The organism is Streptomyces sp. Q6 (assembly GCF_036967205.1).
In the GTDB taxonomy this organism is placed as follows: Bacteria; Actinomycetota; Actinomycetes; order Streptomycetales; family Streptomycetaceae; genus Streptomyces; species Streptomyces citrinus.
The window spans coordinates 2,440,134-2,664,527 of the sequence record NZ_CP146022.1 but is presented as its reverse complement, the minus strand read 5'-3'; the positions used below and the strand labels follow the sequence as shown (position 1 = coordinate 2,664,527).

General features: G+C 72.3%; 203 protein-coding genes, 1 tRNA gene, 1 other RNA gene, 12 pseudogenes and 1 riboswitch (2 of these 218 running past the window's edge). Of the genes and pseudogenes, 96 read left to right on the top strand and 121 right to left on the bottom strand.

What is annotated here, in order from left to right; all coding sequences use genetic code 11:
• The 5 genes from V2W30_RS12460 to V2W30_RS12440 form a co-directional block, all read right to left on the bottom strand.
• A protein-coding gene (locus V2W30_RS12460; RefSeq protein WP_338696138.1) for a response regulator transcription factor crosses the window boundary here: on the bottom strand, positions 1-238 show its start. The gene continues 440 nt to the left of window position 1, outside the view; 238 of the gene's 678 nt are visible here — the first part of the coding sequence; it begins with the start codon at positions 236-238; its stop codon lies beyond the left edge, outside the window.
• 14 nt (positions 239-252) lie between these two features.
• A complete protein-coding gene (locus V2W30_RS12455; protein WP_425244524.1) occupies positions 253-1,638 on the bottom strand; it encodes a sensor histidine kinase in 1,386 nt (461 codons plus the stop codon).
• Between the two features lie 103 nt (positions 1,639-1,741).
• Positions 1,742-2,617: a DUF4429 domain-containing protein gene (locus V2W30_RS12450; RefSeq protein ID WP_338696137.1), complete on the bottom strand. Its 876-nt coding sequence runs from the start codon at positions 2,615-2,617 to the stop codon at positions 1,742-1,744.
• Positions 2,618-2,693: 76 nt separating this feature from the next.
• Entirely contained in the window at positions 2,694-3,905 is a 1,212-nt protein-coding gene (locus V2W30_RS12445) for an alpha/beta hydrolase (RefSeq protein ID WP_338696136.1), read from the bottom strand.
• Between the two features lie 174 nt (positions 3,906-4,079).
• Positions 4,080-4,730 (bottom strand): TetR/AcrR family transcriptional regulator, encoded by a 651-nt coding sequence (locus tag V2W30_RS12440; RefSeq protein ID WP_338696135.1) that lies wholly within the window; start codon positions 4,728-4,730, stop codon positions 4,080-4,082.
• A gap of 110 nt (positions 4,731-4,840) precedes the next feature.
• Between V2W30_RS12440 and V2W30_RS12435 the strand changes: the two genes are divergently transcribed.
• The 3 genes from V2W30_RS12435 (at position 4,841) to V2W30_RS12425 (ending at position 7,525) form a co-directional block, all read left to right on the top strand.
• Positions 4,841-6,451, top strand: a complete 1,611-nt coding sequence (locus V2W30_RS12435; protein WP_338696134.1) for an MFS transporter — start codon at positions 4,841-4,843, stop codon at positions 6,449-6,451.
• Positions 6,452-6,705: 254 nt separating this feature from the next.
• A complete protein-coding gene (locus V2W30_RS12430) occupies positions 6,706-7,080 on the top strand; it encodes a peptidase inhibitor family I36 protein (protein WP_338696133.1) in 375 nt (124 codons plus the stop codon).
• Positions 7,081-7,216: 136 nt separating this feature from the next.
• On the top strand, positions 7,217-7,525 hold the full coding sequence (locus V2W30_RS12425; RefSeq protein ID WP_338703578.1) for a small hydrophobic protein: 309 nt from the start codon (positions 7,217-7,219) through the stop codon (positions 7,523-7,525).
• Positions 7,526-7,552: 27 nt separating this feature from the next.
• Here the strand turns inward: V2W30_RS12425 and V2W30_RS12420 are convergent, their stop codons facing one another.
• Positions 7,553-8,425, bottom strand: coding sequence for a potassium channel family protein (locus tag V2W30_RS12420; RefSeq protein WP_338696132.1), 873 nt, complete (start codon positions 8,423-8,425; stop codon positions 7,553-7,555).
• An 84-nt stretch (positions 8,426-8,509) separates the two neighbouring features.
• On the bottom strand, positions 8,510-11,242 hold the full coding sequence (gene aceE / locus V2W30_RS12415; protein WP_338696131.1) for a pyruvate dehydrogenase (acetyl-transferring), homodimeric type: 2,733 nt from the start codon (positions 11,240-11,242) through the stop codon (positions 8,510-8,512).
• A gap of 432 nt (positions 11,243-11,674) precedes the next feature.
• On the opposite strand from aceE, the gene V2W30_RS12410 reads away from it, so the two are divergent.
• The 6 genes from V2W30_RS12410 (at position 11,675) to V2W30_RS12385 (ending at position 16,315) form a co-directional block, all read left to right on the top strand.
• Entirely contained in the window at positions 11,675-12,106 is a 432-nt protein-coding gene (locus tag V2W30_RS12410) for a DUF3052 domain-containing protein (protein ID WP_338696130.1), read from the top strand.
• 238 nt (positions 12,107-12,344) lie between these two features.
• A complete protein-coding gene (locus V2W30_RS12405) occupies positions 12,345-12,803 on the top strand; it encodes a peroxiredoxin (RefSeq protein WP_338696129.1) in 459 nt (152 codons plus the stop codon).
• Between the two features lie 164 nt (positions 12,804-12,967).
• Positions 12,968-13,543 carry a TerD family protein gene (locus V2W30_RS12400; RefSeq protein ID WP_338696128.1) on the top strand — a complete coding sequence of 192 codons (576 nt, stop codon included), beginning with the start codon at positions 12,968-12,970 and terminating at the stop codon, positions 13,541-13,543.
• A gap of 104 nt (positions 13,544-13,647) precedes the next feature.
• Entirely contained in the window at positions 13,648-14,223 is a 576-nt protein-coding gene (locus tag V2W30_RS12395; RefSeq protein WP_338696127.1) for a TerD family protein, read from the top strand.
• A gap of 81 nt (positions 14,224-14,304) precedes the next feature.
• Entirely contained in the window at positions 14,305-15,450 is a 1,146-nt protein-coding gene (locus tag V2W30_RS12390) for a DUF475 domain-containing protein (protein WP_338696126.1), read from the top strand.
• A gap of 118 nt (positions 15,451-15,568) precedes the next feature.
• The gene (locus tag V2W30_RS12385) at positions 15,569-16,315 is read left to right on the top strand and encodes a Tellurium resistance (RefSeq protein WP_338696125.1); all 747 of its coding nucleotides are present in this window, start codon (positions 15,569-15,571) and stop codon (positions 16,313-16,315) included.
• 10 nt (positions 16,316-16,325) lie between these two features.
• On the opposite strand, the gene V2W30_RS12380 is transcribed toward V2W30_RS12385, so the two are convergent.
• Positions 16,326-17,096: a TerD family protein gene (locus V2W30_RS12380; RefSeq protein WP_338696124.1), complete on the bottom strand. Its 771-nt coding sequence runs from the start codon at positions 17,094-17,096 to the stop codon at positions 16,326-16,328.
• A 198-nt stretch (positions 17,097-17,294) separates the two neighbouring features.
• Between V2W30_RS12380 and V2W30_RS12375 the strand changes: the two genes are divergently transcribed.
• The 3 genes from V2W30_RS12375 (at position 17,295) to V2W30_RS12365 (ending at position 21,864) form a co-directional block, all read left to right on the top strand.
• On the top strand, positions 17,295-18,464 hold the full coding sequence (locus V2W30_RS12375; RefSeq protein WP_338696122.1) for an HpcH/HpaI aldolase/citrate lyase family protein: 1,170 nt from the start codon (positions 17,295-17,297) through the stop codon (positions 18,462-18,464).
• A gap of 20 nt (positions 18,465-18,484) precedes the next feature.
• Positions 18,485-21,004: a phosphoribosyltransferase gene (locus V2W30_RS12370; RefSeq protein ID WP_338703577.1), complete on the top strand. Its 2,520-nt coding sequence runs from the start codon at positions 18,485-18,487 to the stop codon at positions 21,002-21,004.
• A 62-nt stretch (positions 21,005-21,066) separates the two neighbouring features.
• Complete coding sequence (locus V2W30_RS12365; protein WP_338696120.1) at positions 21,067-21,864, top strand: HAD family hydrolase; 798 nt, start codon at positions 21,067-21,069, stop codon at positions 21,862-21,864.
• Positions 21,865-22,095: 231 nt separating this feature from the next.
• Here the strand turns inward: V2W30_RS12365 and V2W30_RS12360 are convergent, their stop codons facing one another.
• The 5 genes from V2W30_RS12360 to V2W30_RS12340 all read right to left on the bottom strand — a co-directional run bounded on the left by V2W30_RS12360 (position 22,096) and on the right by V2W30_RS12340 (position 26,053).
• Entirely contained in the window at positions 22,096-22,317 is a 222-nt protein-coding gene (locus V2W30_RS12360) for a zinc ribbon domain-containing protein (RefSeq protein WP_338696118.1), read from the bottom strand.
• Positions 22,318-22,343: 26 nt separating this feature from the next.
• Positions 22,344-23,051 carry a FadR/GntR family transcriptional regulator gene (locus tag V2W30_RS12355; protein WP_338696117.1) on the bottom strand — a complete coding sequence of 236 codons (708 nt, stop codon included), beginning with the start codon at positions 23,049-23,051 and terminating at the stop codon, positions 22,344-22,346.
• A gap of 48 nt (positions 23,052-23,099) precedes the next feature.
• The gene (locus V2W30_RS12350; protein WP_338696115.1) at positions 23,100-23,648 is read right to left on the bottom strand and encodes a DUF4383 domain-containing protein; all 549 of its coding nucleotides are present in this window, start codon (positions 23,646-23,648) and stop codon (positions 23,100-23,102) included.
• Between the two features lie 125 nt (positions 23,649-23,773).
• Complete coding sequence (locus tag V2W30_RS12345) at positions 23,774-25,219, bottom strand: hypothetical protein (protein ID WP_338703576.1); 1,446 nt, start codon at positions 25,217-25,219, stop codon at positions 23,774-23,776.
• Positions 25,220-25,273: 54 nt separating this feature from the next.
• Entirely contained in the window at positions 25,274-26,053 is a 780-nt protein-coding gene (locus V2W30_RS12340) for a DUF4097 family beta strand repeat-containing protein (RefSeq protein ID WP_338696113.1), read from the bottom strand.
• A gap of 204 nt (positions 26,054-26,257) precedes the next feature.
• Here V2W30_RS12340 and V2W30_RS12335 point away from each other — a divergent pair.
• A tRNA-Val gene (locus V2W30_RS12335) sits at positions 26,258-26,329 on the top strand.
• A gap of 40 nt (positions 26,330-26,369) precedes the next feature.
• Here V2W30_RS12335 and V2W30_RS12330 read toward each other — a convergent pair.
• Entirely contained in the window at positions 26,370-26,765 is a 396-nt protein-coding gene (locus tag V2W30_RS12330) for a hypothetical protein (RefSeq protein WP_338696111.1), read from the bottom strand.
• A 111-nt stretch (positions 26,766-26,876) separates the two neighbouring features.
• On the opposite strand from V2W30_RS12330, the gene V2W30_RS12325 reads away from it, so the two are divergent.
• Positions 26,877-27,116 (top strand): DUF2277 domain-containing protein, encoded by a 240-nt coding sequence (locus tag V2W30_RS12325; protein ID WP_338696109.1) that lies wholly within the window; start codon positions 26,877-26,879, stop codon positions 27,114-27,116.
• On the opposite strand, the gene V2W30_RS12320 is transcribed toward V2W30_RS12325, so the two are convergent.
• Positions 27,113-27,742, bottom strand: coding sequence for a DedA family protein (locus V2W30_RS12320; RefSeq protein WP_338696107.1), 630 nt, complete (start codon positions 27,740-27,742; stop codon positions 27,113-27,115). The two genes, V2W30_RS12325 and V2W30_RS12320, sit on opposite strands and share 4 nt — an antisense overlap.
• A 233-nt stretch (positions 27,743-27,975) precedes the next feature.
• On the opposite strand from V2W30_RS12320, the gene V2W30_RS12315 reads away from it, so the two are divergent.
• Complete coding sequence (locus tag V2W30_RS12315; RefSeq protein WP_338696105.1) at positions 27,976-28,512, top strand: superoxide dismutase family protein; 537 nt, start codon at positions 27,976-27,978, stop codon at positions 28,510-28,512.
• A gap of 96 nt (positions 28,513-28,608) precedes the next feature.
• On the opposite strand, the gene V2W30_RS12310 is transcribed toward V2W30_RS12315, so the two are convergent.
• The 4 genes from V2W30_RS12310 to V2W30_RS12295 all read right to left on the bottom strand — a co-directional run bounded on the left by V2W30_RS12310 (position 28,609) and on the right by V2W30_RS12295 (position 33,609).
• On the bottom strand, positions 28,609-29,061 hold the full coding sequence (locus V2W30_RS12310) for a DoxX family protein (RefSeq protein ID WP_338696104.1): 453 nt from the start codon (positions 29,059-29,061) through the stop codon (positions 28,609-28,611).
• Positions 29,062-29,181: 120 nt separating this feature from the next.
• Positions 29,182-31,071 carry an FAD/NAD(P)-binding protein gene (locus tag V2W30_RS12305; RefSeq protein ID WP_338696103.1) on the bottom strand — a complete coding sequence of 630 codons (1,890 nt, stop codon included), beginning with the start codon at positions 31,069-31,071 and terminating at the stop codon, positions 29,182-29,184.
• Between the two features lie 127 nt (positions 31,072-31,198).
• On the bottom strand, positions 31,199-32,851 hold the full coding sequence (locus tag V2W30_RS12300; RefSeq protein ID WP_338696102.1) for an alkaline phosphatase D family protein: 1,653 nt from the start codon (positions 32,849-32,851) through the stop codon (positions 31,199-31,201).
• 116 nt (positions 32,852-32,967) lie between these two features.
• A complete protein-coding gene (locus tag V2W30_RS12295) occupies positions 32,968-33,609 on the bottom strand; it encodes an HNH endonuclease family protein (RefSeq protein WP_338696101.1) in 642 nt (213 codons plus the stop codon).
• Positions 33,610-34,612: 1,003 nt separating this feature from the next.
• On the opposite strand from V2W30_RS12295, the gene V2W30_RS12290 reads away from it, so the two are divergent.
• Positions 34,613-35,281, top strand: a complete 669-nt coding sequence (locus V2W30_RS12290) for an HAD-IA family hydrolase (protein ID WP_338696100.1) — start codon at positions 34,613-34,615, stop codon at positions 35,279-35,281.
• 40 nt (positions 35,282-35,321) lie between these two features.
• Here V2W30_RS12290 and V2W30_RS12285 read toward each other — a convergent pair whose 3' ends face one another.
• On the bottom strand, positions 35,322-35,507 hold the full coding sequence (locus tag V2W30_RS12285) for a peptidoglycan-binding domain-containing protein (RefSeq protein ID WP_338696099.1): 186 nt from the start codon (positions 35,505-35,507) through the stop codon (positions 35,322-35,324).
• Between the two features lie 64 nt (positions 35,508-35,571).
• Here V2W30_RS12285 and V2W30_RS12280 point away from each other — a divergent pair, with 64 nt between their 5' ends.
• Both V2W30_RS12280 and V2W30_RS12275 read left to right on the top strand, forming a co-directional pair.
• On the top strand, positions 35,572-36,039 hold the full coding sequence (locus V2W30_RS12280) for a hypothetical protein (RefSeq protein ID WP_338696097.1): 468 nt from the start codon (positions 35,572-35,574) through the stop codon (positions 36,037-36,039).
• A gap of 351 nt (positions 36,040-36,390) precedes the next feature.
• Entirely contained in the window at positions 36,391-38,469 is a 2,079-nt protein-coding gene (locus tag V2W30_RS12275) for an MFS transporter (protein ID WP_338696095.1), read from the top strand.
• A 14-nt stretch (positions 38,470-38,483) separates the two neighbouring features.
• Here the strand turns inward: V2W30_RS12275 and V2W30_RS12270 are convergent, their stop codons facing one another.
• Positions 38,484-38,990, bottom strand: a complete 507-nt coding sequence (locus tag V2W30_RS12270) for a GNAT family N-acetyltransferase (RefSeq protein WP_338696093.1) — start codon at positions 38,988-38,990, stop codon at positions 38,484-38,486.
• Positions 38,991-39,118: 128 nt separating this feature from the next.
• Between V2W30_RS12270 and V2W30_RS12265 the strand changes: the two are divergent.
• Together V2W30_RS12265 and V2W30_RS12260 are read left to right on the top strand one after the other, a co-directional pair.
• Positions 39,119-39,864, top strand: a pseudogene (locus tag V2W30_RS12265) (hypothetical protein).
• Positions 39,865-39,870: 6 nt separating this feature from the next.
• Positions 39,871-40,377, top strand: a complete 507-nt coding sequence (locus V2W30_RS12260; protein WP_338696092.1) for a hypothetical protein — start codon at positions 39,871-39,873, stop codon at positions 40,375-40,377.
• 13 nt (positions 40,378-40,390) lie between these two features.
• Here V2W30_RS12260 and V2W30_RS12255 read toward each other — a convergent pair whose 3' ends face one another.
• A complete protein-coding gene (locus V2W30_RS12255) occupies positions 40,391-40,984 on the bottom strand; it encodes a cysteine hydrolase family protein (protein ID WP_338696090.1) in 594 nt (197 codons plus the stop codon).
• Between the two features lie 143 nt (positions 40,985-41,127).
• Between V2W30_RS12255 and V2W30_RS12250 the strand changes: the two genes are divergently transcribed.
• Positions 41,128-42,186, top strand: a complete 1,059-nt coding sequence (locus V2W30_RS12250; protein WP_338696088.1) for a GlxA family transcriptional regulator — start codon at positions 41,128-41,130, stop codon at positions 42,184-42,186.
• A gap of 6 nt (positions 42,187-42,192) precedes the next feature.
• Here V2W30_RS12250 and V2W30_RS12245 read toward each other — a convergent pair whose 3' ends face one another.
• Both V2W30_RS12245 and V2W30_RS12240 read right to left on the bottom strand, forming a co-directional pair.
• Complete coding sequence (locus tag V2W30_RS12245; protein WP_338696086.1) at positions 42,193-42,510, bottom strand: antibiotic biosynthesis monooxygenase; 318 nt, start codon at positions 42,508-42,510, stop codon at positions 42,193-42,195.
• Positions 42,511-42,536: 26 nt separating this feature from the next.
• Positions 42,537-42,941, bottom strand: coding sequence for a DUF1992 domain-containing protein (locus V2W30_RS12240; protein ID WP_338696084.1), 405 nt, complete (start codon positions 42,939-42,941; stop codon positions 42,537-42,539).
• A 45-nt stretch (positions 42,942-42,986) separates the two neighbouring features.
• On the opposite strand from V2W30_RS12240, the gene V2W30_RS12235 reads away from it, so the two are divergent.
• Positions 42,987-43,388, top strand: coding sequence for a hypothetical protein (locus tag V2W30_RS12235; protein WP_338696083.1), 402 nt, complete (start codon positions 42,987-42,989; stop codon positions 43,386-43,388).
• 21 nt (positions 43,389-43,409) lie between these two features.
• On the opposite strand, the gene V2W30_RS12230 is transcribed toward V2W30_RS12235, so the two are convergent.
• Together V2W30_RS12230 and V2W30_RS12225 are read right to left on the bottom strand one after the other, a co-directional pair.
• Positions 43,410-44,099 (bottom strand): O-methyltransferase, encoded by a 690-nt coding sequence (locus V2W30_RS12230; protein WP_338696082.1) that lies wholly within the window; start codon positions 44,097-44,099, stop codon positions 43,410-43,412.
• Between the two features lie 4 nt (positions 44,100-44,103).
• Positions 44,104-45,243 carry a DUF2330 domain-containing protein gene (locus V2W30_RS12225; protein WP_338696080.1) on the bottom strand — a complete coding sequence of 380 codons (1,140 nt, stop codon included), beginning with the start codon at positions 45,241-45,243 and terminating at the stop codon, positions 44,104-44,106.
• 90 nt (positions 45,244-45,333) lie between these two features.
• On the opposite strand from V2W30_RS12225, the gene V2W30_RS12220 reads away from it, so the two are divergent.
• Entirely contained in the window at positions 45,334-45,891 is a 558-nt protein-coding gene (locus V2W30_RS12220; protein WP_338696079.1) for a DinB family protein, read from the top strand.
• A 120-nt stretch (positions 45,892-46,011) separates the two neighbouring features.
• On the opposite strand, the gene V2W30_RS12215 is transcribed toward V2W30_RS12220, so the two are convergent.
• Positions 46,012-47,391 carry an MFS transporter gene (locus V2W30_RS12215; RefSeq protein WP_338703575.1) on the bottom strand — a complete coding sequence of 460 codons (1,380 nt, stop codon included), beginning with the start codon at positions 47,389-47,391 and terminating at the stop codon, positions 46,012-46,014.
• Positions 47,392-47,819: 428 nt separating this feature from the next.
• Between V2W30_RS12215 and V2W30_RS12210 the strand changes: the two genes are divergently transcribed.
• Positions 47,820-49,856 carry a bifunctional glycosyltransferase 87/phosphatase PAP2 family protein gene (locus V2W30_RS12210; RefSeq protein WP_338696077.1) on the top strand — a complete coding sequence of 679 codons (2,037 nt, stop codon included), beginning with the start codon at positions 47,820-47,822 and terminating at the stop codon, positions 49,854-49,856.
• Here V2W30_RS12210 and V2W30_RS12205 read toward each other — a convergent pair.
• Together V2W30_RS12205 and V2W30_RS12200 are read right to left on the bottom strand one after the other, a co-directional pair.
• Positions 49,741-51,374, bottom strand: a pseudogene (locus V2W30_RS12205) (hypothetical protein). The gene V2W30_RS12210 and the pseudogene V2W30_RS12205 overlap by 116 nt on opposite strands.
• Before the next feature lie 93 nt (positions 51,375-51,467).
• The gene (locus V2W30_RS12200; protein WP_338696075.1) at positions 51,468-52,715 is read right to left on the bottom strand and encodes a cytochrome P450; all 1,248 of its coding nucleotides are present in this window, start codon (positions 52,713-52,715) and stop codon (positions 51,468-51,470) included.
• Positions 52,716-52,958: 243 nt separating this feature from the next.
• On the opposite strand from V2W30_RS12200, the gene V2W30_RS12195 reads away from it, so the two are divergent.
• Positions 52,959-54,128 (top strand): steroid 3-ketoacyl-CoA thiolase, encoded by a 1,170-nt coding sequence (locus V2W30_RS12195; RefSeq protein WP_338696073.1) that lies wholly within the window; start codon positions 52,959-52,961, stop codon positions 54,126-54,128.
• A 119-nt stretch (positions 54,129-54,247) separates the two neighbouring features.
• Here V2W30_RS12195 and V2W30_RS12190 read toward each other — a convergent pair whose 3' ends face one another.
• The 9 genes and pseudogenes from V2W30_RS12190 to V2W30_RS12150 form a co-directional block, all read right to left on the bottom strand.
• Complete coding sequence (locus tag V2W30_RS12190; protein ID WP_338696071.1) at positions 54,248-54,652, bottom strand: transglycosylase SLT domain-containing protein; 405 nt, start codon at positions 54,650-54,652, stop codon at positions 54,248-54,250.
• Between the two features lie 284 nt (positions 54,653-54,936).
• Positions 54,937-55,722, bottom strand: a complete 786-nt coding sequence (locus V2W30_RS12185; RefSeq protein WP_338703574.1) for an ECF transporter S component — start codon at positions 55,720-55,722, stop codon at positions 54,937-54,939.
• 104 nt (positions 55,723-55,826) lie between these two features.
• A pseudogene (locus V2W30_RS12180) lies at positions 55,827-57,456 on the bottom strand (ABC transporter ATP-binding protein).
• Positions 57,453-58,583, bottom strand: coding sequence for an energy-coupling factor transporter transmembrane component T (locus V2W30_RS12175; RefSeq protein WP_338696069.1), 1,131 nt, complete (start codon positions 58,581-58,583; stop codon positions 57,453-57,455). Before V2W30_RS12175 ends, V2W30_RS12180 begins: the two are co-directional and overlap by 4 nt.
• 4 nt (positions 58,584-58,587) lie before the next feature.
• Positions 58,588-59,271 (bottom strand): SCO2322 family protein, encoded by a 684-nt coding sequence (locus tag V2W30_RS12170; RefSeq protein ID WP_338696067.1) that lies wholly within the window; start codon positions 59,269-59,271, stop codon positions 58,588-58,590.
• On the bottom strand, positions 59,268-60,506 hold the full coding sequence (locus tag V2W30_RS12165) for a prenyltransferase/squalene oxidase repeat-containing protein (RefSeq protein ID WP_338696065.1): 1,239 nt from the start codon (positions 60,504-60,506) through the stop codon (positions 59,268-59,270). Before V2W30_RS12165 ends, V2W30_RS12170 begins: the two co-directional genes overlap by 4 nt.
• A 105-nt stretch (positions 60,507-60,611) precedes the next feature.
• Positions 60,612-60,685: riboswitch (adenosylcobalamin-variant (AdoCbl-variant) riboswitch) on the bottom strand.
• Positions 60,686-60,823: 138 nt separating this feature from the next.
• Complete coding sequence (locus V2W30_RS12160; protein ID WP_338696063.1) at positions 60,824-61,996, bottom strand: flotillin family protein; 1,173 nt, start codon at positions 61,994-61,996, stop codon at positions 60,824-60,826.
• A 13-nt stretch (positions 61,997-62,009) separates the two neighbouring features.
• Complete coding sequence (locus tag V2W30_RS12155) at positions 62,010-62,255, bottom strand: hypothetical protein (protein WP_338696061.1); 246 nt, start codon at positions 62,253-62,255, stop codon at positions 62,010-62,012.
• A gap of 110 nt (positions 62,256-62,365) precedes the next feature.
• Positions 62,366-63,415 (bottom strand): MBL fold metallo-hydrolase, encoded by a 1,050-nt coding sequence (locus V2W30_RS12150; RefSeq protein ID WP_338696059.1) that lies wholly within the window; start codon positions 63,413-63,415, stop codon positions 62,366-62,368.
• Positions 63,416-63,664: 249 nt separating this feature from the next.
• Between V2W30_RS12150 and V2W30_RS12145 the strand changes: the two genes are divergently transcribed.
• Positions 63,665-65,122, top strand: coding sequence for an aldehyde dehydrogenase (locus tag V2W30_RS12145; RefSeq protein WP_338696057.1), 1,458 nt, complete (start codon positions 63,665-63,667; stop codon positions 65,120-65,122).
• A gap of 5 nt (positions 65,123-65,127) precedes the next feature.
• Positions 65,128-65,361 carry a ferredoxin gene (locus V2W30_RS12140; protein WP_338696055.1) on the top strand — a complete coding sequence of 78 codons (234 nt, stop codon included), beginning with the start codon at positions 65,128-65,130 and terminating at the stop codon, positions 65,359-65,361.
• Positions 65,362-65,389: 28 nt separating this feature from the next.
• Here V2W30_RS12140 and V2W30_RS12135 read toward each other — a convergent pair whose 3' ends face one another.
• A complete protein-coding gene (locus V2W30_RS12135; RefSeq protein ID WP_338696053.1) occupies positions 65,390-66,028 on the bottom strand; it encodes a TetR family transcriptional regulator in 639 nt (212 codons plus the stop codon).
• 177 nt (positions 66,029-66,205) lie between these two features.
• Between V2W30_RS12135 and V2W30_RS12130 the strand changes: the two genes are divergently transcribed.
• From V2W30_RS12130 to V2W30_RS12120, 3 genes are read left to right on the top strand one after another with little or no spacing between them, the layout of a single operon-like run.
• The gene (locus V2W30_RS12130) at positions 66,206-67,546 is read left to right on the top strand and encodes a glycosyltransferase family 4 protein (RefSeq protein WP_338696051.1); all 1,341 of its coding nucleotides are present in this window, start codon (positions 66,206-66,208) and stop codon (positions 67,544-67,546) included.
• Positions 67,540-68,283 carry a class I SAM-dependent methyltransferase gene (locus V2W30_RS12125; protein ID WP_338696049.1) on the top strand — a complete coding sequence of 248 codons (744 nt, stop codon included), beginning with the start codon at positions 67,540-67,542 and terminating at the stop codon, positions 68,281-68,283. The genes V2W30_RS12130 and V2W30_RS12125 overlap by 7 nt, the downstream gene beginning before the upstream one ends.
• Entirely contained in the window at positions 68,280-69,353 is a 1,074-nt protein-coding gene (locus tag V2W30_RS12120; protein WP_338696047.1) for a prenyltransferase/squalene oxidase repeat-containing protein, read from the top strand. Before V2W30_RS12125 ends, V2W30_RS12120 begins: the two co-directional genes overlap by 4 nt.
• A 57-nt stretch (positions 69,354-69,410) precedes the next feature.
• Here the strand turns inward: V2W30_RS12120 and V2W30_RS12115 are convergent, their stop codons facing one another.
• Positions 69,411-69,707, bottom strand: coding sequence for a hypothetical protein (locus V2W30_RS12115; protein ID WP_338696046.1), 297 nt, complete (start codon positions 69,705-69,707; stop codon positions 69,411-69,413).
• A 216-nt stretch (positions 69,708-69,923) separates the two neighbouring features.
• Here V2W30_RS12115 and V2W30_RS12110 point away from each other — a divergent pair, with 216 nt between their 5' ends.
• Positions 69,924-70,427, top strand: coding sequence for a hypothetical protein (locus V2W30_RS12110; RefSeq protein ID WP_425244677.1), 504 nt, complete (start codon positions 69,924-69,926; stop codon positions 70,425-70,427).
• Between the two features lie 12 nt (positions 70,428-70,439).
• Here the strand turns inward: V2W30_RS12110 and V2W30_RS12105 are convergent, their stop codons facing one another.
• From V2W30_RS12105 to V2W30_RS12075, 7 genes are all read right to left on the bottom strand, one after another.
• Positions 70,440-71,450 (bottom strand): LLM class F420-dependent oxidoreductase, encoded by a 1,011-nt coding sequence (locus tag V2W30_RS12105; RefSeq protein WP_338696043.1) that lies wholly within the window; start codon positions 71,448-71,450, stop codon positions 70,440-70,442.
• 104 nt (positions 71,451-71,554) lie between these two features.
• Complete coding sequence (locus V2W30_RS12100; RefSeq protein WP_338696042.1) at positions 71,555-72,445, bottom strand: hypothetical protein; 891 nt, start codon at positions 72,443-72,445, stop codon at positions 71,555-71,557.
• Positions 72,446-72,573: 128 nt separating this feature from the next.
• Positions 72,574-73,602 (bottom strand): N-acetylmuramoyl-L-alanine amidase, encoded by a 1,029-nt coding sequence (locus V2W30_RS12095; RefSeq protein ID WP_425244523.1) that lies wholly within the window; start codon positions 73,600-73,602, stop codon positions 72,574-72,576.
• Between the two features lie 22 nt (positions 73,603-73,624).
• Complete coding sequence (locus tag V2W30_RS12090; protein WP_425244522.1) at positions 73,625-74,284, bottom strand: class I SAM-dependent methyltransferase; 660 nt, start codon at positions 74,282-74,284, stop codon at positions 73,625-73,627.
• A 35-nt stretch (positions 74,285-74,319) separates the two neighbouring features.
• Positions 74,320-75,630: a M20/M25/M40 family metallo-hydrolase gene (locus tag V2W30_RS12085; RefSeq protein ID WP_338696041.1), complete on the bottom strand. Its 1,311-nt coding sequence runs from the start codon at positions 75,628-75,630 to the stop codon at positions 74,320-74,322.
• A complete protein-coding gene (locus V2W30_RS12080) occupies positions 75,627-76,994 on the bottom strand; it encodes a cytosine permease (RefSeq protein WP_338696039.1) in 1,368 nt (455 codons plus the stop codon). Before V2W30_RS12080 ends, V2W30_RS12085 begins: the two co-directional genes overlap by 4 nt.
• A 4-nt stretch (positions 76,995-76,998) precedes the next feature.
• Positions 76,999-77,952 carry a DUF1177 domain-containing protein gene (locus V2W30_RS12075; protein WP_338696037.1) on the bottom strand — a complete coding sequence of 318 codons (954 nt, stop codon included), beginning with the start codon at positions 77,950-77,952 and terminating at the stop codon, positions 76,999-77,001.
• Positions 77,953-78,082: 130 nt separating this feature from the next.
• Between V2W30_RS12075 and V2W30_RS12070 the strand changes: the two genes are divergently transcribed.
• Positions 78,083-78,904, top strand: a complete 822-nt coding sequence (locus V2W30_RS12070) for an IclR family transcriptional regulator (RefSeq protein ID WP_338696036.1) — start codon at positions 78,083-78,085, stop codon at positions 78,902-78,904.
• 88 nt (positions 78,905-78,992) lie between these two features.
• Positions 78,993-79,715 (top strand): dipeptidase PepE, encoded by a 723-nt coding sequence (gene pepE / locus V2W30_RS12065; RefSeq protein WP_338696034.1) that lies wholly within the window; start codon positions 78,993-78,995, stop codon positions 79,713-79,715.
• Positions 79,716-79,728: 13 nt separating this feature from the next.
• Here pepE and V2W30_RS12060 read toward each other — a convergent pair whose 3' ends face one another.
• Positions 79,729-79,935, bottom strand: a complete 207-nt coding sequence (locus V2W30_RS12060; RefSeq protein WP_338696032.1) for a hypothetical protein — start codon at positions 79,933-79,935, stop codon at positions 79,729-79,731.
• A gap of 179 nt (positions 79,936-80,114) precedes the next feature.
• Here V2W30_RS12060 and V2W30_RS12055 point away from each other — a divergent pair, with 179 nt between their 5' ends.
• Complete coding sequence (locus tag V2W30_RS12055; protein ID WP_338696030.1) at positions 80,115-83,960, top strand: NACHT domain-containing protein; 3,846 nt, start codon at positions 80,115-80,117, stop codon at positions 83,958-83,960.
• 267 nt (positions 83,961-84,227) lie between these two features.
• On the opposite strand, the gene V2W30_RS12050 is transcribed toward V2W30_RS12055, so the two are convergent.
• The gene (locus V2W30_RS12050) at positions 84,228-85,958 is read right to left on the bottom strand and encodes an MFS transporter (RefSeq protein ID WP_338696028.1); all 1,731 of its coding nucleotides are present in this window, start codon (positions 85,956-85,958) and stop codon (positions 84,228-84,230) included.
• Between the two features lie 221 nt (positions 85,959-86,179).
• On the opposite strand from V2W30_RS12050, the gene V2W30_RS12045 reads away from it, so the two are divergent.
• The gene (locus V2W30_RS12045; RefSeq protein WP_338696027.1) at positions 86,180-88,357 is read left to right on the top strand and encodes an acyl-CoA dehydrogenase; all 2,178 of its coding nucleotides are present in this window, start codon (positions 86,180-86,182) and stop codon (positions 88,355-88,357) included.
• 99 nt (positions 88,358-88,456) lie between these two features.
• Here the strand turns inward: V2W30_RS12045 and V2W30_RS12040 are convergent, their stop codons facing one another.
• Positions 88,457-89,032, bottom strand: coding sequence for a hypothetical protein (locus V2W30_RS12040; RefSeq protein WP_338696026.1), 576 nt, complete (start codon positions 89,030-89,032; stop codon positions 88,457-88,459).
• A gap of 38 nt (positions 89,033-89,070) precedes the next feature.
• On the bottom strand, positions 89,071-90,558 hold the full coding sequence (locus V2W30_RS12035; protein WP_338696025.1) for a TerD family protein: 1,488 nt from the start codon (positions 90,556-90,558) through the stop codon (positions 89,071-89,073).
• Between the two features lie 122 nt (positions 90,559-90,680).
• On the opposite strand from V2W30_RS12035, the gene V2W30_RS12030 reads away from it, so the two are divergent.
• From V2W30_RS12030 to V2W30_RS12015, 4 genes are all read left to right on the top strand, one after another.
• Positions 90,681-91,586, top strand: coding sequence for a LysR substrate-binding domain-containing protein (locus V2W30_RS12030; RefSeq protein ID WP_338696023.1), 906 nt, complete (start codon positions 90,681-90,683; stop codon positions 91,584-91,586).
• A gap of 63 nt (positions 91,587-91,649) precedes the next feature.
• Positions 91,650-92,810, top strand: a complete 1,161-nt coding sequence (locus V2W30_RS12025; protein WP_338696021.1) for a CoA transferase — start codon at positions 91,650-91,652, stop codon at positions 92,808-92,810.
• A 7-nt stretch (positions 92,811-92,817) separates the two neighbouring features.
• Positions 92,818-94,026: an acyl-CoA dehydrogenase family protein gene (locus tag V2W30_RS12020; RefSeq protein ID WP_338696020.1), complete on the top strand. Its 1,209-nt coding sequence runs from the start codon at positions 92,818-92,820 to the stop codon at positions 94,024-94,026.
• A gap of 69 nt (positions 94,027-94,095) precedes the next feature.
• Entirely contained in the window at positions 94,096-95,289 is a 1,194-nt protein-coding gene (locus tag V2W30_RS12015; RefSeq protein WP_338696019.1) for a lipid-transfer protein, read from the top strand.
• 243 nt (positions 95,290-95,532) lie between these two features.
• On the opposite strand, the gene V2W30_RS12010 is transcribed toward V2W30_RS12015, so the two are convergent.
• Positions 95,533-96,087: a GNAT family protein gene (locus V2W30_RS12010; protein WP_338696018.1), complete on the bottom strand. Its 555-nt coding sequence runs from the start codon at positions 96,085-96,087 to the stop codon at positions 95,533-95,535.
• A gap of 154 nt (positions 96,088-96,241) precedes the next feature.
• On the opposite strand from V2W30_RS12010, the pseudogene V2W30_RS12005 reads away from it, so the two are divergent.
• Positions 96,242-97,679, top strand: a pseudogene (locus tag V2W30_RS12005) (MFS transporter).
• Between the two features lie 46 nt (positions 97,680-97,725).
• Here the strand turns inward: V2W30_RS12005 and V2W30_RS12000 are convergent.
• The 4 genes from V2W30_RS12000 to V2W30_RS11985 are packed head-to-tail and all read right to left on the bottom strand — an operon-like array spanning position 97,726 to position 101,338.
• Complete coding sequence (locus V2W30_RS12000) at positions 97,726-98,358, bottom strand: response regulator transcription factor (RefSeq protein ID WP_338703571.1); 633 nt, start codon at positions 98,356-98,358, stop codon at positions 97,726-97,728.
• Between the two features lie 46 nt (positions 98,359-98,404).
• The gene (locus V2W30_RS11995) at positions 98,405-99,658 is read right to left on the bottom strand and encodes a sensor histidine kinase (protein ID WP_338696017.1); all 1,254 of its coding nucleotides are present in this window, start codon (positions 99,656-99,658) and stop codon (positions 98,405-98,407) included.
• A 31-nt stretch (positions 99,659-99,689) separates the two neighbouring features.
• Positions 99,690-100,406 carry an ABC transporter permease gene (locus tag V2W30_RS11990; protein ID WP_338703570.1) on the bottom strand — a complete coding sequence of 239 codons (717 nt, stop codon included), beginning with the start codon at positions 100,404-100,406 and terminating at the stop codon, positions 99,690-99,692.
• Positions 100,406-101,338 carry an ABC transporter ATP-binding protein gene (locus tag V2W30_RS11985; RefSeq protein WP_338696016.1) on the bottom strand — a complete coding sequence of 311 codons (933 nt, stop codon included), beginning with the start codon at positions 101,336-101,338 and terminating at the stop codon, positions 100,406-100,408. The genes V2W30_RS11990 and V2W30_RS11985 overlap by 1 nt, the downstream gene beginning before the upstream one ends.
• Before the next feature lie 274 nt (positions 101,339-101,612).
• Between V2W30_RS11985 and V2W30_RS11980 the strand changes: the two genes are divergently transcribed.
• From V2W30_RS11980 to V2W30_RS11970, 3 genes are all read left to right on the top strand, one after another.
• On the top strand, positions 101,613-102,467 hold the full coding sequence (locus V2W30_RS11980; RefSeq protein WP_338696014.1) for a MaoC/PaaZ C-terminal domain-containing protein: 855 nt from the start codon (positions 101,613-101,615) through the stop codon (positions 102,465-102,467).
• Between the two features lie 97 nt (positions 102,468-102,564).
• The gene (locus tag V2W30_RS11975; protein WP_338696012.1) at positions 102,565-103,641 is read left to right on the top strand and encodes a Zn-dependent alcohol dehydrogenase; all 1,077 of its coding nucleotides are present in this window, start codon (positions 102,565-102,567) and stop codon (positions 103,639-103,641) included.
• 21 nt (positions 103,642-103,662) lie between these two features.
• Positions 103,663-104,604, top strand: a complete 942-nt coding sequence (locus tag V2W30_RS11970; RefSeq protein ID WP_338696010.1) for a 3-oxoacyl-ACP reductase — start codon at positions 103,663-103,665, stop codon at positions 104,602-104,604.
• 297 nt (positions 104,605-104,901) lie between these two features.
• Here the strand turns inward: V2W30_RS11970 and V2W30_RS11965 are convergent, their stop codons facing one another.
• Positions 104,902-106,059 (bottom strand): hypothetical protein, encoded by a 1,158-nt coding sequence (locus tag V2W30_RS11965; protein WP_338696008.1) that lies wholly within the window; start codon positions 106,057-106,059, stop codon positions 104,902-104,904.
• A 257-nt stretch (positions 106,060-106,316) separates the two neighbouring features.
• Between V2W30_RS11965 and V2W30_RS11960 the strand changes: the two genes are divergently transcribed.
• Genes V2W30_RS11960 through V2W30_RS11945 form a run of 4 tightly spaced genes read left to right on the top strand, consistent with a single transcriptional unit; the run spans position 106,317 to position 109,725 of the window.
• Positions 106,317-107,369 (top strand): iron-siderophore ABC transporter substrate-binding protein, encoded by a 1,053-nt coding sequence (locus V2W30_RS11960; protein ID WP_338696006.1) that lies wholly within the window; start codon positions 106,317-106,319, stop codon positions 107,367-107,369.
• A 43-nt stretch (positions 107,370-107,412) separates the two neighbouring features.
• Entirely contained in the window at positions 107,413-108,291 is an 879-nt protein-coding gene (locus V2W30_RS11955) for a Nif3-like dinuclear metal center hexameric protein (protein ID WP_338696005.1), read from the top strand.
• A 27-nt stretch (positions 108,292-108,318) separates the two neighbouring features.
• Entirely contained in the window at positions 108,319-109,062 is a 744-nt protein-coding gene (locus V2W30_RS11950) for a zinc ribbon domain-containing protein (protein ID WP_338703569.1), read from the top strand.
• On the top strand, positions 109,063-109,725 hold the full coding sequence (locus V2W30_RS11945) for a histidine phosphatase family protein (RefSeq protein WP_425244521.1): 663 nt from the start codon (positions 109,063-109,065) through the stop codon (positions 109,723-109,725).
• Here the strand turns inward: V2W30_RS11945 and eda are convergent.
• A complete protein-coding gene (gene eda / locus V2W30_RS11940; RefSeq protein WP_338703568.1) occupies positions 109,700-110,344 on the bottom strand; it encodes a bifunctional 4-hydroxy-2-oxoglutarate aldolase/2-dehydro-3-deoxy-phosphogluconate aldolase in 645 nt (214 codons plus the stop codon). The two genes, V2W30_RS11945 and eda, sit on opposite strands and share 26 nt — an antisense overlap.
• 79 nt (positions 110,345-110,423) lie before the next feature.
• Complete coding sequence (gene yaaA / locus V2W30_RS11935; RefSeq protein WP_338696003.1) at positions 110,424-111,224, bottom strand: peroxide stress protein YaaA; 801 nt, start codon at positions 111,222-111,224, stop codon at positions 110,424-110,426.
• Positions 111,225-111,317: 93 nt separating this feature from the next.
• On the opposite strand from yaaA, the gene V2W30_RS11930 reads away from it, so the two are divergent.
• The gene (locus tag V2W30_RS11930; RefSeq protein ID WP_338696001.1) at positions 111,318-112,760 is read left to right on the top strand and encodes an RNB domain-containing ribonuclease; all 1,443 of its coding nucleotides are present in this window, start codon (positions 111,318-111,320) and stop codon (positions 112,758-112,760) included.
• Here the strand turns inward: V2W30_RS11930 and V2W30_RS11925 are convergent.
• Both V2W30_RS11925 and V2W30_RS11920 read right to left on the bottom strand, forming a co-directional pair.
• Complete coding sequence (locus tag V2W30_RS11925; protein ID WP_338695999.1) at positions 112,711-113,331, bottom strand: hypothetical protein; 621 nt, start codon at positions 113,329-113,331, stop codon at positions 112,711-112,713. The genes V2W30_RS11930 and V2W30_RS11925 overlap by 50 nt on opposite strands.
• Positions 113,328-114,102: pseudogene (locus V2W30_RS11920) on the bottom strand (MerR family transcriptional regulator). The gene V2W30_RS11925 and the pseudogene V2W30_RS11920 overlap by 4 nt, the downstream one beginning before the upstream one ends.
• A 141-nt stretch (positions 114,103-114,243) precedes the next feature.
• Here V2W30_RS11920 and V2W30_RS11915 point away from each other — a divergent pair.
• Positions 114,244-114,603: pseudogene (locus V2W30_RS11915) on the top strand (Uma2 family endonuclease); the annotation flags it as partial.
• 29 nt (positions 114,604-114,632) lie between these two features.
• An RNA gene (gene rnpB / locus V2W30_RS11910) (RNase P RNA component class A) lies at positions 114,633-115,028 on the top strand.
• 21 nt (positions 115,029-115,049) lie between these two features.
• On the opposite strand, the gene V2W30_RS11905 is transcribed toward rnpB, so the two are convergent.
• Entirely contained in the window at positions 115,050-115,766 is a 717-nt protein-coding gene (locus V2W30_RS11905; RefSeq protein ID WP_338695996.1) for a response regulator transcription factor, read from the bottom strand.
• Between the two features lie 493 nt (positions 115,767-116,259).
• Between V2W30_RS11905 and V2W30_RS11900 the strand changes: the two genes are divergently transcribed.
• From V2W30_RS11900 to V2W30_RS11835, 14 genes are all read left to right on the top strand, one after another.
• Positions 116,260-117,210 (top strand): sensor histidine kinase, encoded by a 951-nt coding sequence (locus tag V2W30_RS11900; protein WP_338695994.1) that lies wholly within the window; start codon positions 116,260-116,262, stop codon positions 117,208-117,210.
• A 255-nt stretch (positions 117,211-117,465) separates the two neighbouring features.
• Positions 117,466-118,404 carry an ABC transporter ATP-binding protein gene (locus V2W30_RS11895; RefSeq protein WP_338695992.1) on the top strand — a complete coding sequence of 313 codons (939 nt, stop codon included), beginning with the start codon at positions 117,466-117,468 and terminating at the stop codon, positions 118,402-118,404.
• Positions 118,397-119,149 carry an ABC transporter permease gene (locus V2W30_RS11890; protein ID WP_338695990.1) on the top strand — a complete coding sequence of 251 codons (753 nt, stop codon included), beginning with the start codon at positions 118,397-118,399 and terminating at the stop codon, positions 119,147-119,149. The genes V2W30_RS11895 and V2W30_RS11890 overlap by 8 nt, the downstream gene beginning before the upstream one ends.
• Before the next feature lie 124 nt (positions 119,150-119,273).
• Positions 119,274-119,405, top strand: a complete 132-nt coding sequence (locus V2W30_RS11885; protein WP_207828757.1) for an aborycin family tricyclic lasso peptide — start codon at positions 119,274-119,276, stop codon at positions 119,403-119,405.
• A gap of 61 nt (positions 119,406-119,466) precedes the next feature.
• Positions 119,467-121,302, top strand: coding sequence for a lasso peptide isopeptide bond-forming cyclase (locus V2W30_RS11880; RefSeq protein ID WP_338695985.1), 1,836 nt, complete (start codon positions 119,467-119,469; stop codon positions 121,300-121,302).
• Entirely contained in the window at positions 121,299-121,562 is a 264-nt protein-coding gene (locus V2W30_RS11875) for a lasso peptide biosynthesis PqqD family chaperone (RefSeq protein WP_338695983.1), read from the top strand. The genes V2W30_RS11880 and V2W30_RS11875 overlap by 4 nt, the downstream gene beginning before the upstream one ends.
• 37 nt (positions 121,563-121,599) lie before the next feature.
• Positions 121,600-121,986: a lasso peptide biosynthesis B2 protein gene (locus V2W30_RS11870; protein WP_338695982.1), complete on the top strand. Its 387-nt coding sequence runs from the start codon at positions 121,600-121,602 to the stop codon at positions 121,984-121,986.
• On the top strand, positions 121,983-122,954 hold the full coding sequence (locus V2W30_RS11865; RefSeq protein WP_338695980.1) for an ATP-binding cassette domain-containing protein: 972 nt from the start codon (positions 121,983-121,985) through the stop codon (positions 122,952-122,954). Before V2W30_RS11870 ends, V2W30_RS11865 begins: the two co-directional genes overlap by 4 nt.
• Positions 122,951-123,817, top strand: coding sequence for an ABC transporter permease (locus V2W30_RS11860; RefSeq protein ID WP_338695979.1), 867 nt, complete (start codon positions 122,951-122,953; stop codon positions 123,815-123,817). The genes V2W30_RS11865 and V2W30_RS11860 overlap by 4 nt, the downstream gene beginning before the upstream one ends.
• Complete coding sequence (locus V2W30_RS11855) at positions 123,814-124,329, top strand: MauE/DoxX family redox-associated membrane protein (protein WP_338695977.1); 516 nt, start codon at positions 123,814-123,816, stop codon at positions 124,327-124,329. The genes V2W30_RS11860 and V2W30_RS11855 overlap by 4 nt, the downstream gene beginning before the upstream one ends.
• 4 nt (positions 124,330-124,333) lie before the next feature.
• Complete coding sequence (locus V2W30_RS11850; RefSeq protein ID WP_338695975.1) at positions 124,334-125,119, top strand: DsbA family protein; 786 nt, start codon at positions 124,334-124,336, stop codon at positions 125,117-125,119.
• Positions 125,116-125,601 (top strand): CapA family protein, encoded by a 486-nt coding sequence (locus V2W30_RS11845; RefSeq protein ID WP_338695973.1) that lies wholly within the window; start codon positions 125,116-125,118, stop codon positions 125,599-125,601. The genes V2W30_RS11850 and V2W30_RS11845 overlap by 4 nt, the downstream gene beginning before the upstream one ends.
• Complete coding sequence (locus tag V2W30_RS11840) at positions 125,598-126,440, top strand: CapA family protein (protein ID WP_338695972.1); 843 nt, start codon at positions 125,598-125,600, stop codon at positions 126,438-126,440. Before V2W30_RS11845 ends, V2W30_RS11840 begins: the two co-directional genes overlap by 4 nt.
• A 10-nt stretch (positions 126,441-126,450) precedes the next feature.
• Positions 126,451-127,125 carry a response regulator transcription factor gene (locus tag V2W30_RS11835; protein WP_338695971.1) on the top strand — a complete coding sequence of 225 codons (675 nt, stop codon included), beginning with the start codon at positions 126,451-126,453 and terminating at the stop codon, positions 127,123-127,125.
• Positions 127,126-127,131: 6 nt separating this feature from the next.
• Here V2W30_RS11835 and V2W30_RS11830 read toward each other — a convergent pair whose 3' ends face one another.
• From V2W30_RS11830 to V2W30_RS11820, 3 genes are all read right to left on the bottom strand, one after another.
• Positions 127,132-127,896 (bottom strand): heme ABC transporter ATP-binding protein, encoded by a 765-nt coding sequence (locus tag V2W30_RS11830; protein WP_338695969.1) that lies wholly within the window; start codon positions 127,894-127,896, stop codon positions 127,132-127,134.
• A gap of 73 nt (positions 127,897-127,969) precedes the next feature.
• A complete protein-coding gene (locus V2W30_RS11825) occupies positions 127,970-129,058 on the bottom strand; it encodes an iron ABC transporter permease (protein WP_338695968.1) in 1,089 nt (362 codons plus the stop codon).
• Between the two features lies 1 nt (position 129,059).
• The gene (locus V2W30_RS11820; RefSeq protein WP_338695967.1) at positions 129,060-130,103 is read right to left on the bottom strand and encodes a heme/hemin ABC transporter substrate-binding protein; all 1,044 of its coding nucleotides are present in this window, start codon (positions 130,101-130,103) and stop codon (positions 129,060-129,062) included.
• A 128-nt stretch (positions 130,104-130,231) separates the two neighbouring features.
• Between V2W30_RS11820 and V2W30_RS41565 the strand changes: the two are divergent.
• Together V2W30_RS41565 and V2W30_RS41560 are read left to right on the top strand one after the other, a co-directional pair.
• Positions 130,232-131,631 (top strand): annotated as a pseudogene (locus V2W30_RS41565) (HtaA domain-containing protein).
• Positions 131,632-131,653: 22 nt separating this feature from the next.
• Entirely contained in the window at positions 131,654-133,171 is a 1,518-nt protein-coding gene (locus tag V2W30_RS41560) for an HtaA domain-containing protein (RefSeq protein WP_425244520.1), read from the top strand.
• A gap of 31 nt (positions 133,172-133,202) precedes the next feature.
• Here V2W30_RS41560 and V2W30_RS11810 read toward each other — a convergent pair whose 3' ends face one another.
• From V2W30_RS11810 to V2W30_RS11790, 5 genes are all read right to left on the bottom strand, one after another.
• Positions 133,203-134,108, bottom strand: coding sequence for a glycosyltransferase (locus V2W30_RS11810; protein ID WP_338695965.1), 906 nt, complete (start codon positions 134,106-134,108; stop codon positions 133,203-133,205).
• Between the two features lie 32 nt (positions 134,109-134,140).
• A complete protein-coding gene (locus V2W30_RS11805) occupies positions 134,141-134,728 on the bottom strand; it encodes a GrpB family protein (RefSeq protein WP_338695964.1) in 588 nt (195 codons plus the stop codon).
• Positions 134,728-135,288 carry an MOSC domain-containing protein gene (locus tag V2W30_RS11800; protein ID WP_338695963.1) on the bottom strand — a complete coding sequence of 187 codons (561 nt, stop codon included), beginning with the start codon at positions 135,286-135,288 and terminating at the stop codon, positions 134,728-134,730. The genes V2W30_RS11805 and V2W30_RS11800 overlap by 1 nt, the downstream gene beginning before the upstream one ends.
• 74 nt (positions 135,289-135,362) lie before the next feature.
• Positions 135,363-135,689, bottom strand: a complete 327-nt coding sequence (locus tag V2W30_RS11795; RefSeq protein WP_338695962.1) for a MazG-like family protein — start codon at positions 135,687-135,689, stop codon at positions 135,363-135,365.
• Positions 135,690-135,700: 11 nt separating this feature from the next.
• Complete coding sequence (locus V2W30_RS11790) at positions 135,701-136,255, bottom strand: DoxX family protein (protein WP_338695961.1); 555 nt, start codon at positions 136,253-136,255, stop codon at positions 135,701-135,703.
• Between the two features lie 90 nt (positions 136,256-136,345).
• On the opposite strand from V2W30_RS11790, the gene V2W30_RS11785 reads away from it, so the two are divergent.
• Positions 136,346-136,669 (top strand): nuclear transport factor 2 family protein, encoded by a 324-nt coding sequence (locus V2W30_RS11785; protein WP_338695960.1) that lies wholly within the window; start codon positions 136,346-136,348, stop codon positions 136,667-136,669.
• Positions 136,670-136,717: 48 nt separating this feature from the next.
• Here V2W30_RS11785 and V2W30_RS11780 read toward each other — a convergent pair whose 3' ends face one another.
• Positions 136,718-137,581 carry a PhzF family phenazine biosynthesis protein gene (locus tag V2W30_RS11780; protein WP_425244519.1) on the bottom strand — a complete coding sequence of 288 codons (864 nt, stop codon included), beginning with the start codon at positions 137,579-137,581 and terminating at the stop codon, positions 136,718-136,720.
• Between the two features lie 79 nt (positions 137,582-137,660).
• The gene (locus V2W30_RS11775; RefSeq protein WP_338695957.1) at positions 137,661-138,416 is read right to left on the bottom strand and encodes an SDR family oxidoreductase; all 756 of its coding nucleotides are present in this window, start codon (positions 138,414-138,416) and stop codon (positions 137,661-137,663) included.
• 133 nt (positions 138,417-138,549) lie between these two features.
• Between V2W30_RS11775 and V2W30_RS11770 the strand changes: the two genes are divergently transcribed.
• Positions 138,550-140,181 (top strand): alkaline phosphatase D family protein, encoded by a 1,632-nt coding sequence (locus tag V2W30_RS11770; protein ID WP_338695956.1) that lies wholly within the window; start codon positions 138,550-138,552, stop codon positions 140,179-140,181.
• A gap of 113 nt (positions 140,182-140,294) precedes the next feature.
• Here V2W30_RS11770 and V2W30_RS11765 read toward each other — a convergent pair whose 3' ends face one another.
• A complete protein-coding gene (locus V2W30_RS11765; RefSeq protein WP_338695955.1) occupies positions 140,295-141,293 on the bottom strand; it encodes a Gfo/Idh/MocA family oxidoreductase in 999 nt (332 codons plus the stop codon).
• Positions 141,294-141,396: 103 nt separating this feature from the next.
• On the opposite strand from V2W30_RS11765, the gene V2W30_RS11760 reads away from it, so the two are divergent.
• The 3 genes and pseudogenes from V2W30_RS11760 to V2W30_RS11750 all read left to right on the top strand — a co-directional run bounded on the left by V2W30_RS11760 (position 141,397) and on the right by V2W30_RS11750 (position 144,921).
• Positions 141,397-142,767, top strand: a complete 1,371-nt coding sequence (locus tag V2W30_RS11760; protein WP_338695954.1) for a multidrug effflux MFS transporter — start codon at positions 141,397-141,399, stop codon at positions 142,765-142,767.
• Positions 142,722-143,914, top strand: a pseudogene (locus V2W30_RS11755) (serine hydrolase domain-containing protein). The gene V2W30_RS11760 and the pseudogene V2W30_RS11755 overlap by 46 nt, the downstream one beginning before the upstream one ends.
• Positions 143,911-144,921, top strand: coding sequence for a small ribosomal subunit Rsm22 family protein (locus tag V2W30_RS11750; protein WP_338695952.1), 1,011 nt, complete (start codon positions 143,911-143,913; stop codon positions 144,919-144,921). The pseudogene V2W30_RS11755 and the gene V2W30_RS11750 overlap by 4 nt, the downstream one beginning before the upstream one ends.
• A 57-nt stretch (positions 144,922-144,978) precedes the next feature.
• Here the strand turns inward: V2W30_RS11750 and ddaH are convergent, their stop codons facing one another.
• Entirely contained in the window at positions 144,979-145,791 is an 813-nt protein-coding gene (ddaH, locus tag V2W30_RS11745; protein WP_338695950.1) for a dimethylargininase, read from the bottom strand.
• A gap of 161 nt (positions 145,792-145,952) precedes the next feature.
• On the opposite strand from ddaH, the gene V2W30_RS11740 reads away from it, so the two are divergent.
• A complete protein-coding gene (locus V2W30_RS11740; RefSeq protein WP_338695949.1) occupies positions 145,953-146,606 on the top strand; it encodes a TetR/AcrR family transcriptional regulator in 654 nt (217 codons plus the stop codon).
• On the opposite strand, the gene V2W30_RS11735 is transcribed toward V2W30_RS11740, so the two are convergent.
• The gene (locus tag V2W30_RS11735; RefSeq protein WP_338695947.1) at positions 146,578-147,450 is read right to left on the bottom strand and encodes a glycerophosphodiester phosphodiesterase; all 873 of its coding nucleotides are present in this window, start codon (positions 147,448-147,450) and stop codon (positions 146,578-146,580) included. The two genes, V2W30_RS11740 and V2W30_RS11735, sit on opposite strands and share 29 nt — an antisense overlap.
• A gap of 172 nt (positions 147,451-147,622) precedes the next feature.
• Between V2W30_RS11735 and V2W30_RS11730 the strand changes: the two genes are divergently transcribed.
• The gene (locus tag V2W30_RS11730) at positions 147,623-148,369 is read left to right on the top strand and encodes a bifunctional DNA primase/polymerase (RefSeq protein ID WP_338695946.1); all 747 of its coding nucleotides are present in this window, start codon (positions 147,623-147,625) and stop codon (positions 148,367-148,369) included.
• A 12-nt stretch (positions 148,370-148,381) separates the two neighbouring features.
• Here the strand turns inward: V2W30_RS11730 and V2W30_RS11725 are convergent, their stop codons facing one another.
• Genes V2W30_RS11725 through efeO form a run of 4 tightly spaced genes read right to left on the bottom strand, consistent with a single transcriptional unit; the run spans position 148,382 to position 152,701 of the window.
• A complete protein-coding gene (locus V2W30_RS11725; protein WP_338695945.1) occupies positions 148,382-149,368 on the bottom strand; it encodes a hypothetical protein in 987 nt (328 codons plus the stop codon).
• Between the two features lie 49 nt (positions 149,369-149,417).
• Positions 149,418-150,263, bottom strand: coding sequence for an iron uptake transporter permease EfeU (gene efeU / locus V2W30_RS11720; protein WP_338695944.1), 846 nt, complete (start codon positions 150,261-150,263; stop codon positions 149,418-149,420).
• Between the two features lie 6 nt (positions 150,264-150,269).
• Positions 150,270-151,529, bottom strand: a complete 1,260-nt coding sequence (gene efeB / locus V2W30_RS11715; RefSeq protein ID WP_338695942.1) for an iron uptake transporter deferrochelatase/peroxidase subunit — start codon at positions 151,527-151,529, stop codon at positions 150,270-150,272.
• Between the two features lie 26 nt (positions 151,530-151,555).
• Complete coding sequence (gene efeO / locus V2W30_RS11710) at positions 151,556-152,701, bottom strand: iron uptake system protein EfeO (RefSeq protein WP_338695941.1); 1,146 nt, start codon at positions 152,699-152,701, stop codon at positions 151,556-151,558.
• A gap of 231 nt (positions 152,702-152,932) precedes the next feature.
• Between efeO and V2W30_RS11705 the strand changes: the two genes are divergently transcribed.
• A complete protein-coding gene (locus V2W30_RS11705; protein WP_338703567.1) occupies positions 152,933-153,634 on the top strand; it encodes a PhzF family phenazine biosynthesis protein in 702 nt (233 codons plus the stop codon).
• 30 nt (positions 153,635-153,664) lie between these two features.
• Here the strand turns inward: V2W30_RS11705 and V2W30_RS11700 are convergent, their stop codons facing one another.
• On the bottom strand, positions 153,665-154,315 hold the full coding sequence (locus V2W30_RS11700) for a biliverdin-producing heme oxygenase (RefSeq protein WP_338695940.1): 651 nt from the start codon (positions 154,313-154,315) through the stop codon (positions 153,665-153,667).
• 155 nt (positions 154,316-154,470) lie between these two features.
• Positions 154,471-155,343, bottom strand: a complete 873-nt coding sequence (gene map / locus V2W30_RS11695) for a type I methionyl aminopeptidase (RefSeq protein WP_338695939.1) — start codon at positions 155,341-155,343, stop codon at positions 154,471-154,473.
• Between the two features lie 70 nt (positions 155,344-155,413).
• Between map and V2W30_RS11690 the strand changes: the two genes are divergently transcribed.
• Positions 155,414-155,644, top strand: coding sequence for a hypothetical protein (locus V2W30_RS11690; RefSeq protein WP_338695938.1), 231 nt, complete (start codon positions 155,414-155,416; stop codon positions 155,642-155,644).
• A gap of 56 nt (positions 155,645-155,700) precedes the next feature.
• On the opposite strand, the gene V2W30_RS11685 is transcribed toward V2W30_RS11690, so the two are convergent.
• The 4 genes from V2W30_RS11685 to V2W30_RS11670 are packed head-to-tail and all read right to left on the bottom strand — an operon-like array spanning position 155,701 to position 161,304.
• A complete protein-coding gene (locus V2W30_RS11685; RefSeq protein ID WP_338695937.1) occupies positions 155,701-156,312 on the bottom strand; it encodes a hypothetical protein in 612 nt (203 codons plus the stop codon).
• 15 nt (positions 156,313-156,327) lie between these two features.
• Positions 156,328-157,395 (bottom strand): hypothetical protein, encoded by a 1,068-nt coding sequence (locus V2W30_RS11680; RefSeq protein WP_338695935.1) that lies wholly within the window; start codon positions 157,393-157,395, stop codon positions 156,328-156,330.
• The gene (locus V2W30_RS11675) at positions 157,392-158,756 is read right to left on the bottom strand and encodes a hypothetical protein (RefSeq protein WP_338695933.1); all 1,365 of its coding nucleotides are present in this window, start codon (positions 158,754-158,756) and stop codon (positions 157,392-157,394) included. Before V2W30_RS11675 ends, V2W30_RS11680 begins: the two co-directional genes overlap by 4 nt.
• A 19-nt stretch (positions 158,757-158,775) precedes the next feature.
• Complete coding sequence (locus V2W30_RS11670) at positions 158,776-161,304, bottom strand: tetratricopeptide repeat protein (protein ID WP_338695931.1); 2,529 nt, start codon at positions 161,302-161,304, stop codon at positions 158,776-158,778.
• A gap of 193 nt (positions 161,305-161,497) precedes the next feature.
• Between V2W30_RS11670 and V2W30_RS11665 the strand changes: the two genes are divergently transcribed.
• From V2W30_RS11665 to V2W30_RS11655, 3 genes are all read left to right on the top strand, one after another.
• Positions 161,498-161,821, top strand: coding sequence for a sialidase family protein (locus tag V2W30_RS11665; protein ID WP_338695930.1), 324 nt, complete (start codon positions 161,498-161,500; stop codon positions 161,819-161,821).
• A 13-nt stretch (positions 161,822-161,834) separates the two neighbouring features.
• The gene (npdG, locus tag V2W30_RS11660) at positions 161,835-162,557 is read left to right on the top strand and encodes an NADPH-dependent F420 reductase (protein WP_338695928.1); all 723 of its coding nucleotides are present in this window, start codon (positions 161,835-161,837) and stop codon (positions 162,555-162,557) included.
• 120 nt (positions 162,558-162,677) lie between these two features.
• Entirely contained in the window at positions 162,678-162,893 is a 216-nt protein-coding gene (locus tag V2W30_RS11655) for a hypothetical protein (protein ID WP_338695926.1), read from the top strand.
• Here V2W30_RS11655 and V2W30_RS11650 read toward each other — a convergent pair.
• Entirely contained in the window at positions 162,883-163,683 is an 801-nt protein-coding gene (locus V2W30_RS11650) for a site-2 protease family protein (RefSeq protein WP_338695924.1), read from the bottom strand. The genes V2W30_RS11655 and V2W30_RS11650 overlap by 11 nt on opposite strands.
• Between V2W30_RS11650 and V2W30_RS41555 the strand changes: the two are divergent.
• Together V2W30_RS41555 and V2W30_RS11635 are read left to right on the top strand one after the other, a co-directional pair.
• A pseudogene (locus tag V2W30_RS41555) lies at positions 163,668-164,329 on the top strand (DUF6578 domain-containing protein). The gene V2W30_RS11650 and the pseudogene V2W30_RS41555 sit on opposite strands and share 16 nt — an antisense overlap.
• 4 nt (positions 164,330-164,333) lie before the next feature.
• Positions 164,334-167,618, top strand: a complete 3,285-nt coding sequence (locus V2W30_RS11635) for a BTAD domain-containing putative transcriptional regulator (RefSeq protein ID WP_338695920.1) — start codon at positions 164,334-164,336, stop codon at positions 167,616-167,618.
• A 29-nt stretch (positions 167,619-167,647) separates the two neighbouring features.
• Here the strand turns inward: V2W30_RS11635 and V2W30_RS11630 are convergent, their stop codons facing one another.
• The 3 genes from V2W30_RS11630 to panB all read right to left on the bottom strand — a co-directional run bounded on the left by V2W30_RS11630 (position 167,648) and on the right by panB (position 170,581).
• Complete coding sequence (locus V2W30_RS11630; protein WP_338695918.1) at positions 167,648-168,481, bottom strand: ABC transporter permease; 834 nt, start codon at positions 168,479-168,481, stop codon at positions 167,648-167,650.
• On the bottom strand, positions 168,478-169,500 hold the full coding sequence (locus V2W30_RS11625; protein ID WP_338695917.1) for an ATP-binding cassette domain-containing protein: 1,023 nt from the start codon (positions 169,498-169,500) through the stop codon (positions 168,478-168,480). Before V2W30_RS11625 ends, V2W30_RS11630 begins: the two co-directional genes overlap by 4 nt.
• 187 nt (positions 169,501-169,687) lie before the next feature.
• On the bottom strand, positions 169,688-170,581 hold the full coding sequence (panB, locus tag V2W30_RS11620; RefSeq protein ID WP_338695916.1) for a 3-methyl-2-oxobutanoate hydroxymethyltransferase: 894 nt from the start codon (positions 170,579-170,581) through the stop codon (positions 169,688-169,690).
• Positions 170,582-170,782: 201 nt separating this feature from the next.
• Here panB and V2W30_RS11615 point away from each other — a divergent pair, with 201 nt between their 5' ends.
• The 4 genes from V2W30_RS11615 (at position 170,783) to V2W30_RS11600 (ending at position 175,734) form a co-directional block, all read left to right on the top strand.
• Entirely contained in the window at positions 170,783-172,378 is a 1,596-nt protein-coding gene (locus V2W30_RS11615) for an MFS transporter (RefSeq protein WP_338695914.1), read from the top strand.
• A 188-nt stretch (positions 172,379-172,566) separates the two neighbouring features.
• The gene (locus V2W30_RS11610) at positions 172,567-173,151 is read left to right on the top strand and encodes a TetR/AcrR family transcriptional regulator C-terminal ligand-binding domain-containing protein (protein ID WP_338703566.1); all 585 of its coding nucleotides are present in this window, start codon (positions 172,567-172,569) and stop codon (positions 173,149-173,151) included.
• Between the two features lie 210 nt (positions 173,152-173,361).
• Positions 173,362-174,381, top strand: a complete 1,020-nt coding sequence (locus V2W30_RS11605) for an endonuclease/exonuclease/phosphatase family protein (RefSeq protein ID WP_338695913.1) — start codon at positions 173,362-173,364, stop codon at positions 174,379-174,381.
• Between the two features lie 138 nt (positions 174,382-174,519).
• Positions 174,520-175,734 carry an MFS transporter gene (locus V2W30_RS11600; protein WP_338695912.1) on the top strand — a complete coding sequence of 405 codons (1,215 nt, stop codon included), beginning with the start codon at positions 174,520-174,522 and terminating at the stop codon, positions 175,732-175,734.
• Positions 175,735-175,779: 45 nt separating this feature from the next.
• Here the strand turns inward: V2W30_RS11600 and V2W30_RS11595 are convergent, their stop codons facing one another.
• Both V2W30_RS11595 and V2W30_RS11590 read right to left on the bottom strand, forming a co-directional pair.
• Complete coding sequence (locus V2W30_RS11595; RefSeq protein ID WP_338703565.1) at positions 175,780-177,408, bottom strand: multicopper oxidase family protein; 1,629 nt, start codon at positions 177,406-177,408, stop codon at positions 175,780-175,782.
• Positions 177,409-177,467: 59 nt separating this feature from the next.
• Complete coding sequence (locus V2W30_RS11590; protein ID WP_338695910.1) at positions 177,468-178,037, bottom strand: hypothetical protein; 570 nt, start codon at positions 178,035-178,037, stop codon at positions 177,468-177,470.
• Positions 178,038-178,107: 70 nt separating this feature from the next.
• Between V2W30_RS11590 and V2W30_RS11585 the strand changes: the two genes are divergently transcribed.
• The gene (locus V2W30_RS11585) at positions 178,108-179,565 is read left to right on the top strand and encodes an APC family permease (protein ID WP_338695908.1); all 1,458 of its coding nucleotides are present in this window, start codon (positions 178,108-178,110) and stop codon (positions 179,563-179,565) included.
• Here V2W30_RS11585 and V2W30_RS11580 read toward each other — a convergent pair.
• The 4 genes from V2W30_RS11580 to V2W30_RS11565 form a co-directional block, all read right to left on the bottom strand.
• Positions 179,555-180,601 (bottom strand): LacI family DNA-binding transcriptional regulator, encoded by a 1,047-nt coding sequence (locus V2W30_RS11580; protein ID WP_338695906.1) that lies wholly within the window; start codon positions 180,599-180,601, stop codon positions 179,555-179,557. The two genes, V2W30_RS11585 and V2W30_RS11580, sit on opposite strands and share 11 nt — an antisense overlap.
• A 75-nt stretch (positions 180,602-180,676) precedes the next feature.
• Positions 180,677-182,326 (bottom strand): extracellular solute-binding protein, encoded by a 1,650-nt coding sequence (locus V2W30_RS11575; RefSeq protein ID WP_338695905.1) that lies wholly within the window; start codon positions 182,324-182,326, stop codon positions 180,677-180,679.
• Between the two features lie 57 nt (positions 182,327-182,383).
• A complete protein-coding gene (locus tag V2W30_RS11570) occupies positions 182,384-183,286 on the bottom strand; it encodes a carbohydrate ABC transporter permease (RefSeq protein WP_338695904.1) in 903 nt (300 codons plus the stop codon).
• Entirely contained in the window at positions 183,283-184,137 is an 855-nt protein-coding gene (locus tag V2W30_RS11565) for an ABC transporter permease (RefSeq protein WP_338695903.1), read from the bottom strand. Before V2W30_RS11565 ends, V2W30_RS11570 begins: the two co-directional genes overlap by 4 nt.
• 411 nt (positions 184,138-184,548) lie before the next feature.
• Between V2W30_RS11565 and V2W30_RS11560 the strand changes: the two genes are divergently transcribed.
• Positions 184,549-185,625 (top strand): hydroxyacid dehydrogenase, encoded by a 1,077-nt coding sequence (locus V2W30_RS11560; protein ID WP_338703563.1) that lies wholly within the window; start codon positions 184,549-184,551, stop codon positions 185,623-185,625.
• Here the strand turns inward: V2W30_RS11560 and V2W30_RS11555 are convergent.
• The 3 genes from V2W30_RS11555 to V2W30_RS11545 form a co-directional block, all read right to left on the bottom strand.
• Positions 185,598-187,511 (bottom strand): S53 family peptidase, encoded by a 1,914-nt coding sequence (locus tag V2W30_RS11555; protein ID WP_338695902.1) that lies wholly within the window; start codon positions 187,509-187,511, stop codon positions 185,598-185,600. The genes V2W30_RS11560 and V2W30_RS11555 overlap by 28 nt on opposite strands.
• 270 nt (positions 187,512-187,781) lie before the next feature.
• Positions 187,782-188,384, bottom strand: coding sequence for a DUF305 domain-containing protein (locus V2W30_RS11550; protein ID WP_338695901.1), 603 nt, complete (start codon positions 188,382-188,384; stop codon positions 187,782-187,784).
• A 23-nt stretch (positions 188,385-188,407) separates the two neighbouring features.
• Complete coding sequence (locus tag V2W30_RS11545; RefSeq protein WP_338695899.1) at positions 188,408-189,082, bottom strand: DUF3105 domain-containing protein; 675 nt, start codon at positions 189,080-189,082, stop codon at positions 188,408-188,410.
• Positions 189,083-189,362: 280 nt separating this feature from the next.
• Between V2W30_RS11545 and V2W30_RS11540 the strand changes: the two genes are divergently transcribed.
• Both V2W30_RS11540 and V2W30_RS11535 read left to right on the top strand, forming a co-directional pair.
• A complete protein-coding gene (locus V2W30_RS11540) occupies positions 189,363-190,724 on the top strand; it encodes a glutamine synthetase family protein (RefSeq protein WP_255968977.1) in 1,362 nt (453 codons plus the stop codon).
• Between the two features lie 123 nt (positions 190,725-190,847).
• Positions 190,848-191,618 (top strand): transposase family protein, encoded by a 771-nt coding sequence (locus V2W30_RS11535; protein WP_338693547.1) that lies wholly within the window; start codon positions 190,848-190,850, stop codon positions 191,616-191,618.
• A 115-nt stretch (positions 191,619-191,733) separates the two neighbouring features.
• Here the strand turns inward: V2W30_RS11535 and V2W30_RS11530 are convergent, their stop codons facing one another.
• The 4 genes and pseudogenes from V2W30_RS11530 to V2W30_RS11515 form a co-directional block, all read right to left on the bottom strand.
• Complete coding sequence (locus V2W30_RS11530) at positions 191,734-192,669, bottom strand: transposase family protein (RefSeq protein ID WP_338693548.1); 936 nt, start codon at positions 192,667-192,669, stop codon at positions 191,734-191,736.
• Between the two features lie 57 nt (positions 192,670-192,726).
• The gene (locus V2W30_RS11525) at positions 192,727-193,143 is read right to left on the bottom strand and encodes a VOC family protein (RefSeq protein WP_338695895.1); all 417 of its coding nucleotides are present in this window, start codon (positions 193,141-193,143) and stop codon (positions 192,727-192,729) included.
• Between the two features lie 3 nt (positions 193,144-193,146).
• Positions 193,147-193,593, bottom strand: a pseudogene (locus V2W30_RS11520) (TolB family protein); the annotation flags it as partial.
• A 1-nt stretch (position 193,594) separates the two neighbouring features.
• The gene (locus V2W30_RS11515) at positions 193,595-194,029 is read right to left on the bottom strand and encodes a VOC family protein (protein WP_338695894.1); all 435 of its coding nucleotides are present in this window, start codon (positions 194,027-194,029) and stop codon (positions 193,595-193,597) included.
• A gap of 157 nt (positions 194,030-194,186) precedes the next feature.
• Here V2W30_RS11515 and V2W30_RS11510 point away from each other — a divergent pair, with 157 nt between their 5' ends.
• Complete coding sequence (locus V2W30_RS11510; protein ID WP_338695892.1) at positions 194,187-197,192, top strand: bifunctional [glutamine synthetase] adenylyltransferase/[glutamine synthetase]-adenylyl-L-tyrosine phosphorylase; 3,006 nt, start codon at positions 194,187-194,189, stop codon at positions 197,190-197,192.
• 27 nt (positions 197,193-197,219) lie between these two features.
• On the opposite strand, the gene V2W30_RS11505 is transcribed toward V2W30_RS11510, so the two are convergent.
• The gene (locus tag V2W30_RS11505; protein ID WP_338695891.1) at positions 197,220-197,828 is read right to left on the bottom strand and encodes a TetR/AcrR family transcriptional regulator C-terminal domain-containing protein; all 609 of its coding nucleotides are present in this window, start codon (positions 197,826-197,828) and stop codon (positions 197,220-197,222) included.
• A gap of 216 nt (positions 197,829-198,044) precedes the next feature.
• On the opposite strand from V2W30_RS11505, the gene V2W30_RS11500 reads away from it, so the two are divergent.
• Together V2W30_RS11500 and V2W30_RS11495 are read left to right on the top strand one after the other, a co-directional pair.
• Positions 198,045-199,484 (top strand): APC family permease, encoded by a 1,440-nt coding sequence (locus V2W30_RS11500; RefSeq protein ID WP_338695890.1) that lies wholly within the window; start codon positions 198,045-198,047, stop codon positions 199,482-199,484.
• A 91-nt stretch (positions 199,485-199,575) separates the two neighbouring features.
• Positions 199,576-201,152: pseudogene (locus V2W30_RS11495) on the top strand (amidohydrolase).
• Here V2W30_RS11495 and V2W30_RS11490 read toward each other — a convergent pair.
• Both V2W30_RS11490 and V2W30_RS11485 read right to left on the bottom strand, forming a co-directional pair.
• Complete coding sequence (locus V2W30_RS11490; protein WP_338695888.1) at positions 201,133-201,990, bottom strand: phosphatase PAP2 family protein; 858 nt, start codon at positions 201,988-201,990, stop codon at positions 201,133-201,135. The pseudogene V2W30_RS11495 and the gene V2W30_RS11490 overlap by 20 nt on opposite strands.
• Before the next feature lie 75 nt (positions 201,991-202,065).
• Entirely contained in the window at positions 202,066-203,100 is a 1,035-nt protein-coding gene (locus tag V2W30_RS11485; protein WP_338695887.1) for a LacI family DNA-binding transcriptional regulator, read from the bottom strand.
• Between the two features lie 182 nt (positions 203,101-203,282).
• Here V2W30_RS11485 and V2W30_RS11480 point away from each other — a divergent pair, with 182 nt between their 5' ends.
• Positions 203,283-204,941: a fused response regulator/phosphatase gene (locus tag V2W30_RS11480; RefSeq protein ID WP_338695886.1), complete on the top strand. Its 1,659-nt coding sequence runs from the start codon at positions 203,283-203,285 to the stop codon at positions 204,939-204,941.
• 125 nt (positions 204,942-205,066) lie between these two features.
• Positions 205,067-205,420 (top strand): isomerase, encoded by a 354-nt coding sequence (locus V2W30_RS11475; protein WP_338695885.1) that lies wholly within the window; start codon positions 205,067-205,069, stop codon positions 205,418-205,420.
• Here V2W30_RS11475 and V2W30_RS11470 read toward each other — a convergent pair.
• The 7 genes and pseudogenes from V2W30_RS11470 to V2W30_RS11440 form a co-directional block, all read right to left on the bottom strand.
• Positions 205,396-206,160, bottom strand: coding sequence for a TetR/AcrR family transcriptional regulator (locus V2W30_RS11470; RefSeq protein WP_338695884.1), 765 nt, complete (start codon positions 206,158-206,160; stop codon positions 205,396-205,398). The genes V2W30_RS11475 and V2W30_RS11470 overlap by 25 nt on opposite strands.
• A 48-nt stretch (positions 206,161-206,208) precedes the next feature.
• A complete protein-coding gene (locus tag V2W30_RS11465; RefSeq protein WP_338695883.1) occupies positions 206,209-207,285 on the bottom strand; it encodes a PDR/VanB family oxidoreductase in 1,077 nt (358 codons plus the stop codon).
• Complete coding sequence (locus V2W30_RS11460; RefSeq protein ID WP_338695882.1) at positions 207,282-208,172, bottom strand: metal-dependent hydrolase; 891 nt, start codon at positions 208,170-208,172, stop codon at positions 207,282-207,284. The genes V2W30_RS11465 and V2W30_RS11460 overlap by 4 nt, the downstream gene beginning before the upstream one ends.
• 136 nt (positions 208,173-208,308) lie before the next feature.
• A pseudogene (locus V2W30_RS11455) lies at positions 208,309-210,233 on the bottom strand (hypothetical protein).
• A gap of 42 nt (positions 210,234-210,275) precedes the next feature.
• Positions 210,276-210,791, bottom strand: coding sequence for a tetratricopeptide repeat protein (locus V2W30_RS11450; RefSeq protein WP_338695881.1), 516 nt, complete (start codon positions 210,789-210,791; stop codon positions 210,276-210,278).
• Positions 210,788-211,615: a tyrosine-protein phosphatase gene (locus V2W30_RS11445; RefSeq protein ID WP_338695880.1), complete on the bottom strand. Its 828-nt coding sequence runs from the start codon at positions 211,613-211,615 to the stop codon at positions 210,788-210,790. Before V2W30_RS11445 ends, V2W30_RS11450 begins: the two co-directional genes overlap by 4 nt.
• Positions 211,616-211,695: 80 nt before the next feature.
• Positions 211,696-214,803 (bottom strand): alpha-N-acetylglucosaminidase, encoded by a 3,108-nt coding sequence (locus V2W30_RS11440; RefSeq protein WP_338695879.1) that lies wholly within the window; start codon positions 214,801-214,803, stop codon positions 211,696-211,698.
• Positions 214,804-214,967: 164 nt separating this feature from the next.
• Here V2W30_RS11440 and V2W30_RS11435 point away from each other — a divergent pair, with 164 nt between their 5' ends.
• Positions 214,968-215,423, top strand: coding sequence for a hypothetical protein (locus V2W30_RS11435; RefSeq protein ID WP_338695878.1), 456 nt, complete (start codon positions 214,968-214,970; stop codon positions 215,421-215,423).
• 32 nt (positions 215,424-215,455) lie between these two features.
• Here V2W30_RS11435 and V2W30_RS11430 read toward each other — a convergent pair whose 3' ends face one another.
• The 8 genes from V2W30_RS11430 to V2W30_RS11395 form a co-directional block, all read right to left on the bottom strand.
• Positions 215,456-216,976, bottom strand: a complete 1,521-nt coding sequence (locus V2W30_RS11430) for a DUF1996 domain-containing protein (RefSeq protein ID WP_338695877.1) — start codon at positions 216,974-216,976, stop codon at positions 215,456-215,458.
• Between the two features lie 100 nt (positions 216,977-217,076).
• Positions 217,077-217,730, bottom strand: coding sequence for a response regulator transcription factor (locus tag V2W30_RS11425; RefSeq protein ID WP_338695876.1), 654 nt, complete (start codon positions 217,728-217,730; stop codon positions 217,077-217,079).
• Positions 217,715-218,986 (bottom strand): sensor histidine kinase, encoded by a 1,272-nt coding sequence (locus V2W30_RS11420; protein ID WP_338695874.1) that lies wholly within the window; start codon positions 218,984-218,986, stop codon positions 217,715-217,717. The genes V2W30_RS11425 and V2W30_RS11420 overlap by 16 nt, the downstream gene beginning before the upstream one ends.
• A gap of 117 nt (positions 218,987-219,103) precedes the next feature.
• A complete protein-coding gene (locus tag V2W30_RS11415; protein ID WP_338695873.1) occupies positions 219,104-219,664 on the bottom strand; it encodes a winged helix-turn-helix domain-containing protein in 561 nt (186 codons plus the stop codon).
• A gap of 95 nt (positions 219,665-219,759) precedes the next feature.
• Positions 219,760-219,885 (bottom strand): hypothetical protein, encoded by a 126-nt coding sequence (locus V2W30_RS11410; RefSeq protein ID WP_338695872.1) that lies wholly within the window; start codon positions 219,883-219,885, stop codon positions 219,760-219,762.
• A gap of 106 nt (positions 219,886-219,991) precedes the next feature.
• Positions 219,992-221,023 (bottom strand): glutamine synthetase, encoded by a 1,032-nt coding sequence (glnII, locus tag V2W30_RS11405; RefSeq protein ID WP_338695871.1) that lies wholly within the window; start codon positions 221,021-221,023, stop codon positions 219,992-219,994.
• 170 nt (positions 221,024-221,193) lie between these two features.
• The gene (locus V2W30_RS11400; protein ID WP_338695870.1) at positions 221,194-221,883 is read right to left on the bottom strand and encodes a hypothetical protein; all 690 of its coding nucleotides are present in this window, start codon (positions 221,881-221,883) and stop codon (positions 221,194-221,196) included.
• A gap of 103 nt (positions 221,884-221,986) precedes the next feature.
• Positions 221,987-222,382 (bottom strand): arsenate reductase family protein, encoded by a 396-nt coding sequence (locus V2W30_RS11395; protein WP_338695868.1) that lies wholly within the window; start codon positions 222,380-222,382, stop codon positions 221,987-221,989.
• A gap of 145 nt (positions 222,383-222,527) precedes the next feature.
• On the opposite strand from V2W30_RS11395, the gene V2W30_RS11390 reads away from it, so the two are divergent.
• Complete coding sequence (locus tag V2W30_RS11390) at positions 222,528-222,809, top strand: hypothetical protein (RefSeq protein ID WP_338695867.1); 282 nt, start codon at positions 222,528-222,530, stop codon at positions 222,807-222,809.
• A gap of 114 nt (positions 222,810-222,923) precedes the next feature.
• Here V2W30_RS11390 and V2W30_RS11385 read toward each other — a convergent pair whose 3' ends face one another.
• Positions 222,924-224,108: a winged helix DNA-binding domain-containing protein gene (locus V2W30_RS11385; RefSeq protein WP_425244676.1), complete on the bottom strand. Its 1,185-nt coding sequence runs from the start codon at positions 224,106-224,108 to the stop codon at positions 222,924-222,926.
• 131 nt (positions 224,109-224,239) lie between these two features.
• Here V2W30_RS11385 and V2W30_RS11380 point away from each other — a divergent pair, with 131 nt between their 5' ends.
• A protein-coding gene (locus V2W30_RS11380; protein WP_338695865.1) for a hypothetical protein crosses the window boundary here: on the top strand, positions 224,240-224,394 show its beginning. Its footprint extends 349 nt past the window's final position; the window shows 155 of its 504 coding nt (coding positions 1-155); the start codon lies at positions 224,240-224,242; its stop codon lies off the right edge, out of view.

Sequence of the window (224,394 nt, the reverse complement as noted above, 5' to 3'; positions counted from 1 at the left end):
GGTGCGATACGCCCGGCGGCGGGTTCAGCAACTCCTGGGTCGCGGCGAGCCCGTCCATCTCCGGCATCCGCACGTCCATGAGGACGACGTCCGGATGAGTGGACCGGCTCACCTCGACGCCCTGCTTGCCGTCCGGGGCCTCGCCCACGACGTCGATGTCGCTCTGCGCGGACAACAGCGCTGCGAAGCCGGCCCGGACCATGCTCTGGTCGTCGACGATGATCACGCGGATGGTCATGCGTGTCGCATTCCTTACGCCGTGGGGGAGTCGGGCACGGTCAGCGGGAGCCGGGCTGCGACGCGGAAGCCTCCGCCGGGAAGCGGTCCCACGTCCAGCGTGCCGCCGACCAACCGTACGCGTTCGCTCATGCCCACCAGCCCGTGTCCCGTGCCCGCCGTCTCGAGCGGGGACACCGGCTCCCTGGCCGGTCCGTTGACCACGATCACCAGAAGGGCGTCGTCGTCGAGGCCGATGGAGATCTCCGCCCGTGCGCCCGGTGCGTGGCGTACGACGTTCGCCAGCGCCTCCTGCACGATGCGGTAGGCGGAGAGATCCACCGCCGGGGGCACATCGACCAGTTCACCGATCAGGGTCAGCTCCGGGTGCGACAGATCGGCCGGCACTCCGCCCCGTATCGTCGCGTCCACCAGCTGCTGAAGGTGCGCGAGACCGGGTTGGGGTGCGAGATCGCCCTGCGCCTCCTCGCTGCGCAGCACGGCCAGGAGGCGCCGCATCTCGGTCAGCGACTCGCGCGCGCCCGCGGCGATGGACTCGAACTCCTCCCGCACCTCGCCCGGCAGCCCCTGTAGGCGGTACGGCGCGGAATCCGCCTGCACGGTGATCACCGACATGTGATGCGCCACGACGTCGTGCAACTCGCGGGCGATCCTGGCGCGTTCCTCCAGCAGAGTGCGGCGGGTCCGCTCGGCCTCACTGATCGTCTCCTGCTCGGCGAGCTTGCGCTGGGTCTCCCCGCGCTCGCGCAGCAGGGCGCCGAGAAGCAGCACTCCGCCGCTCAGCACGATCAGCAGAACTCCCGTGTCCTGACTGGTGGAGTCGCGGAAGAGACCCATGGCGATGCTGGCGAGGACGGTGGCCAGCCAGATGCCGACGAGTCTGCGCCGGCTCTCGCGCAGGGCCAGGGCGATACAGAGCACCAGGTACCCGACGACAACCATCGGCGTCCACGGCGACGCCCGGTGCGCATCCCCGTCGAACAAGGGGATCGTGCCCAGCACCATGGCGGTGATCATGATGCACCAGGCGGTCAGCGGGCGGCTGATCGCGAGCAGCAGGGGCGCGGCCTGGGCCACGGCGATGGCACCGGCGAGACCGCCACCGACCCCGTAGTCGTTCGTCAGGACCTGGGTCGTGACCGGGATCAGGACCGCCGTGAATCCCAGGGCGATCACATAGGGCAGGAGCCGCATCCAACGCCGGGGAGCACGGGCCAGCAACGGCTCCGACCGGTCGCCGTCGATGGCGGCGGTGAGCATCGACGCCGCCGATGCGAGCCGGTCGCCCGCTCCCCGCACGGTTCGGCGCGAACGCTCGCGCCCACGCTGAGGGCCCGCGCGACCGGAACTGTGGTCCGGCGGGCGCGGCGTCGGGTCGGGAGAGTTCGGCGCAGTGCTCATGGCCGGTTCAGCCTAGGCAGAAGCACCGGTCCATGCCGTCATACCGGGGTGCTCACCCGGATCTCATACCCAGGTATCACAAGCCCCCCGCCCGGCTCCGGAGTCACAGCTCCGCGAGCAGTTCGGCCTTCTTCGTCGAGAACTCCGCGTCCGTGACCAGACCGGCCTGGTGGAGCTCGCCGAGGTGGCGGATGCGCTCGGCGATGTCCGCCGGGTCCCGACGGGCGGACGGCGCCGGATCGACGTGACCCGGCCCGACCGCTGCCGGCACCCCCGCGGTCCGCGTGGCCGCGAGGACCGACGCGGCGAACGGCAACGACTCGTGCACCGGGCCGTAGCCGAGCCCGAAGACGACCGCCGCCGGGTCCTGGTCCGCCGGGCCCCGCTGCTGCTCGGAGGCGTCACGGCACAGCAGCCGCAGATGCCCTTCGAACAGCTCGGGCGAGCGCCACTCGACGCCGCTCAGATCGCCGACGGAGAAGGTCTGGTCCCCGGCCTTCCACTTCGCCGACGACGCCCCCGTCCAGAACCAGCGGAAGGACACCGAGGTGCCGTCGAAGGATGCCTTGCCGTCGTACGCCTTGAAGTGGAGGGGTGCCTTCGGCGCGGCTACGAGATAACGGTCCGACCGGGTGTCCTCGTCGCCGACGAGCTGCGCGCGCAGCTCGTCCGCGTAGTACTCGGCGAGCGTCTCCCGCTCCGCGGGCAGGACGAGCCGGTACGGATCGCAGCCCTCCTTGAGCTGCCCCGCGGCGGCGTCCATGAGCGGATCGGCCCCCGGTCGGGGAACGGCATGCAGGACGACAGTCCCGCGCTTGCCAGGAGTCAGAGTCACCGCCGCGATCGCTTCCAGAGGGACACGGCGCTCGCCGAGCGCCTGAAGCAGCTTCGGCGTGCGGATCCCCCGTTCGAAGCGGATGAGCACGGAGTCGGACTCGAACTCCCAGGCGGCATGAAATCCGGCCAGTACGTCACCCATGCGGCTCATCGTATGCGGCACGCGCGCCTCCGTCGCCTGTTGCGTCGCACCACTGTTCCGCCGCTTTCTACGCGCGTCAGGCGGAGGCACTGCCGGAAAAACCCTCTCGGCAGCTGTCCTGGGCGTCGGCGCAACTCACCGATCGGTACGAGCCAGTTCCGATCTCCGCGAAGTTGTCGAGGCTTTCCGTCCCCGGCTCGAAGTAACCGGTGTGGCCCTTGGCGTCTCCTGCGGAGACCACACGTGCACCGAACCCGGAGGAGACCGGGTCCGCCCCGTGACCGAGACCCCCTACCTCCATGTAGGGCACGTCCTGGATCCAGTCGTCCTTGTCCCGGGTGGCCCACACGCGCGCGTGGGTACCCAGGCCGGAAGCGCTCTCGGCCCGCATGCCCGGACTGCCGGCCACGGCGATGTCGCTGACCCGGGACGGCAGATGGTGGGCGGCGACTCCGCACACCACGGAGCCGTAGCTGTGGCAGTACAGGGCGACGGACGAGCTACCGGGCAGGCCGCGCAGCATGGCGTTGAGCCGTACCGCACCGTCGTCCGCTCGCATCGCGGTCGCGGCGTCCACGCCGAGGCCGGCCGGGGCCGTGTAGTCGGCCCACGCGATGACCGCTGTGCGGACGTGCGGGCTGGTCTGGCGCTCGGCCGCGTACAGCGAGCGGGCCATGCCCACGGGTGCCGAGTACTTGCGGAATGTGCGCTGGAAGGTCAGCACGTTCGTGTCGACGCCCGGCACCACGACGGAGACGCGCTGCGCCTTGTCGAGGTCGCCGAAGACCTCGGCGACCCTGCCGTTGCCCATGGGGTCGAAGGCGAGGATGTGGCGGTCGGGGCCCGACAGAAGTGCGAAGCGCTGCATCCGCTGCTGAGCGTCATGGTGGCCGACCGCGGACAGACGGTTGTCATGGGTGCGTACGGCCTCGACCTTGCGGGCCTGGTCGAGCGCGATGCGGTTGGCCCGGTAGCGCAGTTCCACAGGTGCGCCGTTCATGTTGCCGACCACGAGCGGATAGCGGGCGGCGAGCCGATTGCGTTCGTGCTGCGTCAGCGAGGAGAAGAAGTGCGCGAGGCGGGTGGGGGAGCCGTCGGGCGCGGGCAGTGCATGTCCGTGTATGCGGCCGTGCTCCCAGGCGGTGAGCGCGGTCCGGAGCGGCGAGGTGACGCCCCGGTGCTGGCGCACGGCGGTCCAGCCGGTGGTCGCCAGCATGACGAACACGACGGCCAGCGCGAGCAGAGCGCGCCAGACGTTGAGTTGAGGGGAGGAGTCGAAGGAAGTCACTGCGGGACACCCTAGGAGAAGCGCGTGGGACTCCGTGCCACGGGTGAGGCAGATCACGTTTTCCGCGGGGTATTTGGGTAAAAGCGGACTCAATCGCGGTCAGAGGTTCACCCTGCGTACAGAGGTGACGCGCCCTGTGTGCGCGGGCGTGCGACGGGGGTCACGTGGTCGCCGTCACGCGCGTGACTTCCTGTCGTCGCGCCATCGCTCACCCAGGGACGGCTTCAGGTGATCGAGGTACGACTCGGTGAGGACGCGAAGGGCGTCGACGCTCGCGTCCTGGCCCGCACCCCACAGGCGCCCCGTCATGCGCATCACTCCGCTGAACGCGGCGACGGCCACGCGCGGCCGCGGGTCGCTCTCCACGTCGAGCCCCTCGCGTTCGGCGATCACCCGCGCGATCTCCTCCTCCAGCTCGATCGAGCGGCGCAGGTGCGCGGCCAGGAGGGAGGGCGTGGACTCGATCATCTGGTAGGTGCGCATGTGGAGTTCGACCGGAATGACTTCCTCCACGGAGCGGCTGAGGGCGTCCCAGGTGCCGAGGACCGTGTGCCGCATCGCCTCGAACGGGCCTTCCTCCGCCGGGCGTTCCCGCAGCGCGGCGACGAAGCGGGACTCCACCATCTCCTGAACGGCGAACGCCGCCTCCTCCTTGTTCGCGAAGTACCGGAAGAAGGTGCGCTGGGAGACCTCGCAGGCCTCCGCGATCTCGTCGACCGTCGTCCGCTCGAAGCCCTGAACGGTGAAGAGCTCAAGTGCCGCGCGCAGCAAAGCGCTTCGCGTGCGCTGCTTCTTGAGTTCCCGCAGGTTGAGTTGGGCCGACATGGTCCTCTTTCTCAGTGTTTGTGCAGCTCAGCATAGTGTGAGCGACGTGACAGTTACCGACTTGTGAAATGCTTTGTCAACTGTCAGGGACTGTCACTAGCCTCGAACGTATGACTAGTCAGACCACTGTCGACAAGACGGACCGGGTTCCGGAGCCCGATCCCGTCCCGGCACCGGCCAAGGGGCTGCGCGGCCACCCCTGGTTGACGCTCTTCTCCGTCGCGATCGGCGTCATGATGGTGGCCCTCGACGGCACCATCGTCGCCATCGCCAACCCGGCCATTCAGAAGGACCTCGGTGCGAGCTTCGCCGACGTCCAGTGGATCACCAACGGCTACTTCCTCGCCCTCGCGGTCACGCTGATCACCGCGGGCAAGCTCGGCGACCGGTTCGGTCACCGGCAGACGTTCCTCATCGGCGTGGTCGGTTTCGCCGCAGCCTCGGGGGCCATCGGCCTGTCCGACAGCATCGCCTTCGTCGTCACCTTCCGCGTCTTCCAGGGCCTGTTCGGTGCGCTGCTGATGCCCGCCGCGCTCGGTCTGCTGCGGGCCACCTTCCCCGCCGAGAAGCTGAACATGGCGATCGGGATCTGGGGCATGGTGATCGGCGCCTCGACCGCGGGCGGTCCGATCCTCGGTGGTGTGCTCGTGGAGCACGTCAGCTGGCAGTCCGTCTTCTTCATCAACGTCCCTGTCGGCGTCCTCGCGCTCGTCCTCGGGCTCGTCATCCTTCTCGACCACCGTGCCAAGAACGCGCCGCGGTCCTTCGACATCCTCGGCATCGTGCTGCTGTCCGGCGCGATGTTCTGCCTCGTCTGGGCCCTCATCAAGGCCCCGACCTGGGGTTGGGGCGACGGGCTCACCTGGACGTTCCTGGCTGCCGCGGTCCTCTGCTTCGCGCTGTTCGCCCTGTGGGAGACCCGCGTCGCGGAGCCGCTCATCCCGCTGGGCCTCTTCCGCTCCGTGCCGCTGTCGGCCGGTGTGGTCCTGATGGTTCTCATGGCCATCGCGTTCATGGGCGGTCTGTTCTTCGTCACCTTCTACCTGCAGAACGTGCACGGCATGAGCCCCATCGACAGCGGCCTGCACCTGCTGCCGCTGACCGGCATGATGATCGTCGCCTCGCCGCTGGCAGGCGCCATGATCACGAAGGTGGGTCCGCGCATCCCGCTCGCCGGCGGCATGGCGTGCACCGCCATCGCGATGTACGGCATGTCCACGTTGGAGGCAGGCACCGGCAGCGGCATCATGTCCGTCTGGTTCGGCCTGCTCGGCCTCGGCCTCGCGCCTGTGATGGTGGGCGCCACGGAGGTCATCGTGGGCAACGCGCCGATGGAGCTCTCCGGCGTCGCCGGCGGTCTCCAGCAGGCCGCGATGCAGATCGGCGGCAGCCTCGGCACCGCGGTGCTCGGTGCCGTGATGGCGTCGAAGGTCGACAGCGACCTCGCGGGAAACTGGGCGGACGCCAAGCTCCCGCCGCTCACCCCGGGCCAGCTGGACCAGGCGGCGGAAGCCGTCCAGGTCGGTGTCGCCCCGGTACCGCCCGGCACTCCGGCGGGGGTCGCCCAGACGATCACGGGCGTCGCGCACGACACGTTCATCTCCGGCATGAGTCTGGCCTGCCTGGTCGCCGCCGGTGTCGCCGTCGTCGCGGTGCTGGTCGCGATGCTGACCAAGCGCGGGGACAACGCGGAGGCGGGAGCGGGCGCCGCGCACATCTGACGCGGGTAACGCGAACGGACGGACCACGCCCGCGACGCCCCAGCTCACGGCGCCGCACGCAGCGCCTTCAGTCGTGACAAGGCGCGGAAACCGTTCGTGTGGGGGAAGCCCCCGGGGAACTCTCCGGGGGCTTTCGCTTATCCGGGTGACGTCCGTCGACAGCCCTTCCCGGAACCGAATCCTCCGGGCCAGAGTGTCTGGCAAGCGATCAGTCGCGACCGCAACTGGTCGATATGACACGGGGGTTGAATCACATGCGTACGTCCATGCCCATCACCATTGCCGCAGCCGCACTCGCCGCCGTGGCGCTCACACCCGGACTGGCCCGTGCGGCGGCGCCACCGACGCTCGGCGACTGCGCGGCGGGGGAGCTGTGCCTGTGGAGCAAGACCGGATTCAAAGGAGCCCGGCACGTCTACGAGTTGAGCGGGATCGACATCGAGAGCTGTGTCGCGCTGCCGGAGGGGAGCAGCGCGGCGTCGCTCGCCAACCGCACCGGTCGACCCGTCACCACGTACCAGTCCGCGGAGTGCGCGGAGACCGGAGAGTTCCAGACGTACCCCGGCAGCGGGACCTGGGAGCCCGAATCGCCCTACCGGACACGGGCGTTCAAGGTCTGGGAGAGATGACAGGGACGACACGGGCGGGGAGGGATGCCGGCGACGTCCGGGAGAGATGCCGGAGACAGCGGAGCGCCGCGCGATAGACCGCGCGAAGTGGGGTACCCGAAGCACGCCCGAGTCCGGACTAACTCAGGGAGTGATGATGGCGGGCTTCGGACACACCACGCGCAAGCACCCCCGTTCACGTGGCCGCACCGGCTCACGGAGCGGGCCGGACCGCGCGACACTCGGAATCATCGGCCTCATCTGCGCGATCGCGGGATTCTTCGTACTCCAGATCGTGCTGGGACCGGTCGCCGTCGTCTGCGGCTGGTTGTCCATGGGCCGACGCTGGACCGGTACCCAGTCGGTGCCGGCCCTGGTAGCGGTCGTGCTCGGCGCGATCGACACGCTGCTCGCGATCATCTGGCTGGTCTCGTCGACCGGCACAATTGCGGGAGGCATGTTCTGAGCGCGAGCGACTGACCGTTCCGAGCGGTCAACTCCACACGGCCCCGGGCGAGTTCCCGGGGCCGTCCGCGACCGCACCGGCGCTCGGGTGCGGTACGCCGCCTTCTTCCTTACTGGTGAGTGACGTCGCTTCCTTACCGGTGAAGGACGTCGTCGTCGGCACATCCGCGGATCCGGGCTGCCCCGACAGCACCGCGACCTGAGCTCGCAGCGCCCGTACCTCCCGTGCGAGTGCCTCGATGGCCTCCGTCTGCCGACGCTCTTCCGCGTCGTCCTTCTCGAACCGGGAGATGAACCATGCCGCGATATTGGCGGTGACCACACCGAGCAGTGCGATGCCGGACAGCATCAAGCCGACCGCGAGCACGCGGCCCATACCGGTCGTCGGCGCGTGATCGCCGTAGCCGACCGTCGTCATCGTGGTGAACGACCACCACACGGCGTCGCCCAGCGTCTTGATGTTGCCGTTCGGTGAGTCCCGCTCCACCGAGAGGACGGCCAGCGAGCCGAACATCAACAGGCCCACCACAGCGCCGGCGACATACGTCGTCAGCCTTATCTGCTCGGCCATCCGGGCCCGCCGGCCGACCAGGAGCAGTGTCGACACCACACGCAGCAGCCGCAGGGGCTGCGCCAGCGGAAGCACCACGGCAAGGAGGTCGAGCGGGTGCGAGCGTACGAAGTGCCAGCGGTCCCGCGCCAGGACCAGACGGACGATGTAGTCGAGGGCGAACGCGCCCCACACCACCCACTCCACGATCGTGCACGCCTCGATCAGCGCGCTCGACGCGTCCGGCTCCACGATGGGGACCGCGTAGGCGACGGCGAAGGCCAGGGCGAAGGCGAGCAGCGGACGCTGCGTGCGCCGCTCCCAACGAGTCTGTGCCGGATGCTCCTTCATGCGCGCATCGTAGGAAATGCCGAAGGGCGGCAGAACCATTGGTCCTGCCGCCCTCGGAGAGAACACCTGCTGGGCAAGCCCCCGCTACGCGTCGCCCCCGGCGGCGCCCGGGTCGGCGGCTGTGACGTCGAGCAGCTGGTAGCGGTCGATGGCCTGCTTCAGGACCGAGCGGTCGATCTTGCCCTCACGCGCGAGCTCCGTGAGCACCGCGACCACGATCGACTGCGCGTCGATGTGGAAGAAGCGGCGCGCGGCGCCCCGCGTGTCCGCGAAGCCGAAGCCGTCCGCACCGAGCGACTGGTACGTGCCGGGCACCCAGCGCGAGATCTGGTCGGGCACCGACCGCATCCAGTCGGACACCGCCACGAACGGGCCCTGCGCGCCGGACAGCTTCTGCGTGACGTAGGGCGTGCGCTGCTCCTCTTCTGGGTGCAACAAGTTGTGGCGCTCCACGTCCACCGCCTCGCGGCGCAGTTCGTTCCACGAGGTCGCGGACCACACGTCGGCGCGCACGTTCCACTCCTGCGCGAGGATCTGCTGTGCCTCGATCGCCCAGGGGACGGCCACGCCCGATGCCAGGATCTGGGCGGGGATCGCGCCCGCAGTCCCGGTGCCGACGCGGTGGATGCCCTTGAGGATGCCCTCGACGTCGACGTCGGCCGGCTCCGCGGGGTGCTGGATCGGCTCGTTGTAGACGGTGAGGTAGTAGAAGACGTCCTCGCTGTCCGGGCCGTACATCCGGCGCAGACCGTCCTTGACGATGTGGGCGATCTCGTAGCCGTACGCCGGGTCGTAGGAGACCGCCGCCGGGTTGGTCGAGGCCAGCAGCTGCGAGTGGCCGTCGGCGTGCTGGAGGCCCTCACCGGTGAGCGTCGTGCGGCCCGCGGTCGCACCGAGGACGAAGCCGCGCGACAGCTGGTCGGCCATCTGCCAGAACTGGTCGCCGGTGCGCTGGAATCCGAACATCGAGTAGAAGACGTAGACCGGGATCAGCGGTTCGCCGTGGGTCGCGTAGGCCGAGCCGGCGGCGATCAGCGAGGCGGTGCAGCCCGCCTCGGAGATGCCGTCGTGCAGCATCTGGCCGGTCGGCGACTCCTTGTAGGCGAGCAGGAGGTCACGGTCGACGGACTCGTACTGCTGGCCGAGCGGGTTGTAGATCTTTGCGCTCGGGAAGAAAGAGTCCATGCCGAAGGTGCGGTACTCGTCGGGCGCGATCAGCACGAAGCGTCGGCCGATCTCCTTGTCCCGCATCAGGTCCTTGAGGAGCCGGACGAAGGCCATAGTGGTGGCGATCGACTGCTGACCCGAGCCCTTCTTCACGCTCGCGTACGCCTTGTCGTCCGGGAGCTGAAGCGGCTTCGCCCGCACGACCCGGGTCGGGACATACCCGCCCAGCGCCTTGCGGCGGTCGTGCATGTACTGGATCTCCTCCGAGTCCCGGCCCGGGTGGTAGTACGGCGGGGCGCCGGACTCCAGCTGCGCGTCGGTGATGGGAATGTGCAGCCTGTCGCGGAAGCCCTTGAGGTCGTCGACGGTCAGCTTCTTCATCTGGTGCGTGGCGTTGCGGCCCTCGAAGTTCGGGCCGAGCGTCCAGCCCTTGACCGTCTGCGCCAGGATGACCGTCGGCTGGCCCTTGTGCTCCTTGGCGGCCGTGAACGCGGCGAAGATCTTCTTGTGGTCGTGACCGCCGCGGCCCAGGTGCAGGATCTGGTCGTCGGTCATGTTCTCGACCATGGCCCGCAGCCGGTGGTCGTCGCCGAAGAAGTGGTCGCGGATGTACGAGCCGGGCTCGGTCGCGTAGGTCTGGAACTGGCCGTCGGGCGTCGTGTTGAGCTTGTTGACCAGCACGCCGTCGCGGTCCTGCGCGAGCAGCGGGTCCCAACTCCGGTCCCAGACCAGCTTGATGACGTTCCAGCCGGCGCCGCGGAACTGGGACTCGAGCTCCTGGATGATCTTGCCGTTGCCCCGCACCGGGCCGTCGAGCCGCTGCAGGTTGCAGTTGACGACGAAGGTGAGGTTGTCGAGGCCCTCGCGGGCGGCGATGGAGAGCTGGCCGAGGGACTCGGGCTCGTCCATCTCGCCGTCGCCGAGGAAGGCCCACACCTGCGACTTGGAGGTGTCGGCGATGCCGCGGGCCTCCATGTAGCGGTTCATCCGGGCCTGGAAGATCGCGCCGAGCGGGCCGAGGCCCATGGAGACGGTGGGGAACTCCCAGAAGTCCGGCATGAGGCGCGGATGCGGGTACGAGGAGAGGCCGTTGGGCGCCTTCGACTTCTCCTGCCGGAAGGCGTCCAGCTGGTCCTCGGTGAGGCGGTCCAGGAGATAGGCGCGGGCATAGATGCCCGGCGAGGCGTGCCCCTGGAAGAAGATCTGGTCGCCGCCGTCGCCCTCGTCCTTGCCGCGGAAGAAGTGGTTGAAGCCCACGTCGTACAGCGACGCCGAGGAGGCGAAGGTGGCGATGTGACCGCCGACGCCGATGCCGGGGCGCTGGGCGCGGGACACCATCACCGCGGCGTTCCAACGCGTCGCGTTGAGGACCTTGCGCTCGATCTCCTCGTTGCCGGGGAAGAAGGGCTCGTCCTTGGTGGCGATCGTGTTGATGTAGTCCGTGCTGCGCATCTCGGGCACGGCCACGCGCTTCTCACGGGCCCGCTCGATCAGTCGGAGCATCAGGTAGCGGGCCCGCTCGCGGCCGCGTTCGTCGACTGCGGCGTCAAGGGAGTCGAGCCACTCCTGGGTCTCTTCGGGATCGAAGTCCGGGACCTGGCTGGGAAGACCGCCAATGATGATCGGGTTGCGATCGGATCCGGAAGCCACGCTGTTCCTTCACTGTCGGTGATGCCACTGTTCCACTGTCGGGTACGCCGATGTCCATCGTGTACCTCGAAATCGGAATCGTCATCTCTACCGAGAGGTAAACCGAACGTCGGGGGCGCGACCCGGGTGCGGGTACGAACAGATCGCAACGGTACGCCCCATTCGTAAATCTGTTTCGTGGGGCCGTTCGGCCCTGGTCACGCTGGGTGGCCAGGCAGTGCGGGCAAACCCGGCAGAATGCTGTGGCGTACATCACCGACCTGCGGGAATCCTTGACAGGAGTTGCGGTGACACGGCCCGGAACGTCACCGTTTCGGCGGTCTCGGCGGCCGGGTACTTGCGCGATCCGTCGCGCACGTGTGGACTACGGCCAACGCTTCGCGCGTGCGCGATGCTGAAGACAACTTCGTAAACATGATCAGGAGGCAATCCGTGAGCGCGACCGCGGACCACGCGGAGACGAACCTTGCCGTAAGGCTGGGTTTCCAGACCGACATGGTGGTCCAGGAGATCGGCTACGACGAGGACGTCGATCAGGAGCTCCGTGAGGTCATTGAGACCGCCATCGGCGCCGAGCTCGTCGACGAGGACTATGACGACGTGGCTGATGCCGTGGTGCTCTGGTTCCGTGAGGACGACGGGGACCTTACTGATGCGCTGGTGGACACCACCACGTACATCGAAGAGGGCGGTTACATCCTGCTCCTGACGCCGAAGACCGGGCGTGACGGGTACGTCGAGCCCAGCGAGATCGGGGAGGCCGCCACCACCGCCGGTCTCTCGCAGACCAAGGGCGTCAGTGTGGGCAAGGACTGGACCGGGAGCAGGCTGGTGACCCCCAAGACGGCGGCGAAGAAGCGGTAGCAGCCGTCCCGGCCGACCGGGATCCGAAGTGAAGTGACAAGGCCCCTGTGGGCGCGCCTCGGCGTGCCCACAGGGGCCTGCGCGTCTGCGGCCGCCCCGCGGGCCGCGCTCGGCCGTGCTGGACCGGCTCCGGCCGGTCCCTGCGTCCTCGGGCGCACCGGCACCTGCGCAACAGCTTCCAGACCCCGCCAACTAGGCTGAAGCCACCCGAACAGCTCCATCGAAGGGAAGCTTCACCATGGCGATCGAGGTCGGCACCAAGGCTCCGGAGTTCGAGCTCAAGAATCAGCACGGGGAAACCGTGAAGCTCTCGGACTTCCGCGGCGAGAAGAACGTGGTGCTGCTCTTCTACCCGTTCGCTTTCACCGGGGTGTGCACCGGTGAGCTCTGCGCCCTGCGCGACGAGCTGCCGAAGTTCGTCAACGACGACGTGCAGCTGCTCGCCGTCTCGAACGACTCCCCGTTCTCGCTCCGCGTCTTCGCCGAGCAGGAGGGCCTGGAGTACCCGCTCCTGAGCGACTTCTGGCCGCACGGCGAGGCCTCGCGCGCGTACGGCGTCTTCGACGAGGAGAAGGGGTGCGCGGTGCGCGGCACCTTCATCATCGACAAGGAGGGCGTCGTCCGCTGGACGGTCGTCAACGCCCTGCCGGACGCCCGTGACCTGAACGAGTACATCAAGGCGATCGACACCCTGTAGGTCGACGCAGGTCGATGTAGGTCGACCCGCGAGTCGACGACCGGTATCTCGACACCCTGTAAGAAGCCTCGCCGGGGGCGGGAACCCGTCACTAGGATCCAGACGTTGATCCGATGCCAGACGCACTACGGGGCTCCCCGCCCCTCAAGACCAAGGGAGGACTCGTGGGAGTCAGCCTCAGCAAGGGCGGCAACGTATCGCTGAGCAAGGAGGCCCCGGGCCTCACGGCGGTCGTCGTGGGCCTGGGTTGGGACGTTCGTACCACCACAGGTACGGACTTCGACCTCGATGCCAGCGCCATCCTCACGAACGCCGAGGGCAAGGTCCGCAACGACCAGGACTTCGTGTTCTTCAACAACCTGAAGAGCGCGGACGGATCGGTCGAGCACACCGGCGACAACACCACCGGTGAGGGCGAGGGCGACGACGAGCAGGTCAAGGTCAACCTCGCGACGGTCCCGGCCGATGTCGACAAGATCGTGTTCCCGGTCTCGATCTACGACGCCGAGAACCGCCAGCAGTCCTTCGGTCAGGTGCGCAACGCGTTCATCCGCGTCGTGAACCAGACGGGCGGCGCGGAGATCGCCCGTTACGACCTGTCCGAGGACGCCTCCACCGAGACCGCCATGGTCTTCGGTGAGCTGTACCGGAACGGGGCGGAGTGGAAGTTCCGCGCCGTCGGCCAGGGCTACGCCTCGGGTCTGCGCGGCATCGCGCAGGACTTCGGCGTCAACGTCTGAGCCGAAGCGCACCACCACGCTCAACCGTCCGGCGCCGCACTTCTCCAGTGCGGCGCCGGACGCGCTCGACACCGCACCGCCTTACACCGGGGAGGACCAGGATCATGGGCGTCACGCTCGCCAAGGGAGGCAATGTCTCCCTCTCCAAGGCCGCACCGAACCTCACACAGATTCTCGTCGGGCTCGGCTGGGACGCGCGCTCGACCACCGGCGCCGACTTCGACCTCGACGCCAGCGCGCTGCTGTGCAGCGGCGGCCGGGTCATGGGCGACGAGTGGTTCATCTTCTACAACCAGCTGAAGAGCCCCGACGGCTCCGTCGAACACACCGGGGACAACCTCACGGGTGAGGGCGAGGGCGACGACGAGTCGATCCTGATCGACCTCTCCAAGGTGCCGGCCACCTGCGACAAGATCATCTTCCCGGTGTCGATCCACGACGCCGACAACCGAGGGCAGACGTTCGGCCAGGTCAGCAACGCGTTCATCCGCGTCGTGAACCAGGCGGACGGCCAGGAGCTCGCGCGCTACGACCTGTCCGAGGACGCCTCCACCGAAACCGCCATGATCTTCGGTGAGGTCTACCGGTACGGCGGGGAGTGGAAGTTCCGTGCGGTCGGCCAGGGGTACGCGTCCGGGCTTCGGGGCATCGCTCTAGACTTCGGAGTCAACGTTTCATAAAGCGTTGCTAAAGCCGTGCACGGAGCGGGGGAGCCCCGTACAACCAGCACGGGGAAACCCGTACACATGATGGGGTAGCCAGTGGTTCTGAAAACCTTCGGCTGGTCGTTCGCGATCACCGTGCTCGGTTTGATCGCGGCGGTGTTCTACGACGGATGGGAAGCCTTCGGGGTCGTGGCGATCCTCGCCATCCTCGAGATCTCGCTGTCCTTCGACAACGCGGTCGTCAACGCCGGAATCCTGAAGAAGATGAGTGCCTTCTGGCAGAAGATCTTCCTCACGATCGGTGTGCTGATCGCCGTCTTCGGCATGCGCCTGGTCTTCCCGGTCGTGATCGTCGCGATCAGCGCCAAGATGGGCCCGGTCGAGGCCGTCGACCTGGCGTTCAACCAGCCCGACCGCTACCAGCAGCTGGTGACGGACGCGCACCCGTCCATCGCCGCGTTCGGTGGCATGTTCCTGATGATGATCTTCCTCGACTTCATCTTCGAGGAGCGCGACATCCAGTGGCTGCGCTGGATCGAGCGGCCGCTCGCCAAGCTCGGCAAGGTCGACATGCTGTCGGTCTGCATCGCCCTGATCCTGCTCCTCGTCGCCTCCATGACCGTCGCGGTCAACGCGCACCAGCACGGCGGCGCGCACGTCGACAAGCAGGCGACGGTGCTGCTGGCCGGAGTCGCGGGTCTGATCACGTACCTCATCGTCGGCGGGCTCTCCAGCTTCTTCGAGAACCGGCTCGAGGAAGAGGAGGAGCGCGAGCACGAGGCCGAGGAGAAGGCCAAGCGCGAGGGCAAGCCGCAGTCGGCGGTCCTGATGGCCGGCAAGGCCGCGTTCTTCATGTTCCTCTACCTCGAGGTCCTGGACGCGTCGTTCTCGTTCGACGGTGTCATCGGCGCCTTCGCGATCACGAACGACATCGTCCTGATGGCGCTCGGCCTCGGCATCGGCGCCATGTACGTCCGGTCGCTCACGGTCTACCTGGTCCGCCAGGGCACGCTGGACGACTACGTGTACCTGGAGCACGGCGCGCACTACGCGATCGGCGCGCTCGCCGTGATCCTCCTGGTGACCATCCAGTACGAGATCAACGAGGTCATCACCGGCCTGGTCGGCGTCGTCCTCATCGCCTGGTCGTTCCTGTCCTCGGTGCGCCGCAACAAGCGGATCGCGGCCGAGGAGGGAAACTCCGGGAGCCCGGACAAGACTGAGGTCTCGTCCGGGGTTTGACCCCGGGGGCATTACTGGAACCCTGTGAACGGGGCGGTCGTACGAGGACGAGTCCTCCGCGGCCGCCCCGTCGGCATGTACGCAGACATGCACGTACGGCACGGCATTTGGGGGCGGAATGTCCTTCTGGGACAGGCTTTGGCGCGGGGGTTCCGCGCAGTTCGAGTTCGATTCGGGCACGGCGGCGACCAACACCATCGAGCTGACCAAGCGGCACCCGGTCGTCTCGCTCTCGAAGCAGGGCGCGGCCACCGGCAATCTGCGGGTCAACCTCTCCTGGCGGATGCGGACCTCGGACATCGGCGGGCCGGAGAAGAACAGCCTGCTGCGGCACCCGTTCAGCATGTTCAAGCCCGACGTCGTCCAGGCGCACACCCAGTCCATGGTCAACGTCGACCTGGACCTCGGCTGCCTGTACGAGCTGGTCGACGGCGAGAAGGGGGTCGTGCAGCCGCTGGGCAGTCTCTTCGGGGCGCTCAACGAGCCGCCGTACGTGAAGCTCAGCGGGGACGACCGGTTCGGCTCGGCGTCCGGTGAGACCATCTACGTCAATCTCGATCACCGCGACGCCATCAAGCGACTACTGGTGTTCGTCTACATCTACGACCAGACGCCGGCGTTCGACCGTACGCACGCGGTGGTGACGCTGTACCCGAGCAACGGGCCGCGGATCGAGATCCACCTTGACGAGCGGGCGCCGCAGGCCCGCTCGTGCGCCGTCATCTCCATCGAGAACGTCAAGGGCGATCTGGTCGTGCGGCGCGAGGTGAAGTTCGTGTACGGGTTCCAGGCCGAGCTGGACCGCCTGTACGGGTGGGGGCTCCAGTGGGGCCGCGGCTACAAGTCGAAGGTGGCAGGCCGTTAGCCCGCCGCGCTCACCGGCCGATGAACTGCGGACCCTGCGGCGGGAGCCGGAAGGCCGGATCCGGCACGGCCACCGCCGCCACCGGCTGCGGGTAGCCGTAGGCGGGCTGCGACGGCGGGGCGGGCTGGGTGGCCGGGGTCGGCGGGTAGCCGTAGCCAGGAGGCTGCTGGGGCGGCAGCGGGAAGGACGGGGCGGCGGGCTGCGGGGCGGGCGCGGGCTCGGCCGTGGCCGGTTCGGCGGACTCGTCGACCGAGATGCCGAAGTCCGTCGCGAGGCCCACCAGACCGTTCGAATAGCCCTCGCCGACCGCGCGCAGCCGCCAGCCGTCACCGCGCCGGTACAGCTCGCCGCAGATCAGCGCGGTCTCGGCGCCGGTCTCCGGCTTGATGTCGAAGTGCGCCACCGGTTCCGAGCCGTCGGAGGCGGCGTCGTAGACGAACATGCGCAGCGCCGGGACGTTCTCGAACGTGATGTCGTCGGCGGAGGCGACCAGGAGTACCCGGGAGACCTCGGGCGCGATGCCGGAGAGGTCCGCCTGCACGGTGTCGGTCAGGCCCTCGGGAACCCGCTTCTTGCCGAGCCGCCAGACCTTCCCCGAAGGGTGTCGCGGCTGGTTGTAGAAGACGAAGTCCTCGTCCGAGCGGACCCGTCCGTCCGGGCCGAGCAGGAGCGCCGAGGCGTCCACGTCCGGCACGCCCTGCCCCGGGGACCAGCGGAGCACGGCGCGCACAGCCGTGGCGTCGAGCGGGACGTTCGCCCCCTTGAGCATCGCGTGCGTCATGCGGTCATCCTGCCTTCCCGCTCAGCGCCGGGACAACGTGGGGTGCCGAGATCGTCGGCCTCGCGCGGGCCCGGAACACACCGCCCGACATGCATGGGTTACCAGAATTTCATTGCAGCCGGGAACTCTTGACACAGGTTTGTACGTACTATTACCGGCCACATCACGTCGAACGGCCAGGCACCACGGGGGAGACTTATGCGTCATTTCGGGCACATCGCCCCTGCGGTGCGGGAACGTCTGTTCCATCAGGAGCCGACGGCCTTCACCGCGGACTCCGCGCCCCGCATGCTCGCGGCGGCGCTCGGCGCCACGCTCTACAGCCCCGCAACCCGGCCGTCCCTCGCCGACGACGTCCTCAAGCAGGCCGGCCGCGGCGTCGTCTCCATGGTCCTGTGCCTGGAGGACTCGATCGACGACGCGGAGGTGTCCGGGGCCGAGGACAACCTGGTGCGACAGTTCGCCGACCTCCACGGGCGGCCCGGGGTCGAGCCGCCCCTGCTGTTCATCCGCGTCCGGACGCCCGACCAGATAGCCGATCTCGTACGCCGTCTCGGCCCCGCCGTGGAACTGCTGTCCGGATTCGTTCTGCCGAAGTTCACCGAGGAGCGGGGCGTTCCGTTCCTGGAGGCCCTGACCGCGGCCGAGGCGGCCACGGGGCGGCGGCTTTTCGCCATGCCGGTCCTGGAGTCGCCCGAGCTGCTCCACCTGGAGACGCGCACCGAGACCCTCGCCGGGATATCCCGCACCGTCGACAAGTACCGCGACCGCGTCCTCGCGCTGCGCCTCGGCGTCACCGACTTCTGCTCCGCGTACGGACTGCGCAGACCCCCGGACATGACGGCGTACGACGTCCAGATCGTGGCCTCCGTCATCGGTGAAGTGGTCAATCTCCTCGGGAGGGCCGACGGCACCGGCTTCACGGTGACCGGCCCGGTCTGGGAGTACTTCCGCCATCAGGAGCGGATGTTCAAGCCGCAACTACGGCGCAGCCCCTTCCTCGAAGAGGGCGCCGAACCGTTGCGCCAGGCACTCATCGAGCACGATCTGGACGGCCTGCTGCGCGAGATCGAGCTGGACCGGGCCAACGGCCTGCTCGGCAAGACCTGCATCCACCCCTCGCACGTACTGCCCGTCCACGCGCTGTCCGTCGTCAGCCACGAGGAGTACAGCGACGCGGCGGACATCCTGCGGCCCGAGCGGGGCGGCGGCGGGGTCCTCAGGTCCGCGTACACGAACAAGATGAACGAGGTGAAGCCGCACCGCGCCTGGGCCGAGCGGACGTTGCAGCGCGCCGAGGCGTTCGGTGTGGCCCGCGAGGACGTCGGCTTCGTCGAGCTGCTGACGGCGGGACTGCCCGCCGCATGACTGACCGCATGACCAACGGCATGCCTCACCGCATGACCGACGTGGACCCGAGGGACGGACGAACAGTGGAGTGGTCGGGTACGTGGGTCGCCGAGCGGCTCGGGGTCGAGCTGACCGGGGACCAGGAGCTGACCGGGCTGCTCGGGCTCGCGCTGCGGCGCAACCCCAAGCGCGCGCATCTGCTCGTGTCGAACGTGCTGGGCAAGCACGTGCCGCAGAGCCCCACCGTGGTGTGGCGCTCCGGCCACGAACTGGGCGTACGAGTACGGGGTCTGCTCGGTGACGAGGCGGCGCGGCGCGCCGTCGTGCTCGGGTACGCCGAGACCGCGACCGGCCTCGGCCACTCGGTCGCCGACGGCCTGGAGCTCGCCCCGTACCTGCACTCCACGCGCCGCCCCGTCCAGGGCGTCGCCAGCGCGGGCGGCTTCGAGGAGTCGCACTCGCACGCGACCTCCCACCTGCTGCTCCCGGAGGATCCCCAACTGCTGGCCGGGGACGGGCCCTTGGTCCTCGTGGACGACGAGTTCTCCACGGGGAACACGGTCCTCAACACCATCCGGGCACTGCACGCGCTGTACCCGCGCGACCGCTACGTCATCGTCGCTCTCGTCGACATGCGCTCGCCCGGCGACCAGGGGCGGCTCGAAGGGTTCGCCCGGGAGATCGGCGCCCGCGTCGATCTCGTGGTCACCGCGCGCGGCTCGGTGCGGCTGCCCGACGGGGTCCTGGAGAAGGGGAAGGCGCTGGTCGCCGCCCACGAGGGCGCCGCGACGCCCGCGCCCCGGCGCGAGCGCGGCGAGATCGTGCGGCTCGACGCGCTCGGCTGGCCGGACGGGGTGCCGGACGGCGGACGGCACGGGTTCACCCCGCGACACCGTGCCGAGCTGGTGGCGGCGCTGCCCGGTATGGCCGCGCGTATTGCCCCGCACCTCGGCGAGGGACGCGTCCTCGTCCTGGGCAACGAGGAGTTGATGTACGCGCCGCTGCGCCTGGCCACCGCCCTGGAGGACGCCGGCGCCGACGTCGCGTACTCCACCACCACCCGCTCCCCGGTCCTCGCCGTCGACGATCCCGGCTACGCGATCCGCAGCCGCCTCGTCTTCCCCGCGCACGACGCACCGGCCGACGGGCCCGGCGAGCGGTACGCGTACAACGTGGCGGGCGGCGGCTTCGACACCGCCGTCGTCGTCCTCGACTCGGCCGGTGACACACCCGAACTGGCCGCGCCCGGCGGGTTGTTGGACCGTGTCGCCGAGCACGTGCGTCGCGTCGTCGTGGTCGTCGTCCCCTCGTACGTTCCCCCGTACGCCGCTTCGTCCGTCCCGCCGCGTGCCTCCTCGCGCGCTCCCTCCCTCGTCCCTCAGGAAAGGCCGTCCATGCCGTTGCCCGAGCCGCTGCGCGGCCCCGACTTCTCCTCGTACGCACCCGAAGAGGTCGGCTGGCTGCTCCAGGACCTCTCGGACGTACGGCTCGAAGCGCCCACCGAGGAGCGCGAGGAGGCCGTCCAGAGCGGCGGCGCGCACTACGCGGAGTCGCTGCCCGTCGAGTACCAACCCACCGAGCAGTACCAGGAGTTGTTCCACGCGGCGCTCGACACATCCGCCGCGCGGATCGCGCACGCGGTGGGCGTCGTGACCGAGACGGTGCTCGCGGAGCGCTCGCCGCGCCCCGTCCTGGTGTCGCTCGCGCGGGCCGGGACGCCCGTCGGCGTGCTGATGCGACGCTGGGCGCAGGCCCGGCACGGGATCGAGCTGCCGCACTACGCCGTGTCCATCGTGCGCGGGCGCGGCATCGACGCGAACGCGCTGCGGTGGCTCGCCGCGCACCACGACCCGACGGACGTCGTGTTCGTCGACGGCTGGACCGGCAAGGGTGCCATCACGCGTGAACTCGCCGCCGCCGTAGAGGAGTTCGAGGCCGCGGGCGGACCCGCGGGCTTCGACCCGGAGATCGCCGTGCTCGCCGACCCCGGGTCGTGCGTGCGCACGTACGGGACGCGGGAGGACTTCCTCATACCCTCCGCCTGCCTCAACTCGACCGTGTCCGGGCTGATTTCACGCACCGTGCTCCGCGCCGACCTGGTCGGTCCCGGGGACTACCACGGCGCCAAGTTCTACCGGGAGCTGGCCGGTTCGGATGTGTCGGGGCGGTTCCTCGACGTGGTGGAGGAGCGGTTCGCGCAGGTCGGCGACGCGGTCGACGCCGCCGTGAAGGAACTGCTCGGCGCGGACCGTACACCCACGTGGGAGGGCTGGGCCGCCGTCGAGCGGATCAGCGAGGAGTACGGCATCCACGACGTGAACCTGGTGAAGCCGGGGGTCGGCGAGACGACCCGGGTGCTGCTGCGGCGCGTGCCGTGGAAGATCCTCGCGCGGGCCGGGGCGGGCGCCGATCTGGAGCATGTGCGGCTGCTCGCCGAGCAGCGCGGTGTGCCGGTCGAGGAGGTCGCCGAACTCCCGTACACCTGCGTGGGGTTGATCCATCCACGGTTCACGCGCGGGGCCACTGGAGCGGACGGCAGGGCGGTGGCGGCGAAGTGACCTCCACCTCTGATTCCGCGGCCCGTTCCGGCGGGTCCGGTTCTGGCTCCGCTCCTGGTTCCGTGACGGTCGTCGCCAGTGATCTCGACCGTACGCTCATCTACTCCGCCGGCGCGCTCGGTCTGACCGTGCCGGACGCCGAGGCGCCGCGGCTGCTCTGCGTCGAGGTCTACCAGGGCAAGCCGCTGTCGTACGTCACCGAGGAGGCCGCCGCGCTGCTGGTGGAGCTCGGGCGGCGCGCGGTGTTCGTCCCTACGACGACGCGGACGCGCGAGCAGTACGGGCGGGTGCGGTTGCCCGGCCCCGCGCCCACGTACGCGATCTGCGCCAACGGCGGGCACCTGCTGGTCGACGGGGTGTCCGATCCGCAGTGGCGGGCCGCTGTCGGGGAGCGGCTGGACGCCGAGTGCGCGCCGCTCGAAGAGGTGCGGGAGCGGATGGTGCGGTCCGCCGACGCGGCGTGGCTGCTGAAGGAGCGGGTCGCGGAGGACCTGTTCGCGTACCTCGTGGTCGAGCGGGCGCTGCTGCCCGACGGGTGGGTCAAGGAGCTCGGCGCCTGGGCCGACGGGGTCGGGTGGACCGTGTCGCTCCAGGGGCGGAAGGTGTACGCCGTGCCGAAGCCGTTGACCAAGGGCGCGGCGGTCGCGGAGGTCGCCCGGCGGGTCGGGGCGGGGCAGGTGCTCGGTGCCGGTGACTCGCTGCTGGACGCGGATCTGCTGGAGGTCGCGGACCGTGGATGGCGGCCGGGGCATGGGGAGTTGGCCGAGGCGGGGTGGGCCGCGCCCGGCGTCACGGTGCTTGCGGAGCGGGGGGTTGTCGCGGGGGAGGCCGTGTTGCGGGGGTTCTTGGGCGCGGTGTGAGTGCGGGTGCTTCTGGGCGCGGGTGGCGTCTGAGCACGGCCGGGTCTGCGTGAGGGCCCGGATCGGCGTGCGGGGCCCGGGTCGGCGTGCGGGGCCCGGATCGGGGCGGGGCCTGTCGGAGCGCTCGCCCCGCGCCGGGGTCCGCCTCGCCACCCTGCCGCCCTTGGCGGCAGAGTGCCCAGGGCGGCGGGCCGGGCGGGATCGGCGGTCCGCCCGGCGGGCGCGGCGGGGTCAGGCGCAGCAGCCGCCTCCGCAGCAGCCGCCGCCTCCGCCGCCGGACGACGGGGCCGGGGCCGACGGGGTGGCGACGCCCGACACCGCTACCGTCGACAGGAGTTTCACCGTGTCGGGGTGGCCGGTGGGGCACGTGGCCGGGGCCGCGGACTCGGCCATGGGGCGGGTCAGTTCGAACGTGTCGCCGCAGGTGCGGCAGCGGTACTCGTAGCGAGGCATGCGCCCAGGTTACGGGCTGTGTGGGACTACGGGTCGTCCAGTTGAGAGACGTCCAGGAGTTCCAGCATCGCCGTGTACGCGCCGTCCGCGTCCCGCTCCCGCACGCACGCCGCGACCTCGGTGTGCGTGGGCACCGGCGAGTGGTGCGGGCCCGCGTGCACCACCCGGTCCCGGGCGGTGAGGGCGGGGACGATCACCCGGGCCAGTTGGGCGAAGAACCGGTTGCCGGAGGCGGCGAGCAGCGTCGTGTGGAACACGGCATCCGCGCGCGCGGCGAGCGCCGGATCGGGGTCGCCGGCCTGCTGCGTCGCGGCCATCACCGTCACCGCCCGGTCGAGCGCGGTCAGATCGTCCGCCGACCGGTGCTGCGCGGCGAGCGCGGCGGCCGACGGCTCCACCGACCGGCGTAACTCGTGCAGATCGGCGAAGAACCCTTCGGGCCACGGCGCCCCCGAGGTCAGGAGCCAGCGCAGTACGTCGCTGTCGAGCAGGTTCCACTCCGGTTGCGGCCGCACGACACCCGGCGCCGTCACCAGACCCTTCGCGGCGAGCACCCGCAGCGCCCCGCCGATCGTCGGCTCGGCGATCTCCAACTTGGCTGCCAGCGCGGCCGGTTGGAGCTGTGCGCCGATGGCGTACGAACCGTCGGCGATGCCGTGCCCCAGGGTCTCGACCGCGGTGCGGTGCGCGTCGCGCCCGGCATGCGCGGACGGCACCGGCGGTGAGCTGGTCATGCGGAGCAGGCTCGCACGCCCGGCTGTGCAATATCAATCGGTGTTTCGTCAGTCGGAATCCGAGCGCGGGTGCCGTGCCTGCCAGTACGGGTTGTCGTGCGGCAGATTGCCGCTGACCCGGCCGTACATGCCGAACACCATGAGCAGCAGGCCGACGACGAAGCTGAACAGGACGTTCTGGATCCGGAAGGCGAGGACGTTGTAGCGGGTGTCGAGGAGCGCCAGGTTCACGAAGCCGCTGAGGATGAACAGGACGCCGAGGGCCATGTTCAGCGTCGAGGCGAAGTTGCCGCCGATGACCATGCCCGCGAGCAGCAGAAGTCCGACACAGATGGACAGGACGCTGAGGGCGCCGTTGGTGTTGAGGCCCGCGACCCGGTCGCCGCCGGTGTCGAAGAAGCCGATCTTGTCGATCAGCCCGAGGATGCCGAACACGAGCAGGACCAGGCCCATCAGGCCCGCGCCGACGCGGTACACCTTGATGAGGCTGTGGTCGACGGGCAGATGGTCGTCGAGTTTCACACGCCGCCGGGAGCGGGGTGCACCGGTCGCTCCCGGGGCGCCGGAAGATCCCGGGTGGAGCAGATGCGTGGCCATGATCGCCTCGCCTCCTTGCGCGTACGCGGGGGCGCCGGACGCGCAGACCACGTACGTACCTCTTACCTCGTACCTCAAGGATCCGCCCGGCACCGGACGAGTGCCAACCGCGTCGAACCGGGGCGTCAGGCGCCCGTGCCGCGGTCCTCGCGGATCTGGGCCACGACGCGGGCCACCGTGCCGCGCACGGCCTCCGTCTCCGTGAGGAAGTGCCAGTAGTCGGGGTGGCGGCCCTCCAGACCCGCGAGCGCCCGGTCGAGCCGGGCCACCGAGTCGTCGAGGGGTCGGGCGTGGCGCGGGTCGGGCGTGCTGCGGCCCGCCATCGCCAGGCGCTGGGCGTCACGGATCGCGAACCGGGTCCGGTCGACCTCCTGCTGGGGGTCCTTCGCCACCGCGTTCAGCCGGTGCAGGCGGTCGGAGGCGGCCGACACCGACTCGTCCGTGCTGTTCAGGAGCGCGCGGACGGTGGACAGGAGGGAGGTGGCGTCCGGCCAGCGCTGGGCCTCGCGGGCGGTGCGGGCCTCGGCGAGCTTGGTCTCCGCCTGCCGCACGTTCTCGGCGGCCAGCGCCGGCACGTTCTGGAGGTCCTGCCAGCAGGCCGCCGAGAACCGGCGCCGCAGCTCGCTCAGGACCGGGTCGACCTGGCCCGCCCTGGTCTGGAGGGCCTGCGCGCGGGTCCGCAGCGAGACGAGGCGCCGGTCGATCTCGGCGGCCCGCTCCGGGAGGCGCTCGGCCTCCGCGCGCACGGCCTCCGCGTCCCGCGCGACGCGGTCCGCGCGCTCCAGGGTCTCGGGGACGCCGTGCCGGCCCGCGCCCTGGTTCAGCTTGGTCAGCTCCGGGCCGAGGGTCGCCAGGCGGCCGGCGAGGTCGTCGGCCTTGAGACCCGCCTGCCGGGTGGCGTCCAGCGCGGTCGTCGCGGCGAGCAGGGACTGCCGGGCGCGCTCCACGGCCGGGGCGAGCCGGGCCAGCTGGGTCTCCGCCTTGCCGAGCAGCGGGCCGAGCCCCTGCGCGAACCGGTCCAGGTCCTGCTTGGTGCGGCCCAACTGGTCCTTGGCCTGCGTCAGTTCGGTCCGCGCGCGGACCGCGGCGCTCGCCTCCAGGTCGTCGCGGTCCAGGTCGTGGGCGTCGACCGCGGTGATGTACTGGCCGCTCACCTCGTCGATACGGCGGCCGAGTTGCTCGAAGTCGGTGACGGCGCGGCGGGCCGCGGGGGAGTCGTCGACCGCGGTGATCGTCTCGATGGAGATCCGCAGGTCCCGCTGCGCGGTGTCCAGCTCGTAGAACGCGGCGGCCGCGGCGTCCTTCGCGGCCTGCGCCTCGGCCCGCTGGTTCTCGGCACGGCCGCCGAACCAGCGGCGGGTCCCCCCGGCGTTGAACGTGGCGATCGCCGTCGCCGCCAGGAGCGGTACGGGGAGGAGGGCGAGGGTGAGGACGTCCCGCAGGCTCGTACCGCGCGCCGGGCGCGCCGCCGCCGTGGCGCGGCGCGTCGAGGGTTCCGGTGACGACTGGTCCGGCCGCGTCCTGGTCGTCGTCGCCGTCACTAACCTCTCCAGTGCTGCCCGTGCCGTCATCAAGCCTGCCCGGTGTCCATTCTCCCACCGGTTAATGACGAACACACGGGTCGGTTAGTTCGCGGTTCGGAGCGTGACTTTTCCGTTCTGGGCGCGGGCCGAGATCCGGTGGTCGCTGTGGGCGTCGCGCGGCACCGACACATCGACGCCGCCGTCGTCCGTGTCCGTCGTGACGCGGTACGTGGCGGAGCCGGGCACCGCGAGCGTCAGGGAGCCGTCCTCGCTGACCGCGTCGACGCGGTCGGGGACGGTGCGCAGGGCGATGTGGGCGGAGCCGTCCTGGGTGCGGACGGTGACCCGGCGGGAGTCGATGCCGGTGGCGTTCAACGAGCCGTCCTGGCCGCTCAGTCGCAGCGGGCCCTTGATGTCGTCGACCCGGACCGAGCCGTCGCTCGTGGTGATGTCGAGCCCCTTCTCGAAGCCGCTCGCGCGGACACTGCCGTCGCCGTTCCTCACGACCACGGCGGTGCCGCGCGGCACCTCGACGCGGTGCCGGGCCGAGCAGTCGGCGATGACGCCGCTGCAATGCAGCCGCAGGGTGAGCCGGTCCTCGTCGTCCTGCCAGTCCCAGGTCACCTTCGGGTCGCCACCGATCACGGTGGAGCCCTCGAACCAGCGGGTCACCTTCACCCGGTCGCCGTCGCCCGGGACCAGTTCGAGCGCCGAGTCGTCCGAGTCGACCGTGAGCGTCGTGCCGCGCAGCGCGAAGGAGCGGTGGTCGGGGTGCCCGTCGTCGGACGCGTCGGCCCCGCAGGCCGTCGCCGTCGCGGCGACGGCGGACACGGCGGCGAGGACGGCGAGCACGCGCAGGCTGCGCGACGGACGGACGGTCATGGTGAACTCCCCCTGCTGTGGCTGGTGTTGCGTCGCCGACACGATGTCCGGCACTCCATGAACGTACGGGGGTGAAGGCGGCCGCCGGGATCCGGTCGGCCACCGGATCCGGGGTGGGGATAACCCCCGGGGCACAGGTTTGCGGTGCACCGGCGTCGGCAAGGTAGGCTGTCGGCTCGTCCTGGTCGCAGCGCCAGGGATCTCGGGTGCGTAGCTCAGGGGTAGAGCGCCTGCCTTACAAGCAGGATGTCGGCGGTTCGAAACCGTCCGCGCCCACCGGTGGATGAAGGCCCTCAGGCGATCGTGGCGATCACGGTCATGTCCGGGGGCCTTCGTCGTGCCCGGGGCCGTGCTCGGTGTGGTCGTCGGGTGCGGCCGCGTCGTGGACGTGCTTGAGGCGGTCCCGGGCTCGTACGGCGTCCGGGCCCGAGAGTTCCTTCCAGTAGCGGTGGCACGTCACGAAGACGGCCAGCTCCAGCTCGCGTCTGCGGAGCTTCTCCACCTCCGCCTGTTCGTCGTCGCTCCAGCCCGGTGAGGCCGGGCGCTCCAGCTTGCGCCAGCCCTGGGTGTCGCTGATGGCGTCGAGCGGCTCGACCGACCAGGGGAGCCGCTTGAAGAGGGCCACCAGCTCGGCCCGGACCTGGTGCAGCTCCTCCTGCGCCGCGAGGAGGTCGCTCGGAAATTCGACGTCGGAATCATCGTTCGCTGCCACCCGGCGATGGTACGTCTGTTCGAATTCGAGGTGCGAGCAACTTCGGGGAGTTCACGCGAACGTGTGGTCGAACCGGAGCGGCAAGGCGGGGTCCGGCGGCAGACTGGAGGCATGTGCCGCAGCATCAAGACCCTTCGTCCGCCCTCGCTCCCCGAAGAAGCCACCGAGGAGGAGATCAGGGCGGCTGCCCTGCAATACGTACGGAAGGTGTCCGGGTTCCGGGCGCCGGCCGCGCACAACCAGGAGGTGTTCGACCGGGCCGTGGACGAGATCGCGCGGGCCACCGCCGAGCTGCTCGACGGGATCGAGGTCCGTGGCCGGCCGAAGGCGGCGCCGTCGGACGCGGCCTAGGCCTCCTGGGGCTCCGGTGCGGGGCGGCGCATCACGTACGCCGCCACCAAGCCCGCGCCGACCAGTGCGAACAGGGAGACCGCGGTGGACAGCCAGCTCGCGCCGAGCCACTGCGCCCCGAGATAGCCGAGCGCCACGCTGTACGCCGCCCAGGCCACGCCCGCCAGCGCCGACCAGGGCAGGAACTCGCGGGGCCGGGTGTGCGCCGTACCGGCCGCGAAGGAGACGACCGAGCGGCCCGCCGGTGCGAACCGGGCGATGATCACGAGCAGTCCGCCGCTGGAGCGCGCGAGCGCCCCGCCGAGACGTTCCTGCGCGGTCGTCAGGCGCCGGGAGCGGGCGATGGCGCGGTCCAGGCGCTCGCCGCCGCGCCAGGCGAGGCGGTAGGCCACCAGGTCGCCGACGATCGAGGCCGTCGCGGCGCAGGCGGTGAGGGCGAGCAGGTCGGGCACGCCGTGCGGGACCTGGCCGGTGGCCGCTCCCGTGCCGGCCGCCGCCGCGGTGGCCGCGGTGATCACGAGAACGCCGCTGGGCAGCACCGGCAGGAAGACGTCGAAGACCACGGAAAGCGCGACGATCGCGTAGATCCACGGGCTGCCGGTCAGCGACCCCAGACTCTCCAACACGCGTGCCAACTCTCGTTACGGACCGAATCCCCGGCCGTTCCCTCGGGACGAGAGCGGCTTCATGACAGCTGTACAGCGTACGCCTAGCGTGTGGCTTGAGTGGCACAAGGGGTACAAATGTTCTCCATCTCACGTTCACTCGCGTGGCCCGTCGGACGCGACATCGCGCCCCCTTCTCCCGTACGAACGAACCGGCACGCATCGGTGCCGCTGACGGACCGGAGGAACTGGCGATGGTGGCAGCAATGGTGACCGGAGCCCTCGCGGCGGCCGTGTTCGCGGCGGGCGGTGGCGGGGCCGGCGCCGCCGCGGACTGCTACTGGATGCGGGCCGAGGCGCGGTTCGCGCCGCCCACGGCCTTCGTGCCGTCGCCCGCCATCACGTACGACATGGACCTGGTGCCCGCCGCGGCGTCGATCGCGGTCGCGCAGCGCGGCGACGACAGCGGCATGACGGTGGAGCTGAGCGTCGAAGGTCTCGCCCCCGGTCACGCGTACGGCGCGCACGTCCACCAGAAGCCCTGCGGCGCCGATCCGCAGGCCGCGGGCGGGCACTACCAGCATGTGGTCGACCCGCAGCGGGCGGACGCCGGGAACGAGGTGTGGCTGGACTTCACCACCACCACGGCCGGTGACGGGCGGGCCGCCGTACGCAAGGCGTGGGGGCTGCGGGCCGGTGAGGCCGGATCGGTGGTCATCCATGACATGCCCGGCGGTGCGGGGGAGCGGGTCGCCTGCTTCAGCGTGCCGTTCACGTCGTCGCCGCGCTAGCGGTTCCGGCGCGGGGTTCTCGCGCGAGGACGCGGGCCGGAGCGAGGACGACGCCCGCCCCGGGGTGACCGGGGCGGGCCTCGCCGTGTGCGGACGTCAGGCCGCGACGGTGGCGCGCTGCTCCGCCGACTCCTCCGCGGCCCGCTCGCCGCGTCCGGCGAAGAGCCGGTCGAGGCCGAGCGCGCCGGAGCCGGTGAAGACCAGCAGCAGCATCGTCCAGCAGAACAGCGCGGAGGCCTCGCCGCCGTTCTGGAGCGGCCACAGGGCCTCGGGCTGGTGGACCTTGAAGTACGCGTAGGCCATCGAGCCCGACGAGATCAGCGCCGCGAAACGGGTGCCGAGGCCGAGCAGGACCAGGCCGCCGCCGACGAGCTGGATGACGGCCGCGTACCAGCCCGGCCAGGTGCCGGTCTCGACGGTGCCGCCGCCGGCCGCGCCGCCGAGGACGCCGAAGAGCGAGGCGGCTCCGTGGCAGGCGAAGAGCAGGCCGATGACGATGCGGAAGAGGCCGAGGGCGTAGGGCTGGGCGCTGTTGAGGCGTCCGGTCATGGGGGGACTCCTTCGGTCGGTTGGACCGGTCGGTCGGGGACGTAACCGAGTTCACGGTGGAGTCGGCGCCGCCGTCGCCGCCGTTGCCACCGATCTGGGAGCGCCTCAGATTAGGGGAGCCTAATTAGTGCTTGCAAGTTCAACATTCAGCCATGGCTGACGGTCCTCCGTCACGGTGCGCAGGGCCGCGCGGGCCACCGCGTCGGCGTCCGCGAGTGTCACCGAGTCGACCCCCGGGCGCGCCCCCGCCGCCGTCACCCAGTGCACCCCTTCGGTGGGCACGCCGAACGCGAACCGCCGTGCGTGCGGCCGACCTTGACGGTCGATCAGGTGGTACGGGCGGGGTGTCACGTCGAGGCCGCCCGTCTCGTGTCCGTCGGTCGTGTGCGGACGGGCCCGGCCCGTCTTCAGGAGCCGGGCGAGCAACTCGTCGGCGGTGCGGCGCACGTCCGGTTCCGGCAGTCGGGCCTCGACGAGTGTGGTGATCGTCACGGTCGAGTCCGGTATGTCGGGGGAGTGCGCCACGAACCGGCCGTCCCGCATGGCGACTTCGAGGCGCGGGCCGACGACGGTGAGCACGCCCGCCTCGATCAGGGCGGTCATCTCCTCGATGCGCCGACGCGGCGGGCCGATGGACAGGAACGCGTTGAGCGGGGTGTACCAGCGGTCCAGATGGTCGCGGCGGGACGCGCCGGTCAGGCCGCCGTGGTCGACGACGAGCCGCAGTTCGTTGCGCAGGTCGCGCAGTACGTCGAGGGCGGCCTTCACCGGACCGTCGACGTTGCCGAGTGCGGCGTGGGCGGCGTCCTCGCGCAGATGGCGCAGGAGCCAGGCGCGCCAGTCGGCGGGATCGGCGAAGGTGCGCTCCGCGTGCGGGCGCGAGACGTGGTCCCAGGACCAGATCTGGTCGTCGGCGATCCCGAACTCCCAGAGCACATCAGCCTCTTGGGGCGAACGGTGGGCTGTCGCGAGGAAGCGCTCACGGAAGTCGGGGGTGAGCATGCCCGCGGACTTCAGGAGCGCCTCGTAGTAGACCGTCTCGACCTCTTTGGCCACCAGCGGCCATATGTCGGCGAGGAAGTCGGGGGCGTCACCGGAGTCGGCGCTCTTGCGGAAGCGGGCGATGACGTCGGATGTGAGCACGGCCGGTGTGTGGCGTCCGTACGGGCCCTTGGCGTTGTCGCCGCGCGCCTGGTGCGGGATGCCGCGGCGCGAACCGGCGTACAGGCGCGGCTCGTCGCCCGACGGCGTGTACCGCAGGCCGCCGCCGGGCGCCGGGGTGAAGCGGCCGCCCCGGCCCTGCGTCAACAGCGCCATGTGGTCGAAGAAGTTGAGGCCGAGCCCGCGCAGCAGCACGGCTTCGCCGGGCTGTACGGGGGTGAGGTCGAGGTCGGCCGGGTTCGCCGGCGGGACGTGGCGCAGGCCGTGCTCCCGGGCGTACGCGCTCAGCGCCCGCTCCGCCGGGGTGTCGACGGCCGGGAGATGGCCCTGGGTGAGGACGACCGCGTGCAGGCCGGTGAGTTCGCTGCCGTCGGCGAGGGCGAGGGCCTGTCGCCCCTCGGCGTCGTCGTCGAGGCGGACGGCCCGGGTGGGGTGCGTGACGACCTCGACGGCGGGCGGGGCGGCGGCGACCGTCTCGCGGAACACATGGCGCAGGTAGCGGCCGTACTGGGCGCGGGTGGGGTACGCGTCCGGGCCGACCGCCGTGTCGTGCGCGGCCGCCCATTCGTACAGGCTCGGGCCCGGTCGGATCGGGCCCGAGCAGTCGACCGACTCGTCCGTGTGCAGGGTGACCTGCGAGGCGACCGTGTTCATCAGGAGTTCGGGCGCCTGGTCGGTGCGCCAGACGCCGCCCGCGCCCGGCGGCGCGGGGTCGATCACGTGGACGGTGAGCCGGGCGCCGCCCGGGAGCAGCTCCTCGGCGGAGGCGGTCAGGCGCTCCAGGACGCTGGTGCCGCGGGGCCCTGCGCCGACGACGGCAAGGCTGAACTCGGTGTGCGGGGCGGGCAAAACGGGACTCCCGGGGCATGTGGGGCTGCTGGAAGCGGACGGTCCGCCTCATCATGCCGCTTCGCCTTCGGGAGCGGAGGGTGGGACTCCGCGTGTGGGCCGGATCACGGGTCCCGGAGGGTGCCGGTCAGGTGAGCGTGCGCTGCTCCGCCCGCCCGAGATCGCCCTGCGCCGTGGCCTGGTCGAGACGGAGGTCCGCGCGGCGGCCGCGCAGGGTCAAGGTCATCAGCTGGTTGCCGAACCAAGGCCCGCCCGTCTTGCGCCAGTTGATGCGCGGCGCCCTCGCGCGGGCGTGCCGGGCGAAGCGCCGGCCGAGAGCCCGGCCCACCCGGCTCCAGCCGAACCGGAAGCCGACACGTATCGACGCGGGCACGGAGTTGTGGACGGGGGAGCAGGTGAGTTGCAGGACGTGGGCCGTCGGGACGGCCGGGGCGTCGGCGGGCCAGGACGGTTCGGCGACGTACGCGTGGTGCACGTCCCCGGACAGGACCGCGATCGTCGCGGGCGCGGCCGGTCCCGAACCGGCCTCGGCTATGAGATCCGTGAGCGCGTCGAACGACGTCGGGAACGCCGCCCAGTGCTCCAGGTCGGCCGCCCTGCGCAGCTTCTCGCCGCGCACGGCCCAGCGGGCGCCGCGCTCGCCGCGGCTCATCGCCGCGTTCCACTCCTCGGCGTCGTGGATGAGGTGCGGCAGCAGCCAGGGCAGTGACGTCCCGATGAGGAGGTGGTCGTACGCGCCGGACGCGGTGTCCTGCCCGTCGAGCGCCTCCTCGCGCAGCCAGCGCTCCGCGTCCGCGTGCAGCATCGACCGGTGCTGCTCGTCCAGAACGCGGGCCGCGCGGGTGTCCACCATCAGCAGGCGTACGCGGCCGAAGTCGCGGCGGTAGCTCCAGCGCACGGACGACGGGTCGGTGTCGGCGCGGGCCGCGAACTCGCGCAGCACGTCCGTGCCGTCGGGCGCCGCGCACACGGCCTGGTAGACGGGATCGGCGGCGAGCGCCGCGGGCGACAGATTGCCGATGTGCTGGTGCACCCAGTACGACATCAGGCCGCTCAGCAGCCGCTCGCGCCACCAGGGCGTCGCGCGCATGTCGGCGAGCCAGGCCTCGCTGGTGTTCCAGTCGTCGATCAGGTCGTGATCGTCGAAGATCATCGAACTCGGCACCGTGGACAGCAGCCAGCGGATCTCGGGGTCGAGCCAGGACTCGTAGTAGAGGTGCGTGTACTCCTGATAGTCCGCGACCTGGTTGCCGGGCTCCTCGGTGAGGTCGCGGCGGCGGGCCAGCCACTGGCGTGTCGCCGGTGAGGTCTCGTCCGCGTACACCTGGTCACCGAGGAGGACGAGGATGTCGGGCCGCTCGGCGTCCGGCCGCGCGGCGAGGCGGGCGGCGAGGGAGTCGAGGGCGTCCGGGCCGACCGGGTCGTGCTCGTCGGCGGGCGGGGCGGCCCAGCGGCAGGAGCCGAAGGTGACGCGGACCGGCGCGTCGGGGCCCGTGTGGTGCGGGGTGCGGATGGTGCTGTCGGGGAAGCGGGAGCCCGCCTCGGGCCAGACCCGGCCGCCGTCGAGCGTCACCTCGTACGCGGTCTCGGTGCCCGGGGTCAGGCCGGTGACCGTCACCAGGGCGTAGTGGTGACCGTCGATCTGGAAGGTGCGCGCGCTGCCGTGGGCGCCGTCCTTGCAGCGCACCTCGGCGACGCAGGGCCGGCTCGCCTCGACCCAGACCGTCGCGGCCTCCTCGTCCACGTACCGCAGTAGTGGTCCAAGCCGCAGCCTCGCCACGTGATCGCCTCCGCTTCTCCGTGCTCCGACGTTCCGGCCCGTACGGTACGGAACGTCGGAGGCGGGCGGAGTGGTTCCGGCGCCCCGAATTTCGGGACGGCCCTGCGTGCGGCCCGTCAGCAGCCGCTGAGGCCCGACTGGATCGCGGACTTCTCGGCCGAGTCGACGGTGAGGGCGTAGTAGTGCTTCACCTGGACCCACATCCGCAGATACGTGCAGGTGTACGCGGTGCGTGAGGGCATCCAGGAGGCCGGGTCCTGGTCGCCCTTGGACTGGTTCACGTTGTCGGTGACGGCGATGAGCTGAGGGCGCGTGAGGTCGTTGGCGAATCCCTGGCGCTTGGTCGTCGTCCAGGCGTTGGCACCGGACTTCCACGCCTCGGAGAGGGGGACGATGTGGTCGATGTCGACGTCGGAGGACGCGGTCCAGGTGGCGCCGTCGTATGGCGAGTACCAACTGCCGGACGTGGCGGCACAGTTGGAGTCGGTGGCGACGTTGGTGCCGTCGCGCTTGAGGACGATCTCGCGGGTGTTGCAGGTGCCGGACTGGGTGATCCAGTGCGGGAACAGGTCGCGGCTGTAGCCGTCGGACGAGCCCTCGGCCTTGACCGTCAGCTCGGCGAGGTACGTACGGGCGGTCGCGGCGCTGACCGGGGTGGGCGGGGCGGCCTGGGCGGCCGGGCTCGACAGCAGGGTGAGGCCGCCGGCCAGGGCGAGGGCGCCGAGGAGGACGGGTATGGGTCGACGCGCGTAGAACATGGGAACTCCCAGGGAGTGGGGGGAAGTTGACCGGGCGGGTGCGGTAGGTGGTGCGCTGCTGTGCCTGGCCAGGGTGAGGGGGTGGGGTTTCGGGGAGGTGTGCGTTGGGTGACAGGGTCGCGTCAAATTGGGGTGTGGGGCAAGAGGTAAGTGAGGTGCGGCGAGGGGGAGTTGGGTGGAACGGGGTGCCGCGGTGGGTGAACGGCGAGGTCGGAGTGGGGGTGCTCGGGTGGCGTGCGGGGCGGGGAGGGCGGGCTGTTGGGCTGTTGGCGGGGAGCCTTGTGGTCCGGGTGGCGCTCCGTCGCTCCGGGGGCGTCCGCACGGTGCCCCGACGTGGCGGGTGAGGGGTGGATTAGGGGATCTCCGGGGCGTGATCGGGGTGGCTCCCGGCGGAAGTCCGGTGGAGCCCGGAGCCCCGGGCGGCGTGCGATGGGGCGCCGACCGGTCTTCGGCGACGTGCCGGTCGGCGTTCGGTGGGGTGCCGGACCGGTGTTCGGTGGCGTGCCGGTCGGCGTTCGGTGGGGTGCCGGGCCGGTGTTCGGTGGCGTGCCGGACCGGTGTTCGGTGGGGTGCCGACCGATGTTCGGTGGCGTGCCGGACCGGTGTTCGGTGGCGTGCCGGTCGGTGTTCGGTGGGGTGCCGACCGATGTTCGGTGGCGTGCCGGTCGGTGTTCGGTGGCGTGCCGGTCGGTGTTCGGTGGTGCGCTGGAGCGGTCTTCGGTTACGTGCGGCCGGTGTTCGGTGGCGTGCTGGTCCGTGGGTCGGTGGTGTACGGCTGGGTGGTGGCGGAGGAGGGCCTGGTGCGCGTCCGCTCGGGGGCCTCGCCGGTGTTCAGCGGGACCGGCCGTGACCCCTGCCGGTCGGCGATGGGCACCCCGACTGGCGATCACTGCTCGGCGTTTTGTATCGTGTGGGAACAAAGTGGTTCCCGTCCGCACTCCCTGACCGGCGGGCGGGGCCGCCTTGTTCTCTCTCCCCTGCCTCCGTTCTCTGGAGCCTGCCGATGACGGCCACGCCCACCGTTCTCTCCGCGCGCGCCCTGCTGCTCGACATGGACGGCACGCTCGTCAACTCCGACGCCGTCGTGGAGCGGATCTGGCGGGGGTGGGCCGTCGACCACGGCCTCGACCCCGATGCCGTCATGGCCGTCGCCCACGGGCGGCAGGGTCACGCCACGATGGCCGTACTGCTCCCCGAACGCCCGCAGGCGGAGAACTTCGCCGACAACGCGCGGATGCTCGCCGCGGAGACCGCCGACATGGACGGCGTCGTGCCGGTACCGGGTGCGGCGGAGTTCCTGGACGCGCTGATCTCCGGCGGGCTGCCGCACGCGCTGGTCACGTCGGCGGACGTGCCGCTGTCGACCGGGCGGATGGCCGCGGCGGGACTGCCGTACCCCGCGGTGCGGGTCACCGCCGAGAACGTGGGCGCCAGCAAGCCCGATCCCGAGGGGTTCCTCAAGGGGGCCGCCGAACTGGGCGTCGACCCGGCCGACTGCGTCGTGTTCGAGGACTCGGGCGCGGGGATCGCGGCCGGGCTCGCCGCGGGCATGCGGGTCGTGGGGATCGGGCCCCGCGCCGCGCAGCACGGGCCCACTGTCGCCGTGCCGGACCTGACGGCCGTGCGGGTCGAGGCCGGCACCGACGGGGCGATCTCGCTGCACCTCGCCTGAAAATGTCGCACCGCGGCTCCCCGTGCGACATTTTTCTGACTCACCCCCCTGTCTCGCGCTCCAGAGCCTCCCGGGTCGCCGGGCCGTACGTGCCCGGTGCGTCCGACTGGAGTCCGCGCGACAGCTGGTAGGTGCGCAGGGCGTACTCCGTCGGGCCGTTGAAATTGCCGTTCGGGTCGCCCACGTACAGGTTCAACCGCTTGAGGCGGTACTGGAGTTCGGTCACCTCGGGGCCGTGGTCGCCCCGGCGCAGGACCGGCTGGGCCGCCGGGGCCGTGGAGCGGGTCGCCGTGGCCGACGGCGCGGTGGACCGGGTCGGGGCCGGGCTCTTCGACGTACGGCTCGCGGACGGGCTCGGGGACGCGGACCTCGACGCCGACGCGCTCGGCGACGCGCTCTCCCGCGACGGTGACGCGGACACGGACGGGGACGGCGACGCGGACGCCGACGACGGCGCCGCTGACGTCGGCTCGCCCGACGCCGAGCTCGCGAGCGTCGACTCGCTCGCGGCCGCCGCCGTCGACGGGGAGTCGCCCCCGCCCGCCGAGATCAGGACCGTGACCAGTGCGGCCACGCTCAGCACCCCCGCGACCGCGGCGAGCAGCAGCACGGGCCCGCGCCGCCGTTCCGGCTCCATGGGGTCGACGTCGTCCGGCACGACCGGCTCCTCCGGCGGCAGCGGCGTGCGCGGCGGACGCGCGTACGGGTCGGCCGCCCGCGGCGGCGCAGGCTGGGAGGGTTCCGGGAGCGTGACATAAGGGCGGATACGCAGCGGACCGAAGCCCTCCGCCTCGCAGGCGCACGACGGACCCCCGTCCGCCCTCCGGCCCGCCCCGCACTCCGGACACGTACGTGCACCGGTGGCGCCGGAGTCCCCGGGACCGTCGCCGGCTGTTCCGGGATCGGTGAAATCGTCGCTCATCGTGTGGCCCCCCATCCCCGAGCGTTGCAAGGCGCATTATGCAGACCCGCGCACCCCGCTCGCAGCGCGGGCCCCGGGAAATCGCGGGGCCCAGTAGGACTCAACAGGCCAAACCTGGTCACACCTACCAGGATGGGAAGTACCAAGCCCCCGGCCGGTCCGGGCCGGGGAGGCTTCGGAGGTGGCCATGAGCAGCCAGGAACCCCAGGGCGGTCAGGGCGGCGGCGCCGGGAGCCGCACGCATCGCGCCCTGCCCGACGACTCGGGCAAGAGCAGTGGCGTCCTCGTCTCCATCGGCGCCCTGCTGCTCGGCATGCTGCTCGCCGCCCTCGACCAGACCATCGTCTCCACGGCGCTGCCGACCATCGTCAGCGACCTCGGTGGTCTGGAACACCTGTCGTGGGTCGTCACCGCGTACATGCTCGCGGCCACCGCGGCGACCCCGCTGTGGGGCAAACTCGGCGACCAGTACGGGCGCAAGAAGCTCTTCCAACTCGCCATCGTGATCTTCCTGGTCGGCTCCGCGCTGTGCGGCATGGCGCAGAACATGCCCCAGCTCATCGGCTTCCGCGCGCTCCAGGGACTCGGCGGCGGCGGGCTGATGGTGCTGTCCATGGCCATCGTCGGCGACATCGTCTCGCCCCGTGAACGCGGCAAGTACCAGGGCCTCTTCGGCGCCGTCTTCGGCGCGACCAGTGTGCTCGGACCACTGCTCGGCGGGCTGTTCACCGAGCACCTGAGCTGGCGCTGGGTCTTCTACATCAACCTCCCCATCGGAGTCGTCGCGCTCGCCGTGATCGCCGCCGCGCTCCACATCCCGGTCCGCTCGCGCAAGCACCGCATCGACTACCTGGGCACGTTCCTCATCGCGTCCGTCGCGACCTGTCTCGTCCTCGTCGCCTCGCTCGGCGGCACCACCTGGGGCTGGGGCTCGCCGCAGATCATCGGGCTCGCGATCCTCGGTGTGCTGCTCGGCGTCGCCTTCGTGTTCGTGGAGTTCCGGGCCGCGGAACCCGTCCTGCCGATGAAGCTGTTCCGCGTACGGACGTTCACGCTGTCCGCCGTCATCAGCTTCGTCGTCGGCTTCGCGATGTTCGGCGCGATGACGTACCTGCCGACGTTCCTCCAGGTCGTCCAGGGCGTCTCGCCGACCATGTCGGGCGTGCACATGCTGCCGATGGTCATCGGGCTGCTGCTGTCGTCCACCGTCTCGGGGCAGATCGTCAGCCGCACCGGACGCTGGAAGGTGTTCCCGGTCGCGGGCACCGCCGTCACCACGCTCGGCCTGCTGCTCCTGCACAACCTCGACGAGAACAGCCCCACCGCCGAGATGAGCCTCTACTTCTTCGTCTTCGGCCTCGGGCTCGGCCTCGTCATGCAGGTCCTCGTCCTCATCGTGCAGAACGCGGTCCCGTACGAGGATCTGGGCGTCGCCACCTCCGGTGCCACCTTCTTCCGCTCGATCGGCGCCTCCTTCGGCGTCGCGATCTTCGGCACGATCTTCACCAACCGCCTGAACGGCAAACTGAGTTCGGCCCTGACCGGACAGCAGCTGCCGCCCGGGGTCACGCCCGATTCGCTCAGCGCGGACCCGCGCGGCATCGCCGAACTGCCCGCCGCGCTCCAGCCGTCGGTGCTGCACGCCTACTCCACGTCCATCACCGACGTCTTCCTCTACGCCGTGCCGGTCGCGCTGGTCGCCTTCGTCCTGTCGTGGTTCCTGCGCGAGGACAAGCTGCGCGGCTCCGTCACCGCGCCCGACGCCACCGAGACCCTCGCCTCCAACCCGGTGCACCGTTCCTCGTACGACGAGGTGGCGCGGGCCCTGTCGGCGCTCGGGACGCGCGAGGGGCGGCGCGAGATCTACGAGAAGATCACGGCGCGGGCGGGCTACGACCTGCTGCCCGCGGCCAGTTGGCTCGTGCTGCGCATCAACCGCTACGGGTGGGCGGAGCCGTCCGCGCTCGCCGAGCGCAGTGCCGTACCGCTGCCTGTGATCCTCGCGGCGGCCCGGCAGGTCGAGGAGCGGCGCCTGGCCGTTCGGGAAGGGCTCGACCTGGTGCTCACGGACGAGGGCCGCGCGGTCGCGGCCCGGCTCGGAGCGGCCCGCGAGGAGTCGCTCGCCGAACTGCTCGGCGACTGGTGGGGGCCCGACCGCCCCACCGACCTCATCAACCTCGTCGCCGAACTGAACGCCGAGATGTGCGGCTCCGACGCGGAGCGCCCGCACGACGGGACCGTCCAGCGGCCGGGCGTCACCGCCTGACGTCCCGTACAGCGCTACGCGGTGGGCGCGAGCTTCTTGCTGAACCAGTGCTCGGCGTAGAGGTCGTCGTTGTGCGGCGCCGTCTCCTCGTAGCCGAGCCGCGCGTACAGCGCGCGGGCCTCCACGAGGTCGTCGCGGGTGTCGAGCCGGATGACGTCGGCGCCCAGGGCGCGCGCCGCGTCCTCGGCCGCCGCGACGAGCAGGGCCGCACCGCCCGTGCCACGCAGCTCCTCGCGGACGTAGACCCGCGTGAGCTCGGCCGTGCGGTCGTCCACCAGGCGTACACCGGCCGTCCCCGCGGGCTCCCCTTCGTGCCGTCCGACGAGCAACCGCCCCGTGGGCGGAGCCAGTTGGGCGCCGTCGTCCGAGGCGACACCGCGCTCCAGCTCGGCCGGGTCCGTGGCGTGCCCCTCGTGCAGCAGGTACCAGCGGTCGCTCACCTCTGTGTAGTACGCGCGCCACAGGGCGGCGGCGACAGCGGAGTCGTACGGCTCGGGAGCGATGGTCCAGGGGGCGCGCATGGTGCATTCTGAGGCCGCCTGCGCCGGGCCCCGCAACTCGTTTTCGCCGCTCGTCGCGTCGCGATCTGTTTGGGCGCGCGAGCGGTGGCAACTCGGTGTGGACAAGCCACCACTGAGGGAAGGCACCCATGTCCACAGGCGTGATCATCGCTCTGATCGTGGTGGGAGTCGTGGTCGTCGTCGCGGCGGGACTCTTCGCCGCGCGCACCGCACCCCGCGGCGGACGCGGCCTCCAGCGCCGCTTCGGTCCCGAGTACGACCGGGCCGTCGCCCACCACGACGGCGACACGAAGGCAGCCGAGCACGAACTGACCGAGCGGGTACGGCGACACGGTTCGCTCCGTACCCACCCCCTGGAGCCCGCCGCCCGTGAGCGCTATCTGGCGCGCTGGGCCGCCGCCCAGGAGCGCTTCGTCGAGGACCCGGCCGAGGCCGTCGCCGAGGCCGACGCGGTCCTGGCCGACCTCGCGCACGAGCGCGGCTTCCCCGCCGGGGAGCCGACGGCCGCTTCGAGGACCAGCTCGACGCGCTCTCCGTCCACCACAGCGCCCACGTGCACGGCTACCGGCGCGTCCACCGCGCCACGCACGCCCGCACCGGCCGCGCCGACGAGAGCAGGGCCGGTACGGAGGAACTGCGCGCGGCGATGGTCGAGGCGCGGGCCCTCTTCGAGGACCTGGTCGGCCGGGATCACGCCATGCGGCGGCGCACCGACGACGTCGACGCGGCGGCCGACGGCCGGGCCCACGACACGCATGACACGCACGGTACGCACGGCGAGCACGACCGGCACGACACGCGCGACCCGCGTGACACGCACGGCTCGCACAAGAAGACGGGTGTCCTCAAGGGGCGTCTGGCGAAGGGGAGTTGAGCGAACATGACCGACATCGACAGGGCACGTGAGGGCGGTATCGGACCGGGTCCGACGAAGGGGCACACGGAGCGCCTGGAGCGCCCGTCGGACCAGGAACGCCAGGAGCGTCAGGAGCGCATGGCGGACCTGGGCCACGGACCCGACGGCGCGGCCGCCGCCCCACCCGTGCACACGCCGACGCACACGGAGACCTTCGCGGCCACGTCCGGATCCGCGTCCGGGGCCAAGCACGCCTCCGGCGCACGCTCCGAGATCGTCCCGACCGAGGCGCGCGCCGAGCTGGAAGGCCGGCTGCGGCACGCCGTCACCGGGTTCGTCGACGGCCCCCGGGCCGCCGTCGAGGAGGCCGACCACGTCCTGGAGGACCTGACGGCCCGCCTCGCCGAGACACTCGCGGGCCGCCGTCGCACCCTGCGCACGTCGTGGCAGGAGTCGACGGACGACACCGAGCAGCTGCGGATCGCGCTGCGCGACTACCGGGAGACGGCGGAGCGGCTGCTCAAGCTGTGACGGGCTGAGCGGCTCAGGCCAGCGACTTTCCGGAGGGCACGACCACTCCGTAGAGGTCGCGGACCGTCGCGAGGGCACCCTGGTGGATCTGGGAGGCGGGCAGCTCACTGCCCGCCTCCCAGTCGAGCGCGCGGGTCGCGCACGCGTCGGCGACGACGGTCGGCCGGTTGCCGCGCAGGAAGGCGCCCTGCGTCGTGGCCAGCACGCACATATGCGTCATGAAGCCGACGACCACGACGTCCTTGTGTCCCGCGGCGTCGACGCGGTCGCCCAGGTCGGTGTCGACGAAGCTGTTCGGCACCGTCTTCACGACGACGGCCTCACCGTCGACCGGGGCCACGCTCGGGTGGATCTGCCCGATCTCCTCGCGGATGTCGTAGGGGGTGCCCGCGCCGCCGTCGTTGATCACGTGGATGACGGTCGCGCCGGCCGCGCGGGCCCGGCCGAGCAGCTCCGCCGCCGCGTCGAGAGCCTCCCGCCAGCCGTTCAGCTCCATCACGCCACGGGTGTAGGTGTTCTGGTAGTCGACCAGGACCAGGGTCGCGTCGGCGAGCGACGCGGGCGTCTCGTCGAAGCCGTTGAGCGTGCGCAGGGTCGTCGTAGACATGGGGTTCCACCTCGGGTTTTCGTACGGGTTCGGGTGCGAGCAGCTGCGTCGTCCACGCTAGGACCGGTCCCCGCGTGTCGGCAATGTCGCCTAACATGCAGATCCGGACATCGCCGTCAGGGGCAGAGCCGCAGGAGCAGCGCATGAGCACCGCCGTACCCGTCGACCCCACCGCACCCGTCGAGCCCGCCACGCCCGTCGAGCGCCGTGTCGTCATCGTCCTCTTCGACGGCGTCGACCTCCTCGACGTGACCGGACCCCCCGAGGTGTTCGCGCTCGTACGCCGCGAGACCGACGACGCGTCCGCCTACCGGGTCGTCCTCGCCGCCGAGACCATGGACCCCGTCACCACCGCCGCGGGTGTCCGCGTCCTGCCCGACGCCACCTTTGACGAGCTGGCCGGCCTCGGCATCGACACCCTCCTGGTGCCCGGCTCCGTCGAGATGACGGTCGAGGGGGACGGGAAGCGCCGCGTGCAGGCCCTCGCCGACCCCGCGGTCGTCGGCCGGGTCAGGGACCTCGCGGGCCGCAGCCGCCGGGTCACGTCCGTGTGCGTCGGCGCGCATCTCCTCGCCGCCGCCGGGCTGCTCGACGGCAAGCGCGCCACCACGCACTGGTCGACCGCGCAGCAGCTCGCCGCCGACCACCCGGCGGTCGAGGTCGACGCCGACCCGATCTTCATCCGCGAGGGAGACGTGTGGACGGGGGCGGGGATCAGCGCCTGCCTCGACCTGTCCCTGGCACTGGTCGCGGAGGACTTCGGCGAGGAACTCGCGCTGCGGGTGGCCCGGCAGCTGGTGATGTACCTGAAGCGGCCGAGCGGCCAGAGCCAGTTCAGCGTGCCGCTGGAGCCGGTCTCCACGACGCGGCGCGTGGAGGACCTGCGCCACCACATCACGCGCCACATCGCCGAGCCGCTCACGGTCGCCGACCTCGCCGCGTACGCGCACGTCAGCGAGCGCCAGGTCACCCGGATCTTCAAGACCGAACTCGGTACGACGCCGAGCGTCTACGTCGAGTCGGCCCGCGTCGAGACGGCGCGCCGGTACCTCGAATCCACCGACGCGACCCTCGAACGCATCGCGTCCGTCTGCGGGTTCGGCACGACGGACACCCTGATCCGCGCGTTCCGCCGCAGGCTGGACACGACACCGACGGAGTACCGGCTCCGCTTCCGCACGAGCCCGGCCCCCGCCTCCTGAGAGGCGTCAGGCGCTCTTGGGCGCCGCCTGCTGCACGACCTCGAACGACCACACCGACGACCCGCTCGCGGCGGGCTTCGGACGGTCGCCGCCGCCCTGGTGGGCCGCCTTCATCGGGCCCTCCATCCACGCCTGGAACGACGCCTCGTCGCGCCACCGGGTGTACACGAGGTAGTCGTCGGTGCCCTCGACGGGACGCAGCAGCTCGAACCACTCGAAGCCGTCGGAGTTCTCGACGGCGCCGGCTCGCGAGGCGAACCGCTTCTCCAGGACCTCGCGCTGCTCGGCCGGGACGTTCAGGACGTTGATCTTCACGATGCTCATGCGCCCATCCTGCCCCAGCCGCCGTGTCAGTCGCCGTGCGCCTCCCGCCACCGCCGGACGATCTCCTCGACGTCGTACGGCTTCAGGCCGAGCGGCGGGCCGGGCGGGGGCTTGAACATCATGTCGCGGATCTTGTCGTTGATCTCGGTCATGATGCGGCGCACGATCCGCTCGGACGGCGCCTTGGCCGCCGCCTCCAGGGCGTCCTCGGCCTCTTTGCGCAGGGCCAGGGACGGCGGCAGCACGGAGAAGCCCTCGCGGGCCATCTTCTGCTTGATCCACCAGTTCTCGTCGTACGCGGTGTCGGCCACGGAGTCGAGGGGTTTGCCCGCTCCGGGCAGCGCGTCGAAGTCGCCGCGGCGCTCGGCGTCGCGGATCTGCTTGTCGACGAACGACTCGAAGCTCACGCCGGGAGGTTTCCGTTCGGTCATGGATTCATTGTCCACCAGGCCGCCCGGCGGTCTTATGATGCGGCCGTGCTCGAACTGACGATGGCAACGATGGCCGGATCCGACGCGGGGGCCACCGCCGGAATGCTGATGGCCGAGGCGCCGAACGAGCCGGGGGCCGTGCTGCGGGTGGGCCGCGACGCGAGCGTCTGCCGGCTGGTGACTCCGGACGACTGGCTGTTCGTCTCGCGCGTGCACCTGGAGTTCCGCTGCGGGCCCGACGGCGACTGGAGCGTGTTCTGGCTGCGCGGCTCGCAGGACGACCCGGCCTCGGAGGTGCGGGTGCGGTACGGGCAGCAGGGCGGCCCTGGGCAGCCGCTCCCGTACGGCGGCGTCGCCGAGCTGCCGCGCGATGGCTCCGGCGAGATCGTCGTCCTCGACCGGGGCGGACCGCGCAGCGTCAACGTGGGCTTCTACCACGAGAGTTGAGCCGCGCGGACCGGGCGGACCTCAGCCCCGTACGTAGGCCAGGGCGAAGCCGTCGTGGCCCTTCGCGCCCACCGTCTGGATCGCCGTGGCGTCCAACGCCGGGTGGTCCGCGAGGAGTTGGAGGGCGGCGCGGGTGCCGGTGACGTCGGGTTCGGTGCTCGTGGCGTCGACGACCCGGCCGCCGCGCACCACGTTGTCGACGACGATGACCGAGCCCGGCCGGGTCAGCTTCACCGCCCACTCCACGTAGTGCGGGTTGTTGACCTTGTCGGCGTCGATGAAGACCAGATCGAAGGGGTCGGGTCGTTCCTCCGCGAGCGCCGGCAGGGAGTCGAGGGCCGCGCCGACCCGTACCTCGACGACCTTGTCCAGGCCCGCCCGCGCGAGGTTGGCGCGGGCGACCTCGGCGTGCCGAGGGCTGTACTCCAGCGTGATCAGGGTGCCGTCGGCCGGCAGTGCGCGGGCCAGCCAGATGGTGCTGTAGCCGCCGAGCGTGCCGATCTCCAGGACGCGGCGCGCGCCCTGGACGCGGGCGATGAGGTGCAGCAGTTTTCCGTTGGTGGGGGAGACGCTGATGCTGGGCAGGCCCGCGGCGTCGCTGTCGGCGAGGGCGGCGGCGAGCGCCTCGTCGGCGGGGGCGAGCAGCCCGCTGAGGTAGGCGTCGACGGCGGCCGCGGAACCGGGCTGCCGGTGCTCGGGATGCGTGGTCATACCGTCAGCGTAGGCGCGGCGGGACCGCGACGGGGGCAGGCGGAAGGACGGTGCGGCGGCGGTGGCCACGCACGGCCAGGAGGGCCGCGACGAGCACCGCGGCCGCGACGGCGAGCACCGTCAGGAACCACACCGGGAGGCCGGGGCCGACCGTGAGCAGCTCGTTCTCGTAGCGGACCGTGCGGTACGGGGTGTCGTGCGCGGCGCGGTTCAGCTCGTGGTCGCCGTCGATCGCGGACGGGTCGGGGAAGTCCTGGGTGAGAGCGGTCAAGTACCTGCTGTCGCCCGCCAGTCGGGCGAGCGGGCCCGTGGTGTCGGTGATCTCGCCCGCGTACGTGACCCGCGGTGCGGACCCGCCGATCCGCGACCGGGTCTCCATGCGGTGACCGGAGAGCACGTACAGGCTCACGTGCTGCGGATCGCTCGCCAGTCGGGACAGGCGCATCGGGTAGACGAGGCGGTCGGCGGCGAACGTGAGGTGCAGCGGGTCGAGCCGGCCGCCGAGGGTCGCTCCGTCCTCCTTCGGTGCGAGGCGGATCGCGACGTACTCCCAGCCCTGGTCGACGTACGGCCGCAGCGCCCGGTCCAGGCGGCTCGGCAGCCGGAAGCCGTTCTTCTTCAGCCAGTTCGCTAGGTCGTCCGGGTCGGTGGCGGTGAGGCGGGCGACGTCGAAGGGGCCGAGGGTCTCGCGGCCCACGACGTTCACGCCCGCGTCGGCGGTGGCGCCCGGGGCCTTCGCGGCGGCGCCGTCGCCCGAGGAACCGTCGAAGGGCCAGTCGCCGTCGCGCGGCCAGAAGTAGTGGCGGGTGCGCCACTCGGGCGCGGTCGCGCGATCGAGGGCCGAGAACAGCTCGCGGTCGCCGAGCTCGACGCTCGCGCGGTGCGGTACGGGCATGATCCAGGCGACGTCCCGGCCGTCGCCGCTCACCGAGAGCCGCATCACGATCTGCTCGGTGCGGCCGTCCCAGCGCACCACCGACGTCTCCTGCCCGACACTGATCCGCTGCCCCTCGCGCGGCACCATCGCGCCGCAGCCGCACGCGTAGGCGGGCGCGGCGATCCAGGCGATCTGGAACGCGATCAGGGCCAGGGCGACCAGGAGGGCCCTGGCGCGGGTGGTGAGCGGTGCCGCCGGTGTGGTCATGTGCGGAGCGACGGAGGCGGGGGCGGGTGTGGTTCCTGGTGTTACGGAATTGTGTGGCGGCCGGTGGGCCCGCTGCTGGATCCTCGTGAAATGACTGAACCCGTACGGCAGTTCGCCTGGTCCAACATGTTCGTCACGCCCGAGGACGACCCGCGCTCGGAGGGCGGTTTCGTCGGGGAGCGGGCCACGCTCGTCGGCTATCTGCGCGACTACCGCCTGACGCTGGAGATGAAGTGCGCGGGCCTCGACGCGCAGGAGCTCGCCCGGCGTTCCGTGCCGCCGTCGACGATGTCGCTGCTGGGGATCGTGCGGCACATGGCCCGCGTCGAGCGCGTCTGGTTCCGCAGGATCCACGCGGGCCTCCATGTGCCGGACCTCTTCCGTACGCCGGAGCGACGGGACGCGGACTGGGACGGGGCCGTGGGCGATCCGGCCGTGGTGGAGGAGGCGTTCCGCCTGTGGCGGGAGGAGATCGCGTTCGCGGAGAAGTACGTGGAGGGGGTCGAGGACCTGGGCGCGATGAGCGCGACGGGGGACGACCCGATCTCGCTGCGCGAGCTGCTGCTGCACATGGTGGAGGAGTACGCGCGGCACTGCGGCCACGCGGATCTGCTGCGCGAGTGCGTGGACGGGCGGGTGGGGCAGTAGCTGCCGGGGCCCGTTGACCCGAAAGCCGCGGACGCGGTCGCTCGGTCGCCGAGCGTGTGCGTCCGCGGCTTTCGTCGTGCTGGCCGCGCGGTTCTCCGCGCCCCTGGCGGGGCGCTCGGCTCAGATCGCCGGCGGCGACCCGGGGAGCGGGCGGCCCGCCGACTCGCGCATGCGCCATGCCGCGATGCCACCGATCAGAGCCGCGGCCATCATGTAGTACGCCGGGATCATGAGGTTGCCCGTCGCGGCGATCAGGGCCGCCGCCACCAGCGGGGTCGTGCCGCCGAACAGGGAGACCGAGAGGTTGAAGCCGACCGACAGGGAGCCGTAGCGGACCTTCGTCGGGAACAGGGCGGGCAGCGCCGACGGCATCGACGACGTGAAGCCGACCAGGAGCAGGCCGAGCGCCGCGAGGCCGAGAGCGATCGCCCACGTCGAGCCCTCGCGGATCAGCAGCACCGCGGGGACGGAGAGCAGGACGAAGCCCGCGCACGCGCCGCCGATCACCTTGCGGTGACCGAAGCGGTCGTTGGCCGCGCCCATCGGGATCTGCACGGCCATCATCAGGAGCATCACGCCGATGAGGATCAGCGTGCCGTGCGTGGCGTCGTAACCGAGCTCCTCGCTCAGGAAGGTCGGCATGTAGGAGAGGAGCATGTAGTCGGTGACGTTGAAGACGAGGACCAGGGCGATGCACAGCAGCATCGCGTGGGCCGCGCCCTTGCCCGCGAACATGTCGCGCAGCTTCGGCTTCGGCTGCTCCTTCTGCTTCGCCTCGGCCTCCTCGGCGAGCTTCTGGAACGCCGGGGTCTCCTCCAGCTTCATCCGTACATAGAGACCCACCAGGCCGATCGGGCCCGCGATCAGGAACGGGATGCGCCAGCCCCAGCCGTACAGGTCGCCGGAGGACATCAGCGTCGTGAGGGCCGTCGCGAGGCCCGCGCCCGCCACGTAACCGATGAGCGTGCCGAGCTCCAGGAAGCTGCCGAAGAAACCGCGGCGCTTGTCGGGCGCGTACTCGGCGATGAACGTGCACGCGCCGCCGTACTCACCGCCCGTCGAGAAGCCCTGCACCATGCGGGCCACGATCAGCAGGACCGGCGCCCACACGCCGATCGCGTTGTACGACGGGATCAGGCCGATCGCGAACGTACCCGCCGCCATCATGATCATGGTGATGGCGAGGACCCGCTGCCGGCCGATGCGGTCGCCGAGCGGGCCGAAGAAGGCACCGCCGATGGGGCGCACGAGGAACGCGGCGGCGAAGGTGCCGAGCGTGGACAGGACCTGCGCCGTGCTGGACGCCGTCGGGAAGAAGACGTGGCCCAGCGTCGCGGTCAGGTAGCCGTAGACACCGAAGTCGAACCACTCCATCGCATTGCCGAGCGCCGCCGCCTTGACGGCCCTCTTCACGAGGGACGGGTCGGTGACGGTGGCGTCGGAAGGGGTTGAGCCGCGGCTCTTCGCCGGAGCGTAGAGCCTGGTGGTACTCGGTGCGATGGTCGTGGCGCCGGCCAAGGGTCCGCTCGCCTGCCTTTCATCGGGGACAAGGGCAAGGGCCCGTCCGAGGACAGGCCCACGGGACGCTCACACGGAACGGCCCGAAAAGGACCATAGGGGCGCGATCCGTCGTAACGGGTAGTGTTCGCTCCACCGCACAGCGTGCGGAAACCGCCTCCGGCCTGGAGAAACGTCCGGCTGTTCGCGCGCCGTAAAGGGATCTTTCTGTGAGTTATGTCGCGGAACCGACCCGTGCGGTGGGCAACGAAATCGGCCAGGACGCCATCTTTCCGGTCAAAACCGGGTGGACAGGCAGGTGAAGAACAGGTTGCCTGCGTCTCAACCCGGGGGTGGTGCGAACCGCTGGGAACACCCAGGGGCGAACGGGGCATCACCGGAGCCCGACAGGGGCGGGAGGCCGACGGCACGTGGCGAATGTGGAGCACAGGGGACCGGCGACGGGACGCCTGGAGGCGGTGCGCGCCGGCCTGTGGCTGGTCGCCGCCGTGCTCGCGGTACGTCAACTCGTGGTCGTCCTGAGCACTCCACGGGGTGAACGGCTCACCGATCTGGAGACCTGGATCGGGCCCGGCGGCGTACTCCACGTACGGGGATCGCTGTACGACCTGCCCGACCGCTTCACCGGCACACCTTTCGCGGGGCTCGTCCTCAAACCCCTCTCCCGCGCGGCCGAGCAGGCGCTCGGCTGGGGCTGGACGTTCGGCTCGCTCGCCCTCGTCGTGGCGCTCGGCCTGGTCGTCGCGCGGGCCCTGCCGCAGCCCGTCGCCCGCCGTACGTCCATGCTCGCCGCGCCCGTCGCGATCAGCCTGCTCATGCTGTCGCTGCCGGTGCGCAACGCGTTCACGACCGGGCAGACCAGCATCATCCCCGTCCTCCTCGTCCTGCTCGGCTGCTTCGTCGTCCGCGGCGAGAAGGCGTCCGGGGTCCTGATCGGCGTGGCCGCGGCGCTGCAACCGACGGTGATGCTGTTCGCGCCGCTCCTCTGGTTCACGGGACGCGGACGCGCCGCGGTGTCCTCGGCCGTCACGTTCGCCGCCGCGACGGCCCTCGCCTGGGTCGCGATGCCGCACGACTCGTGGACGTACTGGGTGCACCACCTGGCGGGCGCCGGGCTGAGCACCGCGCCCGCCGCCAACGCCAACCAGTCCCTGCACGGCATGCTGCTCCGCTTCGGCCTCGAGGGGCCCCTGGAGATCGGCCTCTTCCTGGCCCTGGGCGTCGCCGTCGCCGTGCTCGGCCTGCGCCGCGCGGTCGGCTACGCCCGCGACGGACAGCTGCTCCTCGCCGTCGCCCTCACCGGCTGCGTCGCCGTCGCCGTGTCCCCGACCACCTGGCAGCACCAGCTCCTGTGGGTGCTGCTCGCCGTCGTCGGCCGGGTCGGCAAGCGTGCCTCCGACCGCTACATGTGGCCCGTCCTCGTCGTGCTCGCGCTGACGCTGCCGTCGAAGATGATGCTGCCGAACATGCCGTTCCTGGAGCCGATCCGGGACAACGTCGTGCTGATCGCGGCCCTCGCCGCCGCCTGCGTCGTCCCGTTCCTGTCCCGTACGTCTCCGCTCTACGGCACGCCGATCCCGACGGACTACGCCGAGCCGGTCCCCGCCCGCTGGAAGCGTGTCCCGCTCGTCCCGGTCTGGCGGCGCGTGCTGACCCGGCCGAACCTGATCCTGGAACTGCTCCTCATCCGCGTCGGCTACTCCGCGTACCAGCAGGTGCGGCTCGCGGCGACGGGCGGCTCGATCTCGGGCGGGCGGGCCACCGCCGAGGCGCACGGCCACCAGATCCACTCGATCGAGAAGTTCCTGCACCTCGACATCGAGCACGCGGTCAACCACGCGGTCGTCCTGCACGCCTCCTGGCTGAAGGACTTCTTCAACTTCTACTACACGTCGTTCCACTTCGTGGTGCCGCTGAGCCTGCTCGGGCTGATGTACGTCCGCCGTCCCGCCGAGTACCGCTGGGCCCGCTCGGCCCTCGGCTTCGCGACACTGCTCGCCCTCGTCGGCTTCTGGGCGTACCCGCTCGCACCGCCGCGCCTGATGCCCGACCTCGGCTTCATCGACACGGTCCACGGCGTCCAGGACTTCTCGAAGCCCAACTACGGCACGCTCACCCAACTCACCAACCAGTACGCGGCGATGCCCTCGCTGCACTTCGGCTGGTCCCTGTGGTGCGGCATCGTGATCGTGGTCCTCGCGCGGCGCTGGTGGGTCAAGGCGCTGGGCCTGATCCACCCCCTGTGCACGGTCTCCGCGATCGTCGCGACCGGCAACCACTGGATCCTCGACGCGGCGGGCGGCGCGACCGTCGTCGGCCTCGGCTTCCTCATCACGTACGCGCTCCAGGGACCCCGGGCGCGCACGGCGTGGCCGGCGGCGACGCGGGCGGTTCCCAGTCCGAGCCGATCCGATACGTCCCGGCCGCAGGCGCCACCAGCTCGGTGAACTCGTCGTCCGGCCGCTCGCGCACCGCCAGGCAGCCGTCCTCCGCCTTCAGCCACGGCGAGTACGCCACCCGCAGCGTCGCCGAGCCCGCCCGCGAGAAGCGGACCGTGACCCGCGCCCCGTCCGAGCTGACCACGGACGCGGGCGCGGACACCAGCGGCACCGCGCCCCGCACCCGGTACACGCGCCAGTGCGCGTCGCGCCACACCGGCACCAGATACGCGGGCCCGCTCCGTACGAACGCCGCCTCCTGCTCGGCGAACCCGTCCGGTTTCCCCTCCGGCAGGACGACGAAGCCGACCGCCCACCGGTCGAGCCACGCCCGGTACGTCGCCGCCGAGAACGTCCCGTCGTAGAACAGCCGCCCGCGCTCGATGTCGAGCTGCCGGTTCCAGCCACGCGCCATGTTCACGTACGGGGCGAGCGCGGCGGCCTCGCGGTGGTTGCGGGCCGGGATCACCTCGACGCGGGTGCGGTCGGCGCGCAGCCGCCTCAACTCCTTGACGACACCGCTGGTCTCGGACGCCCACGCGGGCACCGCCGTCGACACCTTGAGGTCGTCCGCCGTCTTCTGCGCCACCCAGGCTGAGGACAGCACGAGGGCGACCGTGAGGGCCACGGTCCGCGCGCGGCGCAGGCCCGGGGTGCGGGCGGCCGCCCACAGCACCGCGGGCGCGGCGAGTTCGGCGAGCCGCTCGGCGTTCGTGCCGACGGGGAGGGGATCAGATACGCCAGGACGATGCCGGCCGCGTACACGGCCGCCGCCCAACGGGCCACCCGCCACTCCCGCGGTCCCGCCGCCACCAGGACCAGCGCGAAGAGCACCGGCGGCCAGATCCGGTCGAGCGGCATCAACTGCTCGCCCTTGAAGGGGAAGAGGAGCGTCGTCGCGCCCACGACCACGGCGGGCGGCACGAGCAGACACGCGGCGCGGGCCCCGTCCCGTACGGCGAGCCGGGCCGCTCCGAACACGGCCAGGAACAGCCCGGCCACCGGGGACGCCATCGTGGCGAGCGCGGCGCAGCAGGCCGCGAGCGCCGGCCCGCGCCGTCCCGTCAGCGCCACGCACGCGCCGAGCCCGAACGCGACGCCGAGCGCGAAGGTGGTGCGGCCCGACGCCACGTTGCACCACAGGGCCAGGGAGAGCAGCGCGGCGGGCCCGAGCGGGCGGGCGACACCACTGCGCACGACGAGGACCGCACCGAGCCAGGCCGCCGCGATCCCGGACGCCACGGTGACCGGGCGCACCCCCAACTCGGCCATCAGGTAAGGGGAGATGAGGGAGTAGTTGGCGGTGTGCATGCCGCCGTACCAGAACAGGTTGTACGCCGAAGCCCCGTGGTCGGCGGCGAACCGGGCCCAGGCCTGCTGGGCCGCGAGATCGCCGCCGCCGGTCGCGAGGAACAGCGCCCACACGACGTACAGCGGCAGCGTGGGCAGGACGGCGAGCAGGGGCACGCGGTGGTGCTCGGCGAGCGCGGGGCGCCGGCGCGGGAGGGGCAGGTCGACCGTGGCCACGGGTCCGGGTCCGTTCCGTCACGTCTTCGGGTGGGCGTGTTCCCTGGGTTCCAGGGTTTCCACGGACGAAGACGCGCACGGCGACGGAAATGTTCAGCGGCCGGCGGAGACCCTCAGTTCCTTGACGCCATTCAGCCAGGCCGCCCGCAGCCGGCGCGGGTCGCCCGTCAGGCGCAGGTCGGGCAGCGCGTCGGCGATCGCGTTGAAGATGAGGTCGATCTCCAGGACGGCGAGGGACTTGCCGAGGCAGAAGTGCGGTCCGCCGCCGCCGAAGCCGAGGTGCGGGTTGGGGTCCCGGGTGATGTCGAAGGAGTCGGGGTCGGTGAAGACCTCCGGGTCGTGGTTGGCGGACGAGTAGAAGAGGCCGACCCGGTCGCCCTCGCGGATCTTCTGGCCGCCGAGTTCCGTGTCCTGGGTGGCGGTGCGCTGGAAGGAGACGACCGGGGTCGCCCAGCGCACGATCTCCTCGGCGGTGGTGCTCGGGCGGGTCCGCTTGTAGAGCTCCCACTGGTCGGGGTGGGTGAGGAAGGCGTGCATGCCGTGCGTGATCGCGTTGCGCGTCGTCTCGTTGCCGGCGACGGCGAGCAGGATCACGAAGAAGCCGAACTCGTCGGAGGACAGGTTCCCCTCGTCCTCGGCCGCGACCAGCCGGCTGACGATGTCCTTCGCCGGACACTGCTTGCGCTCGGCCGCGAGGTTCATCGCGTAGCCGACGATCTCCATCGCGGCCTCGGCGCCGATCTCCTCGGTGATCGCGTACTCCGGATCGTCGTACGCGACCATCTTGTTGGACCAGTCGAAGACCCGGGAGCGGTCGGCCTGTTCGATGCCGATGAGCTCGGCGATGGCCTGGAGCGGCAGCTCGACCGCGACGTTCGTGACGAAGTCGAACGAGCCGTCGGGGCCCGCCTGCCGGAGGGCGGTGGCCACGATGTCGTGGGCCCGCGCGCGCAGCTTGTCCTCCAGGGAGCGGATGGCGCGCGGCGTGAAGCCGCGCTGCACGATCTGGCGCACGCGCGTGTGTTCCGGCGGGTCCATGTTCAGCATGATCATCTTCTGGACCTCGATCTGGTCGCGCTGGATCGAGGAGTTGAAGCGGATCACGGCGGTGTTGGTGTTCGAGGAGTACAACTCCGGGTGCGTGGACACGTACTTGACGTCCGCATGCCGGGTCACGGCCCAGTAACCCGCGTCGTCGAAGCCGGAGATGCCGGGTTCCTGCGGGATCCAGCGGACCGGCTCCGCCTGCCGGAGCTGGGCGAACTCCGGGTAAGGGATGCGGTCTTGCAGCAGGTCGGGGTCGGTGAAGTCGAACCCGTCGGGCAGCGCGGGGCACGGCATGGGCATCTCCCGTGATGTTCTGACGCTCCGTCAGTTCTGGCTCGAAAGGTAGTAACGGGTTCTAGAACTGGCAAGGGGCGCGTGTGTGTCGGTTCCGTGCGTGGTGCTTGCACGCCCCTTGCGTACCGGGGGTAAGCGCGCCGAGACTGCACGGAGAACTGGTACACGTTCTAGTTACGTGGTGACGCGTGTACATGGTTCGCAGGAGTCGTTGGTCCGGGAAGCGTGGAGAGGACGACCGTCATGGCAGCCGAGCCCGTCATCGTCGAAGCCGTACGTACCCCGATCGGCAAGCGCGGCGGCGCGCTGGCCAATCTCCATCCCGCCTACCTGCTGGGCGAGACGTACCGGGAACTGCTCGGCCGCACCGGCATCCACGCGGACTGCGTCGAGCAGATCGTCGGCGGCACCGTCACGCACGCGGGCGAACAGTCCATGAACCCGGCGCGCACGGCCTGGCTCACGATGGGCCTGCCGTACGAGACCGCCGCGACGACCGTGGACTGTCAGTGCGGGTCGTCCCAGCAGGCCTCGCACATGACCGCCAACATGATCGCGGCGGGCGTCATCGACGTGGGGATCAGCTGCGGTGTCGAGGCGATGTCACGGGTGCCGCTCGGGTCCGGGTCGAAGCACGGGCCCGGCAAGCCGTTCCCCGACGAGTGGAACGTGGACCTGCCCAACCAGTTCGAGGCCGCCGAACGCATCGCGCGCAGGCGGGAGTTGACCCGAGAGAACGTCGACTCGCTCGGTCTGATCTCGCAGGAGCGCGCGGCGATCGCCTGGGCCGAGGAGCGGTTCAAGCGCGAGACGTTCGCCGTGCAGGTGCCGACGACCGAGGAGGAGCAGGCGGCCGGGCAGGGCATGTGGCGGCTCGTCGACCGCGACGAAGGGCTGCGCGACACGACGATGGAGGGCCTCGCGGGGCTGAAGCCCGTCATGCCGACCGCCGTGCACACGGCGGGCAACTCCTCGCAGATATCCGACGGCGCCTGCGCCATCATGTGGGCGTCCAAGCGCATGGCCCGCGCCCTCAAGCTGAAGCCGCGCGCCCGGATCGTGGCCCAGGCGCTGGTCGGCGCCGATCCGCACTACCACCTGGACGGTCCGGTCGACGCGACGCGGGCCGTGCTCGGCAAGGCGGGGATGACGCTCAAGGACATCGACCTCGTCGAGATCAACGAGGCGTTCGCGTCGGTGGTGCTGAGCTGGGCGCAGGTCTTCGAGCAGGACCTGGAGAAGGTGAACGTGAACGGCGGCGCGATCGCGCTCGGGCATCCGGTGGGCGCGACGGGGGCCCGGCTCATCACCACCGCGCTCCACGAACTGGAGCGCAGGGACAAGGAGTTCGCGCTCATCACGATGTGCGCGGGCGGGGCGCTGGCCACCGGGACGATCATCCAGCGGCTGTAGCGGCTGTAGCGGCTGTAGCGGCTGTGGGGTTGTGGCGCCTGTGGGGGCTGTAGCGCCTGTGTGGGGCTGGAACGGCTCGGGCGTCGGAGGGGGCGGCCCCGGCGTCCGGGCGGGGCCGGTCAGTACCAGCCGTTGGCCTGCCAGTGCGCCCAGGCGCCACAGGCGCTGCCGTAGCGCTCGTTCATGTAGTTCACGCCCCACTCGATCTGCGTCTCCGGGTTGGTCTTCCAGTCCGAACCGGCGGACGCCATCTTGTTGGCGGGCAGCGCCTGCACGAGACCGTACGCACCGGTGGAGGCGTTCGTGGCGTTCGCGTCCCAGCCGCTCTCGCGGGACACGATGTTGTCGAAGCACGAGAACTGCGCGGAGTCCGAGAGCTTCTGCTGGGCGATCGCCTTGGCGGAGGCCGGCGCGGCCTGGGCCGGGGCCGACGCGAAGATCATGCCGGTCGTGGCGGCCGCGAGGGTGACGCCGGCGATGGCCTTCTTCGGGCCTGCGATGCGGCGGAGGAGCGTGGCGGACAAGGCGGAACCTTCCGTGGGGGACCGGGGGGCCGGGGGGCCGCGAGCTCCGTGGCGAGGGGCCGTGGCGCTCGGCGACGGCTCCAGAGAAACAGGCCGTCCCGGTATCCGGCAAAGACCCCCTTTGCTAGTGGAAGTCGTAAGTGCGGCATGTGCCCTTTTTGTGTTCCGGGTCTCATGGCCCAGGTCAAACAGGGTGCTCTCGGTCAAAGAAAGACAAAATGGAGCTACGATCCGGGATAGGAGGTGACCTCCGTCATGTGGGGCGCTTCACCCCGCGCGACCCCTCAGGACCCGTCGAATGTGACCTGGGCCTCGAAGGCGGCCCGCCGCGTGGCCCGGCGCAGCGCCTTCAGGACGGCGCCGCCGACGGTCAGGGTCAGCACCACGGTGAGCGCCGCCCGCCCCAGATCCCAGCCGAGCGAGGTGGCCAGGCAGTACGCGAGGAAGCGGGCCAGGTTCTCGTGCAGGGCGGCGTCCGGCTGGTACGCCACGGACGAGGCGAGGGCGTTCATGAACGGCCAGCCCGCCAGGTTCATGATCGTGCCGTACGCGAAGGCGGCGACGAACCCGTAGGCGGCGAGCATGACGCGCTCGGGCAGGCCGCGCAGGGAGTGCGGGCCGGGCAGCAGGCCCGCGCCCATCGTGAACCAGCCCATGGACAGCATCTGGAACGGCATCCACGGGCCGACGCCTCCGGTGAGCAGCGCGGACGCGAACATGCTCAGGGAGCCGAGGACGAAGCCGAAGCCGGGGCCGAGGACCCGGCCGCTCAGCACCATCAGGAAGAACATCGGCTCGATACCGGCCGTGCCCGCGCCGATCGGGCGCAGCGCCGCGCCCGCCGCCGCGAGGACCCCGAGCATGGCGACCGCCTTGGGCCCGAGCCCCGACTCGGAGATCGTCGCGGCGACGACGGCCACGAGCAGGACGAGGAGCGCGGCGAACAGCCAGGGCGCGTCCTGGGCGTGCGCGTTGACCTGGGAGCCGGGGCCGGTGATCAGCGGCCAGCCGATGGCGACGACACCGACGGCGCTGACCAGGAGGAGGGCCGCGATCGAGCGTGGGCCCAGACGGACGGGGGCGGCCTGGCGGTCGCGCCGGAGCGGGACCTCGCCGGGGACCCCGGCGGCCGGGCGCCGGAAGGGCTTGTCCGGGCGTCGGAAGGGCTTGAGGGTCACGCCAGGGCCTCTTCCACCTGGGCGACGGTGAGCCACCGCCGCGGGGCCAGGATCTTCGCCACCTGCGGGGCGAAGGACGGCGACGACGTGACGATGTCCGGGGTCGGGCCGTCCGCCACGATCTCGCCGTCCGCCAGGATCGCGACCCGGTGGGTCAGCTCGGCGGCGAGTTCGACGTCGTGGGTGGCCATCACGATCGCGTGGCCCCGGGCGGACAGGTCCCGCAGGATCTCGACGAGGCGCCCCTTGGCCGCGTAGTCGAGGCCGCGCGTCGGCTCGTCCAGGAGCAGCAGCGGCGGCGCCGCCGTGAGGACGATCGCGAGGGCCAGAGTGAGGCGCTGGCCCTCGGAGAGGTCGCGGGGGTGGGTGGTGTCGGGGATGCCCGGGATCAGGCCGTCGAGCAGGGTGCGGCAGGTGCCGGGGGCCGCGTCCGCGTCCTTGTCGGCCGCCGCGCACTCGGCCGCCACGGTGTCCGCGCAGAGCAGGTCCCGGGGTTCCTGGGGGACCAGGCCCACCTTGCGGATCAGGTCGCGGGGCGCTGTGCGGTGGGGGGCGGCGCCGCCGACCTCGGCGGAGCCCGTGGTGGGTTTGACCAGGCCCACCAGGGTGGAGAGCAGGGTGGACTTGCCGGCGCCGTTGCGGCCCATCAGGGCGATGATCTCGCCGGGGGCGACGGCCAGGTCGACATGGCGCAGGGCCTCGACACGGCCCCGGCGGACGCCGAGCCGGGAGGTCACCGCCACGGGGCTCCCATCCGGGGCCCGCTCCTCGACCGCCGGCGGGCCTTGATCGTCACCGGCCGGTACGTGGCTCGCGTCCAGGCGCTCCTTCAGCGGGCCCGCCGCGCGGCGCGCGTTGCGGACCGTCAGGGAGAGGGTGCCAGCCCGCCAGGCGGCCGAGCCCCACGACCGGCGGGTAGACCGGGGACACGGCCATCACCTCCGCCGGGGCGCCGACCAGCAGCGGCTCGCCCGGCCCCGGCAGCAGCGCGACCTGGTCCGCGTACTGGACGACCCGCTCCAGGCGGTGCTCGGCCATGAGGACGGTCGTGCCGAGGTCGTGGACGAGGCGCTGGAGCACGGCGAGGACCTCCTCCGCCGCGGCCGGGTCGAGCGCGGACGTCGGCTCGTCCAGGATCAGGACCCGGGGGTGCGGGGTGAGGACCGAACCGATCGCCACCCGCTGCTGCTGGCCGCCGGAGAGCGTGGCGATGGGGCGGTCGCGCAGGTCCGCGAGGCCGAGCAGGTCGAGGGTCTCCTCCACGCGCCGGCGCATCACCGGCGCCGGGATGCCCAGCGACTCCATCCCGTACGCGAGCTCGTCCTCGACGGTGTCCGTCACGAAGTGCGAGAGCGGGTCCTGGCCGACCGTGCCGACGACGTCGGCGAGTTCGCGCGGCTTGTGCGTACGGGTGTCGCGGCCCGCCACGGTGACCCGTCCGGCCAGGGTGCCGCCGGTGAAGTGCGGCACGAGCCCGCTGACCGCTCCGAGCAGCGTCGACTTGCCGACCCCGGAAGGACCGGCGAGCAGCATCAACTCGCCCTCGGGGACGTGGAGTTCGATCGAGCGGACGGTGGGCGCGGGCGCCTCGTCGTACGTGACGGAGACATCCTCGAAGCGGATCACGGGTGGGCCTCCGTCGGCTCGGTGGTCGGGGGGTTCGGCGGCGCCGGGGCCACGAAGGCCGGGAGGAGGCCGAGGAGGACGGCGGCCGCAGGCCACAGCGGCAGCGTCGGCACGGTGAGCGGGACGACCGGCGGTTGCAGCGCCGCCGGGTCCCGGGTGCCGCTCCAGATCATCACGGCCGCGGCCGCCACCCCGGACAGGGCGACCAGCCAGGCCCGTACGCCCCACACGTCGGGCCGGTAGCGGGTGCGGACCGAGCGCCGCCCGCCGAGCCACAGCCCGGCGAGCGCGGCGGCGACCCCGGCGAGCAGCACCGGAAGGCCGTAGCCCGCGCCGGACGCGGCGAGCAGCCCGTACGTTCCCGCGCACACCCCGATGAGACCGCCGAGCGTGCAGACGGCCGTCGCCCGGCGGACGAGCGGCGGGACCTCGGCGGTGCGGCCGTAGCCGCGCGCGTCCATCGCCGCCGCCAGCGCCACCGAACGCTCCAGCGCGCCCTCCAGGACCGGCAGCCCGACCTGGAGCAGCCCGCGCAGCCCGCTGTCCGGGCGGCCGCGCAGCCGGCGGGCCGCCCGCAGCCTGCGCACGTCGGCGATCAGGTTCGGGGCGAACGTCATCGCCACGACGACCGCGACCCCCGCCTCGTACAGCGCGCCCGGCAGTGACTTGAGGAGCCGGGACGGGGAGGCGAGCGCGTTCGCCGCGCCGACGCAGATGAGGAGGGTCGCCAGCTTCAGGCCGTCGTAGAGCGCGAAGACCAGCCCTTCGAGCGTGACCCGGCCGCCGATCCTGACGCCCTGCGCCCAGTCCGGCAGCGGCACCTCGGGCAGCGTCACGAGCAGATGGCTGCCGGGGATCGGCGACCCCAGGACGACGGCGAAGACGAGACGGATGCCGATCACCGCGAGCCCCAGCTTCACGAACGCCCCGTACGACCGCGCCCACGGCGCCTCGGTGCGCCGGGCCGCCACCACGTATCCGGCGACACCGATGAGCAGCGCGAGCAGCAGCGGGTTCGTGGTGCGGGACGCGGCGGTGCCCAGGCCGAGGGCCCAGACCCACCAGGCGCCCGGGTGCAGGGCGTTGGAACGGTGGGCCCGGGGGGCGCGCAACGTACGACGGGTCATGGCGTCAGTGGCGACGGCGCTTGGCCTGCCAGATCGCGCCGACGCCGAGCGCGGCGACGATCGCGACACCGGCGATGACGCCGACGGACGGCCCGCCGGAGCCGCTCGAACCGCCCGAACCGCTCGCGTCGGAGGGCTCCGTCGCGGCGGGCGACGCCGTGTCGGTGCCGCCGCCCGCGACCTGCTCGCCGCACCCCGTCCTCGGGTAGCCGGAGATGGCGCACAGCAGCGCGTTGCTGTCGTAGCGCAGCGGCTTCGCGACCAAGGCGAGCGCGTCGGCCGTCGTCGCGTCCTCGTCGACCCGCGCGCACGCGGTGCGCGGCTTCGGCGGCGTCTCGCCGCCCGGCGCGTCCGCGACCGTGCCGAAGTCGATGACGAGCGCGACCCGCTTGGCGCCGTCCTTCGCCGGGGTGCCGGCGCAGATGGTGTCGAAGCCGGTGGCGCCGCGCGGCTGCGTGGCGTCCTTCGAGTCCGCGCTCACCGCGAACCGGAACCCCTGCACGGCGCCGTCCGACGGCGTCGTCTGCGAGGGGCCCATGGTCGCGTACGTCCACGCACCGCCGTCCCGCTCCCAGAACGACCAGTACCGGTACCCGGCGGCCTGCGCCGGGGCGACGGCGGCGCCGAGCAGGACCGCGAGCGCGCCGAGGACGGCGAGCACGGGGCCGAGAGCGCGGACGCGGGTCACGGCTGCTGCTTCTTGCGGCCGCTCAGCATGAAGCCGACGCCGACGGCGGCGACGAACATGACGCCGACGATCCACCAGGTGCCGAGCCCGCCGCCGTCGTTGCTGTCGTCGTCCTTCTTCTTGTCGCTGTCGGACGAGGAGGACGCGGCGGAGGCCGGCTCCGGGCCGGTCTTGTTCAGGGCGCTCACCAGGTCGCTGCCGCCGAAGTCGCGCGGGTCGTTGCCGGTCGCGTGCGCCGCGAAGATCAGCTGGGCGTAGGCGGCCGGGCCCGACTGCTTCGCCCAGGCCCCGGCGTTCTTCTCCAGCCAGGCGTACGGGTCCTTCGTGTACTTGATGCCCTCGGCCGCGGCGACCGAGGTGATCGCGTCGGCGGTGTTCCCGTAGTCGGGCTGGTCCTCGGCGCCGGCCAGCTGCGACGTCAGGTACAGGTGGGTGGAGAGCTGGTTCTGGAGGTAGACGGCGCCGTTGTGGGCGAGGCCGTCCGCGTCCGTGCCCTTGGTGCTCGCGCAGGTGTACGCGTCCGGGGCGTCGCCCTTGTTGGGCGCGAAGCCGGTGCCGAGCGCGCCGAGGACACCGGCGGCGGTGGCGTCCGCGTTCGCCGCGAGCTTGCCCTTCTTGTCGGGCTGGTAGGCGAGGGCGCCGCCGTTCTTGCCGTCGGAGCAGGGCAGGGCGAGCGCGGCGAGGGCGTCGAGCGGGGTCTTGCCGGAAGCGGCCTTCACGTCCGCGGGCTTCTCCCCGGCGGCGGCCAGCGCGCCGATGGCGACCGAGGTGGAGTTCCCGTCGCTGGCGCCGCCCGGGTTGTAGCCCCAGCCGCCGTCCTTGTTCTGGTTCTTCTTCAGCCACGCGACGCCCTTGTCGACCTGGGCGTCGTGGCCGCCGACCGCGGCGAGGGCCTGCACGGCGGCGGCGGTGCTGTTGCTGTCGACCGGCGTCTTCGCGTCGCACGCCGCGGACGGGTCGGCGCGGAACGCGGCGAAACCGCCGTCCGCGCACTGCTGCCCGGTCAGCCAGTCCACGGCCTTCTTCGCCGGGTGCACGCCCACGGTGTCCTGCGCCACGAACGCCAGGGACTGGCGCCAGACACCGTCGTACGTGGGGTCGGTGCTGCCGTACAGGCCGCTCGGCACGACGACCTTCGGGGAGGGGGAGGCGCTGTCCGCGGCGGCGGCCGGGGCCACGGCGGCGCCGATCACGACGGTCGCGGCGACGAGCGCGGCGCTACGGCGAATGTTCATGGTGGGGCGGGTGCCTCTCCCTGCGGGGAGCCGGGCGGCACGGCACGCGGGGGCACCGGGCGGCTCCGGCTCCGTATGCCTCGACGGTCCTGAGCCGATCATGGGCGCGGGTGAGGCAGTCCGACTGTGACGGTTGCGGGTCAGCGCCGGACTTCCACCGGCTTCCCCTCATGCGCGCTTGATGACGACCCGGCCCACTGTACCGGCCGGGCCGCTCCGGGGTGCTGGGGGACCGCCCCGGCACCCCGGGGCCCGGGGCGCCGCCGCGGACCCCGCCGCCCGGTCGCCGCAGGGGCCCGCTCCGCGCCGCGCGGGATTCAGCGGACGTCGACCGGGCCGTCGTCACCCCCGGTGCGCGGCCGGCCGAGGTACTGCTCGATCGCGGCGCCGGGCACGGGTGCCGCGTCGCTCGGTCCGCCCAGGTTCTTGCGGACCGAGTCGAGGATCGTCAGGCCCTGGCCGACCAGACCGGCCGCGATCTCGCCGAGCCCGTCCGCCCCGTTCAGCACGTTCACGTTCGCCCCGGCGAGCCCCGCCGACGCCTCCTTCACGATCTGCGGGAGCTGATCGATGAGCATCCGGTCGAGCGCGACCCGGTCGTACGACGCGGCCGCCTCCGCCTGGATCTTCATCCGCTCGGCCTCGGCCAGGGCGAGGACCCGGATCCGCTCGGCGTCGGCCTGCGCCGGCTTCACGATCTCGGCGATGAGCTGCTTCTCGCGCAACTCGGCCTGCCGCAGCGCCAGTTCGGTCTGGGCGGCGAGCACCTCCTGCTGCGCGTTGGCGAGCGCCAGCGGTCCCGCCTGCTCGGCCTGCGCCTTGGCCCGGTCGACCTCGGCGCTGTACTCGGCCTGCACGATCGCCGTCTGCCGCGCGTACTCGGCCTGCTTGCGGGCCGCCGCCTGCTCCGCCTCCGCGGAGGCCTGCGTGGCCTGCGCCTGGGCGATCTGCGCCTGCCGCTGGATGGCGGCCTTGTGCGGCCGCGACATGGCCTCGATGTACCCGGTGTTGCCGTCGTCGATGGACTGGATCTGCAACGAGTCGACGTGCAGCCCGATCTTCGCCATCTCGGCCTTCGACGTGTCGAGGACCTCCGTCGCGAGCTTCTGCCGCTCGGTGACGATCTCCTCGACGGTCATCGAGCCGATGATGGACCGCAGATGACCGGCGAAGATCCGCCCGGTCAGAACCGACATCTGGTCCTGGTCGGAGAGGAACCGCTGGCCGGCGTTGATGATGGACTCCGGGTCGTTGCCCACCTTGAAGGCGATGACCGCCCGCACGGTGAGGGCGATGCCCTGCCGGGTCACGCACTTCTCGACGACCTCCGCCTCGCTCATCGCGAGCGACAGGAAGCGGGTCTTGCGGAACACGGGCAGCACGAACTTCCCGTGCCCGGTGACGACGCGGAAGGGCGCTCCCCCAAGTCCCCGCCTGCCGCCCGAGATCAGCATCGCCTCGTCGGGTGCGGGAACGCGATATCCGAACATCCTTGACGTCTCCTTAGCGGGCGCCGTCGTCGTCACCGGCGAGCAGGGGATCGGTCCAGGGCATCACGACGACCTGCCGGGTCCCGCGGGACTCGATCACGAGCACGGTCGTGCCGCGCGCCAGGGGTTCGTCGGAGTACGCGAGAAACGTCTCGGTACCGCCTCTGACCTGGACCAGAACCTCACCCGGACCCCCGGCCCCGCGGGTGCCGAGGATCAGCTTCCCCGTGCAGCCGACCACAGCCTCGTCCGGCGCCATCGGCGGCCGCCCCCTTGTTGTCCCAGCTCATGCGAGCTCTTGAGGAGCCAGACCATACGCCCGAGCCCAGGCCCGTTCCATCCAGCGGCGGCAAAGATCCTCCGTACGCGTCACGGCACCGCGACGTACGTCACCGGGTCGCTCCCCGGCACCGCCTCGGCCCGCCCCAGCTTCACCAGCCGGCGCAGATGCGCCTCGGCCTCGGAGACCGCGATGTTGCGTGACCCGTACGGGATCTCGGCCCACGGGCGGTTCCACTCCATGTGCTCGGCGAGCTGCCACGGCGTGAGCGGTGCCGCGAGGAGTCCGAGCAGGCCGGTCAGCCGCTCCTCGTGGTGGTCGAGCAACTCCCGTACGCGGGCGGGCGCGTCGGTGAAGGCGTGCTGGTGGGCGGGGAGCACCTCGGCGGGCGCGAGGCGGCCGACGCCCTCCAGGGAGGCGAGGTAGTCGCCCAGCGGGTCGGTGACCGTCGCGTCGTCCGGGTCCTCGTACAGGCCGATGTGCGGGGTGATGCCGGGCAGCACGTGGTCGCCGCTGAACAGGCGTCCGTTGCCCGGGAGACGCGCCGGGTGCTCCTCCTCCAGGTGGAGGCAGACATGGCCGGGGGTGTGGCCCGGCGTCCAGATCGCGCGCAGCCTGCGGCCGGGCAGGTCGAGGAGGTCGCCGGGGGTGATGGCGCGGTCCGGCAACGCCGGGTCGAGGCCGGGCAGGCGGCGCGGGCGGCCCCCGTCGCGGGCGGCGATCAGCGGGGCCAGATGCTCCTCGGGCGCACCGGCGGCGGCCAGCTTCGCCGCCATGTACGCGTACCAGCGGGCCGGGGGGTTCTCGCGGGTGCGCCGCACCACCGCCGCGTCCGCCTCGTGCATCGCGATCCACGCGCCGGACGCCTCGCGCACCTTGGCCGACAGGCCGTGGTGGTCCGGGTGGTGATGGGTGATCAGGACCCCGGTGAGGTCGGTCACCGAGGTGCCGCACTCCGTCAGGCCCGCCGCCAGGGTGTCCCAGGAGGCGGGGTCGTCCCAGCCGGTGTCGACGAGGACGGGGCCCGCGTCGGTGTCCAGGACGTAGACGAGGGTGTGGCCCAGCGGGTTGTCGGGGATCGGCACCCGGATGCTGCGCACACCCCCGCCGTGGTCGGTCACCTGCGTCGCCTCTGTCATGGGGCCGCCTCTCCGCCGATCCGCCAAGGTCACCTGTCGCCGCGCCGAACTCCCGTCACTGTAATGGAACTTGTAGAACTTGTTTCAGTGGTCGCCCGGGTCGACCACTCTTGGTCCGGCGCGGATCGGCTCGGGTCGGCACGGTTCGCCTGGGTCGTCGACCCTTCCGCATCCGAAGTAGAACTGGTATCAGTTCTGAAACACCGTCAGAAACCGTACGCCGAAAGCCTCACGGAAGCGGAAGTCGCCATGACCGAGCTCGTGGAACACGGACAGCTGTTCATCGGCGGGGAGTTGACCGATCCCCTCGGCAAGGACGTCATCGAGGTCGTCTCGCCGCACACCGGCGAGGTCTTCGGGCGGGTGCCGCACGCCGCGCCCGCCGACGTCGACCGGGCCGTCGCCGCCGCGCGCCGGGCCTTCGACGAGGGACCCTGGCCGCGGATGACCCTCGACGAGCGGATCGCCGTCGTCACCCGCATCAAGGACGCCATCGCCGTCCGCCACGAGGAGATCGCCCGGCTCATCTCCCAGCAGAACGGCTCCCCCTACTCCTGGTCCGTCCTCGCCCAGGCGCTCGGGGCGATGATGGTCTGGGACTCCGCGATCAACGTCGCGCGCGCCTTCACGTACGAGGAGACGCGCGACGGAGCCCTCGGCAAACTCCTGGTGCGCCGCGAGCCGGTCGGGGTCGTCGCGGCCGTGGTCCCGTGGAACGTGCCGCAGTTCGTGGCCGCCGCCAAGCTCGCGCCCGCGCTGCTCACCGGCTGCACCGTCGTCCTCAAGCCGTCGCCCGAATCCCCGCTCGACGCCTACCTGCTGGGCGAGATCGCGCGGGAGGCCGGGCTGCCGGAGGGGGTGCTCTCCATCCTGCCCGCCGACCGCGAGGTCAGCGAGTACCTGGTCGGGCACCCGGGCGTCGACAAGATCTCCTTCACCGGCTCGGTCGCGGCCGGCAAGCGCGTCATGGAGGTGGCCGCCCGCCACCTCACCCGCGTCACCCTGGAACTGGGCGGCAAGTCCGCCGCCGTGGTCCTGCCGGACGCGGACCTCGAATCGACCGTCGCCGGGGTCGTCCCCGCCGCCTGGATGAACAACGGCCAGGCCTGCGTCGCCCAGACCCGCATCCTCCTGCCGCGCTCCCGCTACGACGAGTTCGCCGAGGCCTTCACGGCCGCCGCCTCCGCCCTGGTGGTCGGCGACCCGCTCGACCCCGCCACCCAGGTCGGCCCGCTCGTCGCCAAGCGCCAGCAGCGGCGCAACCTCGACTACATCCGCATCGGCCAGGAGGAGGGCGCCAAGGTCCTCACCGGCGGCGGCGTGCCCCAGGGGTACGAGCAGGGCGCGTACGTCGAACCGACCCTCTTCGGTGACGTCCACAACGGCATGCGCATCGCCCGCGAGGAGATCTTCGGCCCGGTCATCTGCCTGCTCCCGTACGGCGACGAGACCGAGGCCGTGAAGATCGCCAACGACTCCGACTACGGCCTGAGCGGCAGCGTGTGGACCGCCGACGTCGCCCACGGCATCGACATCGCGCGGCAGGTGCGGACCGGCACCTACAACGTGAACACCTTCAGCCTCGACATGCTCGGCCCCTTCGGCGGCTACAAGAACAGCGGCGTGGGCCGGGAGTTCGGGCCCGAGGGCTACAGCGCCTACCTGGAGCACAAGATGATCCATCTGCCCGCCGGCTGGGAGGGCTGACGCGTATGGGAGACCGGTGGCATGTGGAGGTCGACCGGAGCGTGTGCATCGGCTCGGGCATGTGCGTGAACCACGCGCCCGGCTCGTTCCGCCTCGACACCGCCCGTCAGTCCCGCCCGACCGAACCGGACGTCGACGCGAACGAGCAGGTGCTCGCGGCGGCGGAGGGGTGCCCGGTGGAGGCGATCACGCTGGCGCTGGCCGACACGGGGGAGGTCGTCTTCCCGCCGGAGGACTGATCGCCGAACCCCTGGTCAGGGGACGGCTCTAGCGCGGGGAGGTGCCCCCGGAAGGGCTCGCTGTCAGGTCGATCAGCTTGCACACCGTCTCGATGTCGATCTTCACCTGGGCGATCGAGGCGCGCCCCGACAGCCAGGTGATGAGCGCCGAGTGCCAGGTGTGCTCGATGACCCGGACCGCCGAGAGCTGCTCGGGGGTCGGGTCGTCGAGCTCCATCGCGTCCAGGATGATCGCCGTCGTCTGCCGGGAGACCTGATCGACCTCGGGGCTGACGCTGCGGTCCGCGAAGGTCAGCGCGCGGACCATCGCGTCGGCCAGATGCGGCTCGCGCTGGAGCGCCCGGAAGGCGCGCATCAGCGTCTCGGCGACCCGCTCGGACGGCGCCGCGCCCGACGGGGGACGCTTACGGACGGTGGTGTGCATGTGCTGGAGCTGGTCCTGCATCGTGGCGACGAGGAGATGGACCTTGCTCGGGAAGTAGCGGTACAGCGTGCCGAGCGCGACCTGCGACGACTCGGCGACCTCGCGCATCTGCACGGCGTCGAAGCCGCCGCGCGCCGCCAGCTGGGCGCTCGCGTGCAGGATCCGGCGCCGCCGGGCCTCCTGCCGCTCCGTGAGCGCCGCGGCGCCCCCTTGTGCAGAGCTTCTCGCGTCCGGAGCTGTCATCTGTCCGCTTCCGTGTCCCGTCGTCCCGGCTCGTGGCGTGAATCACCTGATCCGCTCGTCACAGCCTGGCTACCTGCCGGTAGATTCGATGCTCATTGAACGATCAAGTCTGAAACTTGTTCTAGATTAGCGCCCCAAGTAGTGTCCACGGGCAAGTAGGGAGAAGGGTGGCCTGGAGTGACCGCGGAGTCGTTGCGCATCGCTCTCCTCACGTACAAGGGCAACCCGTTCTGCGGTGGTCAGGGGGTGTATGTCCGCCATCTCTCCCGTGAGCTCGCCCGCCTCGGCCACCGCGTCGAGGTCATCGGCTCCCAGCCCTACCCCGTCCTCGACGAGGGCGACGACCTCGCCGGTCTCTCCCTCACCGAGCTGCCCAGCCTCGACCTGTACCGCAGCCCCGACCCCTTCCGCACGCCGAAGCGCGACGAGTACCGGGACTGGGTCGACGCCCTGGAGGTCGGCACCATGTGGACCGGCGGCTTCCCCGAACCGCTGACCTTCTCGCTGCGTGCCCGCCGCCATCTGCGCGAGCGCCGCGGCGAGTTCGACGTCGTCCACGACAACCAGACGCTCGGCTACGGGCTCCTCGGCGGCCCCGCCGCGCTGGGCGCCCCGCTCGTCTCCACCATCCACCACCCCATCACCGTCGACCGGCAGCTTGAGCTCGACGCCGCGGAGAACTGGCGGCAGCGGATGTCCAAGCGCCGCTGGTACGCGTTCACCCGCATGCAGAAGCGCGTCGCGCGCCGCCTGCCGTCCGTGCTCACCGTCTCCGGCACCTCCCGCGACGAGATCGTCGAGCACCTCGGCGTACGTCCCGGCCGGATCCGCGTCGTGCACATCGGCGCCGACACCGACCTCTTCTCGCCGAATCCGGCGGTGCCCGAGGTGCCGGGCCGCATCGTCACGACCTCCAGTGCCGACGTCCCCCTCAAGGGCCTCGTCTTTCTCGTCGAAGCGCTCGCCAAGGTGCGCGCCGAACACCCCGAGGCGCACCTCGTCGTCGTCGGCAAGCGCGCCGAGGACGGCCCCGTCGCCCAGGCCATCGAGCGGTACGGGCTCGAAGGCGCCGTCCGGTTCGTCAAGGGCATCAGCGACCAGGAGCTCGTCGACCTCGTCCGCTCCGCGCAGGTCGCCTGCGTGCCCTCCCTCTACGAGGGCTTCTCGCTGCCCGCCGCCGAGGCCATGGCCACCGGCACCCCGCTGGTCGCCACCACCGGCGGCGCGATCCCCGAGGTCGCCGGGCCGGACGGCGAGACCTGCATCGCCGTACCGACGGCGGACGCGGGCGCCCTCGCCGCCGGACTGAACAGGCTCCTCGGCGACCCGGCGCTGCGGGTCAGACTCGGCGCGGCGGGCCGCGTCCGCGTCCTGGAGCGCTTCACGTGGGCACGCGCGGCCCAGGGCACCGCCGACCTTTACCGCGAGTCGATCGAGAGCGCCGGACGCCCGGCGCCCCGTCCCACGACCGACGTTGTGACCGAAGAGACCCCACAGGAAAGCAGGGCCACGTGCTGACCGTCGACTTCACCCGCTTCCCGCTCGCCGCGGGCGACCGCGTCCTCGATCTCGGGTGCGGGGCCGGACGGCACGCCTTCGAGTGCTACCGGCGCGGGGCGCAGGTCGTCGCCCTCGACCAGAACTCCGAGGAGATCGCCGAGGTCGCCAAGTGGTTCGCCGCCATGAAGGAGGCCGGTGAGGCCCCGGCCGGCGCCACGGCCACCGCGATGGAGGGGGACGCGCTGCAACTCCCCTTCCCCGACGAGTCGTTCGACGTCGTCATCATCAGCGAGGTCATGGAGCACATCCCCGACGACAAGGGCGTCCTCGCCGAGATGGTCCGGGTCCTCAAGCCCGGCGGCCGCATCGCCGTCACCGTGCCCCGCTACGGACCCGAGAAGGTCTGCTGGGCGCTGTCCGACGAGTACCACGAGGTCGAGGGCGGCCACATCCGCATCTACAAGGCCGACGAACTGCTCGGCAAGATGCGGGAGGCGGGCCTCAAGCCGTACGGCACCCACCACGCGCACGCGCTGCACGCGCCCTACTGGTGGCTCAAGTGCGCGTTCGGCGTCGACAACGACAAGGCGCTGCCCGTGAAGGCGTACCACAAGCTCCTGGTCTGGGACATCATGAAGAAGCCCGCCCTCACCCGGGTCGCCGAACAGCTCCTCAACCCCGTCGTCGGCAAGAGCTTCGTCGCGTACGCCACCAAGCCCCACCTTCCGAAGGACGCCAGCGGGGCCGCTGCGTGAGCAGTCCCGAGCGGACCGAACTTCTCGTACTCGCGGGTGTCCTGACGGCGGATCAGGCCGCGCGCACGGTCTCCGGCATCCTCGCCGTGCAGCGCCCCGACGGAGCCATCCCGTGGTTCCGTCGGCACCACCTCGACCCGTGGGACCACACCGAGGCCGCCATGGCGCTCGACGTGGCCGGCGAGCACGAGGCCGCCACCCGCGCCTACGACTGGCTCGCCCGGCACCAGAACGAGGACGGGTCCTGGTACGCCGCCTACCACGACGGCGACCCCGGCGACGTCACGGACCGCGGCCGCGAGTCCAACTTCGTCGCGTACGTGGCCGTCGGCGTCTGGCACCACTACCTCTCCACCGGCGACGACGCGTTCCTGGACCGCATGTGGCCGTGCGTCTACGCCGCGATCGAGTGGGTGCTGCGCCTGCAACAGCCCGGCGGCCAGATCGGCTGGAAGCGCGAGGACGACGGCACGCCCGTCGACGACGCCCTGCTGACCGGCAGTTCGTCCATCCACCACGCGCTGCGCTGCGCGCTCGCCATCGCCGAACAGCGCGAAGAGCCGCAGCCCGACTGGGAGTTGGCGGTCGGGGCGCTGCGGCACGCCATCCGCCGCCACCCGGAGCGCTTCCTGGACAAGAACCGCTACTCGATGGACTGGTACTACCCCGTCCTCGGCGGCGCGCTGCGCGGTGCCGAGGCGAAGGACCGTATCGAGGCCGACTGGGAGAAGTTCGTCGTCCCCGGGCTCGGTGTGCGCTGCGTCGTGCCGAACCCCTGGGTGACCGGCGGGGAGAGCGCCGAACTCGCCCTCGCCCTGTGGGCGATGGGCGAGTCCGACCGTGCGCTCACGATCCTTCAGGACATCCAGCACCTGCGGGACCCGCGGACCGGTCTCTACTGGACCGGCTACGTCTTCGAGGACCGGGCCGTGTGGCCGGAGGAACTCACGACATGGACCGCGGGGTCCGTGCTGCTCGCGGTGGCCGCGCTGGGCGGCGACGAGGCGACGTGCCAGGTGTTCGGCGGGGGACTGCTCCCGTCCGGCGTCGAGCCGGATTGCTGCGCGTAGTCGCACGCGCGGTGCCGCTCAGTTGCGGGAGAGACGGGTCGCCGAGCCTCTGGGTGGTCAGTACCGCCTGAGCCGGTTCGCGATCGCGTGGCCGACGAACAGGTACACCACTGCCGCCAGGCCGTACCCGGCAACTACCCGCGCCCAGGCCTCGTCGAACGTGAACAGGTCGTGCGACCAGCCGGCGAGCCAGCCCGCCGCGTTGTGGACGAACTGCACCAGGTCGTTGCCCCGGTTCGCGTCCAGCAGATACATAAGGATCCACAGTCCGAGGATCACGGCCAGGACGTCGGCCACGACCATCACGACCCGACCCGCTTCATTGGTGCCTCGGTAATGCCGATTCGCAGACATACGGTCCGGGTGTCCCGGATTCCGTCCGGGAAACGCAGGAATCCCAAGGGGGGCCTGGGGAGAGGCCGCTCGGGAGACACGGACGGGCTCGCCCGGGTGGCGCAGCGGCGGGGCCCGGGTGAGGCTGCCAGAAGTGCAGCCGCCCCACCCGCCCCGGAGGTCCCCGTGGTGCCCACCTTCCCCCTGCCCGTCCGCCGCCTCCTCGTGGCCGTGCTGATGTGCGGCGCGCTCCTGGGGGCGACGACCGCGTGCGGCAGCAGCGACGAGGACGCCGCGGCGACCCCGACGAGCAGCGGTTCGGCCGAGCGGCAGAAGTTCGCCAAGACCCGCTTCGTGGCGAACGCGGGCCTCGCGGCCGGCGCCACCTACCAGTGGATCGTGAAGCCCTGGCGCGCGGGCACCTTCAAGAACGGCGCCGACGGCCGCAAGTTCGCCCTGGTCAAGGCCGGTGTCGCGGGAGCCTTCACGTACAACCGGCTGAAGGCCGCCCTGAAGAACGCCCAGGGCGACCCCACCCTCGCCAAGGCGGTCGCACCGCTGGCGGCCGGCATCGAGTCCCTCAAGGACCTCCCGAGCAAGCTCCGCAAGGGCGACGGCGTCGACTCCGTCGCCGGCTCCTTCGACGACATCATCAACAACGTCAAGGACGCGGGGAAGAGCGCGGGCGCCGAGGTCACGAACAAGGTGCCTTCGGCCTCCCAACTCACCTCGGGTTCCTAGCGGTTCAGCGGATCAGGAGTTCAGCTCGGCCAGGACGCGGAGCGTGTGCGGGTCCGGTGACAGGACCAGCAGGTCCGTCACCGGGCCCTTGCGCCACAGTTCGAGCCGCTCCGCGATGCGCTGACGCGGCCCGACGAGCGAGATCTCGTCGGCGAACGCGTCCGGCACGGCGAGCACCGCCTCCTCGCGCCGCCCCTCGGCGAACAGCTCCTGGATCCGCCGGGCCTCCTCCTCGTATCCCATCCGCGCCATGAGATCGGCGTGGAAGTTGCGGCTGGCGTGCCCCATGCCGCCGATGTAGAAGCCGAGCATCGCCTTGACGGGCAGCAGCCCCTCGCCGACGTCGTCGCACACCGTCGCCCGCGCCATGGGCGCGATCATGAAATCGTCGCGCAGGTCGCTGAGGGACGCCTCGTAGACGTCCGTGCGGGTGGGCGACCAGTACAGCGGCAGCCAGCCGTCCGCGATCCGCGTCGTCTGCGCGATGTTCTTCGGCCCCTCCGCCCCGAGCAGGATCGGCAGGTCGGCGCGGAGCGGGTGTGTGATGGGCTTGAGGGCCTTGCCGAGCCCGGTGCCGTCGTCGCCGCGGTACGGGTGCGCGTGGAACCGCCCGTCGACCTCGACGGGCCCTTCGCGCCGCAGCACCTGCCGTACGACATCGACGTACTCGCGCGTGGCCGTGAGCGGCGACGTCGGGAACGGCCGCCCGTACCAGCCCTCCACGACCTGCGGCCCGGACAGCCCGAGGCCGAGCAGCACGCGGCCGCCGGAGAGGTGGTCGAGGGTGAGGGCGTGCATCGCCGTCGTGGTGGGGGAGCGGGCGGCCATCTGCGCGATGGCGGTGCCGAGCCGGATCCGGCTGGTGTGCGCGGCGAACCAGGTCAGCGGCGTGAACGCGTCGCTGCCCCAGGACTCGGAGGTCCAGACGGAGTCGTACCCCAACTCCTCCGCGTCCCGTACGAGTTGGAGGTGATCGGGATGGGGTCCGCGCCCCCAGTAGCCGAGTGCGATTCCGAGCCGCATACGCGCTCCCGTAGCTGATGCCCCGTCAGTTCCGGTGGGTGACTGTACGCGAAAGGCCCCTCGCCCGGAAGACGGGCGAGGGGCCTCGAAGGCGCTGGGGTGCGTCAGCCGCGCTGGATCCCCGTGGTGTCCTGGAGGACGCCGCGACGGCCGTCCTGCGTCTGGGCGACGAGGCCGGGGCCGCGCTGCTCGACGGCCAAGTACCAGGTGCCGGGCGCCAGTTCGGCGATCGGCGACGGGTTGCCGTCCTCGCCGTACAGCGGACGCGGCACCGGCACGGCGAACCAGAACGGGGAGAAGTCGGCGGCCGGCTGACCGCCCTGCGAGGGCTGCGGCGCGGGCGCGGCGGCCTGCTGCGGCTGCCCGCCGTACGGCTGGGCCGGACCGGGCTGACCGTGCTGGCCGGGCTGACCCGGACCCGGCTGCCCCGGGTGACCCGGCTGGCCGCCGTAGGGCTGACCCGGCTGCTGCGCGCCCGGGTACCCGTAACCACCCTGCGGCTGACCGCCGTAGGGCTGCGGCTGCTGCGGGCGCGGGGCACCGAGGAGCGCCGCCTTGAGGGCGGGGACCAGGGGGGTGGCGATGGCGGCGGCGGCCATGACCAGGGTGGCGATGAGGGCGAGGATGAGGCCGATGCCCGCGTCAGGGCCGTTGCTGCTGCCCTCGCCGACGTTGTTCACGCCGCCGGTCGGGTCGAAGATGTTGGAGAGCGCGCCCCAGGCGGCGAACACCGTGGCGGCCACGCCGAACTGGCCGAGGTCGAGGCCGGCGACCTTGCGCGGCTGCGGGAGCCCGCGTGCGACGACGATGAGGACTGCGCCGATGATGCCGGACAGGATCACGCTCATCAGGACCGGCCCGCTGGCCCATGCGTTGGGCATGTCGAGGCTCTCGGCGCCGTCGTACGAGTAGATCTCGAGGAACGAGGCGATGAACAGCAACACCGCTGCTCCGATCACCACGCCGTCGCCTCGAGTGAGGGAGCGGATATTCACTTCATGGTCCTTCGTCAGTCGTCTCGTCGTCGGAGGAGGCGCGCCTAGCGCGGGGGTGACCCCTCATCGTAGGGACGACACTATCGCCCACGTACGACAGGTGTCTGCCGAGATCCATGGCGTCACGGCTACCCGCGCAGGAAACTCACGATTCCCTCAGAGATGCCCTGCGCCGCCTTCTGCCGCCAGGAGCCGGAGGTCAGCCGGCCCGCGTCGTGGGAGTCCCGCATGTTGCCACATTCGATGAAGACCTTGGGGACGGTCGACAGGTTGAGGCCGCCCAGGTCGGAGCGGGTGTCCAGGGCCGTGCCGCCGCCCACGTAGTTCGACGGGGGCTCGGACGTGTAGCGGAGGAACTTGCCCGCGACGCGTTCCCCGAGGTCGCGTGAGGAGGCGACGATCGCGCGGGTGTCCGCGTCCCCCGCGTGCACGGATGCGGGAAGGATCACATGGAAGCCGCGGTTGCCGGCGGCGGAGCCGTCCGCGTGGACGGAGACGACGGCGTCGGCCTTCGCCGCGTTGCCGATCCGGGCGCGCTCGTCGACGCAGGGGCCCCAGGCCCGGTCGCCGTTCTGCGTCAACCGCACGGTGGCGCCCTGCTGTTCGAGGAGGGTCTTCATACGGCGCGCCACGTCCAGCGTGAACTGGGCTTCCGTGTAACCGGCGTTGGTGGCGGTGCCGGTGGTGTCGCACTCCTTGCTGCCGTTGCCGACGTTCACCGTGCGGTTGATCTCGGTCGCGTGCCGAAAGTTTCCCGGATTGTGACCCGGGTCGATCACGACGACCTTGCCCTTGAGGGGACCCGAGCCGCCCGCGGCGGGCTTCGACGACCCGGACCCGGTCGGCTTCTCGGAGGCGGACTTCGCAGGGGAGGGGGACGCCGACGACGTGGACGCCGACGGGGTCGGCTTCTTCGCGTCGTCCGTCGACCCGGGCGCCGACGTCGAGGACTGCCCGGGGGCCGGGAGCACCTTCGGCGGCTCGCCGTCGCCGGGGCTGCTCACCACCTGCCACAGCAGCCACGCCGCCAGCGCGGTCGGCACGAGCGCGGCGAACGTGACCAGCACGGGCCGCCCACCGAACCGACGGCCGCCCCGCGGGGCGTCGTCGCGGTAGTAGTCATCAAAGTCATCCGGGTCAGGACCTGCGTACGACACGTCCCCGACCCTAACCGCGAGCTCAGATCCCCGCGCCGGTTCGACGCAGGACGCGCAACGAGTCGTGTGCCGAGACCTCGGTGAACGCGCCGGACGCGAGGGCCCGCCGGTACACGCGGTACGGGGCCTGGCCGGTCCACTCGTCGTGCTTGACGGGGAACACGTCGTGGATGAGCAGGAGTCCGCCGTCGGCGACGTGCGGGGCCCAGCCCTCGTAGTCGGCGGTCGCGTGCTCGTCGGTGTGGCCGCCGTCGATGAAGACGAACCCGAGCGGCCCGCCCCACACCTGCGCCACCCGCGGGGACTTTCCGACGAGCGCGACCACGTGGTCCTCCAGGCCCGCCGCGTGCAGCGTGCGCCGGAACGTGGGGAGCGTGTCCATCGCGCCGACCACCGGGTCGACCGTCTCCGGGTCGTGGAAGTCCCAGCCGGGCTGCTGCTCCTCGCTGCCGCGGTGGTGGTCGACGGTCAGGGCCGTCACCTCGGCCGCGCGGGCGGCGTCGGCGAGCAGGATCGTGGAGCGCCCGCAGTACGTGCCGACCTCCAGGAGCGGCAGCCCGAGCGCCGCGGCCTCGACGGCGGCGGCGTACAGCGCGAGCCCCTCGCCGAGCGGCATGAAGCCCTTGGCGCTCTCGAAGGCGGCGAGGATCTCCGGCGCGGGCCTGTGGCTTGTGGTGGTCATGCCGTTCATGCTGCCGTACGCCGCCGGGCGCCCGCTCAGCAGCCCTGCCACAGCCGGGTCATGACGCGGACGCCGAAGCGCAGCCCGTCCAGGGGGACGCGTTCGTCGACGCCGTGGAAGAGCCGTCCGTAGTCCAGGTCGGCGGGCAGCTTGAGGCCCTTGAAGCCGAAGCAGCGGATGCCGAGCTTGGTGAAGGCCTTGGCGTCGGTGCCGCCGGGGTTGCAGTAGGGGACCGGGTGGCCGTCCGGGTCCTCGGCGCGCACGGCCGCGCACATGGCGTCGACGAGCGGGCCGTCGAACGTCGTCTCCATGGCGATGTCGTGGTTGACCCACTCGCGGGAGACGGAGGGCAGGAGCAGCCGGTCGATGGTGTCGACGAGTTCTTGTTCGTGACCGGGCAGGAAGCGGCCGTCGACGCGGGCCGTGGCCTTTCCGGGGATGACGTTGGTCTGGTAGCCGGCGGTGAACATGGTGGGGTTCGCGGAGTTGCGGAGCACCACCTGCATGAAGTCCGCGACGTGGCCCAGCTTGGCCAGCTCGGCGTCCAGGTCCTCGGCCGCGAGGTCGATGTCCACGCCCTGGAGGTCGGCGGCCTTCTGGAGCAGGGCGCGCACCGGCTCGATGAGGCGGACGGGGAAGGTGTGGCGGCCGATACGGGTGAGGGATTCGGCGAGGTCGGTGACCGCGTTCTCGTCGTTGGGGGACGAGCCGTGCCCGGCCCGGCCCGTCGCGGTGAGCTCCATCCAGGCCATGCCGCGCTGGGCGTTCTCGATCGGGTAGAGGCGCCGGGTGTCGTCGAGCGCGTACGAGAATCCGCCGCCCTCGCCGATCGCCTCGGTCACGCCCGCGAACAGGTCGGGGCGGTGCTCGACGAGCCAGTGCGCGCCGAACTTCCCGCCCGCTTCCTCGTCGGCGAGGAACGCGAGCACGAGGTCGCGGGACGGCCTGATGTCCGTACGGGCGAAATGCCGGGCGGTGGCCAGCATGACGGCCACCGTGTCCTTCATGTCGATGGCGCCGCGGCCCCAGAGGTAGCCGTCGCGGATCTCGCCGGAGAAGGGCGGCACCTGCCACTCGGCGGCGTCGGCGGGGACGACGTCCAGGTGGCCGTGGACGAGGAGCGCGCCGCGGGAGCGGTCGGTGCCCTCGATACGGGCGATGACGCTGGCCCGGCCCGGGGCGCTCTCCACGAGTTCGGAGGCGATACCGACCTCGGCGAGGCGGTCCACGACCCAGTCGGCGCAGGCCCGCTCGTCGCTGGTCGGGTTGGAGGTGTCGAAACGGATCAGCTCGGCGCAGAGTTCGACGACGTCGCGCTGGGCGTCCTCGGAAGCAAGGATGTTCATGCCGCTCCTACGGGGGACTGCTCGGCGGTGACGGGGAGCGTGTCCGCGTCGTCCGCGTCGTCCAGGGTGGTGGTGCCGTACGTCCTGATCCAGCCGAGCAGCCCGAGCACGGTGTAGAGGACGAACGCGGTGGCCAGGGAGTTCAGGGCCGGGATGCCGCCGTCGTAGAACTTGCCGACGCAGAAGGCGGCGGCCCAGATGACGAGGGACAGGGGGACCCAGGTCGGCGAGGTGGCGGGCAGCGTGCCCGCTTCCCGGGTCTCGTCGAGCGGCTTGCGCATCGAGCGGACCACCCAGTACTCGGCGACGACGATGCCGCCGACGGGCGGGATGGCCACGCCGAGCACCGAGAGGAACTCGGTGAAGTGGGTCATGATGCCGACCGCGGAGAGGGCGGTGCCGGCGATGCCGAGGGCGATGGTGACGGCGCCGCGGTGCAGGCGCTTCCTGAAGACGACCTGGAAGAAGTTGACGACGCCGAGCGAGGAGCCGTACAGGTTCCAGTCGTTGATCTTCGCCGTCGACATCAGGACGACGAGGACGCCGAAGACGCCGGACGTGGAGAGCACGATCTGCGAGACCTCGTTGCTCTTGACCATGTGGCCGAGCAGGACGCCGGTCAGGCCCACGAGGTACTCGGAGAGGATCATCGAGGACGCCGTCTGGAGGAAGACGTGGCTGCCCTTCTTGTTGTAGCGGGTCATCTCCGGGGCGACGATCGCGCCGGTCATGTAGCCGCCCGCGATGGCGGTGGCGGCGACGGACAGCGGGATGGCCTGGCCGGGCGGCGGGGAACTGATCAGGTCGCCGATGGAGTGCTCGCTGAGCGCGTCGATCACGGACCAGGCGACCATCGCGAAGAACAGCGGGGTGACGATCTTCGCGAAGACGGCCATGTAGCGGAAGCCGAAGATCACGAGGACGGTGATGGCGAGGCCCGCGACGACGCACCACAGCCACGACGGGCCGCCGACGAGCGACGAGACGCTGTTGCCGAAGATCGTGTTCTGGACGCCGAACCAGCCCACGAGGCTGACGGCGATCACGAAGCTGACGAGCGCGGAGCCGTTGCGGCCGAAGCCGACCCAGCGGGTCAGCAGCGGCGTCGCGAGCCCTTCGCGCATGCCGGCCATGCCGATCAGGAAGATGACGACTTCGAGGATGACGGCGCCGAGCGTGAAGGCGAGGAAGGCGTCACCGAAGGTCATGCCGACGCCGATGGTGGCGCCCAGGGTGAACTGCGAGATGGAGCCGGACTGGGCGAGCCACTGGAGCAGCATCGTCCAGAAGCCGAGTCGCTTGTCCCGCGGGACTCTGGACAGCGCGTAGTCGTCGCTGCCCACGTTCTTCTTCGTGGTGGCCATGGCGTCACGACTCCGTAGGTGCGTTGCCGAGGGTCTGGAGGTGGGCGAGTGAGCCGTAGCGGCTCACCAGGGCGTCGAACTCCCCGGCGTCGTGGAAGTCGATGCGCCCGCCGCCGTAGGCCTTCGCGGTCTCGACGGCGAACCGGGCCGCGGCCGCGATGTCGCTCTCGTGGCTGGCGCCGGTCTGGCAGCCGGGGACCGCCGCGGCCGAGGTGACCGCGAGGCCGACGACCGGGGCGGCGGTCGCCGTGGCCGGCTGGAGGATCGAATTGATGTGATGTACACCGTTACCGTACGGGGTGATGTCCTGCGTGGTCACGGGGTACGTGACCAACGGCTCACCGGTGACGACCGCGAGCAGTTCGCCGAGCGGCTCGCTGACCCGCAGCACCCAGCCCTCCTTGACGGTGGGCGACAGGGCGAGGCCCTTGTGGTTGATGATGCGGTTGCCCTTGGTGGTGTCGATGGAGAGCACGGCCTCCATGTCGGCGGTCACCTCGTGCCGGTTCATCGTCGCGATGTCGACCGGGGAGTCCATGAAGGGCACCGGGTCGTGCGGCGCGGTCGGCGCGTCCGGGCAGATGTGGGTGGCGATCACCACATCTCCGTCGAGCACGTCGCCGCGGCGGCGCATGTCGAGGAGCTTGGCGGCGGTCGCGAGCGCGGCGGCGGCGCCGTCCGCGTCGGAGACGAGGCCGGTCATCTCGGGCCGGGCGCCGACCCCGCCGAGGCGGCCGACGACGCCGAGGGTGCGGGCGTCGCCGCCGCGGCTGCGGCCCTTGGAGCCCGGGACGCGGACGAGGACGAAGTCGGTGGAGCCGCGCTCACCCGCCACGGTGGTGACCTCGGCCCCGGAGCCCTCGGGGCCCGCGACCGAGTCGAGATAGGCGACGGCGCGCTTGCCGTCGGCATCGGGGTCGTCCAGCAGATCGACGACATCGAGGACGTACTTCAACATGCGGGGTCCCTCTCACTGCTCGGCGCCCGGTCGCGAGTTCCACCGGTGCTGACAGCAGATTCGGGATCGGCTAGCGTTGTCCGCAACTGTTTCCCGTTATTTGCAATTCAGGTCTGGATGGTGAGATGGCGTGCCGGAGATCCCGCTCGACCGGAAGACCCCGGCCGGCGCGCTGCAGACCGTCGACCGGGCCCTGCTGGTGCTGCTCGCCTTCGAGCGGACGCGGCCGGACTGGGGCGTGACGGAGGTCGCCGCCGAGTTCGGCTGGGACACGTCGGTCGCCCAGCGGCTGCTCTCGACGCTGGCCGGGCGCGGCTTCCTGGTCTCGGACCCGGCGACCCGGCGCTACCGGATCGGCCCGGCGGTGCTGCGCCTCGGGCGGCTGTGGGAGCGCTCGGGCTCACTGGAGCTGCTGGCCAACCCGGTCCTGGAGGAGCTGCGCGCGGCCACCGGTGACACGGTCCTGTTCTGCCTGCCCGACAGCTTCCACATGCGCTGCGTGGCCGCCGTCGAGGGCGAGGAAGGGCCGCTGCGCTACTACCCGCTGGTCGGCGAGCTGTACCCGGCGCACGCGGGCGCCACCAGCAAGTCCTACTACGCGTTCCTGCCGGACGACCAGCGCCACCGGCTCTTCCGCGGCCGCCCCATGGCCCGCTTCACCGAGCGCACGGTGACCGATCCGGACGAGCTGGAGCGGGAGTTCCTCGCCGTCCGCGCCCAGGGCTACGCCTGGACGGTCGGTGAGTACGACGCCGGGATCGGCACCGTCGCCGTGCCCGTCTTCCTGGGCCGCGAGCCGTACGGGAGCCTCAGCCTCGGCGCCGCCAAGGAGCGCTTCCCGCACGGCCCCGCCGACCGGCTCGACGCGCTGCGCAAGGCGGCCCAGGTGCTGGAGCGGCGCCTCACGCACCCGCCGCAGCGCACCCGGCGCGGCCGAACGGACGCCAACTGAGCCGTACGGACGTCAACTGAGCCGTACGGACGTCAACTGAACCGCGCACACCGCTTGTCGCCGACATCGATTAGGAGCCACCCGCGCCATGAACCTGCTGCTGCTCTCCAACTCCACCCAGTACGGCCGGGGTTACCTGGAGCACGCCCTCGACATCGTCACCGGCTTCCTGCCCGCGAAGGCCCGCCTGGCGTTCGTGCCGTACGCGCTCGCCGACCACGACGCGTACACGGCGCGGGTGCGCGGCGCGCTCGACGGGGCCGGGATCGAGGTCCACGGAGTCCACGAGGGCGACGACCCGCTCGCTCAACTCTCGGCCGCGGACGCGGTGTTCATCGGCGGCGGCAACTCCTTCCGGCTGCTGAGTGCGCTGTACCGGACGGGGCTGCGGGACGCGCTGGCCAAGGCGGTCCGCGCGGGCCTGCCCTACATGGGGGCCAGCGCGGGCACCAACATGGCCGCGCCGACGCTGCGTACGACCAACGACATGCCGATCGTGCAGCCCCCGTCCTTCGAGGCGCTGGGCCTGGTCCCCTTCCAGATCAACCCGCACTACCTGGACCCGGACCCGTCCTCCACGCACAAGGGCGAGACCCGCGAGGAGCGCCTCACGGAGTTCCTGGAGGAGAACGACGTGCCGGTGCTCGGCCTCCGGGAGGGCTCGTGGCTGCGGGTCGCGGACGCCCGCGCCTCGGTGGAGGGCGCCCACCCCGCGCGACTGTTCCGACGCGGGGCCGAGCCCCAGGAACTGGCGGCGGGGTCGGACGTGTCCGAACTCCTGGAGATCGAGGCGCGGTTCGACGCCTCGTAGTCCGGCAGGGGAATCACCGCGGTGGCCCTACGCGGCGCAGCAGACGGTGGCCGATGTCGGCGAGCGCGGTCAGGGTCTGTCGCGCCGCGGTGCGGCGGTACGCGTGCCGGGACCATACGGCGGGCAGCACGATGCCGGTGAAGAGCAGCAGGAAGACGAGCAGGGCGAGGGTGCCGAGCGGGCCGAGCGCGGTGAGTGTGTCGGTGAGGAGCGAGTTCACGGTGACCTCCTGGCGGGAAGCGGATGCGATGAGGTGAGCCTGCGTCGCGATACCCTCAACGGCCTTCAAGCGGTGTCGAGTTGGGATTCGGCTGACGTCGTCGCAGGTCGTCGCCTACCTTGAGCGCGAGCCTTGGGACGGCTCGGTACGCCGTGACACGCGGAGCTCGGGGTGGGGCGATGACGACGCATGATGCTGACGGTCCGGACGTGGTCGCGCGCCGCGGGTTCACGCACCGCTTGCGTGACCTGCGAGACGCGGCGGGCGCGAAGAACGCCGACCTCGTGGCGGCCTCCGGACGCATGGCGGGCAAGGCGCCGGGCGGCCGGGCCCTGACGGCGAACACGGTGAGCCGGCTGCTGTCGGGGAAGGGCGTGAAGGCGCCCGACTGGGACGTGGTCGCCTCGTTCGTCGCGGCCTGCCGGGCGCACGCCGCCGCCACGAAGTCCCCTGCCTCACCCGCCCTCTTCGACCTGACCGTCTGGAAGGCCGAACACACCGCGCTGGTCAGGTTCTTGGAGGCGGGCGGCGTATCCGACGCGACGGCGCACGACATCGAGGCCGCCCTCACCGCGTACGCCGAGCGGGCCCGGGAGACCTGGGGCCACCTGGACCTGGAGGTGCTGCTGCCGCTCGACGACCAGGGCCGCCACCCCGACATCCGGCTCAGGGAGGTCTTCGTCGAGCCCGGCGTCCGGGCGGACCCGCCGCCCGTGGAGCTACCGCGCGAACTGGTCCGCAGGCTGGTCGAATCGGGGGAGCTGCCGGAGTCCGACCACCTGCCGAGCGGCACCCTGGACGCACTCAAGGAGCTGCGGGGCGCGTACGAGCAGCGCCCGACACGACCCGTGCTCCAGGTGCTGGGCGAGAAGGACACCCGTAAGCACGTGCTCCTCGGGGACCCCGGAGCCGGCAAGTCGACACTGGCGAAGTACCTGGCCCTCACACTCGCGGGCAGCGGGTCACGCGCAGACGTCCCACCGGCGCTCGCCGACCGGGTGGGCGTCATCGTCGAACTCAGGCAGTACGCCGAACCGCAGTGGCACCAGCGGACGTACGAGGACTTCCTCGCGCACCGTCAGGACCAGCTCGGCCTGTGCGTGCCACCGTCCGTGCTGCGTCATCTGCTGCACACGGGCCGAGCCGTGGTCGTCTTCGACGGTCTCGACGAGGTCTTCGACCCCAAGGTGCGCCAGGCCGCCTCGGAACAGATCGCCGCCTTCGCCGCGCGCTGGCCGCAGGCTCGCATCGTGGTGACGTCGCGTGTCATCGGGTACAAGCGCCACGTCTTCGACGGCGCGGACTTCACGCACTACATGCTTCAGGACCTCGACACGGAGCAGATCGCCACGTTCACCGAGCGCTGGTACACGCTGTCGGCGCCCACGGACACCGAGAAGGCGGCCCTGCTCGCCCAGCGCCTCCAGGACGCGGTGCGCGACTCCCGGCCGATCCGTGAACTCGCCGGAAACCCGCTGCTGTTGACCATTCTGGCGATCGTCGGCCGCCGCCAGCCCCTGCCCAAGGACCGTATCGGTGTGTACCGGCAGGCCGTGACCGTTCTCACGGCGCAGTGGGACCAGCAGGCCAAACACCTGGAAGCCGATCTTCCGCCCGCCATCAAGGACGTCCTCGACGGCCTCGACCGCCAAGAGGTGCTGATGATGCTGGCGCACGCCATGCAGGCGGGCACGCACGGTATCGCCGGGAACCACATCCACGGAGACGACCTCGAAGAACTGCTGCGCACCCAGCTGGAGCAGTACGGGCTGCCACTCGGCCCCGCCAGGACGGGCGCGCGGGCGCTGGTCTCGCAGCTGCGTGAACGCAACTTCATCCTCGCCCGGTACGGCAGCGAGGTCTACGGTTTCGTCCACCGCGCCTTCCTGGAGCACCTGGCCGCCGACATCTACCAGCGCTATACGCGGGGCCGGGCGTGGACGCCGCAGGAGCTCCTGGATCAGGTGATCGCCCCGCATGCGCACGACCCGGCCTGGCACGAGGTACTCCTGCTGCTCATCGGCCAGTTGCAGCCGTCGGACGCGGCGGCAGCGATCGACCGTCTCCTCGATCTCCACGACGGCCGGGGCGACCTCGGCACGACCGCTCTGCTGGAGGTCGCCATCCGGGCGCTCGCGGAGGTCCCGAAGATCGGCCTGCTGAACAGTCAGAGCGAGCGGGCCGTCAAGGCCCTGACGGATGTGCTCAACACTCCGTGGGTGCCCGTCGAGTTGACCCCGGTCTTCTCGGCACTGGCGTCGTTCGGTCCCTACTGGGTGGGCAGGGAGGCATTCCTCGCCTGGTTCCGCACGCGTGGCCAGTTCTCCCCGAGCACGGACACACCGCGCATCGTCTGCCTGCTCCGGCCGTCCCGGGAGGAGCTGATCCGCTTCACGCGCGACGCGTACAGCCCGTTCGACCGGGTGCTCTTCCTCGAGGCGCTGGCCGAGGGCTGGCCGAGCGACAGCGAGGTGTACGGGCTGCTCCGTGACCTGGCCCGGGAGGGAGAGGACGAGGAGGTGCGGCGGACCGCGCTGGGGGGACTGGCACGAAACTGGCGGGGCGACACGGGCGCGCTTGCGGTGTTCTCCGCGGTGGCCCGGGAACAGGTCTCGGCGAGAGTGCGGTGGGTGGCCCTGTGGGCACTGGCCGAGGCCCGGCCGGCCGGCGACGGCGTCCGATTCCTGCTGCGTGAAATCCTCCGCCGCTCGAACGTACGGTTCGCGGACGACGTGGACCACGAGGCGGTCGTCGAACGCTGGGCCGCCGCCCTCGGTCCGCACATGCCCCGCATCGGCCCGAGGGTGAGAGGCGAGACCCGTGCGGACATGCCGGGCGAAATCCTGCGGCTGCTCGCCCGGCATCGGCCCGGTGACGTCGACGTCCGGACGCTCCTCATCGCGTGGGCGTCGCTCGACGACGACTACACCGTGCCGCAGGTCGCCATGCGCGGGCTCATGGACCACTGGGGACAGGATCCGGAGATCCACGACCTGTTCGCCGGATGGGTACAGGGCGACGCGCTCTGGCCGGTACGGGAGTCCGCGACACGCTTGCTCGCCCGACTACGGCCGGATCACGGGCCGACGCGTCAGCTGCTCCGGACCCTTGCCACCGGTGACAATGACGCGACCTTGCACTACGTGGCGCGGGAGGTCCTCGAAGACCTGTGGCGCAAGGACGCCACCGACCGGAACGAGCTCTTCGAGGTGGCGCGGACCGATGCCGACCGGAACCTGCGCGGCACCGCGGTGCGTGCGCTGGCCGATAGATGGCCGGCGGACCCCGAGGTCCGCGCACTGGCCTTCGACCTGGCGCGTGCGGGGGAGCACGTGGACACGCTGGGACTGGTGGCCGAACGATGGCCGCAGGGCGAGGACGTGTACCGGCTGCTGATCGACTCGGCGGCCACCGAGGGTGACCTGGACGTGCGCGAGGCGGCGCTGCGCGCACTGGTGCGCCACTGGCCGGGCTCCACGGAGGTGCGGGCCCTGCTCATGGACATGCCCCGAGTGGAGACCGATCCGGCCACTCGGGCCCTCGCGTTGCGGCTGCTGGTCGAGCACTGGCCGGGCGACGCGGAGGTGCGGGCCGTCGCTGAGGAACGGGTACGTGAACTGCACAGCGAGGAACTGTTCTCGTACGTGGACCGGGACTTCCTCTGCTCTCTCCGGTACTGGCGGCGGCACGAGGACTCACTGCCGCTCTTCCTGGCGCTGGTACGGCAGGGCGCGCTGGACCTGCGCGGCACGGCTCTGCAGATGCTGGCCGACCGATGGTGGGGCGATCCGGGTGTTCGCGCCCTGGTGCTGGACGCCGTGCGCGGTGAGACGGATGAGACCGTCCTGGAGTCGGCGGTGCACGCTGTCGCGGAGCACTGTTCCGACGACCCGGAGGTGCTGGAGCTGATCGCCGCACTGGCCCACGGCTCTGCCGGGCTGCCACCGATGGAATCGGCCCAGCGGGTGCTGGCCCTCGCGACCGCTGGTCCCGACTGCGGACCACCCCCGCCACGAACGCCCTGAACGTCTCCGGCGCGACCTGGAAGTGACAGCGCGCCGGGCCTCGGAGTCACGGACGGCGCCGGCGGGGATGGCGACTTCAGGCAGTCCCCTCCGGTGCCGCCGACGCGCACTCCGTGCTGCCCGACCCCCTCGCAACCCCACCCGCGGTGAAGTCGCCGAGTCCGGTCGCGGGGCGGCGACAGCCGCCCGGGGGCGTCGTGCCGTACGACGCCCCCGGGCGGCTGTCCCGTTCGAGTGCCTCCGCGACCGAGCCGCCCGCGGTGGCGCCTACCGGACCGACTCGGCGACCGCCTCCAGCGCCAGGTCCACCCGTACCGGGCGGTTCTCGCCGTGGTGCGTGGCGGCCGAGGCGCGCGGGGCGTGGCCCGCGGCGGTGACCGCGAGGACGTACGCGCCGGCGTCCGGGACGTCGAGGGCGTAGTGGCCTTCGAGGTCGGTCAGCGCCGCGCCGGCCTGGCGGCCGCGGCGGTCGATGAGCGTCACCTTGGCGCGGGCGACGGGCATGCCCGCCGGGTCGAGGACCTGGCCGCGGAAGTGGGCGAGGACCTCTTCGGCGTTGGCCAGGTTGGCGTCCTCCTCGCTGCTGGCGCGCAGCTGGACGACGGCGACCTTGCGCTGGGGCAGGAACAGGGCCAGGACGACACCGATCGCGACCGCCGCGGTGGCGATCAGGAACGAGACGCGGAAGCCGTGCATGGTCGGGATCGCGACGCCGCCCACGTGGTCGGCGGTGTTGGCCAGGACCATGCCGATGACCGCCGACGACACCGAGGTGCCGATGGAGCGCATCAGGGTGTTGAGGCCGTTGGCCGCGCCGGTCTCGGACGGGTCGACCGCGCCGATGATCAGGGCCGGGAGCGAGGAGTACGCGAGGCCGATGCCCGCGCCGACGATGACCGAGATCACGATCGTCTGCCAGGGGGCGCTCATCAGGCCGAGGCCCGCGCCGTAGCCGATCGCGATGATCAGCATGCCGAGGATGAGGGTGACCTTCGGGCCGAACTTCGCCGAAAGGCGGGCGTAGACCGGGGCCGTGAACATCATCGTCAGGCCCAGCGGCGCCACGCACAGACCGGCGACGACCATCGACTGGCCGAGGCCGTAGCCGGTGGCGGAGGGGAGCTGGAGGAGCTGGGGCAGGACCAGGGAGATCGCGTAGAAGGCGACACCGACCATGATCGAGGCGAGGTTCGTGAGCAGGACCTCGCGGCGGGCCGTGGTGCGCAGGTCGACGAGCGGGGCCTTCAGGCGCAGCTCCATCGCGCCCCAGGCGAGCAGGACGACGAGCGCCGCGGCGAACAGGCCGAGCGTGGTGCCGCTGCTCCAGCCCCAGTCGCTGCCCTTGGTGATCGGCAGCAGGAGGAGGACGAGGCCGACGGAGAGGCCGACCGCGCCCGCGATGTCGAACGTTCCCTGGGCCCGCAGCGGGCTCTCCGGGACGAAGACGAGGGTGAGGACGATCGAGACGACGCCGAGGCCGGCGGCGCCGAAGAACAGCGCGTGCCAGTCGGCGTGCTGGGCGACGAGCGCGGCGAGCGGCAGGGCCAGGCCACCGCCGACGCCGATGGACGAGGACATCAGGGCCATCGCCGAGCCGAGCTTCTCGCGCGGCAGCATGTCGCGCATCAGGCCGATGCCCAGCGGGATGGCGCCCATGGCGAAGCCCTGGAGCGCGCGGCCGACGATCATCACGATCAGGTTGTCGGTGAAACCGCAGATGAGGGAGCCGACGACCATGATGGCGAGGCTGGTGAGGAGCATCCGGCGCTTGCCCGCGAGGTCACCGAGGCGGCCCATGATCGGGGTGGCGACGGCGCCGGCGAGCAGGGTCGCGGTGAGGACCCACGTGGCGTTGGAGGGTGCGGTGCTCAGCAGCTCGGGCAGGTCCTTGATCACCGGGACGAGCAGCGTCTGCATGACCGCCACGACGATGCCGGCGAAGGCGAGGACGGGGACGACGCCGCCTGTTCGGCGGGTTGGGGTCGTCGGCTGTGACATTACGGAGGGCCTCCGGAAGGCAGGTTGGGGGGTCGCGTGCACGGCGGTGTGCGGGCAGGTTGCGTGTAACCCGAACCTGTTTCCTCGGGCGACTATTCCGACGATCGTCGTACCAGTGCAAACCTTGACCTTTTCATTACGTGGTCCAGGGCCTCGCCGTTTCTGACCCAGTGTCAGATTCGGTCTTCCGCTCTACTGGAACGTGTTCTACCGTGCGCGCCATGGGCATCGCCATCACGCAGGAACAGCGGGAACTCGCGGAATCCGTGCGCGGCTGGATCGCGCGCGCCGTACCGCCCGAAGAGGTGCGCAAACTGCTCGACGCCCCGCCCGCCCCGGGCCACCGCCCCCTCTACTGGGACGGCGCCGCCGGGCAGGGGCTGCTCGGCGTGCACCTCCCCGAGGCGTACGGAGGCGGGGGCGGGACCCTGCTCGATCTCGCCGTGGTCGCCGAGGAGGCGGGGCGTGCGGCGCTGCCCGGACCGTTCCTGGGCAGCGTGCTCGCGGCCGAGCTGCTGCGCCGGGCCGGCCGGGGCGACCTGGCGCGGAGCCTCGCCGAGGGCGGCCGGATCGGCGCCGTCGCGCTCGGACCCGGCGGGATCGGCGCGGTCGCCGGGCCCGACGGGATCGTGCTCGACGGGACCGCGCCACCGGTCCTCACCGGGGCCGACGCCGACCTGCTCGTCCTCGCGGCGCGGGGCGACTCCGGCGACCTGTGGCTCGCCGTCGACGCCGGCACCCCGGGCCTCACCGTCCGGGCCCACGAGAGCGCCGACCCGACCCGGCCCACCGCCGAGGTCGTCGCGACCGGCGCCGTCGTCCCCGCCGCCCGCGTCCTCGACGTCGACTCCGCGCTCGTGCGGGACCTCGCGGCCGTGCTGCTCGCGGCCGACGCGTGCGGGAACGCCGCCTGGGCGCTCGGCACGGCCGCCGAGCACGCCAAGGTGCGCGAGCAGTTCGGGCGGCCCATCGGCCGGTTCCAGGGCGTCAAGCACCTCTGCGCCGACATGCTCGTACGGGTCGAGCAGTCCTGCGCCCTGGTGTGGGACGCGGCGCGGGCGCTGGAGGAGGGGACCGCCGCCGACGTGCGCGGCCTGGTCGCCGCGCTCGCCGCCGGGGCCGCGCTCGACGCCGCGTACAGCTGCGCCAAGGACTGCGTGCAGATCCTCGGCGGCATCGGCTTCACCTGGGAGCACGACGCCCACCTCTATCTGCGCCGGGCCGTCGTCGCCCGGCAACTGCTCGGCGCCGGGGACGCGCACCGGCTGCGGGCCGTGCGGCTCGCGGAGTCCGGGGCCCGCCGCGAACTGCGGCTCGATCTGCCGGCGGAGGCCGACGCGTACCGGGAGAGCGCCCGCGGCGTCGTCGAGGGTGCCCGCGGCCTCGACCCGGCGGCTGCCCGCCGCGCCCTCGCACCCACCGGATACGCGGCCCCGCACCTGCCGCCGCCGTACGGACTGGGCGCCGGGCCCGTCCAACAGCTCGCCGTCCAGGAGGAGTTGAGGGCGGCGGGCGTGAAGGTGAGCGACCTCGGCATCGCGACCTGGGTCGTCCCCTCCCTTCTGACGTACGGCACCGAGGCGCAGCGTGAGCGGCACCTCCCGGCGACCCTGCGCGGCGACGTCCTGTGGTGCCAGCTCTTCTCGGAACCCGGCGCGGGCTCCGACCTCGCCTCGCTGCGCACGCGCGCGGAGCGGATGCCCGACGGGCGGTGGCGGATCAACGGGCAGAAGGTGTGGACGAGCGCCGCGCAATGGGCCGACCACGGCATCCTGCTGGCCCGCACCAACCCGGACGCGCCCAAGCACAAGGGTCTGACCTACTTCCTCGTCGACATGAAGCACACCGACGGCATCGACATCCGCCCCCTGCGCGAGATCACCGGCGACTCCCTCTTCAACGAGGTCTACTTCGACGACGTCCTGCTGCCCGCCGACGCGGTGGTCGGCGAGGTCGACGACGGCTGGCGCGTCGCCCGCCACACGCTCGGCAACGAACGCGTCCACATGGCCGACCAGTTGACCTTCGACACGGGTCTGGAGGCGCTCCTGGCACGCGCGGGCGACCTCGACGGCGCGTACCGGGCGCGGATCGGCGCGCTCGCGGCGGAGGCGCACGCGCTCGCCTGCGTCGGTCTGCGCACGACGACGCGGCAGGTCGCGGGCGAGGAGCCCGGCGCGGGCGCCTCGGTCCGCAAACTGGTCCAGACGCCGCACCAGCAGAAGGTCGCGGAACTGGCCCTCGAACTCCTCGGCCCCGCCGGTGCGTTGAGGGAGGGACCGGGGGAGCGCGCCCTCCACGGCTTCCTGCTGTCGCGGTGCCTGACGATCGCCGGAGGGACGACACAGGTGCAGCTCAACGTGGTGGCGGAACGGATCCTGGGGCTGCCCAGGGACTGACGGGCCGGGGCTGGGCCGCGAACTCACACACCCAGGAGGCCGAGCCGCGTCCTCGTACGTCGAAGGGGTCGGGGCCGCGGCCTCGTACGTCCAGAGGCTCTAGGCCGCAGCCTCAAATACGCGGCGCACGGCGGCCAGGTCCACCGGCCGCTCGTAGTACTCCTCGGCCCAGTCGCGGAACGCCTCCGGGGTTCCCTCCAGGAGCAGTTCGAGCAGCCACTCGGCGCCGTCCGCGTCCTCCTCGTCCTCGGGGAAGTCGATGTCGCCGGTGTGCCAGCGCGTGTCACCGGTCTCGCGCCAGATGCAGCCGGTGACGCGCGGCAGGCCGTCGTCCGTGAACGCGGGCTCGTCCACGTACCGGCGGAACACGGCCGGGAGCGAGTCGAGGACGCCCGGCCACGGCTGCTCGTCGTCGTCGCCGTACGGGCTCATCACGGACTCATGGCTGAAGACCCGGATGTAGACGCCGTCGGGGCCGAAGACGACCGCGCAGTCGTCCCCCGAGCCGTTGTCCACCGAGAAGACCTCCTTGGTCGGGCTCCAGGCGGCGGTGTACCCGTGATAGGCGTACTCGCCCGAGGGGTTGATCAGGGCCTCCGCCCCCGCGAGGGCGCGACACCGGGCGCGCAGGGTCGGGATGTCGGGGAGCCGGCGGGCGGCGTCTGCTGCGGTCATGGAGTGATTGCAGCAGACGCCACTGACAAGCCGTCCGGTCAGCCCCTGCCGCGCCAGCCCCAGCGCGACCTGCGGTCGCCCTCCGTCTTCTCCGGCCCGGGGACGGTGAACGCGCCGAACGGCGCCGCCGCGGCCTGTCCCTCGTCGTGCGGGGCGTCCTCGGGGTGCCCGCCGCCCTTGAGCCTGGCCCGCCAGGGACCGTCCGCCATCTCCAGCTGGACGATCACCGGCCCCTCGGGCAGGGGGTGGGTCTCGCGGCGGGCGCCGATCTCGTTGATGAAGTTCTCGCCGCGCGGGAGCGTCGCGTGATCGGTGTGGCCGGTGAGCTCGTAGCGCTGGACGATGAGGTTGCTGTCGCCCTTGTAGCGGACGGCGAAGTCGGCCGGGCCGCCGGTGTGCAGCAGCACGTCGGGGCCACGCCACTCCAGCCACTCGCCGGTCAGGCGGTGGGCCGCGACGAGCGGCAGCACCGTGGCCTGCCAGGCGCCGTCGGCCTGGAGCCGCAGACGCAGCGGGCCGCTCTGCGGGACGGTGGTGAGCAGCCGCCCCTGGAAGTCGTCCTCGGTGCTGTTGACGAGGGTGTCGCCCTCTTTGTTGCGGCGGTTGAGCGGGGCCAGGCACGTCCAGCCGTCGCCCTTGACGAGCAGCTCGACGATGACCGGGCCCGGCGGGAGGCCGTTCACCTGGAGGACGTCGTTGTCGCGGCCGGTGAGCGTGCGCGGCTCGAAGGTCGGACCGAACGTCCAGTCCCGCCCGGCCTGTCGAGGCGCCGGGGCCGGGGCCGCGGCATGGGCCTGGGCGGGGACGGCGCCCGGCGCCGGGACCGCGACGGTCGGCGTCGGCGCGGGGGCCGGTGCCGGACTCGGTATAGATGCCGGTGCCGGTGCCGGTATCTGTGCCGGTGCGGCGGGCGGCGCGAACGGCACCGCCTGCGGAGCGTCGGCCGGGACCGCAGCGGCGGGCGGTACGGGAGAGGCGGGCGGTACGGGAGAGGCGGGCGGTACGGGAGAGGCGGGCGCGGCCGCCGCCGTGAGCGACCCCACCCCGTGGTCCGCCGCCAGGCTCTCCAGGCCGCCCACGTACCCCTGGCCCACCGCCCGGAACTTCCAGCCGCCCGCGCGCCGGTACAACTCGCCGAGCACCAGGGCGGTTTCGGCCCCGATCTCGGCGGCGTCCACCTCGTACCGGGCGACCGGCGTCCCGTCCTGCGCGTACGCCTCCACCGACGGGACCCCCGTCTCGCGTACCGTGCCGCCCCGCGTGAAGCCGACGACGAGCACCCGCTCGACGTCCGCCGTCAGCTCGGGCAGCGACGTCTCCAGCCAGACCGTGCCGTCCGCGCCCCCGGCGAGCCGCACCGCGCCCGTCGGATGGGTCGGCGCCCCGTCGAACACGATGTCGTGGTCCCCCCGGACCGTGCCGTCGGCCGTGAGCAGCAGCGCTCCGGCCCGCATCCAACTGCGTACCGCGATGCGCAACGGCACCGTCGGCACGAACGTGTTGGCCCCTTTGGTCAGATCCCCCACGGAACAGCCCCCTCCGCATTTTCTTCACGTAGGCATCACTCGATCGCCACAGCGATCCAGGAGCGGAGCATGCCACACGCCGATGTACCGGGCACCCGGATCGGGGCACGTATCGTCGCCCCGTGGAGCTCAAACACCTCACCGGGTTCGTCGCCGTCGCCGAGGAACTGCACTTCGGGCGGGCCGCCGAGCGACTGCACATCGCCCAGTCGCCGCTCAGCCAGCAGATCCGACTGCTCGAACGCGACCTGGGCGTACGGCTCTTCGACCGGACCACCCGCACCGTCCGCCTCACCCCCGCCGGGCAGGCCCTCGTCGAACCCGCGCGGCGGCTGCTCGCCGACGCGGCCACCCTGCGCCGCACCGTGCGCACCGCGCACCTCGGCGAGACGGGCCGCGTCACCGTCGGCTTCGGCGGGGCCAGCGCCTATGCCGCGCTGCCCGCCCTCACCCGTGCCGTGAACGCCGAACTCCCGGGTGTGGAGCTGGTGTTGGAGGGGCAGATCTTCACCGGCGAGGCGCTGGCCCGGCTCACCGACGGCACCATCGATCTCGGGGTGGCGGCCCTGCCGGTGCGCCGGGGCATCACCGCCCGCGTGGTCCGCGCCGAGCGGCTCGTCTGCGCCCTGCCCGAAGGGCACCGGCTCGCCGCCCGGGAGGGCATCACCTTCGCCGACCTCGCCCAGGAGCGTGTCGTCACCTTCCCGGTCGCGCGCGGTTCGGCGGTCCGCGAGGCCATGGTGCAGGGGTGCCACGACGCCGGGTTCGCGCCCCGGATCGCGCAGGAGGCCCCGGACTCGTACAACCTCCTGGCCCTGGTGGGCGCCGGGGTCGGGGTGGCCGTCGTGGTCGGGTCGGCGCGCTCCATCCATCTGGAGCACGTGGTGTTCAGGCCGCTGGTCGGGGAGGGCGTGCCGGTGCTGCCGATCGCCCTCGCCTGGCGCACCGGGAACGACAGCGCCGCCCTCGCGGCCGTCCTGGAGATCGCCGAGCGCGTCCTGCCGACGCCGCCCGATTATGTGGCGTAGCGGCTCACTGAACGCCGGAATCAGTCTTGGACAGCACTTAATCCCACGGGCAGAGTGATCTCCATGCCTGAGCCGCAGCCCGGTACCGCCGCACCGCTCGCCGGGATCAAGGTCGTCGACCTGTCCAAGATCCTCGCGGGCCCGTACGCCACGATGTCCCTCGCCGACCTCGGCGCCGACGTGACCAAGGTCGAGCACCCCGAGGGCGGCGACCCGACGCGCCGCTGGGGCCCGCCGTTCCAGGGCGACGACGCCACGTACTACCTGGCCGCCAACCGCAACAAGCGCTCCGTCACCCTCGATCTCAAGTCGGCGGCCGGACAGGCCGAGGTGCACCGGATGCTCGCCGACGCCGACGTGCTCGTCGAGAACTTCCGGCCCGGCAGCGGCCTCGCCCGCCTCTTCGACTACCGCGAGCTGACCGAGCGCCACCCGCGCCTCGTCGTCCTGCACATCTCCGCCTTCGGCGAGAGCGGCCCGCTGCGCGACGAGCCCGGTTACGACATGGTCGCCCAGGCCGCCGCCGGGCTGATGTCGCTGACCGGCGAGCCGGACGGACCGCCCGTCAAGGCGGGCTTCGCGATGGGCGACCTCGGCGCCGCCCTCTTCGGCCTCATCGGCGTCACCTCGGCCCTCGTCGAACGCGCGCGCACGGGCCGCGGCCAGTACGTCACGACGTCCCTGTACGAGACCCAGCTCGCCCTGCACGCCAACTGGGCCACCGCCCACTTCGCCACCGGGGAGCGCCCGACCCGCCTCGGCTCGGGCCACCCCAGCCTCGTCCCGTACCAGGCGTACGAGGCCGCCGACGGCCACTTCGTCATCGCCGTCGGCAACGACGCGCTGTTCCGCACGCTGTGCGAGACCCTCGGCCTCGCCGCGTTCGCCGACGACGAGCGCTTCGCCACGAACGCCGCCCGCGTCGCCAACAGGGCCGCCCTGAACGACCGGTTGACGCGCGTCCTCGCACGGCGCACGGTCGGCGAGTGGTGCGACACGCTCAAGAAGGCGGGCGTGCCCGCCGCGGCCATCCGCCATCTCGACGAGGTGTACACCTGCCCGCAGACCGAGGCGCTCGGCATCGTCCAGGAGGTCGAGCACCCCACCGCGGGCCGCCTGCGCCAGGTCGCCTTCCCCGTCAGCTTCAACGGTGTACGCCCCGCCGTACGCACCGCACCTCCCACCCTCGGTCAGCACAACGACCGTACGCAGCAAGGAGTTTGAGGACACCATGCCGTTCCCCGCGCTCGACCCGACCGACCCGCTGAACCTGGAGGCCCTCCTCACCGACGAGGAGCGCGCCGTACGTGACACGGTCCGCCAGTACCTCGACGACAAGGTCGAGCCGCACATCGCCGGCTGGTTCGAGTCCGGCGAGCTGCCCGCCCTGCCCGAACTCGCCCGCGACTTCGGCAAGATGGGCCTGCTCGGCATGCACCTGGAGGGCTACGGCTGCGCCGGGATGTCGGCCCGCGCGTACGGCGTCGCCTGCCGCGAGCTGGAGGCCACGGACTCCGGTCTGCGCTCGTTCGTCTCCGTCCAGGGCTCCCTCGCCATGTTCGCCATCCACCGCTTCGGTTCCGAGGAGCAGAAGCAGGAGTGGCTGCCGAGGATGGCGGCCGGCGAGGCGATCGGCTGCTTCGGCCTGACCGAGCCCGACCACGGCTCCGACCCGGCGTCCATGACGACGCGGGCCCGCCGCGACGGAGGGGGCACCTCCCGGTCGAAGACTGGGGGAGACTGGATCCTCGACGGCCGCAAGATGTGGATCACGAACGGTTCGGTCGCGGCCGTCGCCGTCGTCTGGGCGCAGACCGAGGACGGCGTACGGGGATTCGTCGTCCCCACCGACAGCCCCGGCTTCTCGGCGCCGCTCATCAAGCACAAGATGTCGCTGCGCGCGTCGGTGACCAGCGAGCTGGTCCTGGACCGCGTCCGGCTCCCCGGCTCCGCCCTGCTGCCGCGGGCGCGCGGCGTGGGCGCGCCCCTCACCTGCCTGAACGAGGCCCGCTACGGCATCGTCTGGGGCGTCACCGGTGCGGCCCGCTCGGCATGGCGGTCGGCGCGCGACTACGCCCTCCAGCGCGAGCAGTTCGGCAAGCCGATCGCCGGGTTCCAGCTCACGCAGCAGAAGCTCGTCGACATGGCGCTCGAACTCCACAAGGCGACGCTGACCGCGCTCCAGCTCTCCGCCCTGAAGGACTCGGACGCCGGCGTCCACCCGGCCCAGATCAGCTTCGGCAAGCTGAACAACGTCCGCGAGGCCATCGAGATCTGCCGCACCGCCCGCACGATCCTCGGCGCGAACGGCATCTCCCTCGAATACCCGGTCATCCGGCACGCCAACAACCTGGAGTCCGTGCTGACGTACGAGGGCACGACCGAGATGCACACGCTGGCGCTCGGCCAGGCGCTGACGGGACTGGCCGCCTTCCGGTAGGTCTTCCCTCGCGCGGCACCTCCTGCCAGTATCTGACGGGTCATCAGATACGGGCAGGAGGCCCCAGCCATGAAGTCGTACATCGTCGGCGTCGGCATGACCAGGTTCGAGAAGCCCGAGACGCGGGACTGGCAGTACTGGGACATGGTCAAGCAGGCGGGAAGCGCGGCGCTCGCCGACGCGGGGATCGCCTACGAGGACGTCCAGCAGGTCCCCGTCGGCTACTGCTTCCAGGCCTCCACGGCCGGTCAACGCGCGGTCTACGAACTGGGGTTGACCGGCGTCCCCGTCTACAACGTCAACAACAACTGCGCCACCGGGTCGACCGCGCTGATGCTGGCGCGGCAGTTCGTCGAGGGCGGCCTGAGCGACTGCGTCCTCGCGCTCGGCTTCGAGAAGATGCAGCGCGGGGCGCTGGGCGGGGGCGCCGACGGCGGCGACTTCCGGACCTCGCCGGTCGCCCGCCACTACGGCATCATGGCCGCCCGCCACGGCTTCGAGATGTCCCCGCCCACCGCCCAGATCTTCGGCGACGCGGCCCGCGAGCACATGGAGACGTATGGCACCACCGAGGCACAGCTCGCCGCGGTCGGCGCCAAGAACCACCGGCACTCGGTGAACAACCCGTACGCCCAGTTCCAGGACGCGTACACCGTCGACGAGATCCTCGCCGCGAAGACCATCCACACACCGCTCACCAAGCTCCAGTGCTCGCCGACGTCCGACGGCGCCGCGGCGGCCGTCGTCGTCTCCGAACGCTTCGTGGAGGAACGGGGACTGGGGGAGAAGGCGGTCGAGATCGTGGCGCAGGCGATGACCACGGACACGGCGGAGTCCTTCGCCTCCGGATCGTGCGTCGACGTCGTCGGACAGCCCATGTCGCGGGACGCGGCCCGCCAGGTCTACGAGGCGTCGGGCCTGGACGCGCGGGACGTGGACGTCATCGAGCTCCACGACTGCTTCTCCATCAACGAACTGCTCACGTACGAGGCGCTCGGCCTGTGCGGGGAGGGCGAGTCGGGCAAACTCGTCGAGTCCGGCGCGACGACGTACGGCGGCCGCTGGGTCGTGAACCCGTCCGGCGGACTGATCTCCAAGGGCCACCCGCTCGGCGCCACCGGTATCGCCCAGGTCGCCGAACTGACGTGGCAGTTGAGGGGCGAGGCGGGAGCCAGGCAGGTGGCCGGCGCCCGGGTCGGTCTCGCGCACAACATCGGACTCGGCGGGGCGGCGGTGGTGACGATGGTGCGCCGGAACGCCTAGCGCGTGTCCGTAAAGCCCCTCCGTCGCCCGCAGGGCGGCCCTGCGGCGAGAGCGCGTGCGCGTGCCAGGCGTCGCGGGCAGGAGGGACTTTGCGGCCACGACCCAGAGCCCGACCGGCGGCCCGGTCCGGCGGGCAGGCGCCAGGACCCGTCCGGCGGATCAGGTCGCGGCTCGGGTGGCCCGTGCCCTGGTGCGCCGGTGTGGCAAGACCCCGCGTCCGCGACGCGATCCGCCGGGCAGCCCCTAGGCCGCCTTCCACTCCTCGGCCAGCAGCCCCATCACGACCTCGTCCCGCCAGACGCCGTCGTGCAGGGCGACCTGGCGGCGCACGCCCTCGACGACGAAGCCGAGCTTCTCGTAGACATGGCGGGCCCGCACGTTGTCCGCGTACGCCTCCAGGCCGATCCGGTGCAGCCCGGCCGTCGCGAAGCCGTACCCGACGATCAGCCGCGCGGCCTCCGTGCCCAGGCCGCGCCCCCGGCCGCGCGGACCGACGAGCGTACGGAAGGTCGCGTGGCGGTGGTCCGGGTCCCAGTCGTTGAGGACGACCTCGCCGACCAGCTCGCCGGTGGCGCGATCGGTGACGGCCAGATCCAGCCGGTCGTCCTGGGCGCCGCGCGAGCCGTACCAGGACCGCAGCCGCTCCGGAGCGAAGGACGCGGGACCACCCGTGAACCGGACGACCTCGGGGTCCTCGATGATCGCGGCCATCGTCTCGGCGTCGGCCTCGGTGAACGGCCGCAGCACGGTCCTCTCGCCGGTCAGGACAGGTTTACGGGCGAAGGGCGAGAGGGTCATCCGGGGAGTCTGACCCCTTCGGCGACGGTCCGGCAACGAGTTTCCGGGCGCCCCCGGACAGGCCCTAGGCCCGGCGGCCTATGCCGCGCGGACCACGGCCCATGGGCCCAAATCCTGATGTACGGGGCGCCCGCGGGCTGAGACCATCACGTTCATGCTGCACACACCGCCCACGTCCGATGCCGCGATACGCCCCCGCTCGGCCGCCCCGCCCACCTGGCTCGTGGTGGCCGTGGCCTGCGCCGGGCAGTTCCTCGTCGTCCTCGACGTCTCCGTCGTGAACGTCGCGCTGCCCTCGATGCGCGCCGACCTCGGGATGAGCGCCACCGGACTCCAGTGGGTGGTGAACGCGTACTCGATCGCGTTCGCCGGGTTCATGCTCCTCGGCGGCCGGGCCGGCGACCTCTTCGGGCGCAAGCGGATGTTCCTCGTCGGGCTCGGCCTGTTCACCCTCGCGTCGCTCGCCGGCGGCCTCGCCCAGTCCGACTGGCAGCTGCTCACGGCGCGCGCCGTGCAGGGCCTCGGCGCGGCGGTGCTCGCCCCTCGACCCTCACGATCCTCACCTCGGCCGTCCCCGAAGGCGCCGCGCGGGCCGCGCCATCGCGACGTGGACCGCCGTGGGCGCGGGCGGCGGCGCGGCCGGCGGACTCGTCGGCGGCGTCCTCACCGAGGGCCTGAACTGGCGCTGGGTGCTCCTCATCAACGTTCCGCTCGGCGCCGTCGTCCTCGCGGCCGCCGCCCGCTGGATCCGCGAGTCCCGCGCCGACGGCGAACGCCGCCTCGACCTGCCGGGCGCGCTGCTCGTGACGGCGGGCACGGCACTGCTCGCCTACGGCATCGTGCAGACGGAGGCCGAGGGCTGGGGCGCGGCGGCGACGCTCGTGCCGCTGGCCGTCGCGCTGGCGCTGATGGCCGCCTTCCTCGTCGTCGAAGCGCGTACGCGACTGCCGCTGATGCCGCTCGGCCTGTTCAAGGTGCGGTCGGTGGCCGCCGCGAACGCCGCGATGTTCGTGTGCGGCATGGGCTCGTTCGCCATGTGGTTCTTCATGACCCTCTACGCGCAGAACGTGCTCGGCTACACCCCGGTCGAGGCCGGCCTCGCGCTCGTCCCCAGCTCGCTGGCGGTCGTGGCCGGATCGAAGTTCGCGCCGCGCCTGATGCCGCGCTTCGGCGCGCGGAACGTGGCGGTGACCGGTGTCCTGGTGACCGCCGCCGGGTTCGCGTGGCAGTCGACGATGGCCTCGGACGGCTCGTACGTGCCGACGATCATGCTGCCCGGGATCGTGATGATGGCCGGCGCCGGACTCGCGATGACGCCGCTCGCCTCTCTGGCGACGTCGGGCGCGGCGCCGCGCGACGCGGGTCTGGTCTCGGGCCTGGTCAACACGTCACGCACGCTGGGCGGCGCGCTGGGCCTGTCGATCCTCTCCACGGTCGCGGCGAGCCGCTCGGCGGGCTCGGCGACCCCACAAGCCCTGACCGACGGCTACGCGGCCGCCTTCCGGGTGGGGGCGGGCATCCTGCTGGTCGCGGTGGTGGTGCTCGTGGTGTGGATGCCCCGGGCGCGCGCGTCGAGCGAGTCGGGCACCTAGTGCGCTCGAGCAGCGGGCCCCGGCACCGTCGCCGGTCCCGCGGCGACTACAGCCACCCCCGCTGACGCGCCTCCCGGAGGGCCTCCGCCCGGTTGCGGGTGGAGGTCTTCCCGATCGCCGCCGAGAGATAGTTGCGCACCGTCGACTCGGACAGATGCAACCGCGCGGCCATGTCGGAGACGGTCGCCCCGTCGGCGGACGCCCGCAGCACGTCCGCCTCCCGCGCCGTCAGCGGACTGGGCCCCGCCGACAGAGCGGCGGCGGCGAGCGCCGGGTCGACGACCGTCTCGCCGCGCAGCACCTTGCGGATCGACTCGGCCAGGTCCTCGACGGGCCCGTCCTTCACCAGGAACCCGGCGGCCCCCGCCTCCATCGCCCGGCGCAGATACCCGGGCCGCCCGAACGTCGTGAGGATCAGGACCCGGCAGTCGGGCACCTCGTCCCGCAACAGCGCGGCCGCGTCCAGCCCGCTCAGACCCGGCAGTTCGATGTCCAGGAGCGCCACGTCGGGGCGGCACTCCAGCGCCCGGTCGACGATCACGTCTCCGGAGGCGACCTGGGCGACGACCTCCAGGTCCGGCTCCAGGCCGAGCAGCAGCGCGAGCGCGCCCCGCATCATGCCCTGATCCTCGGCGAGCAGTACCCGCACACTCTTGGCCGGACGGTGGTCCTGCGGCATCTCTGTCACAGGGGAGAGGGTAAGGGGAGGGGGCCCGCCCAGGGCCTCAGGCGCTCTCCGTCAGTGCGGCGTCGGGCGTCGACTCCCGCTCCTCGACGGGGAGTTCGGCCCGCACCGTGAATCCGCCGCGCGCGCCGGGCTCCGCCTTCAGGGAACCGCCCGCCGTGGCGAGCCGCTCGGCGAGTCCCTTCAGCCCCGTGCCGCCGATCCCGGGCGCGCCCGGCGCCGCGCCCGCGCCGACCCCGTCGTCCGAGACCCGCAACCGCACCCGCTCCGCCGTCCCCGCGACGGTGATCGTGCACGAGGTGGCCCGGCTGTGCCGCACCACATTGGTCACCGCCTCCCGCACCACCCAGCCGAGCAGCGCCTCCGTTTGCGCCGACAGCGGCGGTCCCGACAGCTGTACGACCGGCTCGACGGCGGCGGCCGTCAGGGCCGAGCGCGCCCGGTCGAGTTCCGTGGCGAGGCTGCCCTCGCGGTAGCCGGTGACCGCCTCGCGGATCTCGGTGAGGGCCTGCCGGCCGACCGCCTCGATGTCGGACACCTGCTCCAGGGCCGCGTCCATGCTGCGCGGGGCGAGCCGCCGCGCCGCCTCCGACTTCACCACGATCACCGACAGCGTGTGCCCGAGCAGATCGTGCAGGTCGCGGGAGAACCGCAGCCGCTCCTGCTCGACGGCCCGGCGGGCCAACTCCTCGCGGGCGTCCCGCAGTTCCCGTACGGTCTCGGACAGCGAGAGGATCGCGGCCGTCACCATCGTGGACAGGAACGTGCCGTACGAGACGCTCACCGCGTCCCAGCCCTCGCGCAGCCCGGCCACGGTCCCCGCGAGCACGGTCAGGCCGAGCCCGACCCTGCCGAGGTGCCGGCCGCGGGCCACCGCGCCGACGGCGAGCCCGAGCAGCGGGAACAGCGCCAGCCAGGCCCCGCCGTACGTGCCGGCGAGCGCGCACGTCAGCAGCGTCATCGCGGCGACCGCCGCCCGCGTCGACGGCGCCTGCCGCGTCTGCCGGTGGAACGCCCTGAACACCACATACACGTACAGGGTGTTGAAGACGAGCAGGCCCGCGCCGCCCGCCCACGGGTGCGGGGTCTTGCCCTGGACCAGGTTCGAGGCGGCGCCCAGGCCCATCAGGAGCCACGGCAGCAGCGCGAAGCCGGTGGGCGGCGGGCCCAGTTCCTCGGCCGGCCTGCCGTGCTCGCGGCGGGCCGCCTTCGCCCGCGCGTGGTCGGCCTTCCACTCGGCCCGCGCGTCCCGCCACGCACGCGCCCCGCGACTCACCCTGTTCCGCATCGACATGTCCGAACCCCCGTTGTCCAAGGACCAGTTCTCAGCTGGTGCGCGCGGCCCTGCGGTACGAGACCACAGCGTACGAACCGAACACCAGCAGCCAGCCGGTGAGGACCGCCAGCGCCACCGCCGACGGCGCGTGCCCGTCGGCGACCGCCGTACCGAGCTGCGCGAACCGGTTGGTCGGCGTGAACGCGGAGACGTGCCGCAGCCACTCCGGGAACAACTGCACCGGGAACCACAGGCCGCCGAGGACCGCGAGCCCCAGGTAGCAGAGCATGTTCATCCCGCCGAGGGCCTGCGAGGTCAGCCGGTAGCCGTTGCCGAGGCCCAGCAGCGTGAAGGGCAGCGAGCCCAGCCACAGCAGCACCGCGATCACCGGCCACTTCCAGGCGTCCATCCGTACGCCGTTGACCAGCGCGCCCGCCAGCATCACCGCGAGGATCGCGGGCAGCACCGTCACCGCCCCGGTCAGCGCCCGCCCGATGACACCCTCGCGCGGAGTCATCGGCGTGATCCGCAACTGCCGCAGCCAGCCGACCGCCCGGTCCTCGGCGACCCCGCCCGCCGTGTTCAGAGCCGCGCCGAGCGCCCCGTACGCGGCCATCCCGACCATCGAGGCGGTCTGCCAACTCCCTTCGTCCGCGCCGATGTTGGTGAACAGGAGATACATCATGACCGGCATCGCGACCGTGCCGAGCACGAACCGTCCGTCGCGCAGTGTGCGCTTCACTTCGAGCCACAGGTAGTCCCACATCACACACGCTCCAGGTGGTCGAGGTCCTCGGGGGTCGCGGTCAGCGCCATGAAGGCGTCGTCGAGGGAGGCCGCCCTGACCTCCAGATTCCGTACGGCGTCCAGCGCGGCCAGCGCCATCACCGTCGCGTCCGGGTCCGCGCTGCGCAGCCGCGCCCGGTCGCCGCGCACCTCCACGGACAGCACGCCGGGCAGCAGGGCGAGATCCTGGGTGCCGCGCCCCGCGAGGTCGAAGGAGACGGAGCTGCCGCCGCCCGCCCGGCGCAGCTCGTCGCCGCTGCCGTCGGCGACGACCCGGCCGTGGTCGATCACCACGATCCGGTCGGCGTTGGCGTCGGCCTCCTCCAGGTAGTGCGTGGAGAACAGCACGGTGTGGCCGCGCCGCGCGTACGCCCGCATCGACGCCCAGAACGCGTGCCGCGCCTCCACGTCGAGCGCGGCCGTCGGCTCGTCGAGCACGATCAGCGCCGGGTTGCCGGCCAGCGCCACCGCGAACCGCACCCGCTGCGTCTGGCCGCCGGAGAGCTTGTCGACCCTGCGGCCCGCGAGCTCCTCGATCCCCGCGAGCCGCAGCGCCTCCGTCACGTCCATGGGCGCCGGGTACCGCCCGGCCACGAAGCCGACCAGCTCGGCGACGGTGACCCAGGGCACCGCCCGGCCCTCCTGGAGCATGGCGCCGACCCGCCCCTGCCGCACCGCGTCGCCGGGCGCCGTGCCGAACAGCTCGACGCCGCCCTCCTGCGGCTCGTCCAGGCCGAGCAGCAGCGCGATCGCGGTCGACTTGCCCGCGCCGTTGCGGCCGAGCAGGGCGACCGTCTCGCCGGGCGCGATCTCCAGGTCGAGCCCGTCGACCGCGCGTACGTCCCCGAACGTCCTGACGGCCCCCGTGAAGCGCACGGCCGGTGATGCGGTGTCCGATGTCCTCGTCGTCATGGGGACGACGCTACGGAGCGGGGCGGGGTGCCCGGCAGATGCGCATGTCCGCACCTCGGCAGTACAAATGTCACAGTCCCCGTACCGGACACGGTTTCTGACGTAGCGTCAGCAAAGCGGGTCGTGACTCTTCCCAACCCATCCGCTCTTGGCTATACATGGGGTCGCCGGGCGAATTGGAACAGGTTCTACCCGGCCCGCGACGACCTCGGTGCGACCGACGGTGCGGACGGCCGCACCGAGGTCTTGACCAGCCTTAGGAGCGTTTCCCGCTATGCCCATCGACGCAGCGAAGGCCGTGGCCGCCGAACCCAGGTCCGCCGAGATCACCTGGGGACACAAGGACATCCAGCTCTACCACCTGGGCCTCGGCGCGGGGCTCCCCGCCACCGACCCCGACGAGCTGCGCTACACCCTGGAGTCGAAGCTCCACGTCCTGCCCAGCTTCGCGACCGTCGCGGGCGCCGGTCTGGGCGTCGTCGGCGGCCTCTCCGCGCCCGGCGTCGAGGTCGATCTGGCGCACGTCCTGCACGGCGGCCAGACGATCGAACTGCACCGCCCGATCCCGGTCGAGGGCAGGGCGACCACCACCTCCCGCGTCGCGGCCGTCTACGACAAGACGAAGGCCGCCGTCCTCGTGCTGCGCACCGAAGTCGCCGACGACGACGGCCCGTTGTGGACCGCCGACGCGCAGATCTTCGTACGCGGTGAAGGCGGATTCGGCGGCGAACGCGGACCGTCCGAGCGTCTTGAGGTCCCCTCGCGCGAGCCCGACAGCACGGTCGACCGCCCCCTTCGCGAGGACCAGGCCCTGCTCTACCGCCTCTCCGGCGACTGGAACCCGCTGCACGCCGACCCCGAGTTCGCCAAGCTCGCCGGGTTCGACCGCCCGATCCTGCACGGCCTGTGCTCGTACGGGGTGACGCTCAAGGCAGTCGTCGACACGGTCCTCGACGGTGACGTGTCCCGCGTCACCCGCTACAGCACGCGCTTCGCGGGCATCGTGTTCCCCGGCGAGACGCTGCGGGTGCGGATGTGGCGGGAGCCGGGGCGGGTGCAGGTGACGGTGGCGGCCGTGGAGCGCGACGAGGCGCCGGTCCTCGCGGACACCGTCATCACCCACACGTGACCTGCCCGGACATGTTCCCGGACATGTTCCCGGACACCTTCAGGGGCCCCTCCACGGAACCGCCTCCGCATCCGTCCACGCAAAGGAGCCGCACGCCATGCGAGCAGCCGTACTGCACGAGATAGGCCAGGACAAACTCGAGGTCCTCGACGACGTCGAGGCGATCGGCTTCGGCCCGGGGAAGGTCCGGATCCGGGTCCGCGCGACCGGCCTGTGCCACTCCGACGTCTCCGCGATGAACGGGGTCCTGCCGCAGCCGGCGCCCTTCATCCCCGGCCACGAGGGCGCGGGCGAGATCATCGAAGTCGGCGACAATGTCAGCGGTCTGACGGTCGGTCAGCGCGTGCTCGTCTGCTGGCTCCCGGCGTGCGGCGCCTGTCCCGCCTGCAAGCGCGGCCAGACCCAACTGTGTCTCGCCGGGTTCATGAACGCGGGCACCCCCAACTTCAAGCGCCCCGGCGGCGACGTGTTCGGCTTCGCGGGGACGGGGACCTTCACCGAGGAGGTCGTCGTCGACGCGGGCTGCGCCGTACCGATCCCGGACGACGTGCCCTTCGACATCGCCGCGCTCATCGGCTGCGGCGTCACGACCGGCCTCGGCGCGGCCATCAACACCGCCGACGTGGCAGCCGGTTCGTCGGTCGCCGTCATCGGCTGCGGCGGCGTCGGCATCTCCGCGATCCAGGGCGCCCGCCTCAAGGGCGCGGCACAGATCGTGGCCGTCGACCCGGTGGCGTCGCGGCGCGAGGCGGCCCTGACGTTCGGCGCGACGGAAGCGGTCGCTCCGGACGGACTCGCCGACGCCAAGCAGCGGATCACGGCGGGCGAGGGCTTCGACTACGTCTTCGAGGTCGTCGGCAAGTCGGTGACGGCGCGCACCGCGTACGAGAACACGCGGCGGGGCGGCACCCTGGTCGTCGTCGGCGCGGGCGCCATGGACGACAACCTCCAGCTCAACATGTTCGAGCTGTTCTTCGACGAGAAGCGGATCCTGCCGTCCATGTACGGCGGCGGTGACGTCCTCACCTCGTACGAGCGGACCATCGCCCTGTGGCGGGCGGGCCGCATCGACCTGGAGTCCCTCATCACGCACCGGGTGCCGCTGGCGGAGATCAACGAGGCGCTCGACCAGATGCGCACGGGATCCGCCCTGCGGACGTGCATCGAGATCTGACGAACTGAGGAGCCGACACCTATGGCAACGCCGCTCAAGGGGCGCACCGCGATCGTCACCGGGGCCGGGCGCGGGCTCGGCAGGGCCGAAGCGCTCGAACTGGCCCGGCTCGGCGCCGCCGTGGTCGTCAACGACTACGGTCAGCCCGGCCGGGACGGCTCCGGCGCGGCCGACACCGGCCCCGCCGAACAGGTCGCCCAGGAGATCCGGGCGGCGGGCGGTACGGCCACCGCCCACACCGGCGACGTCGCCGACCACCAACAGGCCGCGGAACTCGTCCGGTTGGCGATCGACACGTACGGCGCCCTGGACATCCTGGTCAACAACGCCGGCATCCTCCGCGACCGCATGATCTTCTCGATGACGGAGGACGAGTGGGACACGGTCATCCGCGTCCACCTCAAGGGCCACTACAACACCACCCACTTCGCGGCCCGCCACTGGCGCGAACGGTCCAAGGAGGCCGGCGGCCCGGTCTACGGCCGGATCGTCAACACCTCCAGCGAGGCCTTCCTCGCGGGCTCGGCCGGGCAGCCCAACTACGCGGCGGCCAAGGGCGGAATCGTGGGGCTCACCACCTCCACCGCCCTGGCCCTCGCCAAGTACGGCGTCACCGCCAACGTCATCTGCCCGCGCGCCCGCACCCGGATGACCGAGGACGTCTTCGCCGGATTCGGCACCCCGGACGAGGGCCGCCTCGACCCGCTCGCCCCCGAACACGTCGCCCCGCTCGTCGGCTACCTCGCCTCGCCCGCCGCGGCGAACGTCAACGGACAGCTCCTCGTCGTGCACGGCGGCATGGTCGCCGTCGTCGAACGCCCCAAGGTCCAGGCGAAGTTCGACTCCGCCAAGGACGTCTTCACGTACGACGAACTCGACGCGCTGCTCACCCCGCACTACAAGGACCGCCCGCCGAACGAGACCTTCGCGGCGGCGGAGGTGCTCGGCCTCAAGCACGACTGACGCTCAAGCGAGGAGAGGGGAGAGGGGGAAAGACCCGACCGGGTCTTTCCCCTCTCCTCTCCCCTGCGAACGCTGCGGACCTACGCCTCCTTGGCGCGCGGCCCCCGGTGCCTGCCCCGCGGTTCGGGCTGCTCGCCCTGGGCGGGCGCCGAGGCGACCGCCCCCGGTGCCGGCCCGAAGCCGAGGCCTCGCGGCGCTCCCGGCTGTCCGTCGTCCCGTTCGTTCCGTTGGATTCCGCCATCGGAAAATTCACCCCGTACACCCTTGACACGATCCTTCACTTACCGCCGGGCGAGTCTATCCGCCCTGCTCGGACGCGCTGCGGCGCCCACCGAGCGGCGCCTGGCCCAGCGGCACCGGACGGGGCGCCGCCGGCGGCTCCGGGGCCACCGGAGCGGCCGGACGCGCCGCCGGTGCCTCGGGCGCGGGTACCCGCGCGAGCCCGCAGCGAACCTCCTCGGTGGCGTACGGCAAGGAGAGCACCCCGTCCCGCGACCAGAAGCCCGCCCCCGCCAACCACCCGGCGGGCGCGGCGAGTTGGTGCATACGGCCCTCGGCGGGGCGCCACACCCCCAGCCACGGCACCCCGCCCTCGGGGCCGTCCACGCGCAGCGCCACCGCGCAGCTCTCCGGCATCAGCGTCTGTCCGGGCTGGATCGCGAACGGCGTCGTCGCGCAGTCCGCGATCCGCAGCGACTCCGGGAAGCGGATCGGCAGCGTACTGCCCAACACCCCCCAGCCGAGCCGGGGTTCACCCGGCGACGCCGCGTCCGAGCGGACCAGGATCAGGCCCGTGTCGAGATCGGCGAGGAGCAGCCGGTCCTCGCTCTCCTCCGTGATCTGCAACAGCGCGGACACCTCACCGCCGCGGTCCAGATCCACGGCGACCGACTTCACCGGGCCGCCCTCCACCGGCTCCCGGTCGAGCGCGAGCAGCCGCCCGGCACGGTCCAGCCACACCCCGCCCGAGCAGCGCCCCGGCACCTCGGCCACATGCTCGGGGCCGAACGCGCCGCCCGCCACCAGCCACACGTCCGTCGACTTCTCGCCGACGGCCAGCGCGTACGCGCTCCGCCCGTCCGGCGCGGGCGGCAGCAGGGTCAGCTCCGCCCGGCCGCCGCACTCCACGGCCCCGAGCGGCACCTCGCCGGTCCCGGGCCCCGTCGGGTAGAGCAGCGAGAACAGGTGGCGCCCGGCCGCCTCGCGCCGGATCAGGACCCGGCCGTCGGTCAGCGGCAGTACGTCGGTGCCGGGCTCCTCGGGCTGGTTCCCGGGCAGGGGCACCGCGTACGGCTCGGGACCGTCCAGGGTCCAGCGCTCGGGGAACCACGCCCCCGGGTCCGCCCCGTCGTGCGCGAGACGCGCCGCGTACGAGGCGTCCGCCGTGATCACACAGCGGGTGGGCGGCACCTCGGGCCGCGCCCCGGTCGCGCTCTCGATGGCCAAGGCCGTCATGGGGATCTTTCACCTCCGCTTGTCCGAAGCCGAAACTAGTTTTCGCACGAACCTCCGTGGCACTCCTGGCCTCCCGCTTCACACCAAAGGGTGGCGATGTCCGTAATCGGCTGAGAGCGGTGTGCCTGGTGTGCTCGCGGCGCCCGAAACGCCTGGTGTTAGGTTTGCCTAACCACAACCTGTGGGCGCCCTGTGGCCGTGGTCGACGTGATCGATCGCCGGTTCCGTGCTGCCCTGCAACACCTGGAGAACCGCCGATGTCGATACGTCACCGCACCCGGATCACGGCGACCGCCGTCACCGCTGTCGCCGCCCTCGCCCTCACCGCCTGCGGGTCGGGATCGGACGACGACGCCTCGGCCAAGAGCGACAACGGCGCCGGCTCCAAGAAGGTCGCCCAGGGCGGCGACGACTTCTCCCAGGCCGCGGAGCAGACCGCGAAGATGGGCACGACGGCCGCGGACGGCACCTTCCCGCGCACCGTCACGCACGCCCTGGGCAAGACCGAGCTGAAGAAGAAGCCGCAGCGCGTCGTCGTCCTCGACGTCGGCGAGCTCGACAACGTCGTCTCCCTCGGCATCAAGCCCGTCGGCTACGCCCCCACCGAGGGCGACGAGGGCATCCCCTCGTACCTGAAGAAGGACGCGGGCAGCCCCAAGAACGTGGGCACCATCAACGCCCTCAACATGGAGGCCATCGCGAACCTCCACCCCGACCTGATCCTCGGCAGCGAGCTGCGCGCCGCCAAGCTCTACCCGCAGCTCTCGAAGATCGCGCCGACCGTCTTCTCCATCCGTCCGGGCTTCACGTGGAAGGAGAACTACCTCCTCAACGCCTCCGCGCTCGACGAGAAGCCCAAGGCCGAGGCGAACCTCGCCACGTACGAGAAGAACGTGAAGCAGCTCGGCGCCGACGTGAAGAAGGCCAACGGCGGCACGGCCCCGACCGTGACCATGCTCCGCTACATGCCGGACCGCATCCGCCTCTACGCCAAGGCCTCCTTCATCGGCACGATCCTCGACGACGCCGGCATCCCGCGCCCGAAGAACCAGCGGATCGACGACCTGGCGACCGAGATCAGCCCGGAGAAGATCGACTCCGCCGACGCCGACTGGATCTTCACCGGCGTCTACGGCGACGCGAAGAAGACCCAGCGCGCGAGCGCCGAGGACAACCCGCTCTGGAACAAGCTGGGCGCCGTGAAGAACGGCCGGGCGAAGGACGTCCCGGACGAGACCTGGTACCTGGGCCTCGGTGTCACGGCCGCCGGCGAGGTGCTCAAGGACCTCCGCGCGAACCTGGTCAAGTAACCACGCTTAGGGGTGGGGCGCGCGGCGCAGGTAACCTGTCTGCGTGCCCCGTCTGTCTGAAGTGACCACCGCGCTCGCCGCTCTCTGGCCCGCCTCGCTCGCCGAGGCATGGGACGCGGTCGGCACCGTCGTGGGCGACCCCGACTCCGAGGTGAACCGGGTCCTGTTCGCGGTCGACCCGGTCCAGGAGATCGTCGACGAGGCGGTCAGGATCGGCGCGGACCTGCTGGTCACGCACCACCCGCTCTATCTGCGCGGGACGACGACGGTGGCCGCGGACACCTTCAAGGGCAAGGTCGTCCACACCCTCGTCAAGAACGACATCGCCCTGCACGTGGCGCACACGAACGCCGACAAGGCCGACCCCGGCGTGAGCGACGCGCTCGCCGGCGCCCTCGACGTCCGCGTCGTACGCCCCCTCGTGCCGGACCCGACGGACCCGTCGGGGCGCCGCGGCCTCGGCCGCGTCTGTGAGCTCGAACACCCCCTGACCCTGCGCGAACTGGCCGACCGCGCCGCCGACCGGCTGCCCGCCACCGCGCAGGGCATCCGCGTCGCGGGCGACCCGGACGCGACGATCCGTACGCTCGCCGTCTCCGGCGGCTCGGGCGACAGCCTCTTCGACGACGTACGCGCGTCCGGCGTGGACGCCTTCCTCACCGCGGACCTGCGCCACCACCCGGCCAGCGAGGCCCGCGAACACACGTCTCTGGCGCTGCTCGACGCGGCGCACTGGGCCACCGAGTGGCCCTGGTGCGAGCTGGCCGCAGCCCAGCTCGACGAGATCTCCGACCGGCACGGATGGGGACTTCGCGTCCATGTCTCGCGTACGGTCACCGACCCCTGGACCGCCCACGCGGCGTCCGCTCGCCCGTCGCCCGCCGCCACCCTTCCAGCGAGCGCTGCGCGCACACCCTCGTGAACCTCTCTCAACCTTTGGAGCCCCCAACTGAACGCCGCGCCCGCCGACCAGATCCGTCTTCTCGACGTCCAGGCCCTGGACGTACGCCTCCAGCAGCTCGCGCACAAGAAGAAGTCGCTGCCCGAGCACGCCGAGATCGAGTCGCTCACCAAGGACCTCACGCAGCTGCGTGACCTGCACGTCGCCGCGACGACCGAGGAGAGCGACTGCGCCCGTGAGCAGACCAAGGCCGAGCAGGACGTCGACCAGGTCCGTCAGCGTGCCGCCCGCGACCAGCAGCGCCTCGACTCGGGCGCGGTGACGTCGCCCAAGGACCTGGAGAACCTCCAGAAGGAGATCGCCTCCCTGGCCAAGCGCCAGGGCGACCTGGAGGACGTCGTCCTGGAGGTCATGGAGCGCCGCGAGTCCGCGCAGGAGCGGGCCGGTGAGCTGTCCGAGCGCCTCGGTTCGGTCCAGGCCAAGGCCGACGACGCGACGGCCCGCCGCGACCGGGCCGCGGCCGAGCTGGACGCGGAGGCCGCCTCCATCGCGAAGGAGCGCGAGGTCATCGCGGGCACCATCCCCGCCGACCTCCTGAAGCTGTACGACAAGCTCCGCGAGAAGGAGGGCGGCGTCGGCGCGGCCAAGCTGTTCCAGCGCCGCTGCGAGGGCTGCCGCCTGGAACTCAACATCACGGAGCTGAACGAGGTCCGCGCCGCGGCCCCCGAAACCGTGGTCCGCTGCGAGAACTGCCGCCGCATCCTGGTCCGCACCGCGGAGTCGGGCCTCTAGATGAGCCGTGCTGCCAAGGCGGTCGCGGCACCGGATCTCGGTGCCCCGGCCGCCTTCGTACTGCTCCGGCACGGCGAGACCGCGCTGACCCCCGAGAAACGCTTCTCCGGCAGCGGCGGCAGCGACCCGGAGCTGTCCGAAACGGGCCGCCGCCAGGCCGAGCGCACGGCGGCCGCCCTCGCGGAGCGCGGCACGGTCGAGGCGATCGTGTCGTCGCCGCTCAAGCGGTGCCGCCAGACCGCGGACACCGTCGCCGCCCGCCTCGGCCTCGACGTGACGATCGACGACGGCCTGCGCGAGACGGACTTCGGCGCGTGGGAGGGGCTGACCTTCAAGGACGTACGGGAGCGCTTCCCGGACGACATGGACGCCTGGCTCGCCTCACCGGAGGCCGCCCCCACCGGGGGCGGCGAGAGCTTCGCGGCGGTCGCCGAGCGCGTCGCCGTGACGCGCGACCGGCTCACCGCCGCGTACCGCGGCCGCACGGTCCTCCTGGTCAGCCATGTCACGCCCGTCAAGACGCTCGTCCGGCTCGCGCTCGGCGCACCGGCCGAGGCCCTGTTCCGGATGGAACTCGCGGCGGCGTCCCTGACGGAGATCGCGTACTACGCCGACGGCAACGCCAGCGTCCGCTTCCTCAACGAGACCGCTCACCTGCGATGAGGCTCGCCTCGCGGGCCAGCTGTCGCACCCGGTCCCAGTCCTTCGCGGCGACGGCGTCGCCCGGAAGCATCCAGCTCCCGCCCACACAGCCGACGTTCTTCAGCGCCAGATACGAGGGCGCGTTCGCCGGCGAGACACCGCCGGTCGGGCAGAAGCGGGCCTGCGGCAGCGGTCCGGACAGCGACTTCAGGTAGGCGGCGCCGCCGGCGGCCTCCGCGGGGAAGAACTTCATCTCGGTGACCCCCCGCTCCAGGAGCGCCACGACCTCCGACGTCGTGGAGACGCCGGGCAGGAACGGCACGCCCGACCCCTTCATGGCGACGAGCAGCGCGTCCGTCCAGCCGGGGCTGACCAGGAACCGGGCCCCGGCGGCCACCGAGTCGGCGACGTTCGCGGGGGAGATGACCGTGCCCGCGCCGACGACCGCGTCCGGGACCTCGGCGGCGATCGCCCGTATCGCGTCGAGCGCGGCGGGCGTGCGCAGGGTCACCTCGATCGCGGGCAGTCCGCCCTCGACGAGCGCCCGCGCGAGCGGCACCGCGTCGGCGGCGTCCTCCACGACGACGACGGGGACGACGGGGGCGAGATCGAGCACGGAGGCGGCAGGCGCGGCAGGCATCGGAGGCATGGGGCCATCCTGCCCCGCGTCGCGCAGCATGCGCAAAGGGCGTTGCGCATGCTGCAACGGAGGGTGGTGGCTAGTGGATCTCGTCCACCAGCACGTCCAGGCTCCACGGCCGTCCACCCTTCGCCGGCTCCTCGACCTCCACCTCGTACCCGAGCCCCCGCAGTACGTCGACGAGTTCGGCGGGTCCCGACGGCGCCGCCCCGGACGTCAGCAGGGACCGTACGATCCGGCCCTTGGTCGCCTTGTTGAAGTGGGAGACGACCTTGCGGGTCGGCGCGTGCAGCACCCGCACCGACGCCGTGCGCCCCGCGACGTCGCCGTCGGAGGCCTTCGGCTTCCACGCGGACGCGTAGGCCGCCGAGCGCAGATCGAGCACGAGCCCGTCCCCGGCGACCTCCGGCATCACCTCGGCCATCGGCGCCCGCCAGTACGCGCCGAGCGCGCCGAGGCCGGGCAGCTTCACGCCCATCGAGCAGCGGTAGGAGGGGATCCGGTCGGTCACGCGGACCGCGCCCCACAGCCCGGAGAACACGAGCAGCGAACGCGCCGCCCGCTTCTTCGCGGCCGCGTCGAGCGAGGCCAGGTCCAGGGCGTCGTACAGCACCCCGGTGTAGATCTCCCCGGCCGGACGCGCGCCCGCCGTGCGCAGTTCGGCGTTCTTCGCGATCTCGCCGCGCAGCCCCTCGCTCAGCCCGAGCACGTCACGGGCCTTCGCGTCGTCCGCTTCGGCGCCGACGCACAGCTCGACCAGCTCGTCGAGGACCGCGGCCCGCGCCGCGGCGAGCCCCGGCAGCGAGAGCCCTTCCGGCTTCAGCGGTGCCCCGCGTCCGGAAGCGGCCTTACCCTCCGACGGCGGCAACAGCACAAGCACGGGCGCTCCTCAGACACGTACGGGACGACAAGGTCGAATCAAAGGCCCAGCGTACGGCGTGCCGCTCAGGCTCCCGCGTCCTACGCTCGACGCATGCCCCGCCGCCACCTTCGTGCGACCGGCGCAGCGCAGGCACCGCTCGGTGCCGTGCTGCGCGAGCTGCGAACGACGCTGGACGTCCCCGAGGAGTTCCCGGCCGAGGTGCTCGCCGAGGCACGGGAGGCCGCGGCGCGGCCCCGGCTGCCGGACCGGGACGAGACGGCGATCCCCTTCTTCACGATCGACCCGCCCACCTCCACCGACCTCGACCAGGCGATGCACCTGTCCCGGCGCCCCGGCGGCGGATACCGCGTGCGGTACGCGATCGCGGACGTCGCCGCCTTCGTCACCCCCGGCGGCCCGCTCGACGCGGAGGCGCACCGCCGCGTGACGACCCTCTACTTCCCCGACGAGAAGGTTCCGCTGCACCCGCCCGTGCTCAGCGAGGGCGCGGCCAGCCTGCTGCCCGACCAGACCTGCCCGGCCGTCCTGTGGACCATCGACCTCGACGCGGACGGGCGCACCGAGACCACCGACGTCGTACGGGCCCTCGTGCGCAGCCGCGCCAAACTCGACTACAAAGGCGTGCAGAAGGCCATCGACGGCGGCACCGCCGAGGAACCGGTCGCGCTGCTCGAGGACATCGGGACCCTGCGCGAGGCGCTGGAGGTCGAGCGCGGCGGCATCTCCCTGAACGTGCCCGAGCAGGAGATCGTCGTCCACGACGGCGCGTACGAACTCGGCTACCGCGCCCCGCTGCCCGCCGACTCCTGGAACGCCCAGATCTCCCTGCTCACCGGCATGGCCGCCGCCGACCTGATGCTCGCCGCGGGCACCGGCGTCCTGCGCACCCTGCCCGCCGCCCCCGACGGCGCGGTCGGCCGGCTGCGCCGGGTCGCGAAGGCGCTGCGCATCGACTGGCCGCACCACGTCCCGTACTCCGCGCTCGTCCGGTCCCTCGACCCGCGCGACCCGCACCACGCCGCGTTCCTCCAGGAGTGCACGACGCTGCTGCGCGGCGCGGGCTACACCGCCTTCCGCGGCGGCGACGTGCCCGACCTCGCCACGCACGCCGCCGTCGCCGCCCCGTACACCCACTGCACGGCCCCGCTGCGCCGCCTCGTCGACCGCTACGCGTCCGAGCTGTGTCTGGCCGCGTGCAACCAACAGGGCGTCCCCGAATGGGTGTTGACCGCCCTCGACAGCCTCCCGAAGGAGATGGCCGAGGGGACGCGGCGCGGGAACACCGTGGAGCGCGAGTCCGTCGACATCGTCGAGGCGGCCCTCCTGAAGGACCGGATCGGCGAGATGTTCGACGCCGTCGTCGTGGACGTGAAGGACCACGAACCGGCCGTCGGCACCGTCCAGTTGACCGAACCCGCCGTCGTCGCCCGCGTCGAGGGCGGCGCCGCCGCGCTGCCGCTGGGCGAGCGCCTTCGGGTCAGGCTCACGCAGGCGGATCCGGGGCGGGCGAAGGTGCGGTTCGCGCCCGCGTGAGCCGCGCCCGGAGCGTGCGCGCCAGCCTCTCCGGTTCCTCGGCGTGCAGCCGCACCACGCGCACGTCCTTGGCGCGGCCGAGCACCGTCACATGCCGCACCGGCTCGGCGAGTTCGAGCGTGATGCTGGTCCGCGCGCCGACGTCCAGGTTCAGTTCGCCGTCGCACGGCGTGTGCGTGTACCGGTTCTCGCGGCGCACGGCGGCGATCCGGTCCACCGGTATCCACAGGTCCACCTGCGCGCCGCGCCGCACCCGCAGCGCGTCGGCGGTCACCACGTGCGGCCGGGTGACCGCCGCCGCCTGGAGCCCGAGCACCATGACGACGGTGTAGACGTCGAGGGCGAGCACGACCCGGTGCAGTACCGGATGGTCGCGGAGCAGCACGGCCATCCCGACGCTCTCCACGACGCAGACGAACGCGAAGCCGTACATCATGGCGGCCTGCCCGCGCGCGTACCCGAACGCGCTCGCCCCGGCCGGAACACCGTGCCGCCGCCGCGCCACCCACCGGCCGAGACTCCCCAGCATCCGCAGTTCGTGCCCGGCGAGCAGGCGCAGCGCGCCGGTCATCGCGCGCCGCCGTCGGCGGCCATCCGCAGGGCGAGACGGACGGCTGCCGCCTGGGCGGGGAGAAGTCGGCGAGGAAGGTCCCCAGCAGCGGGCCGCCGTCCCAGGAGTCCTCGTCCGCGGACGGCCCGGAGGGCAGCTCCGCGGGCAGACAGCCGAGCAGGGCGTGCGCGGCCTCGGTGACCCGCGGATCGTCGGGCTCCGCGTCGGCGAGGGCGTCGAGCCGGGCGTACACGTCGCGGACCGCGTCGAGGGCGCCCGGCTCGCTGAGCGCGGGCACCAGCGCCGCCATCAGCCGCTCCCGGGCCTCGGGCGGGGCGGCCACGTCGATCAGGGTGAGCACGTCGCGATCCCTCACGGCCATCGGCGACGTCCGGTCGACATCACCCAACTCGCCGAAGAAGGCGGCCAGTTCGGGCGAGAGCGGGCCGTCCGCCGGGAGCCGCCCCGCTCGGCGTCGGCCAGCAGCGCGCGCAGCCGGGTCCGGCGTCCATGGATCGCGGCCTCCTGCCGCGCCAGGTCCGCGTCCAGCTCGGCAAGCACCTCGGCGAGGTCGCGCCCCGCGTCGTCCGCGAGCACGTCCCGCACCTCGGGGAGGCCGAGGCCCAGCTCGGTGAGGCGCCGGATCCGGGCCAGCTCGACCGCGTGCCGCAGCCCGTACGCGCGATAGCCGTTGCCGAGCCGCTCGGGCTCGGGCAGCAGCCCGAGGTGGTGGTAGTGCCTGATGGCGCGTGTGGTGAGGCCGACGATCCCGGCCAGCTCTCCGATCCGCATGACCTCAGTAGAAACGTTGACGCCAGGGGAGGGTCAAGCGCGTATCCGCGCTCCTGTGCCACGACTGAGGGAACACCCCCTGACGCGAGGGACGGCGGATCGATCATGGCCCAGTCCGGCGAGCGACCGAAGAAGGGACGTGAGGGCATGACCGCGAAGATCGTCGTGACGCCCCCGCCGGACGGGGACCACGAGGACTCCCTCAACTTGATCATGAAGCAGGTGATCGGGCGTTCCCGGACCGATAGGACCGATAGGGACTTCTCCGGGAACAAGGGCCTGAAGCTGCCCAGCGGTGGACACCGTCCGAGGAACCCCCCGATCCCTGACGGCACCTTCGCGCCCACCGAACTTCGCCTCTTCCGCGACACGTCCTCCGTCACCCCGCACAGCGACCCGGCGAAGGGCGACCACCGCCAGTCCTGCACGCTCCCCTTCGGCAAGGCTCTGGCGCTCCCCGCCCCGTTCGGCTTCGACCTGGAGACGGACGAGTTCCGCTGACCCGGCAGGTAGGATGGCCGGACGGCAGACGAGCCGGGCGGGCGGCCGCGTGGGGTTCCTTACGGGACCTCCCGAGGAACGTCCGGGCTCCACAGGGCAAGGTGGTGGCTAACGGCCACCCGGGGTGACCCGCGGGACAGTGCCACAGAAAACAGACCGCCCAGCTTGCTGGGTAAGGGTGAAACGGTGGTGTAAGAGACCACCAGCGCCTGAGGTGACTCAGGCGGCTAGGTAAACCCCACCTGGAGCAAGGTCAAGAGGAAGCACCTCGGTGCTTCTGCGCGAACGTTCGAGGGCTGCCCGCCCGAGTTCGCGGGTAGACCGCACGAGGCCGGTGGCAACGCCGGCCCTAGATGGATGGCCGTCGCCGGGGGCCCCGCGAGGAACCCCCGGAACAGAACCCGGCGTACAGCCCGACTCGTCTGCCGCTCACACCGCCGCCCGGCTCAGACGTGCTCTCCGAGCAGCATCTCCGGCTGGCCGCCGAAGCCCGCGTCTCGGGCTCGGACCGCGGCCGAGGCGCGGTCGTGGACCTCCAGCTTGGCGAAGATGCGGGTGACGTAGTTTCGGACCGTCTTTTCGGCCAGGAAGAGGCGGCGGGCTATCTGCTGGTTTCCCAGGCCGTCCGCCAGTAGTTCCAGGATTTCCAGTTCACGCGCCGTGAGATCGGCGAATCCGGTCAGCTCGGGAATGCTCAGCATCGTCGAGAAGTATCTGCTGAATCTCGCCGCGATCGTCGGGCTGAAAGCGGCTCCGCCCTTGGCCACGATGCGAATGGAGTGGAGCAGTTCTTCCGGTGAACCGATACGCGAGAGATAGCCGTTGACACCGACCCGCAGGGCGGCCACTATCACGTCGTCGTCATCGTTCTGCGACACGACGAGAGTTTTCGGCCGGCTCGTCGCGCGTCCGTACGTGGACAGAATCTCCTGGACGTTCTCGCAGATGAAACGCTTCGACGGCGGCTCGCCGAGGATGATGACATGGGGTTGCGCCGCGGGCTCTTCCCTGGTGTTCGGCCGACATCGGCGGTCGTCCGCGCCGTCGCCGGGCGGACAGACGATCGTCATCGCCACGTCCTTGTCGACGATCGCCTCCAGACCGGCGAGCGCCACGGGGTCCTCGCTGCGAATCAGCAGGTTTATTTCTCCGGTCGATGTCATTTTCCCTGCGCCCCCTTCTTCTTCGTGCGGCCTGAAGCATGGGCGTGGAGAAATGGCACAAGACTCCTTCTGGTCATCAGCCGTCCACGTGGGGAGGTGAGAGAGGTGGGGGAAGGGAGCATGGCGCTACGCGTGTCGAGTATGCGGATGCGATTCGCGGGAACGCAAGTTCGCCTATCAAGTGGGATGGTGACCTTCCGGTTATGGGGCGGTCGAAGGGTGATTCTCGGTCAGGGCGGAGGCGTTGGACGTGCGAGCGGTCGAACGAATACTTTCGCCGCATGGTCGATAGCCGCGTGGTCGATATCCGTGCCCGGCGCCTGGTCCTGCTCGACGTGCCCGCCGCGCTCGGATTCGCGCTGCTCGTGCAACTGGCGCCCCTGCGGCCCGCGCTGGAGGACGGGTCCGCCGGTGCGGGCGGCTGGCCGCTCTCCTCGCCGCCGCGCTGCCCCTGGTCGCCCGACGCCTGTGGCCGCTGCCGGTCTTCGGGTTCGTGCTGGTCGTGGCCTGCGCGGCCCTGTCGTACGGACTCGGCCCGATCCCCTTCCTCGCCGCCGCGTACGCCCTGTACCCGGTGGCCGTGACGCGGCGCGGGCCCGGCCGCTCCGCGGTCGTCGTCGGCGGGGTCTGCGTGGCCGGCGCGGCCCTGCTGACCATGAGCGGCGGCCGCCACTACGAGGGCGGAACGGGCGCCGTGCAGGGCGTCTTCGGGGTGCTGGTGCTCGGTGCGACCTGGGCGGCGGGGGCGGCCGTGGGGGAGCGGCGGGAGAGCCTGCGGCGCGTCATCGAGCAGACCGCCGAACGGGCCAAGGTCGAGGAACGCCTGCGCATCGCCCGCGACATCCACGACGTGGTCACGCACAGCGTGGGCCTCATCGCGGTCAAGGCCGGCATCGCCAACCACGTCGTCGACACCCACCCCGACGAGGCGCGGGACGCCCTCGTCGTGATCGAGGACGTCAGCCGCAAGGCGCTGCGCGACATGCGGGCCACCCTGACCCTGTTGCGCAGGGACGAGGAAACCCCCGAACCGGGCGACCCGCACGACCTGCGGCCCGTTCCCGGGCTCGGTGACCTGCCCGAACTCGTCGCGACGGCCGAGGCCGCGGGCGTCCGTGTCGACCTGCGCGCGCACTGCCCGCAGCAGCCCCCGGACGGCGTCGCCACCTCCGCGTACCGGATCGTGCAGGAAGCCCTGACCAATGCGGTGAAGCACGCGGCCCCCACCCGTTGTCGCGTCGAAGTGGCCGCGGAGGGCGGCCTGCTGGCGATCGACGTCGTCGACGAGGGGCCCGTGCCCGGGGCGCCGCACCGGCCCGCGGTGCCCGGCGGCGGCCTCGGCCTGGTCGGGATGCGGGAGCGGGCCGCCGCGCACGGCGGCACCCTCACCGCCGGGCCGTGCGAGGGCGGCGGCTTCCGGGTCGCGGCGACCTTGCCGTACTGAGGTGAGGGGTGACCTTGCCGTGCCGAGGGGCGACCTAGCCGTACCTGGCCGGCGCGGAGGTGACCTTGCCGCGCGCAGAGGTGACCTTGTCGCGGGCTGTGCGGCGACCTGGCGTATCCCGCGAGGCTTACTCGCCGGTCACCGCTGGCCTGAACCGGCCTCATTCTCAAGTATGGGTTCGCCGCGCCCGCCCCGCCCCGCCTTCCCGTCCCGGGACCGATGTGCCCCCGGGGGCCGCCCCGCCAGACTTGCCGTGTGATCGACGCCTCGAACCTGACCAAGCGCTACGGAGAGCACACCGTCGTCGGCGGGCTCACCTTCACGGTGCGGCCCGGGACCGTCACGGGGTTCCTCGGGCCCAACGGAGCCGGCAAGTCCACGACCCTGCGGATGATGCTCGGCCTGACCCGCCCCGACGAGGGCTTCGCGCGCATCGGCGGGCACGCCTACCAGGACCTGCGCCACCCCGCCCGGCACGTGGGCGCCCTCCTGGAGACCTCGGTGCCGCACCGGAGTCTGACGGCGGTCGACCATCTGCGCTGGCTCGCCCGGAGCAACGACATCCCGCGCCACCGCGTCGACGAGGTCCTCGACGCGGTGGGGCTCACCGGCGCGGCCCGACGGCGCGTGGGGACGTTCTCGCTCGGCATGGGCCAGCGGCTCGGCCTCGCCGCCGCGCTGCTCGGCGACCCGCCCGTTCTGCTGCTCGACGAACCCGTCAACGGCCTCGACGCGGAAGGCATCCGCCGGCTGCGCGAACTGCTGCGCGCGAAGGCCGCCGAGGGCCGCACCGTCCTCGTCTCCAGCCATCTCATGGCGGAGATGTCCATGGTCGCCGACCACCTCGTCGTCATCGACCGCGGCAGGCTCCTCGCCGACACCGGGATGCAGGACTTCATCCAGCGCCACGGACGCTCGTACGTACGGGTCAAGGCCCCCGAACCGGGGCTTCTGGGAGGGGAATTGGAGCGCAAGGGCGCCTCCATGGCCGTCGGGTCCGACGGCAGCCTGGAGGTGTCCGGGCTGACCGCCGCCGAGGTCAGCCAGGTCGCCGCCACCGCGGGCCTCGTCCTCGACGAACTCAGCTCGCACACCGCCTCGTTGGAGGACACCTTCCTCGACCTGGTGGCGAAGCAGCCCGGACAGCGGCACGGACAGCGGCAGCGACAGCCCGGAAGGAACACGCGTGTCTGAGACCGTCGCCGCCATCAGGGCCGAGTTCATCAAGGTGCGCGCGATCCGCGCCACCTTCCTCGCGCTGCTTCTCTTCGTGCCGCTCAGTGTCGTGATCGCCGCCCTCGACGGCTGGTCCGCGAAGTCCGCGATCGAGTCCGACAACGGCATGCTGCGCGACGGCTTCACCGCCCAACAGGCGGGCCTGGACGGCATCCTGTACGGGCAGCTCGCGCTGATCGTGTTCGGGGTGCTCGTCGTCAGCTCCGAGTACAGCTCCGGCATGATGCGCGTCTCGCTGCTCGCCGTGCCCCGGCGCGGCCGCCTCTACGCGGCGAAACTCACCGTCACCGCGGCCGCCGCGCTGCTCGTCGCGATCCCCGTCACCGTCGTCGGCTACCTGGTCACCCAGGCCGCGCTCGGCCCGCACGGCGCGTCCATCGGTGACGACGGCGTGCCCGGCGCGCTCGCCGGAGCGGTGCTCTACCTGACGCTGATGAGCCTGTTCGCCGCCGGAGTGGCCACCGCCGCGCGCAGCGCCGTGCTGCCGCTCGCGATCATGCTGCCGATGGTGCTCGCCGGGTCCCAGATCCTCTCCGTCATCGGGGCGACCAAGGAACTCGCCCGCTACTTCCCGGACCGGGCCGGTACCCAGATGCTCACCGTCGACGCGGACCACGCGGTGCGCGGCGGTGTCGTCCTGCTCGTGTGGACCGTCGCGGCGCTCGCCCTCGGCTACGTACGGCACCGGCGGTGGGACGCGTGACGGGACCTGGGTGAGGCACCTGTCCCATGCCTGTGGGACATGCCGCGCCATAGCTTCCTCCCTGTCAGTCGCCTCCGGGCCGTACAGGTCGGCCCGGACGACCGGCTCAACCGGGAGGTAAACCATGTCTGTTGAGATCTACGAGCCCCCGATGCTCCAGGAAGTCGGCGACTTCGACGAGCTCACCAAGTGCCTCGGTGTCGGCAGCTGCAACGACTTCGCCGGCTGTGGTTACGCCATCGTCTGCTTCTGGTGAACACCTGCGGTGCCGGTGCGTCCGCTCGGACGCACCGGCACCGCCCGGGGAACGAGGCGACATGGAATTCGTAGTTCTGCCGGACTGCCCGGCCGCTGCCGGGCCCGCCGCGCGGCTGTCGGCCGAGCGCCGGATCGACCACGCGTCGGGACGGCCCTGGATCGTGGGCGACTGGCCCGAGGGCGAGGCCGTCGTCATCGAGGCCGGGCCGCGCCGGATGGTGGTCATCGGGCCCACCGACCTCGACGAGAACACCGCGGCCGACCGGCTCGGCCGGCTGCGCACACCGCACGACGCCGACCGGATCGCCGCCCGGCTCGCGGGAAACTTCCACCTGTCGGTGTCGATGGACGGGCAGACCCGTGTCCAGGGATCCGTCGTCGGCGTACGGCAGATCTACGCGACGACCGTCGACGGCGTCACGGTGGCGGCCGACGGGGTGGCACCGCTCGCCCGGCTCACCGGCGCCGGCCTCGACGAGAGCGTCCTCGCCGCGCGGCTGCTCGCACCGGGCGGAGCACCCTGGCCGCTCGCGCAGCGGCCCGTCCGCCGCGGCATCGAAGCGCTCAGGACCGGACACTGGCTGCACCTCGACGCGGACGGCCGCGCCCGGCAGGTGCGCTGGTGGCGGCTGCCCGAGGCGACGCTGTCGCTGGCCGAGGGCGCGGGCGCCGTCCGCTCGGCCCTGACCGACGCGCTCGCCACCCGCGTGGCGTCCGGCCGGACGATCAGCGCCGACCTGTCCGGCGGCATGGACTCCACCTCGCTGTGCTTCCTCGCCGACGTGGCGGGCGCCGACCTCGTCACGTACCACGTGGCGCCCCTCGACAGCGCGAACGAGGACACCGTGTGGGCGCACCGGGCGGCCGCCCTGCTGCCGCGGGCCCGCCACCACACGCTCACCTCGGACCGCGCCGAGAACCTCTTCGACGTCGGCTACACCGCGGACCACGCGGACGCCGCTCCCGAAGGCCCCTCCACCTGGGCCTCCGGACTCACCCACATCCGCGACCTCGCCCGGCGCGCCCGCGGCGAAGGCTCGGCGCTGCACCTCAGCGGCTTCGGCGGCGACGAACTGTTCGGCCGGATGCCCACCTCCGCCTGGTCGTTGGCGCGCGCCCGGCCCGTCAGCGGCCTGCGCCTGGTCAACCGCTACCGGCTCGCCAACCGCTGGTCGTGGGGCGGCACCGTACGGGCGCTCGCCGACCGGTCGACGTTCGCGCGCGGCCTCGCCCGGGTCGCCGCCCGGATCGGCGACCCGCCCCCGCCGCTCGACGAACCCGACTTCGGGTGGGTGTTCGCGCCGCGGATGCCCGCGTGGGCGACGCCGGACGCGGTGGCGGAGGTCCGGCGGCTGCTCACCAGGGCCGCCGCCGAACAGCCCGAGCCGCTGGACGCGGACCGGGCCAGGCACCAGGCGCTCGCCTCGCTCGTCTTCGAGGGCTCCACGATCCGCCAGGTCAACACGGCCCTCGCGGAGACCGGCATCGTCTGGGACGCGCCGTTCCTCGACGACCGGGTGATCGAGGCCGCGCTCGCCACCCGGGTCGAGGAGCGCCTGGCGAGCGGCCGGTTCAAACCGCTGCTGACCGACGCCGTGCGCGGCGCCGTGCCCGACGGCATCCTCGACCGCCGCGACAAGGGCGAGTTCAGCGCCGAGGCGTTCCGCGGCCTCGCCCGCAACCGGGCCCGGATCCTGGAGCTCGCCGAGGACTCGCGCCTCGCCGGACTCGGCCTCATCGACCCGGTCGAGTTCCGGGCCGCGGTCCTCAACCCCGGCCCGATGTCCCACCACCTCCAGCCGATCGACACCACCGTGGCGTGCGAGAGCTGGCTCCGTACGCACACGAGCCCCCAGCGGGACGCGGATGTCCAGGACACAGGAGTACGCAGATGAAGCTGAGCCTCGCCCGCGACGTCACCCTCACCGACGTCGAGTCGGGGGCCGTCCTGCTCGACGGACGGCACGGCCGCTACTGGCAGTTGAACGCCTCGGGGACCGCCGTCCTGCGCAGGCTGCTCGACGGACACGCCCCGGACGAGGTCGCCGCGAGCATGTCCGAGGTGGCACCGGTCGCCGAGGACCGGGCCCGCCAGGACGTGCGGGCGCTCATCGACTCGCTCAGCGCGGCGCACCTCCTGGAGGTCTCCCCGTGACGACCCCCGCCGTCGCCGAACACGCGGCCCGCCTCCCGTGGCGCCGCCAGCTCGCGCCCGCTGCGCGGCCGGCGCCGCCCGCCTCCTCGTCCGGCTGCCACCGGCCCGGCTGCACCGCGTCCTCGGCGTGATCAGCCGGGGCGCGCGGCCCGCCGCGTACGCCGACGTGGCCCGCGCCCGCCGCTCCGTCGTCTCCGTCAGCACCCGGTGCGCGGGCCTCGGGTGCCTCCAACGCTCCGTCGCCACCGCCCTGTTGTGCCGCTCGAAGGGCCGCTGGGCCGACTGGTGCACCGGCTTTCGCACCCAGCCGTTCGGGGCGCACGCCTGGGTCGAGGTCGACGGGCGGCCGGTCGACGAACCCGGCGAACTCAGCGCGTTCCGCACCGTCCTCGCCGTCCGCCTGCCGGAAGGAGGCCGCGCATGACGGCCACCGCGATCAGGGCCGAGGCCCTCTACGCGTTCTACGGCACCCACCCGGCCGTGAACGGTCTGGAGCTGGCCGTGCCCGAAGGCTCGACGTTCGGCTTCCTCGGCCCCAACGGCGCGGGCAAGACGACCACCATCAGCATGCTCACCACCCTGCTCAAGCCCACCGCGGGCCGCGCGGAGGTGGCCGGCTTCGACGTCGCGACCCAGCCCGCCGAGGTGCGCCGCAGGATCGGCATCGTCTTCCAGGAATCCACCCTGGACCAGGAGCTGACCGCGACCGAGAACCTCCGCTTCCAGGCCGACCTGTGCGGGCTGCCGCGCCATGAGTCCCGTACGGCGATCGCCGCGATGCTCGACCTGATGGAACTCTCCGAGCGCAGCCGGGTCCCCGTACGCCAGTTCTCCACCGGCCTGCGCCGCCGCCTGGAGATCGCCCGCGGGCTGCTCGGCGCGCCCCGCGTCCTCTTCCTCGACGAACCGACGACGGGCCTCGACGCGCAGACCCGCGCCGCCGTCTGGGACCACCTCGACCGGCTGCGGCGCGAACAGGGCATCACCCTGTTCTTCACCACGCACCAGCTGGAGGAGGCCGAGCACTGCGACGAGGTCGCGATCGTCGACCGCGGCAAGGTGATCACGCAGGGCACGCCCGCCGAGCTGAAGTCCGTCATCGGCTCCGACCTCGTGATGCTGTCCACCGAGGACGACGTGCGCGCCGTCGACACGCTGGCCGAACGCTTCGGACTCGCGGCCGAACTCACCCCGGACGGAATCCTGTTGAGGGTCGCGAACGGCGCCGCGCTGGTCCCACGGCTCTGTACGGACCTCGGGCTCACCGTGCGGTCGGTGTCCATCGCGCCGCCCACGCTCGACGACGTCTTCCTGCACCACACCGGGTCCGAGATCCGGGAGAGCACGGCGAACGCCCACACGCTCGGCACGCTGGGGGAGGGACTGCGATGAGCCGCACCGACACCGTCGCGCAGGCGCCCGTCGAGGAACGGGCCCGCGTCGCCCCCGACCGGCGGCCGGGAGCCCTGCGCCCGTACCTGCTGCTGTGGCGGCGCGAGATGATCCGCCTGCGCCACAACCCCGTACGCCTCGCCATGGGCCTGGTCACGCCGCTGCTGTTCCTCGTCGTGCTCGGCACCGGACTCGACGCCGCGTCCGGCAACCTCGGCAAGGCCCAGCTCAACGACTACCGCGCCTTCCTGTTCCCCGGCGTCCTGGTCATGTCGGTGCAGGCACCGGCGATCGCGGTGGGCATCTCCCTCGTCTGGGACCGCAGACTCGGCGTGCTGCGGCAGATGCTCGTCGCCCCGTTCCCGCGCCCCAGCATCGTCCTCGGCCTCGCTCTCGGCGGCGCCACCACCGGCGGCGTCTACGGCCTGCTCGTGCTGTCCGTCGGCGGCATCGCGAGCATCCGCTACGAACCCGTGCTCCTGCTCGTCCTCGTCGAGGTCTTCCTGGTCTCCCTGCTGTTCACGGCCCTCGGACTGCTCGCCGCGGTGACGATCCGGCAGGTCGACACGTTCCAGGTCGTCGTGAACCTGAGCCTGATGCCGCTCATGTTCTTCTCCGGCGCGATGTTCCCGCCGAACGGGCTGCCCGGCTGGCTCGCCGTCGTCGTCAAGCTCAACCCGCTGACGTACGGGGTCGACGCGGTCCGCAGGACCCTGCCGGGGCCCGACGTGCTCAGCTCGGACCAGACGCGCCTGATGATCGGCGACTGGCAGCCGCCCGTCGCCGCCGAGCTCGGGCTGCTCGCCGCGATCATCGCGCTCGCGCTCGGCGTGGCCACGTACCGGTTCTCCCGGACGCCATGAGGACCGGCACGCGGCTGGTGCGGGCGGTGCGCGACCCGTGGGCGGGGACGGCCGTGCGGCTGCTCCTCGCCGCCGTCCTGGGCTACGCGGGCCTGGTGAAGATCCAGGACCTCGCGAACGCCGAACGCTCGGTCGCCGTCTACCAGATCGTCACCGGCGACACGGCCCAACTCGTGGGCGGCGCGCTGCCGTTCGTCGAGATCGCCGTGGCGCTGCTGCTCGTGGCCGGGCTCGCCACCCGGGCGGCGGCAGCCGTCACGGCCGCCCTCCTCGCCGTCTACATCGCGGCCATCGCCTCGGTGTGGGCCCGCGGCCTGTCCATCGACTGCGGCTGCTTCGGCGGCGGAGGCACCCTCACGGACGGCGCCGAACGCGGCTACGTCATCGACATCGCACGCGATCTGCTGCTGCTCGGCGCGGCCGTCCTCCTCGTCCGCACCCCGCGCACGCGCTACGCCCTCGACCACTGGGTCCTCGACCTCCCCGACGCACGAGACGCAAGAGGTGACTAGCCGCATGGAGCCCACCGACCCCACGAACACCCCGCGCACGCAGCACCCCGCCGATGCCCCGCACACCCCGGACGCCACCGACGTGCTCGTGCGGGACATGGTCCGCAAGCGGTACCGCCGCCGGCGCACCGTCGTCGTGTCGACCGTCGCCGCCGTCGTCGTGACCGCGGCCGCGCTCGTCGGCGCCGGCCTGGTGCGGGCGAACAACTCCGACCCGGGCGAGGCCCCCGACCGGGTGCCCGCCGGGGTGGCCGGCGACAAGGCGGGGATCACGGCGTCGAAGGGCCCGGTCCGCGTCGACCTCTACCTCGACTACCTCTGCCCCGAGTGCCGCAACACCGAGCGCTCCCTCGCCGCCACCCTGAAGACCCTCACGGCGGACGGGGACATCCGGCTCGTCTACCACCCCGTCGCGTTCCTCGACGACTACAGCAGCCCCGGCGGCTACTCGACGCGGGCCGCGTCCGCGGCGGCCTGCGCGGCGGACGCGGGCAGGTTCGAGGAGTACACGGCCCTGCTCTTCGAGAAGCAGCCCCCCGAGCGTGGGCCCGGCCTCAGCGACACCCAGCTCGTCGGCGCGGGGAAGGACGCGGGGATCTCCGGCGACTCCTTCGCGCGCTGCGTCCGCGACGCTCCCCACAAGAAGTGGGTGCGGTACGTGTCCGACGTCGCCGCCTCCCGCAAGGTGTCCCTGACCCCGACCGTCATGGTCGCCGGGGAGCGGATCGACGTCACCGGCGGGGACGCCGCGGGCGAACTGACCCGCGCCGTCGCCGAGGCCCGCCGATGAGCCGCCTCACCGTGGCGCTCTCCGGTGACGCCATGGTCACCAGAGGTGCGCCGATCACCGACGAGCCTGCCGCGCGGGACCTGCGCGCCCTGCTGCGCGGCGCCGACTTCGCGTTCACCAATCTGGAGGTCGTGCCCAGTGCGGGGCGCGGCCACCCGGTGCACAACGCGGCGGGCGGCGGCGCCCTCGTCGCGGAGGAGGGCGTGCTCGACGGGCTCGGCGACGCGGGCTTCACGGTCTTCGGCTGCGCCAACAACCACGCCCTCGACATGGGCGTGGAAGGGCTGCTCGGCACGGTCGACCTGCTGCGCGCGCGAGGCCTCCCGTTCGCCGGGATCGGCGCCGACCTGACCGGCGCGCGGCGGCCCGTCTACGTCGACCGGCCCGGCGGCAGCCTCGCCCTGATCGCGTGCAGCGCCACGTACCTTCCCGGACAGGAGGCCGCCCCGCCCTCGCCCGACCTGCCCGGCAGGCCGGGGTGAGCCCGCTGCGGCACAGCGCCACCCTCGACGTGACCGCCGAACAGCTCGACGTGCTGCGCGCGATCGACGCGGAGACGGGCCTGCGGGCGCGCCGGGCCGAGGCGCGCGGCCTGCTCGGCATCGACCCCGCGCTGCCCGGACCCGGCCGGTACACCTTGTACGGGGCGCGGTTCCGACAGGCGGACGCGCCGGGCATGACGACCGCCTGCGACCCGGGGGACCTCGCCGACCTCGAACGGTGGATCGCCGAGGCCCGCACCCGCGCCGACGTCGTCCTGGTCAGCGTGCACTCCCACGAGCCGGGTCCGACCCCCGAGGAACCGGGCGAGTTCCTGCGCGAGTTCGCGCACCGGGCCGTCGACGCGGGCGCCGACGTCGTCGCCGGACACGGCCCGCACTTCCTGCGCGGCGTCGAGCTGTACCGGGGCCGCCCGATCTTCTACAGCCTGGGGAACATCGTCAGCCAGATCGAGCTCGCCGACCGGCTGCCCGCCGAGGACTACGCGAACCTGCCCGGCCTGCGACAGCCCACACCGGGACGGTACTTCGACGAACTCAGCGGGCACGGCCGCCGCCTGTTCGCCCCGCACCGCCGCTACTGGCGCTCGCTCGTCCCCGTCCTCACCTTCGACGACGGCGAACTGACCGCGGCCAGGCTGCACCCGGTCGACCTCGGCTTCGGCGCCCCGGTCCACCGCCGGGGCCGCCCGCGTCTGGCCGGCGAGGCCGAGGCCAAGGAGATCCTCACGGACGTCGCCGAACTGGCCGCCCCGTACGGCACGCGCGTGACGGCCGGGGCCGACGGCATCGGCGAACTGGACGTGCGCGGCGACGGATAGGGTCTCCCGCATGACCGAAGCCGTCCGGGTGCTGATCGCCGACGACCAGGCGCTGCTGCGCGGAAGCTTCCGCGTCCTCGTCGACTCGACACCCGGCATGGCCGCCGTCGGCGAGGCGGGCGACGGCGCCACGGCGGTGCGGCTCGCCCGCGAACTGCGCCCGGACGTCGTCCTGATGGACCTGCGGATGCCCGTCATGGACGGCATCGCGGCGACCCGGCAGATCTGCGCCGACGGGGCCCTGTCGGGCGTACGGGTCCTGGCGCTCACCATGTTCGACATGGACGAGTACGTGTACCCGGCGCTCCAGGCGGGCGCGAGCGGCTTCCTCCTCAAGGACGCCTCACCGACCGAACTCGTCCAGGGGATCCGGGTGATCGCCGCCGGTGAGAGCGTCCTCGCCCCGACGGTCACCCGCCGCCTCATCGCGAACTTCTCCCGCCCGCCCGCGGCGCCGACCCCCGCGCCCCGGCTCGTCGGCCTCACCCCGCGCGAGCAGGAGGTGCTCGTCCTCATCGCCAACGGCCTGTCGAACGCGGAGATCGGCGAGCGCCTGGTGATCAGCCTGCCGACCGTGAAGACGCACGTCAGCAGCCTCCTCGCGAAGCTGCGTGCCCGGGACCGCGCGCAGCTGGTCATCATCGCGTACGAGAGCGGGCTCGCCGAGCCGGGCATGCCGGGCTGAGCCGGCTCACCGCCGCACCGGCACCACCAGCGGCACCCCCGTACGCGGATGCGGCAGCACCTCCACCGGATGCCGGTAGACCGTGCTCAGGAGGGGGCCGTCGAAGATCTCCGACGGGGGGCCGTCCGCCGTGATCCGGCCCTCGTGCAGGACCGCCGTCCGGTCCGCGTGCGCCGCGGCCAGGCCGAGGTCGTGCAGGACGACCACGACCGCGTCACCGGCGGCGGCCCGCTCCCGGCAGACCCGCAGCACCAGTTCCTGATGGCGCAGGTCGAGGGCGGCGGTCGGCTCGTCGAGGAGCAGCAGCTGGGCCGACTGGGCGAGCACGCGGGCCAGGGCCACCCGGGCGCGTTCGCCGCCGGACAGCGCCGAGAACGGGCGGCCCGTGAAGGCCGACGTCTCCGTGACCCGCAGGGCGTGGGCGATCACCTCGTCGTCCCGGTCCTCGTACGGGGTCCCCGCCCAGGGCGCGCGGCCCATGCGGACGACCTCCTCCGCCGCGAACGCGAACGACAGCGTCGCCGACTGGGGCAACAGGGCCCGACGCAGGGCGAGTTCGCTGGCCGACCAAGACCCGGCCGGGCGGTCGTCGATGCGCAGGTCGCCGGAGGCCGGCGGCAGGTCCGCCGCGAGCGCCGCCAACAGCGTGGATTTCCCTGCCCCGTTGGGGCCGACCAGAGCCAGGACCTCGCCCGCCCGGACCGTGAGGTCGACCCCGGACAGGACCGCGCGCCCGCCCAGCTCCACCTGCACGGCGCGGGCCCGCGCCACCGGCTCGCCGGGGAGCGGCGCGCGGGGACGCGGCGGCCGCCCCGGGCGGAGAACGCCGAGAGCCTCGGGACCTTCATGCCCAGCCTCCTTGCTTGCGTCGGGTGCGGCGCAGCAGCCAGAAGAAGAACGGGCTGCCGGTCAGGGCGGTGAGCACCCCGATGGGGAGTTCCGCGGGCGCCGCCACCGTGCGCGCCGCCAGGTCCGCGCCCACCAGGACCACCGCGCCGCCGAGCGCGCTGCCCGGTACGAGGAAGCGGTGGCCGGGACCGGCGAGCATGCGCAGCAGGTGCGGGACGACGAGGCCGACGAAGCCGATGACGCCGGAGACCGCCACGGCCGCGGCGGTCAGCAGGGCGATGACCAGGATCAGCGTGACGCGCAGCTTCTCGACGTCCACGCCCAGGTGCCGGGCCGGACGCTCACCGAGCGCGAGGAGGTCCAACGGGCGTGCGTGGAACGGCGCGACGAGCAGTCCGAGCGCCGCGCACGGCAGCACCGCGAGCACCTTGGGCCAGGTCGCCTGCGCCAGCGAGCCGAGCTGCCAGAACGTGATCTGGTTGACGGCGGCCGCGTCCGCGTACGAGAGGAACAGGCCGATGAGGGCGCCCGCGAACGCGTTCACGGCGATGCCGGTGAGGATCAGCGTGACCACTTCGGTGCGGCCGCCCGAGCGCGCCATCACGTACACGATCAGGACGGTCGCGAGGCCCGACACGAACGCGCAGACCGTGATCGTCCACGTGCCGAGGAAGTCGAGGCCGAGCGCGATGCAGGCGACGGCGCCGACCGCCGCGCCCGACGAGACGCCGATGACGCCGGGCTCGGCGAGCGGGTTGCCGAAGACGCCCTGCATGAGCGCGCCCGCGCAGCCGAGCGAGGCGCCGACGAGGAGGGCGAGGACGACGCGCGGCAGCCGCACGTTCCACAGGACGGACTCGCCGACCCGGTCGAGCGGCGCGCCGCCCAGGCCGACGCGGTGCAGCACCGAGCCGAGGACGTCGCCCGGCGGGATGTCGTACGCGCCGATGCCCGCCGACAGGAGCGCCAGGAGGGCGAGCGCGGCGGTCAGGAGCACGGTCAACAGCCATGATGTGCGCCGGAGTTGACGTCCGGGCTGCGGCTGCGCGGGGGAGGTGGCGGGCGGGGTCTCGGTCGCCGTCATGTCACGCACCGCCCTTTCCGGTTCCGTAGAGCTGCCCGACGATCGACTTCAGGACCTGGTCCGTGCGCGGCCCGTAGGCGAGCAGCGCCCCGTCCTCGACGGACACGACCCGGCGGTCGACGCCCGCCGGGGTCTGGGCCACGCCAGGGATCCCGACCAGGCCGTCGACGCCGCCGACGGAGTCCAGCCCCTGGGACATGACGAGGATCGCGTCCGGCGCCGCCTTCGCGAGGGCCTCGCTGGTGAGGGCCCGGAAGTCGGTCTTCAGGCCGGAGTCCGCGCCCGCGTCGACCGCCCCGGCCGCCTCCAGCAGGGACGTGGCACCCGACTTCGTACCGCCGATGAGGTAGACGGACGCCGAGCCGCGCAGATAGAGGAACGCGACGCGGGGCTTCTTCTTCCCGTGCGGGATGTCCTCGCGCACGGCGGCGATCCGGTCCTCGGTGCGCCGCGTCAACTCCCGTCCGGACGAGGGGACTCCGAGGGTGTCCGCGACGGACCGGATGCGGGTGCCGACGTCGTCGAGGTCCTGGGCGGGGGCCGTCACCACCACCGGGACGCCCGCGTCGCGGATCTGCCGCATCGCCTCGGCGGGCCCCGACGTGGTCTCGGCGAGGACGAGGTCGGGCGCGAGGGAGAGCACGCTCTCCGCCGACACGTCGTGGTTGCGGGTCACGACCGGCAGCTTCTTCGCCTGGTCGAACGTCGCGGTGATGTCGCGGGCGACCACCCGCCCGCCGAGGCCGAGGGTGAAGACGATCTCGCTGAGGCTGCCGGAGAGCGGCACGATCCGGTCGGCCTTCTTCACCGTCACCTTCGTGCCGTCGGCCGACGTGATCGTGACCGGCAGGTCGGGGGAGGGCGTCCGGGTGAGCGGCTCCAGGCGGTTCGCGGTCGCCGACGCCCCGGTCCCGGACCGCGCGGCGGCCCCGGTGGTGCCGTCCTTCGCGCACGCGGTGGCGAACAGCGCGAGGGCCAGGGCGAGTACGGGGATCAGGGCGCCCGTCCGTCGAGGGGTGGGTGAGGGGGCGGCTGGCGTCGGCACGCGGACACCGTCCTGTCGTGGTGGGAGGGGCTGTTGACGAGAAGCGATTCTAGATTAGGTTAGCCTTACCTAAGTCGCCAGGTCTGGTGGCGTACACGTCTGTGACGTACATCCGGAGGAACACCGCCATGCCCCGACGCGCACGGACACGCGTCCTCGCCGCCGCCCTCTTCGCCGCGCTGCTCGGCGCCCTGCTCCCCGCCACGGGAGCGCACGCCGCCGCCCGCACGGTCGCGGGCGGCCGGCTCGACTGGGGCGTGAAGTCGTCCTTCCAGAGCTACATCACCGGGCCGATCGCCGAAGGGAGTTACTCCCTGACCGGCGGTGCGGCGACCGTCGGCGCGAGCCGGTTCCGCTTCCACTCGGCCACCGGCTCGTACGACGGAGCGACCGGCGCCTTCTCCTCCTCCTTCTCCGGCGGCGTGCACTTCGTCGGACACAGGAAGAGCGACGGGACGTACGAACTCGACCTGACGATCAGCCGTCCCACCGTCCGGATCACCGGCGGCAGCGGGACGCTGTACGTCGATGTCGTCGGCAGGGCGAAGGGCACGGGGACGGTCACGTCGTCCCGCCAGGTGCCCTTCGCCACGCTGGCCCTCGGCGGGATCGACATGCGGGGCGACGAGGACAGCACGCGCACCGTCACCCTCAACGACGTTCCCGCGACGCTCACTTCACAGGGCGCCACGTCCTTCGCCGGGTACTACACGGCCGGCACCGCGCTCGACCCGATCAGCCTCTCGGCCGACGTCGCGCCGAAGAAGACGGAACCGTCCGCGACCGCCACGAAGAAGGCCGCGTCCGACGACCGGAAGAAGCCGCAGCACGACACCTCAGGGAAACTCCGGGACGGCGCCGTCGACTGGGGCGTGCGGCGCACCTTCCGCGAGTACGTCACCGGCGACATCGCCCAGGGCGAGTGGACACTCAGCGGCGGGGCGCAGGACGGCGGCGCGCTGTTCCGCTTCCCGAAGGGCGAAGGGTCGTACGACCCGAAGAAGCGGACCCTGGACGCCGCGTTCACCGGCTCCGTCCGCTTCACCGGCAAGCACGGGCTCGACCTGCTGCTCACCGATCCCACCGTCGCCGTCGAGAACGGCACGGGGACGCTGCGCGCCGACGTCACCCGCGGTGCGAAGACCGCCGAGGACACCGCGCTCGTCACCTTCGCCGTGCCCACCCTCGCCGCGCAGGACGGTCTCGTCCGGGTCGACGAGGCACCGGCGAAACTCACCGCCGCCGGAGCGAAGGCCTTCGGCGGGTTGTACCGGGCCGGGGCCGCGATGGACCCCGTCTCCCTCGCCGTCGCGCTGGACGCGGACGCGACGCTGCCCGCGCTGCCCGACCTCGGCAGCTCGGCCTCGCCGTCCCCGGCCCCGAAGGCGTCGACGGCCGCCAAGTCCACCGCGGCGCAGCCCCGTTCGGGCCTGTCCGGGGAGCGGTCGCCGGGATCGTCGCGGCCGTGGCCGCCGTCCTGGCCGGGGCCGCCGCCCTCGTCGCCCGCGCGCGACGCCGCACCCCCTGAACCATCAACCAGGAGAAGAATCATGGCACTCACCAGACACCCCATAGCCCTGGCCGCGGCCACCGCCGTCGCGCTCGGCGCCGGAGCGATCGCCGTCCCCGCCCTCGCGTCCGCCGCGGGGAAGCCGGCCACGATCGAGCTGAAGGACGGCACCCTCGACTGGGGCGTGAAGCAGTCCTTCCGCACGTACGTCACCGGCATGGCGGCCGGGAAGATCGAGGCGAGCGGCGGTGCGACACAGGCCGCCGACAACGGCCCGTTCACCTTCACCGGCGGCGCCGGCAGCTACGACACCACCACGCACGGCACGGACACCGGCTTCGAGGGCGCCGTCCGGTTCGCGTCCACGGCGCACGGCTTCGACATCGAGATCGGCGACGTGAAGGTCGTCACGTCCGGCACGACCGGCCACATCGACGCCGACGTCACCCTCAACGGCACCGTCCGGAACGACATCGAGTTCGCCACCCTCGACCTGTCCGCCGTCAAGCCCGCCACCGGCGCGGGCGGCGCCATGACGTTCAAGGACATCCCGGCGACGCTGACCGCCGAGGGCGCCACCGCGTTCAACGGCATGTACAAGGCGGGCACCGCCCTCGACGCGGCGACGCTGACCGTAACTCCCGCCGCCTCCTCGCCGTCCCCGTCCGCACCGGCTCCCTCCACGTCGGCCCCGGCCTCCCCGTCGCCCACGGCGAGCGCCACCCCGTCCGGGAAGCCGAGCACGTCCGCCCCCGCGACCACGAAGCCGACCGCGACCGGCGCGGCCGCCGCCTCCGGCGACATCGTCGACGGCACCCTCGACTGGGGCGTCAAGGAGTCCTTCCGTACGTACATCACGGGTCCCGTCGCGCACGGCAAGGTCGAACTCACCGGCGGCGCCGCGAAGAACGGCTCGGTCTACCGGTTCGGCGACGCGAGCGGCAGCTACGACGCCGCGTCCACGTCCCTCGACGCCAGGTTCGCCGGCACCGTCCGCTTCCTCGGCCACGCGACGGACGGCGCCTACGCGCTCGACCTCCGGTTCGGCGATCTGCGCGTGACGGCGAAGGGCACCGGCGGCAGGCTGGTCGCCGACGTGTCCAGCAAGGACATGGACAGCGGCAAGGTCACCATGTACGACGACCTGACCGTGGCCACGCTGAAGGTGGGCTCGGGCGACCTCACGGCCACCGGCGACATCGTCGAGCTCGACGGGGCGACCGCCACGCTCACCGCCGACGGCGCGAAGGCCTTCGGCGGGTTCTACCAGGCGGGTGCCGCGCTCGACCCGGTCACGGCCGCGGTCTCCCTCGACGAGGACGCGACGCTGCCGTCCGGCTCCGACGGCGGTACCACGGGCGGGACGGCGGGCACGACCGGCGGGACGGGCGGCACGAGCGCGCTCGGTTCGACGACCGGCGGCGGCACCGGCGGCTCCCTCGCCGCCACCGGCGCCGACGTCCCCGCGGGGCCGCTCGCCGCGGCCGCCGCCCTGGTCGTCGCCGCGGGCGCGGGCACGGTCTTCGCGACGCGCAGGCGCCGTACGCGACAGAGCTGACCCCGCGCGCCCCGGGCCGCCCGCCGCGTTCTCAGATCAGCGGCGGGCGGCCGAGCCGCGTCATCCGCCACACCGTGCGCCAGCGCATCGGCCGCCGCTCACCGGCCGGCGCGCGCACGCCCTCCACGAAGCCGCCCGCCCACGCGCGCAGACCGCCGAGCGACCGCGTGCGCAGCAGCGTGATCGCCGTCCACACCCCCAGATACACCGGGATCAGGAGCACGGGGAGCCTGCGGCGGGCCAGCCACACCCGGTTGCGGGCGGTCATCCGGTAGTAGACCGCGTGCCGGGCCGGGGACGTCTTCGGGTGCTGGAGCAGCAGCGACGGCTCGTAGAGGACCTTCCAGCCCGCGTCCAGCGCGCGCCACGCGAGGTCCGTCTCCTCGTGCGTGAAGAAGAAGTCGGCCGGCCAGTCACCGGTCTCGGTTAGCATGTCCATCGAGAAGGCGTGCCCGCCGCCGAGGAACGCGGTGACGAGCCCGCGCCGCATCGGGTCCTTCGCCCGCAGCCGCGGCACGTGGCGGCGCTGCGTCTCGCCGTGCTCGTCGGCGATGCGGAATCCGACGACGCCGAGCTTCGGGTCGGCCGCGTACAGGTTCTGGAGGGTGGAGAACACGTCGGCGTCGACGAGGAGCCCGTCGTCGTCCAGCTCGACCGCCACGTCCACGTCGCCGAACTCCCGCAGCCGGGCCAGGGCGACGTTGCGGCCGCCGGGGCAGCCCAGGTTGTCGTCGAGTTCGACCGTCGTGACCTCGAAGGGATACCCCGGGTAGGCGGGCAGCTCCGTGCCGTTGCCGATCAGGACGACCCGGGTCGGCACCACGTCCTGCTTGGCCACCGACTCCAGGAGCGCGTCCACGTCCTTCGGGCGGTTGCCCATGGTGACGATGGCCACGCCCAGGCGCGGGAGTTCGGTGATCGGGTGCCTGTCAGTCATGGCGGCGATGGTATCTGTTCACCTTGCGCGGGCTACGGGTGCGGGTGCCAGCCGGTCCGCTCCGCCCACTGCTCGGCGACGACCACCACCAGATCGACGACCGGGTCCTTCACGTCCGCGTACGTCCCCGTGTCGGCGACCGCCCCGGCGAGCACGTACTTGAAGCGGGCGTACGCGGGCACGGCCTGCGGGGTGGCGCGCAGCCAGTCCCGGAACAGCAGCGCGAGCCGCTCGTTCGGTGAACCCACCCTGCGCACATGGAGGTTGACGTGCGGGGCGTCCGCCGTGCGGCGCGACCAGTACCGCTTGGCCCAGTCGGCGGGATCCTCACGGCCCTCCCGCTCGGCGGGGACGTGATCGCGCAGATACGGCGACCGCACGAAGCCGAGGACCGCCAGCGGCGTCTCGAAGGCGTCCGCGGCGGCGTCCAGATCGGCGACGCTCACCTGCACGTCGTAGACGTCCTTCGCGGCCATGCCGGGCACGGACGTCGACCCGATGTGGTCGACGCGCACCGCCAACGGGCCGAGAGCCGCGGTCAGTTCGGCGCACAGCCGTCGCCCGCCCGCCTCCCACGCCGGATCGTGCGGGACGACGACGGGCTTCTCGGCCAGGGCCATCAGACGCGCTCCAGCGGCCTGTGCGGCGGCGCCGGCAGCTCCACGTGCAGGGCGTCGCCGGGGTGGACGATCCCGCCCTCCCGCACGACGCCCATGATCCCGGCCTTGCGGACGATCGCGCCGGTCTCCGGGTCACGCCCCACGACGCGCTTGAGCAGGCCGTCCTGGAAGGTGTCGATCTGGAGGCACGGGTTGCGCAGGCCGGTGACCTCGACGACCGCGCCGCCGTCCCCGAACCGCAGCAGGGCCCCGGTGGGCAGGGCGAGCAGGTCGATGCCGCGCGTCGTGACGTTCTCGCCGAGGTCGCCGGGGCGCACCCGGTGCCCGTCGGCCGCGACCTCGTCGAACAACTCCTCGTGGATGAGGTGGACTTGGCGCAGGTTCGGCTGCGTCGGGTCCTGCGCGACCCGGGACCGGTGCCGCACGGTCACCCCGGCGTGCACGTCCCCCTCGACGCCGAGCCCCGCGAGCAGCGTGATGCTGTCCCGGTTCGGCTTGGTGAAGGAGTACTCACCGTTGCTGCTGACCGCCGCGACGACACCACCGTCGAACCCACCCATAGCGCTGCCCCCAAGGCCACCTGATCACTCGGACTCCGCAGCCTAGTACGCGGCCCGGTGCGGCCGGGGCCGGGTCAGGCCGGGCCGAGCGAGCGCTCCGCGAGCCTCGCCACATGGGCGTGGAGGGTGCCGCGGGCGTCCGGCGTCAGGGTGCCCAGGGCGACCAGGGCCGTGACGACCACGTCGCACAGCTCCGACTCGACGTCCTGCCAGGTGTGGCTGACGCCCTTGCGCGGGTTCTGGCCGACCGCCCCGATGACGGCCTCGGCGACCTCGCCCACCTCCTCCGACAGCTTCAGCATGCGCAGCAGGAGGGCTTCCCGGGGCGGGCTCGCGTTGTTCTCGTCGAGCCAGGCCCGCAGCCGGTCGACGGTGGTCCACAGGTCGTCGTCGTACGTCACGACCGGTGAGCCTATTCCTCCGGCGTCGACTCCTTGACCCGCTTGTTGCGGGAGCCGACCACCGCGAGCGCCGCGGCCCCCGCCCCGACGAGCGCCGCCGGCACCATCCAGTGCCGGTCCAGGGCGTGGCCCAGCGCGTGGTCGAGGGAGTAGCGCCCCGCGCCCGTCACGGCGAGGCCCGCCGCGACGAAACCGAGGAACGCCGGGTACTCGTAGCCGCCGCCCATCGCGAAGAACCCGTTGGGGGCGTGCACGGCCGCCGCGCCCGCCATGGTGCCCGCCGCGGCCGCCCCGCCCACCGGCGTCGCGAGCCCGAGCGCGAGCAGCGCGCCGCCGCCCGCCTCGCCGAGCCCGGCCGCGAGCGCGCTCGCCCTGGCCGGGGTGTATCCCATGGACTCCATGGCGGCGGTCGTCCCGGAGACGCCGCCCCCGCCGAACCAGCCGAGCAGCTTCTGCGCGCCGTGCGCCGCGAGGACCCCGCCCGTGCCCAGGCGCAACGCCAGCAGGCCCAGGTCGCGGCGGTGGGAGCAGGTGGCGCGCCGGGCGCGCGAACGTGTGCAAGTCATGTCCCCACCGTCCGGCAGACGCGCGCCCCGCACCCGGTGCGCGGGCCCGTTCGGGTGGCGTCGGCCCTGCCCCGGTGGGAACGTGAGCCCATGCCCATCCAGACCGCGAAGCTCAGTGACCCGGCCGTCCGCGCCTTCGTCCTGGCGCTGAACGCCCACGACCGGGACGCCTTCCGCGCCGTGCTCGCACCCGGCGCGACGATGACGGACGACGGCTCCGAGCGGGACCTCGACGACTGGACCGCCCGCGAGATCTTCGACTCGCACGGCCACATGGAAGTCGAGAAGGAGGCCGCCGAGGGCCGCACCCTCGTCGCCCGCTACCGCAACGACACCTGGGGCGAGATGCGCACCAGGTGGACGTTCGACGTGGCGGGCGGCAAGGTCATCCGCTTCGAGACCGGCCAGGCCTGAGCGCCCGCCCGGTCCTGACCGGCCCGGCCGATCCGATCGAGGCCGCGGCTACGGGATCGGCACCGCCGCCCCGCTCACCCGCACCCGTGCGTCGCCCTCGCGCAGCGTCACCGTCAGCTCGCCGGGACGCCCCATGTCGGCGCCCTGGTGCAGCGTGAGCCCGGCGGCGGCCGGAACCAGGCCGAGCTCGCGCAGATACGCGCCGAACGCCGCCGCCGCCGCGCCCGTCGCCGGGTCCTCGACGACCCCGCCCACCGGGAACGGGTCGCGCACGTGGAACGTGACGTCGCTCTCCCGCCACACCAGTTGGACCGTCGTCAGGTCCAGTCGGCGCATCAGCGCGGCGAGCCGCTCGAAGTCGTACGACAGGTCGGCGAGGCGCTCACGGGTCGCCGCGGCCAGTACGAGGTGGCGGGCGCCCGCGTAGGAGATCCGGGGCGGCAGCGCCGGATCGAGGTCGGCGGCCGGCCAGTCGAGCGCGGCCAGTGCCTCGGCGAGATCGGCGTCGGCCACGCCCTCGACGTGCGGGGCGACGCTGGTGAGGGTCGCGCGGAGCGTGCCCTGGTCGTCGGCGACGCTGACCGGGACCTCACCGGCCGCCGTGTGGAACAGGAAGTCGCCGGTGCCGTGCCGCTCCGCGAGCGCCACCGCCGTGGCGACGGTGGCGTGCCCGCAGAACGGGACCTCGGCCTTGGGGCTGAAGTACCGCACGGTGTACGCCCGCGCGCCGCCGCTGCCCGCCGGGGGCGGCGTCAGGAACGCGGACTCGCTGTACCCCAGGTCGGCGGCGATCTTCAGCATGTCGGCGGCGTCGAGGGCGGACGCGTCCAGGACGACGCCGGCGGGGTTGCCGCCGGCGGGGGTGGTCGTGAAGGCGCTGTAGCGGAGCACGTCGGTCGTCATGCGCCGCATTCTCGCCGCTGCCGGTCGCGGGCGCTTCGCCGGGGGCGGTGGCGGCGGGGCGTGTCGACAGCGGCGTACGGCCGAGGGTTCAGCCGCGGCCCACGTACGGCATGTTCGTCGCCAGCACCGTCGCGAACTGGACGTTGGCCTCCAGGGGCAGCTCCGCCATGTGCCGGACGGTGCGCGCCACGTCCGCCACGTCCATCACCGGCTCCACCGCCAGCTCCCCGTTCGCCTGCGGGATCCCGGACCGCATGCGCTCGGTCATGTCCGTCGCCGCGTTGCCGATGTCGATCTGCCCGCAGGCGATCCGGTACGGACGGCCGTCCAGGGAGAGGGACTTGGTCAGGCCCGTCAGGGCGTGCTTCGTCGCCGTGTACGCGATCGAGTGCGGACGGGGCGTGTGCGCCGAGATGGAGCCGTTGTTGATGATCCGGCCGCCCCGCGGGTCCTGCTCCTTCATCTGCCGGAACGCGGCCTGCGCGCACAGGAACGCCCCGTTGAGGTTCGTGTCGACGACGTGCCGCCACGCGTCGTAGTCGAGGTCCTCGACCGGCACCCCGCCGGGCCCGAACGTCCCCGCGTTGTTGAACAGCAGGTCGAGCCGCCCGAACCGGTCCCGTACGGCGCTGAACAGCGCGGCCACGTCAGCAGGGCTCGACACGTCCGCGCGTACGGCGAGGGCGTCGGCGCCCGGGGCCAGCGCGGCCGTCTCCTCCAGCGTCGGCGTGCGGCGCCCCGCGAGCGCCACCCGCCAGCCCGCGCCCAGCAGTTCGAGCGCGACGGCCCGGCCGATGCCGGAACCCGCGCCGGTGACCACAGCGGTCCTCGTCGAAGTGTCCATGGGCGCGAGGGTACGGGTGCGCCGGTCATCCGATGATCACCGATCCGCCATGTGGCTGTTGTGTACGTGACAGTCGAGCGTCGTCCCGGGCCACTCCAATGTCCCTGACACCAGCAGTCAGGGGAGGGGCTCCATGTCACACATACCGCAGCACGCACCCGAACTCCGCGCCGCGGCCCAGCACTTGGGCCGCCGCCGGTTCCTCACCGTCACCGGCGCCGCCGCAGCGCTCGCCTTCGCGACCAACCTGCCGACGGGCGGCACCGCGGCCGCCGCCGAGCTCGACGCGGCGAAGATCAAGGCCGACCCGTTCACGCTCGGCCTCGCCTCCGGCGACCCGCTGCCCGGCTCCGTCCTGCTGTGGACCCGGCTCGCCCCGTCCCCGTACGAGACCGGTGGCGGCCTGCCCGCCGAGCGCGTCGAGGTCCGCTGGGAGCTCGCGCTCGACGAGCGGTTCCGGCGGGTGATCAGACGCGGCACGACCACCGCGCACCCCGAGTTCAACCACTCCGTGCACGTCGAGGTCGACCACCTGGCGCCCGGCCGCGTCTACTACTACCGCTTCCGCGTGGGCGGCTGGGTCAGCGCGCCGGGCCGCACCCGCACGGCGCCCGCCACCGCGAGCCACGCCTCGGCGCTGACCCTGGCCGCCGTCTCCTGCCAGGCGTACCACGACGGCTACTACACGGCCTACAAGCACCTGGCCGAGGACGACGTCGACGTCGTCTTCCACCTCGGCGACTACCTCTACGAGTACGCCGTCACCTCCGTCGGCGGCGCCCGCAACTACACCGACCGCGTACTGCCCGCCGTCTTCGCCAAGGAGACCGTGACGCTGGACGACTACCGGCTGCGGTACGCCCTCTACAAGACCGACCCGGACCTGATCGCCGCGCACGCCGCGCACCCGTTCGTCGTCACCTGGGACGACCACGAGACCGAGAACAACTACGCCGGCGACGTCGACGAGAACGGCAACCCGCCCGCCGAGTTCCTGCTGCGCCGCGCCTCTGCCTACCGCGCGTACTGGGAGAACCAGCCGCTGCGCCGCCCGCAGCTCCCCACCGGCCCCGACGCCCAGCTGTACCGGCGCCTCCAGTGGGGACGGCTCGCCCAGTTCGACATCCTCGACACCCGGCAGTACCGCACCGACCAGGCCAACGGCGACGGCTGGAAGTCCCCGACGCCCGAGTCCGAGGCCGCCTCGCAGACGCTGCCCGGATTCACCCAGGAGCGCTGGCTGATCGACGGCTGGCGCCACTCGCGAGCCCTGTGGAACGTCGTCCCGCAGCAGGTCACGTTCTCCCGCCGCAACAACCCGGCCGCGGGCAACACGACCCTGTCCATGGACTCCTGGGACGGCTACCCGGCCTCCCGCGAGCGCCTCCTCAAGGGCGCGGACGCGGCCCGCGTGCGGAACCTGATGGTCCTCACCGGCGACGTGCACGTCTCGTACGCCATGGACATCAAGCGGGACTTCGACGACGCGGACTCGCGCACGGTCGGCACGGAGATCGTGACGACGTCGATCACCAGCGGCAAGGACGGTTCGGCGCGGCCGTCGAACTGGGCGAACTACCTGGCCCGCAACCCGCACATGAAGCACTACGACGGGCAGCGGGGCTACGTCACGGTGGCCCTGGGCGAGGAGTCGGCCCGCGCCGACTTCAAGACGGTGTCCGCGGTGACGACCCCCGGAGCGGCGCTCAGGACGGCGGCGTCCTTCGTGACCGAGGTCGGCGACCAGGGCCTGCACTCCGTCTGACCGTTCGGTGGGGGCTGGTCGCGCGGTTCCCCGCGCTCAACGGCGCGGGGAACCCCGCGACCAGCCACACGACGAGACCCGCGCCCGGCGACCGGCCCGGGACAGGCAACGCGTCAGCGTTCCCCCGGGTACCGCACCCCCACCCGCTCCCTGACGGAGTCCAGCGTGCGCATCACCGCCAACGACCCCTCCAGCGGCACGAGCGGCGACTCCGTGTCCCCGGCCCGCAACCGCTTCATCACCTCCAGCGCCTCGTGCCGCATGGAACCGCGCGGCCCGTCCTCCGGCGCCGCCACGAACTCCTCCGGCTCCCGCCCGTCCCGGTGCAGCACGAACCGCTCCGGGTAGAAGAAGCCGTCGGGCACGTCGATCCGGCCCGCGGACCCGGTCACCGAGGCCGTCACCCCCGTACCGGCGTTGATCGCGCAGTGCAGCACCGCGTGAGCACCGCTCTCCCACGAGAGCAGCATCCCCGTCTGGAGATCGACGCCCTCCTCCGAGAGCGCCGCGCTCGCCGTCACCCCCGACGGCTCCCCGAGCAGCAGCTGCGCGAACGACACCGGGTACACCCCGAGGTCGAGGAGCGCGCCGCCGCCCTGCTCGGGATCGCGCAGCCGGTGCGCCGGCGGGAACGGACCCGCGAGCCCGAAGTCGGCCTGCACCGTGCGGACCTCACCGATCGCCCCGTCGTCGACGAGCGCCTTCAGCCGCCGGATCAGCGGATTGCAGTACATCCACATGGCCTCCATGAGGAACAGGCCGCGCGAGCGCGCCAGCGTCACCAGCTCTCCGGCCTCCCGCGCGTTCAGCGTGAACGCTTTCTCGCACAGCACCGCGCGCCCCGCCTCCAGGCAGAGCCCGGCCGCCGCCCGGTGCGCCATGTGCGGCGTCGCCACGTACACCACGTCGACGTCCTCGTCCGCCGCCAGCGACGCCCAGTCGCCGTACGCGCGCCCGATCCCGAACCGCTCCGCGAACCCCTTCGCCGACGCCTCGGACCGCGATGCCACCGCGACCACCTCGGCGTCCGGCAGATCCAGCAGATCCGCCGTGAACGACGCCGCGATCCCGCCCGTCGCGAGAATCCCCCATCGCACCCGCTCCGCCACCATGCCCACCCGCTCCAGATGTTGTTCCCGACCACTCCACCGAGCTGAGAGCATAGGTAATCGCACGTACGACCGGGAGAGACGAAAGGGATCGGGGATTCACGGGATGGCGGAGAGCGGAAGTACGGGGAGCACGCGAAGCGGTACCCGTGAGGGGGTCCCGAGCGCGGTCGAGGAGACGGGAGCCGACCCCGGCGGCCCGCACGCCGTAGCCCCGACGCCCGTACGCGGCAAGGCCGTTGCCGCCGGAACCAGCGCCCTGGTGACCCTCGTCCTCGGCGGCCTCACCGCCGTACCGGCGCTGTCCATGGACATGTACCTCCCGGCGCTCCCCGAGGTCACCGGAAATCTGCACACCTCCGCCGCCACCGCCCAGCTCACCCTCACCGCCTGCCTGGCCGGCATGGCGCTCGGACAGCTCGCGGTCGGCCCGATGAGCGACAGGTTCGGCCGCCGCCGACCGCTGCTCATCGGCCTGCTCGTGTACGTCGTCGCCACCGCGATCTGCGCCTTCGCCCCGAACGTCGCCCTGCTCGTCGCCTTCCGGCTGCTCCAGGGCCTCGCGGGCGCCGCAGGCATCGTCATCGCCCGAGCCGTCGTCCGCGACCTCTACGACGGTGTCGCGATGGCCCGCTTCTTCTCGACCCTGATGCTGATCTCCGGCGTCGCCCCGATCGTCGCGCCGCTCATCGGCGGCCAGGTCCTGCGGATCACCGACTGGCGAGGCGTCTTCGTCGTCCTCACCGTCATCGGCGTCGCGCTCACCGCGATCGTCTGGAAGTGCCTGCCGGAGACCCTGGAACCCGGGCGCCGGCACAGCGGCGGCACCGTCGAGGCGCTGCGCACGATGCGCGGCCTGCTCGCCGACCGCGTCTTCCTCGGCTACATGGTCGCGGGCGGCTTCGCGTTCGCCGCGCTCTTCGCGTACATCTCGGCGTCCCCCTTCGTCATCCAGGAGATCTACGGGGCGTCCCCGCAGACCTTCAGCCTCCTCTTCGGGCTCAACTCGGTCGGCCTGATCGCCACCGGCCAGCTCAACGGCAAGGTCCTCGTCGGCCGGGTCGACCTCGACAAGGTGCTCGCCCTCGGCCTCACCCTCATCATCGCCGCCGCCACCTTCCTGCTCCTGGTCGCCACCGGCGTCTTCGGCCCCCCGCGGGAGCTGGGCCTCGTACCCGTCGCCACCGGCCTCTTCGTCCTCATGGCGTCGATGGCCCTGGCCACCCCGAACACCAACGCCCTCGCCCTGATGCGCACCCCGCACGCCGCGGGCTCCGCGTCCGCGCTGCTCGGCACCTCGTCCTTCCTGATCGGCGCGATCGCCTCACCGCTCGTCGGCATCGCCGGCGAGCACACCGCCGTCCCGATGGCCGTCGTCCAGCTCGCCTGCGGCCTGGCGGCGGCCACCGCCTTCATGGCACTGTGCCGCCCGTGGCAGCGCACGGCCGGACCGACCGGGGAGGTGGCGGACCGCTGAGTTCCCCACGACTGCGGCACGGCACGCCCGAGCGGGCGGGCCTCGACGCCGCCCAGCTCGCCGGTCTCGTACGGGACGTGCGGCTGCTCCTCGAAGGGCCGCGCCCCTGGTGCGCGGGCGCCGTGCTGCTCGCCGGACGCGGCCCGGTGATCGCCGCCGAAGCCGTCTGCGGCTGGGCGGTGCGCCACGCCGCGTACGACGAGGCCGCCGACCGGGGAGTCGAACTCCCGGCCGCCGCCCGCATCCCGATGACCCTCGACACCCCCTTCGACCTGGCCTCGCTCACCAAGCTGTTCACGACGATCGCCACCGTGCAGCAGATCGAGCGCGGCACCCTCGGCATCGACACCAAGGTCGGCGCCTACCTGCCCCGGTTCACGGCCGCCGCCCGGCACGGCATCACCGTGCGCCAGCTGCTCACCCACACCTCGGGCCTGCGCCCCGAACTCCCGCTGTACGACGCCCCGGACGCGGCCTCGCGCCTGGAGCTGCTGCGCACCGAGGTCCCCTCGTCCGAGCCGGGCGAGTACCTCTACTCCGACCTGAACATGCTGCTGCTCCAGCACCTCCTGGAGCGGATCACCGGCCGCCCGCTCGACGTCCTGATCCGCGAGGGCATCACCCGCCCCCTCGGCATGAACGCCACGTCGTACGGGCCGCGGACCGGCGCCGCCGCCACCGAGGACCAGCGCCGCCCCTGGGCCAAGGCCGACCGGGGCATGCTCCGCGGCGAGGTCCACGACGAGAACGCCTGGGCGCTGGGCGGCGTCGCCGGACACGCGGGCCTGTTCTCCACGGCCCACGACCTCGCCGTGCTCTGCCGCACCCTGCTCAACGGCGGCTCGTACGGCACCGCCCGCATCCTCGGCCCCGACTTCGTCGACCTCATGCTGACGGCGCCGGGGCTCGGCTTCCGCGTCGACCAGCCCGGGTTCATGGGGGAGCTCGCGGGCCACGGCGCGGCCGGGCACACCGGTTTCACCGGCACGTCCCTGGTCGTGGACCCGGTGACGGACACCTTCCTGGTGCTGCTCGCGAACACGGTCCACCCGCGCCGCCGCCCGGCCGACAGCGGCCCCGGGCCGCGGCGGCCACCCGGCTCGCCCGTGCGGTCGTCCCGCTCGGCCCCTCTAGAATCACCGGGTGAACGCCCCGCGCCCCGCTCCGTCCGCAGGCCCCTCCGACACGCTCCGCTCGGCGCTCGCCGGACTCCTCGACGGCCTGCCGCCGAGCCAGGCGACCCGCGCGGTGGACCGGCTCATCGCGAACTACCGGGGCACCACCCCCACCGACGCGCCGATCCTGCGCGACCGCGCCGACGTCGCGGCGTACGCGGCCTACCGCATGCCGGCCACGTTCGAGGCGGTCCGCTCGGCCCTGTACGCCCTCGCCGACGCGGCGCCCGACGACTGGAGCCCGGCCGGGCAGCTCGACATCGGCGGCGGCACCGGCGCGGCCGTCTGGGCCGCGCACGAGGTGTGGCCGGGGCCGCGCCCGACCACCGTCGTCGACTGGTCGGAGGCGGCGCTCGCGCTCGGCCGCGAACTGGCCGCGGCGGACGCCCGGCTGGCGGAGTCGGTCCGCTGGGAGCGGTCCCGTATCGGCACCGGACCGGCCCCCGACGTCACCGGCCTGGTCACCGTCTCGTACGTCCTGAAGGAACTGACCGCGGCCGACCGGGCGACGGTCGTCGACGCGGCGGTGCGGGCCGCCGACCCGGACCACGGCGCCGTCGTGATCATCGAACCCGGCACCCCCGACGGCTACACCCGCGTCATCGAGGCCCGCGACCGGCTCCTCGCCGCGGGCTTCCACATCGCGGCGCCCTGCCCGCACAGCGCCGCCTGCCCCATCGTCCCCGGCACGGACTGGTGCCACTTCTCGGCGCGCGTCGCCCGCTCCTCCCTGCACCGCCAGGTCAAGGGCGGCTCCCTCCCGTACGAGGACGAGAAGTTCGCGTACGTCGCCGCGACCCGCTTCCCGCCGGCGCCCGCGCCGGCCCGCGTCGTGCGCCGCCCCCAGATCCGCAAGGGCCAGGTCCTCCTCGACCTCTGCGAGGCGCAGGGGGACCTGACCCGGGTGACCGTGACGAAGAAGCACGGGCAGGCGTACAAGGTCGCGCGGGACGCCCAGTGGGGCGACAGCTGGTCCTGACGGGGCGCGGGGAACCTCCGGTGCTCCCCACGCCCCGCGGCGGGACGGCGGGCCGGCTCAGCGCAGCTCAAGGGTGCAGCACTTGACGCTCCCGCCTCCCTTGAGAAGCTCGCCCAGATCCATCCCGACCGGCTCGAACCCCCGTCGCCGCAGCGGCTCGAACAGCCCGAGCGCCGCCTGCGGCAGCAGCACGTGCAGCCCGTCCGACACGGAGTTCAGGCCGAAGGCCACCGCGTCCGCCTCCTCGGCGATCAGCGCGTCGGGGAACATCCGCCGCAGCACCGCCCGACTGCCCGCCGAGAACGCCGGCGGGTAGTACATGACCTCGTCCGCCGTGTCGTCCAGGACGGCGAGCGCCGTGTCCAGGTGGTAGAAGCGCGGGTCCACCAGATCGAGCCCGATCACCGGGCGGCCGAAGAACTCCTGCGCCTCCCCGTGCGAGAGCGGCGACGCCCGGAACCCGCGCCCCGCGAGCACGTACGACGCGGTGACGGCGAAGTCCCCCTCGCCCTCGTTCACGTGCACCGGCTCGCACACGTCGGCGTAGCCGTGCGCGCGGAACCACTCCAGATGGGCGACGGCCTCCAGCTCCCGCTCCGGGTGGGCGAACCGCGCCCCGAGCACCCGCCCGTCGAGGACGGTCGCCCCGTTCGCCGCGAACACCATGTCGGGCAGGCCCGGCCGCGGGTCGAGCACCTCGACGGTGTGCCCGAGCGCCCGGTAGCGGTCCCGCAGGTCCTCCCACTGGGCGAGGGCGAGAGGGACGTCGACGGGTTTCGCCGGGTCCATCCAGGGATTGATCGAGTACGTGACCTTGAAGTGTGCCGGTGGGCACATCAGATAGCGCCGGGGTGTGGCGCGCCGTTCCACAGAACGAGGAAGCGGATTACGCAATGAGGGCTCCTCACGACCGCAGGGGCTGTTGTCGCCCATGGTGCGGTCAGCGGAGCGCTTTGGGCTGTGAACCGAACGGGTGGTTCACGGCCGACCTGGTGAGACGGACCGTCTCGCGCCGCTGCTACATTCGACGTATGTCTGCCAAGAAGCCGGTCCCCGACTCCGCCCGCCGCAGCGAACGCTCCCGCCGCGCGATCTACGACGCCGCCCTCGCCCTCGTCGGCGAGATCGGCTACCCCAGGACCACCATCGAAGGCATCGCCGCCCGCGCGGGCGTCGGAAAGCAGACCATCTACCGCTGGTGGGGCTCCAAGGCCGAGGTCCTGATGGAGGCGTTCCTCGACCTCAACGAGCAGAACCAGCAGGCCGCCTCCGCCCACCACCCCGACGTCCCCCTCAACCCGGTCTCCCTGCCCGACACCGGCGACCTGGAGGCCGACCTCAAGCTCGTGCTGCGCGCCACCGTCGACGAGCTCAAGGACCCCCGCTTCGACGCCCCCGCCCGCGCGCTGGCCGCCGAGGGCGTCGCCAACCAGGAGTTCGCCGAGACCTTCGTCGCCCGGCTCCTCATGCCGGGGCTCGACCTGTACGCCGCCCGGCTGCGCGCCGCCCAGGAGGCCGGTGACGTCCGCGCCGACGTCGACCCGCTGATCGCCCGTGACCTGTTCTCCGCCCCGCTCGCCCAGCGCTGGCTCCAGCTCACCGGCCCGCTCGACCACGCGTACGCGGACCGGCTCGTCGAGTACGCCCTCTACGGAATCAGCGCCCGGCCGAAGAAGCAGGAGTAGCCGCGGCCGCACCGGTCGGGGTCGCCGCGAGCAGTCCCGGCGCGTTCGTGATCACGCCGTCGCAGCCGAGCCGCAGCACCCGGTCCCGGTCCGCCGGCGTGTTCACGGTGTGCGCCCACACGTGCGGCACCCCCGACCGGACGGCCCGGACGAGATCCGCGTCGCGCGCCTTGTGATCCATGTCGAGGACATCGACGTACGAGGCCCAGCTCTCGGGCCGGTCGGTCCTCATCTGCCGTGCGGAGCGCCAGAGTTGGGCGATCAGACCGAGCCGGTGCGCGCGCTGGGCGACCGCCGGGTGGTTGGAGTTGACCAGCACCGAGCGGGTCAGACCGCGGGCGTGGATCAGCCGGGCGAGGCGGCGCAGGCTGTCCGGGTCCTTGGCCTCCAGCATCAGGACGATCCGGCCGCCGAACCGGTCGAGCACCTCGGCCACCGTCGGCGGCCGCTCCGAGCGCCAGCTGCCCGGCAGCGAGGCCCGGGGCCGCAGCCGCACGCCCTCCCACTCCCGCCGGTCCAGATCGCGCACCCGGCCCGACGAGTAGGTCGTGCGGTCCAGGGTGGCGTCGTGCATGACGACGAGGGTGCCGTCGCGCAGCATCCGCGTATCGAAGTCGAGCACCTGCGCGGTGCCCCGCGAGAACGCCGCCGCCAGCCCCGACATGCTGTTCTCCGGGACCTCCAGGGCGCCGCCGCGATGGGCGGTGTACGTGACGCGAGGCAGCGCGTCGACCGTCAGCGGGCCGCTGCCCCATTCCAGCGGCGGCGCGAGGGCGAGGGTCGTGAGGGAGAGGACGCCGGCGAGACCGGCGATCGGCGCGGTCCTGGTGACGAGAGTGACCATGGCGACAACATTGATCCGCGAATGCCGGTAAATACGGCAATGTCACCCGTTCGTGGACCCGTCCCCACGGACCCCGGATGCGGACTCCGGCCACCCGAGGAGCAGGATGGTGGGACCATGGTGGTCCGGGGTTCAACCGGCACTCGGCACGACGGCGATGGTGAGGGGCTAGATGGGCGCGGAGCACGGCGGCCGCTTCGGCGGGGACGACGGGTCGACGGGTCGGGGGTCCCTGGGCAGGTTCACCCGGTGGCTGAAGTCGGGCCGGGCTCCCAAGGAGACACCGGTCGACGCCGACCGCGAAGCCCTGCTGCTCGCCGCCGCCGGCGCCGGACTGCCCCTGGCACCGGCCGCCCACCCCGCCGACTACCGCTGTTCCTGCAACCGCATCGGCTGTCCGACGCCCGGCAGGCACCCGGTCTCCTTCGCCTGGCAGACCCAGTCGACGACCGACCGCGGCCAGATCGAGCGCTGGGCCCGGCACCAGCCGCTGGCCAACTTCATCACCGCGACCGGCATGGTCCACGACGTCCTCGACGTCCCGCTCGACGCCGGCCAGGAGGCCCTGGAGCGGCTCCTGTCGAGCGGTATCGACGTCGGCCCCGTCGCCCTCTCCGGCGGCGACCGCATGCTCTTCTTCACGGCGACGCGCGGTACGCCCGCCGACGAGGACGAGTGGTGGCCCTGCGAGCTCGACTGCCACCCCGAGACGATGGACGAACACCCGGGCCTGCGCTGGCACTGCCGCGGTTCCTACGTCCTGATCCCGCCGGCCCGCCTGCCCGCCGACCGCACGGTCGACTGGCTCCGCGGCCCGGAGCACCCGCTGCCCGACCCGCTGACCCTCCTGGAGACCCTGACGGACGCGTGCGCGCGCTACGCCGGGGCCGAGCCGGACTACACGACCGCCTGGCCGTAGGCCCGCCAGGGGTCAGCTGCCCTCGGCGGTGGTGATCCCCTCGACCCGGGCCAGGACGGACACCCCGTCCCCGGCGGAGCCCTTCGCCGGGTCGAGCGCGGCCTGGCTCGACACGTACCCGTACGTCGCGGACTGCTTCGCGTCGCCCGACATCAGCGCCTTCACGCTCGGGCTGATCGTCGGCAGGTCGCTGCCCGTGGACGCGGTCTGCTTCTCGTAGCGGCGCGTCGTGAAGAACACCAGCGCCCCGCCGTCCTCGGTGCGCAGCGCGAGCGGCGCGTAGTCGCCGGACGTCAGCGGCTCGTCGATGTACTGCGTGGCGAGACCGGGGCGCGCGGCGTTCTTCTTGCGGGTCTCGCGCCACCGCGTGGTGTACGCGCCCGCGGCGAACCCGTCGCCGCCGTCCTTCAGGTACGCCGCGTACTTCTCGCTCACGTCCTCGGGCGGCGTCGCCAGATCCTTCGCGTCGGCGTCGACGGCCTCGCCCCAGCCGTCCGCGTCCTTCTTGAACGCGGGCAGCTTCCCGTCGGCGAACAGCGTCAGGTACGACACCGCCCACGGCTCGCTCTCCGCGTCGCGCGTGAAGACCATCACCCAGCGGGAGTTCGCGACCCGGTTGTTGGCCGAGTCGGTGACGAACCAGCGCGGCCAGCCGGCCTTCTTCGGGACCGTGATGTTCGTGTCGGTCAGCGTCAGCGGCGTGTGCTTCGGATTGCCGTCCGGGCTGACCGTGCGGCCCGCCTTCAGCTTGGCCGCGTCGATCGCGCCGAGCGCGCCCGTCACGTACCGCGCGTCGGCGGACCGCTCGTACGTCTTGTCGGCCTTGTTGTACGCGGTGAGGAAGGTGTCCAGGGCGCGCTCCGCGGAGGCCTTCGTGGTCGTGGGGACGACCTCCAGCTCCCCGTGCACGGTCACGCACCCACTCGCCGTCAGGGACAGCACGACTGCCGCGGCCGCCATCGCGGCCGGCCGGCCGAGCCTGTTCACGACCTTGCTCATGACGTTGACTTCACCTTCCGCTTCCCCTGCCCCTGCACGGGCCCGAACCCTACCGGGAAGAGGAGGCGCGCACCGCGTCGGGCCTACGGGACAGCAGCCCGGCGGGAGCGAAGAACAGGGCCAGCGTCGGCACCAAGTACACGAACCAGACGACGACTTGGAGGACCGTCGGGTCGGGCTGGAAGTTGAAGACGCCCTTCAGGAGCGTGCCCAGCCAGCCGTCGGGGGCGATCGTCGAACTGATGTCGAAGGCCAGGTTGTTCAGACCGCCGACGAAGTCCGCCTCCTGGAGGTCGTGGACGCCGTACGCGAGGACGCCCGCGGCCACGACGACCAGCATGCCGCCGGTCCACGTGAAGAACTTCGCCAGGTTGATGCGGAGCGCGCCCCGGTAGAACAGCCAGCCGAGGACCACCGCCGTCGCCAGGCCGAGGAGCGCGCCGATCACCGGTTCCGTCGTGCCGTTGCTGGTGGCGTGCACCGCCGTCCACACGAACAGCGACGTCTCCAGGCCCTCGCGGCCCACCGCCAGGAAGGCGGTCACGACCAGCGCCGCCGTGCCCATCCGCAGCGCCGTGTCCAGCTTGCCGTGCAGCTCCGTCTTCAGGTGCCGGGCGGTGCGCCGCATCCAGAAGACCATCCACGTCACCAGGCCCACGGCGACGATCGACAGCGAACCGCCGAGCGCCTCCTGCGCCTTGAACGTCATCTCCTGCGAGCCGAATTCGAGACCCGCGCCGAACGCGAGCGCCACGGCGACGGCGACCCCGACACCCAGCCACACCGGCTTGAGGGCGTCACGGCGGTCCGTCTTCACCAGGTAGGCGACGAGGATGCAGACGATGAGGCTGGCCTCCAGACCCTCGCGCAGCCCGATCAGATAGTTCGCGAACATGCCGGATCAGCCGTCCTTCCGCTCGAAGAGCCCGCGGCCCCACCAGTCCTTGCCGTCCCGCACGCCCGGGGGCACGGCGAACACCGCCGAACCGACGTGCTGGATGTACTCGTTGAGCGCGTCCGTGGCCAGGTTGCGCTGCACCGGGATGAACCCCTTGCGGACGTCCTTCATGTACGCGAGGAAGAACAGCCCCGCGTCGAGCCGGCCGAGACCGTCGGTGCCGTCGGTGAACGAGTAGCCGCGGCGCAGGATCGTCGCGCCGTGGTTGGCGTCCGGGTGCGCGAGACGGACGTGCGCGGTCGGCTTCATTGCCTTCAGGAACGGCTCGTCGCGCTCCTTCGCCTTGCCGACCGGGGCGCCCTCGCCCTTGTCGCGGCCGAAGACGTCCTCCTGCTCCTGGAGCGAGGTGCGGTCCCAGGTCTCGATGTTCATCCGGATCCGCCGGGCGACGAGGTACGAGCCCCCGGCCATCCAGGACGGCCCGTCGGCCCACACGTGCTGGGCCAGGCGGTCCGTCTCGGTCCCCGCGATGTTGCGGGTGCCGTCCTTGAAGCCCATCAGGTTACGCGGGGTCTGCGCGTCCGGCGTCGTCGACGACGTCTTGCCGAAGCCGAGCTGCGACCAGCGGATGGCGACCTTGCCGAAGCCGATCCGGGCCAGGTTGCGGATGGCGTGCACCGCGACCTGCGGGTCGTCGGCGCAGGCCTGCACGCACAGATCGCCGCCGCTGCGCGCCTTGTCGAGGTTGTCGCCGGGGAACTTCGGCAGCTCGACCAGCGCCTCGGGCCGCGCGTCGGCTATCCCGAACGCCTTCCCGTACGTGTCGAAGAGCGACGGGCCGAAGCCGATGGTCAGCGTCAGGCGCGACGGCTTGAGGCCGAGCGCCTCGCCCGTGTCGTCCGGCGGTGCCTCGGCGAGCCCGCCGTACGCGCCCTCGCCGACCGCGCGGCCCTCGGTCATCAGGGCGGCGGCCTTCGTCCAGTCCTTCAGGAGCTGGACGAACGCCTCGCGGTCGTCCGTCTTCACGTCGAACGCGGCGAAGTGCAGCCGGTCCTGCACGGGCGTCGCGATGCCCGCCTGGTGCGCGCCGTGGAACGGCACCGCGCCGCCCGACTCGGCGGCCGGCTGCATGTCGTCGCCGCCGTCCCGCGTCAGGGCGACCGCGCCGCCCGCCGCCGCGGCACCGAGCGCGAGCCCGGCGCCGCCGACAGCGAGCAGGGAACGCCGCGACGGCGCGGGGGACGTGGCGGTCTCGTCCGTCATGTCAGTGCTCCTCCGCTGCTTCCCGGTTACTTCGACACGACCGCGGCGGCCAGCTTCGACAGCGGCTCGGCCAGCGCGTTGACCCCGTCGGACAGCTCCTTGCGGTCCGCCTTGCCGACCTTGTCGTACGAGGTGAAGTCGTAGGAGGTCTTGTCCTCGCGGTACTTGTCGAGCAGCGCGTCGAGCGCGGCGAACTGCTTGTCGAGCTCCTTGGTCAGCGCGGCGTCGTTCTCCGAGGCGACCGGCTTCAGCAGCTCGTACGCCTTCTCGGCGCCCTCGACGTTGGCCTTGAAGTCGACGAGGTCGGTGTGCGAGTAGCGCTCCTCCTCGCCGGTGACCTTGCCGGTGGCGACCTCGTCCAGGAGCTCCTTGGCGCCGTTGGCCATGGACGTGGGCGTGATCTCCGCCTTGCCGACGCGCTGCTGCCAGTCCTTCAGGTCGGTGTCGAGCTGGTCGGCGAGGGTCTTCTCCGCCTTGCCCAGCTTCTTGTCGTCCCACAGCGCCTTCTCCAGGCGGTGCCAGCCGGTCCACTTCTGGCCCTCTTCGAGGCCGTCGGCCCGCACGTCGACCTTCGGGTCGATGTCGCCGAACGACTCGGCGACCGGCTCGGTGCGCTCCCAGCCGATGCGGGAGGGGGCGTACGCCTTCTTCGCGGCCGCCAGATCGCCCTCGCGCACGGCGTCGGTGAACGTCGTCACCTTGGACAGCGTCTCGTCGGCCTGGGCCTGCGCGTACTGCCGGTAGGCGGCGACGGCCTCGTCCAGGCGCGGGTCGCGCTTGACGGCCTTGCCGCCGGTGGCCTTCACGTCCTGGCGGTGGCCCTTGCCCTTCATGCCGGGGATGCAGGCGATGCGGTAGTCGCCGCTCTTCACCTCGGCGGTCAGGGTGTGCTGGGTGCCGGGGCCGATGTTCTCGCGCTCGGAGACGATCCGGTCGTCCGGGAAGAGGATCTCGACCTCGGTGACGCGCGAGCCCTTGTTCTCGACGGCCAGCTCGACGTGCCCGGCCGGGAACTCGGTCTTCGACACCTCGCAGCTGTCGTCGGTGGCGGTCACCTTGATGGCGCCGGAGCCACCGGTCTTGGCGTCGCTCTTCTCGGTGCAGCCCGTGACGGCGGTCAGGGCCGCCACCGTGGCGACGGCGGTGGCGACGGAGAGACGGACGGCTCGCATACGGGCTCCAGAAGGCGCTCAGGACATTCACAGCTACAGCTAAGGCGGCCCTAACTTATATGAGGCTTACCTCAGTGCTACCCGTCCAGTCCGTGATTCACCTCTCACGGAAACAGCCTGGTCGCGACCCGGATACGACCGACCCTCGGACGACCCAGGGATTGGTCAAGAGGAGGTCAAGCGGCGGGCCCGGACGGGAGCGCGCCATGGTTCACTGCCCCGGTGGACGACTTGACTGACTACGACGTTCTGCGCGTGTTCTGCGGGGCCGACGGCCGGCACGGCAACGAGCTGGGCGTCGTACGCGACGGCTCCCGGATCCCCGACCGCGACGCACGCCAGGCCTTCGCGGGCAAGCTGGGCTTCAGCGAGACGGTCTTCGTCGACGACCCCGAGCGCGGCGTCATCGACATCTACACCCCGACCCTGCGGCTGCCGTTCGCCGGGCACCCCTGCGTCGGCTCGGCCTGGCTGCTCGACGTGCCCGAACTGGTCGTGCCCGCGGGGGTCGTCGGGGCGCGCCTCGACGGGGAGTTCAGCTGGATCGAGGCGCGCGCCGAGTGGGCCCCGCCGCGGACGCTGCGCCAGTACGGGTCCGCCGCCGAGGTGGACGCGCTGCCGGTGCCGCCGGTGGGCGGGCCGGGCGAGGAGGGGGTCCCCCCGGACGAGGTCCGGAGGTGGATCTACGCCTGGGCCTGGGAGGACGAGGCGGCGGGCCGGGTCCGCGCCCGCGGCTTCCCTGGTCGCGACGACGGCATCACGGAGGACGAGGCGACGGGCGCGGCGGCCCTCCTCCTGACGGCCCACCTGGACCGCGCCCTCAACATCCGCCAGGGCAAGGGCTCCCAGATCCTGACGGCCCCCCAACCGGACGGCTGGTACGAGGTGGGCGGCCGAGTGGCGCTGGGCTCCTCACGCCTCGCCGCCGCTTGAGGCGCGGAGCTCCCCCGGGTCCGCCGGGCTCTACGCGGCCGTAGGGAATTCCTCGCCCAGAGCCCGGAAGACCCCCGTGTTCAGCGCGAAGGCGGCCTTGCACTCGGCGACGACCCGCTGCTTCTCCAGATCGTCCACGGCCAGCCCGTCCAACAGCTCGCGGTAGCGCCGCTTGAACGCCGCCGGGTTCCCCACCTGCTCGAACACGTAGAACCGCACTCCGTCGCCCTTGCGCGCGAAGCCCCAGGTCTTCTCCGCCTTGTCGCGGATGATCTGCCCGCCCGAGAGGTCGCCCAGGTAACGGGTGTAGTGGTGCGCCACGTATCCGGCGGGCCATCCCGTCGCGCACTCCTCGACCCGGGCCGCGTACCGCGCGGTGGCGGGCAGCGCGGAGACCTTGGCGCGCCAGTCCTCGCCGCGCAGATGCGCGAGGTCGCGCTCCAGCTCGGGGACGCGTGCCAGCTCGGGCTGGATGAAGGGACCGGCGACGGGGTCGTCGGCCAGCCGCTCCATGCCGTCCTCAAGTGCCTTGTAGACGAACCACAGTTGCTCCGTGTAGCGCGCGTACGCGTCCACGCCCAGGCCGCCGCCGAGCAGATCGCTCATGAACGTCGACGTCTCCGCCTCGGTGTGCTGCTCGTGCGAAGCGGTCCGGATCAGAGTGGAGAACGAGGTGTCCATGAAGCCTCCGCTGACAAGTTCTAAGTAGGTTAGGCTTACCTAACATAACAGGTTTCCCGACACCCTGTCGGTAAAAAAGTACCCCGATCCCCGATCAAGGGAACGTAAAAGCCCGCCCCGGGTCCGGGACGGGCTTCGACAGGGCCTTCTCGGGGCTACGGCAGCGTGAGGATCTCCGTGCCGGTCTCCGTGACCACCAGCGTGTGCTCGAACTGGGCCGTCCGCTTGCGGTCCTTGGTCACGACGGTCCACCCGTCGTCCCACATGTCGTAGTCGTGCGTGCCCAGCGTCAGCATCGGCTCGATCGTGAACGTCATCCCGGGCTGGATCACCGTCGTCGCGTGCGGGCTGTCGTAGTGCGGGATGATCAGGCCGCTGTGGAACGACGAGTTGATGCCGTGCCCGGTGAAGTCCCGTACGACGCCGTAGCCGAAGCGCTTGGCGTACGACTCGATGACCCGCCCGATGATGTTGATCTGGCGGCCCGGCTTCACGGCCTTGATGGCGCGGTCGAGCGACTCGCGGGTCCGCTCGACGAGCAGTCGCGACTCCTCGTCCACGTCGCCGACCAGGTACGTGGCGTTGTTGTCGCCGTGCACACCGCCGATGTACGCCGTCACGTCGAGGTTGATGATGTCGCCGTCGCGCAGCACCGTGGAGTCCGGGATGCCGTGGCAGATGACCTCGTTGACGCTCGTGCACAGCGACTTGGGGAAGCCGCGGTAGCCGAGCGTGGAGGGGTAGGCGCCGTGGTCGCACATGTACGCGTGCGCGATCCGGTCCAGCTCGTCGGTCGTGACGCCCGGCGCGATGGCCTTCGCGGCCTCGGCCATGGCCTGCGCCGCGATCCGCCCGGCGATCCGCATCGCCTCGATCGTCTCCGGGGTCTGCACCTCGGGACCCTTGTACGGGGTCGGAGCGGGCTTGCCGACGTACTCGGGGCGCCGGATGTTCCCGGGCACGGTACGGATGGGGGACTGTTCGCCCGGGACGAGGAGGGCGGGCGACGACTGCGACTGGCCAGACATGCAGCGAGTGTAACGAGGGCAGGTGGGGGAGCATGGCCGTGAGGCGCACCCCCGAGGAGAGGAGCCGGTCGTGGCCCTGTTCAAGAAGCGGACCGTAGGCAAACCGGGCGAGTGGTACTACTGCCTGGAGCACCAGAAGGTCGAGGAGGGGCCCGAGTGCCCCGCCAAGGACCGGTTCGGCCCGTACGCGAGCCGCGAGGAGGCCGAGCACGCGATGGCGACCGCCCACGAGCGGAACCTGGAGTGGGAGAACGACCCGCGCTGGCACGACAAGGAGGCGCGGGGCGAGGACGCGGGCTAGGAGCTCGATCGCGCCGCCGGGCGCGGCCCCCACCGGCGCGCGGCCGACCGGTCACGTCACCACCTCGGCGGCGGCGGCGCCGTCAGGTGATCCGCCAGCCGCGACAGCCGGTCCCGGAACTTCCGGCGTCCTCGCGGCGGCGGCGTCGCGTTCTCGCCCGCCGCCGCGCAGACCAGATGCTGCACCGTGTCCAGGTCGAGATCCGTGTCCCCGGGCACGGTCAGGGCGTCGTGCGCCATGGCGTGCAGATCCCCGTTGCCCGCCGTCCCCGAGTCGAGCGCGAGGACCGTCGCCCCGGCCCGGCGGGCGTCGTGCACCCGCTCCAGGAGCGGCGCGCCCACCGGGTCCGGCGTCACCACGAGCAGCGTCTCCCCGCGCCGCGCCGCTTCGAGACGGCCGAGGCCCACCGCCAGATGCGCCGGGTCGTCGGGCCGCGCCGCGTGCCGTACGAGGGTCGGTGACAGCTCCGGCGTGCCGGACCAGGCCGCCTCGTCCACCAGATGCGCCGCCAGATGCCAGGGCTCGTACCCCTCGCTCCCCACGAGCAGCAGCCCGCCGCCGTGCGCGGCCACCGAGGAGCGCAGCCCCCCGGCGAAACGGCGGGTGGCCGCGGGCCACTCCGTCCCGGCGAGGACCTCACGCAGCAGCGCTACTCGTACGGCGTCCATGCGCCGCATGGTGCCTCACCTGACGGGCCCGTTCGGGCCGTTCGCGGGAAGACCGCCCGTACGGGCCGCCTCGTGCGCGTCGTTCATCAGGCTCAGCAGCAGATGCGCGGTGTGCGGGTACCAGATGTCGGAGTGCGCTCCGGTGGGCTTCCAGCGGCCGCGCCGGAACACCTCCGTCGCGTCCACGTCGACCAGCCGGTGGTGCAGCTCCCCGTCGGCGTACGCGCGTTCCGGCGCCCGCAGGGTCGTCCGGTGCACCTCCACCGCGGCCGGGCCCGGCAGCCCGACCGTGCCGATGCCGCGCTCGCCCTCGCGCAGCCGGTGCCACAGCCCCGTCGCCCGGTCGTGGCGGGTGTGCGTGACGGCGACGGGCCCGCTGACCGGAGCGTCCGTGAACAACCGGCCGTACGCGCCGCCCGCGGCCAGGACCCGCGGCGGCGCCGCCATCTGGAGCAGCAGCAGGGAGTCGACGGTGTACGCGTAGCGCTCGTCCTCGTGGACCGGCGCGAGCACGTCCACCGGGCGGCGGCTCAGCTCGGCCGGACCCGACTCCGGCACCGCCTGGCACAGGAACCGGCAGCCGAACGAGTGCCCCACGGCGTGCACGTACTGCCCGCCCGCCCGGGGCAGTGTGTCCGCCGTGTCCGGGCGGGGCGGCTCCCGCCACTCGTCGAGGTAGCCGAGGAGCGCGGCGACGACATGGCCCGCGTGCCCCTCCAGGGTGTTGCCCCTGGTGCGGTCGCGGGCCCGCCGGTAGAGCGAGACCGAACGCCAGCGCAGGGCGACGCACTGCACCCGGGTGTGGCGCGGCAGCGCCGGATAGCGCCCCGCGCGGGCGGCCCACCCGCCCTCGGCCAGGGCCAGCAGCCGCTCGGTGCCGCGCAGCGCCTTCTCGCGGGAGGTGAGCCAGCCGTGCACGAACACCACGACGTCGGTGACTGCCGCCGGCAGGTCCAGGGTCGTGCGGATCACGTGCGGCAGCTCCTTGTCCTTCACCCGCCGCCCGCTGACGGGATGCAGCAGCACCCCGTCGGCGTCCAGGTCCAGGGTGAGGACGGGCAGCGGGTGCAGCGGCCGCGTCATCGGCCCAGCCGCGTGTCCATGCGGCCCTTCACGGCGTACGTGAGACCCAGCAGGTTCCCGGCGTCCTTGGCGAGCGCCCAGGTCACCTCCAGGAGGTGGCGGCCCACGCTGACGCCCTCGGCGAGGAAGGGTCCGAAGAACCGCTGCGCGTGCTCCGCCGCCAGCTCCATCGGCAGGATCACCTCGGGCGCGACGGTGCAGGACGTCCCGAGACGCGCCAGGGCGCGCGCGACCGAGGCACCGTCGGCCGCGTTGAAGTCCGCGGCCCGGCACACGCTCAGGTACAGCAGCGGGCTGCCCACCAGATGCACCCGGCCGCACTCGTGCGCCCCGGCCTCCTCGCCGTCCGCGCCCTTGACCGCGTCGATGATGTCGGCCGCCGAGATCGCCTCCTCCGGATCGGCCGACGCCCACAGCCGGGCCGGGTCGTGCCGGTAGCCCTGGCCGTGGCAGTACGCGTAGATGATCTGCCTCCGGAAACGGTCGGCGTGCAGTTCGTTCAGGAACCGGGACGTGTCGTGGCCGCAGTGCACGAAGCCGTCGCCGGTGCCGTCGTCCGTGGCGTCCCGCAGCAGCCGGTCCACCAGGGCGTGCGAGTCGGGGGCGTCCTCGGTGACCAGCGCGAGCGCCCGGGGCCGCGCGCCGTGCACCGGGATGCGGGCGCTCGGGCAGCGCGGCTCGCGCCGCAGCGCCCGGTGCTCGATCAGATGCCGGTAGCCGAGGAACTGGGGCCCGCAGGACTCGGCGGCCGTGGGCGGCGGCCCCGACGCGGTCTCCGCGGCGGAGGTGGGCCGGCCGCCGCCCCCGGAGCCGGTGCGGCCCGGCGGCAGGCACAGCAGGGCCCACGGGGCGTACAGGTCGTCGGACCAGACCCCGACGAGGCAGCCCTCCGCCCGGCGCAGCCTGCGGGTCAGCGCGGCGCGCAGCGCGGGCATCCTGGCCGGGTCGTCCTGCTCGTCGAAGATGACCCGGAACGCCTTGCGCCCGGCGTGCGCGAGCAGGTTGAAGACGCCCGCCAGAGCGGTCTGGTCGTGGCTGGTCAGGTTCCAGGCGCGGCGCAGTCCGTTCTTGCGGATCGTCTCGTCCCACAGGGACCGCAGATCCGCGACCGTCGCGTCGATCAGTCCCGCGGGGCCGCAGTCCGCGGCCCACGCCCGGCGCTGCCCCGTGAACAGCAGGGTGCAGGTGTAGATCTTGTGCAGCTCGGAGCGGGAGAAGGCGAGGGTGACGGGGCGCGGGTCGTAGACGCCGACCGATTCGGCGAGCTCCTCGCTCTGGGTGCTCATGCCCCCCGTGGTCGCCGTCGGCTCGTCGTCCGGCTCCTCGAACGCGTAACCGTGCTCGTTCTCGTCATGGTTCATGGGCGCGACTCGCTTCGTGTCAGTGCATGTCCAGCCTTGCTTCGATGTCCTGAAGCAGCGTCCCGGCCGCTTCGTTCAGTACGAGGAACCGCAGTTCCTGCGGGCCCGGCTCCGCGCGCCGCACCGTGAACTCCAGCCGGACCGGCCAGTGCCGGTCGTGCGGGTCGAGCAGCCGGGCCGTCGGCTCGACCGTCGCGCGCGGCGCCACGGCCACCACCCGGCACACCCCGTGCCGGCTCGCCCGCAGCGCCTCCTGCACCGCCAGGTCCAGATAGACGCCGACCCGCACGGTGGTCCCCTGGTGGACGACCGGCGGCACCCGGCGCACCGTCAGATAGCAGCCCGCGGTGGGCCCCGGGTCGGGGAACGGGGTCCCGTCGTCGTCCGGGTCGAGCCGCTCGCCGCGTACGAGCCGCTCCAGCTGCCGCCGCGCGAGGGTGAGCCCGCGCGCCTCGCCGCACATGTCGAACTCGGCGGCCGCCTTCTCCAGGAGTGTCTGGCACGACGTCATATCGGTCGGCAGCAGGGCCAGTTCGTACGCGACCCAGGCGAGGCCGAGCCGGTTGTCCATGCCGCGGAAGTTCCCCTGCGCGCCGTGCAGCACGGTGCGCGCGTCGAGCAGGCGGCCCCGCTCGCGCTCCCTGCGGCCCAGTTCGAGCGCGGCCCAGCCCTCGCCCAGGGGTTCGTTCAGCTCCATCGAGCGGTTGCGGCTCTCGCGCAGCAGCTCGACGGCCTGGTCGTGGCTGCCGCTCTGCCACATCTCGCGGCCCTCCACCAGATCGGCCCAGGCGTGCGCGAAATGGATCTTCGGCAGCTCGCGGTCGAAGACACCGCGGGCCTGCGCCAGTTCGACGTGCGCCTCGTCGGTGCGGTGGGACAGGAGCAGCGAGGTGGCGAGGAACGCGCGCGCCCAGGCGGCGCCCAGCGCGTTGCCCGCGCGCTCGTGCAGGTCCACCGACTCGCCCAGAACCCGCTTCGCCTCGTCCAGGCGGCCCATGTCGTTGTAGACCGCGCCCAACACCCGTAACACCCAGGGGCGTTCGCGCTCATGGCCGTGCGCGACGGCCAGATCGTCGGCCCGGCGCAGATAGCAGGCCGCCGTGCGCAGTTCGCCCGCGTGGTAGCAGGCGACACCGATCTGCCGCAGGGTGCGGGCCTCCAGGAGGGTGTACCCCAGCTCCGCGTACCGCTCGCGCACCCACAGCAGCCGGTGCCGGGCGTGCGACAGATGCCCGGACTTGCGGTCGAGGACGCCCAGGGCGCCGTGCACGGGCAGTTCGAGCAGCCGTCGTACGTCGCGGGCGAACTGCTGGACGACGTAGTGCAGCATCGCGAGGACCAGCGAGGCGCGCTGTTGCACCAGGTGGTCGCAGAGGTCGGCCGCCAGGGCGCAGGTCTCCCGCGCGTCCAGCGGGCCGAGCCGGTCGGCGCGCGCGAGGAGCTGTTCGATCGAGCCGTTCTCCAGGGGCATCCGCGGCAGTTCGGGGATGGTCGCCATGAACCGGCGGAACGCCTCCGCCAGGTTCTGTTCCGCCGGGTCCGCCGGCTCGTGCTGCTTGCGCCGGTCCAGGACGAAGCGCTGCACCGACGGACTCAGCCGGTAGCTGTCGGTGTCCAGCGGCTCCAGCAGACCGCGTCGCGCCAGCGACCGCAGCCCCTCGTCCACGGAGAGCCGGGGCGGCTCGCCGGGCCGCTCGCGCAGACTCTGCGCCGTCACCCCGGACGCCCCCGCGACGGTCGCCCGGGTGGAGAGCGCCAGCAGGTCGAACAGATGCCGCTCGTCCCCGGGCAGCCGGTCGTAGACCCGGTCGAGGAGCTGCTGGGTGATGTCCGTGACGTCCTCCGAAGGGGACAGCCGGGCCAGGTCCACGACCTGCCGCGCCGTCCACGTCTCGTGGTGCGCGTACAGGCCGGCGGCGAGCTTCACCGCGAGCGGCCGGTCGTGGCACAGCTCGACCAGCTCGTCCATCCGCTCGGGACGCTGCGGCACCACGGGACCGGGCCGGGCCACCTTCGCGAACTCGCCCCGGCTCCAGTCGGCGCCGGGCCCGGTGACCCGTGCCTGGTGCACCTGGGCCGGATCGAGGCCGCTCTCCGCCAGCTCCCGCCGCGACAGCTCGGCCGCGCAACTGGCGATGACGAGGGAGGCGCGCCCGGCGGGCAGCAGATAGTCCGTGCCGCTGCCGTGCCACCGGTCGATCTCGTCGAGCAGCAGCACGACCGGCACGTGCTCCGTCGCCAGGCGGTACAGCTCCCGCAGCTCGGCGTCGCTCAGATCCCACGGCCGCGACGGCTGCGCGTCCAACTCCCGCAACAACTCAAGGAGGTTGTAGCGGGCGCCGCCCGCCTCCCACGAGTTCATCCGCAGTTCGAGCAGCTGTCCGTCCTGTCCGGCCCGCCCGTTCTCGTGGTGTCCCGCGAGCACCCGCGCCGCGACGGCGCGCGCCGCCTGGAACTTGCCGATGCCCGGCTCCCCGTACAGGACGAGCACCCCCGGCCCGTCCCGCATCAACTCCGCAGCCTTCAGCGTGACCTGATCGTCCATCATGCCGCGACCCCCGTTCGGCCGTGATGACTCAGGGTAGGGCCGCCACGGTTGCGGAGCGCAGGGCGTATCCGCAAGAAGGCGGTACCGATTCCCGTACGCCGGTGGACGGGCGGCCCGCTGCTGCCCGGATCGGGTGGACCGAACGGACCTTAGGGCAACCGAAGTTCACGCGCAGTCACCTTCAGCGGGAAGCATGGGGAGCAGGTCCGTCACAGCGGAGCACCGAGCGACGCCCGAGACGTCCGTGCCGTTCCGCGCGGGGGAGGAGGGCTACGCCAGTTTCCGTAGCCCCGCCGTGGTCCGCGCGCCCGGCAGTACTTTCTTCGCCTTCCGCGAGGGCCGCAGGGGCTCCCGCGAGGACCACCAAGACATCGCCGTCGTGGTGCGCCGCTCCACCGACGGCGCCGTCGGCCTCCTCCACGAGACCGGGGACTTCTCCCCGTACGAGACGATCACCTTCCGCCGGATCCCGGTGGCCGCGCCCACCGGCCCGTACGCACGAGTCCCGTACGCATGAGTAGGGTCGCTGCATGACTACCAGTGACAGCGCACAGAGCGCCCCGAAGGCCCCCGCCAAGGACCCCTGGGACCTGCCCGACGTCTCCGGGCTCGTCGTCGGCGTGCTCGGTGGCACCGGACCCCAGGGCAAGGGCCTCGCCTACCGCTTCGCCCGCGCGGGCCAGAAGGTGATCCTCGGCTCCCGCGCCGCCGAGCGCGCGCAGGCCGCGGCCGAGGAACTCAACGAGCACGGCCTCGGCATCGAGGGCGCCGACAACGCCGAGTGCGCCCGGCGCAGCGACATCGTGATCGTCGCCGTGCCGTGGGACGGCCACGGAGCCACCCTGGAAGCGCTGCGCGAGGACCTCGCGGGCAAGCTCGTCGTCGACTGCGTCAACCCGCTCGGCTTCGACAAGAAGGGCGCCTACGCCCTGAAGCCGGAGGAGGGCAGCGCCGCCGAACAGGCCGCCGCCCTGCTGCCCGACTCCCGCGTCACCGCCGCCTTCCACCACCTCTCCGCCGTGCTGCTCGCCGACCCGGAGATCGAGGAGATCGACACGGACGTGATGGTCCTCGGCGAGAGCCGCGCCGACACGGACCTGGTCCAGGCCCTCGCGGCCCGCATCCCCGGCATGCGCGGCGTCTTCTCCGGCCGGCTGCGCAACGCCCACCAGGTCGAGTCCCTGGTCGCCAACCTGATCTCGGTCAACCGCCGCTACAAGGCCCACGCCGGTCTGCGCGTCACGGACGTGTAGCCGCACGGGCAGTCAGGACATACCGCCACGTACGGGTCGCGTTCAGGCGCGGACGGGGCATGGGGGACACTGGTCGGCGAACACCGCCGTGCCGTACGTGCCCGCATTGGAGCCGACCCCATGCCCCGCATCGCCCTCTTCGCCTTCCTCGTCTGCCTGCTCGCCGTCGCTGCGGCCGTCGTGTCGTTCGTCCAGGGCAGCTTCCTCGGGATCGTGTGGGTGCTGATCGCGGGGATCACGTCCAACATGACGTGGTTCTACGTGCGCAAGGCGAAGCTCGACAAGGCCGCGCAGGCCGACGAGGAGCGGGCGGGACAGGCCGCTTCTACTGCGTGACCACCGGGATCTCCGGAGTGCCCTCCCAGAAGCGGTAGAACCGCTGACCCCAGTACGTGTCCCGCTCGGTGACGCCCAGCGAGCGCAGCACCGCGTCGATCGCGTCGAAGAACCACTGGTTCACCTCCGGGATCCACAGCACCGCGAACACGGCGAGCAGCCCGAACGGCGCGAACGGCTCCACCTGCCGCTTGACGTTGTACGAGAGCCACGGCTCGATCACCCCGTAGCCGTCGAGACCCGGCACCGGCAGGGAGTTCAGGATCGCGGCCGTCACCTGGAGCAGCGCCAGGAACGCCAGCGCGTAGCGGAACGTGTCCGGCACGCCGTCCAGCGCGTGCAGCCAGAACGGGGCCGTGCAGACCACCGCGAACAGCACGTTCGTCAGGGGCCCCGCCGCCGAGATCAGGCTGTGCTTCCAGCGGCCCTGGATGCGGCCCCGCTCGATGAAGACGGCGCCGCCGGGAAGACCGATCCCGCCCATGATCACGAAGATCACCGGGAGCACGATGCTGAGCAGGGCGTGCGTGTACTTCAGCGGGTTCAGGGTGAGATAGCCCTTCGCGCCGATCGAGATGTCGCCGCTGTGCAGCGCCGTGCGCGCGTGCGCGTACTCGTGCAGACACAGCGAGACCACCCACGCCGCCGTCACGAACAGGAACACGGCGAAGCCCGGTTGCGCGGCGTAGTCCGTCCACACCGCCCAGCCGGACACGGCCGTGATCGCGGCGATGCCGAGGAAGACGGGGCTGATCCTGCTGTCGCCGCGTCGGGATGTGGCGGTGGTCATGGAGTGGTGCTCCCCGAGGTCGCTGGTCGTGTGGCGTCAATGAACGTACCCGCCCCGCACGGGAAACGTGTCGCGGTGCCCGGGGAGTTCCGGACAGGGTGGACCCCATGACGTCGTGGACGGTGTGGTACGAGAGTTGGCAGATGGAGTGCTGCGGCACGCCCTTCTCCGTGGGCGACGCGGTGGAGCTGCCCCTGATGATCACGCCGAGGGCGCGGTTGTCCGACGCGGCGGAGTGGGAGGAGTGGCTCGGCTCCGTCGAGGGACCGGTGCGCACCGTCGCGGACGACGACGCAGGATCCTGGCCCGTGGTCCGCGACGGCGGGCTCGACGCGGCGCTGCACGGCTCGCTCCGCCGCCCGCCGCACCGGATCGCCGTGACCGGACTGCTCAGCGTCGAGCGGCACTCCGGGCGGTGGCCCCGGCGGCCGGCCGGGTCCGGTCGGTCCGCATCCTGACCCGCGGCTACGCGCCGGTGTCGCCGGACAGCACCACGTACCAGCCGGTGCCGGGGGAGCGGTGGCTGCGCACGGTGGACGCCTGCCCGAAGTGGTTCGGCGCCGAGGGCCGGACGCGCCGGGACGACGGGGCTCTCGTCGTCCTGGACGTCCCCGGGGACGGGTCCTCGCACGAGCGGGGAGAATAGGCCCGTGCGCTACCGCATCCTCGGCACCACCCAAGCGCTCCGCGACGACGGCACGGCCGTCCCCGTCGGCGGGGCCCGGCTGCGTGCCCTGCTCACGGTGCTCGCGCTCAGGCCGGGCCGCACGGTCCCTGCGAGCGTCCTGGTCGACGAGGTGTGGGGCACCGAGCCGCCCGCCGACGCGGCCGGTGCCCTGCAAGCCCTCGTGGGACGGCTCCGGCGCGCGCTCGGGGCCGACGCGATCGGCTCCGTCGACGGCGGCTACCGGCTCGCGGCCGGGGCCGACGACATCGACCTCTTCCGGTTCGAGCGGCTCACCGGCGACGGTGCCCGCGCCCTCGCCGACGGCAACCCGGGCAAGGCCGTCGACGTGCTCGACGACGCCCTCGCCCTGTGGCGCGGGCCGGCCCTCGCCGACCTGCCCGACCGCACCGCCGACGCCGTCCGCTGGGACACCCGGCACCTGGACGCGCTGCGCACCCGCCTCGCGGCGCACCTCGCGCTCGGCCGGGCCGAGGAGGCGCTGCCCGAACTGACCGCGCTGTGCGACGCGCACCCGCTGGACGAGCCGCTCCAGACCCTGCGCCTGCGCGCGCTGCGCGACGCGGGCCGGGCCGCCGAGGCGCTGGCCGCGTACGAGGAGATACGGCGCGGGCTCGCGGAGGCGCTCGGCACCGACCCCGGGCCCGAACTGCGCGCCCTGTACGGCGAGTTGCTCGCCCCCGCCGAGAGCCCCGCAGCCCCTGCGCCGGTGCCCCCGAAGGCGCCGCCCGGCAACCTGCGCGCCCGCCTCACCTCCTTCGTCGGCCGCGTCGACGACCTCGACGCGCTCCGCGCCGAGCTGGCCCGCACCCGCCTGGTGACGCTGCTCGGCCCCGGCGGCGCCGGCAAGACCCGGCTGTCGCAGGAAGCGGCCGAGGGCATGGCCGACACGCTGCCGGACGGGGTCTGGCTCGCCGAACTCGCGCCCGTGGGTGACCCGGACGCCGTCGCGGAGGCCGTCGTCAGCGCGCTCGGTGCCCGCGAGACGGTGCTGCGCGGCGCCGGCGCGGAGGAGCTGCGCGTCGCCTCCGAGCGGCAGGGCGACGACCCGCTGGTGCGGCTCGTGGAGCACTGCGCGGGCCGCCGGATGCTGGTCATCCTCGACAACTGCGAGCACGTCATCGCCGCCGCAGCCGCACTCGCCGATCACCTCCTCGCGCGCTGCCCCGGCGTCACCGTGCTCGCCACCAGCCGCGAACCCCTCGGCGTACCGGGCGAGTTGCTGTACCCGGTGGAGCCGCTGCCCGAGCCGTACGCGCTGCGTCTGTTCGGCGAGCGGGGCGCCGCCGTGCGGCCCGGGTTCACCGTCGACCAGAGCCCCGCGACCGCGGACGCCGTCGCCGAGATCTGCCGCCGCCTCGACGGGCTGCCGCTCGCCATCGAACTCGCCGCGGCCCGGCTGCGGATGCTCACCCCGCGCCAGATCGCCGATCGCCTCGACGACCGGTTCCGGCTGCTCACCTCGGGCGCCCGCACCGCGCTGCCCCGCCAGCAGACCCTGCGCGCCGTCGTCGACTGGTCCTGGGACCTGCTCGACGATCCGGAGCGCGCCGCCCTCGCCCGGCTGTCCGTGTTCAGCGGCGGCTGCGACCTGGCCGCCGCCGAGGCGGTGTGCGGGCCCGAGGCGCTCGACGTGCTCGGCTCCCTCGTCGACAAGTCGCTCGTGGTCGCCGCACCCGACGGCGGCGAGGGTGCCGACGGGGCGATGCGCTACCGGCTCCTGGAGACCGTCGCCGAGTACGCGGGCGACCGGCTCGACGAGGCCGGTGACCGGCCCGGCGCCGAGCGCGCGCACCTCACGTACTACCGCGAACTCGCCCGCACCACCGACCCGTTGCTCCGCGGCGGACAGCAGCGCGCCGGTATCGCCCGCATCGAGCGGGACTACGAGAACCTGCGCACCGCCCTGCGTCGCGCCATCGCCACCCGGGACGAGCAGGAGGCGCTCTGCCTCGTCCTGTCGCTGTGCTGGTTCTGGCACATGCGGGACCTGCGCACCGAGGCCCGCACCTGGTCGCGGGAGGCCGCGGCGCTCGGCCCCGACCCGTTCGCGGGCCCGGTGCGGGTCGCCCCGCCGCTGCACCAGCGCTGCACCGATGTCCCGCCGCCGCTCACCGGGGACCTGCTCGACGAGGCGCGCCGCGAGGTCCAGCTCTCCCGACTCGCCTACATGGACCAGGAGTTGGAGATGTGGCAGAACGAGGAGGGACAGGCCACGCTGCGCGCGATCACCGAGGCCTACCGCCCCGAGCTGCCACAGGCCTGCCGCCCGCCCGGCAGCTTCTGGTACTTCGCCGTGATGATGTCCGGCCGCCTCGACGACCTGCGCGGGCTCACCGACCGGACCGTCCGCACCTGCCGCGACCTCGGCTACCGGTGGGAGCTCGGGCTCATCCTCCAGCTGCGGGCCAACGTCTCGGCCAACCGCGGCGAATGGGCCGAGGGCGGCCTCGCCGACGCCGACGAGGCAATCGAGATCTTCAGTGAACTCGGGGACGCCTGGGGCGTCGCCGAAGGGCTCTCCGCGCGCGGCGAGGCGTACGAGCGGCTGGGCCGGTTCCAGGACGCGGCCGCCGACTACCGCCGGGCCAGGGAGCTCGCCGAGGACATGGGTGCCCACGCCCAGTCCGCGATCCTCCAGGTCAGGATCGGCCAGGTGCTGATCGAGGAGGGCGAAGGTGAGCGCGGCGAAGCGCTCCTGTGGGAGGTGCTCCAGCCGGAGACGCGGCACACGAACGAGGCCTGGCCCGCCGCCCGGATGTTCCTGGTCGCCCGGCTCTCCGCCACCGGCCGCACGGTCGAGGCCCGCGAGCAACTCGCGCTGCTGCGCGACGAGTTCAAGGTGATGGACTTCCTCTTCTTCCGCGGCATGACCACCGGCATGGAGGCCATGGTCGATGTCATCGAGGGGCTGGCGGCGGACGCGCTGCGCCGGACGCGGACCGCGCTGGAGCTGTCCACGGACGCGCTGTCCCTGGTGATCATGCCGCACCTGTCGGCGCTGCATCTGCTCACCGGAGCCCGCGCCCTCGTCCTGCGCTCAGGGCCCGGCGACGCGGAGGCGGCGGCCCGGCTCGTCGGCGCCTCCGACGCGGCCCTGCCCGCGCGGCACGTCCGCAACTCGATGGAGCGCCGCTGGCGCGAGCAGGCCGAGTCCGGGGCGCGCGAGCTGCTCGGCGACGCCGCGTACGAGCGGGCGTACGCCGAGGGCGGCGGCCTCTCCGTGGAGGAGGCCACCGCCCTGCTGTGACGCGACGCCGTCGACGATCCCGTGGTCCGTCAGCTCTTGGTCGTGAACTTCCGGATCGCGACCGGCGCCATGATCGCGGTCAGCAGCGCCGTCCAGCCGAGGGTCACCCACAGGTCGTGGGCGATCGGGCCGCCGGTCATCAGGCTCCGGCAGGTGTCGGCCAGGGCCGAGATCGGGTTCCAGTCCGTGAAGGCCTGCAACCAGCCCGGCATCGACTCGGTCGGCGCGAAGATGGACGAGCCGAACTGGAGCGGCATCATCACCAGGAAGCCCATGGCCTGCACGGCCTGCGCGCTCTTCATGGTCACGCCGAGCACCAGGAAGATCCACATCAGGGACGAGCCGAACAGCGCGGTCAGACCGATCGCGCCGAACAGGCCGGCCCAGTTGGTGATGTCGAACCCGACGAGCAGCGCGACGATCATCAGGACCGTGGTCGCGCACAGCAGGCGCAGCAGCTCGACGGCGACCTTGGCGATCAGTACGGAACTGCGGCCGATGGGCAGGGACCGGAAGCGGTCCATGATGCCCTTCTGGAAGTCCTCGTTGAAGCCGGTGCCGACGCCCTGCGCGATGTTCATCGACATCATGGCGATCATGCCAGGGATCACGTACTGGACGTACGCGTCCTGGCCGCCGCCCATGGCGGCGCCGATGGAGCCGCCGAAGACGTAGACGAACAGCAGGGTGAAGATGATCGGCATCAGGATGGCGTCGAACATCGACTCCGGGTCCTGCTTGATCCACAGCAGATTGCGGCGGATCAGCGCGCCGGTGTGGCGCAGGTGGCCGCGCAGGCCGATCTTGGGGTCGGCGTCGACCTTGATGGTGGGCGCCGTGGGGGTCAGGGTGGCGGTACTCATACGGCGACCTCCGCGAGTTCGGGGCGGGCGTCCTGCGGGGCGGAGGCCTTCTGGCCGGTGATGGACAGGAACACCTCGTCCAGGCTGGGCAGTTCGGTGGCGATCGAGCCGATCGTGATGCCGCGCGCGGTGACCGCGCCGACCACGGCGGTGAGCTGCTCGTCGCTCAGGATCGGGACGAGGACGGTGCCCGACTCGGCGTCCACGGTGGACGTGGCGATGCCGGTGAGGCCCAGGTCGTCGAGGGCGTGTGCCAGCGGGCGCAGCTCCATCGGATCGGCCGGGCGGATCCGCAGGGTGCGGCCGCCGACCTTCGCCTTGAGCTCCTCGATGCCGCCGTTGGCGATGACCCGGCCGCGGTCGATGACGGTCAGCTCGTGGGCGAGCTGCTCGGCCTCTTCCATGTACTGGGTGGTGAGCAGGACGGTGACGCCGTCGCGCACCATGCTCTTCACCTCGGCCCACACCTCGTTACGGGTACGGGGGTCGAGTCCGGTCGTCGGCTCGTCCAGGTACAGGACGTGCGGGCGGCCGATCATGGAGGCGGCGAGGTCGAGGCGGCGGCGCATACCGCCGGAGTACGTCTTCGCGGGGCGGGTCGCGGCGTCGGTGAGGGAGAAGCGCTCCAGCAGGGCGTCGGCCCGGGTGCGCGCCTCCTTCTTCGACAGGTCGAGCAGCCGCCCGATCATGTAGAGGTTCTCGCGGCCGGAGAGCTTCTCGTCGACCGAGGCGTACTGGCCGGTGAGGCCGATCACGCGGCGGAGCTGACGGGGCTGCTTCACGGCGTCGTAGCCGGCGACGATGGCGGTGCCGGCGTCGGGGGTGATCAGGGTGGACAGGCAGCGCACCAGGGTGGTCTTGCCGGCGCCGTTCGGACCGAGCACACCGAGGACGGTGCCCTCGTGCACGTCCAGGTCCACGCCGTCCAGCGCCTTGGTCGCGCCGTAGTGCTTGACCAGCCCCCGTACGGACACGGCCACGGGTCGGCCGCTCTCGGGGTTGTTGTCGATTCGCGTCATGCCGACAAAGGTGTCAGCCGCCACCGACAACTCACCGACATCCCACCGACAGGCCGACTGTCGGCGCTGTGTCGGCGACATATCGGCCGCAGCCCGTCGACGGGGGAAGATCGACGGGCTGCGTTGGTGCCGCTATGGCTTCAGGGGGCCACTGCCGGGACTGCTGTCGGGATCGCTCCCGGGGTCGCTAATGGACGGAGTGCTCCTCCAGAGGGAACGTTCCGCCGATCACGTCCTCCGCAAACGCCTTCGCCGCGTCGGACATCACGCCGCGCAGATCCGCGTACTGCTTCACGAAGCGCGGCATCTTGCCTCCGGTGAGGCCGAGCGCGTCCGTCCAGACGAGGACCTGCGCGTCCGTCTCGGCCCCGGCGCCGATCCCGACGGTCGGGATGTGCAGGACCCGGGTGACCTCCGCGGCCAGTTCCGCCGGGACCAGTTCGAGGACGACGGCGAACGCGCCGGCGTCCTGGACGGCCTTCGCGTCGCGCAGCAGCTGCTGCGCCGCCTCCTCGCCGCGGCCCTGCACCCGGTACCCCTGGGTGTTGACCGACTGCGGGGTCAGCCCGATGTGGGCCATGACCGGGATGCCCGCCTCGACGAGCAGCTTGATCTGGGCGTGCGAGCGCTCGCCGCCCTCCAGCTTGACCGCGCCGACGCCCGCCTCCTTCACCAGCCGCATCGCCGAGCGCAGCGCCTGTACCGGGCCCTCCTGGTACGAGCCGAAGGGCAGGTCGCCGACGATCAGGGCACGGCTGGTGCCCCGCACGACGGCCGCCGAGAGCATCGTGAGCTGGTCGAGGGTGACCGGGACCGTGGTGTCGTAGCCGAGGTGGCAGTTGCCCGCCGAGTCGCCGACCAGCATCACGGGGATGCCGGCCTCGTCGAAGACCGACGCCGTCATCGCGTCGTAGGCCGTCAGCATGGGCCACTTCTCGCCGCGCTCCTTGGCGAGGGAGATGTCCCGCACGGTGATGCGCCGGGTGCCCTTGCCTCCGTACAGCGCCTTGGGGTCGCGCCCCGTGCTGCTGTCGGTGGTGCCGTGGTCGCGGGCAGCCGAAAGCTCTGTGGGTTGCGTCATCGCAACGGCTCCTTCAATTCGTCTCGAGGCGCCCTGACGGCGTCCCCGGATCGCCTCCATGGTGGCACCGCGTGTCGCCTCCGCGCCAGGCCCCGGCGCGGTGAGGCGACATAGCGCACACCGGTAAAGGCTCGGTAAGGCTTTGCCCGAGACTTTCAATACGAGACGGGTCCGTATCGAAATGCCGCTAGGCTCGACGGTATGACCACACCCGCCGTTCCCGCGGCCCCCCGGATACCGGAGGCCGTGCACCGCCGTCGCTGGGCGATCCTCGCGGTGCTCATGCTGAGCCTGCTGATCGTCGTCCTCGACAACTCCATCCTGAACGTCGCGATCAAGACGATCTCGACGCCCGCGCCCACCGGCCTCGGCGCCACGCAGAGCGAACTCGAGTGGGCCATCAACTCCTACACCCTCGTCTTCGCGGGTCTGCTGTTCACGGCCGGTCTGCTCGGTGACCGCATCGGGCGCAAGAAGGTCCTCATCGGAGGACTCGTCGTCTTCGGCATCGGATCGGCGCTGGCCGCCGAGTCCGGCTCCCCGGTCCAGCTCATCGCGTTCCGCGCCGTCATGGGCCTGGGCGCCGCCTTCGTCATGCCGGCCACGCTCGCGGTCCTCATGAACGTCTTCGAGCGCGAGGAGCAGCCCAAGGCCATCGGCATCTGGGCGGGCGGCGTCGGTCTCGCCATCGCCATCGGCCCGATCACCGGCGGCCTGCTGCTCGACCACTTCTGGTGGGGCTCGGTCTTCCTGGTGAACGTGCCGATCGTGATCCTCGCCGTGATCCTGATGATCGCGCTCGTGCCCGACTCCAGGGACCCGAAGCCGGGCCGCGTCGACCTGGTCGGCGTCGCCCTGTCGATCGTCGGCCTCGTCCTGCTGGTCTACGGGATCATCAAGGGCGGCGACGAGGGCGACTTCAGCAGCCCCGCCGTGCTGTCCACCATCGCCGCGGGCCTCGTCGTCCTCGTCGGCTTCGTGGTCTACGAGAAGCGCAGCGACCACCCGTCGATCGACATCGACTACTTCAAGAACAAGGTGTTCTCGGCCGCGATCGCCGCCATCGCCCTCGTCTTCTTCGCGCTGATGGGCGTCACCTTCTTCTCGGTCTTCTACACGCAGAGCGTGCGCGGGTACACGCCGTTGCAGACCGGCGCCCTGATGCTGCCGCTCGCCGCGGCCCAGCTGATCTTCGCGCCGCGCGCCCGGCTCGTCGTCGACCGGTTCGGCGTGCGCGCCACGACCACCGGCGGCCTGGTGCTGCTCGCGGGCATGCTCGCCGCGTTCACCGCCCTCGACGCCGACACCCCGATCTGGATCATGGAAGTGATCTTCTTCCTGATGGGTACGGGCATGGCGCACGTCATGACGCCGACCAGCGTCGTCATCATGCAGGCCCTGCCGCGCGAGAAGGCCGGCTCGGCGTCCGCGCTGAGCAACACGTTCCGCCAGGTCGGCGGCGCGCTCGGCATCGCCGTCCTCGGTTCTGTGCTCTCCACCGCGTACCGCACCGGCATCGAGGACAAGCTGAGCCTGCTGCCCGCCGGGCTGCGCGACACCGCGGGCGGCTCCATCGAGGCCACCCTGGGCGTCGCCGAGAAGCTCGGCCCGAGGGGGCAGGCGCTGATCGGACCGGCCAACGATGCGTTCCTGCACGCCATGCACGTCACCGCCCTGTGCGGCGCGGGCGTCGCGCTGATCAGCGCCGTGGTGACGGCCCTGTTCCTGCCGGGCAGGATCCCGGCCGCGCCCACCGGGCAGCGCGACGAGCGGGAGAAGGTGGGCGCCGGGCGCTGATCTTCGTACGGTTGCTCGCACACGAGGAGCGACGGCGCTGAGACAATCGCCCCGGGGCGCGGCCGGACGGCCGGGTCCCGGGGCGCGGGCGGAAGGCGGAGGCGGACGTGGACACGGGACGGACCGAGCGGCAGACGCGGCACCGGAACGGCGGGGCCCCGCACGGTGAGCCGCCGTCCGCCGGGATCATGGCGCCGGTCCGCGGTCGGCCCCGCAGCGAGGCCGTGGAACAGGCCATCGTCGAGGGCGTCATCCAGCTCCTGGAGGACGGCGTGCCGCTCACCGAGCTGTCCATCGAGCGCATCGCCCGCACCGCGGGCGTCGGCAAGGCCACCATCTACCGGCGCTGGAGCGGCAAGGAGGAGCTCTTCGTCGACGTGGTCGCCTCCATCGAGGAACCCGACCCCGAACTGCCGGGCACCTCGATGCGCGACGATCTGATCCGGCTCCTGGAACACATGCGCAGGCGCGGCCTGAACCTGCGCGCCTCGGCCCTGCTGCACAACGTGTTCGCGCAGATGAAGACCCTGCCGCGGCTCTGGGACGCGTACCACGAGGTCGTCGTGGACCCGCGCCGTCGCGCCCTGTACGACGTGCTGCGGCGCGGCATCGCCGAGGGCGAGCTGCCGGCCGGCACCGACGTCGAGTTCGCCGGGGACCTGTTCACCGGCCCGATGCTGCTGCGCAGTGTCATGCGCTCCGACGCGCCGCTGGCCGACGACCTCTCCGAGCGCATCGTCGACGCCGTCCTCGCCGGTCTGCGGGCGGGCTGAACACCGGGGACGATTGTGCGGGTTTCGTCACAGAGACTCCCCGAAACCCGCGTGTCCGGAACTTCGAACGCCGGATCGCTCGTCCTCGTGGCCGTAACGACGTCACGTCCCCGGCAGGCCGCGGGCGTGACGGAACGGAAAGCCGCTGATCATCGCCTAGTGTTTTCGGGCGGGGACGGCGGGCACGGCAGGCAGTGAGGCGACGACGGTATGGCGCAGGCGTACGGCAGTTCAGACGGCCACGACTCCGGGTCCACCGGACCGGGCGCGCGACTGCGGCGCCTGGGGCGCCGCCTGCGCAACGACCGGGGCTACTGGCGGCGCGGCATCGTCCTCGGGGCCCTCGCGGTCCTGCTCGCGCTGGTCATGCTGCTGCACGCGCAGATCCCCAACACGGTCGGCAACCTCGGCTCCCTGATCGAGACGTTCCTGCCGTGGCTCGGCCTGTTCGTGCCGGTCCTGCTGATCCTGGGTCTCGTACGGAAGTCGGCGACCGCCGTGCTCGCGGTCCTGCTCCCGGCGATCGTCTGGCTCAACCTCTTCGGCGGCCTGCTCACCGACAAGCAGCACAGCGGCGGCGACCTCACCGTCGCCACCCACAACGTGAACGCGGACAACGCCGACCCGGCCGGCACCGCCGAGGACCTCGCCGCGTCCGGCGCCCAGGTCCTCGCCCTGGAGGAGCTGACCGGGGAGGCGCTGCCGACGTACGAGAAGGCGCTCGCTGCGGCCTATCCGTACCACTCGGTGCAGGGCACGGTCGGGCTCTGGAGCAAGTACCGGCTGTCCGGCACGCAGCCCGTCGACATCAAGCTGGGCTGGACGCGGGCCATGCGCTCGACCGTCACGACGCCCGGGGGCGAGGTCGCGGTCTACGTGGCGCACATGCCGTCGGTGCGCGTGAAGCTCGACTCCGGGTTCACGGCCAGCCAGCGCGACAAGAGCGCGAACGCGCTGGGCGAGGCGATCGCCGACGAGCCGCTGGACAAGGTCGTCCTGCTCGGCGACCTGAACGGCACGATGAACGACCGCGCGCTGAACGCCGTCACGTCCCAGATGCGCTCCACGCAGGGCGCGGCGGGCAGCGGCTTCGGGTTCAGCTGGCCGGCCGCGTTCCCGATGGCCCGGATCGACCAGATCATGGTCAGGGGCGTCGAGCCGGTCTCGTCGTGGTCGCTGCCGGAGACCGGGAGCGACCACCTGCCGATCGCGGCCCGCGTCAACCTGTGACACGCCCCGCGAGGTGTGTCGTGTGACGTACACACGGCCTTAACCACGGTTTGACCTCGCGGAATACTCGGTGCGTGAGACTTTGTTCCGCCCGTAAACTTACGGAACCGCTCACCCACTCTCCTTGGATGACCTTTCATGCCCCTCGCCCTGCTCGCCCTCGCCGTAGGCGCATTCGGCATCGGCACCACCGAATTCGTCATGATGGGCCTGCTGCCCGACGTCGCGAACGACCTCTCGGTCTCCCTCCCCGACGCCGGTCACCTCGTCTCCGCGTACGCGCTCGGTGTCGTCGTCGGCGCCCCGCTGCTCGCCGCGGTCACGGCCCGGATGCCGCGCCGCCGGGTCCTGATCGGGCTCATGGTCCTGTTCGTCGTGGGCAACGCCGTCTCGGCGGCGGCCCCCGACTACCACTGGCTGCTCGCCGCCCGCTTCGTCAGCGGCCTGCCGCACGGCGCGTTCTTCGGCGTCGGCGCGGTCGTCGCCACGTCGCTGGTCGCGCCCGAGCGCAAGGCCCGTTCGGTGTCGCTGATGTTCCTCGGCCTGACCGTCGCCAACATCGTCGGCGTCCCCGTCGCCACGGCGATGGGCCAGCAGCTCGGCTGGCGCGCCACGTTCCTCGCGGTCAGCGCCATCGGCCTCGCCGCCATCGCCGCCCTGTTCGCGCTCGTCCCCGCCGACCACGGACACGGCACGGCCATGGGCGTACGGGACGAGCTGCGCGCCCTGCGCTCGCTGCCGGTCTGGCTCGCGCTCGGCACGACCGTCGCGGGCTTCGGCGCGCTCTTCGCGGCGTACAGCTACATCACGCCCATGCTCACGGACGCCGCCGGATTCGCGGAGTCGAGCGTGACACTGCTGCTCGCCCTCTTCGGCGTCGGCGCCACGATCGGCAACCTCCTGGGCGGCCGCCTGGCCGACGACTCCCTGCGCGGCACCCTCTTCGGCGGCCTGCTCTCCCTGGGCGCCGTCCTCGCGCTCTTCCCGCTGCTGATGCGGGCGGAGTGGAGCGCCCCGCTCGCGGTCCTGCTGCTCGGCCTGACGGCGTTCGTCACGGGCTCCCCGCTCCAGCTGATGGTGATGGAGAAGGCGTCGGCGGCCCCTTCCCTCGCCTCCTCCGCGAACCAGGCTGCCTTCAACCTGGCCAACGCGGGCGGCGCCTGGATCGGCGGCCTCGCCCTCGCCGCGGGGTTCGGCGTGACGTCGCCGGCGGTGGCGGGCGCCGCCCTGGCCGCCCTCGGCCTGGCCGTCGCCGCCGCCTCGTACGGGGTGGACCGGCGCGAGGGGCGGCGCGGGACCGGCCGTGTCGTCGCCACGCACGCCGTCGCGGAGCCGGAGCCCGCGATCCGCTGACCCGCGGGGACGGGCGGCCCGGGTGCGACCCGGGCCGCCCGTGGCTCAGGCCCGGTACCCGAGGACCGTCATCATGCCCGCCTCCGAGTGGTAGACGTTGTGGCAGTGGACCATCCACAGGCCCGGGTTGTCCGCGTCGAAGTCGACCGTCAGGGTGCCGTTCGGCAGCACGATCGCGGTGTCCTTGCGGGGGCCGCCGGCCACGTTCGCCAGGGAGAACGTGTGGCCGTGGAGGTGGACCGGGTGCCACATCGAGGTCGAGTTGGCGAAGACCAGGCGGACGCGTTCGCCCGCCTTCACCGGGTGGCGCTGGTCCTTCGTGTACGGCTTCTTGTCGAACGCCCAGTCGTACCCGGCCATGCCACCGGTCAGCTGGAGCCGGATCGTGCGGTCCGGCTCCCGGGGCGCGAGGGCCACCGGGTCGGCCGCCCTGAGCTTCTCGGCCGTGAGCAGCCGGCCCTCCAGCTCCCTGGGCCGGACCGCGGCGGACGGCGCCGCGCCGGAACCCGTGCGCAGCACCGCGAGCGCCGACGCCCCCTTGCCCTCCGCGAGCGCGGTGAGCGGGAAAACACCGTCGTCGGCCGTGACCAGGACGTCGTAGCGCTCGCCCATGCCGAGCAGCAGGGCGTCCGTCGTCGCGTGCCGCACCGGGAAGCCGTCCGTGTGCGTCACGGTCATCGTGTGCCCGCCGAGCGCGACGCGGAACGCCGTGTCGCCGCCCGCGTTGACGAACCGGATCCTGACGCGGTCGCCGGGGCGGGCCGTGAACGACGAAGGGGCCTGCGGCGTACGGCCGTTGACGAGGTAGTACGGGTACTTCACGTCGCCCGCGTCGCCGCCGAGCAGATCGCTGGTCGCGCCCATCATCATGCGGGAGGGCCCTGAGCCGGTGGGTGAGGGCGACTCGTCGGCGGCCGCGGGGGAGGGCGACTCGTCGGCCGTCATCGACATGCCGCTCATCCCCGACATGTCGTGGCCCTCGTGGCCGCCGTTGCCCCCGCCGCTCCCGTGGCCCATGCCCGACCGCAGTTCCTTCAGGACCGCGTCCGGCGTCGAACCGTCCACCCCGTCGACCCAGTCGTCGAGGACGACGACCCACTCCTTGTCGTAGGAGAGGGGCTCCTTCGGGTCGTCGACGATCAGCGGCGCGTACAGGCCGCGGTCCTGCTGCGTGCCCGAGTGCGGATGGAACCAGTACGTGCCGGGGTGCGCGACCGTGAAGCGGTACGTGAAGTCCGCCCCGGGCGCGATCGGATTCTGGGTGAGACCGGGGACGCCGTCCATGTCGTTGCGCAGGGCGATGCCGTGCCAGTGCAGGGACGTCGCCTCGCGGAGGTGGTTCGCGAGAGTGAGCGAGAGGGTGTCGCCCGCGGTGACCCGGACCTCCTTGCCGGGCAGATCACCGCCGTACGACCAGGAGCGGACCGTACGGTCGCCGAGGTCGAGCGGGGTGGCGGCCGCCGTGAGCCGGACCGAGCGGACCGGGCCGGAGCCGCGCTTGCGCTCGGCGGCGGCGACCTCCTTGCCCGCCGGGTCGACATAGCCCGAGGGCGCCGCGCCCGCCGAGCCGTGGCCGCCGTGCCCGGAGCCGTCGCCGGAGCACGCGGCGAGAACTCCCGTGCCCGCCGCGGCGACCGATGCCGCGAGGACGGTGCGGCGGGTGGGGAAGCAGATGTGTCGCGCATGACTGAGTTGCACCTCGATGTCGGTGTCGTGCGGAGTGCAGGACGAACTCATCTGCCGCTCGCGCGCGCAGCGCGAAGCGGCCGGTGCGCAGGCCTAGATTCGCAGAACCGACAGACGGGACAACAGAGTTCGGGGCGGGGAGGGTGCGGCCGGCGCGCGTACGTCATGCCGCGCGGCGCCGCGCGGAGCACGCCCGCCGCCGTCAGCGGTCGCAGCACCGCCGCCGTCAGCAGAAGCAGCGTGAACGAGCCGAGCACCGCCAGGCAGACGCTCAGCGGATCCATGCCGCCGTCGCCGGGCCCCTCGTGCCCGTGCGCGGCCCCCGTGTCCGTCGGCGCGCTCATGGACGTATGACTCATCGACGTGGTCACGGAAGACGTGGTCACGGAGGCCGGACTCACGAAGGACGTACTCACGGACGTCATGTCCATGGTCGTATTCACGGACGCCTTGTCCATGGTCGTACTCACGGACGCTCTGTCCATGGCCGGGCTCATGGGCGCCGTGTGCCCCGTCGGGTGCCCCAGCGTGTGCATCCCCACGATCCCGAAGAGCAGCGCCACGAACAGCAGCAGCCGTCCGCGGCGGGTGCCGCCCTTCGCCGGGGGAGTCGTCATGACCGGCACCCTACCCCCACCCGGTATGCGACGACATGCGGACCCCGGGGCCTTTGCCGATCATGACCTCATGACGACTACGGACAGAACGGGGCAGGGGGAGGCGGTGGTCGGTGACGACGGGAACCGGCGCCAGTTCATCTCCTGGGTGACGCTCGGCCTGATGACCACCGCCTCCGTGGCGAGTCTGCGCCCCTCGCCCACCATGGCGATCTACGGCCTCGCCGCGATCTTCCTGTACCTCCTCCCGGCCCTCGTCTTCCTGCTGCCCACCGCCCTCGTCGGCGCCGAACTGGCCTCCGGCTGGACCGGCGGCATCTACCGCTGGGTCAGCGAGGCGCTCGGCAAACCGCTCGGGTTCGTCGCCGTCTGGTGCCAGTTCGCGATGACCATCGCCTACTACCCGAGCCTGCTCGCCTACGTCGCGTCCACGTTCGCGTACGTCATCCACCCGAGCCTCGCCGAGAACGGCCTGTACGTCGCCATCTGCATCGTCGTCATCTACTGGGCCGGCGTGTGGGTCAGCTCGCGCGGCACGAGGACGGTCGCCGGCCTGTCCTCGCTCGGGCTGATCATCGGCACCCTCGTCCCCGGTGTCGTCCTCGTCGCCCTCGGCATCGTCTTCCTCGGACAGGGCAACCCGTCGGCCGCCCCGATGACCGCGGGCCACTGGCTGCCGCCGTGGACGGGCCTGGCCAGCCTCGTCCTCATCGTCAACAACTTCCTGTCCTACGCGGGCATGGAGATGAACGGCGTCCACGTGTCGTCGCTGCGCAGCCCGCGCGGCGAGTACCCGCGCTCGGTCTTCCTCGCCACCGGCCTCGTCCTGCTGATCTTCATCCTCCCGGCGCTCGCCATCAGCTGGGTCATGCCGGCCGAGCAACTCAGCCTGACCGCCGGCCTGATGCAGGCCTTCCAGGCGTTCTTCGACCACTTCCACGTCGGATGGATGACGAAGATCGTCGGCATCATGCTGGTCTGCGCGGCGCTCGGCGGCATGCTCACCTGGCTCGCGGGCCCCGCCAAGGGGCTCGTCCTGCTCTCCCGGCAGGAGGGCTATCTGCCGCCGTTCCTCCAGAGGTTCAACAAGTACGGCGTCCCGCAGAACGTGATGATCGCCCAGGGCGTCCTGACCACCCTCATCGGCGTCCTGTACGCCTTCAGCGACGACGTCTCCAGCCAGTACTGGATGTTCTCCGTCATCACGATCCAGATCTACCTGGTCGCGTACCTGCTGATGTTCCTGGCGGTGGTCCGGCTGCGGCGGACCCGGCCGGACGTGCCGCGCGGCTTCGTCGTGCCCGCCGTCACCCTCGTCGCGGGCGTCGGGTTCGTGGCCTCGGTGCTCGCGCTCGTCATCGGGTTCGTACCGCCGGACCAGTACGACACCGGGCCCCTGTGGCGTTACCTGCTCATCGTCGGCGGCGGACTGCTGCTGCTCGGCGTGGCCGCCCCGGTCGCGTTCCTCAGGTTCCGCAAGCCGAGCTGGATCCACCCCGACCACCGGGACCCCGCCCTCACGGAGTGAGGCGCCGCACGCTGTCGCGGACCACTATGTGGGTGCCCAGGAGCCGGCGCCGCTGCCCGGTGCGGTCCGTGCCGCCGAGCGCCAGACGGACCGCCGTGCGGCCCATCTCCTCGCCCGGGATGTGGACCGTGGTCAGGCCCGGCGTGATGTCGGCGGCGACCGGGTCGTCGTTGTAGCCGACCACCGAGATGTCCCGCGGCACCCGCAGTCCGTACTCCGCGAGCGCCTTGATCGCGGCGGCGGCCACCCGGTCGTCGCCCGCGAACACCGCCGTGAAGTCCGGCTTGCCCGCGCACTTGTCGAGCAGGCCGCGGATCGCCTCGTCGCCGTTGTGCTGTCCGAAGCCGATGCCGTGCAGCAGCGCGTCGGAGGCCGGCACGCCGTGGTCCTCCAGGGCCCGCAGATAGCCGCGGACCCGGTCCTCACCGGTCGTGTTGCCCGGCTGGAAGCCGATCATCGCGATCCGGCGGTGGCCCGCGCCCAGCAGATGACTGGTGACGGCGTACGCGCCCGCCTCGTTGTCGTACTCCACGACGACCGCGGGCACGTCCGGCGCGGGCGCGGGACGACCGCACAGCACCAGCCGCGAACCGGCCGCCGCCAGCGACTGCGCGTACTGCGCCATCCGCTCCCGGTACTCCGCGTCCTCGACGACGCCGCCGACCAGGACGACCGCCTCCGTGGCCTGCTCCCGCATCATCTGCACGAGGGCCAGCTCGCGCGCCGGATCCGCGCCCGTGGAGGCGACGAGGGTGAACCGGTCGTGCTGCGCCGCCTCCCGCTCGACGCCCTGCGCGACGGCCGCGTAGAAGGAGCTGACGACGTCCAGCATCAGGACGGCGATGGTCTTGCGGCCCGCGCCGGCGAGCGCCCGCGCGTGCGCGTTCGCCACGTAGTCCAGGTCCTTGGCCGCGCGCAGCACCTTGGCGCGCGAGCCCGCCGAGGTCGGATACGTGCCCGCGAGGACCCGGGAGACGGTGGCCACCGACACCCCGGCGCGCGCCGCCACGTCCCGGATCGTCGCCCGCTCGCCCACTGTGTCTCCTCCTGAGATCCCCTGGTGCGGGCCGCCGGTGCGGCGCCCCGCACCATCATCGCGTGCGCCGTCGGCTCAGTGGGCCGCCGCGTACTCCTCGGCGAACTCCGCCGTGACCTTCGTGCCGCCCTGCGCCTTCCACTTCGCGTAGACCGCGTCCCAGTCGGAGACCTTCTTGCGGCCGGAGACGATGGCGGTGACCCCGTCGTTGATCAGCTGCTCCAGGGCCGCGCCCTGCTTGTTGTACGTGTCCGACTGGAGGCCGAAGCGGATGTTGGGCCGCATCATCGGCACGACCTTCTTCTGCCAGCCGTGCAGCCGCTCCACGACGTCGGGGGAGCCCGGCGCGTACAGCACCTGCGGGGCGTCGCAGAGGTACATGAACGGCACGTTCGTCTTCGACTCGACCAGGCCCAGCTCGGTCGCGATCGGGTTGTTGTCCTTGTCGCGCTCGAAGTGCGTGCCCTCCAGACCGAAGTGGGTCAGCTCGTACTCCTCGGTGCCGAACGGCGCGGCCAGGTAGTCGAGGACGCGCAGGATCAGCTCGATGCGCGCCTTGGGCGCCTTCTTCAGGACCGTGTAGCCGAAGATGCCGCGGCTCTGCTGGTAGTGGGGGCTCGCGCCGGGCGCCGTGTACGGCACGAGCGCGTCCAGGTCGAAGGCGTCCTTGATGCCGAGGGCGGAGCCCGGGTAGGCGAGGAAGCCGTCCGTCATGGACAGCACGGAGCCGTTCCAGAACTGCGTCTTGAGGTCGACCTGGGAGACCGAGGTGGCCTCCGGGTAGTACGAGCCCTGCTGCCGCAGCTTCGCCAGGTACTCCAGCATCGCCTTGAACTCGTCGGTGGCGCCCCAGTGGACGGCCTTGCCGCCCTCCATCGCGAACTCGTTGGGCGCGCCGAACCAGTTGGCGTGCGTCTTGTACCCGAAGTACGCGGTCGCCGACGAGCCGAGCGCCCACTTCCTGCCGCCCGTCGTCTCCTTCGCCAGGGCCGCGAAGTCGTCGGCGGACATGCCCGCCTTGTAGCCGGCCTTCGTGAAGGCGCCGTTGTTGAAGTACAGGGTGTCCTGCGGCTTGGGCCGCTCCACCGGGACGCCGTAGACGCGGCCCGCGATCCGGCCCATGCCCTCCCACGCGTACGTGGGGATGCCCGCGAGGTTCGGGTAGTCCTTGATCGCGTCGCCCGACAGGTACGCGGTGAGGTCGGCGCAGCGGGTCTTCACGAACTGGGCCTCGCGCGGCAGGACATAGCCGCCGCCGAGGTTGACGACGTCGGGGATGTCGTCGCCCGCGAACACCGTCGCCATCTTGGAGCGGTAGTCCGCGTCCGCCACGACCGTGAACTCGATGTCCACGCCCAGCGCCTCGTTGACCGCCGCCCAGTACTTGTTCTGCGCGGCGGCCTTCGGCGGGGTGCCGTACGTGATCGTGAGGACCCGGATCTTCTCCTTGCCGCTGCCCGGCTTCTCCGCGACCGCCTTGATCAGCTCGCCCGGGTACTTCGTGAAGCCGGCCTGCACGCCCTCGGCGGTGCCGGCCAGGTCCGGGGTCGCGCCCTTGGCCGGGGTGTACGCGGGCCAGGCCGCCGCCTTCTTGCCGGCGTTGGAGACGGAACCGCCGGTGGAGCCGTCGGACGAGCAGGCGGTGAGCAGGGACGGGGCGGCGATCGCGGCGCCGCCGACGGCGATGGAGCGCAGCAGGGTGCGGCGCGAGAGGTTCGCGGACATCGTGAAGGACCCTTCGGATAAAGGAAGTCGAGCGGACACGCGGAGGGGGGTGGTGGCTCAGCTCTTGATGGCGCCGGTGAGCACGCCCTTGGTGAAGTACTTCTGGAGGAAGGGGTAGACGAGCAGGATCGGTACGACCGCGATCACCAGGACCGCCATCTGCGTCGTCTGCGGCGCCGACACCATGCCGGCCTCGCTCAGGCCCGTGTCGGCGATCTGCGCGCCCCCGATGACGTACGTCCGCAGCACCTGCGACAGCGGCCAGTGGTCGGACTCCAGGTAGATCGACGCGGTGAACCACGAGTTCCAGTAGCTGACCGCGTAGAAGAGGCCGACGACGGCGAGCGCGGCCTTCGACAGCGGCAGCGCGATCCGCCAGAACGTCGCCCAGTCCCCGGCACCGTCCAGGCGTGCCGCCTCGTACAGCTCCTCGGGGATGCCCTGGAAGAAGCCGCGCAGGACCACCAGGTTGAAGACGTTGATGAGCACGGGCGCGACGAGCGCCGCGTACATGTTCTGCAGGCCGAGCCCCTTCACCAGCAGGAACGCCGGGATCATGCCGGGTGGGAAGAGGAACGTGAACAGCACGAGGAGCAGCACGGGCCTGCCGCCGAAGACGCCGGGCCGGCTGAGCGCGTACGCGAGGAACGCGGTGCACGCGAGCGACAGGAGCGTGCCGAGGGCGGTGATGCCGATGCTCACGCCGAGCGCCTTCGTCACGATGCCGCCGCTGAGGATGTTCTCGTACGCGCGCAGCGTCGGCTCGGTGGGCCACAGCACCCAGCCGCCGTTCGCGACGACCTCCTTGTTGGAGGCCAGCGAGGTGGAGACGATCACCAGGAACGGTACGAGGACGAGCGCGAGGAGCGCGAGGACGGCCAGGCCCTTGGCGGCCTGGGTGACGGGCTTCGGCTTCTCCTGCCACGCGGGACGGGAGGGAGCCTGCGCGGACCTGTTCACTTGTAGACCCCCTGCTCGCCGAGCCGATGTGCGACCCGGTTGGCGACGAACACGAGGAGCGCGCCCACCAGGCCCTTGAAGAGTCCGGCCGCGGCGGCGTAGCCGGTGTCGCCGGCGACGATGCCCTGCCAGAAGACGAAGGTGTCGAGGACCTCGCCGACCTCCGGGCCCACCGACTGCCGTTGCAGCAGCATCTGTTCGAAGCCGACGGAGAGGATGTCGCCGAGCCGCATGATCAGGAGCAGCACGACGATCGGCCGGATCGAGGGGAGCGTCACGTGCCAGAAGCGGCGCCAGGGCCCTGCCCCGTCGATCGCCGCGGCCTCGTACTGCTGCTCGTCGACCTGCATCAGCGCGGCCAGGAAGATGATCGTGCCCCAGCCGGCGTCCTTCCAGATCACCTCGGCGACGACGAGCGGCCGGTACGCGTCCGGATTGCCGATGATGTCGACGGTGTGCAGGCCGCTGTCGCCCAGGAAGCTGTTCAACAGGCCCGTGTCGGAAAGGACTTGCTGGAACAGGGCGACGACGATCACCCATGACAGGAAGTGCGGCAGGTAGACCACGGACTGCACGAAGCGGCGCAGCAGGTCGGACGTCAGGCTGTGCAGCAGCAGCGCGATCGCGAGCGGCACCGGGAAGTAGAACACCAGCTGGAGCACGGCGATGTAGAGCGTGTTCCACGTCGCGTGCCAGAAGTCCGGGTCGCCGAACATCCGGCTGAAGTTGCCGCCCCCGACCCAGGGACTGCCCCACAGACCGGCGAACGGGTCGTACTCCTTGAACGCCACCGCGTTGCCGAGGAAGGCGCCGTAGTGGAAGACCAGGAAGTACACGAGTCCCGGCAGCATGAGCAGCAGCAGGGTCCGGCTGCTCCGAAACCGTTTCCACTTCGTATCTCGACGTACTGTGCGGTCAATTGACCCGTTTTGTGGCCCACCGGAGGTCTTCACCGCCCCGGTATCGGGCCTTTCCTTCGCCACCGTGGGCACGGAAACCCCTCCGTCGTTGGAACAAGGTGAGCGGAATCTAAAACGGTTACTACGGCGGGTCAACCCCCTTGGTTCAGCGTTCTCTTGACCCTAGGGTGGGCGGATGCCTAGCCTCCTGAAGGTTCGGTGTAACCGGTTTCACTCAGGTGAGACCCAGCGGCGGCGCGAGTCGGCGCGGCGGCAGAGCAGTGACCGGGCAGTGACAGGGCAGCGAAAGAGACGCGGGGGTGGCGGCGAGTGACGGCAGACCGGCCGACGGCGGTACTGGCCATGGGTGCGCAGGTGGTCGAGCGGGTCTTCCCGCCCGACGTGCGCGAACGGCTGGCCCGCAGTGTGGAGTTGGCGGGTCCGCCGCTGACGGGACCGCTCCACGGCCCGGCCGCCGCGCGGGCGCTGGGCGCGGCGGAGGTTCTCGTCACGGGCTGGGACTGCCCGCCGCTGACCGCCGAGGTCCTCGACCTGGCGCCCCGGCTGCGGGCGGTGATCCACGCCGCGGGATCGGTCAGGCCGATCGTCACGGACGCGGTGTGGGAGCGCGGCCTGACCGTCTCCTCGGCGGCCGACGCGAACGCCGGGCCGGTCGTCGCGTTCACGCTCGCCGCCGTCACCTTCGCCGCGAAGGGCGCGCTCGCGGCGGCCGCCGGGTACGCGCGGGCGTGGCCCGGCTTCACGGAGCGGACCGGCGCGGACGGGCGGGTCGTCGGGGTGATCGGGGCGTCCCGCATCGGGCGCCGGGTGATCGAGGCGCTGCGGGCCGACCCCGCGGGGTACCGGGTGCTGCTGTGCGACCCGTACGTCGACGCGGACGGCGCGGCGCGGCTCGGCGTGGAACTCGTGGGCCTCGCGGAGCTGTGCCGGCGCAGCTCGGTGGTGAGCGTGCACGCACCCGAACTGCCCACGACGCGGGGCATGGTGAGCGCGGAGATGCTGCGGCTGATCCCGGACGGCGGCACGGTGATCAACACGGCGCGGGGCGCGCTCGTCGACACGCAGGCGCTGGCCGCCGAGTGCGGCACGGGGCGCCTGTCGGCCTACCTGGACGTCACGACCCCGGAGCCGCTGCCCGCCGGGCACCCCCTGCTGACCTTGCCGAACGTGCTGGTGACCCCGCACGTCGCCGGGGCGCAGGGGAGCGAGGTGCGGCGCCTCGGCGTGTACGCGGTCGAGGAGGTCGAGCGGTACGTGTCCGGTCGGGAGCCGGCCGGCCGGGTCGACCGGGGGACCTGCGGCGGGTCGCGTGAGCGCGCGCCGACCCGCCCTCCCCGTCAGGCGGTTCCCCGCGCCCCGAGGGCGCGGGGAACGCTACGGTTCCGCTCGGATCACCGACCGCGGTACGACGACACGTAGCCCGGCGCCGGCGAACCGACCCCGGTGACGTCGTCGTACCCGCGCACGGCCTTCAGCGAGGCGTCCTTGCCGAGGCTGCGCACCGACGTGAGCAGGCCCTCCGACGCGTCGTAGGAGTTCGCGAAGTCGACCCGGGCCACCGCGAGGTCCTTGCCCGTGGGCTTGTCGGTCACGTCGTGGTACAGCGGCGAGCCGTAGCGGGCGTAGATCGACGGGTTCGCGAAGCCGAGCGGCGCGCCGCCCCGCGTCTGCTGGGCGAGGGCCTGCACACCCGCGATCACCGGCGCCGCCAGCGACGTACCGCCGATGCGGTACTCGTCGTAGGCCTGCGAACCGTCGGGCAGGGTCTGCGTCTGGCCCACCAGGAAGCCGGTGTTGGGGTCGGCGATGGCCGCGATGTCGGGCACGACGCGGTTCACGGAGCCGTTCGCCGTGGCCAGCGCGTCCGGCACGACGCCCTTCTGGTAGGAGGGCTGCGCGACGGACTTGCTGGTGCCGCCGCCCGCGCCGGAGTTGTACGCGCCCGGGAAGTCGGTCCAGCTGGTGCCGTCCGCCGACAGGGTGGACTTCAGCGTGCCCCAGCCGGTCTCCCACTTGTACGTGTCGTTCTTGCCGACGGCCAGCGACGTACCGCCGACCGCGGTCACCCACGCCGAGTCGGCCGGGGTGTCGACCTGCTTCGTGCCGGTGGAGGCGACGTTGTCGCCGTTGTCGCCGGAGGAGAAGTAGAAGCCGATGCCCTCGACGGCGCCGAGCTGGAACACCTGGTCGTAGGCGGCCGCCAGTTCGGGCGTCTGGTTCGCCTCGACGTCGCCCCACGAGTTGGAGACGATGTCGGCGAGGTGCTTGTCGACGACCTTGTTCAGCGAGTCGAGCAGATCGTCGTCGTAGCAGGACGCCGCGCCCACGTACGTGATGTCCGCCTGCGGCGACACCGCGTGCACGGCCTCGACGTCGAGGGTCTCCTCGCCGTACCAGCCGGCCGCGCCGCACTCCTCGGTCCGCGCGTACTTCTTCGGCAGGACCTGCTTCAACTGCCCCTTCGCGTAGGCCGCGTCACCGTTCTTGGCCGCGTACGTCGCCGCGTCCTTCGCGATGGTCGGCGAGGCGTACGCGTCGGTGATCGCGACCCGCACCCCCTTGCCGGTGGCCTTGCCCGCACCGTAGGCGGCGCGCAACTGCTTGCCGGTGTACCCCTTCACGGCGTACGGGACCTTGGTGCCGTACGCGTCGGGCAGCGTCGTCGCGACGTTCGAGCCGTAGTACGACGAGAACGGGCCGGAGTTGCGGAACACCGCGTCCGGCGGCGGGAGTTGGTCCTGCTTCGTCGCCTTGTGCGGGGCGCTGTCCAGGCCGGTGACGGTGAGCACGGCGCCGTCGAGGGAGGCGGGGACGGAGGCCGCGGCGGACGGGGCGCGGTACGTGTGGCTGCCCTTGGCGTAGTTGTGCAGCTGCGTACCGAACGCCTTCTCGGTCGCCGCCACATCACCCGACACGGCGATGTAGTGGGCGCTGGTGCCGGTCACGGTCAGGCCGGAGGACGTCAGCCAGGCCGTGACCTCGGCTATCTGCTCCTTCGACGCGCCGAAGCGGTCCTGCGTCTCCTGGGCGCTCAGGTACTTCCCGTACGAGGCGGACGACGGGTCGGAGACGGCCTTGGCGTAGGCGGCGAGCCCCTTGGCGTCGCGCCCCGCGAGGTAGACGCGGGCCCGGACCGTGCTGCCGTTCGCGGTGGAGCCCTGGTCGGCGGTGCCGGTGGCCCACAGCGGCTTGGTGCCGGACAGGGTGTCGCGCGCCGCACCGGCGTCGGCCTGGGCGCCCGGAGCGGCGAGGACGAGGGCACCGGCCAGCAGCGGGAGTGTTGCTGCGATGCGGATGGATCTCATGAGTGGAACCCCTTGGGTGAGGTGCACGTGTAATGCACACGCAGATGGCCCACTCTCGCCACGAACCGTTCACGCCGGGGGAATGGAACGATCAAGAAGCCGTCAAGTCGAATCAAGTACGGCCGGGATCAGCCGATTTGATACTCCATGAGTCACCTGGCCCAGGGACGGCGGCGCTGGTGACCGCTACCGCCACCGCTGCCCCTATGGCTACGGCTGCCGCTACGACTACGGCTGCCGCTGCGACTACGACTACGACCGCGACTACGGCTACGGCTTGGCGCCGCGCTCCGTCAGCATCCCCGTCATCAGATCGATCTCCGACCGCTGCGACGCCACCATCCCGCGCGCGAGCCGCCGTTCGGCCCCCACCTCGCACCGCCGCACACATCCCTCGGCCATGTGCACCCCACCCTTGTGGTGCGCGATCATCAGCCGCAGGAACATCACCTCGGCCCGCTGCCCGCTCGCCGACCGCAACCGCTCCAACTGTGTGTCGGTCGCCATCCCCGGCATCAGCGCGCCGTCCTCGCCGACCGGCGCGTCCGCCATCCCCATCCACGCCATCGGCGGCTTCGCCGACACCTTCGGCAGCTCCCACAGATCGAGCCAGCCGAGCAGCATCCCGCGCTGGTTGGCCTGGGTCTGCGCGATGTCGTACGCGAGCCGGCGCACCTCCTCGTCCTTCGTGCGGTCACGCACGAGATACGCCATCTCGACGGCCTGCTGGTGATGGACGGCCATGTCGCGGGCGAACCCGGCGTCCGCCGACTCCGCCGCGGGCACCCGGAGGTCCTTCGGGCCGCCGTCCCCGTCGGCGACGGCGTAGGTGACGGCGCCGCCCGCGAGGAGCGCCGCCGCCGCGGCCGACATCAGCCAACCGGTCGTACGACGCCTCACTGCGACAGACCGCCCGTGCAGGCCGCCCCCGGCTCGGGCGTCTGCTTGCCCTGCACGAACGTGGCGAGGAAGGAGGCGACCGCGGGGTCCGAGGCGCTCTTCACGGTCCGCTGGTGGCCCCACGCGCTGAGCATGATCGGGTCCTTCTGGTCCTCGACCGGGCTCATCAGCGTGTACGGCGTCTGCTTCACCTTGGCCGCCAGCGCCTTCACGTCGGCGTCGGCGGCCTTGTCGTTGTACGTCACCCAGACCGCGCCGTGCTCAAGGGCGTGCACGGCGTTCTCGTTCGCGAGCGCCTTCTCGTAGACGTCGCCGTTGCAGTTCATCCACACCTGGTTGTGGTCGCCGCCGACCGGGGGCGTCATCGGGTAGGAGACCTTCTTCGCGACGTGGTTGCGGGCGAGCTTGCCGCTCCAGGTGCCGACGCCGTCCTTGTCGTACGTGAAGTGCCCGGACGCCGAGCCGGCGGCCTTGGACTCGGCCTTGTCCGAGGACCCGTCGTCCCCCTTGGTCACGGCCCACGCGCCGACGCCGACCAGGGCCGCCACGACCACGGCGCTCACGGCCACTATCGCGATCCGGCCGCGCCGCTCCCGGGACCGGTCGGCGCGGCGCATCTCCTCTATACGGTCACGGCGGGACGCGGCGGACGTGTTCTTCGCGGAACCCATGGGATGTCCTTCTGGCGACGGCTGGCAACGGATGGGGCGTGCGGGCCCGCTGATCGTAGTGCGGAAAACGGGGCGGGGGGAGGTGGTGTCCCGGCCGCTCCGCACGGCAGGCACTATGGCCAGGACGGGTACACCAGGCACTATGAACACAACACCGGCCGGTCAAGGACGATCAAGGTCGGCAACGCGCACGAAACCGGCGTGTGGTGGGATGTGACCAGGCCTGATCGGCGGCGTAGGAGCAGGCGGCCTGACCAGCAAGGATGGGTGGAAGCGGAAGATGGACAAGCAGCAGGAATTCGTGCTCCGGACCCTGGAGGAGCGCGACATCCGGTTCGTACGTCTGTGGTTCACGGACGTGCTGGGCTTCCTGAAGTCGGTGGCCGTGGCCCCGGCGGAGCTGGAGCAGGCCTTCGACGAGGGCATCGGCTTTGACGGCTCGGCGATCGAGGGCTTCGCCCGGGTCTACGAGTCCGACATGATCGCCAAGCCGGACCCGGCCACGTTCCAGGTCCTGCCGTGGCGTGCGGAGGCCCCCGGCACGGCGCGCATGTTCTGCGACATCCTGATGCCCGACGGATCCCCGTCCTTCGCCGACCCGCGCTACGTCCTCAAGCGCGCCCTGGCCAAGACCTCCGACCTCGGCTTCACCTTCTACACCCACCCCGAGATCGAGTTCTTCCTCCTCAAGGACAAGCCGCTCGACGGCTCGCGCCCCACGCCCGCCGACAACTCCGGCTACTTCGACCACACCCCGCAGAACGTGGGCATGGACTTCCGCCGCCAGGCGATCACCATGCTCGAATCGATGGGCATCTCGGTCGAGTTCAGCCACCACGAGGGCGCCCCCGGCCAGCAGGAGATCGATCTGCGCTACGCCGACGCGCTCTCCACGGCGGACAACATCATGACGTTCCGCCTGGTCATGAAGCAGGTGGCGCTGGAGCAGGGCGTCCAGGCGACCTTCATGCCGAAGCCGTTCTCGGAGCACCCGGGCAGCGGCATGCACACGCACCTCTCGCTCTTCGAGGGCGACCGCAACGCGTTCTACGAGTCGGGCTCGGAGTACCAACTCTCCAAGGTGGGCCGCTCGTTCATCGCGGGTCTGCTGAAGCACGCGGCGGAGATCTCGGCCGTCACGAACCAGTGGGTCAACTCCTACAAGCGCATCTGGGGCGGCTCGGAGCGCACGGCCGGCGCCGGCGGCGAGGCGCCCTCGTACATCTGCTGGGGCCACAACAACCGCTCGGCGCTCATCCGTGTCCCGATGTACAAGCCCGGCAAGACCGGCTCGGCCCGGGTCGAGGTCCGCTCCATCGACTCCGGCGCCAACCCGTACCTCACCTACGCGGTCCTCCTCGCCGCCGGCCTCAAGGGCATCGAAGAGGGCTACGAGCTCCCGCCGGGCGCCGACGACGACGTCTGGGCCCTCTCCGACGCCGAGCGCCGCGCGATGGGCATCGAGCCCCTGCCGCAGAACCTCGGCGAGGCCATCGCCCTGATGGAGCGCTCGGAACTGGTCGCGGAGACGCTCGGCGAACACGTGTACGACTTCTTCCTGCGCAACAAGAAGCAGGAGTGGGAGGAGTACCGCAGCGAGGTCACCGCCTTCGAGCTCCGCAAGAACCTGCCGGTGCTGTAAGCCCCGCCGGAAAGCCGCAGCCGCGTCCGCTCATGACCGAGCGGGCGCGGCTGCGGCTGTTTCGTGGCCGGGCGCGGTCCTAAAGCGTGTTGCACAAGGCCGTGAACTGGGCATATCCGGTGTATGGCTGGGGTGTTGAGGGCTGAACGGGTGTGGGTGGAGACGTTCACGGGGCTGTCGATGGAGCAGTTCGGGCGGCTGCTGAGGGTGGTCCGTGACCGAGGCGGCAACGGCACGCTGCGGGGCCGTCCGTGGTGTCTGCCGCTGGCCGAACGGGTCTTGATCGTGGCCGTGTACTACCGCACCAACCTGACCATGCGGCAGCTCGGGCCGCTGTTCGGGACCTCTTCCTCGACCGTGTGCCGGGTGATCCAGAAGCTCGGCCCGCTGCTCGCGCTGGAGCCGGTGGCCCGTCCGGCCGACGCGGCGGACCGGTTGTGGATCGTGGACGGCACCCTCATCCCGGTCCGCGACCGGCACGTCGGCTCCTCCTCACGCAACTACCGGTTCTCCGCAAACGTGCAGGTCATTGTGGATGCCGACACCCGTCTCGTGATCGCCGCGGCCCGGCCGGTGCCGGGCACCACCGCGGACGCGCACGCCTGGCGGGCCTCCGGCCTGGCCCAGCACTGCCAGGGCGTGACCATGCTGGCCGACGGCGCCTACCTCAACTGCGGGATGGTCACCCCGCACCGCAAACGCCCCCGACGCGAGCTGCTGGCGGGCGAGGAGGCCGACAACGCCGCCCATCGCACGGTGCGGGCCCGGGTGGAGCATGTGATCGGCCGGATGAAGAACTACAAGATCCTCCGCGACTGCCGGCAGCACGGCGACGGCCTTCACCACGCCGTCCAAGCCGTCGCCCAGATGCACAACCTCGCCCTCGCCTCATGACCAGAGGACTGCCCTCACTAACCCTGACCTGCCCGAACACCGCCTTGTGCAACACGCTTTACGAGCTCGTGCACGGTAGGCGGTGAGACGTCGCGAACTTCGGTGCGACCCAGCTTCACATCTGCCATGTCGGGTTCAGGTCCGCGGTCTGCTGGTGGGACAGCAGGCCGGCGATGGCTTGGACGGTGTCGCTCATGTGCTCGCGGCGGCCGAGGTGGCGGGCCAGGGCCCGCCAGTTCTTCAGATGGGCGATGCCGTGCTCGACACGGATACGTCGTGATGAGTGCGCCTTGCGCTGGCGCTCGTGCATCTCTTCGTACCAGTCCGGGGCGTTCTTCTTGAACTTGCGGTGCGGTGGTGTCACCACCCGGCCACCGGTCTGGGCGCCCAGTCCCTGGTAGCCGGCATCAGCCAGGATCTCGACTGCAGGCCCGTCGGCCAAGAGGTTGACCAGCCCTAACTGGCGGGCATGGGTGATGTCCGCGCAGCTTGCGGGACGGGCCGGGCTGCACCACAGCACGCGGCCTTCGCCGTCCGTGACCACCATGGACTTGACGGCGTTCTGCTTGTTCTTGCCGGAGATGAACTTGTCGCGGTCCTTGCGTCCGGCAGCGGGCCGGCGGACCCGGATCTCGGTGCCGTCGACGATGCCGGTCGCCCCGCTCGCGCCGAGATGGTCGACAACCTCAGCGAGAGACCGCAGCCGCACGTCGGGGCTGACGGTGCAGCCCCGCTCGGCGAGCAGGGGCCGCACCTCACCGATGGCCCGGGTGACGGTGGAACGGTCCGCTCCGAACCAGCAGGCCAGCACATCATGGGTGACCCCGTGACGAAGATGGACCAGCGTGGCCAGCAGCCGGTCGACGAACACCAGCCGGTACTTCGCGCCTGCGCCCACAGCCCTCTGCCGCGGGCGAGCGGCAAGCCTCGCCTGATGACGCTCATGCCACAACGGTCCGATCTCCTCGACGAGTTCAGCAATCACTCCGGCAGTCAGCCCCGTGATCCGCCGATTGCCGATGATCACCGCGCGCGTCGAGTTCCCCACCACCCGACCATGATCAACCATCCAGGCTCGACGTCTCACCGCCTACCGTGCACGAGCTCGTTAGAGCGCGTCCCGCAGCGGAACCGTCGCCCGCCTGCGGTACTCCTGCACCGCCCACCCGTTCCCGTCCGGGTCCGTGAAGTGCATGAACGTGCCGCCGTCGTCCGGGCCGAAGGACACCGGCTCCGAGACGTCCAGGCCGCGGCCGGTCAGTTCGTCGCGGGCGGCCTTGATGTCCGTCACGACGAGCTGGAGGCCGTGGTACGTGCCGGGGGCGGGGGTGCCCGTCGGGATCGGGACGCCCTGGGAGAGGACGATGGAGCAGCCCGATCCGGGCGGGGTGAGCTGGACGATGCGGGAGCCGGGCATCAGCTCACGGTCCACGTCGCAGCGGAAGCCGACCTGGTCGACGTAGAAGGCCTTGGCCCGGTCGATGTCGGAGACGGGCAGCGGGATCACCTCGAGGGTCATGTCCATGAGTCAAAGGTAGGCCGGGGAGACCGCCGCCGTCAGGAGGAGGCGCGGGGAGCCGGTGCCGTCCGCCGGGACCGTGTACAGGTCGGCGCCGTAGTCGCCGGGCAGCGCGTACGTGAGGTGACGGCCGTCGCTCCACACCGCCTGATCGTCGACGCTGCGCGTCTCGGCCAGCGGGGTCTCCCGCAGCGTGGTCAGGTCCAGTACGTACAGGCGCCAGGGCGCGTCCGCGGGCAGTCCCGGCACGCGCTTCTTGTACGCGATCCGGGTGCCGTCGGGGGAGAGGGACGGGCACTCGACGTTCGCGTGCAGCGTGGTGACCGTGCGGGTGCGCAGATCGCCGCGGACGAGGTACGTCCTGCCGCCGGTGGCGAGCGTCGCGTAGAAGTGCCGGTCGTCCGAACGGAACGTGACACCCCAGAAGTTGACGTCCGCCGCCCGCCGCGCCCCTCCGCTACCTCTCCGCCAGCGGCGACGGCGCCTCCTGCACCGTCCAGCCGTTGCCGTCCGGGTCCTTGAAGAACATGAACGAGTTCCAGACGTCACCGCCCGGCCCCTCCTCCCAGCCGCCCGCGCCCGCGTGCTGCACCGGGCTCACGTCGACACCCCGCCGCACCAGTTCCTCGCGCGCCGCCGCGATGTCGGTGACACACACCTGGAGCCCGGTCAGCGAACCCGGCTCCATCGGCGGCTGGCCGGGAGCGCCGGGCAGGCCCTCCGTCAGGGCGATGGAGCAGCGCGAGCCGGGCGGGGTCAGCTGCACGATGCGGATGCCGGGTGCGACCTGGCTGTCCAGGTCGACCTTGAAGCCCACCCGGTCGGCGTAGAACTCCTTCGCGCGGTCCACGTCGACGACGGGAACCGTGACGACTTCCAGGGTCCATTCCATGGCGCGCCCTCCTGGTGCGTATCCGGATTCCGGGCCGGACCCTGCCGGCGTCCCGCCCGGTGCGTAGGAACGACTCTGCACCCGTGCGCGACTCATCGGCACCAGGTGAACGGCAGTAGGCTCAAGGCCGGTGGGTGATCGAACAGGAGGCCGGTCGATGTCGGTGCCGCAGGGGAGACGGAGCAGTACGTTCACGCGCCTGCTGCGACACGGGTTCACCGATCCGTCCGCGGCCGAGCGGCTGCTCGACGCCCCCGCCCTGTCCACCGTGCGTTCCGACCCGCTGCTCCTGGACGCGCTCGGCGCCACCGCCGACCCCGATCTCGCGCTGCTCGGCCTGGTCCGGCTCGTCGAGGCCCAGGAGCGGACGGCCGCGGGCGACACGGGCCGCCGCGAACTCCTCGACACGCTCATCACGGCGAAGCCGCTGCGCGACCGGCTGCTCGGCGTGCTCGGCGCCTCCGAGGCCCTCGCCGACCACCTCGCCCGCCACCCCAGCGACTGGCAGGCCCTCGTCACGTACGAGCCGAGCGATCTGCACCCGGGGGTGGAGGAGTTCGAGCGCGGGCTCGCCGACGCCACCGACCCGGTGTCGCTGCGCGTCTCGTACCGGCGCTGCCTGCTGTCCATCGCCGCGCGCGACGTGTGCGGCACGACCGACATCGTGCAGACCGCCGCCGAACTCGCCGACCTGGCGACGGCGACCCTGCGCGCGGCCCTGGCCATCGCCCGCGCCGCCGCGCCCGCCGACGACGCGCTCTGCCGGCTCGCGGTGATCGCGATGGGCAAGTGCGGCGGCCACGAGCTGAACTACGTCTCCGACGTCGACGTCATCTTCGTCGGCGAGGCCGTCGAGGGCGCCGACGAGGGCAAGGCGGTCCAGGCCGCGACCCGGCTCGCCTCGCACATGATGCGGATCTGCTCCGAGACGACCGTCGAGGGCACGATCTGGCCGGTGGACGCGAACCTGCGGCCCGAGGGGCGCAACGGCCCGCTTGTGCGCACCCTCTCCTCCCACCTCGCCTACTACCAGCGCTGGGCCAAGACCTGGGAGTTCCAGGCGCTGCTCAAGGCCCGCCCGGTGGCCGGCGACCCGGAGCTCGGCGAGGAGTACCTGGCCGCCGTCTCGCCGCTCGTCTGGCAGGTCGCCGAGCGCGACAACTTCGTCCCCGACGTGCAGAAGATGCGCAAGCGGGTCGTCGAGAACATCCCGGTGGGCGAGGTCGAGCGCGAGCTGAAGCTCGGCCCCGGCGGCCTGCGCGACGTCGAATTCGCCGTCCAGCTCCTCCAGTTGGTGCACGGACGCTCGGACGCGTCACTGCGCAGCGGCACCACCCTGGACGCGCTCGCCGCGCTCGCCGACGGCGGCTACGTGGGCCGGGTCGACGCCGTCCAGCTCGACGACGCGTACCGCTTCCTGCGGACGCTCGAACACCGCATCCAGCTCTACAAGTTGAGGCGCACCCACCTGGTCCCCGAGGACGAGGCCGACCTGCGGCGCATCGGCCGCTCGATGGGCATGCGCACGGAGCCGATCACCGACCTCAACCGCGCCTGGAAGCGCCACACCTCGGTCGTCCGCCGCCTGCACGAGAAGCTGTTCTACCGCCCGCTGCTCGACGCCGTCGCCCAACTGGCGCCCGGCGAGATCCGGTTGAGCACCGAAGCCGCCCGCGAGCGGCTGGTCGCCCTCGGCTACGCGGACCCCAGCGCGGCCCTGCGCCACCTGGAGGCACTGGCGTCCGGCGTCAGCCGCAAGGCCGCCATCCAGCGCACGCTGCTCCCGGTGCTGCTCGGCTGGTTCGCGGACTCGGCGGACCCGGACGCGGGCCTGCTCAACTTCCGCAAGGTCTCCGACGCGCTGGGCAAGACCCCCTGGTACCTGCGGCTGCTGCGCGACGAGGGCGCCGCCGCCGAGAACCTCGCCCGCGTCCTGTCCGCCGGCCGCCTCGCCCCCGACCTCCTCATGCGCGCCCCGGAAGCGGTCGCCCTGCTCGGCGCGCCGCAGGGCCTGGAGCCGCGCGACCATGCCCAGTTGGAGCAGGAGGTGCTCGCCGCGGTCGGCCGGGCCGCCGACGCCGAGCAGGCCGTGGCCGCGGCGCGCGGGGTGCGCCGCAGGGAGCTGTTCCGTACGACGGCCGCCGACATCGTCGCCTCGTACGGCACCGAGGAGCATCCCGTCGTCGCCGACCAGGGAGCCCTCGTCGACCGGGTCGGCGGCGCCGTGTCCGATCTGACGGCGGCGACCCTGGCGGGCACGCTGCGCGCGGTCGTCCGCGAGGGCTGGGGCGACACCCTGCCCACCCGCTTCGCGATCATCGCCATGGGCCGCTTCGGCGGACACGAACTCAGCTACGGCTCCGACGCCGACGTCCTGTTCGTGCACGAACCCCGCGAGGGTGTCGGCGACCACGAGGCGGCGCAGGCCGCGAACAAGGTCGTCGCCGAGATGCGCCGGCTGCTCGCCCTGCCGAGCGCCGACCCGCCGCTCCTGATCGACGCCGACCTGCGCCCCGAGGGCAAGTCGGGGCCGATGGTGCGCACCCTCAAGTCCTACGAGGCGTACTACCGCCGCTGGTCCCTCGTGTGGGAGTCCCAGGCGCTCCTGCGTGCCCAGCACGTCGCCGGGGACGAGGAGTTGGGCAGCGCCTTCATCGATCTGATCGCCCCGCTGCGCTACCCGGCCGAGGGCCTCGGCGACGACGCCGTGCGGGAGATCCGCCGCCTCAAGGCCCGCATGGAGTCGGAGCGGATGCCGCGCGGCGCCGACCCCACGCTCCACACGAAGCTCGGCCGCGGCGGCCTGTCCGACGTCGAGTGGACCGTGCAGCTCCTCCAGCTCCAGCACGGCTGGGCCGAATCGGGCCTGCGCACCACCCGCACCCGCGAGGCCCTCGCGGCGGCCTGCGCGGCCGGTCTGCTGCCCGCGGAGGACGCCGCGATACTGGACGAGGCGTGGGTGCTCGCCGCCCGGGTCCGTAACGCGGTGATGCTGGTGCGCGGCCGCGCGGGGGACACGTTCCCCTCCGACGGGCGCGAACTCGGCGCCGTGGGACGGTACTTGGGCTACGACCCCGGGCACGTCGGCGACATGCTGGACGACTACCGGCGGACCACCCGGCGCGCGAGGGCGGTCGTGGAGGAGCGGTTCTACGGGGCGTAGGGCCGCCCGGCCGCGCGCCCGCGGCCGCTACGCGTCCCGCAGCGTGCGGCAGTGCGCGATGAACGCCGTCAGCGCCAGCTCGAACGCCGCGTCCGCGCGGCCCTCGGGAACCGCCGCCAGCGCCTGTTCGAGCAGCGGCGTCGCGACCTCCTCCGTGAGCTCCCACATGGTCTCCGGCGCCGCCATGTCGAGGGCCGAGCCGAGCACCGTGTTCTCCAGGGCGATGATCACCGGCATCGTGTCCGCGAGCGCGAACCCCGCGTCCAGGAGCAGCGCCACCGCGAGCTCGTACTGCGCGAGGACCCGCGGCGCCCGCACCGGGTTGGTCGTCAGGAGCGGGATCGCCTTCGGGTGCGCGGCGAACGCGGCGCGGTAGGAGCGGGCCCACGCCGCCAGCGCCTCGTCCCAGGGCAGCCCGGCGGCGAGCGGGCCCGGGTCGATCGCCGAGGCCACCCGCTCGCGCAGCAGTTCCACGATCCCGTCCCGGCCGTCCACGTGGTGGTACACCGAGCCCGTCTGCACGCCGAGCCGCCTGGCGATCCGCGGCACGCTGAACTCGCCCGCCTCGTCGACGAGTTCGAGCGCCGTCGCGGCGATGCGCTCCCGGTCGAGGAGCGGCTTGCTCGGCCTTCCCATCCCCTGTGTTCTCCCGTCCCGCCCGTGCGCGTCCGCGAGACGGGTCTTCCCGTCCGCCCAACGGGAGGTTACATTGCGGAAACCGAAAGCCTTTAGGTTTACGCCTCGCACGTCCCCCGCACCCCTGCCCGACCTCTGTCCGTCCCCGCACGTCCTCTGTCCGTCCCCGCACGTCCTCTGCCGCTTCCGCCTGTCGCCAGAAGGGCTCACCGCCGCATGTCCGTGACCTCCCCGAAGACCACCGCGCCGAGCGCCGCGCCCGGCCTGCGCACCGGTTCGCTCGGCACCGCCGACATCTCGTTCTTCGTCGTCTCCGCCGCCGCCCCGCTCACCGTCATGGCGGGCGTCGCGCCGATCGCCATCGCCCTCGGCGGCATAGGCGCCCCCGCCGGCTACCTCCTCGCCGGTCTCACGCTCGCCGTCTTCGCCGTCGGCTTCACCACGATGAGCCGCCACGTCACCGGCGGCGGCGCGTTCTACGCGTACATCACGCAGGGACTCGGCCGCCCCGCCGGCATCGGCGCCGCGCTGCTCGCGATGATCGGCTACAACGGCATGGAGATCGGCGTCTACGGGCTGCTCGGCTCCGCCACCCAGGACACGGTCCACGCCCTGTTCGGCGCCGACATCCCCTGGCTGCCGGTCTCCCTCGCCGGGCTGCTGCTCATCTGGTACGGCGGCTTCCGCTCCATCGACTTCGGCGCGAAGGTCCTCGGCGTACTGCTCGTCGCCGAGACCGGCATCCTCGTCCTCCTCGCCGGCGGGGTCCTGCTCAAGGGCGGCGCGCACGGCCTGTCGGCGGCGTCCTTCGCGCCGGACAACGTGCTCGTGCCCGGTACGGCGGCCGTCCTCGCCTTCGCGTTCGCCGCGTTCACCGGGTTCGAGTCGACCGTCATCTACCGGCGCGAGGCCCGCGACCCGGACCGCACGGTGCCGCGCGCCACGTACATCGCCGTCGCCTTCCTCGGCCTCTTCTACGCCTTCACCGTCTGGATCGCCATCCAGTCCTTCGGCGACGCGGCCGTCGTGAAGGCGGCGGGCTCCGACCCGGCCGGACTCTTCTTCACGGCGATCACGACCTTCGTCGGCGGCTGGGCGGCCGACCTGATGCACGTCCTGATCGTCACCAGCGTCATCGCCTCCCTGCTCGCCTTCCACAACGCCATCAACCGGTACGGCCTGGCACTCGCCGACGAGGGAGTCCTGCCCCGCGCCTGGGGACGCGTCCACCCCAGGCACCGCTCCCCGTACGTCGCCGGGGCCGCGCAGACCGTGCTCGGCGCGGCCGTCGTGATCGGCTTCTGGGCGGCGGGCGCGGACCCGTACAACCAGCTGCTCCTGTGGGTGAACACGCCGGGAATGGTGGGCCTGATGGCGCTGCAACTCCTCGCGGCGCTGGCCGTGCCGTTCTTCTTCCGGCGGATCACGCACACGGAGGGGGTCGTGCGCACCGTCGTCGCGCCGGTCGCGGCGACCCTGCTCCTGGCGGCGGCGATCTGGCTGGTGGTCACCCACATCGACCTCTTCACCGGAGCGTCCCCCCTGGTCAACACCCTCCTGATCGCCGTGTCCCCCGCGGTCTTCGTCCTGGGCCTCGCACTGGCCCAGCGCCTGAAGCGCTCACGCCCCGAGGTGTACGAGAAGTTCGGCCAGTAGCGCGCGAAGCCGCGCGCGACCGCCACGAAGCCGCGCCCGCCCCCGAGCGATCACCCCACAGACGAGCCATCCGGAACGGAGCCGCCCGACCATGACACCCCCCGCCGACCTCCTCCTCACCCACACCCACGTCCGCACCCTCGACCCCGCCCGGCCGGAGGCGACCGCCGTCGCCGTCGCCGACGGGCGCGTCGTCGCGGTCGGCGAGACGGACGACCTCGTACGCGAGTGGACCGGCCCGCGCACCGAACGGCTCGACCTCCGCGGAGCGACCGTCACGCCCGGACTCGTCGACTCCCACAGCCACCCCGTGTGGGGTCTGCACATGGCGACCGGCGCCGACCTCACCGCCGTACGGGACCTCGACGCGCTGCGGGCGGCCCTGCGCGGCGCCGCGCGGATCGACGGCTGGGTCGTCGGCTGGGGGCTCGACCACAACGCGTTCGGCGGGCGGCCCGTCCACCGCGACCTGATCGAGGACGTCCTGGGCGGCGCCCCGGCCTTCCTGCGCCTGTACGACGGCCACTCCGCCCTGGTCAGCGGGGCCGCCCTGGACGCCGCGAGGATCACCGGGCCGCGCACGTTCGCCCAGCGCTCCGAGATCGTCTGCGACGCCGAAGGCCGCCCCACCGGGCACCTCGTCGAGCACGCCGCCATGGAGCTCGTCGAGCAGGCCGTGCCCCGGCTGTCGTACGAGGAACGCCGCACCGGCCTCGTCGAGCTCCTGAACGGCATGGCCGCCACCGGCCTCACCGCCGCCCACGTCATGGACGGCGCCGACCTGGAGCTGCTCGCCGCCGTCGAGGCGGACGGCGACCTGCCGCTGCGGCTCACGATCTCGCCCTGGTGCATGCCCGGCGTCGACCGCGAGGGACTCGACGAGCTCGTCGCGCTCCAGCGGCGCCACGGCCGCGCCTGGCGCGTCGGCGGCGTCAAGTTCTTCATGGACGGCACCGTCGAGGGCGGCACCGCCTGGCTGGAGCACGCGGACTGCCACGGGCAGGGCACCGACGCGTTCTGGCCCGACCCGGCCGCGTACAGCGACGCCGTGCGCCACCTGCACACCGCCGGGGTGCGCACCGCGACCCACGCCATCGGGGACGCCGCCGTACGGCACGTCCTCGACACGATCGAGGCGCTCGGCCCGAGCGGCCGCGGCGCGCACCGCGTCGAGCACATCGAGACCGTCCCGGACGACACGCTCCCGCGGTTCGCCGCGCTCGGCGTCGCCGCGTCGATGCAGCCGCCGCACACCGCGTACACCAAGGACGACCGCAGCGACGAGTGGTCGAAACGGCTCGGCGACGAGCGGGCCGCCCGCGCCTGGCGCACCCGCGACCTGCGCGACGCCGGAGCCGTGCTCGCCCTCGGCTCGGACTGGCCGATCGCCCCCTACGACGTACGGAAGGTGCTCGCGACGGCCCGGGTGCCGCGGGGCGCGGCCGGACCGGCGCAGGGACTGACCGGGCTCGAAGCACTCGAAGGAGTGACCTCGCACGCGGCGCTCGCGGCGGGGAGTCCGACCGGGGCGGCCGCATCGCGGTCGGCCTGCGCGCCGACCTCACCGTGCTCGGCCTCGACCCGGTCACCGCCGGCCCCGACGAGGTCGCCGAGGCGCCGGTGCGGCTGACGGTGACCGACGGACGCGTCACCTGTCGAGGGGAGTGAGCTCCAGGGGCGGACCCTGCGCCACCGTGCGCGGCAGCCGGTACGGCAGCGCGCCGTACCAGAGCCGCGCCACGGTGAAGCCGAACGCCAGGCAGAGCATCCCGCCCACCGCGTCCAGCCAGAAGTGGTTCGCCGTCGCCACGATGACCACCAGCGTCGCCACCGGGTAGAGGAGCCCGAGGACCCGCACCCACGGCACCGAGGCCAGCGCGAAGATCGTCAGTCCGCACCACAGCGACCAGCCGATGTGCATCGACGGCATCGCCGCGTACTGGTTCGACATGTTCTTCAGGTTGCCGGACGCCATCGACCCCCAGGTCTGGTGCACGGCGACCGTGTCGATGAAGCGCGTCCCCGACGCCGGGTCCATCAGACGGGGCGGCGCCAACGGGTAGAAGTAGTAGCCGACGAGGGCGACCGCCGTCGTCGCGAAGAGGACGAGACGCGTCGCCGCGTAACGGCCCGGATGGCAGCGGAACAGCCACACCAGCACACCGAGCGTGACCACGAAGTGCAGGGTCGCGTAGTAGTAGTTCATGCCGACGATGAGCCAAGTCACCGAGTCCACGGCATGGTTGACGCTCTGTTCGACGGCGATCCCGAGGTGGTGCTCGAGCTTCCAGATCCAGTCGGCGTTGTTCAGCGCCTGGGTCTTCTGCTCCGGGACCGCGTTGCGGATCAGGGAGTACGTCCAGTAACTCACCGCGATCAGAAGGATCTCGAACCAGAGCCGGGGACGCCGCGGTGTACGAAAGCGGTGCCCGACACGGTCCTCCGCGATGGGTGAGGTGGTGGGCCCCTGTCGGCCTTCCAGTGTCGTCACGGTCGTTTCACCCATAGGCACAGAGTCTGCCAGATATCGGCTCTTCGTCCGATCATCCCTCGGGCGGGTTGGAGCCGCATCCGCTACACCCTAAGGACGAGGCCGGACCCCAGGGGACGAGGCCGTGGAACCCCGGACCACGAGCTCCGGCATGAACACGAATTCACTCTGGGGAGCGGGTGTCCCACCCATTTCCTCGAGGAGGGTGTGGACGGCCGCCTGACCCATCGCGTGCACCGGCTTGCGGATCGTGGTCAGCGGTGGATCGGTGAACGCGATCAGCGGCGAGTCGTCGAAACCGACGACCGAGACGTCCTTCGGGACGTCGAGGCCGCGCTCGCGCACCGCCCGGACGGCACCCAGTGCCATCATGTCGCTGGCGCAGACGACCGCCGTGCAGCCCCGGTCGAGCAGCGTGGACGCCGCGGCCTGGCCGCCCTCCAGCGTGTACAGCGAATGCTGGACGAGGTCGTGCTCCACCTCGTCGGACGGCAGGTCCAGCAGCTCCTTCGTCGCGCGTACGAACCCCTCGATCTTGCGCTGTACGGGAACGAAGCGGCGCGGCCCCAGCGCCAGACCGATCCGGGTGTGGCCGAGCGAGACGAGGTGCGTGACCGCGAGCCGCGCGGCGGCCCGGTCGTCGGGGGAGATGAACGGCGCCGCTATCGACGGCGAGAACCCGTCCACGAGGACGAAGGGGACCCCCTGGCCGCGCAGCCGCTCGTAGCGCCGGGTGTCGGCCGTGGTGTCGGCGTGCAGCCCGGAGACGTAGATGATGCCGCTGACCCCGCGGTCGACGAGCATCTCGGTGAGCTCGTCCTCCGTGGACCCGCCGGGCGTCTGCGTGGCCAGGACCGGTGTGTACCCCTGCCTGGTCAGGGCCTGTACGACGACCTGGGCGAGCGCCGGGAAGATGGGGTTCTCCAGCTCGGGGGTGATCAGCCCGACCAGGCCCGCGCTGCGTTGGCGCAGCCGCACGGGGCGCTCGTAGCCGAGCACGTCGAGTGCGGCGAGTACGGACTGTCGGGTGGCCGCGGCGACACCGGGCTTGCCGTTGAGCACGCGGCTGACCGTCGCTTCGCTGACCCCCGCTTGTGCTGCTATGTCGGCCAGGCGCGCGGTCACGGGACGCGACTGTACCGGTCACGTGCCGTATTGCCCACTGTCGAGCGCCGAGGGACGGGTTCCGCGGGCGCGCGCGGCGCCGCGCGCATCACCTGGAGAAGTGAAGCTCGTCCAACCGATGCCGTACCGCCCCGTGTCGGCGGTAACTTGGGGAAGCCGCGGGCCGAGGGGGCCCGCCCCGCATGCCCCGAGGCCGCCTCGTGAACGCCATCGCTACGGGTTCCCCGGCCGACCGCAGCAGTACGGTCCTGGTCGTCGACGACACCCCCGCCAACCGGTACGCCATGGGCGCCGTCCTCAGTCGCGCCGGGCACCGCGTCGTCCCCGTCGCCTCCGCGGGCGAGGCCCTCGTCGAACTCGACCTGCGGATGCGGGCCGGCGCCCTGCCCGACGTGGCGCTCGTCGACGTGGGCCTGCCCGACCTCAGCGGGTACGAACTGTGCCGCCGCGTCAAGGCGTTGCCGTCCCTCGCCGGCATCCCCGTCGTGCACTTCTCCGCCCAGCCGTCCGGCACCGACGCCCGCTGCCGCGCCCTCGACGCGGGCGGCGAGGCCTATCTGTCCGTGCCCGCCGAACCGGAGGAGATCCGCGCCGTGGTGCGGGCCGCGCTGCGCGGCGCCCGTGAGCTCACCGACATCCAGGCCCAGTCCGGACGGCTCGTGCTGCTCTCCGAGACCGTCGTCAACGTCCAGGGCGCCCGCTGCCTCTCCGAGCTGGCCGGCACCGCGGCCGACGCGGCGGCCCGGCTCACCGGGCACAGCGCCGCCGCGTTCGTGCTCGGCGGCGACGAGACGCACGCCGGTCTGTCCCGGCGCGGCGCGCCCGCCCCGGCCCCCGGCGCCGTCGAGCGCGAGGCGGCCGCGGCGCTGGTGCGGCGCCTGATGTGCGCCGCCGGCGGGGTGCGCACCGCCCTGGTGCCCGGATCGCTGTGGCCCACGGCGTACTTCGGGCCCGGCGCCGCCCGGCTCGTGCTCGCCCGCACCGGCGAGGGGCACCTGCCCGTGTGCCTGGCCACGCCGGTCTACGAGGACGTGGCCGGGCGGGTCGGCCCGCTCGTGGAGCAGCTCGCCCGCGCCGTCGCGCTCGCCGCCGAACCCCTCGTCATGTACGAGCGCGAGCGCCATGTCGCCCTCACGCTCCAACGCAACTTCCTGCCCGCCGAGTTGCCGCACGTGCCGGGCACCGAGATCGCCTTCCGCTACGTACCGGCGTCCCAACAGGCCGAGATCGGCGGCGACTTCTACATGGGCCTGCACACCAGCGCCGGATTCCTGATGGGCATCGGCGATGTCGTCGGGCACTCCCTCGACGCGGCGACCGTGATGGTCGAGATCCGGCACGCGCTGCGCGCCTACAGCATCGAGGACCCCTGCCCGGCGCGGCTCGTGGGCCGGCTCGACCGGATGCTCCAGCTCTACCACCCCGAGTTCACGGCCACCCTGTGCCTGGCCCTCGTCGACCCGGTCACCGGCCGCACCCACATCGCCAACGCCGGTCACATCCCGCCGCTCGTCGTCCCCGCCCGGGGCGAGGCGCGCTATGCCGTGGCGTCGGGTCCGCTCCTCGGCCTCGGACTGCCGCATCCCACGCCCACCGCGGTCGACCTCGCTCCCGGGGACCGGATCCTCATGGTCACCGACGGGCTCATCGAGACCCGGGGCGTCGACCTGTCCGTGTCGATGGAGCAACTGCGCGACGCGGCGAGCGCGGCTCCACCGGCCCCCGACGCGCTCTGCGACATGCTCCTGTCCCGCTTCGGGCGCGCCCGCGGCGACGACATCGCCCTCATCGCCCTGCGCCTGGCCCCCTCGGCCTCGACGCCCGCGCCCGCTTCCGCCTGAGGGCCGTCCGGCGCGGCCGGCGTGCCGAGGCCGCGTGTCCGCACTGCGGGACGCGAGTTGTGCCGTCGCGGCGATCACCGTCAAGGTGAGCCCTGACAACGCCGCCCACGCACCCGGAGCCCCGCATGCCGCAGATCACCGTCGACCACTCCGCGTCCCTCGACGACCGCCTCGACCGGGCCGGTCTCGCCGGGGCCGTGCACCAGGCCTGTGTGGACGAGGTCGCCGCGCGGATCCCGGCCTGCAAGACCCGGTTCCGGCGCGTCGAGGAGACCGTCGTCGGTGACGGCTCGGCGGACGAGGCCGTCGTGCACGTGGAGATCGCCCTGCTGGCCGGGCGCACCGAAGAGGCCAGGACGGCGCTCACGGAGGCCGTCCTCGCCCTGCTGCCCGCGCACATCAAGGAGCCGGGGGGCGTGCACCTGTCGGTGGAGGTACGGAACCTGGAGCCCGCCTACCGCTCCGCCGTACCGGCGTGACCTGATCCGCCGGGCGGGCCCTGGAGGGGCGCCAGCCGGACGAGCCGCGTCACCAGCTCCGCGAAGGGGCCGTCGGCCGGCTCGTCCGCGAGGAGGTGGCGCAGCAGCTCCGCCATCTCCTCGTCGTAGGCGGCGCTCACGGCGGCGAGCGCCGCGAAGTCGTGGACCAGCTGGAGCTGGAGCTCCTCGCGCGGGATGCGCCGCCCGTCCAGCCAGATCAGGGCCGTCGACTCGGCCAGCGAGATCCAGGAGCGCACCACCAGTTCGAGGCGCGGGGACGGCGTGACGACACCGAGGTGCGCGAGGATCTGGACGTACGCGGCCTGCCGCACGGAGTCGATGAGGGCGTTCGTCGTGGAGGCGGAGCTCATGGAGCAGGCGCCGCCGGCGGAGACCGCGGGGCCGCCGCGCATCAGCGCCGAGAAGCCCGGCCCGTGCTCGTCCACGAAGTCGAAGAACCGGCCCATCACCCGCAGCAGCCGCGCGCCCAGCGGACCGTCCTGCGGCTCCACGAACCGCCCCGCCAGATCCTCCGCCGCACGCTTCAACGCGGCCTCGTACAGGCTGAGTTTGCCCGGGAAGTAGTGGTAGACGAGCGGCCGCGAGATACCCGCGGCCGCCGCTATCTCGTCGATGGAGACCTCGTCGGGGGAGCGCCTGCTGAACAGGTCGAGGGCGACCCCGATCAACTGCTGCCGCCGCTCCTCGACTCCCATTCTGCGCCGTACCCCGGTAGTCATACCGAACACTCTACCGAGCGGATCAGGCCGTACAGCAGGCCGTGCGGCCTACAGGTCGAGCACCAGGCGTTCACCGCGCGCCCGCGAGACGCAGATCAGCATCGAGTCGCCGCGCTCCGAGTCGGTGAGCAGCTCGTCGCGGTGGTCGATCTCCCCTTCCAGGACGCGCTGTTGGCACGTACCGCAGAAACCCTGCTCGCAGGAGTACGAGACGTTCGGCACCTCGGCGCGGACCGCCGCGAGGACCGTCGAGTCGGCGGCCACCTCCACGACCCTGCCGCTGCGCCGCAGCTCGACCTCGAACGGGCCGTTGCCGTCGCCCGCGTTGCGTGGCGTGAATCGTTCGAGGTGCAGGGTGCGTCCCTCGGGCAGAGCCGCCTCGACGGCCGCCATCAGGCCCTCGGGCCCGCAGCAGTACACGGCGGTGCCCGGCGCGGTGGCCGCGAGCGCGCCCGCCAGGTCGGGCCGCCCGTCGGTGTCCTCGGCGACGACCGTCACCCGGCCGCCGTCGGCGTCGAGTTTCGCGAGATCCTCCAGGAACGGCATCGAGGCCCGGCTGCGGCCCCCGTACAGCAGCGCCCAGTCGCCGCCGCGCGCCGCGACCTCACGGAGCATCGGCAGGACCGGCGTGATGCCGATGCCGCCCGCGACGAAGAGGTGGGCGGGCGCGTCCGTGTCGAGCGGGAAGCGGTTGCGCGGTCCGCGCACCTCGACCTCCGCGCCCTCCTGCACCTGCTCGTGCACCTCCCGCGATCCGCCGCGCCCGCCCTCGTCGGCCGGGATCAGCCGGGCGGCGACGGTGTACGACGACGTGTCCTCCGGGTCGCCGCACAGCGAGTACTGCCGTACGAGACCGGAGGGCAGTACCAGGTCGAGGTGGGCCCCGGGCCGCCAGGCGGGCAACTCGTGCCCCTCCAGGCGGAGTTGTACGACGCCGTCGGCTATCTGCTCGTGCCGCGTGACGAGCAGGGTGAGCGCGCGGGCCCGCGGCCGCCCCGAGGTCGGCTCCTCCAGGGCGGGCAGCGGCCACAGCGGGGAGTTCCTGACGCGGCGGCGCAGCGCCCGGCGCACGACGAGCGCGGCACCGGCGACGAGGACGGCCTTGCGGAGGGTGCGGGCTTTCATCGGGCGGCTCCGGTGCGGGCTTCGGCGGCGGTCGCTGCGGGCGAGGTGGCGAGGTAGGCGACGGCCTGGTCCGTGTCGCCCTCCTGCTCGGGGTGGTAACTCCGGCTCAGATAGCGGGGTATGGACCGCACCATCGCCCCGGTCGACGGCAGCACGCCCTGCCGGCCGCTCCGGTGGAAGTCCCTCCAGCCGACCTTGCGGGCCTCGTCGTCGGGGAGCGTCGGGTCGTTCTCCATGAAGAACCGCGTGCCCCGCTGCCACAGGAAGACCAGCGCCGTGAACGCGGTGGCCCAGGTGCGGGCCCGCCGCCGGTAGCTGCCGTCGATGTGCTGGAACAGCTCGAAGGCCACCGACCGGTGCTCGACCTCCTCGGCGCCGTGCCAGCGCAGCAGGTCGAGCATCGTCGGGTCGGCGCCGCGCCGGTCCAGTTCGTCGGCGTTCAGGACCCAGTTGCCGAGGAACGCCGTGTAGTGCTCGATCGCCGCGATCAGCGCGACGCGTTCGAGCAGCCACCACGTGCGCGCCTTGCCCGGCGGCAGGGTCCGGTCGCCGAGCAACTTCTCGAAGAACCAGTCCACTTGTGCGGTGTACGGCGTCGGGTCGAGGCCCTGCTCACGCAGGTGCGGCAGCACCTCGTCGTGCGCCTGGGAGTGCATGGCCTCCTGGCCGATGAACCCGATCACGTCCTCGCGCAGCCGGTCGTCCCGGATGAGCGGCAGGACCTGCTGGTAGACGTGCACGAACCAGCGTTCCCCTGCCGGGAGCAGCAGGTGCAGCACGTTGATGGTGTGCGTCGTGAACGGGTCGTCCGGGAGCCAGTGCAGCGGTGTCTTGTCCCAGGCGAAGGACACCGGGCGTGCCTTCAGCGGGACGCGGCTATTAGACATGGCGTCAATGTACTGACGGGTAGCCCCAGGGGTACACCCCTGGGAACCCACTTTCTTTACATACCTGTCAACAAGCCGACGCGGAGGGATCCGACGAAGCGGTCGGCAAGGCGTCGGGCAAGGCGGCCGGGAGGCGTCAGCGCAGGGTGGACACCTTCGCGCCGTCCGTCGTGCGGCCGGTGAGCGTCACCTGCGCACCCCGCGCCGTCGGCACGGCCAGGACGTTCCCCTGCCCCGTCGTCCCCGCGGCCGTGACCGAGCCGACCTGCTTGCTGCCCGCGGCGACCAGGTACCAGGTCCCGCCCCGCGACTTCCAGCGGACCCCGGCCAGGACCAGCGGGTCGCGGGAGCCGCACGCGGGCGCGTCCTGCGCCTTCGCCGCCACGACCGCCGAGCCCGCCCCGGGCGCCCGGAACAGGGCGAGCGTCCGGGGCCCGCCGCCGCGCCATGTCTCGGCGCGGGTGCACACCCACTCCGCCGTCCCGTTCCCCTCGGGCAGCTCCTGACGCGCGTACGCCCAGGAGTTGACGGAGCGCACCCCGTGCGAGCGCGCCGAGGCGAGCGAGCAGGCGGTCGTGGCCCAGTCGGCGGGCCGGGCCTCGCGGGGCGCGTCCGGGCGGCCGGACGTCAGCTGCGCGGGCACGAGTTCGCCGAGGTCGGTGGAGAGCCGGGTGGCGGCGGAGTCGGTCAGCGCCAGCGCGTTCCACGACGTACAGGTCGAGGAGACGGCCGGGCTCGGGAACGGCGCGGTCAGACCGTCCTTCGTACGGGACAGCTTCAGCGGCGCGGCGTCCGGCTTCAACAGGTCGCGGACGGCCGCGCCGGTGACCCAGGGGGCCGTCAGATAGCGGACGTTGCCGTCCGAGCGGGCGACGACCACCGCGCCCGACTGCGGACCCGCCGCCCCGTCGGTGCGCGCGAAGTCGAGGGCCGCGCCGCTCGTGCCGCTCTCCGGTTCGGCGTAGCGGACGATGCGCAGACCGTCGTAGAGCAGCACGACACGCGCCCGGCCGACCTCGCCCGCGTACAGGAGCTGCGGCGGGCCGGGCGGGGCCCCGGCCGGGGTGCCGGGGTGGCCGAGACCTGGACGGACTCGCCGGGCCGCGCCCACACCGCGAGGGCGCGGCGCAGCAGGTCCCTGTCGCCGGTGAGGGAGCCGCGCGCGGGCCACACGGAGAAGTCGGTGCGGGCCGACGTCCGCCACGCGGTGGGCGCCACCTTCGTCAACTTGCCCGGATCCAGGGCGGCTTGACCCGCCGGGTTGCGGGCGTACGGCGGGGCCGCCGCGCCGTTCGGGCCCCAGCCCTCGCCGGGCAGGCCGAGCAGCGCGCCGCACACGAGGACCGCGGCGGCCGCCGCGATCACCGCCTTCCCGTGCTGGCGGCGGCGCATCAGGTCGGTGGGGCGGGCGTGCAGGGAGCAGGGGTCGAACTCGGGCGACTCCAGGAGCGACACGGCCGGAGCCTGGACGCCGTCGGCCTCGGCCAGCGCGGCGGCCGCCTCCTCGTCGGTACGGCCCGCGTCGGTGAGGATCGCGCGCAGCGCGTCGTCGTCGAGACGCTCCAGTCCGCGCAGCACGTACGCGGCGCGGGCCGGTCCGCTCAGGGTGGACAGCAGCTGGTCCAGGGCGAGTTCGTCGGCGCCGCCCGACTTCGGGAACAGGCGCAGGCCCCACACCTGCGGCAGCAGCGGCGGCAGCTGGGCCCGCTTCGGCCAGGCCGCGCGGCGCAGCGGCAACCCCGCCTCCAGGGCGCTGCACAGCACCCGCAGCCGTACGTACGCGTAGCCGGGGTCGCCCGTGCGGCCCTGGGCGCCGCGCTGGGCGGGCACCAGGGGCGCGGTCGCGGTCCGGCCGCGGGGGAGCGCCCGCTGGGTCACGGAGTGGGCGGTCAGCACGCGGCGGTTGCGGCCGAGGCCCGGCGGCAGCACGAGGTACGCGAGGCGGACCAGGCGGGGGTAGTGCTCGACCAGGGCCGCTTCTGCCTGCTCTACGTCGATCACGTCGGCGCGGGCGGCTCCGCCGGGGGACGGGGACTTGGGTTGCTGCACCTTTGACTGCACGTTCAGCAGAACGAGCGAATCGTGGGATGGTCACCCCGCGCCCTACCGTGACCCGGTCAGCTCCCGGGCGTAGTTCGCCATCGAGCGCCGGTAGCGCGGCAGGTGCGGCGCGAGGGCTTCGAGGACCAGGCCCAGGCCCTCCCGGTCCCGGCCCAGGCTCGACAGGCACAGGGCCAGGCAGCCGCGGACCGCGTCGTCCAACTCGTCGCTCGGCGCGGTCAGTTCGGGCTCCAGAAGTGCTACGCCCTCCGCCGCGCGGCCCGTGTTCCGCAGGGAGCTGGCCAGTTGGATCTTGGTGCGGCGGGCGCGGTAGCCGGTCAGGCCGAGGCGCAGCGCCTCCTCGTACTGCGGGACCGCGAGGTCGGAGTGGCCGGTCGAGTCGAAGGCGCAGCCGCGCTCGAAGGGGCCGACGGGGCTGTCGGCGGGCAGCTCCGCGGCCAGTTCGGCGACGCGCGCGCGAAACCGCTGCGCGTACTCCTCGCTCTCGTCGGACGACGCCTCGAACTCCGCCCACAGGGCGGCGACACGCCGCTCCCAGTCACTGCTCTCGGTGCTCATGGGGCAACAGTCGAAGATCGGCCGCGATCCGTCAACCGTTCCCGGATCACCGCCACCGCCTCGTCCGGCACGCCGAGCCCCTCCCGTACGTACCGCTCGACGCTGCCGTACCGCACCGCCACCTCGTCCTGCGCCGCCCGCAGGTAGCCCGGTGTCACGCCGATCACCGAGAGCGCGGTCTCCGGGTCGCCGCCCTGAGCGGTGAAGCCCTCGACGAGCGGCGCGAAGGCGGCCCGCACCGCCGCGTTCACCGACAGGTACTCGGCCTCGACGGTGGCGTCGTCGGCGCCGAGCAGGGAGAGGATCACCGTCGCGCCCCACCCCGTACGGTCCTTGCCGGCCGTGCAGTGGAACAGGAGGGGGCCCGCGTCGGGCGCGGCGAGTTCGAGGAGCAGCGTGCGGTACGCGGCCCGCGCCGACGCCGTCGACACCAGCGCCCGGTAGGTGTCGGCGAACAGCGCCTCGGCCCGGCCGCCGCCCAGCACCCGCTCGGCCGCCACCGGATCGGCGAGCACCTCCTTCAACTGGGCCGCGGCCGGGGCGACCCCCGCCCGCGCCAGCTGGTCGGCGAGCACGTCGGCGACCAGGTGGCGCACCCCGTCCGGTGTGCGGTCGGGGTGCGCGGCCCGCTCGGCGTCCGTGCGGAAGTCGATGATCGTGCGCAGCCCGAGCGCCGCGACGGCCGGGTCGGCCGTCGGGTCGAGCAGGTCGAGCTGCCCGGAGCGGAAGGCGAGCCCCGGGCGCACCCTGCCGCCGTCGGCCAGCGGGGTGCCGCCCAGGTCACGGAGGTTGGTGACGGTGCTGGCGGGGAGGGGCTCGGCCATGGACGGGACTCCCGTACGGTCGGATATGTGGTGGTTTGTTCCACCCAGTGTCCCACCCGCCCCGCCGGCGACGCCGACGGCTACGTCAGCTGCCACCCGCTGAACTCGACCGTGCCGCGCGTCCCGTTCCCCCCGTTCGTCGCCGTCATGAACAGGCCCACGTCCTGCGTCGCCGCGGCTCCCGGCACCGGCACGGTGGCCACCGTCCGCCAGGTCGTCCCGCCGTCCGTCGAGCACGCGCCCGTGTACGTACCGCCGGAGCGGGTCAGCCGCAGCAGCACGGGCGCCTTGATCCCGGTGATCCGCTTGTACGTGTCGAGGGTGCCGTCGCCGTTCGTGTCGTACGAGAGGACCACCCCCTGGGACGGGGTCACCGACAGGTTCACGAAGCCCCGCGACCCGGGTGTGGCGAGGGAGTCGCGGACGATGATGCCCGCCCGCGCCCACGCGCCCGTGACCGCCTGCGCGTCGACGCGCAGCACCGCCACCGACCCGTCCACGAACCCGCCCTCGCGGTACGCCGTCCCGAACTCCGTCGTGCCCTTCCACAGGTCGGCGCCGCCGCCGTCGATCGCGAAGCGGTCGCCCGACTGCCCGAAGACCGCCGCGTTGTCGCTGTAGGTCTTCCACCCCGCCGCGAGCGGCCCGGCCTCGAAGAGGGTGCCCCTGTGCTCGTACGTGACCCGGTCCTCGCCCGCCGGCCCGTACCGCACGTCGATCGTGTACGGCAGCGGGCGCAGCGGCCGGTCGAGCGGTGTGCCCGGCGCGCTCGCCCGCCACGCCACCGTGCCCTCACCGGCGGGCGGCACGCTCGCGAGGAACGTCGGGCCCTGCGGCTGCGCGTCGATGCCCTTCAGCTCGAAGTCGACACGGCCCGTCGCGCGCAGCCCGTTGACGTTGTGGAAGACGGCCGCCACCCGCGCGTGCCCGCCTGGCGGGAACGCGGGCGGCTCGGCCGAGACCGTGACGGCGCCCTGGTACGGGGCCCGCGCGAGCACGTCCCGCACCCGGGCGGCCGTCCGGTACGCGTCCCCGTACGGGCGCAGCGGATAGTCCTTCCGCTCGCGCGTCCACGGCTCCTCGAACGCGAACCAGTTGACCGCCACCGGCTCCCGGCCCGCCGCCAGCGCGTCGCCCAGCTCGTCGAGCCACTTCTGCCAGCGCGGCAGGTAGAAGTCGGCCATCAGACCGTTCCACTCGCGGTTGCCGTACTCGTGCAGATTGCCCGGATCGGACGTGGCCCGGTCGCCCCACACCGTGATGAGCACCTTCGCGCACCGCTCGAACTCGGCGCGCTCGGCGTCGCTCGTGGCGAGAGCGCGGGCGTCCTGCACCCACGGGCCCAGCAGGAACGCCGGGTGCGTGCCCGTCACCTCGTCCGACAGGCGCATCAGCTTCAGCCACAGCGTCGACAGCGCCGCGAAACCGGCCCGGTCCTTCGCCGCGTACGCCGCCTTCAGCTGCGGCAGGAGCTGCCGGCTGCGGTGCGCGAGGGCCTGCCGCGCCACGTCCACCAGGTCGTACCTGTAGGCCGCGCTGCGCCGCAGATCCCCGGCCACCCCGAGGAGCCCGGTCAGCGCCGCGTCGAAGCGGGCCGGGTCGTAGGTGAGCGCGCGCGGCGCGTAGTAGGCGGCACGGTCGGCGGAGAGGTCCGGGCGCGCCGCGAACAGCGAGTCGTGCGGGTCGGAGCGCTCCACCGCCCTCTGCTGGTACGCCGTCTCGTGCAGCGCCTGCCACGCGGCGCGGGCGTCCTTGTCGCGGCGTCCGTAACGGAAGTCGGCGTACCCCGCGAACCAGGCGGCCCGGTCCAGGTCCCGGTCCAGCCAGGCCAGTTCGGACCAGAGCTCGAAGGCGGCCGGGTCGCGGTCCGTGCCCTCCGGCAGATACGCCGTGCCCGCGAGCGCGCTGCCCGGCTTGTCGCGCCACGCGAAGAACTTCTCCTCCCAGATGTGCGCGCGGGCCCCGATCGTCGTCCGGCCGCCGAAGTTGGGGATCGTGCCGAACGCGTACGGGGTGCCGCCCCAGTCCTTCTCGCGGTCCGTGACGGACGTGAACCGGTCCGAGACCCCGTCCACGATCAGCATCTTCTTCTTGTCGATCGCGTCGATCAGCTCGGGCAGCGGGTTCGCCTCCCAGCCGAGGATCACCCAGGTGGCGCCGGGGCGGTTCTTCTGGAGCGCCGCCTCCACGCCGCGCGCCGCGTCCGGCACCGGCACGTCCCCCGCCGTACCGCCCTCGTGCAGCAGGTCCATCTTGAACGCGTCGATCTCCCCGAAGAGGTCGCGCTGGTGCCCGTAGAACGACTCGGCGACCTGGGCGAAGGACGTGGTGCGCGGGTCGAGCCAGTCGGGCCGCTCGAAGCCGTGCCACACGCCCTGCGGCACGACGTGCGCGTCGCCGCCGTTGCGCTCCACGAAGCCCTCCGGCACGTGCCCGTAGTAGCCGGGCATCACCGGCTTCATGCCCAGCTCGCGCAGCCGGTCCGTGATCCTGCGGCCCAGCTCGGCGCGTTCCGCGATCAGCTCGGGCGAGAGCGGACCCCCGTACCCGGACAGGTTCTGCAACAGCCACCACGGCTGGTGCGAGGGCGCGGGGAGCCAGGCCCGCGACTCCTCGTCGCTGTAGCCGAAGTCCTTGAGGACGCGGTGGTAGACCGCCTCCATACCGGCGATGACCAGCACCTCGTTGCAGCCGTGCAGCGCGAGGATGTCGAGCTCGCGCTCCCAGTACGCCCAGCCGGCGAAGGGCGCCGTGTAGCCGTCGTTCGTGTCGTTGAGCGCGAACCGGTGGGGGAGCGGTGTCGACCGCGCCAGCGGCTTCGCCGGGGCGGGGAGCCGGCCGGGCAGGTCCAGCTGGCTGCCGTTCCAGGCGATGTGCGCGCCGCACACGTACTTCAGATACCAGTGGACCCCGGCCAGGATCACGGCCGGGGTCGTCCCGTACACCTCGACGCGGCCCGCTGTCCCGGAGACCCGGAAACGGTCCGTGCCGTCCTGCGGGGCGAGAAGTCTGAGTCTGAACTGGTCCGCGTGGTGCGGCAGCCGCCGCTTGAGCACGGCGAGCGCCGCGGACGTATCAAGGGCCGGTGCGGCGTGTGCGGCCGGGGCGACGCCCAGGCCTCCCAGGGTCGTACCGAGTCCGATGGCACCTGCCGTGCCGAGAACCGTGCGTCGCGATGGCGCGGACATACGTGGAACCCCCCTGCGTCGGATGGTGCGGCGCACGCTAACCGGGTGCACGTCCGTGCTCAACGGTGCGCACGGGTCTGGCGGGAACGTGTCGGCGTCCACCCGAGCCCACACGACCTACTCACACGACCTACTCACATGACCCAGGGAAACAGGAGAGTGCGATGAGGAAACTGCTGGTGGCGGGGGCCGTGGCCCTCGCGGTCTCGACGGCGGCCGGATGCGGCTCCGGGGACTCCGGCGACGGCGCGCCGAAGATCCCCCGAACGGCGTCCGGCACCCTGGAACAGCTCGCCCGCAAGGCCGGCTGCGACCCCGACGTGCAGACCGACGCCGAGGAGCTGCGCCAGGCCAACTGCGGTTCGGGAGAGGCCCGCTACGTCCTCGCCACCTTCGCCACCGACCGCGGCCAGGCCGAGTGGCTGGACGCCGCCGACGACTACGGCGGCACCTACCTCATCGGCCGCAAGTGGATCGCCGTCGGCGCCGACAAGGTCGTGACACGGCTGCGCGGCCGGCTCGGCGGGACCGTGGAGCGGTCCTCCTCGCACCACTCGGGGAGTAGTGGTGGTGGGGGTCACGAGGAGGGCGCTGGCTCCGGGCATTCGGGTCACCACTGAGCCGGCCGCGCAGCGGCCGGGGCGGGGGCCGCTCAGGTGCAGCGGTCCCCCCGGTTGATGCAGCTCGCCACGCGCCGCATCAACCGGTCGTCGAAGACGTTGATGAAGTCACCGTGGTCCGTGACCGGCTTGTGCAGCTGCTCGGGGAACGAGTCCACCGCGAAGCCGGGGCCCGGCGGCACGTCGTACACGATCCGCTGCACCAGCTGCGGGATCGCCTTGAAGCCCTGCGGGCAGGCGCCCGTCCTCGGGTCCTCGAAGGCCACGTGCGTCCGGTGGTTGGCGCTGTCGGTGTTCGTGCCGTCCCAGCAGCTCTGGAAGCGGAAGGAGCGCACGACCTTCGAACCGTCCGGGCAGATCGGGTACTTGTCCTTCAGCTGCCGGTTCTCGAAGCCGGTGCAGCTCCAGGAGGCGTTGGCGTTCGTCGGGCCGTTGGTGAAGGACTTCGCGTCGCCGGTGATGATCCGCAGGAAGCGCGGCATCGCGACGACCTTGCTCGTCGGGTTGCCGTCGAACTTCAGGGTGACGGACGACGGCGTCTGGATCTCGCCGACGTTCTGGTCCTTGCCGCCGCCGTCCGCGTCGACGTCGTTCTCGTCGTTGCCGTTCTGCAGGCGCAGCACCGGCCAGTAGTAGGTGGACTTGTCGCCCTGGTTGCGGCAGGTGGTGTCGCCGTCGGCGAGGTCGTCGTCGCTCGCGAAGGCGTCGTTGGCCTGGTTGCCCACGTAGTCGTGCATGTGGTGGGCGCCGTTGCTCACGCCGGGCGCGACGATCACGTTGTCCGGGTTGAACTTGCCGTTCGCGTTGCGCCCGCACTTGGTGGTGAAGGTGCCGCGCGACGCTCCGCTGCGGTTGCGTGCCGTGGTGACGTTGGGCTGGACGGACCGGATGTCGACGAAGTCGCTCGCCTCGGGGCCGTTGCCCTGGTTCTGGCCGCCGCCCCCGCCGCCGTCGTCGCCCGGCTGGGAGGCGCCGTCCGACGGCTGCGCGGACCCCTCCGGCGAACCGGCGGACGGCTGGGCGGAGTTGCCTGGGTCGGGCGACGAGCCGTCGCCGGTGCCGCCGCCGCTCGGCTGCCCGGCGCACTGCGCCATGCCGCCGAGGCCGTCCGGTGCCCGTCCGCCGGCCCGGTTGATCTCCAGGCGGATCCGTTCGAGCACCGCGCCCCGCTTGTCCTTCAGCGGGCCCAGGATCGCGTTCTGCACGAAGGCCGGATCCTGCGCGGCCGCGTCCCGGGTCGAGGCGAGGCGCTGGTACGCCTCCGTGATCTGCGTGTCCAGCGTGGCCAGTTCACCGTCGACCTCGCCCCGTGCTCTGTCCGGCACGTCGGGCAGCGAGGTGCCGACGTCCGGACAGTCGATCGTGGCGATCTGTTGTTGCTGCTGTGCGGCGTCGCTGCCCGCGTCCTGCCCGGTGCCGGAGGAGTTCTCTTCATGGGCCGACGCGTACACGTTGACCGCGACCAGCCCTCCTCCGCCCAGCAGCAGTGCGGCCGACGCGACGGTCATCCGCGTCGTCAGCGATGAGCGCCGTTTCCGTGAGGTGCGTCCCATGGGATTACGTACGCACCGCGGGGCCCCCGTGTTCAAACGGCTCCCCGAATTCTCTTCGGGCCCCGCGCATCCCGCCCCCGTACCCGGCCCGCCGCACGTCTCAGGCGGCGCCCCGGTCGAGGTACGCGAGGACGGCGAGCACCCGCCGGTTGTCGTCGTCGGACACCGGCAGGCCGAGCTTGGCGAAGATGTTGGACGTGTGCTTGGCGATCGCCCGCTCGGTGACGACGAGTTCGGCCGCGATGGCCGCGTTCGACCGCCCCTGCGCCATCAGACCGAGCACCTCGAGCTCGCGCGGCGTGAGACCGCCCAGCGGCGGGTCCGCCGCCCGCCGCGACAGCAGTTCCTTGATCACCGTGGGGTCCATCGCCGTCCCGCCGGCCGCGACCCGGCGCACCGCGTCGATGAACTGGTCCGCGTCGAACACCCGGTCCTTCAGCAGATAGCCGACCCCGCCGGTCCCGTCGGCGAGCAGCTCGCGCGCGTACAACTGCTCCACGTGCTGCGACAGCACGAGCACCGGAAGCCCCGGCCGCTCCCGGCGCGCCGCGAGCGCGCACTGGAGCCCCTCGTCGGTGTGCGAGGGCGGCAGGCGTACGTCGACGACGGCGACGTCCGGGTTCAACTCGGCGAGCGCCTTGGTGAGTTCGGGCCCGCTCTCCACGGCCGCGGCGATCTCGAAGTCGTACGCCTGAAGCATCCGCACCAGACCGTCCCGCAGCAGGAACAGGTCTTCGGCTAGGACAACACGCAAGGGATCTCCATGGTCACCATGGTCGGACCGCCCGCGGGTGAGCTGACGGCGAGGACACCGTCGAATGTACCGAGCCTGCGCTCGATCCCGGCAAGCCCGCCGCCGGGCGCGACGGCCGCACCGCCCTTGCCGTCGTCGGTGACACTGATCCGCAGCATCCCGTCGATGTGCGCGATGTCGACCCAGATCCGGTCGGCGCCCGCGTGCTTCACGGCGTTGGCGAGCGCCTCACCGGCGGCGAAGTACGCGGCCGCCTCGACCGGGGCCTGTGGCCGCCCGGCCAGCTCGACCGCCACCTCCACCTCCGTCGCCACGGGCAGCCGCAGCGCCAGCGCCCGGACGGCGTCACCGAGCCCGCGCTCGGCGAGCACCGGCGGATGGATGCCGCGCACCAGGTCCCGCAGCTCGGTCAGCGCCTCCGCGGACGAGCGGCGGGCCCGCGCGACCATCTCCTTGGCCCGCGCGGGGTCCTTCTCGATCAGCGCCTCGATCGTGCCCAGATCCATGCCCATCGCCACGAGCCGGGCCTGCGCCCCGTCGTGCAGATCCCGCTCGATGCGCCGCAGCTCCGCCGCCGAGGTGTCCACCGCGTCACGCCGGGTCTCGGTCAACACCCTGACCCGCTCGGCGAGTTCACCGTCGGCCGGTGCGATCACGGACCGGGTCAGGAGGAAGTGCACCCGTAGCAGCGCGGGCGCCACGAAGAGGCCGGTGGCGAGCAGCGCCGTACCGAGCAGGGCGGCGAGCAGGGCTGTGCCCTGGCCGCTGACCGGCACGAACCCGTACCACCAGCCGACGTACGTGCCGTCGGTGAAGACCCGCCACAGCCCGGCCGCGAGCGCGTACCCCTCCAGCGGGTAGACGATCAGCGCCGCGGGCAGCAGCGCCGTCACGAACCCGGCGGTCATGTCGACCGGCAGCCACCGCAGATCGCGCCAGGTCGCCGGGTCGGCCAGCATCAGCCGGCACCGCTCGGCCTGACCGACGACCCCGCCGCGCAGATCGTCCGGAAACGGTCGGTACGTCGCCGGGATCCGTACCCCGCACCACTCGGCGGCGACGACCCGCCGCCAGTTCGCCCAGTGCCGCACCAGGCCGAGCACCCAGGGGGTGGTGAGCGCGCCGACACCGAGGACGACGAAGGCGATCGACAGGACGCTCAGGACGAACAGGGCGATCGACCCGGCGAGCCCGGCCACGGCGAGCACGAGCCCCCGCAGCCCCGCCACCGCGGCACTCCGCACTCTGGTCCCCATCGCCCGCTCCGTCCGCTCCGCCCGGCCCCGTGCCTTCAGTGTCGCCGGTGCGGCGGCCGGGGTCAGGGGGAACAGCACCCCTGTCGGGGGTGGTGTTGGCACCACCCCCGGAGCGGATCAGCGGCCGGCCGGCGGCGCGTACTTGTAGCCCACGCGTCGCACGGTCTGGATGACCGCGCGGTGCTCGGCGCCGAGCTTGCGGCGCAGCCGGGCGACGTGGACGTCGACGGTGCGGCCGTCACCGACGTGCCCGTACCCCCACACGGTGGTGACGAGCGCGTCCCGCGTGTGCACCCGGTGCGGATGCGCGACCAGGTGCGCGAGCAGCTCGAACTCCAGGTACGTCAGGTCGAGTCGGCGCCCCTCGACGCTCGCGGTGCGCTGCGCGGTGTCGATCCCGATGAGCGCGTCGGGGGAGGCCTGCGGCAGCGGGGCGGGCTCGGCGGTGACGGGCAGCAGCGGCTGCTGGTCGGCCGGGACGAGCACCAGGTAGCCGATCATCGGCGGGCGGCCCGGCAGCGTGGGCAGGGCGTGCGGCGGCGCGGGCAGCAGGGTGGCGCCCGGCGGCAGGAACTCGGTGACGTCGGCGAGCGCGGCGACCTCGTCGCGGTCGACGGCGCGCAGCCGGGTGCGGGCGGCGGGGGAGGGGGCAACGGAGAGGGGGCGGGCGTGAGCCATGGTGGTCGTCTCTTTCGCGCGAGAGGCCGTCTGAGGAAGGGACGTACGTCGTGCGCGCGGACCGAAGGCCGCCGGGCGGATCTGCCGGAGCGGTTTTAGAGGGCCTGCGCGTTCGTCGCGCGGCAACACACCCGGTCGAAGTCGTGGTGCTGGCGGGAGGGCCAGAACGGCTCGAGGTCGTGACGACGACCCCGCGCGGTGATGTTCTGGAAACTGGCCATGTCCTTATTGAAGCAGACGGGATACGCAAAGGAGAGGGCGCCCGCGGAAGAAGCGGGCGCCCTCGTCACGACAGTTGGCCTGAATCCGACGTGGATGGGACCGGGATCAGACCTGTCCGGCCTTCTCCAGCGCGGAGCAGCAGGTGTCGACGAGCAGCCGCGTCACGACGTACGGGTCGACGTTGGCGTTGGGACGGCGGTCCTCGATGTAGCCCTTGCCGTCCTTCTCGACCTGCCACGGGATACGGACCGAGGCGCCACGGTTCGAGACACCGTACGAGTACTCGTTCCACGGGGCGGTCTCGTGCAGGCCCGTCAGACGGTCGTCGATGCCGGCGCCGTAGTTCTTGACGTGGTCGAGCGGCTTGGAACCCTCGCCCAGCGACTCGCACGCGGTGATGATCGCGTCGTAGCCCTCGCGCATCGCCTTGGTGGAGAAGTTGGTGTGCGCGCCCGCGCCGTTCCAGTCGCCCTTGACCGGCTTCGGGTCGAGGGTGGCCGAGACCTTGAAGTCCTCGGCGGTGCGGTAGAGCAGCCAGCGGGCCACCCACAGCTGGTCGGAGACCTCCAGCGGGGCGAGCGGGCCCACCTGGAACTCCCACTGGCCCGGCATGACCTCGGCGTTGATGCCGGAGATGCCGAGGCCCGCCTTGAGGCAGTTGTCCAGGTGCGCCTCGACGACGTCACGGCCGTGGATCTCGTCGGTGCCGACGCCGCAGTAGTAGCCGCCCTGTGCGGCCGGGAAGCCGCCGACGGGGAAGCCGAGCGGACGGTCGCCCTCGAAGAAGGTGTACTCCTGCTCGATGCCGAAGATCGGCTCCTGGGCGCCGAACTTCTCCTCGACCTCGGCGAGCGCGGCACGCGTGTTGGACTCGTGCGGCGTCATGTCGATGTTGAGGACCTCGCACATGACGAGGACGTCGTCGCCGCCGCGGATCGGGTCCGGGTACACGGCGACGGGCTTCAGGACGCGGTCGGAGGCGTGCCCCTCGGCCTGGTTCGTGGAGGACCCGTCGAAACCCCAGATCGGCAGCGAGTCCAGGCCGTCCGGCGCGCCGGCGATTATCTTCGTCTTCGAACGAAGCTTGGCCGTCGGCTCAGTGCCGTCGATCCAGATGTACTCAGCCTTGAACGTCACGGGCCACATCCTCAGTCACGGGTCTTTATCTGCCGGGCAGCCTGTCAACAGGCGATTTCCCGGCCGTTGCCCGTTTGTGAACCCCGTGTTACCGGAGGCGCCCGTGGTGGGACGGGGCCCGTGAACTCGTATGCGATGGGTTTCGAACAGGAGGGTGTCCTACGTCACTGTCATGACACCTTCTCGATGCGGGCGTTGCGGATGAGGAACTTGCCGGGCTCGCGGACCTGCTCGAAGGCGGCGTTGTTGAGCAGCGCGCAGGAGCCGGACGCGGAGGTGACCTCGACGGTCGTGGACTTGTCGTTGTCCAGGTTCGTGACCTTGAGCCGGGTCCCGACGGGGAACTGACCGCTGGACGCGGCGGGCGCGCCGCCCTCGCCGGAGAGGGTGACGGTGGATCCGACACAGACCTGCTCACCGGCCCCGGCGGAAGCGCCGGAGGAAGCCTCGGGGGGAGCCTCGGCGGGGGCCGAAGCGGAGGCGGAGGCCGAGGTCGGGGGAGAGGCCGGGGGAGAGGTGGCGGCGGTGACGGACGGGTCCGGGGACGCCGTGGCGGTCGCCTCCGTCTCGCACCCGGAGGCCGCCTGCTTCCGCCGGATCTCGGCGATCACCGCCTCCCGGTTGGCGATCCGTGCCGCCGACTGGGCGTCCGGCGCGGCCTTCTGCCCGTCGATGAACTTCTGGTTGTTGGCGAGCGCGGTGGCGAGCCCGTCGCACACCACCGCGCTCGCGCCGCCCTGGTCGACCTGTGCCGCGTCACTGCTCGCGGCGAGCGCGAACGCCCCGCCGCCCGCGATCACCGCCGCGGCCGCGGTCAGGACGAGCCGCTTCTGCGGGCCGAGTGTCCTCCTGCGTGACATGCGCGCCTCCTGTCATGAGACGAACGTTGCTGCGCACGCCGTTACGTACGCGTGGCCGGCCCTGCGCGCTCAAGGACCGCACCTGTCGCTCAAGTAACGTGTGTCACACGGGAGTTGATGTACGTGGTGCTCCCGGGCCGCGCCGCTGGAGGGCGTCCCGTACGGCCTCTTCGGTGCGGCCCACCACGGCCGTGCCGTCGTCGGCCGTGATGAGGGGGCGCTGGATCAGCTTCGGGTGCGCGGCGAGGGCCTCGATCCACCGCTCGCGGCTGTCCGCGTCCCGCGCCCACCCCTTCACGCCGAGCTCCTTCGCGTCGGCCTCCTGGGTGCGGGTGATGTCCCACGGTTCGAGCCCGAGCCGGTCGAGCACGGCCCGGATCTCGTCGGGGTCCGGCACGTCCTCCAGGTAGCGGCGCACCGTGTAGTCGGCGCCCTCCGCGTCGAGCAGGGTGAGCGCGCCGCGGCACTTCGAACAGGCCGGGTTGATCCAGATCTCCATGGGGCCAACGGTACGCGAGGCGCTTCGCGGGACGCCTTTGGCGAGCCCTCAACTGGGCCTTGGCCAGCGGCTTTTGTCAGTGGGCGGCAGTAGAATAGAAGCAGTGTTCGAGAGCTTCGGGGGCTCTCGATCTCGCGACAGGAGGATGCCTGTGCCCGCTGCCGCCGCGCCGATGCTGATCGATCTGCCGTACACCCCACTGGAGAAGAGGGCGCTCCCCGCGGGGCGCCCCCGCGACTGGTACATCACGCACAATCGCCGGCTCAAGGCGATGCGCCTCGCGATAGCCCTGCTCGACTCCGGCGTCTACCTGCCCGACCAGGCCACCAACCGAAGGATCCGCTCCACGGCCGAGCTCGTCGGCATCCATCCGCCGTCGGACACGACGTGTCACATGGTGCGGGCACTGATGCGGTACAGCCGCTGACGGATCCCTTGCTCCGCTCCCGGCGGCCGGAGGTCCCGGCCGCCGGTGGTGCGTCGCCGAGTACTCCCGGCGGCCCGCGTCGGCCCCGCGGTGGCCGACGCGTCCGAACCGCTCCTACCCTTCCGCCAGCTCCCGCTCCAGCGGTGTACGGAACCGCGGCGTCACCCGGACCCCGTCCAGCCAGGACGTGAGCCGGGCCGCCTCCTCCGTGACCGCCCGCCGCGCCGCCGCCCCGCCCGAGGTGTCCAGCAACCGCCACACCACCGCGCCGTCGGCCCGCTGACCCCACCCGCCCACGATCCGCCCGCCCCACCACACGGTCGGCCCGATGTTCCCGCTCCGGTCGAACAGGTCGGGGCGCAACTCGGGCGGGCAGTACCAGTCCCGCTCCTGCCAGCCCATCGCGGTCGGATCGAGGCCGGGCAGCAGCGCCGCGAAGGGCTCGAAGTCCCCTTCAGGCGCGTCGAGTTGATCCGGCAGGACATACCCGACGGCCCCGCCGCCGTCCAACGACACCTCCACGGCCCCCACCGCGCCCAGCGCCCGCCGGACCTCCGTGACCTTCCACCCCGTCCACCACTTCAGGTCGGCCTCCGTCGCGGGACCGCACACCGCGAGCCAGCGCCGCAGCAGATCCGACTGGGCCGCCGCCACCGGGAGTTCGGGATGCGGCGGCATCACCGCCCAGCGGAACCGCGTCGACGTCCACGACCCGAGCGGCCGCCCGCGCACCACCCGCCCCTCCACGCCCAGCACCCGCATCAGCCGCGACGACACCGTCTGCTCGGCCTCGTAACTCTTCCCCCTGCCGTACGTGAACTGCTCGCGCAGCCGGGGTTCGTCCCGCACGAGTTCGGACACCGTGGCCTGCCCGCGCCGCTGGAGCGCACGGAGCGCCGACGCCTCGACGTCCGTCAGCCACTCCGCCGTGAGCCGCCCGCCGCTGCCGGTGGCCAGGTCCTTGACCAGCGCGGCCCGCGCCTTCGCGGCGACGGCGAGCCCGGTCGACGCGTGCACCGTCGCCGCCAGCTCGGTGGGGAACACGAACACGGTGTGCCGCATGCCGTGCATCCGTACGAGCGTTTGGTCCTCGTACAGCGCGCGCTCCACGTCCGCGACCGTCGCCCCGGGATCGGTGAGCCGCGCGCCCACCGCCAGGTACACCGTGGCCGGGTCCGTGCCGTGCAGCGCCACCAGGGACCGGGCCACCTCCTCCGCGCCGCCCGCCCGCGCCCGCGGAGCCAGCCGGTGCGCGAGCGCGAGCCGCACGCGCCGTTCCTCGTCGCCGATGTGCCTCATGCCACCCATGCGGCACATCCTGCCGGACCGTGTGCCGCGTCACCTGTTTGCCGTACTGGGCATGCGGCCCCCCGGCGGCGCACCGTTGACTGGGGCGACCGGCAGTGGCGGGTCGAGCGGAGGTGTTTCGGATGGCGGGCACGGGTGGCATGCGGCGCGTACGAACAGGACGAACGGTGGGCGCGGCCGCGCTCGTCGCGGCGCTCGCCGTCGGTGTGGCGGGCTGCTCCGACAGCGACACCAGCCCCTCCGACGCGGCGTCGAAGGCGGTCTCCGCCGCCTCGTC

Excerpts from the sequence above, each read along its gene's own strand:
- V2W30_RS11675 (WP_338695933.1), bottom strand. The coding sequence starts at position 158,756 with ATGAACCATGACGAGAACGAGCACGGTTACGCGTTCGAGGAGCCGGAC.
- V2W30_RS12135 (WP_338696053.1), bottom strand. The coding sequence starts at position 66,028 with ATGACAGCTCCGGACGCGAGAAGCTCTGCACAAGGGGGCGCCGCGGCG.
- V2W30_RS11960 (WP_338696006.1), top strand. The coding sequence starts at position 106,317 with ATGTCGATACGTCACCGCACCCGGATCACGGCGACCGCCGTCACCGCT.
- V2W30_RS11630 (WP_338695918.1), bottom strand. The coding sequence starts at position 168,481 with ATGAGTACCGCCACCCTGACCCCCACGGCGCCCACCATCAAGGTCGAC.
- V2W30_RS12080 (WP_338696039.1), bottom strand. The coding sequence starts at position 76,994 with ATGGCCACCACGAAGAAGAACGTGGGCAGCGACGACTACGCGCTGTCC.
- V2W30_RS12220 (WP_338696079.1), top strand. The coding sequence starts at position 45,334 with ATGACTGAACCCGTACGGCAGTTCGCCTGGTCCAACATGTTCGTCACG.
- V2W30_RS12050 (WP_338696028.1), bottom strand. The coding sequence starts at position 85,958 with ATGTCACAGCCGACGACCCCAACCCGCCGAACAGGCGGCGTCGTCCCC.
- V2W30_RS11980 (WP_338696014.1), top strand. The coding sequence starts at position 101,613 with ATGCCCATCGACGCAGCGAAGGCCGTGGCCGCCGAACCCAGGTCCGCC.
- V2W30_RS11770 (WP_338695956.1), top strand. The coding sequence starts at position 138,550 with ATGTCACACATACCGCAGCACGCACCCGAACTCCGCGCCGCGGCCCAG.
- V2W30_RS11945 (WP_425244521.1), top strand. The coding sequence starts at position 109,063 with ATGAGCCGTGCTGCCAAGGCGGTCGCGGCACCGGATCTCGGTGCCCCG.
- V2W30_RS12230 (WP_338696082.1), bottom strand. The coding sequence starts at position 44,099 with ATGACCACGCATCCCGAGCACCGGCAGCCCGGTTCCGCGGCCGCCGTC.
- V2W30_RS11965 (WP_338696008.1), bottom strand. The coding sequence starts at position 106,059 with ATGACGGCCTTGGCCATCGAGAGCGCGACCGGGGCGCGGCCCGAGGTG.
- V2W30_RS11575 (WP_338695905.1), bottom strand. The coding sequence starts at position 182,326 with ATGTCCGCGAACCTCTCGCGCCGCACCCTGCTGCGCTCCATCGCCGTC.
- V2W30_RS11460 (WP_338695882.1), bottom strand. The coding sequence starts at position 208,172 with ATGTCTAATAGCCGCGTCCCGCTGAAGGCACGCCCGGTGTCCTTCGCC.
- V2W30_RS11430 (WP_338695877.1), bottom strand. The coding sequence starts at position 216,976 with ATGGGACGCACCTCACGGAAACGGCGCTCATCGCTGACGACGCGGATG.
- V2W30_RS11835 (WP_338695971.1), top strand. The coding sequence starts at position 126,451 with ATGACCGAAGCCGTCCGGGTGCTGATCGCCGACGACCAGGCGCTGCTG.
- V2W30_RS11790 (WP_338695961.1), bottom strand. The coding sequence starts at position 136,255 with ATGACTTGCACACGTTCGCGCGCCCGGCGCGCCACCTGCTCCCACCGC.
- V2W30_RS11625 (WP_338695917.1), bottom strand. The coding sequence starts at position 169,500 with ATGACGCGAATCGACAACAACCCCGAGAGCGGCCGACCCGTGGCCGTG.
- V2W30_RS12175 (WP_338696069.1), bottom strand. The coding sequence starts at position 58,583 with ATGACCCGTCGTACGTTGCGCGCCCCCCGGGCCCACCGTTCCAACGCC.
- V2W30_RS11780 (WP_425244519.1), bottom strand. The coding sequence starts at position 137,581 with ATGCGGCGCATGACGACCGACGTGCTCCGCTACAGCGCCTTCACGACC.
- efeO (WP_338695941.1), bottom strand. The coding sequence starts at position 152,701 with ATGCGAGCCGTCCGTCTCTCCGTCGCCACCGCCGTCGCCACGGTGGCG.
- V2W30_RS11545 (WP_338695899.1), bottom strand. The coding sequence starts at position 189,082 with ATGGGTTCCGCGAAGAACACGTCCGCCGCGTCCCGCCGTGACCGTATA.
- V2W30_RS11985 (WP_338696016.1), bottom strand. The coding sequence starts at position 101,338 with ATGACGACGAGGACATCGGACACCGCATCACCGGCCGTGCGCTTCACG.
- V2W30_RS11515 (WP_338695894.1), bottom strand. The coding sequence starts at position 194,029 with ATGGAATGGACCCTGGAAGTCGTCACGGTTCCCGTCGTCGACGTGGAC.
- V2W30_RS12425 (WP_338703578.1), top strand. The coding sequence starts at position 7,217 with ATGGCGGGCTTCGGACACACCACGCGCAAGCACCCCCGTTCACGTGGC.
- V2W30_RS11880 (WP_338695985.1), top strand. The coding sequence starts at position 119,467 with ATGGAATTCGTAGTTCTGCCGGACTGCCCGGCCGCTGCCGGGCCCGCC.
- map (WP_338695939.1), bottom strand. The coding sequence starts at position 155,343 with ATGTCTGGCCAGTCGCAGTCGTCGCCCGCCCTCCTCGTCCCGGGCGAA.
- V2W30_RS12015 (WP_338696019.1), top strand. The coding sequence starts at position 94,096 with ATGAAGTCGTACATCGTCGGCGTCGGCATGACCAGGTTCGAGAAGCCC.
- efeB (WP_338695942.1), bottom strand. The coding sequence starts at position 151,529 with ATGACGGACGAGACCGCCACGTCCCCCGCGCCGTCGCGGCGTTCCCTG.
- V2W30_RS12020 (WP_338696020.1), top strand. The coding sequence starts at position 92,818 with ATGCCGTTCCCCGCGCTCGACCCGACCGACCCGCTGAACCTGGAGGCC.
- V2W30_RS12110 (WP_425244677.1), top strand. The coding sequence starts at position 69,924 with ATGTGCGGCGCGCTCCTGGGGGCGACGACCGCGTGCGGCAGCAGCGAC.
- V2W30_RS11590 (WP_338695910.1), bottom strand. The coding sequence starts at position 178,037 with ATGACGACTCCCCCGGCGAAGGGCGGCACCCGCCGCGGACGGCTGCTG.
- V2W30_RS11665 (WP_338695930.1), top strand. The coding sequence starts at position 161,498 with ATGGGGAGCAGGTCCGTCACAGCGGAGCACCGAGCGACGCCCGAGACG.
- V2W30_RS11500 (WP_338695890.1), top strand. The coding sequence starts at position 198,045 with ATGTCCGTGACCTCCCCGAAGACCACCGCGCCGAGCGCCGCGCCCGGC.
- V2W30_RS11600 (WP_338695912.1), top strand. The coding sequence starts at position 174,520 with ATGCCCCTCGCCCTGCTCGCCCTCGCCGTAGGCGCATTCGGCATCGGC.
- V2W30_RS11875 (WP_338695983.1), top strand. The coding sequence starts at position 121,299 with ATGAAGCTGAGCCTCGCCCGCGACGTCACCCTCACCGACGTCGAGTCG.
- V2W30_RS12275 (WP_338696095.1), top strand. The coding sequence starts at position 36,391 with ATGAGCAGCCAGGAACCCCAGGGCGGTCAGGGCGGCGGCGCCGGGAGC.
- V2W30_RS12455 (WP_425244524.1), bottom strand. The coding sequence starts at position 1,638 with ATGAGCACTGCGCCGAACTCTCCCGACCCGACGCCGCGCCCGCCGGAC.
- V2W30_RS11810 (WP_338695965.1), bottom strand. The coding sequence starts at position 134,108 with ATGACTGACAGGCACCCGATCACCGAACTCCCGCGCCTGGGCGTGGCC.
- V2W30_RS12315 (WP_338696105.1), top strand. The coding sequence starts at position 27,976 with ATGGTGGCAGCAATGGTGACCGGAGCCCTCGCGGCGGCCGTGTTCGCG.
- V2W30_RS11490 (WP_338695888.1), bottom strand. The coding sequence starts at position 201,990 with ATGGGTGAAACGACCGTGACGACACTGGAAGGCCGACAGGGGCCCACC.
- efeU (WP_338695944.1), bottom strand. The coding sequence starts at position 150,263 with ATGTTCGCGAACTATCTGATCGGGCTGCGCGAGGGTCTGGAGGCCAGC.
- V2W30_RS11845 (WP_338695973.1), top strand. The coding sequence starts at position 125,116 with ATGAGCCGCCTCACCGTGGCGCTCTCCGGTGACGCCATGGTCACCAGA.
- V2W30_RS12380 (WP_338696124.1), bottom strand. The coding sequence starts at position 17,096 with ATGACGCACGCGATGCTCAAGGGGGCGAACGTCCCGCTCGACGCCACG.
- V2W30_RS11415 (WP_338695873.1), bottom strand. The coding sequence starts at position 219,664 with ATGGCTCACGCCCGCCCCCTCTCCGTTGCCCCCTCCCCCGCCGCCCGC.
- V2W30_RS12360 (WP_338696118.1), bottom strand. The coding sequence starts at position 22,317 with ATGCCTCGCTACGAGTACCGCTGCCGCACCTGCGGCGACACGTTCGAA.
- V2W30_RS12350 (WP_338696115.1), bottom strand. The coding sequence starts at position 23,648 with ATGGCCACGCATCTGCTCCACCCGGGATCTTCCGGCGCCCCGGGAGCG.
- V2W30_RS12105 (WP_338696043.1), bottom strand. The coding sequence starts at position 71,450 with ATGCGGCTCGGAATCGCACTCGGCTACTGGGGGCGCGGACCCCATCCC.
- V2W30_RS12440 (WP_338696135.1), bottom strand. The coding sequence starts at position 4,730 with ATGTCGGCCCAACTCAACCTGCGGGAACTCAAGAAGCAGCGCACGCGA.
- V2W30_RS11930 (WP_338696001.1), top strand. The coding sequence starts at position 111,318 with ATGCCCCGCCGCCACCTTCGTGCGACCGGCGCAGCGCAGGCACCGCTC.
- V2W30_RS11995 (WP_338696017.1), bottom strand. The coding sequence starts at position 99,658 with ATGTCGATGCGGAACAGGGTGAGTCGCGGGGCGCGTGCGTGGCGGGAC.
- V2W30_RS12145 (WP_338696057.1), top strand. The coding sequence starts at position 63,665 with ATGACCGAGCTCGTGGAACACGGACAGCTGTTCATCGGCGGGGAGTTG.
- V2W30_RS11550 (WP_338695901.1), bottom strand. The coding sequence starts at position 188,384 with ATGTCGGCCGCGGCGGCGGCGCTCCTCGCGGGCGGCGCCGTCACCTAC.
- V2W30_RS11885 (WP_207828757.1), top strand. The coding sequence starts at position 119,274 with ATGTCTGTTGAGATCTACGAGCCCCCGATGCTCCAGGAAGTCGGCGAC.
- V2W30_RS12225 (WP_338696080.1), bottom strand. The coding sequence starts at position 45,243 with ATGACCACACCGGCGGCACCGCTCACCACCCGCGCCAGGGCCCTCCTG.
- V2W30_RS11655 (WP_338695926.1), top strand. The coding sequence starts at position 162,678 with ATGCCCCGCATCGCCCTCTTCGCCTTCCTCGTCTGCCTGCTCGCCGTC.
- V2W30_RS12345 (WP_338703576.1), bottom strand. The coding sequence starts at position 25,219 with ATGACGGCACGGGCAGCACTGGAGAGGTTAGTGACGGCGACGACGACC.
- V2W30_RS11765 (WP_338695955.1), bottom strand. The coding sequence starts at position 141,293 with ATGGTGGCGGAGCGGGTGCGATGGGGGATTCTCGCGACGGGCGGGATC.
- V2W30_RS12395 (WP_338696127.1), top strand. The coding sequence starts at position 13,648 with ATGGGCGTCACGCTCGCCAAGGGAGGCAATGTCTCCCTCTCCAAGGCC.
- V2W30_RS12045 (WP_338696027.1), top strand. The coding sequence starts at position 86,180 with ATGGGCATCGCCATCACGCAGGAACAGCGGGAACTCGCGGAATCCGTG.
- V2W30_RS11825 (WP_338695968.1), bottom strand. The coding sequence starts at position 129,058 with ATGACGGCGACCGAGACCCCGCCCGCCACCTCCCCCGCGCAGCCGCAG.
- V2W30_RS11865 (WP_338695980.1), top strand. The coding sequence starts at position 121,983 with ATGACGGCCACCGCGATCAGGGCCGAGGCCCTCTACGCGTTCTACGGC.
- V2W30_RS11470 (WP_338695884.1), bottom strand. The coding sequence starts at position 206,160 with ATGACTACCGGGGTACGGCGCAGAATGGGAGTCGAGGAGCGGCGGCAG.
- V2W30_RS12370 (WP_338703577.1), top strand. The coding sequence starts at position 18,485 with ATGCCTCACCGCATGACCGACGTGGACCCGAGGGACGGACGAACAGTG.
- V2W30_RS12295 (WP_338696101.1), bottom strand. The coding sequence starts at position 33,609 with ATGTTCTACGCGCGTCGACCCATACCCGTCCTCCTCGGCGCCCTCGCC.
- V2W30_RS12385 (WP_338696125.1), top strand. The coding sequence starts at position 15,569 with ATGTCCTTCTGGGACAGGCTTTGGCGCGGGGGTTCCGCGCAGTTCGAG.
- V2W30_RS12310 (WP_338696104.1), bottom strand. The coding sequence starts at position 29,061 with ATGACCGGACGCCTCAACAGCGCCCAGCCCTACGCCCTCGGCCTCTTC.
- V2W30_RS11785 (WP_338695960.1), top strand. The coding sequence starts at position 136,346 with ATGCCCATCCAGACCGCGAAGCTCAGTGACCCGGCCGTCCGCGCCTTC.
- V2W30_RS11775 (WP_338695957.1), bottom strand. The coding sequence starts at position 138,416 with ATGGACACTTCGACGAGGACCGCTGTGGTCACCGGCGCGGGTTCCGGC.
- V2W30_RS11860 (WP_338695979.1), top strand. The coding sequence starts at position 122,951 with ATGAGCCGCACCGACACCGTCGCGCAGGCGCCCGTCGAGGAACGGGCC.
- V2W30_RS11730 (WP_338695946.1), top strand. The coding sequence starts at position 147,623 with ATGGGCGCGGAGCACGGCGGCCGCTTCGGCGGGGACGACGGGTCGACG.
- V2W30_RS11385 (WP_425244676.1), bottom strand. The coding sequence starts at position 224,108 with ATGAGGCACATCGGCGACGAGGAACGGCGCGTGCGGCTCGCGCTCGCG.
- V2W30_RS12450 (WP_338696137.1), bottom strand. The coding sequence starts at position 2,617 with ATGGGTGACGTACTGGCCGGATTTCATGCCGCCTGGGAGTTCGAGTCC.
- V2W30_RS12245 (WP_338696086.1), bottom strand. The coding sequence starts at position 42,510 with ATGAGCATCGTGAAGATCAACGTCCTGAACGTCCCGGCCGAGCAGCGC.
- V2W30_RS11740 (WP_338695949.1), top strand. The coding sequence starts at position 145,953 with ATGTCTGCCAAGAAGCCGGTCCCCGACTCCGCCCGCCGCAGCGAACGC.
- V2W30_RS11410 (WP_338695872.1), bottom strand. The coding sequence starts at position 219,885 with ATGGCCAGTTTCCAGAACATCACCGCGCGGGGTCGTCGTCACGACCTC.
- V2W30_RS41560 (WP_425244520.1), top strand. The coding sequence starts at position 131,654 with ATGGCACTCACCAGACACCCCATAGCCCTGGCCGCGGCCACCGCCGTC.
- V2W30_RS12375 (WP_338696122.1), top strand. The coding sequence starts at position 17,295 with ATGCGTCATTTCGGGCACATCGCCCCTGCGGTGCGGGAACGTCTGTTC.
- V2W30_RS11735 (WP_338695947.1), bottom strand. The coding sequence starts at position 147,450 with ATGGTCACTCTCGTCACCAGGACCGCGCCGATCGCCGGTCTCGCCGGC.
- V2W30_RS11445 (WP_338695880.1), bottom strand. The coding sequence starts at position 211,615 with ATGGCCGAGCCCCTCCCCGCCAGCACCGTCACCAACCTCCGTGACCTG.
- V2W30_RS11525 (WP_338695895.1), bottom strand. The coding sequence starts at position 193,143 with ATGGACATGACCCTCGAGGTGATCCCGCTGCCCGTCTCCGACATCGAC.
- V2W30_RS11800 (WP_338695963.1), bottom strand. The coding sequence starts at position 135,288 with ATGGGTGGGTTCGACGGTGGTGTCGTCGCGGCGGTCAGCAGCAACGGT.
- V2W30_RS11685 (WP_338695937.1), bottom strand. The coding sequence starts at position 156,312 with ATGGACGCCGTACGAGTAGCGCTGCTGCGTGAGGTCCTCGCCGGGACG.
- V2W30_RS11510 (WP_338695892.1), top strand. The coding sequence starts at position 194,187 with ATGTCGGTGCCGCAGGGGAGACGGAGCAGTACGTTCACGCGCCTGCTG.
- V2W30_RS12055 (WP_338696030.1), top strand. The coding sequence starts at position 80,115 with ATGACGACGCATGATGCTGACGGTCCGGACGTGGTCGCGCGCCGCGGG.
- V2W30_RS12405 (WP_338696129.1), top strand. The coding sequence starts at position 12,345 with ATGGCGATCGAGGTCGGCACCAAGGCTCCGGAGTTCGAGCTCAAGAAT.
- V2W30_RS11975 (WP_338696012.1), top strand. The coding sequence starts at position 102,565 with ATGCGAGCAGCCGTACTGCACGAGATAGGCCAGGACAAACTCGAGGTC.
- V2W30_RS11670 (WP_338695931.1), bottom strand. The coding sequence starts at position 161,304 with ATGATGGACGATCAGGTCACGCTGAAGGCTGCGGAGTTGATGCGGGAC.
- V2W30_RS12240 (WP_338696084.1), bottom strand. The coding sequence starts at position 42,941 with ATGACCGAACGGAAACCTCCCGGCGTGAGCTTCGAGTCGTTCGTCGAC.
- V2W30_RS11970 (WP_338696010.1), top strand. The coding sequence starts at position 103,663 with ATGGCAACGCCGCTCAAGGGGCGCACCGCGATCGTCACCGGGGCCGGG.
- V2W30_RS12250 (WP_338696088.1), top strand. The coding sequence starts at position 41,128 with ATGAGCACCGCCGTACCCGTCGACCCCACCGCACCCGTCGAGCCCGCC.
- V2W30_RS12430 (WP_338696133.1), top strand. The coding sequence starts at position 6,706 with ATGCGTACGTCCATGCCCATCACCATTGCCGCAGCCGCACTCGCCGCC.
- V2W30_RS12355 (WP_338696117.1), bottom strand. The coding sequence starts at position 23,051 with ATGACCAGCTCACCGCCGGTGCCGTCCGCGCATGCCGGGCGCGACGCG.
- V2W30_RS12435 (WP_338696134.1), top strand. The coding sequence starts at position 4,841 with ATGACTAGTCAGACCACTGTCGACAAGACGGACCGGGTTCCGGAGCCC.
- panB (WP_338695916.1), bottom strand. The coding sequence starts at position 170,581 with ATGACGCAACCCACAGAGCTTTCGGCTGCCCGCGACCACGGCACCACC.
- V2W30_RS11850 (WP_338695975.1), top strand. The coding sequence starts at position 124,334 with ATGGAGCCCACCGACCCCACGAACACCCCGCGCACGCAGCACCCCGCC.
- V2W30_RS11505 (WP_338695891.1), bottom strand. The coding sequence starts at position 197,828 with ATGGGAAGGCCGAGCAAGCCGCTCCTCGACCGGGAGCGCATCGCCGCG.
- V2W30_RS11805 (WP_338695964.1), bottom strand. The coding sequence starts at position 134,728 with ATGGCCCTGGCCGAGAAGCCCGTCGTCGTCCCGCACGATCCGGCGTGG.
- eda (WP_338703568.1), bottom strand. The coding sequence starts at position 110,344 with ATGCCTGCCGCGCCTGCCGCCTCCGTGCTCGATCTCGCCCCCGTCGTC.
- V2W30_RS12290 (WP_338696100.1), top strand. The coding sequence starts at position 34,613 with ATGACGGCCACGCCCACCGTTCTCTCCGCGCGCGCCCTGCTGCTCGAC.
- pepE (WP_338696034.1), top strand. The coding sequence starts at position 78,993 with ATGAACCTGCTGCTGCTCTCCAACTCCACCCAGTACGGCCGGGGTTAC.
- V2W30_RS11400 (WP_338695870.1), bottom strand. The coding sequence starts at position 221,883 with ATGTCACGCAGGAGGACACTCGGCCCGCAGAAGCGGCTCGTCCTGACC.
- V2W30_RS12140 (WP_338696055.1), top strand. The coding sequence starts at position 65,128 with ATGGGAGACCGGTGGCATGTGGAGGTCGACCGGAGCGTGTGCATCGGC.
- V2W30_RS11465 (WP_338695883.1), bottom strand. The coding sequence starts at position 207,285 with ATGAAAGCCCGCACCCTCCGCAAGGCCGTCCTCGTCGCCGGTGCCGCG.
- V2W30_RS12085 (WP_338696041.1), bottom strand. The coding sequence starts at position 75,630 with ATGAACATCCTTGCTTCCGAGGACGCCCAGCGCGACGTCGTCGAACTC.
- V2W30_RS11390 (WP_338695867.1), top strand. The coding sequence starts at position 222,528 with ATGCCTGTGCCCGCTGCCGCCGCGCCGATGCTGATCGATCTGCCGTAC.
- V2W30_RS11435 (WP_338695878.1), top strand. The coding sequence starts at position 214,968 with ATGAGGAAACTGCTGGTGGCGGGGGCCGTGGCCCTCGCGGTCTCGACG.
- V2W30_RS11420 (WP_338695874.1), bottom strand. The coding sequence starts at position 218,986 with ATGGGGACCAGAGTGCGGAGTGCCGCGGTGGCGGGGCTGCGGGGGCTC.
- V2W30_RS11650 (WP_338695924.1), bottom strand. The coding sequence starts at position 163,683 with ATGACCACCGCCACATCCCGACGCGGCGACAGCAGGATCAGCCCCGTC.
- V2W30_RS11760 (WP_338695954.1), top strand. The coding sequence starts at position 141,397 with ATGGCGGAGAGCGGAAGTACGGGGAGCACGCGAAGCGGTACCCGTGAG.
- V2W30_RS12115 (WP_338696046.1), bottom strand. The coding sequence starts at position 69,707 with ATGTCTGCGAATCGGCATTACCGAGGCACCAATGAAGCGGGTCGGGTC.
- V2W30_RS12165 (WP_338696065.1), bottom strand. The coding sequence starts at position 60,506 with ATGAACATTCGCCGTAGCGCCGCGCTCGTCGCCGCGACCGTCGTGATC.
- V2W30_RS12090 (WP_425244522.1), bottom strand. The coding sequence starts at position 74,284 with ATGACCACCACAAGCCACAGGCCCGCGCCGGAGATCCTCGCCGCCTTC.
- V2W30_RS11585 (WP_338695908.1), top strand. The coding sequence starts at position 178,108 with ATGACGACTACGGACAGAACGGGGCAGGGGGAGGCGGTGGTCGGTGAC.
- V2W30_RS12325 (WP_338696109.1), top strand. The coding sequence starts at position 26,877 with ATGTGCCGCAGCATCAAGACCCTTCGTCCGCCCTCGCTCCCCGAAGAA.
- V2W30_RS12000 (WP_338703571.1), bottom strand. The coding sequence starts at position 98,358 with ATGCCGCAGGACCACCGTCCGGCCAAGAGTGTGCGGGTACTGCTCGCC.
- V2W30_RS12420 (WP_338696132.1), bottom strand. The coding sequence starts at position 8,425 with ATGAAGGAGCATCCGGCACAGACTCGTTGGGAGCGGCGCACGCAGCGT.
- V2W30_RS12040 (WP_338696026.1), bottom strand. The coding sequence starts at position 89,032 with ATGACCGCAGCAGACGCCGCCCGCCGGCTCCCCGACATCCCGACCCTG.
- V2W30_RS12075 (WP_338696037.1), bottom strand. The coding sequence starts at position 77,952 with ATGTTGAAGTACGTCCTCGATGTCGTCGATCTGCTGGACGACCCCGAT.
- V2W30_RS11605 (WP_338695913.1), top strand. The coding sequence starts at position 173,362 with ATGGCGCAGGCGTACGGCAGTTCAGACGGCCACGACTCCGGGTCCACC.
- V2W30_RS11540 (WP_255968977.1), top strand. The coding sequence starts at position 189,363 with ATGGACAAGCAGCAGGAATTCGTGCTCCGGACCCTGGAGGAGCGCGAC.
- V2W30_RS11725 (WP_338695945.1), bottom strand. The coding sequence starts at position 149,368 with ATGAGCAAGGTCGTGAACAGGCTCGGCCGGCCGGCCGCGATGGCGGCC.
- V2W30_RS11905 (WP_338695996.1), bottom strand. The coding sequence starts at position 115,766 with ATGACATCGACCGGAGAAATAAACCTGCTGATTCGCAGCGAGGACCCC.
- V2W30_RS12195 (WP_338696073.1), top strand. The coding sequence starts at position 52,959 with ATGGCAGCCGAGCCCGTCATCGTCGAAGCCGTACGTACCCCGATCGGC.
- V2W30_RS12260 (WP_338696092.1), top strand. The coding sequence starts at position 39,871 with ATGACCGACATCGACAGGGCACGTGAGGGCGGTATCGGACCGGGTCCG.
- V2W30_RS11555 (WP_338695902.1), bottom strand. The coding sequence starts at position 187,511 with ATGAGATCCATCCGCATCGCAGCAACACTCCCGCTGCTGGCCGGTGCC.
- V2W30_RS11560 (WP_338703563.1), top strand. The coding sequence starts at position 184,549 with ATGGGTGCGCAGGTGGTCGAGCGGGTCTTCCCGCCCGACGTGCGCGAA.
- V2W30_RS11565 (WP_338695903.1), bottom strand. The coding sequence starts at position 184,137 with ATGCTGCCGGGACTCGTGTACTTCCTGGTCTTCCACTACGGCGCCTTC.
- V2W30_RS12255 (WP_338696090.1), bottom strand. The coding sequence starts at position 40,984 with ATGTCTACGACGACCCTGCGCACGCTCAACGGCTTCGACGAGACGCCC.
- V2W30_RS11925 (WP_338695999.1), bottom strand. The coding sequence starts at position 113,331 with ATGACCGGCGCGCTGCGCCTGCTCGCCGGGCACGAACTGCGGATGCTG.
- V2W30_RS11680 (WP_338695935.1), bottom strand. The coding sequence starts at position 157,395 with ATGACGCGGCCGCTGCACCCGCTGCCCGTCCTCACCCTGGACCTGGAC.
- V2W30_RS11535 (WP_338693547.1), top strand. The coding sequence starts at position 190,848 with ATGGCTGGGGTGTTGAGGGCTGAACGGGTGTGGGTGGAGACGTTCACG.
- V2W30_RS12160 (WP_338696063.1), bottom strand. The coding sequence starts at position 61,996 with ATGTTCGGATATCGCGTTCCCGCACCCGACGAGGCGATGCTGATCTCG.
- V2W30_RS11990 (WP_338703570.1), bottom strand. The coding sequence starts at position 100,406 with ATGTGGGACTACCTGTGGCTCGAAGTGAAGCGCACACTGCGCGACGGA.
- V2W30_RS12200 (WP_338696075.1), bottom strand. The coding sequence starts at position 52,715 with ATGCCGTGCCCCGCGCTGCCCGACGGGTTCGACTTCACCGACCCCGAC.
- V2W30_RS12010 (WP_338696018.1), bottom strand. The coding sequence starts at position 96,087 with ATGACCCTCTCGCCCTTCGCCCGTAAACCTGTCCTGACCGGCGAGAGG.
- V2W30_RS11480 (WP_338695886.1), top strand. The coding sequence starts at position 203,283 with ATGCCCCGAGGCCGCCTCGTGAACGCCATCGCTACGGGTTCCCCGGCC.
- npdG (WP_338695928.1), top strand. The coding sequence starts at position 161,835 with ATGACTACCAGTGACAGCGCACAGAGCGCCCCGAAGGCCCCCGCCAAG.
- V2W30_RS11450 (WP_338695881.1), bottom strand. The coding sequence starts at position 210,791 with ATGAGCACCGAGAGCAGTGACTGGGAGCGGCGTGTCGCCGCCCTGTGG.
- V2W30_RS11440 (WP_338695879.1), bottom strand. The coding sequence starts at position 214,803 with ATGTCCGCGCCATCGCGACGCACGGTTCTCGGCACGGCAGGTGCCATC.
- V2W30_RS11615 (WP_338695914.1), top strand. The coding sequence starts at position 170,783 with ATGACCACACCCGCCGTTCCCGCGGCCCCCCGGATACCGGAGGCCGTG.
- V2W30_RS11395 (WP_338695868.1), bottom strand. The coding sequence starts at position 222,382 with ATGGAGATCTGGATCAACCCGGCCTGTTCGAAGTGCCGCGGCGCGCTC.
- V2W30_RS12270 (WP_338696093.1), bottom strand. The coding sequence starts at position 38,990 with ATGCGCGCCCCCTGGACCATCGCTCCCGAGCCGTACGACTCCGCTGTC.
- V2W30_RS11700 (WP_338695940.1), bottom strand. The coding sequence starts at position 154,315 with ATGGACACCTCGTTCTCCACTCTGATCCGGACCGCTTCGCACGAGCAG.
- V2W30_RS11475 (WP_338695885.1), top strand. The coding sequence starts at position 205,067 with ATGCCGCAGATCACCGTCGACCACTCCGCGTCCCTCGACGACCGCCTC.
- V2W30_RS12340 (WP_338696113.1), bottom strand. The coding sequence starts at position 26,053 with ATGACCGTCCGTCCGTCGCGCAGCCTGCGCGTGCTCGCCGTCCTCGCC.
- V2W30_RS12025 (WP_338696021.1), top strand. The coding sequence starts at position 91,650 with ATGCCTGAGCCGCAGCCCGGTACCGCCGCACCGCTCGCCGGGATCAAG.
- V2W30_RS11610 (WP_338703566.1), top strand. The coding sequence starts at position 172,567 with ATGGCGCCGGTCCGCGGTCGGCCCCGCAGCGAGGCCGTGGAACAGGCC.
- V2W30_RS12155 (WP_338696061.1), bottom strand. The coding sequence starts at position 62,255 with ATGGCGCCGGACGAGGCTGTGGTCGGCTGCACGGGGAAGCTGATCCTC.
- V2W30_RS12150 (WP_338696059.1), bottom strand. The coding sequence starts at position 63,415 with ATGACAGAGGCGACGCAGGTGACCGACCACGGCGGGGGTGTGCGCAGC.
- V2W30_RS11855 (WP_338695977.1), top strand. The coding sequence starts at position 123,814 with ATGAGGACCGGCACGCGGCTGGTGCGGGCGGTGCGCGACCCGTGGGCG.